This is a genomic window from Pseudovibrio axinellae, from assembly GCF_900110875.1.
Classification (GTDB): domain Bacteria; phylum Pseudomonadota; class Alphaproteobacteria; order Rhizobiales; family Stappiaceae; genus Pseudovibrio; species Pseudovibrio axinellae.
Map to the genome: position 1 here is coordinate 519045 of NZ_FOFM01000001.1, position 230686 is coordinate 749730.

Here is a 230686-nt window from a genome sequence, read left to right on the forward strand (position 1 = left end):
TTGCGTTGTCAAAGCCACGGGTCTTTGCCTCACGCGACGCACGTGCACTGTTTGGATACAAGCACCCTGCTTTTGCGTTCACAGGCATTGTTTCCAATGTTGGACGGCGGAATGGAGACAATGTCAGGCTGTTTGATGCATCTTTTGGCGGCATCGCTGCTTCAAACAGGCACAAACAGAAGCGGGTTGATTCAGGGTCCCCATCGATAATGCCTGGCCCGTCATTTTCTGACCAATACATAGGGCGGATGTAAACAGCTTCGTCAGCTTCAAACTTCTTCATACCCTCAACAGCCAACTCAACCATTTCTTCAAAACGCATAGTCGGCTTCATGCCAAGGTTGATAGCGGATCTGTTCAATCGCGCGCAGTGCAAATCAATATCAGGCATCACGCCTTCAAATCCACGGGCGCCGTCAAATACGTTTGAACCCAACCAAAATGAATGTGTACGAGGACCGATCAGTGGCGGATTCCCCTCATACCATTTGCCTTCAACCCAAGTACGAGTCTTCGACATTTCGGCCATAATCATTCTCTCCTTAAAACGCGGAGTGCAAACCAAACAGGCACAACCCCAATATCTTTTTTTAGTCGACCTGAGAATTCCAATGGGGTCAACAGTGCTCACGAAAAAGAAGGCAATGCATCAAGGCGCCACCCGCATGTCCAAGACGGAGATGTTTGCACTTATATCCTACAGGAAAATAAGGAGTAATACGCAACTAAATGTCGCAGCAGACACATGTGAGATGAGATAACGCAATTACATTGCGCTTCACGACTTCCTTAAAATAGCGACCTTGATGCCTCTTCATTATTCTTTTGCACAGTTTTAATGCAAAATCGCTTCGATGACTTTTGAGATTGCCGCAATCTTCCAGCAAACAAACTAAAGAAACTGACGCAGTTTCATGTGTATGCATCCAAAACTGATGCGAATTATTGATTTCTGGGAGTATTTGTTAATTTTCTGCGTCCAAAAGGAGGAAAACACGTATTTCCCATACCTTGACGAATACCTATCGCAACGTTTTCTTAGGGCATTGGAATTTGCCAATCTTGATGCTAGGTGCGCAGCCGGAGAGTAGAGATGAGCCACTCACTTTATGTTTTTGATGCCTATGGGACCCTGTTTGACGTGCATGCTGCCGCCAGAAAACACATGGGTGCAGTTGGCCCTGAAGGTAAAAAGCTGTCAAAGATCTGGCGTGAAAAACAGCTTGAGTACTCTTGGGTCCGCGCGCTGATGGGGCAATACGTCGATTTTTGGGAACTTACCATACAAGCGCTAGATACAGCTTTTGCGCTGGTACCCGAAGCCAACCGGGATGCACGTGATGAGCTGCTGGCCACTTACTGGGAGCTGGATTGCTATCCCGAAGTTCCACAACTCTTGAAAGCGTTGCGAGAGCGCGGGTCAAAGCTCGCAATTCTATCCAATGCTCCATTAAAGATGATGGAGGGTGCTCTCAAGAATGCTGGCATTACAGAGTGTTTTGACGAGGTCTTCTCAGTTGATCCAGTCAAAAATTACAAGCCGCATCCAGAGGTTTATGACTTGGTGACGACCCATTTTCGCCTGTACCCTAAAGCTGTGTCTTTTCAATCCAGTAACCGCTGGGACATCGCAGGAGCGACGAAGTTCGGCATGCGGACGGTCTGGATCAACAGAACGCAAATGCCGGATGAGTACGCAGACCTTTCGCCCTCCGCAGTCTTAAAGGATTTGAGCGGCCTGCCAGCATTGGGATAACGTTTCCGCTCAATCTGCTGAATGCTATGTACGTAATTGTCATAGTTGGTGTTTTCTGTGACCATGTGAGCACAAACTCAAAAAACTTGCCGATTGAACTCGCTGTTGCAATTCTTAGGTTTCAAATTCAGGTATATTACATACCAGAAATCGTTTTTAACACAGAAGCAATCGGCATTTATTGAGTTTATGTATCAAGGTTTTATGAGTGGGAGCTCCAGCAAAAGGGCAGTCAGCTTAGCAGCCCTAGGTTTAGGCGCTGCGTGCTTTGGTAGCATCCCCTTGTTTGCCAAGCTCGGCTTTGCATCAGGTATTTCTCCTGGTGCAGCCGTTATTCTGCGTTATATTTTACCAGCGCTCTTGCTAGCGCCCTACCTGCCCCAAGCGCTTAGATCTGGCCCCAATAGCTGGCGATATATGTTGTTTGGCATGATTTTGGGCTTTGGTGCATGGAGTTATTTCTATGCGCTAAATGCGCTGCCAATCTATGTTGCAAGTAGTTTGTTTTTTTCCTATCCAGCGCTTCTTGTGCTCTTTAAAACACTGGCAGGAATAAAGTTATCTAGCCGAGACAAGTTGATACTTGTCTTAGTGGCGAGCGCTTTGGTGATGATCATCGCAACTACCCCACTGCCACAGCTTGATCTGACAGCAGTTTTCATCGGGCTGATTGGTCCGTTATGTTACGGTGGTTTGCAATTGGTTACGAGGAAAACCCCAAGTTACCTGCCTTCACTGGCTATCGCTGCCTGTATTTTCTCAGGTGCGATCATATCTGCACTCCCATTTGCACTGGCCGAATCGCAGTTTTGGCAGGGAGTGAACACTGCACCTATAGCACTTCCAGTTCTCGGCTTAGCCTTGCTTGCCGGACTACTGCCCCAACTGTTGCTTGCCTATGGCAGCTCGGACCAATCAGGCAGAAAGACAGCGTACACCACCGGATCCATCGAGTTTGGGCTTGCATTGTTTACCGGGTTCTGGGTTTTCTCAGAGCCTTTGGGGGTAGGTCAAGCAATTGGTTTTCTCAGCCTTTTAGCCGCTCTGTACTTGACGAATGAACCCTCACGTTTGCCCAGGTATTTGCAGGACTAGTTGCTTATGAACAAGCCCTGCTGACACTGCAGTTTTTAGGTTTCTGCGCGCGTAATCCATTTATGACCAATTGGAGCGCGATAGCTTTCAATCTGATCAAGAAGCAGCCCTGGATTGTCGTCAACCAAAAGCATATCGCGTAGTTCTTTCTTCATAAATTCTTCATCTACCACGAAGTCCAAAAACGCTAGCATTCGACCATAAAACCCATTTGCATTGTACAAGCCGCAAGGCTTATTGTGGTAGCCCAGCTGCCCCCAAGTCCACACTTCAAAGAGCTCTTCCAAAGTACCGATACCACCGGGTAACGCTACAAACGCGTCAGACAGATCCGCCATCATGGCTTTACGTTCATGCATGGAACCAACGATGTGAAGGTCTGTGAGTGACCTATGCGCTAACTCTTTGGCAGCAAGGGCCTCTGGAAGAACGCCAATGACCTCACCGCCTGCTTCTAGCGCAGCGTTGGCAACAACTCCCATCAAACCAACTTCAGCACCACCATACACGAGACGATTGCCACGCTTGGCAATCTCGGTGCCTAGCAGACGAGCCGCAACTTCATATTCCGGGCGCTTCCCGATAGATGATCCGCAAAATACGCAGATTGACGCCATTTAAACTCTCCAATTGGCTGGTCTCACATGGACTTGAATCAGATATCTATCACCCTAAATAATCTAAACCGAGAGTGATTAGGGTGATAGATATTTTTGGCTTAGCGTGGTTGTTCTACTAAAGCGTGCACCCAGAAACAACTTTGGTCGGTACAGGAGTCTTTGGAAATCTGCCTCTGACATATATGCAGAACCGATCGTCGCCAGCTCGAACCTAGTCAAGGCACTTACCCATTTTCCATTCATGACATAAGTTGAATTTCTTAATGCCGCATCCTGTTGAAATACAGCCTCAGGTTTAGCATCTTTAAGATCGTTTAGAATGCTAAGTACTGCGTATATATGATCTCAATGGATCATTAGCACTTAAGTCTCCAAGTCAAAATCTTCGAATTCCTTTGCAAACACTTTTAATGTCGCATTACTGTTTTAATAGCCCAGTTAAACTCTTTTAAGGTAGGTACGCGATACTTTGGAAAGGGAAGATACGCAGGAGCCCGAGAGCACCGAGTTTTCTAGGAAACACAGGAGAATTTGCCTGCATATCCGAGTGCTGGCACTCCCAAGATACTTTAAGCGCTTTGTGTTGCCTCTAACAATTCGCCCGATGATGACTACATCAGATTTAGAGGGATTGGAGATTACGATGCACGTACTTATAGATCGCATTACAGAAAAAACTGGGCTGGATCCTACAAAAGTGGGGCCAGCTATTGGAATTATGCTCAACTTCATCGCCCAAAATAGTAGCAAGGAAGAGGTAGATGCTTTGCTCGTAGCGTTTCCTGCAGCAGAGGGTTTTCTTGCCATCGATGAAGCTCGTGAAAACACGGGACTATTCGGTGGCCTTGCCAATAAGATGAATGCCAGCGTTGGGGTACTCGCAGCATTGAATGAAATGACTAGTCTTGGACTTTCTGTCGAGGAGATCCAAGAGGTTGCAAAAGAGACTGTGCAATATACACGCGAAAAGGTTGGCCCAGAGATTACGAACGAGATCGTCTCCCGCGTGCCGGGACTTGCAGAAATCACTTAGATAAGAAGTCGACAACTGCGCTAACATAGGCTGATCGCTTTTTTTTAGCGGGTGTCATCACCTCGCCAAGCAGATCCTCTGGACTGTATCGCTCGCGATGCGAAAAACAGGCACATGCCACTGAGCCTGCTTTTCGATCAATGCAACGTCGTTTCCGGTTAGATCTTAATTTGTCCGTATCGCAGTGCCTCGACGACAGTGTGCGTTTTGTTCGACGCATTCAGCTTTGCACTCGCATTTTGAAGGTGCGCATGAACTGTCCTTTGGGAAATTTCCAGAAGCTCTGCAATCTCATGCGCTGTTTTCCCAAGAGCAGTCAACTCCAGAACACGCCGCTCACGTGCTGAAAGGTCACCTGGTCTTTGATCTGAAATCACGCCCAGCTCAAACAAACGCCTGAAGGCTGCTGAACATACGATTTCTAGGGATGCCATGTCATAGGCCTCAGCGGAGATCTGATGCCCTGCCCCAACCACCATTGCCTGGAATGGATGAAGAGCATCAACCGGGATCACCATAACCCTCGCGCCTTCGCCAATTGCAGCAAACAATTCGGAGTTTCCAGTGTCGGTTCCTGACACGGACCAGACGATCGGGCGGTTACCTGAAAGCCCTAGCATCAGAGCACTATCGCCTGCACTTAATGTCGTTCGTTCGACGCCGCCATTTCTCTCATCAGGCCAACGGAACCTATGGACCAGACTATCGATCGTCCTGTTTGGCATAGGAAGACCTGTGATCAAAATATGGGATGCTCCCAATCGTCTCAGATAGGATTCCACAATATCAAGAACGGGTTTAGCCGCCCGCGCTTCTGAAATCGCTTTGACCTTCGCTTCGATATCTGAAGTATCGTTCATTTGCCCTGCCTTCCCGTTTCTTTCCCCACAGCGCTCGCTCTTGCACCGCTGGATTGAAGACGCACTTGCCCACCTGACATGCCGAAACACGCCAACTAACTTTCGCAAATCCATGACTTGCGCAGGAAAATTAGAAAATCTCAGTCTCAGATGGCCCCTCAACGCAGGACAGCTAATTCGTAGAAAGTGGCTTTCGTTTTTCATGACTGGCGAAAGCTCATTCATACGCCTGTTAAACGCTATATAATGTAGTTAACTGGCAGTTCTTTGAGTTGCCTGCTTTGCTACACGAGGTATCCATCTCAGGTATTTTGCACCACTCGGAGAACAATCATTGTTATCGCTCACCTCACAACACCATCATTCTCATTTTCTGAGGTATATCAAATAACCTCTAAGTATTGAGAGTACCCGTAAATAATACTCTCATCGTTGACCCAAGATAACCACTATACCATCAGTTTCGACTAGGACACTTCCTGCAATACATCCTAATTTTCTATAGTAAGAGTGCGAAACTATTGAACAGCTCTCGGCAATACTAACAGCGTTACATGCCCTAGGGTCAATTGCGACAAGTTTAGGATAAATTAAACTAATGCGAAAACTATCTAGCCATTGTCACATTGGTAGTTTCGCAATCCTAGTCACGTTTGCTCCATTTATTTCCCAATCTCGTCCTAATGCATAGCTTGAAACCACAGAAGGTTCCTTCGTATAAAGTTACGAGAAGGACATGGATCGGACATGCACAACATTGATTTTCCTACTGATTTTCTAAAAGCAACTCAGAATGACTGGGAAGTATCTGCTTTACGTGCCCTAAAAGGTGCGGCTTTAGATGCCCTGAAGACACCGGTTTCTGATGGGCTTGAGATTAAGCCGTTGTATCAAGGTCATCCTGACAGCGCTCCATTGCAATTGAGGGAGCGATCTCGTCCTTGGAAGATCATTCAAAGATGCGATCATCCCGATATTTTCAAGGCGAATGCGCAGATGCTGGAGGATCTAGAGGGCGGGGCTGATGGCCTTGAGCTTGTTTTACCTGCATCACCTCGTGTTTTGGATGGTGGCCTGAACGTAAACCGGGTTGTCGATCTTCTTAAACTTCTTGAAGGCGTCAAGCCTGACCTTATCGATTTCCGCCTCGAGTGTGGTTACGAAGGCAGCGCCACCCTTGCACTGCTCGTGGAATCCTGCAACCGAATGGGCGTACGCCCAGATCAATTGACCGTGCATGGAGTGTCTGACCCGCTGAGTGTGCTTGTCAGTACTGGACGCGTACGCGATACATTTGAGCGGCTCCAGTTGCGCACGCAAGATCTTGTTGGCTATGTACGCAACAACGACATACGAGGCAGTTTGTTGCGCAGTGATGGTCGTTGCTATCATGAAGCAGGAGCGACCACCGCTCAAGAATTAGGCCTTACGCTTAGCAGCTTGCTGTTTTACATGCGCACCATTGAGAGCGGCGGGGTGCCTTCAGAAAATATTTCCAACTACGTTTCGGCTTGCCTGAGCGCGAGTGCTGATCAGTTTGATACGATCATCAAAGCTCGTGCGATGCGTCAACTCTGGTCGCGTCTACTGGATGCTGCACAGCTGCCAGCACAGCCGCTCTATCTACATATGGAAACAAGCTGGCGCATGATGACTAAGCGCGACCCTTGGGTGAATATGCTGCGTACAACCGTTGCTGCTTTTGCCGCCGGCGTAGGCGGGGCTGATAGCGTGACCGTGCTTCCGTTCACACTTCCGCTAGGTTTACCAAACGCTTTTGCACGCCGTATTGCGCGCAACACCCAGCTGATCCTTATAGAAGAAAGCAATCTGGCCCAGGTCAGTGATCCGGCAGCAGGAAGTGGGCTTGTTGAAGAGCGCACTGAGGAACTTGCAAATGCTGCCTGGTCCTATTTTCAGAAGGTTGAGAAAGAAGGCGGCCTCCCAAACGCACTTTTTTCCGGGCTCATTTCTTCCGATATTACAACCGCGAGAAAGGATGAAGAGCGCTTAGTTGCAACCGGGCGTCATCCGATGACAGGTACCAGCGCATTTCCGAACCTTGATGAGAAGGCCGTTGAAGTCTTGCAGGTCAACCCTAACGACATTGCAGAAATTGCAACACGTCTCGACCTTGCCGAACCAAGTATACAGGGTCATTTGATCGAGGCTGTGGCAAGCGCTTTAAGAGATGGAGCCGGTTTGGTAGATATTCAAGCCAGCCGTACTCCGCTGGGGAGTACGGAATGTGTTCCGTTAAAGTGCTCTCGGCTTTCAGCACCTTTTGAAAAGCTGCGGGACCAAGCCGATGCGTTTTCGCAATCCCAGGGCAAACCGCCAAAGGTGTTTTTGGCAACCTGCGGGCCCGTCGCGCATCATACAGCGCGTGCTGCGTTTGCGAGCAACTTTTATGCAGCAGGCGGGTTTATCAGTACAGGAGCGGTTCACTTTGAAAACCTTGAGGATCTGATTGCAAGCTTTCGCGTCAGTGAAGCGAAAGTCGCCTGTATTTGTTCTTCTGATACGATCTATGATGAGCAGGCCTTAGAGGTTCTGAAGGAGCTGAAAGATGCAGGCGCTGTGCGGGTTACTGTAGCAGGGCGTCCCAAAGATCTATTGAGGACGCTTAGTGAGAATGGTCTTGATGCTCCTATCTATCAGGGCTGCGATATGCTTGCAGAGCTAAAAAAATGTTTTGAAGTGGTTGGCGTTTCGCCAGCTGTTTAAGTGGAGGCAATTTGATGAGCTTGTTTCCTGACTACACTCAGGTTGACTACAAAAACTGCGCAACATCAGCTTCCACTGATACGCAGGCGACATGGCACACACCCGAGGGCATTTCGGTAAAGCCAGCCTATGGCCCTCAAGATATTGACGGACTGACGCACCTGAACACCTGGCCGGGGTTGCCGCCATATATGCGTGGTCCATACCCTACCATGTATGTACAGCAGCCGTGGACTGTGCGTCAGTATGCCGGCTTTTCAACGGCTGAAGATTCCAACGCTTTTTACCGGCGCAACCTGGCAGCGGGTCAAAAAGGCCTTTCCATTGCATTTGATTTGGCAACACACCGTGGCTACGACAGTGACCACCCCCGTGTTGCTGGCGATGTTGGTATGGCTGGTGTTGCGATCGATTCCATTTATGATATGCGTACACTCTTCTCAGGTATCCCGCTGGATAAGATGAGTGTTTCCATGACCATGAACGGCGCGGTGTTGCCTGTCATGGCGCTTTATATTGTTGCAGCTGAAGAACAAGGTGTCCCTTCCGAAAAGCTCTCCGGAACCATTCAAAATGATATTTTGAAAGAGTTCATGGTGCGCAACACCTATATCTATCCGCCTGCACCATCCATGCGGATTATCTCTGATATCTTCGACTACACGTCGACGCACATGCCGAAGTTCAATTCCATTTCTATTTCCGGCTATCACATGCAGGAAGCAGGAGCGACAGCAGATCTGGAGCTGGCCTTTACCATCGCCGATGGTATTGAGTATGCCCGTGCTGGTGTTGCAGCAGGGTTGGATATCGACGCATTTGCCCCTCGCCTTTCGTTCTTCTGGGCGATTGGGATGAACTTCTTTATGGAGGTTGCTAAACTGCGTGCGGCGCGTCTGATCTGGGCGAAACTGATGCAGGAGAACTTCCAGCCAAAGAACCCAAAGAGTCTGTCCTTGCGTACCCATTCGCAGACGTCTGGCTGGTCTTTGACCGCGCAGGATGTCTTCAACAATGTCATCCGAACAACTGTTGAAGCGATGGCTGCCACTCAAGGCCATACACAATCGCTGCATACCAACGCTCTTGATGAAGCTCTGGCTCTGCCAACTGACTTCTCTGCCCGAATTGCCCGGAATACCCAGCTGTTCTTGCAGCAGGAAAGTGGCACCACAAAAACCATCGACCCATGGGGTGGCTCTTACTACGTAGAGCGTTTGACTGCTGACCTTGCTCATAAAGCTCTTGAGCATATCAAGGAGATCGAGAGCCTTGGCGGTATGGCAAAGGCTATTGAAAAGGGTATTCCTAAACTGCGTATTGAAGAGGCTGCTGCAAAAACACAGGCTCGCATTGATAGTGGCCACCAAACGGTTGTTGGTGTGAACAAGTTCCGTCCGAACCGCGAAGATGAACTGGACGTGTTGAAGGTTGACAACGACGAGGTTCGCACGAAACAGGTTGAGAAGCTGAATCGTCTTCGGGAAGAGCGTAATGAAGATGAGACACAAGCTGCCCTGAAAGCGCTGGAAGATGCGGCTCGTTCCGGCGACGGTAATTTGCTGGACCTTTGTGTAAAAGCTGCACGTGTAAAGGCATCTGTTGGCGAAATGTCTCTGGCAATGGAGAATGCATTCGATCGCCATAAAGCTGAAATTAAATCCATTGCTGGCGTCTATAAACGCGAGGTTGGTGAAATGTCCGAAAGCATCGCCAAAATTGAACAGTTGGTTGACGCCTTTGAGGAAAATGAAGGCCGGCGCCCACGTATTCTGGTTGCCAAGATGGGACAGGATGGTCACGACCGCGGGCAGAAGGTGATTGCCTCTGCCTTTGCTGACCTTGGCTTTGACGTGGATATTGGACCACTGTTTGCCACACCTGAGGAAGCCGCCCGCCAAGCAGTTGAAAACGACGTGCATATTGTTGGCGTCTCCTCCCTCGCAGCAGGTCACCTCACACTAGTCCCTGCCTTGAAGAAAGCCCTTGCAGATGAAGGGCGTGAGGACATCATGATCGTTGTGGGCGGTGTTGTACCTCCGCAAGACTATGACGCGCTTTATGCCTCTGGTGCCTCTGCTATTTTCCCTCCAGGAACTGTGATTTCGGAGGCGGCAAAGGGATTGATTCATGAGCTCAACGAAAAGCTGGGGTACGAACCTTTAAAGGCTGCTGAGTAAAGCACACAAGCGTCTGCTCGTGTTTGCGAGCGAACAGCCAGCTGATGCAAATGACATCGCCCTTCCTTGTCCAGCAATTGGTGCCCAGTATCTGGACAAGGAGGCGCGACCTGACGCCTTTCCGACATCTATTGCCATGTTGCTGGGGAGTACAGCACCTAGACCTCTGGGATTGCTCATTTCAAACCTTTAACACAAAGGTACTTCATCAAATTTTGGGCGCTTACAATAATGAATGACGACACTTCCCAGGCGAACAATCACCTGTTTGACCTGTTCATTCTCGCTTTATCCGTTTACGTCATTGCCGCTCTTATTCTGCAGGAGAGTATGGTCTTAGATACAGAGACGATTATGCTCTTAATCTACGCCGATACCGCTGTATGTGGCGTATTTTTTATTGAATTTCTCATTCGGTTCATCAAAGCAGACAACAAACTTGCCTTCATCAAATGGGGGTGGATTGATCTCATCGCCAGCATTCCGATGGTTGATCCTTTGCGTTACGGTCGTATCATCCGTTTATTCAGAATAATAAGGGCCTTACGCGCCTCACATTCCATTATCAGATACATTTTTGACAGGAGGACAAATAGTGCTCTTACGCTGGTTTTTATCAGCTCTTTACTGATGATCATTCTGGCCGCTATCGCTGCTCTGCAAGTGGAGAAGAGTGCTGAGGGAGCTAATATCCTACACTTGAAAGATGCGATCTGGTGGGCCTTTGTAACGGTAACCACCGTCGGTTATGGGGACTTCTATCCTGTGACACTTGAAGGGCGTATCATTGCAGCCTTCTTGATGACTGTGGGTGTCGGCCTGTTTGCTTCCCTGACAGGAACGATTGTTGCGAACTTCTTCAGGCATTCAGAAAGCGAAAAAGACCAAGTTGAGCTACAAGCCTTGCTCTAAAGACTTGATCTGCTTCAACTGGAACTTCAGACCATGAGAGGTGAGTTAAATCAGCGAACAGACGTTGACGCCCAATAGAACGCTAAGAGTCGGACCGGTTTCATACCCCTGTAAATCTAAGTGCGGCTGCCTACATAAGGGGAGCGCCCATTCGTTTCATGGGCTCGGGCACATCGGGCAGGGTTGATTGCTTTAGTTCGGTAGTTTTTACACGCGTTATCTTGATATCCTGACGCAGATTTGAGGCTGATAAATGCTTACAACGACCACACACTCCATCGAGGGCAAAGAGAATTCCGATTACAAAGGTATTGTTCACGGGGAAGCAATCCTTGGGGCGAATGTCTTTAAAGACCTTTTCGCCGGTATTCGCGACATTGTTGGAGGTCGTTCTGGGGCATACGAAGATGAACTCAAGAAAGCTCGCCAGATCGCCCTTCACGAGATGACTGAAGAAGCGACCCGGTTTGGTGCAAATGCCGTGATTGGAATCGACATTGACTATGAGACAGTCGGCAGCAATGGTTCCATGTTGATGGTGACTGCAACTGGTACGGCTGTTAGTTACCGCTAAGTTCTTGCGGGGCAGCTTCTGCCCCACAACTTCTCCAAGTCGATGACTTGCAAAGGAACGCTATCTGTTCAAGGTTGGCTAATGAGATTCTTCTTAGTGGACTGACCTTGATGAGCGCACCCCTCGTTTCCCCCAGAGACAACATTGATGATATCGCCGAACGCCTGCTCAACGGGCAACGTGCTGCACTTGCGCGCGGGATCACGCTTGTTGAATCCAAAAAACCAGAGCACCGGGTCCTCGCAGAAGCGCTCCTGACCAAACTCATGGATGCAACTGGCAAGGCCTATCGAATTGGCATTACTGGCGTGCCGGGGGTTGGTAAGTCCACGACAATTGATACCTTCGGTTCTAATCTGACTGCCGCAGGGCACAAGGTCGCTGTTTTGGCCGTTGACCCCTCTTCCACGCGCACTGGTGGTTCCATCCTGGGTGATAAGACCCGAATGGCCCGATTGGCGGTTGATCAGAATGCATACATACGTCCCTCCCCCTCTGCTGGAACACTTGGCGGCGTTGCCGCAAAGACGCGTGAGAGCATGTTGCTGTGTGAGGCAGCCGGTTTTGATGTAATCCTAGTTGAGACTGTAGGCATTGGACAATCAGAGACAACTGTTGCGCAGATGGTTGATTTCTTCCTCGTTCTTATGTTGCCTGGGGCTGGCGATGAGCTGCAAGGTATTAAAAAAGGCGTCCTTGAAATCGCCGACCTTATTGCCGTCAATAAAGCTGAAGGCGATGGTTTAATCCGCGCGCGCTCTGCCGCGTCTGAATACCGGGCCGCCTTAAATATATTGGCACCGCGCTCGAAACACTGGTCGCCTCCTGTGGTCACAATATCTGGTCTGGCAAACGAGGGGCTTGATGATCTCTGGAGCCAACTCAACATTTTCAAGGAACGCATGCAGGCCAGCGAGGATTGGGAGAAGAAGAGATCCGAGCAGCAGCTTTCATGGATGTGGGGCTTATTGAACGAAAAAATGCAGACCGCTTTGCGCGCAAATCCTGAAATTAGGGCTGCACTCCCAGATGTAGAACGAGACGTACGATCTGGAAGTCTGCCTGCAACAGCAGCAGCGAGTATGCTGGCAAATCTATTCAAGATCTAAAACGCTGGGTTATGGCACGGGGGCGAGATGGCGGATAAACAAGAGACCCTTTCAAGACGCACCCTTCTTGGCGCTGGGATTGTTGCAAGCGCTGCTCCGCTCGTGTCAGCTCAGCAGGCTCAGGCTTTGCCTCGCGTTGGATCAGCTGTCCTAGAGATGCCTGCACCACCTTCTGCGCAGGATACTTCCCAAGCGTTGCAAGCGGCAATCAATGAAGCAGCGGTACAAGGGCGCATTTTGCAGCTGGGTGCCGGTATCTTTTCGTGTTCTGGACTTTCTCTTCCAAGCCGGCTGGTATTACGCGGCGTACCCGGCCACACACGGTTGCTCCTTAATGGCGATGGCCCGTTGGTTAAGAGTGCTGGTACACACCATATCCAGCTCACGGGACTGATCTTTGACGGAGCACACCTTCCGCTTTCAGATGATGTCTCTGCTCTCTTGGCGTTCTCCAGATGCGAGCACCTTACCGTCAACTCCTGTGAGATTAACCGGAGTGCGGCATCCGCTTTCTTATTGGAGCGTTGTTCCGGTTCTATCACGGGAAACAAAATACAAGACATCGAGAGGGTTGCAGTGCTGAGCTATAATGCTAACGCGCTCACCATTGAGGGGAACAACATTAGAGATTGCGGTGATGGCGGAATTTTAGTTCACCGGTGGTCACAGGGCTACGATGGCACACTCGTTTGCAACAACCGGATTTCGCAGGTCTCATCAAAAAATGGCGGTACTGGTCAGAATGGCAACGGTATCAATATATTTCGCGCAGATGGTGTAACTGTTTCAAACAATAAAATCAGCGATTGCACTTTTTCCGCTATCCGCTCCAATGCTTCCTCCAACATCCAAATTCTTGGAAACACCTGTCATCGCTCCGGCGAAGTGGCCTTGTTTGTTGAGTTTGGCTTCCAAGGTGCAATCGTCAGCAATAATCTGATTGAAAAGGCAGCAAACGGTATCTCGATCACGAACTTTCGTGAGGGTGGGCGCCTTGCCGTTTGCTCCAACAATATCCTGCGCGATATTACGGGCACCGGGCCTTATGCGCAGAACAATCCAGAGTTTGGCGTTGGTATTGCTGTCGAGGCCGATACAAATGTTATAGGCAATCTGGTTGAAGGAGCGCGTGTCACCGGCATTAGACTGGGTTGGGGGCCGTATATGCGCAACCTGATTGCCGCGCAAAATACAGTTAGATCAGCACCTATCGGAATATCTATCAGCTTTGCTGCGCAGAAGCAGAGTGCGCTTATTTCTCAGAATATCACGGCGAACTGTGCCGTGAATATCGCCGGGTTCGCATGGGATGAGCAGGTCAGTGGTGATATCGCACTTTCACCAGATGAGCTGCCCCTCATGGTTCGCGTGACGGATAATATTGCCAGCGCTCTTTAGGGGGACAAGGCAGGGGAAGTCCCCCTGCCGATACTTGCTTAAGCCTAGAGCGCTTTAAGGAGGCGCTTGATGTCTTCAACCGGGCGCACCTCACCAACCAGAATATCGCGGCGGTTCATCAACTGTTGATGTTCCCAGGCGTGCAACCCTTTTTCTTCATCCTCAGACAGCGGCAGAAGTGAGCGAATAACAGAGGCCATCATGACTTCTGCACCGCGCTCTGCGCCATCATCACACTTTAAGGTCACACCAAAGCCCAGCTCTGGCAGAGCAGCACAAAAGACACCTTCAGCGCCAACTTTCACAAAGACACGGCCTTTGAAGATATCCATGATCTCGGTACAGAAGCGATTTTTACCGGCGACCATGTAAGGTTCATTTACGCACGCCTCGTAAAGCACTTCGGTTGCATTTGCGCGCACAGGGTCGAGGCCAACACCAGTTGCAAAGCGGGCAAAAGCTAGAGCTGTTTTTTGCTGTTCCATAGCATAGGTTGGAATGGAGCATCCATCTGTGCCACAGGTATCGCGGCCCAAAATGCTGCCGCCCATTTGCTCCAGAACATTGCGTATTTCTGCTTGGACCGGGTGGTCATAGCCAATGTAGTTATCGGTTGAAACGCCGAGCGTTTTTGCCATCGCCAGAAAACCAGCATGCTTACCTGAACAGTTATTGTGCAACTGGCACGGGCTCTCATCGGTTTTGATGAGCTTGACGCAGTCATCCATATGCTTTGGCCATTGCGTGCCGCACATTAGGTCTTCTTCTGTCAAGCCTGCTTTAAACAGCATGATGCGCGCTGAGTTGGCGTGTGTTTCTTCGCCATTGTGGCTTGCACAGGCGAGCGCCAGTTCAGCGTCGTCGAATGCCAGCGCTTCTGCAGCGCCAGATTCCACCATCGGAATAGCCTGAAGGGCCTTGATCGCTGAGCGGGCGAAGATCCCCTGCTCCACATCACCTGCGCTGAATGCCAGCTTGCCATCCGCATCAACAATGGCAATTGAACCGCGGTGGCGGCTCTCGACAATATTGCCGCGTGTCACTTCGACGAGTACGGGATTATCCATCAATTCTCACATGCAATGTTTGGATCAAAGCAGCCCGTATGTGTCTGACACTATGCGCACTACTTGCATCTGTTATTCTTACTTCATCAACGGCCCTGGCCTACGCCATGCACTAGGCTAGTGTGCCCAGCCACTTTTGTAACCGTCCTAGAGCTTCTTCCAATACACTGTTCTTTTTGCAAAAACAAAAACGAACAAATGTTTTTGGCCCTTGTGTTCCATAAAATGCAGAGATTGGCACGGCGGCAACGCCTGCTTCCTCAACCATTTTCTGGCAGAACTCAACGTCATCGCCTGTAAAGCTGAGCGTCGAGAAGTCGCAGGTCACAAAATAGGTTCCTTCACATGGCAATACATTAAACCCCATTTCTTGCAAGGGTTTTGAGATCAAATCCCGCTTTGCTTTGAGCTCACCTTCGAAGTTTATGTAGTAGTCATCTGCTTTATTCAGCCCGCAAGCGACGGCTTTTTGCAGGTTTGGCGGCGTGGTGAAGGTGATGAACTGGTGTGCTTTTGCGATCGGTTCCAGCAAGTTTGGCGCTGCTGTGATGTAGCCAACCTTCCAACCCGTGAGGGAGAATGTTTTACCGGCAGAGCCGATGCGAATACAGCGCTCGCGCATGCCTTGGAACGTCATGAGGGGATGGTGTTTTTCGCCGTCAAACACAATGTGCTCATAGACTTCATCGCAAATGGCGTAACAGTCGTGTTCGATGCAAAGGTCCGCGATGAGCCGTAGCTCTTGAGTGGTGAACACCTTTGCGCTGGGGTTCATTGGGTTATTAAGCAGGATCGCTTTGGTTTTGCTGGAGAAGGCCTTGCGCAATTCTTCTTCGCGCAGCTCCCAATTTGGCGGGGTAACCTTTACAAAAACCGGAGTGGCGCCTGCCCTTTGCGCCAGAGAAAGGTAACAATCATAGAGCGGCTCAATGAGGATAATCTCATCGCCTGGCTCTACCAGTGCAAAGATGGTGTCTGCCAGTGCTTCAGTCGCACCTGAAGTGACCATAACCTCTGTTTGCCAATCGACATCGAGGTTGTAAAAGCGCTTATTGTTGTCCGCGACAGCTTGTCTGAGCTCCGGCACGCCAAGCATCGGTGGGTACTGGTTTGGCCCTTCCATCAATGTGTCGGCTGCTACTTGCCTCAGATCTTGTGGGCCGTCGACATCCGGGAAGCCCTGTCCCAGATTAATGGCCTGATGGGCTATTGCCAGACGAGACATGCGCTCAAATACCGTTGTTTCCAATCCGGTAAAGACAGAGTTTGTCGGCTTCATCTGGTTGCTCCTTGCCTTAAGATGCTTTTAGCAAGACGACAAGCTAACGACTTGCCTGTCTTCTGCAAAGTCCGCATAGGGAGCAAATACAGCGTGTTTCCACATAGGAATACACTTTGGGTAAGGTGAGGCTGTCTTTCTGACTTCTTTATCTCGTGAAAACACGAATGGAAGCCTGCCGGTGGTGTTGAAAGCATAAAAACCCGCGAAACGCGGTGTGGCAAGGAGAACAGGCGGCACCGATGCTATATATAGTTTAGTTTCTTCGGCAACGGCTGTTCACCTTACCTGGGCACTTTAGTGTGTAGAACTCGACGCATACTCAGCAAGGCGTGATGTTCAGTTGCATGAAATGACAGACACGCCTGCCTATCTCAGCTCTCTGCCTAAATCAGGTGTTCCCTATTTAGAATTGTCCCTGTCACCGCCAAGCAGATTGCCCCCTTGAGCCATGCGGTCTCACTCAAGGTTTGCGTCACCCCGGACCGCTGAAAAGATACGACACCTCGTAGCAGCAGCCCCACACAGCCACAACACATGACGGACGACAGGCCATGGCCTTTTTCGTGGGCACAGTACTAAGGATATCAGTTCGCCGTTTCTGGAATCCATCACTTCGATGAATCAAAGTCCAACCATGCACAAACATTTTACCTGGCTCATCAAATGGAGCTCTTCAAACTCGCAATTCGTTCTCTACCCAGTCACACGCCTGAGGTCAGGTCGGTTCCAAGTCGTCAGGACAAATATTAACGCTAGAAAAACAGAGGCGGCGGCGACAAAGAACGGCAATCGGACGTCGATTGTCATCAATCCACCACCAATGAGAGACATCACCCCAGCAGACAAGCATAGTATAGATGTGGTTATGCCCATAACCCAACCCTGATCTCCATCACTCACGCAGCGTGAGAAGAAGCCGAGGAAGGTTGGGTATGTGATCCCAAAACAGAAGAAATAGAGAAACACCGGTAACATACTGAGCAAGGCTGAAGGGATCAGTGCAAACGTGAATACGCTTATCGCCATGATGGGCAGCAGGGAGCAAACAAGACGCTTGCGGCCAATGAATCTTTGTGATGGGTTAACGAGGAGGCCGCTAGAGATCGCAAGCGCGACACCCACAACGAGCATGGCACCACTATCGCCAACAACACCATAGTCGAATGTACTTGTTAGGAAATTGACTACGAACACAAAAAAGGTTTGGTTCGCAATCATCAAGAGGATGAAAACGGGTAGCAGTTTCATGACCAGAGGGTGGGCTCTCACCCGCACCATACCGCTGTAAAGATCACTGACATGAAAGGAGAAGGGAACCCGCTCACGGCGGACATCATGATAAAAAACTGAGATCAATCCTATGGCAATACACACCAGAAGTGTGGCTGCATAAAATGGCAAGGTGAGGCTCGCATATGCACCAATAAACGCCTGCCCAGACAACACAGCGCCGATGATAGGACCACCTACAAGACCAAAACTGGCCCCCATGATAATGTAGCCTATGTTACGGTCTCGGTCGGCTTCATCTTTACTGACATCGACCATGGCCGCCTGCGCAATTGCCTGGTTCCCTGCTGAAAAACCTGTAATCATGCGGCCAATAACCAGTAGCCACAAACTGTTGATATACAACGAAAGAATCGTAAGGATATAACCGAACAAAGCGCCCACCAGACAAAGCTGAAGTGCCTTTTTGCGGCCAATACCATCTGAAACCTTCGAGAGATAAATAACTCCTACAAACCAAGCTAGAAAGAACAACCCAATCACAAGCCCATAATAGAAGTGTCGGAGAGCAACCGGTGTATCCACCGCTAGAAAATTTGTCGTGGGCTCCATAATCAAGACGTTGACAATCGGAAAAACCAATCCCTGACTGATCAGGTCAACAAAAACTATAAACAGCAGAGCAACCTTGGCCATAAAGGACATGCAATACTCCTTAAACCCCTGAAAGCGCCAAGAGACTGACCAAGCCGGCAAAAATCCCCAGATCGTAAAATATTTACCTGAGTGCGTCCTGCCTCATCAGCCTGCCTCAATTGCAGCTTCGTCAACAAGCGGCATAGCCCATCGGACTACCCCTGCAATCCAAAGGAAACCGATGATCCCACCCAGATAGACATTCATCGTTCCTCCTGGTGCGATAAAGCCAGTCGACCCAAACACTGTAACTGTTTCAACAGCCTGCTCTGCAAAGAAAACGATGCTCAACCACTTGAGCCAGTTCGGTATGATTGAAGACCTACCAAATCCGAGTGCAGCGATGGCCACAGCCATGGCAGTTGTCGAGCCGTTGACCAACGGCCCCCAGTAAGATGTAATGCTAAACAGCGCTCGCGCAGTCACCGGATCAAGCCCCTCTGGGTGATAGGCTAGCCCAGCCCAGAACCATGCCTGAACCTGTGCAGTCAGAGCAAAACCCAGTACACCAGCCAAGAAAATGAAACAATGAGGCTTGGGCAGAACTGCAGACACTTGACCAGCGAAAATCGAAAGGCCAAGCGAGAAAAACGCTGCCGTCCAAGCATATATCCTGGCGTTTGCACCATGCTTAGTAAACCATTGAACGACTTCATCCCCCCCAGAATCAATTGTCGGGAATCCATTTCCAAGGGCAACGAAGCTCGAGACGTAGAAACTAAACGTGACCAGAATGTTGATGAGCAGCACACGCGATGATCTCATTTTTTTATCCCCTTCATGCTGCATAAGCGCGAGAAAAACCAAAACTATTTGATTTTCCCCCAGCTACTCGGTGATGCTCAAGTGTCTGCTAGGTATTGCGCTCCAAGTTAACATCTGAGTAAATTTGAGGACCATATTTTCCTAAATGATCACATCGCAGATTTCACACCGCAATAAACAGCTGTAATGCAGCCTTGTCAGAATAAACTGGGCAAGGGCTTTGCATAAAACCCATGCAAACACACTTCCCAGGGTATGTCGAACCATGGAATTTAAACTCAATAAAGTCTTCAAAACAGTTTGCGATCAGAACCTCGATTTAATCGCTCAGTCCAACTATGGAATTGGCCTGTTCTCCTAAATTTATGCATCGCCTTGTGATAGCAGTCAGCTCATGTTCTTGGATCATCTAGACTTGTCATGGGGTTTGTCCTTTTAAGGGGAAACCAAAAGATACCAGGGTTTCAATGATTGTCTTGGTTGTTTCGCGTGCAGATATATGTTGGTCTTGCACAATCAATTGCACATCAGAGTTCAAAAGCTTCTCAGCACGATTAAGGAAAGTCCGTCGTAGATCGGGGTCTTCAATTGCTCCGCCGACACAGTCTTGATGTGAAAAACCACCAAGTGGCACAATCAGGGCACGAGGGCCAGTAGCAGTATTGAGGCTTTCGATCAGAGCTTCAGCAACAACTTCCATTTCCTCCGTCTCTAATTTTACATGGGTAAAGAAACCTGAGTGGGCATAGTGTGGTCGGCTAAGGTATTCTTTCGATAACGTTGAAAGCTTTCCAAGCCCAAGAAAGTTAATTGCTCCAGGTAAGACGATCCTGGGTTTCGCGTGACCAGCAGAAAATCGGTCTGGCATCGATGCGTGCACACCGGCCAGATGAAGCCGAGTTATTTCGTGGGGTGTCAGATCGATGATCGCACTGAATTCTCCCTCAAGAGCAAATCTTGAAAAAGCAGCGCCTCCATAGCCATTAGAGTGAAATACGGTCACTTTTTGACCCTGCATATCTAACGCAGACATAAGTCGTGAGGCTGCTGCTTCTGTCGCTCCAAGTGCTGTTAAGGCCACGGTTTTTACTGGATTACTGTCTATAGTCGAGCTGGTGAGCTTATAAAGACCGGCAGTTGCCGCTGCTGCATTTTTCAGCACTGCGCAAATAATTGGATTTAATCCGCAGACATCTGCAAGTGTCGGTATAACTATTATAGATGTATCAGCAATAATAGGTCGCGGATCAAAAGATAAGGTCGTCAAGAGAACCTTTGGAAGCATGGCAGGCATCTGTGTCATTACACGGAGTGAAATTTCGGCACCAGTTCCTCCACCAATTGCAATCATAACTTTCAATTGTTGGGGATCAAGCTTGCCAACGTAATCAAGCGCTCTTTGAGATGCTTTATCCATTGCCGCCAGTTTTTCCGGTCCAGAAAGGACTTGTCCATCGCTCCACAATGAAACATCCAGTATCTTTGCATTAACACCATATACAGCTAGTTGCTGCTTCAGAAAGTCTGCTTCGGCATCTTTAGTTTCCAGTGTTGCCAATAAAATTGCTTGTGCCTCAGTCATGATATCAGTCCTCCTGCAAGAATGCTGGATCCCTCGGGGATTTCAATATTCCGCAGAGTGCCTGTTTAACATAGTACTTGTAAGCCCACGTCTTTTAGAGTGGATTGATGCATCCAATTACCCGCGGTTAGTCTTTCATGTCGCCTGACTTTTTCAGAGTGGAGACATAGGCTTTTATCTATCAGTGTTCATGCCTAAGGCTATATGATTAGTTGCACCGCTAGGGGTATTATCAAAGCGGAACCGAAGCCCGAGTAATTCGTCGCAGGAACTTACTTTCCTTGTTCACCGCGTCAACTACAACCCAGAATAAGTATGCTCGATCCTAAACATTCCATGCTCGATTGAGCCGGTAGGACTACAAGCCATTTCAATTTCTACCTTCAGCGCGACCCACCTTGCACTTTTTAGTAACTTCCAGAAATTCGTTGGACCAGCTTTAATAAAGCCCTTGCGAGATACATTCCTGAGGATAGGCGAAGCTTTCCTTACCGCTGAAACCGGCTAGCACGATACAGATTTCATCTTGAGTGGAAATAGCTCGCGGTTCGTGCGGTCTGCCCCAACGTCTCACTCCTGTTGTCGTCATAGGCCAAAACATTGTTTTACCCAAATCAACCGGTCTGGCCCATAAGACATCGACGACCCAGAGGCTAAGGATACAGGCTATTACTTGCTATATGATCAGCAAGATGGTCGGATATACACGTTAGATCCTTTAGGAACGTGTCGGTCAAAAAAGCGGTAGAGTGTTAAAAAGTCTACTCCATTGCGATGTGGAGCAGACGCATTACATTTACGTGCCTACAAAGGTCGTAGTTTCGCAGAGTTGCTTAATTCCATTTCTGAGAGTGCTTTGTTCACCAGGATCGAAAGAGTTCATTCTTTACAAATAACACTCATGATAGTCTGAACGTTCACGATTAAGGTTTGTATTAGGGTTTTATCACCTAGGAGGCGAGATGCCGCGTATCCGGCTTGAAAACCTTGTGAAGAGATACGGTGACTTTGAAGTTCTGCACGGTATCAATCTGGAAATGGAGGAGAACGAATTTACGGTTTTTGTCGGACCATCCGGGTGCGGGAAAACTACCACATTGCGCATGATTGCCGGCCTGGAAACAGTCAGCGATGGTGAAATCTATATTGGCGACCGACCAGTCAGCCAACTGGAGCCGAAGGCCCGTGACCTCGCAATGGTATTCCAGGACTATGCGCTCTACCCGCATATGAATGTCGCAAAGAACATGTCCTTTGCCCTCCGGCTGCAGAGACGTCCACGCAAGGAAATCGACGAAAAGGTCGGGCTCGTCGCAGAGATGTTAGGCCTTACCAAGTTTCTTCATCGCAAACCCGGAGAATTGTCCGGAGGTCAGCGTCAGCGCGTTGCTATGGGGCGGGCCCTGGCACGGGATGCTGGAACCTTTCTTTTCGATGAACCGCTCTCGAATCTTGATGCCAAGCTACGCTGTCAGATGCGGGCGGAGCTGGCGATTATGCGCCAGAAGGTCCGCAAGAACATGATCTACGTTACCCACGACCAGATCGAAGCCATGACGCTCGGCGACCGGATCGTAGTCATGAATGGTGGTTACATACAACAACAGGGAACACCGGAAGAGCTATTCAAGCAGCCTGCTAACAAGTTTGTCGCTGGTTTTTTAGGCTCGCCACCCATGAACTTTCTCGGTGCGAAGATCCAAGACCTCGGCGGGCAGGTCTTTGTCAGTGGGGACGGATTCGAGGTCGCCTTGCCGGAGGAGAGAGCCTCGGTGGCGTTGGGCCATTCCGCAAGTTCCGTCATTTTGGGGATTCGCCCATCCGACCTACATTTCAGCCCTCACGCTCCTGACCACGAAGCGATTGACCTGAAAGTGATCGTCTCCGAATACATCGGAGCGCAGTCGGTTCTTCTGTGCAACTGCGGTGCTCAAAAAATCGAAGTCGAATTGAAATCGGAAACGCCCATCGCTCTGGGTGAGACGCTGAGATTTGCGGTCAACAGGGAGGCTATTCACTTATTCGACAGCGAAACAGAAGTTGCCATCGGGTGACCTGAACCTTGACAAAAGAGAGAAAAGAATGTCGAATTTTTGGAAGATGCCAGTCAGCGCCGTTGTCGCGGTCGCACTGAGCACCGCCGCGGCCCTAGCCAACCCGTATAAAGCATACGAAGGTGAGACACTGGTGGTGAATTTCCCGGCGCATCCGCATTTTGATGCCGTGAAGAAGGTCCTGCCGGAATTTACCAAAGAAACCGGCATTCAGGTCGAAGTCGACCAGCTCCAGTATTTAAAAATGCGTGAGCGCCAGACCCTAGAGCTGACCAAGAACAAGGGCGATTACGATCTGATCGCCTATGTGGTCTTTTCCAAGGCTGATTATGTCTATGCCGATCAGTTGGAAAATCTTGCGCGCTTCTTCATGAACCCTAAGCTGGCAGACCCGAATTATGACGCCGAAGATCTGATCGACGGGTACGTTGCCAACATTGGCATTGCTGGCGGAAAAAAGGGGTACCTGCCTGGTCCGACAGGCTCACTGTTCGGTCTGCCATTCGGCTCTGAAACGTCCATTCTCGGTTATCGCAAGGACATCTTCGACAAGCATGGACTGAAGGTTCCAGAAACCTATGACGAACTGCTGGAGTTGGCCTGTAAGATCCCGGAGCTGGAACCGGGAATGGGCGGTTTGGCGTCACGTGCGGCCTCCGGCCACCACGCCAGTCATGCGTTCCTCCTCCATCTTGCACCACTTGGAGGACGTATCTTTGATGATGATTGGAACCCCATCGTCAACAATGAAGCTGGCGTTAAGGCAGCAGAGGCGCTCAAAAAGATTGTCGACTGTGGTCCGGAAGGTGCCAAGACCTTCGGTTTCGCGGAAGCTGGTGCCTCGTTCCTTCAGGGCAATTCGGCTATGTTCCTAGATTCCACCGTTTTTGCGGGTCAGGTCAATAACCCTGAAAAATCAAAAGTGGTCGGTCTTGTTGAATGGGCGCCACATCCGGTCGGTGTCAGGGCAGGATCCCAGACTGGCGGGTTCGGCATCGGCATTCCAAGAAACGCGCAGAACAAAGACGCTGCCTTCCTGCTGATGCAGTGGCTGACCTCCAAGAAAGCCGACAAGCTGATTGCGCTGGCAGGTGGGAACCCCGTCCGTTACTCCACACATGCCGATCCAGACGTGAACGCGAAGTTCCCGTACATGGAAACATTTGGGGAAGCCTTGAAGAATGCCGACCCGGACTGGCGCCCTATCATCCCTGTCTGGGGCAAGATCAATGCAGATCTTGGAACTACACTCTCAAAGATCATTGTTGATGATGCCCCGATCCAGCAGTCGCTTGACGGTGTCGCGGAGCGCACCAGGGGTCTGATGGATGAAGCAGGGTACTATACCTGGTCCAAGTAATAACGGATCTTCCGAGCGGCTTCGCCGCTGGGCTTTCTAGAGAGTAACTGAAAGTGATCGGCAATGAGTCTTGCAATCAAGGCCAATCGGCTGACCCCATACATGTTTCTGTTACCGGCGGGGATCGTTATGATCCTCGCACTGCTTTACCCCATCGGGTACATGATCTACGCCAGCTTTCTGGACTGGAGCCCAAGCCAGCGCATCGGTCAAGCAGAGTTCATCGGCATTCGGAACTACATCAACCTTTTGGGCGATGCAGCTTTCCGGGAAAGTTTCTGGGTAACGATCCGCTTTGCCGCAATCGTTGTGACGCTGGAAATGATCGTGGGGGTTGGTTTAGCTATGCTGCTGGACCGAAACATTCGTGGGATGGTGCTACTGCGCACAGTTTTTATTCTGCCCATGATGATAGCGCCGATCGTTGTCGGTCTAATGTGGCGGTACATGTTTCATCCGACGGTTGGAATTTTTAACCGCATGCTCAAGAGCTTCGGGTTTGAAGGTATTCCCTGGCTGGCTGACAGCACTTGGGCCTTCATTGCAATTGTCATAGCTGACGTCTGGCAGTGGACACCCTTCATCTTCATCCTCGCACTTGCCGCCACACAGTCATTGCCGCGCTCGGCTCTGGAGGCTGCGGAAATCGACGGTGCAAATGAGTGGCAGAAGATCGTGATGATCAAGCTGCCGCTGATGATGCCAGTGCTCATCGTCACTTTGATGTTGCGTCTGATCGATGTGTTCAAGGTATTGGAAGTTATCCTCGTTCTGACCAATGGGGGGCCGGGTCTTTCCACCGAGATTCTTGCCTTGAGGATCTTCAGAACCGCTCAGGAGTTTCAGGAACTGGGCGAGGCCGCTGCGATGTCAAACATGCTCTTGATGATGCTGATGGTACTAACCATTGGAATGTTTGTATATAACCGGGTGAAGGAAGCCCATGTCGCACAGCGACGTGCAGTCATTGAAAAGGACAACGACTGATGGCAGTTAGAAAAGAAATCCAGAACCCAGCATTCTACGCCCTGATCGCCGCGTTGGTTGTAATGAGCGTTGGCCCGATTGCTCTGATGTTGGCGACATCCTTCAAGACCAATATAGATGTATATGACGCATCTGTTCCGGCCTTTTTCTTTTCGCCAACGATCAAGAATTACGAGACTGTTCTCTGCAATTTCCTCTGGTATGAACCAGCACATGTTGACTATTGCGATCCGACTTTCGGTCGGGCCCTGAACAACTCGCTGATTGTCGGGCTGCTCTCGACTGGGCTGACGCTGACGATCGGCTGCATGGCCGCCTACGCCTTGGTGCGGTTCCAGTTCATGGGACGCGGGACGGTGTCCATGGGCACTTTGCTGATGCGCATAGTGCCACCAGCTGTTCTGCTGGTACCGGTCTTTGGTATCTGGACTTTTCAGTATGGTCTCGACCAGACCTATGCCGGGATCATTCTTATCTATACGGCGATGAACCTACCTTTCGTGATCTGGATTCTGCAAAGCTTCATCGTCCAGGTACCGATTCAACTGGAAGAAGCCGCCCGAATGGACGGGGCAAATCCCTTCCAGGTGTTCTTCTTAGTCGTCTTGCCTATCATTCAGCCCGGGCTGGCTGCAGCTGCAATCTTCACTTTCCGAATTGCATGGAACGAGTTTTTGCTCGCCAATGCGCTGTCGGGCCGCTCGACACGCACGGCGCCGGTGACGATCGTCAATTCGATTACCGAATATGACATTGACTGGGGTGTTATCATGGCAACGGGCATGCTTTTGGCCATTCCACCGATCCTGTTCACCTTCGTTGCGTCGAAACAAATCATCACCGGCATGACCGCAGGAGCCGTCAAGGGATGATCTGAAACCGATCGTTGCGTATCGACCTTTGAAAAGCAGCAAATATCGCAAAGCGTCTTTTCTGATCTCAACATCTTCCTTTTTATGCCTTCAGCATCAAGTTGGATAAGACCGCCGTAAAGTTGAGGTTGAACTCGGATTGGGGTCTCCTCAGATCAATGCCAATGTGCGTAATGCCCTACTTGAAAAGCTCGAATCTTTGTTCAATAAATGCAGCTGGGATGTGTCGTTTTGCTAGTGTGAATTCAGAGGAACATGGACAGTTCAGTAGCCATCGCGTTTTGATAAGGCCCGCAGAGAATGATCTTATCCCTTGTTGGTATGAATGGCTTTGGTTTTTGTCAAATTGGGTCAGCCCTCGCAAAGTGCTACTGTGATGGGCCAGCATTTCTTGAGGCTTGTGGGGCGGCTATGGGTGTTTTCGCACGAGGTACTGGGCAAGCTTTGCGGCGAATGGGCCGATCAGCAAAACCATTAAGGGCACGAGTATGGCTGTTAAGAGAAGGGTTTGGACGGGCAAGGCAAGGTCTGCCTGCGCCCATTGAAAGCCCAGTAAAGCTGTTGTGACAGTGACGTAAACCACGACCCACGCGAAAAACACAGTGAGTGCCCGCATCATCGTTCGCCCTCCATAAACTCGGTGATGATTTTAAAGTAGTCCGGTAACATCGCTCGCAGCGCCGTTTTTCCTGCATCAGTCAGTGCCAGTTGGTGGGCCCGAGAATCTTCGTTGTCTTGTGTGCGAACAAGCAGCCCAGCGCTGAGCATGGACGACACCGTGCGGTGTAGGACCGGTTTAGATACATCGAGACGCTGGTTGATCTCACTTTGACGAAGGCTGTCCGTTTCTGGTTCACGATCGATCACGACGAGCACGAGGAATTTAAGCTGCGAAAGATTGTGGTTAGCAAAGTAGGCATCCAACAAACGGACCAACTGGCTTGCCGATCGCATCATCGACAGGGCTTGCTCCACCCCGTCTGTGCTGCCTGTGCCTGTCGCCTTAACGTAGCCCTCAATCATCATGCGCGTGGGAAGCTCTTTAAGGAAGAACATGGCTCTACGTCACGCTGTTCATGGGCAAGATACGAGGCGGTTTGGCCAACCATGTTTGGTAGGATTTGAAGACAGCTGCTGTGTAGGGTTGTGCGTGATGCTGGTCCAGAGCGTTCTGATCTGTCCATTTTTCGTAGAGATATAAAGTGTCTTGATCCGGTGACTGGAATAAATCAAAGACCAGACATCCTGCTTCAGCGCGTGTTCGTTCAAGAATGCCGATGATGGCTTGTTGCGCATCCTTGTAGTGCTCAGGTTTTGGCGTAATTTCTGCAAATATGAAAAGAGAGTTTAGCATAGTTAGTCCTTATTTGGTTATCATGGTAACTAAAGTCAATTCACCTTCCTGTCAAGGGGCCCATGTTTTGATCTATGCGGCGCGCAGTGAGGCAGCAGAGGCTCCCTCAATTCCGGCAGGTATGGCCAAATAGGAGTTCAACAAACGCCAATAGCGCCACATGACCTGCCATGCAGCGTTGAAGCGGTGATCCCCCAAGGTACGGGGTGGGCAAGGCGAGCAGGCAGTGCCTGCGCTACTTGTTAAATTAGTTTCTTCGGCATTGGCTGCTCGCCTCGCCCGGGCGTTTTTGTATGAAACAAGGTCTCCACCGAAAGGCATTGGGAGCAGGCACTTTCAACAACAAACCCACTTGCCAGAGGCAAATACGAGTGTCGGTGAAAGCTAAACGCCTGCCAGTGTAGACGCCCATCGGGTGACCAGCTTCCGCTTGGTCCCTGCACTAAAGACTTTCAAGGGGTGTTTCAACGGACCCGCCGGGGGATGCGTTATGTCTCCCGGTAGCCCCGCCCAGCCCACGCTGCACTGACGGTCGCTCCGCCAGCTGCCCGTGTCCGTGGACATGGGATTAGTATGGGGGGCGTGGGACAGGAGGGGGATAAGGTTTTTGAGACTGCGTGTGACCTAAGCCGGGGTGATATGGGCTCTTGAGAGGGGAGACATACACAGTATCTAATATCTTGTAGGACGTTGTTTGTGGTGAGCAGTTCATAGGTCCCGGTTCTTTGCTGCGCCTTGCCCGGCATGTCACCAAGGCAGGAGCAACACTCTCCCTGAAAGGATGCTTCAGCGTACTAACGAAAGATCATAGGATGCTCCTCCACCAAAAGGCGCGCGCCTTTCACTTTCTAAGCGCCGGTTTTCTTGGCATGAGAGACATGATAGAACCCCTCCCCGCTTGCATGGCTAATATGCGCTGGGGGGATGGTGTTTTTGACGATATTCCCTTATAAGCGCGTCAAAAGGGAGACAAAAGCCGTTCAATTTTTAGCGGTGTTCTGGCTTACGAGCTCTTGTCCTTGAGCTGAAAACCTCTTGGTTTCACACCGACTTCACAGTGCGTGCTTAGGATATGCCCAGTCTTCAAAAAAGTACTTGAACCCCCATTGGAGGTGCTCCTTGCATTCGTCCACGGAGGCGCTCGCGCCCAAAAAACCTGGCTTTTCAGCCAATACTATTAAAGTTGAACTGCTTTCTGGCCTGACCGTTGCGCTTGCTTTGGTGCCTGAAGCCGTCGCATTTGCATTCGTTGCCCAGGTAGAACCACTCGTTGGCTTGTATGCTGCGTTCATCGTGGGAATCATTACAGCCGTATTTGGTGGTCGTCCAGGCATGATCTCCGGTGCAACCGGCGCGCTGGCTGTTGTCATGGTATCCCTCGTGGTCACTCACGGTGTAGAATACCTGTTCGCTGCTGTTGTCCTGATGGGTATCCTCCAAGTGATCTTTGGTGTGATGCGCTGGGGTAAATTCATCCGCATGGTGCCACACCCAGTGATGCTCGGTTTCGTGAATGGCCTGGCCATCGTGATCTTCCTGGCGCAAATGGGTCAGTTCCAGAGCGTTGATGAAGTAACCGGGGTTGCAAGCTGGCTGGCTGGAATGGATATGGTGCTGATGCTCGGCCTTGTTGTGCTCACCATGGGCGTGATCTGGTTCCTGCCAAAGGTAACCAACGCAATCCCTGCTCCGTTGGCTGGTATTGTGGTTGTTTCTGTGATCGTGATTGGCCTTGGGCTGAATGTGCAAACTGTTGGTGATCTGGCCCCGATCTCCGGTGGCCTGCCAGAGTTTCATATCCCAATGGTTCCGCTGAACTTTGAGACGCTTCAGATCATTTTGCCATACTCCGTTATTTTGGCTGCAATCGGTCTTATTGAGAGCCTTTTGACGCTGAACCTTGTTTCTGAAATGACAGATACACGCGGCGGCGCATCCAAAGAGTGTCTTGCTCAGGGTGCTGCAAACGTTGTGACTGGCTTCTTTGGCGGCATGGGTGGCTGTGCAATGATTGGTCAGTCCATGATCAACGTGAAGTCCGGCGGGCGTACGCGCCTTGCAGGTATCGCTGCGGCTCTGTTCTTGCTCAGCTTCATTTTGTTTGCCTCTCCGCTGATTGAGCAGATCCCACTGGCAGCGCTGGTTGGCGTGATGTTTATGGTTGTTATTGGCACCTTTGCCTGGAACACCTTCAAGATCTTGCACAAAATCCCGCGTACCGATGCGATTGTTCTGGCACTTGTAACCGGTGTAACTGTGTACTCAGACCTTGCCGTTGCTGTTGTGGTCGGAGTGATTGTGTCTGCGCTTGCGTATGCATGGAATGCCTCCAAGCGTATTGATGCCCATACAACAACCAACTCAGAAGGCCAGAAGATCTATAAGCTGGAAGGCCCGCTGTTCTTCGGTTCTGCTGCTGGTTTTCAGGAAATCTTTGACCCGCAGTCTGACCCGAATGACGTGATTGTCGACTTCATCAATTCACGTGTGGTGGATCACTCCGGTCTGCAGGCGATTGATGCGCTGGCAACCCGCTATGAGCTGGTTGGCAAGACCTTGCACCTGCGTCATTTGTCTCCAGATTGTAAAGACCTGTTGCACAAAGCTGGCAGCATGGTTGAGGTCGCTGTTTTGGAAGATCCGCATTACGGTGTTGCAGTTGACTATGATGCTGAGATGCAAAAAGAAACGCAGCCGCATAGCGCTTAGTACAGTTTGATATGACAATATGAAAAGGCGGAGCTAATAAGCTCCGCCTTTTTTGTTGCTGGACTATCAGGTTCTGCGATTAACCGCGATCGCCCTGTCCGTCACGACTACCTTTGCCGTCCTTTGGACCTTTGTGCCAGCCTCTCTTCATTTTCTGAAAATCAGCTTTTGTGATCACACCATCTTTGTTGCGGTCCATACGCTTCATCATGTCTGCGGTTGGAGTAAAGAACTCTTCCTGTGTCACAGTCAGGTTGCCATCTGCATCAAGACGCTGGAATGATTTCACATAGAGAGGCTCTTTGAACTGAGCCGTGATCTTTTGGAAACCAGCCAGATCGACAGGACCGTTTGTAAAGATCTTGTCTGCAAGCGTGTTCAGTTCACCCTTGGAGACTTTGCCATCGCGATCAAGGTCAACCTGAGCCATCATTTGGCCCATCATGCCATGACCACGCGGACCACCGTCACGCATGCCATGATGGCCACCTTTGCCTTGTCTGCCTTCACGTCGGCCTTCATCCCAACCGCCTTTGCCAGGTTTTCCGTCTTTCATCTTTGCAGGGCGCTCACCTTTGCGCTCTTGCATGCGATCCATTCGGGCCGTCATGCGCTCTGCCTGATTCAAGAACTCGTCACGGGTCACCTGACCATCGCCATCAGTATCAAAGCGCTGGAAGATGCGGATTGAACGGTCCTGCCCACGGGAGTTAGATTTGTCAGCAGCAAAGACTTTCCATTCTTCCAATGTGATGGTGCCATCACCTGAAGAATCAGCTTTTGCGAACTCGCCATTGCGCTTTGTTTCAATTTCAGCCGCTGTCACAGCGCCGTCGCTGTCAGCGTCAAATGTGGAAAAGAACTGGCTGCCCATGTTACCTGCATTGCGTCCACGTTCACCAGGGGATGCCATTGCAGCTGGCGCAAGAGCGGTACCTGCAATCAAAACAGCCATTGAACCTGCGAAAATAGATTTCATATTAAGCATCTCTTATTCTCCGTATATTCAAAGCCCTAACCGGGGGAAGCATGTGTGAGTGAGCTTCGATAAGAAGAACTTAGGTGCAATTTGTCGCAAAACTACACCGGAAAACCCCCTGGTTTGTCGCAGAGTCTGGCAGACTTGGCAGCGGTGACAGTTTGATACATTTTCGCAGCCGCCTCCTCTTTTCCCATTTTGCAGAATACGGCATAAGATGATCATAGAATTACATGTCCGCTCCCCGTTTGGTGCGAGTGGTACAGTTAAAGCGAGGAGCTATGTCTCACAGTACCGCCCACATTCTTATTGTTGATGATCATCGTGATATTCGCGAGAGCCTCGCTCGCTACCTGACAAAAAACAATATGCGCACCACTGTTGCGGATAGTGCGGCGGCAGCGCGTAAGATATTAAAGAACTCTTCTATCGATCTTGTTGTTCTGGACATCATGATGCCGGGAGAGGATGGCTTGTCCCTTTGCAGGCATCTGGTAGAGACCAATCGCGCTCCTGTTATTCTTCTTACCGCTATGGCAGAGGATACAGACCGCGTCGTCGGGCTTGAGATGGGCGCTGATGATTACGTCACCAAACCGTTCAACCCGCGAGAGTTACTTGCACGTGTGCGAGCCGTCTTGCGCCGGTCCAGCAGTGTGCCGCGTGACCGGGACCCTATAAAATCTGAAAGACTGGCCTTTTGCGGATGGGTTCTTGATACCGCCCGCCGTGAACTGGTGGACCCTGATCAGGTGAGTGTGCCTTTGTCATCGGGTGAATTCCAACTGCTTTCCACGTTCTTAAAGCGACCACGCATGGTGCTTTCCCGCGAGCAGTTGCTTGACCTGACCTCTGGACGGTCACTGGGTGTTTTTGACCGTTCCATCGACAATCAAGTCTCACGCTTGCGCCGTAAAATCGAGGCTGACCCCAAGAACCCTGAGCTAATTAAGACTGTCTGGGGCGGCGGCTATACATTTACAGGGGACGTGACGGAACATACGCAATGAAAACCCTGGGTCGCTTCCTGCCGCGCCGATTAGCCCCGCAACTCATCTTGTTGTTGCTCGCTGCACTCATTCTTGCGCAAGCGTTGAGTTTTGTTCTTCTGGGCCGCGAGCGCCAGTATGCTCTTGCCAACCTGGCACGCGATAATGCCTTGTCGCGCACCGCCAATGTAGTGCGCTTGTTAGAGTCAACGCCTCCTGATTTGCACAGACAGGTATTGCGCACGGTTTCCAACTCACGCACGCGCTTTACAATTGGCGAGGCACCAACCGTTGCTAAAAGCGGTGGTGATGAGCACATGGAGGAACTCCTTGCCAATTACCTGACGCGTCGTCTGGACCATGAGAGACAAACGCGCGTCGCCGTTATCTACAGTGACGAAGCAAAGCAGGATGCAAGAAACAATTGGCGCGAAAGAACCCCACCTCCGCCGCCGCCTCAAGTTCATGATCGTCCCCGTCATGGTCAGAGCCAACCTCCACCTGACAGGCGCAGTGAGTTTTTTAAGAAATACCGCTGGTTTTCACTGGATGGCATGCAGCTTTTTGCCTCAATTGAACTGACGAACGGCGAATGGCTTAATATTGAGAGTAACTTCCGGCTGCCGAAGCGCTCTCTTGTGCCAAGTTTACTCCCCATTGCGATCATGGCCTCCCTGATGATCCTAATTGTCTGGGTCTCAGTTTACCGGCTAACAAAACCGTTACGGGTGCTGGAAACAGCTGCCCAGGATCTGGGCCGTGGGGCTCAAGTGAAACCCCTAGAAGAAGCAGGCCCGGCTGAAGTGCGCGCTGTGACGCGCTCCTTTAATCAGATGCAAGAACGCCTGACCCGCTTTATCTCCGACAGGACGCGGATGCTTGCTGCAATCAGCCATGATTTGCGTACGCCAATTACGTCCCTGCGTATTCGTGCTGAATTCGTTGATGATAAAGAAGACCGGGAGCGGATGATCGCTACCCTGGACGAAATGCAGGCTATGGTGGAGGAAACGCTCGCCTTTACACGTGAAGATTCAAAGCACGAAGAGCTGCGCCCGGTTGACCTTGGAAGCTTACTGGAAAGCATTGCGAATGATCAGGAGGATATGGGCAACCATGTGAGTGTTGAGGCTCACGACAGGATCGTATTGAAGTGCCGCCCGCTTGCACTCAAGCGCGCCTTCCAGAACCTTATTGGCAACGCAATCCGATATGGTGAGGAAGCCAGTGTTTCCTTTGAGGTCGACGAAGCTCATGCCGTGATTACCATCAGCGACAAAGGACCTGGTATTCCGGCCGACCGTCTGAATGACGTTTTTGAACCGTTTGTGCGGCTGGAGGAATCTAGAAATGAAAAAACTGGAGGCATTGGCTTGGGCCTTGCCATTACGCGCAGCATCATACATGCCCAAGGCGGCACTATCCGGCTTGAAAATAGCGCAGAAAATGGCCTCATGGCAATTGTGAGCCTGCCACTTTAACCCCCTACTTGAGTGAGAGAGATTAAGGCTTCTGTTACCCTGGCAGAAGGCCCTTTCTCACGTCGTGGTTCCCCGCTTCGTCACTGCTCTGCATAACAACAAGAAGCAGAGCAACAATGACAGATCAGAATGAAATCAAAACAGAACCGGCTGTGGATACGGCATCTTCTGTTGAGGCCCTTGCCAGCGCTATCGCCCGAAAAGGATACAAGGCCGTCGGGCGATATTATTCATTTTCCAACTGGAAGAAGCTTCAGCCAGTTGAAGCCCAACAACTGATTGCTGCTGGTCTGACACTCTTCACTGTTTATCAAGATGCCAACAACAAGCCGTCAACATTCACAAAGGCCGCGGGAACACAGCAGGCTGGAGAGGCTTTGCACCTTGCGCAAAATATCATCAGGCAACCCAAAGGTTCAGGTATCTATTTTGCCGTTGATTATGATGCTTCCTATTACGATTACGTGCACTACATCACACCGTATTTCGAAGCGATCAAGGCAAGTTTTAAAGAGGCTGGTTCACCCTACAAAATCGGTATTTATGGAAATGGACTGGTCTGTGAGAATGCGTTGAAGGATGGTTTGGTCGACTTCACCTGGCTAAGCCAATCCAAAGGCTTTCGTAACTACCAAGAGTTTAAAGATTCTCATAAATGGAACATTCTGCAAGGAGGTGACGTCAAAATCTCAGGCACGGATTTTGACAGTGACATCCTCAATATGTCTCTGGGTGACTATGGTGGCTTCACGCATCTGGAAACGAAAGATCAGACATCCTCATCGTGTGATGGCAAAGATTAAGGGGCGCCTGCGCAGGCACACATACCTGCGCAGGATTGTGCAGTTTAAGCCGAAGCGCCGACTCTGGCTTTGGCTTCCAAACGACGTTTGTGCAGCACAGGTTCAGTGTAACCGCTTGGCTGGATACGTCCTTCAAACACCAGATCGCAGGCCGCCTGGAAAGCGACTGAGTCGTCATAGTCTGGGGCCATATTGCGGTAGGCGGGATCGCCAGCATTTTGGGCATCAACCACAGCGGCCATGCGTTTCATGGTTTCCATCACTTGCTCTTTTGAACAAACATTGTGATGCAGCCAGTTGGCGATGTGCTGTGATGAGATACGGCAGGTTGCGCGATCTTCCATCAGTTCCACATTGTTAATGTCTGGAACTTTGGAACAACCGATGCCCTGCTCCACCCAGCGCACTACATAACCAAGGATGCCTTGCGCGTTGTTGTCGATTTCCGCCTGAACATCTTCCGGTGTCCAGTTTGGGTTGATCGCAACCGGGATGGACAGAATATCATCCAAGCTGGCAGGTGTGCGCGTTGAAAGCTCTTCCTGCACAGCTGGCACGCATACTTGATGGTAATGCAAGGCATGAAGGGTTGCAGCGGTTGGAGATGGAACCCAAGCCGTGTTTGCACCAGCTTTTGGATGTCCGATCTTCTGCTCAAGCATGGCGTGCATCAAGTCTGGCATCGCCCACATGCCTTTACCGATCTGCGCATGTTCACGCAGCCCGCACGCAAGACCAGTGTCTACGTTATGGTTCTCATAGGCGTTGATCCATGTGGACTGCTTCATGTCCGCTTTGCGGATCATAGGGCCTGCTTCCATGGAGGTGTGCATTTCATCTCCGGTTCTGTCCAAGAAACCAGTGTTGATGAAACAAACGCGGGACTTTGCAGCGCGGATACACTCTTTGAGGTTTACCGTGGTGCGGCGCTCCTCATCCATGATGCCCATCTTAAGGGTGTTTCGTGGAAGCTCCAGTACATCTTCAACACGCTCAAACAACGTATTTGCAAAGGCAACTTCTTCTGGACCATGCATCTTTGGCTTTACGATATAGACCGAGCCAGACACAGAGTTCATATTGCGAGCAGATGCCCCTTCACGGCTGCCAATATCGTGGATCGCACAAAGTGAGGTGACCATAGCATCCATGATGCCTTCAAACACTTCATTGCCGTCCGCATCCAAAATGGCCGGATTGGTCATCAGGTGACCTACGTTGCGCACCAGCATAAGGGAGCGGCCTTTTAGTGCCAGCTCATCACCTTGCGCGTCGGTGTACAGGCGATCTGCATTAAGCTCACGGGTAAAGGTAGTTCCGCCCTTACTTACTTGCTCTTTCAGCTCACCAGTCATCAAGCCCAACCAGTTGCGGTAGGCCAGTGCTTTGTCCTGACCATCCACGGCTGCAACTGAATCCTCGCAATCCATGATGGTGGAGATTGCAGATTCCAAATTGATATCGCTGATACCTGCCTTGTCAGTTGATCCAATTGGGCTGGAGCTGTCAAACAAGACATCAAAGTGCATGCCATTTTTTTGCATCAAAATGGACTTCGGCGCGTCTTTGCTGCCCGTGTAGCCAACAAATCCAAGCGGATCTTGCAGACCGGCCATGTCGCCATTTGCCAGTGTCAGAGCCAGAGAACCGCCAAGGATTGTAAACTCGGTGACGTCCACCCAGCTGCCTTCATCCAGAGGGAGCGCTTCGTTTAGCTTTTGGCGTGCGAACGCGATGACCTGTGCGCCGCGTTCTTCGTCGTAGCCACCGGCCTGCGGGGATGTTCCCATGGCATCAGTGCCGTACAATGCATCGTATAAAGAACCCCAACGTCCATTTGCAGCATTAAGCGCGTAACGGGCATTCATGACAGGAACAACGAGCTGCGGACCAGCGATCTCAGCTATTTCCGGGTCAACGTTGTCGGTTTCAACATCAAAGCTCTCGCCTTCCTGTTGCAGATATCCGGTTTCTTTCAAGAAGGTCTTGTAGGCTTCCAGATCTATGGCACCGGGGTTTGCTTTGTGCCACTCGTCAATCTGCCCTTGTAGCGTATCGCGGGTTGCCAAAAGCTCGCGGTTTTTGGGTGTCAGGTCCGCGATGATCTTAGAAAAGCCGTCCCAGAACTGCTCGGATTTCACACCTGTTCCAGGTAGAGCTTCCTTCTCAACGAATTCATAGATCTCCGGTGAAACCTGCAGCGATGAAACACTTACTCTTTGCGACATGGGTCCCCCTCGTTTGGTCTTTATCTGCAGGATATGCCGTCACTTCCTGCCACCATTTTTTTCCAGAGCAAACACTTGCAAATTCACTCATAAGTTTCAATGCATCAATTCGTTACCCGCCCTATCAAAACACAGTTCATTCACGACACACGTCAGCCTATTTCACCTAATACATTGAATTTGCATCGCCTTTTACGGTTTTTCAGAGGTATGTAGTTACGCGTGCGCATACTTGATGAAACCTCTACAGCCCTTGTGGAAATTCACCTTGCATTTATCTGGAGCAAGGTGAATGGTGCCCCCACCTTTTGTGCAGCACCTCCAGCTTGCCTATAGACGGACAATTTTATGCCTTTCCTCGGTTCATTTTACGGCAAACCCATGCTTTTGCTGGTGTTGACGACGCTTATGTGGAGCGGCAACGCGGTGGCAAGTCAGCTCGCCGTTGGGCATGTTTCTCCCATGGTCGTTGTTTTCTTGAGGTGGGCGATTGTGGCTGCTTTGATGAGCATGATTGCCTGGGGCGAGCTTGTTGCATCCTGGAAGGCGATCCGCCCTCACCTGCACAGCGTCTCTTTGATGGCTGCCTTCGGTTTTTCCGGGTTTAATGGGCTGTTTTATCTAGCTGCCCATAACACCACGGCATTGAACATGGGTATCTTGCAGGGGTCTATACCCATGATCGTGGTGCTGGGCGCTTACTTTTTATACGGTGCGCGGGTGACGCTGGTGCAGTTTATCGGCATTTTACTGACGCTGCTTGGCGTATTTGTTGTTGCCAGCCAGGGCAGCTTAGCGGTGTTGCTAAACTTGCACATCAACCCCGGTGACGCGCTGATGCTTATCGCAGCGGTGTTTTATGCAGGTTATACACTTGCCTTAAGAAACCGCCCCAAGGTGCCTGCACTCGCCTTTTTTGCGGTTATGGCCTATGTCGCAGCGCTGGTTTCGATTCCCATGCTGGCAATTGAGTATAGCCAGGAAACCCTCGTCTGGCCGTCTTTTCAAGGCTGGTTGGTCATTCTTTACATTGCCATCTGCCCATCCTTCCTCGCCCAGATTTTTTACATACGCGGGGTTGAGTTGATTGGACCAAACAGAGCCGGTGTCTTTGTCAATCTGGTGCCGGTTTTTGCCTCGGCCATGGCAATTATATTGTTGGGCGAAGTTTTTGCTTTCTACCACGGCCTTGCGCTTGCGCTGGTTCTTGGTGGCATCTGGATTGCAGAGAAATTTGCCTGGGAGAAACAGTTCAAAAAAGCCGGAGGCTGATGCATTTGCAAAATTCAACTGCAATACTCACAGGCCATAAACTCTAGCATTTCAGTAGACTTTATTTTTGTGCTAAGACACAGGCAAGTGTTGTTGTGACGTGTTCAGCCAGCCTCAGCCAGACATGCACGCCTCGTTACAAATAGTAATTGGCGTATTCAATTTTTGAACCGGTTTCCAGGTTTCAGGGAATACGCACTCCTACACTCAGAGGTTTTGCGTTGGCAGTATCGCCCGGTCTATCTCCAACAGATATTCCTGCCTCAGAAAACGCGGGCATTCCTGCGCGTTTTGCAATGCAGTTGAAGTCAGCTCACCCTGACGGCAGCAAGCAAGTGGCTGCGCGTGTCGTTGGGCACCCTGCGGCACATGTTGTTGCTGCGGAGCTGCGTGAATTTTCAGGTTTTGAAACGAACTTTGCTCTGGTTGCACAGCGTTTGATCACGTCCTTCGTGGAAGAGAAGGGTGCGCCGACCAAGAAGATTGCGGCCAGCCTTGCACTTAAATCAAGCTGTCAGGCAATTTTAAACAGAATTTCCGTTACCTATCTGCTCACAGGGCGGGCACCGCGCCTGGATGAATTGCGCTTTGTATTGCATGATACGGCGCCTTGGGTTGAGCTGTTTTATGACCCACGACTGACACTTGAAAACTTCGAGCTTAACCCAGATCAGGGGCCGGCGGAGTTGTTTGCCCTGTCTATATGCTTTGAAGAGGTTATTGCCGTTTTTCATCGCGAGCTGGGCCGACGAAAAGTGCCCCCTTCCGTCTTTTATTCCACTGTGGCGATTTCAATCATTTCACCGCTTTTGGTGTTGCGCCGTCATGGTGCCAAGCCAGCGGAAGTGGCCAGCTTGATGCGTGCCTATCTGGCAAGCCTTGGAAAGAAGATCAATGGCGGCATCATCTGGCGACAGCGACAACACGAGGGGCTGGTTGAATATGCCCCCAGACGCAAGGCCTGTTGCCTGAAATATGCCCTGCCTCACAAGCCACATCTGTGCTCCACCTGCTCGCGTAGCACTCAGACAACGTTTTTCGACGAGTTTCAGGGGCCTGTTGGCGGCCACATGTTAAAGGATGGCCGCTAGATCGACTTTACATGGTCGCCGTTTGTTTGCCGATATCTGGCAGGGTCACAATGCGGTTTCCGCGCAAATCACTTGCACAGATGATAAAGCCTTGCTCTTCCATATGTGTCAGGAGCCAGCGCGCGCGCCCGGGTGAACGTGTGCCGTAGGCTTTCGCGATATCCAGATCTGCAGGGCACGGTTCTCCCGCCATCGCTGCCTTGGCAAGCAGCAGATAAACACCGCGCATTTCTTCAGGCAGATGAGCTGCAATAACTTCTGCCTGTTGCCAATCGCCATCCTCTACTTCCTTCTTGTCGACACCTGCACGGGCGACAGAAAGGAGTTTACGGAACTTGGCGAGGTCCTGGGATTTGAGGCGTTCAATACGACACCTGACCTGGAAATCCTGATAGAGCTGGGAAACAGGAGCAAAGGCAGCTTCAGGATCCTCCAAAATTTTGGCAATGATCTCCTGATACTGCTGGTTCTTCTCTTCAAGGTTGAAAAGATCTTCCGGTTCAGCTTCCACCACTTCCTTGTGCTGCGCCTGCATGTTGCTGGCAGCCGTTTGCGATAGCTGCATCATCACATCTTTTGCAGACGGCGCAGCAACGCGGTTATGGTTCAAGACCGGATCATTTTCAGTCGCTGTGAAAATCAGTTCAGCGGCCTCTGCTGCTGGCTGGTTCGGCATCGGCAGCAGTTTGGGTGAGCCGCCACGACTACCAGTGACCACGTCACCAATCACCACCTTTTGCGGACGGCGTGTCATTGCTGGCCCGAGCGAAATGAACTGACCACGCTCAAGATTACGAAACTGCTCTGCCTGACGGCGATCCATACCCAGCAGGTCGGAGGCGCGGGCCATATCAATATCAAGGAACGTACGTCCCATGAGGAAGTTGGAGGCTTCCGCTGCCACGTTCTTTGCAAGCTTTGCAAGACGCTGCGTGGCAATAATGCCAGCCAGACCGCGCTTACGGCCACGACACATCAAGTTGGTCATCGCCATCAAGGAAAGGCGACGGGCTTCTTCACCAAAGTCGCCAGAAGCAGCAGGAGCAAACAGCTGGGCTTCATCCACCACCACCAAAACCGGGTACCAGTACTGACGATCGGAATCGAACATGCCGTTCATAAATGCAGCAGCTGCTTTCAGCTGCTTATCGGGCTCCAGATGTTCCAGATTCAAAACAACAGAAATGCGGTGCTGGCGCACACGTGCTGCAATCATGGTGAGTTCGCGATCATTCATGGTCGCCTCAATCACCACATGCCCGAACTCATCAGCCAGCGATACGAAGTCACCTTCCGGATCGATCACGACTTGCTGGACCCAAGGTGCACTTTGCTCCATCAGACGCCGCAACAAGTGCGATTTGCCCGACCCAGAGTTTCCCTGGACAAGCAGTCGCGTGGCAAGCAATTCTTCAAGATCGACAACAGAGGGAGTACCATGGGGGGCGACACCCATTTCGATGCTGACCGTCATTCAAAATCTCTTGTTGTGCCGTTTCAAGGCAGTTACTGACCGTGGTTCCGGCAAAATATCTGCTAGCTGGGAAGCCAACGTAATCTCTGTGATTCTTGCGGAAATAGCAAAGTTAGCCGCAGCGTTCTTTTGCTTTCCCACAAGCGTGCGGTGTGACATTCAAACCAGCACACTATTGGCCTTTGAAGCCATGAAATCCAATGCCACATCTGAGTTAAACTGGCAAATGGATATGCCCGATTTCCAAGGGGCAAGACCACATGCCGCGAGAATTGCGGACATATGCACCAATTTGCGCGGTGGTTTCAGTTGAGTTGAGATGCTATGGACGGCATTATATATAGAGTCGTTGCTGACAGCATAAGGGGGCAGTCTGGACATGAGAGTAGAAACCTACGCAGAAAAAGTAGCTGATGGCATAATCCATGTTTTGGGAATTGCCTTTGGGGCAGCTGCAACAACTGCATTTATTATGGTCTTATGGGCGGCAGATGATTACGCACGTCAAATCAGCATATATATTTATGTTGGCACACTCCTTGCCATGCTGATCTGCTCTGCGACCTATAATATCTTACAAAAAGACAACAAAATCGGTATCTTACGCCGACTTGATCACTCGGCAATCTATTTCCTGATAGCCGGCACCTACACCCCATTGTGCCTCATGGTCCTTGGTGGGTGGCTAGGTATTTTGATGCTTATAGGAATCTGGGTTTGCGCCATTTCGGGTGCAGCGATTAAGATCTTGCATATCACCAAGATGGATAGGCTGGCGGTGCCAATTTATCTTGCGATGGGCTGGGTGAGCTTTTTTGCAATTGTTCCTATCTACAATGAACTCTCCCTCGTAGGCTTTACGCTTCTGGCAACTGGGGGCGCTCTTTATACCACTGGAACCCTGTTTTATATCTGGAAGAACCTCCCATTTCAAAACGCGATCTGGCACGGATTTGTTCTTTCCGCAGCAGCCTGTCACTTTGCGATGATCATGGTCGATGTTGCCCTGCCCGGGCTAGCCTAAACCTTACAGCGAGCGAGCAAGAACAGCGGGCGCAGGCCCCTGACTTGCTCGCTCTTACTTAGTCAAACACTGCCTTCAGTCTCAACAACCAGCACACGTGCTTCTCCCTTAGGATGGGCGACGTGTTCTGTTCCAGCAGAAGCATAAAAGATGTCTCCGCTCCCGAGAACAACACAGTGCTCTGCACCTTCAAGGCGGTATTTCATTTCAACCAAACCGGCTAATACAACAAACACTTCCTCGCCTTCATTTGTGTGCCATTTGTAGGGCTGGTCTGTCCAATGCACACGCGTGGTAATACCATTCATGTTGGCAATCAGCTGTGAGCCCCACGCCTGTTTTGCAACGAACTCGCCGCCTTTGATCACACTTGCCATATAGTCCTCTCTTTCAAAAAACTCTGATTTCAAGTGATCCTATTGATTTTATGGGGCTAATAAATAAGAGTGTTGTTTCACACTCTGCCAATATGGCCTCGCTTCATGCCATCGGCACTGGGACCTGAACCTGATTGAGCAGATATCTCTCGCTTCCTGTTCACAGCTTCTCGTGCCTTCCACCTTTTCCGGAGTACTTTATGACAGACACTGCCCCACACTTAGTTCCAGTTTTCGACGGTCATAACGATACGTTGCTCTCGCTGGAGCGCCGGTCCAATACTCCGAAAGAGCGCAGTTTCTTTGAGGCTGCGAACTATGACCACATAGATCTGCCACGTGCCCGTCAAGGTGGTTTTGCAGGTGGCTTATTCGCCATGTTCACGCCTTCGCAGCTAAAGAAGCCGAAGGAAGGAGAAGAGCGTGATTTTAGTAGTCCAGAGAATTTCGTCTCCATCACGCAAAGCTCAGCTTTTGACTACACGATGAAACTGGCCGATATCGCATATGAGGTTGAGGCCACCTCTGATGGAGAGGTTAGGATCTGCCGCAGCACATCCGATATCAAGTCAGCGATGGCCGACGATAAGCTGGCGATGATGCTGCACGTAGAGGGCGCTGAGTGCATAGACAAAGACTTCGAGGCGCTTGAACTGCTTTACAATCGAGGTTTACGCTCCTTAGGCCCGGTCTGGAGTCGTGAAACAATTTTTGGGCATGGCGTGCCTATGCAATACGAGCAGACCCCTGACATTGGCCCTGGCCTTACAGACCTTGGTAAGGAGCTGGTGCGCCAATGCAACCAGCGCCGTATTCAACTGGATGTGTCTCATCTCAACGAAAAGGGTTTCTGGGATCTGGCAAGGATCACTGACAATCCAATCGTGGCCAGTCATTCCAATGTTTACAGTATTTGCCCAGTGTCGCGGAACCTGACAAACAAGCAACTGGATGCTATCGCAGAATCCAAGGGCCTTGTGGGCATAAACTTTGCTGTCTTTTTCCTGCGCCCAGACGGGCGGATGGACCCGGATATGCCGCTTGATGTGATCTTGAGGCATGCAGATCACCTGATCAACAAACTGGGCGAAGATGGCGTCGCGATTGGGTCTGATTATGACGGCTGTCTGGTCGCTAATGACATCAAAGATGTTACTGGCTTACCGAAGCTGATTGAAGCCTTCCGCAAAGCAGATTTTGGCGAAGAGCTTATTGCCAAGATCGCGCATAAGAACTGGATCAGCGTTTTGGAACGGGCTGGAATTTAGGCTGGTTTTTACACCTGAAACACGGATTAAGCGGTGAGTTTTGATGGATATATATTACTGGGTAATCTTTTTCGCAACAGTGCTTGGTGTCTCTCTCATACCGGGTCCAAGCACCTTGATCGCATTCACACACGGGGCAACCTATGGATGGAGCCGTTCTGCTTATACAGCGTTTGGAAACAGCACGGCATCAGTCCTGCAAGCGAGCGCTGCCTCCGCAGGTTTGGGGGTCATTATAACAAGCTCCGCACTTATGTTTGCGGCAATTAAATATGCAGGCGCTGCCTATCTTATTTATGTCGGCATTCAGATGTGGCACAGTGCTGCTCGGCCGGTTTCGCTTGCTTCTCAAGACCGTCATCACGGCAGACTATCTCGAAAACTGTTTTCTGGAGGCTTTACAGTTGCGATCAGCAACCCAAAGGCCATTGCGTTTTTTACTGCGCTCTTCCCGCAGTTCATGTCCGCCGACGGTAACAGTTGGGCGCAGTTGAGCATGATGATTGTGCTGGTTGGTTTGGGAGCATTTCTCGTTGCGATGATCTATGGATGCCTTGGTGCATGGGTACGCGGATTGGAGCTTTCCAAATCTCTCATGTCTCGTATTTACAAAACCACAGGCGGTTTATTTGTTGCCAGCGGGTTTGGTCTTGCTGCCTCTCGAAACGGTTAACACGGCCATCAAGTGAATGTCAGCATCACGCGTTGCTGTGTTCCAAATGCAAAAACCCCGGAGCAATGCCCCGGGGTTTTTATTATCACCACCAAGTGGATCTTAAGCAGGCTTCAAAGCAGCTGCTGCGATCAGTTCCTTGGTGTATTCTTCTTTAGGATTGGAGAAGATCTCTTCTGCCAAACCTTTTTCGACCACTTCACCTTTCTGCATCACCATCACGGTATCAGACATGGCGCGCACCACTGCCAGATCATGTGAGATGAACAGGTATGTCAGGCCGTGCTCTTTTTGCAGATTGCGCAGAAGCTCAACCACCTGTTTTTGCACCGTGCGGTCCAACGCAGAGGTTGGTTCGTCCAGCACAACAAGCTTAGGGTTAAGGATCATCGTGCGAGCAATCGCGATACGCTGACGCTGACCACCTGAGAACTCATGCGGGTAGCGGTTGCGCATAGCCGGGTCCATGGACACTTCTTCAAGCGCCTGAATAGCCCGCTGGTCTCGTTCTTTTGCAGAGAGCTGCGGTTCGTGAACCAACAGGCCTTCCGTGATGATCTGACCAACTGTCATACGTGGTGACAAAGACCCAAACGGATCCTGGAAGATAAGCTGCATCTCTTTGCGGAGTGGACGCATCTTCTTTTTGCTTGCACCTGTGATATCGTTGCCCTGATAGACAACGCGGCCACTTGCGTTTGGCAGAAGCTGCAGGACCGCACGGCCCAGAGTGGATTTACCAGAACCAGATTCACCCACGATGCCAAGTGTCTGGCCTTCGCGCACTTCCATAGAAATGTCGTTGACCGCACGCAGAACGTGGTTTGGTTTCAAAAAGCCTGTTTCAGTTTCAAACTCAACCCGAACCTTTTCTGCATCCAGAACGATTGGGTTGCTGTCTGGAACCATGCTTTTTAAGCCCGTTGGCTCAGCATCCAGAAGCATCTTGGTGTAGTCGTGTTTCGGCTGACCAAAAATTTCCTTGGTTGGGCCTTCTTCAACAACTTCACCAGACTTCATCACGTAGACACGGTCGGAAATGCGTTCAACGATCGCAAGGTCATGGGTGATAAACACCACAGCCATGCCCAGGCGCCTTTGAAGATCAGCCATCAGCTCAAGGATCTGTGCCTGTGTGGTCACATCCAATGCTGTGGTTGGCTCATCGGCAATCAGAACATCAGGATCGTTGGCAAGAGCCATCGCGATCATAACACGCTGACGCTGACCACCAGACATCTCGTAGGGATATGCCTTCACCTTGCGAGCTGGCTCAGGAATACCAACCAGCTCCAACAGCTCAACAGCACGCTTTTTCGCGCTGGCCCAAGTGTACTCACCGTGCTCAACCATTGGTTCACACAGCTGACGCTCAATGGTGTACAGCGGATCAAGCGAGGTCATTGGCTCCTGGAAGATCATGGTCACTTTAGCGCCACGGATCTTGTTGAGCTTGCGAATTGACGACCCAAGGATATTCTCGCCACGGTAACGCACTTCACCATGGGTGATGCCGTTACCTGCCAGAAGACCCATGGCTGCCATCATGGTCTGGGATTTACCAGAACCAGATTCACCCACAATCGCAACAGTTTCGCCAGAGTCCACGTGAATGTTCACGCCTTTAACGGCATGAACCATTCCAGTGTTGGTTTCGAAATCAACTTTTAGGTTGTCGATCTCAAGAACAGTGTTTTCGTTAATCTTGCTCATTCTGTCCTCTTATCGATCTTTAGGGTCAAGCGCATCGCGCAGACCATCGCCGATGAAGTTCAGCGCGAACAGCGTTGAGGTGAGGAAGATTGCCGGGAAGACCAGCATCCAAGCCGAACCTTGCAGGTTACGCGCACCTTCGGAGATCAACACACCCCAAGAGGTCATTGGTTCCTGAACACCAAGGCCCAGGAAGGAAAGGAAGCTTTCCAGCAGGATAACTTTTGGTACCAGCAGCGTCATGTAGATCACGACAGGGCCAAGAGTGTTTGGAATGATGTGGCGTCTCAAAATACCACCACCTTCAACACCCATAGCTTCTGCAGCCTGTACGTATTCCTGACGCTTGATGGACAGGGTCTGGCCACGAACGATACGTGCCATATCCAGCCACTCAACAGCGCCCACAGCAATAAACATCAGGACGAAGTTACGGCCGAAGAACACCACAAGCATGATCACGAAGAAGATGAAGGGCAGTGAATACAAAATATCCACGATGCGCATCATCATCAGATCAACCTTGCCACCGAAGTAGCCAGATGCCGCCCCGAAGAACACGCCAATGCTGATTGCAACAAATGTTGCCAGCAGGCCGATGGTTAGAGAGACGCGGCCAGCAATCAGTGTGCGGGTCAGCATGTCACGACCATTTGCATCTGTACCGAAGAAAAAGTGCATGTACTGCACGTCTGCGGTCACAGTCGCATTCTTCTTGTCTGCCGAAATGCCGCTGATGCTCGCATTTTCAAACAGGTCAGAGCGGTCGAAGTAACGTGCGTAACGCTCATCAACTTTACGGCTGGATGTGATGGTCGCAGTGACCTTATCGCCATCTAGCTGGTAGCTGTCCACTTTCATGCGCGCGCGCTTAGCGATCGCAGCAAAAGTTGGCTGGATCTCATCCTGTTTTGGATAAGCCTCCAGGCTAGCAGGCGCTTTGACGTAGTCGCGGTAGACCTGATCGTACGGGTGCGGGGTCAGCATTGGTCCAACAACGGACAGCAATGTGATAACAGCCAGCACGATCAGCGACGTCACAGCAGCTTTGTTTGCGAGAAGACGATCACGGGCGTCATCCCACAGCGAGCGGCCCATTTTTGGGGCTTCTTTCAGCTGGTCGGAGGTAACACTCATTAACTCGAGTCCTCAATCAAAACGCACACGAGGATCAAGCATTGCGTACAGCAGATCCACGATGAGGTTGAAAATAATAACAAAGCACGCAACCACAACGACAGTACCCATAACCAGGGTGTAGTCGCGGTTCAAAGCACCTTGGACGAAGTAGCGGCCAATGCCTGGAATACCGAAGATCGTTTCGATGACAACGGAACCCGTCAACAACGCTGCAGCCGCAGGGCCGAGATAGGAAACGACCGGCAAGATCGCGCCACGCAATGCATGAACGACAACGACGGTGTAACCTGACAGGCCATAGGCGCGTGCGGTGCGCACATGGTTGGAACGCAGAGCTTCAATCATTGAACCACGGGTCAAACGGGCAACAACAGCGATCTGAGGCAGAGCCAGCGTCACGACTGGAAGGACCATATTGACGAAAGCGCCACCATTCCAACCACCAACAGGTAGCCACCCGAAGTGAACCCCCATAATCAGGGTCAGAATTGGAGCCACCACAAAGTTAGGTATGGTCACACCAAGTGTCGCTGCTGCCATTACGGAGTAATCGACGCTTTTGTTCTGGCGCAGTGCTGCCACAACCCCCAAAAACCCACCAACAGCCAGGGCAAGAGCGAGAGCGGAAAGGCCAAGCTGCATGGAAATTGGAAGACTTTGGGCGAACAGTTCATTGATCGAGAAATCTCGGAAGAAGAAACTTGGGCCAAAATCACCGGACATTACGCTCTTCAAATAGATGAGGTACTGTTCCCAGAGGGATTTATCCAAATTGTATATCTTGTTCAGGTTCTCCATGACCTTTGCTTCCAACGGACGCTCCAAATCGAATGGACCACCCGGCGCTACGCGCATCAGGAAGAAGGAGATGGTAATAATCAAGAACAAGGTCGGTATCGCGCTGAGCAATCTGCTCAGGACATAGCGTAACATGGGCCTTGCTTCTCCAGTTGTTTTTCGTTTTTATTTGCCGAAAAGTTCACAAAAATGCCAGCCATGCCACAGTTTGCATGACTGGCATTTTCAGTAGGGTTAAAGATTATTTGGTAATCTTGACGAAACGGCTCGGATGTACATCCAGAAGGTTGGTTTCGAAGCCAGAAACCTTATCAGAAACAAGGTTCTTGGAACCGTAGTACATCAAAGGCAGGAACGGCAGATCGCGCATAAAGATCGCTTCAGCTTTCTTCAGGGTCTGCGCACGTTTATCCAGATCAACCGTTATTGCTGCTTCATCCATGAGCGCATCATACTCAGGGTTGTCGTAGCGAGCGTAGTTGAAGCCAACGTTGTCACTTTCTGTCATGAACAGGAAGTTCTGCGGATCAGAGTAGTCACCAATCCAGCCAGCACGCGCCACGTCGAAGTCACCACGGTCACGCAGGTGTGCGTAGTGAGTTTTGGTGTCGGTGTTCAGCATGGAGACTTCAACACCAAGAGGCTTCCACATGTCAGCAATCGCAACTGCTGTGTTCTTGTGGTTTTCAGAGGTGTTGTAGCGGATTTCCACTTTAAGCGGGTTGCTCGCGCTGTAGCCTTTGGATTCAAGAATTTTCTTGGCTACTTCTTCGCGATCCAACAGATCCATGTCTGCCCACTCGGCGTAAGCAGGTTCGCCGTAGTTTCCAATTCCAGGAGGAACCAAAGAGTAAGCAGCAACCATTGTGCCGCCCCAAATGTCTTCAGCCAAGAACTCACGATCGATTGCCATGGAAAGCGCCTGACGTACTTCAGGGTCTTTCATTGCTTCAGATTCGTGGTTCAAAGCGTAGTAGTAGTTACCCAGGTAAGGAGCAACTTTGAACTGGGAACCCATCTTTTCGCGAATAAACTCGATCTGCTCAAGTGGAGCATCGTTGTTTGTGTCAAGTTCGCCAGCCTGGAAGCGGCGAAGTGCTGCGCCACGGTCTTCAGTTGGGTAGTACTTAACTTTGTCGGGTCCAACGTTTGCCGCATCGTGGAAGAACGGGTTTTTCACTGCGGTTACAGCATCATTAGGAACGAAGCTGGAAAGCATGAATGCACCGTTGCTCACGAAGTTTTCTGGCTTGACGAAATCAGAGCCGAACTTCTCAACTGAAGCAGGGTGCACTGGCAAGGCTGACTGGTGCGCCAGCAACTGGATGAAGTAAGGCGTCGGCGCGTGCAATTTGATTTCAAGAGTGAGGTCGTCAAGCGCTTTAACAGCAAGCTTGTCGCCTTCCATCTCACCTTTATTGACGGCTTCGGAGTTGAGGATTGGGTAAAGAACGTTTGCGTACTTGCCACCAGTCATCGGGTTCATGATGCGGCGCATGGAGTAAACAAAGTCACCAGCAACAACTGGATCGCCATTTGACCACTTTGCGTTGTCACGCATTTTGAAGATGTATGTCAGGCCATCGTCAGAAACAGTCCAGCTTTCTGCCGCACCAGGGATAATTTCTCCCTTAGCGTTATAGGCAACAAGACCTTCGTAAAGGTCACGCAGGATGTGAGCTTCATAGGTTGTAGATGTTTTATGCTGGTCAAGAGTTTCCGGGTCAGCGGAGTTACCACGATTATAAACGGTTTCGGCCGTAGCAGATAGTGATGTCGCAGCTACAAGAGCAGCAGCTAACGCTGACATACGAATTGACTTGATCATACAGATCTCCCTCTCCTCAAATTACATTCCGCCAGTTTTGGAGACTGGCAGTTGGCAGCAACATTTCACTGTTGCGTAATTATAGCAAGTGTTGGCGAACCAAATTTTCCCATAATTAGCACACATTTTGATGTGATATTTGATTTGAAAACGTATTTCGTATTAATATTTCACTATTTACCTAAAATTCAAAATAATATTTCAAAATAAGTTGCTGAATCTTTTGCAATCGCGTCACAATGCCGCTCGGCGCTTGTGACACCCATTTTTTCACAGGTGTGGCAAAAAACTTTAACGCTTGCTCATTTGTGGTAGAGCACTACCAACAATTTCACTCCGAGCGTTGAAATGCGCTGTTTTGGGAATCTTGAAAGACAAGCTTAATGGCACCACCGCTTCTTCATGTGCGAGACATACACCTTAACTTTGGAACGACACCTCTTCTGACTGGCGCAGAGCTGCAAGTCGGGGAAGGCGAGCGGATCTGCTTAGTCGGTCGAAATGGATCGGGCAAGTCCACCCTGCTAAAAATAGCTGCTGGATTAGCAGAGCCGGATAAGGGCGATTATTTTCTACAACCAGGGCGTACAATTCGCTACCTGCCGCAGGAGCCTGACCTTTCTGGATATCCCACAGTGCTTGCCTATGCAGAAGGTGGACTAGCGCCGGGCGATGACCAATATCGGGCCAAATACCTATTGGAAATCTTAGGCTTAACTGGCGAGGAAGATCCAGAAACCTTGTCAGGTGGTGAAGCGAAGCGCGCCGCTATTGCCCGGGCGCTGGCGCCGGAGCCGGATATTCTCTTGCTGGACGAACCAACCAACCATTTGGACCTTCCGGTGATTGAGTGGCTTGAGTCTGAGCTGAAGCAGATGAAGTCTGCCATTGTTCTTATATCGCACGACAGACGCTTTTTGGAGAACCTATCTCGTGTAACCTACTGGATTGACAGAGGCATTTCGCGGCGGATGGGTCAAGGATTTGCGCAGTTTGAAGAGTGGCGCGATAAGATCTTTGAGGAAGAGGAAAAAGAGCAGTCTCGGTTGAACGAGAAGATCCGTCAGGAAGAGCATTGGATGGTTTATGGCGTGACTGCGCGTCGTAAGCGGAATATGCGCCGTGTGCGGGAATTAGCCGACTTGCGTCAGAAACGCCGCGAGCATAAAGGGCCGCAAGGCACCGTAAAGATGGCGGCAACTGAGGGGGATATCTCTGGAAAGCTCGTCTCTGAAGCCAAAAACATCGGCAAGACCTATGATAACCGCGTGATCGTCAAGGACTTTTCTACACGAATTCAGCGCGGCGACCGAATTGGCTTTGTGGGACCCAATGGGGCTGGCAAGACGACCCTGCTCAAAATGCTGACGGGCGAACTGGCACCAGATTCTGGCGCGGTACGCCTTGGTGCGAACATCCAGATGATCACACTGGACCAAAAGCGCGAGAAGCTGGACCCCAACGACACCCTCGTCAACGCCATGACGGGAGGCAGTGGGGACATGGTCATTTTGGGGGACACCTCCAAGCATGTGATGAGCTATCTCAAGGACTTCCTGTTTAAACCGGAGCAAGCGCGCACCCCTGTGCGTGTTCTTTCAGGCGGCGAACGGGGCCGGTTGCTGCTGGCCCGTGCCCTCGCTTCCCCTTCTAATCTGATGGTACTCGATGAACCGACCAATGACCTTGACCTTGAAACACTAGATCTTCTTCAGGAGTTGATCGCCGACTATCCCGGCACTGTTTTGCTGGTGAGCCATGACCGTGACTTCCTTGATCGGATCTGCACAAGCGTGATCACTATGGAAGATGACGCGGGCAAATGGGGCGAGTATGCCGGCGGCTATAGCGATATGGTGCGCCAGCGCGGGGAAGGTGTTCAGGCGCGTAAGTCTGCTAAGGCGAGTAAATCTTCTGAGCCTTCAAAGGGGGATAAACCTTCCAAGGCTGCGCCGAAGCAGGAAAATAAGAATTCTGGCTTGAACTTTACACAAGCCCATCGCTTGAAGAGCATTCCTGCTGAGATGGAGAAACTTGAAGCTAAAATCTCTAAATCTCAAAAGGAGTTAGAGGATCCAAAACTGTTTAGTGCCAACCCTGATAAGTTCAACAAGGTGACAAACGCGATTGGCAGCTATCAGGAGGAACTTTCTGCATTAGAGGAAGAATGGCTGGAACTGGAAATGCTGGCAGATGAGGGCTAACCTCTTCTAAATAAAACAAATTCGTTAAAGGCCCTCTTTCCATAAGGAGGGCCTTTTTTGCATCTACCTGTTTGCGTTGATATGTGCGCGGATTTGAAAGGAAGGCGAAATCCTTACGTTTTTTGGCGAATTCTGATTTAGGATTCTGCAAGGCTTGCGCCGCACTGCTTCTTGCCTATCCAAAACGGTTATGTTCAATTCGTGTGCTGCTGACTTAGGCCTGTAGCCTAGTCTTTTCCGTGCCGCTGTTTCAGCTGCAAAAACTTACCAACCACAATGGCAGTGAGCACAACCATGTAGAACTGTCCTGCCAGACCGACGATGATCGCCGCTTTACGTGCGATCGGTGTTATGGGGACAATGTCTCCGTACCCGATCGTCATCAGTGTAATGAAGGCAGCATACATGAGCGCTTCTTCTTGGGAGTGTGTCGCGACATTTTCAATGGGCAGGCCTCTGAACGATCCTGGCTGCGTGTGCTCTATAAGTATAAAGAGGAAAAAGCCGACCATTCCGATAGAAATGTAACCGCTGAGCACCCCCAGAACGATGCGATAGTTCTCAACCTTGGCCGCCAACATCTGCTCAATGAGAACAATGGCAACCACACTGTGGAATATAAAGTAGATTGTAAGCTGGGGCACCAGACGGTCCACATTGTGCAACACCGGGAAGTCCAGCATGAAAAGCACGAGCGAACACACCAGCAAAACAGCCACCACCCTGAAGTATGCTCTCTTCTTTAATGTGACGAGCATCCCGGTGGCGATGTTAAAACTATAAAACAAGCTGAAGATATGCGTTTCGAGCGTCTGACCGGGCAGGATCAACGAGCCAAACAGCAAAAGCAGCTGGCTGAAGAGAAACACTTCAACCCGGTAAGCGAAAAGATCTTCCAACGGCTTCGAATGCAAGGGGCTCTCCGGCTGTTCCTTTCCCACGGCTGTTTGAATATCGCAAAGGAAGGCTAAGGAATGGAAAATCCAGCAGAGACCGTCTCCATGAAATCTAAGAGGTTCATGAGGGATAAACCAGGATGAAACGCTCTGCTTAATGGGTGATACAGTCAGCTTGCCAAGTCGGTCAGATAGGGGAGCGCGTTTATCGTCCGACCTGAAATGCGTTTGCTTATAAAAGGAGGTCCTGTTTCAGGATCGAGGTCGCGGCGTCCCTAAGCCCTGCTCAAAATGTGTCAGGTTTTCAACGCAGGAGGCATAACCTTGACCCATAAAAGAGAGATTTTCATCGTCTGTTCTATCATCGTCGTTGCCATCGTCTTAATCAACAACATGAGCGAAAGCGCAGCCGAAACCCAGCGCCTTGACTCCAAGCACATCAAGAATATTTCGGTGGTCGGTGACAGTGTTGCGTTTGACGTGCGTACTGCAAAAAGACAGCGCGACAACGAAACGGTTGCACTAAAAACAAATGATAAGCGTGGCTGTGCGTTATCTGCCGATATTGAGCGTGACGGCGATACGGTGACAGTTACCTTCAAAAAGCACGATAAGCGCTTTTGGGGGGTATGGTGGGGGTGCACACCAACAGCAAGCCTGCAATTGCCCCCTGACTTAAGTCTCACAATTGAACTGTCAGATATGGCCGCAGATATTCGTGGCGCTTTTAAAGCTATTAGCGTTACTTCAGATCATGCCCTGCTCTCATTTACAGGCGAAACTGAGAAGTTCTATTTGTTTGGTGATGCGGCTCTCATCAATCTGCAGTTTCTTGCCCCCATCTTAAACAAGGATATCACTCTTAACGTCGACAAATTGGTATCCAGAATAAAATACGCACAATAGCGGGAGGGGTTAGGAGACTGCCCCTTTTTTCGCACGGGTTTGCTGGCGCCATGCACTGGGGCTCATCCCGGTAATACGCACGAACTCCCTGTTAAAGTTCGATTTTGTGGTAAAGCCCACATCAAACATAATTTGGGTGACTGGTTCAGACGTGCTGCTAAGGCGCTGACATGCTTCTTTGATACGGAAGCAGTTGACGTATTGTGGCACGTTCATAGCACGGGCGCTGTTAACTGCCTCTGATAACTGCCGAGCGGAAACACCAGTCCGCTTGGCCAGCAGCGCAACTGTCAGGTTTTCGTCACAATATGCAGCTTCGTCCTCCATCAAGTGATCAAGCGCGGTTACAATTGCCTCCATCTCCTTAGCTTCACGAGAAGGACGAGCGGGGCTTGCAGTGGCCACCACCACCTCTTTTTGAGGAAAGATGTTGCTATAAAAGATGTAGAGGGCAAGGACCGCAATGAGAAAACATAGGTTTGCGATACCAACAATTTGTCCAGCGTGCTGCCCGTTATAGTAGGCAAAGTCAACGGTCACCAGCAGATCAACCAGCCCAGAGACAACAAGGGCCGCACCAGCAATAAGATGCGCCTGCCGACATGGCACCACCCAGTGGAACGGTAGCGTTTGTGCCCATTGGAGCTTTGATGTGCGCGCCGTCACAATCAGCAGGGCTCCGAACCCGATATAAATTGCGATAGCGATGATATCGCCCCAAAAGAACAGGCGAAACAGCGTTATGACATAAAGACTGCTGAGCGCCGCCAGTATTGCCAGAAACGCCCCCCCCAGTAAGCGCGGGCTGAGTGTCGTGGTAAGTTGCTTTAAGGCAAGCCAAGTGAGCGGGGGAATGCAAATGGCGAGCATACCCAGGTTAACAACAGGCAGAGGAAAGCCGCCCCAGCGCAAGCCAAGCAGCACCGATTGAAGCGCATACAGGCCAAGAGTAAGACCGAGCAGCAAGGGGACCCTTGGACGCCGCCCAATGCATAAACGCAGCAAAACGATACTAAGCAAAATTGCTGTAAAAAATGGCAATGGAAGGTTTGGCAAGGCTTGCCCCTGAATCTGCACTTATCCAAACACCAACGCTAAGAACAGCAGCGCTCAAGGTCAACCTCAATGCAGGACAACTGCTCTTAACCACCTAGATAATATGTGATGAAACTTCTTTCAGCTCATTACAATGTGTGAGGCTGGTTTGTACGGGCTGGCTGCCGTCACGAAGTGCTGCGTTATATTCAGATTAAACTCGCGGTTTTAGCATTGGACCCTTGGCATTAAAACTGGAGCTTTCGCGGTTTTTCGCTCCCCAATGCCAATCGCGCTACGCCAGACGTTTGTTTAAGTCGTGCCTTATGCCACTGATCAGGTCCGTTCTCGGACATCACCTTAAGAGGAAACCCTATGATCTTCCGCTGGTTGTTCAGGCGGCTTTTCTTCTTTCGAATTCTCACATTTTTCGGGTTGTGGGGCGTGTACCTTGCTTTGATCCAATGGGCCCGCAAAGGCTTGTATTGCGGGCTTGGCGCTGGTCTGCTGATGAGCGGGCTCACGCTGGTGTATGGTTTAGCGATCTATTGGTCTGTTGCCTGGCTGCGCCTGCACACGGAGGGGTACGTCGTTGTGGAAGTCTTTTGTTGGGTGTTATGGGTGCCGATCCTATGGTTTGCAGCTGTTGATACAGAGCTGTATATCGTCTGCGCTCGCGCGCCCAACCAGCCTGTACTCGGCAACCTCCTCTCGACGCAGCGCTATGAAGAAAAGTTCAAAGAGCGCCTTGCGTGGATCAAGCGACAGATCAAATGAAGCAGTTTAATGCGGGGTTGTAAATAAGATTGCATTACCAGCAGCGCACCACCTATGATGGAATTTATTGTACTTCCATGATTTGAAAGATAGGCAGGACTGAGTTGAGTGAACCAGGACAGAGAACTAAAAAACGCCTATGGTGGGTGGCGTTGTTGCTACAGTTTTTTGGAGGTAGTGGATACCTTTATGTTGGACGCCCAAAGCGTTTTTTTGTGCAGCTTGGTGTCACTATACTTGGTCTCTCCGCGCTCAATATCTTGGTCGTACCCTCATACCTAGATGCTCGCATAACGCTACCTTTGCTGTTTGCAATATTTTTAATCGTGGCACTGTTTTTCATAGTGGATTGCATTCGGATTGCTGTCACTAGCTCTCCCTACACGCTTAGAGCGTACAACAGGTGGTGGGTTTACCTTATTGTCGCGATAGCCACTACGCTTGGATCTATCAGTTATGATGTTGTGTTGGGACCGAGTAAGAATGTTAGAAGCTTTTATGCCCCAAGCGGTAGCATGTCACCAAGCCTCATTTCAGGGGACTACTTTTTTGTAAATGCCTGCGGCTTTGATTGCATTGAGGCAAAGCGAGGCGATATCGCGGTGTTTAAGCTGCCTCGCAATGAAACTATCGATTACGTAAAGCGCATCATCGGGCTACCTGGAGATACTATTCAGATGAAGGACGGGGTTCTTTTCCTGAATGGCTCCGCCGTTAAAAGAACGAGATTGCCTGAGCCTTATATAAACAGCGGTAGCCGCGGGAACAAAAGCGCAATTGATCAATATGAAGAAAAGTTGCCAAATGGCCGCCGATATCTAACATTGGACCTAACATCTCGCAGCATTTTGGATAACACAAACGAATATAGGGTGCCTGAGGGGCATTACTTTGTCATGGGCGATAACCGGGACAATTCCCTAGACAGCCGTGTACTTGCAGAGATTGGCTATATTCCGGCAAAAAATATCTATGCTAAGCCGCTGTTCATTTTTTGGTCTGATGATCTGGAACGCATTGGCATGAAGCTGGATTAAACTCTTAGCGGTGTGCTTTTTGTACGTCGCCTGATCATTCTGGCGCTGAATGTGCGGGCTTGGATGTGTGCAGCTGCTTTGAAAGGGATTTGCGATGACACGTGACCATAACCTTCTGGATCGCCTTGGAATTCGCCTCCCAATCATTCAGGCACCCATGGCCGGGACTGCCACACCACAGCTGGCTGCGGCCGTTTCCAATGCTGGTGGGCTTGGGTCACTTGGGCTTGGCTCCTCCTCAGTTGAGGTTGCGCGCCAGATGATCTGCAAAACAAAAGAGCTTACACCACACTCATTTAACACCAATGTCTTTTGCCATCGGCCAGCTGTCGGTAACACGGAGAAAGAAAAGGCATGGGTTGATAGGCTCGCGCCGGAATTTAACCGATTTAACGCGCCTCCCCCGCAACAGATTCGTGAGATCTATACGTCCTTTCGTGCCAATGAAGAGATGTTTGAGATGCTTCTTGAGGAGGCTCCTCGCGTCATTAGCTTCCACTTTGGATTGCCAGAGCCGCATAAGATCAAGGCATTCAAGAACCTTGGCATCATTTTGATGGCCAGTGCAACGAACGTTGATGATGCCCGCCAGATTGAGGCCGCAGGCATTGATGTGGTGATCGCGCAGGGCTGGGAGGCCGGAGGGCACCGGGGCTGTTTTGATGAAAACGAGCCGGACACGTGCTGCGGCGTGTTTGCCTTAACCCGGCTTTTTGCGCAGACCCTGTCTTTGCCGGTGGTCGCAGCTGGCGGCATTATGGACGGTGCTGGCATACGCGCTGCGTTAGCGCTTGGGGCAAGTGCCGCGCAATTGGGCACGGCATTTGTTGGGTGTGATGAAAGCAATGCCAACCAAAATTACCGCGCATTTCTGGCACGCGCGGGTGAGAACAGCACTGTCATGACACGTGTTGTCTCTGGCCGTCCTGCCCGCTGTTTGACAAACAACATTACCCGCTGGGGCACAGACATTGCCGATGCTGATGTACCTGATTACCCCAAGCCTTATGACGCTGCCAAAGCACTTAATCTGGTGGCTGCCTCACAGGGCGAAGATGGGTTTGGGGCCTATTGGGCCGGACAAGGCGCCCCGCTTGCGCGTGCTATGCCTGCACAAAAATTGATGGAGACATTGGAACGCGAACTCGCAGCTGAATGAGAGCACTACCCAATTGCTTGCGCTTGCATGATGGATCACATTTGATAGGTTCATCTGATTGGTGATCCTTGTTTCGCCCGAAACCATTTTGCAGCAACCGGTGTTTTTCATGCCTTCTCTCAGTCAGCAGCAAAAAATCTATGTTCAGCGTATTAACCGCGCGATCGATTTTATTGAGCAGAACATTCAGCGTGATCTTTCGCTTGCACAGATTGCGGAGGCGGCGCGGTTCTCTGATTTTCACTTTCACCGCATTTTCAAAGCTATGACGGGAGAGACCGTCAACCAGTTCACCAACCGGATCAGGCTGGAAAAATCAGCACTCCGGTTGAGGCAAAATCCGGGCATCTCCATTACTGAAGTGGCACTGGACATGGGCTTTGCCTCCTCCTCCTCGTTTGCGCGGGCTTTTCACGCAAATTTTGGCAAGAGCGCCAGTGCGTGGCGTAAGGATGCGTTGCAAAATAGCAAGATCAGCCAAATACAAAGCAAGATCGGCAAAGCCGCAGCTGAGAGCGATCTTTACCTTGACCAACAGACACAAACGTTCGTTGAGGATAGAGGCCAAGCGATGGATAGCCTAGGAATAACCGTCAAAACTTTGGAACCAAGACGCGTTGCTTATGTGCGCGCCATGGGGGACTTTCAAAAGAACCCTGAAATCATCGCGGACACTTGGGGCAAGCTGATGAGCTGGGCCGGTCCGCGCGGGTTGATTGGTACGGCAGAAACGCTTTGCATGTTTCATGATGACCCAGAGGTGACAGACAGTGAGCTGATGCGCTTTAGCTCCTGCGTGACTTTGGAGCGTGATGTGGATGTTTCTGGAGAAGTGGGCAAGATGAGCGTTGCTGGCGGGGCTTATGCATGTGGGCACTTCAACATTTCCCATGAGCAATCCCAGGGTGCCTGGGAGGTCATGTTTGGTGAGTGGTTGCCGACCAGCGGCTATGAACCTGAGAACCGACCATGCTTCCAGATGTACCCTTCCATGTCTTCAGGCCCTGAGAAGCAAGATGTTTACATCTGCATTCCTGTTCGACCTTTGTGAGTTAACCTATGACATTGCGAGCTAAGAAAATGGCCTATTGGATTTTAGGCAGCGTCATGTTGTGCCTTGTTGCCGGTGGTGCAGCCTTTTGGTGGATGATGCAACAACCGCTTTATAAACACGGACAGGCAGCCAAACTGGCTGAGCAAGACCCTGTTAGCATGGACGGGGAACGCTTTTGGGTAGAGCCGAACATGTCCCTCACCTACTTTGCGCGGGGGGAAGGTAAGCCGATCCTTTATGTTCACGGCGGACCGGGCACTCCGCCAGATATCTCCGCTGCTGCGCTGGATGCCTTGGGGGAGAACTACAAGACCTATTACTATGACCAACGCGGCACAGGTGGCTCGACACGTCCGTTTGATCGTTTTAATGCCAAGGACGGGACGTGGGGTAACGTACAAAAGCTGGAGGGCACGCTTGGCCTTGCCCAGCAGCTGGCGGATATGGAACGCATTCGTAAATTGCTGGGTCAGGACCGCATCATCGTTGTGGGGCATTCCTTTGGCGCCTTCATGGCCGCGTTGTATGCTGCAGAATTTCCGCAAGGTGTCGACAAGCTGGTGCTGCTCAACCCTGCAGATTTACTGGAGTTTCCCAATAGTCGTGAGGGCTTGTATGGCGCCATAGAAAAGCGACTGCCTGCTGAGGATCAAGATGCCTTTAAAGCTTGGCTGGCGCAGTACATGGATTTTGGCAATGTGTTTTCAAAAAGCGAAGCTGAGCTGCAAGTGCTGGATGCCAGGTTCCTGCCGTTTTATGAAAAGGCAATTGGCAAGATCCCGCAGGGCGTGCCCAGCCCACCGTTGGATGCGACCGGGAACTGGCAGGTACGGGGCGTGTTCTTCAGCATGGGACGGCGGCATGACTGGCGCGGATTGATGGGCAAGATCACTGCCCCAACACTGGTGGTGCATGGGGGGCGTGACTTTCAGCCCAAAGAGATTGCCGAGGAGTATGTTGCCAATATCCCCGGTAGTACGCTCATTGAGATCAAGGATGCTGCTCATTTTCCGCAGTACACCCACCCTGAACAACTGGCTGCGCAGTTAGATCACTTTTTGAACGACAAGTAAATTAGGCGCTATCGCCAAAGATCCTATCAATATCGGCGGTACCCAGCAGCTTCCATTGGCCTTCCTCAACACCATCCAATGTGAGGCCGCCAAGCTGGGCGCGGTGGAGTTTGGTTACATGATTGCCGGTTGCTGCAAACATGCGCCGGACCTGATGATAACGGCCCTCATGCAGCGTGAGGCGGGCTGTGGTCTCAGACAAGACTTCCAATTCCGCCGGTTTAAGCGGGCTGGTATCGTTTTCCAGCATCATTTCACCGGAAGCGAACTGGTCGGCTTCCCCGCCTGTCATTGGGCGGTCGAGTTCGACCTCGTAGACTTTTGCCACATCTGCTTTGGGCGAGATGATCTGGTGCAGGAGCTTTCCATCATCGGTGAACAACAGCAAGCCGGTTGTGTCCTTGTCCAATCTGCCCACAAAGGAGAGTGCTGGCTTGCGGACGCGGTAGCGGGCTGGCAGTAAGTCAAAGACCAGCCGTCCCCGGTCCTTCATGGAGCACGTGTAGCCAAGAGGCTTGTTGAGCAGGATAACGGAGCCTTCTGGCGGGTCCAACGGCTCGTCATCGAACAGGATGTCTTCATGAGCCAGCTTGCTATCGGCTTTTATCGGGTTTCCGTCCTTGTCGGTGACCCAACCATTGCGGATGGCCGCCTGCATTTCCTTGCGGCTGCCGTATCCCAGATTTGCCAATAGTTTCACAAGTCTCATTATTCGAACCTTCGGTTCTGTTGCCGCGTACGCTTACCCGAAAACCGGTGCCCACTTTTCGGGCGTACGTGTTTGCCGCGTACGCTCATCCAAAAACCGGCACCCACTTTTTGGGCGTACGCGCGCTTTACTTACTTATTTGCTTTAATCGCGCGGATGACTTTGTAGCCGTTCTGGTCTGCCATGATCTCGTAGGAGGCGAACACCTTATCCAGCGTTGCTTCATATGGAAGATGACGGTTGGCGACCAACCACAGATGACCGGATGGACGCAAGCCACGGGCGGCGGACTTGATGAACTCTTGCCCGATATCTGCACGGTCCTGCTTGCCACCAGCGTGGAATGGCGGGTTGGTGAAGATGAAATCGTAGGTGCGTGCCAGCTTCTTGGTGGCATCCTGCCAGATGAAGTCCAGCGCGACCTCTCCGGTTTTGCCCTTCAGGTTCTGCTCAGCCAGATCCAGCGCGCGCTTTTCAGCCTCATAAAGATCAATGGCTTTGACCTTTTCGCGTTTGGCAACTTCACGGGTCAGGTAGCCAAAACCACAGCCCAGATCTGCACCACGTCCTGCCAGCTTTTCCGGCAGCGTGGCGACGAGCAGCTGTGAGGCTTTGTCCAGATGGTCCCATGCGAACACGCCCGGACGGCTGATAAACTCGCCCTCCATGATTTCGCGGGATTCGTCTAGTTTCAGCCACTCTTCCACCAACTCGTGGTTTACGGTTTCTGGTGTCACTTCGGCCCAAAACACACGGCATTTGTTTTTGGAAATTTTGCCTGTATTGCCTGCCAGCTTGGTCAGATCGCTCTCAGCTGTTTTTGCACCTTCTGTGTTAGAGGCACTTGCAACAACAAGACCGCCCTGCGCAGCAGACTTTACAGCTTTTGCCATAAGCGCACGGGCTTCATCGCGCTGGCGTGGTGGCAACAACAACACAACCGGGTACTGGCCATCAACCTGTGGTGATACGGTGAAACCAGCGCGTTCCAGATTGTCTTTGTCCGGTGCAAAGGTCTGTTGGCAGATCATGCGGTTCTTGGCGATGCCGTTCATGGCAAAGCCCATGCGTGCGCGCAGGAAGAGTGCCTTTTGATCAGCAGAGCCGTCTTTAAAGAAGTCTAGCAAACCATCTTCAAATGGCAGCAACAGCGTATCGAGAGCTGAATCTTTCATCTTATTCTTATCCTTGCTGCCTTAGGGCCTTGTCGCGGTTCATTAAAATCACGCGCCACACCCAAGGTTTTTGTTTTTAAGAGGTATGCACAATCTCGCGTGTTTCGCGGAATCCGATATCACTGTTCTTTTCGCCTACATAGGATACTTCCCAAGCATTCTTGAAGAGGTATACAGGCTTGTCGTCCCGGTCCAACGCCACATTTGCGCGGTTGGTTTCAAGGAACTTATCGAGCTTGAGCTTGTCTTCACACTCAATCCAGCGGGCTGTGTTGTACATGGCTGTTTCAAAGCCAATTTCTGTCTGGTATTCAGCCTTGAGACGATCCACCACAACATCGAGCTGAAGAACACCAACCACCCCAACAATCCAGTTGGTGCCGATGGCTGGTTTGAAGATTTGTACCAAGCCTTCTTCTGCCAGATCTTCCAGACCGCGGCGCATCTGTTTCACGCGCATGGTATCTGTAAGGCGCACACGGCGCAGAATTTCTGGCGCAAATGCTGGCAGGCCTGTTACGTGGATCTCTTCGCCTTCTGACAGGGTGTCCCCCACACGCAGCTGGCCATGGTTTGGCACACCGATCACATCGCCCGGGTAGGCTTTTTCCGCAATCTCACGCTCTTCTGCAAAAAAGAAGATTGGAGCGGACACTGTAATCGGCTTGCCTGCACGTACATGCTTTAGCTTCATACCGCGCTTAAACGTACCAGAACACAAACGCACAAATGCAATACGGTCACGGTGTTTGGGGTCCATGTTGGCCTGAACCTTGAACACAAAGCCCGTGACCTTCTTCTCATCTGGCGTGATGACACGGCCACCAGTTGCTGGCTGCGAATGGGGCGCTGGCGCATGTTCTGCAATAAAGTCCAAAAGCTGGTCAATACCGTAGTCGCGCAGCGCGGACCCGAAGAAAACCGGGGTCAAGTGACCTTCAAGGAAGCTCTCGCGGTCAAACTCTGGGTAGCCTGCACCGCCAAGTTCCACATTTTCTTCCAGCTCTTCGCGGATGTTGTCAAACAGCTCACCAACCAGTTCAGGGTCTTCCAGACCTTCAACTTTCTTGATGGTATCAAGCGCACCGCCACGGCCTTCGCTAGAGGTAAAGAAGCGGTTACCAATATGATCGAATACGCCGAAGAAGTCAGAGCCCATACCAACCGGCCAGCTCATTGGTGCCACATCAAGAGCCAATGCCTCTTGGATCTCATCAATGACTTCCATCGGGTGGCGACCTTCACGGTCGATCTTGTTGATGAAGGTGATGATTGGAATATCGCGCAGGCGGCAAACTTCGAAGAGTTTGCGGGTCTGGGTTTCGATACCCTTTGCAGCGTCAATCACCATGATCGCTGCATCAACAGCTGTCAGTGTACGGTATGTATCTTCAGAAAAGTCTTCGTGGCCCGGCGTATCAAGCAGGTTAAAGAGAATGCCATCGCGTTCAAACGTCATCACGGAGGAAGAAACAGAGATACCACGTTCCTGTTCAATCTTCATCCAATCAGAACGAGCACGGCGGCGTTCACCACGGGCGCGCACCTGCCCCGCAGCACGGATCGCACCACCGCCAAGCAGCAGCTTTTCTGTCAGCGTGGTTTTACCAGCATCCGGGTGTGAAATGATCGCAAACGTGCGGCGCGCCAAATATGGCTCTTTGCCTGCTCCGCTCATAGAGCCTCCTTTTGCAGGCAAATTCCTGCATCATCATTGAAAATGCAGAATTGAGGCCGATTACCCGGCGCGCATGTTTTAAAGCACGTTTCTGATAGTTGTAAGCTACTTTTCAGGAACACACTTCAGCGCACAAAACTGCTGAAACCTTTGTTGGAGTGGGTTTTATAGAATGTGATGCAGCAACACCAGCCCTCGCCTCAACTTTTCCGGCATGAAACGACCACCGCGTGTTGAAACCAATCATACCGAACGCTCTAGCTCGCACTCCCGCGTTGCAGCTGGGTCGGTTGCAAATTAAAGCTTAGTTCGATCGGGATCGAAACATCACGCTCAAAGCGTGTACTACTCATGTGCGCAGTTCACTTTATGACTGCGAGGAAGCCCCGATGTTACTTAACTACCTGTACTCCAACTTTTATGAGGAGCACACCTTCATTGATATGCTTGGCGTTTCTGCGCACGACTTGCAAAGTTTGCAAGTTCGCCGGCTTATGCCTGCGGCATCCTACCTTTTTACCAGTGCATCCTCCTGCACATCCTTCCCTGGAGACTATCAGGACCAAGAGCTTTATCGCTTTCATCAAAAAGGTCACCATTGCTGGTTTACAGATCTACAGCGCTATGGCCTCACCGACGAACAGGCTGCCAAAGCTTTCTTTCTTACCCGTTTTCGCAGTGCAAAGACTGCCTTTCAAAGCGGAGAACTGGGAGGCCAGTTACAGGCCGTTTACCCTGATGCATTTACAGCATTTGACAGTGACCTGGAGGACAGGACCTGGGATCACTTTTTAAATGGGACCTATGGGCTGTGTACTTTTGACGGACAGCCAGAAACCATCTTCTTAAAGCAGGCTGGTGTACGTTTTATCAAACAAATCATAATGGTAGAACCTGCGTATTTGCCAAAAGATCATCTGGAGGTTTTGCAGGCACTCGTCGACTTGCTCGATCGCGTTGAATCTAACTTTGCACCACATGAAGTCGCGGCATCCTCGAGACAAAGTTGTATCATTGATGTGCGCAAGAGGTATTTGGCTACCAAGGATTTTGCCTAAGCCTTTGTATAGCGTCTATGTGGGGTAGCGTCCTTGCGTACTGAGGCAAGAACAACGCAAAGACGTGCAGCCGTTTGCTCAAAGTGCCCCTTGTTGTTAATCTCCAAGGGGCAAAGTTTACGTTATGCAGCTTTTTCATCTGCCCGCGTTTGTGCCAGAACCGGAAGTTCCAGATTGCCATCCTGAAACTTGAAATTAAAGCGGATGCTGTTGAATTTCCATGTACCGCCCTCGTGTACCAAGGTCATGTGATAGGTGCCGTAAACCACCCAAATATCACCACCCTCTGCGCCATCTATATAATGAGTTGCTGTTGCGTGGAGTTTGACATCGGCCTTTTGCTCTTTTGATTCAATCAGAGCGTTCCCAATCTGGTGGTGGGTCTGATCAAAGCCGGGCAACAGCTCTTTCCATGCTGTCGTAATCTCTTCAGGAGACAGATAGACCGGCTCGCCTGCCCCAAAAGAGGAATAATCCAGATGGACGCGGCCAGTCATGGTGGCTTCCACGGCCTCCCAATTTCGGTCGTCGACATCAATGAAGAAACGACTTACACGATTTTGGATTGGCCCAATGGTGTCCATCTACATTCTCCCAGCTCAGTCAGAGCTTCGGAACATACTCTAACTATTTGATATTTTGTGTAGCACTCGCCAAAAGCTCTGGCGGCTTTGAGGAAAACCTAATTCCATATCCGATACGTGCCGCGCCGCAGATACACTAGCGTATTTAATCGCGCCAGATACCCCATGAATATAACGATTACGCAGGCAATAAGGACCCTGTTCCGGTACTATGGTTTGTATTGTGATAACAACATGACATATTTCTGCCGCAAATGGACCAGCCTCACTGGGAGTCTTTTCCCACAGCCTGACGGCACATCCCAACCGAGAGATTTCCTTTATCTTACTGGTTCAATCACAACCGTCCCTGCACCAAGAGCGACTGAACTGTCGCTCACAAAGCCACTGCTCCACAGGGCATACCGTCTTGGCCCTACATGAGCGGGCAGGCAGCGGGCGCGGTTAAACCTGTCCCTCACTGTGCAAGTTATACCGCTGAGCGTTCCTCTTTGCCTTGCTGGCAAAAACGCAAATCTCCGCCATTTCCAGAGCATTTTTCATGACGCCTGCAACTGAGGTGATGAGTGATGTTTGCAGAGATCAGCGCCGTTGCTTTTTCGGCTGCATCAAAGCGAACACAACTGGTTGAGATTTATTTTATAGTGATCACTATTTTAAATATTGACATACCCCCTCACTTGTCGCTTTATATAGCTATCACTACATAAATAGAGCAAAACAATGATTTCTGAACAACTGACTTCAAAAACCCACCGCCAAGCTCATATGAATGAAGGCACATTCAGCCTTGCACAGGCTGCCCCATCAGCCCTGGGAGCACATGAGGTTCGCCTGCACATGGCTGCAGCTAGCGTCAATTCGCGCGATTTGATGATCGCCAAGGGTGCTTATGGCGAGATGCCAGCAGATTTGGTGCCGCTCTCAGATGGAGCAGGCACAATCGTGGAGGTTGGCAGCAATGTTTCTAACTGGAAGGTCGGGGACAAGGTTATGCCGTCCTTCTTTCAAGACTGGCATGAGGGGCGCTTTGAGCCCGGGTTTATGGCCTCAGCGTTAAGCTCTGCAGAGCGACCCGGCGTCCTGCGGGATTTTGCGGTCTTTCATGAGGATACGCTTGTGCGTGTGCCAGACCATTTGACACTGGAAGAAGCTGCTACCCTGCCCTGCGCAGCGGTTACAGCCTGGCACGCCTTGTTTGAAACTCACAGGACGTTTTCCAGTGAAGATACGGTATTGATCCAAGGCACGGGCGGCGTCGCCATTTTTGCCCTGCAGTTTGCAAAGACGGCGGGAGCAAAGGTGATCTTGTTGTCGTCAAGTGATGAGAAGCTGGAACGGGCACGGCAGATGGGAGCTGATACCACCATCAACTACAAAAAGGTTCCCCTGTGGGATCAGGAGGTTTTGAAGAGCACCAACGGCAAAGGGGCAGATATTGTGCTTGATCTGGGCGGCAAGGATACTCTTGAAAAATCAATCAATGCTGTTGCGGCTCATGGCATCATCGCACAAGTGGGCGTGTTAACGGGATGGGCGGCTGCACCGCAGAACATCAGCCATCTGATCTTTAACAACTCAAGTATCTCCGGGGTTCTGGTAGGTTCAAGAACCTATCTAGAACGCGTCTCTGATTTCATGTCACAGCACACCATTAAGCCAGTTATTCATCAGCGCTTTCAATTTGAAGGCGTACAACAGGCCTATGCCTGCATGAAAGCGGCGGGCCATTTTGGAAAGATCACTGTGACCATCAACGAGTGAACCCACCCGACAACCTGAGGCACCACGCCTATGTCTGGATCCGGCTTTGCAATTAGAAAGCCGGATCCTATCATTTTGGGCAAACCCAGACCTTGCACTTGTAAACAAGCTCATCTCATCACTGATAGGGCATTAGCTAATACAGGTTTCATGCCTGAACTGAGAGAGTGAGAGGACGCATAAGTCTGCCAGTTTCCTCAGCTCGTCCTCGCTTGTCCCATCCTTAGCTTGAATGGACATTCCCTGTATTGTTGCACCAACGAAAGCTGCAAGAGATTGCAGGTCTGTACTCTCCAAAAATTGAGAGCGGCAACTCACCAGCTTGTTGTAAATAGCTGCAATTGTAAGGGAACGGCGGCCTTCCAAATTATCGGAGAGTGCTTTTTCGCTTTCCGCGCGCTCCACCAGTCCGGTGGAAATCATGCAGCCAAGCGGGTGACTGGATGCTGTAAACACTTTTGCGCAGCTGTATAACACTGCTTTTATTGCCTTCACGGCATCATCGTGAGCGCCGAGCCCCTCAAGCATCTGCGTGCCATAGACATCAGCGTAGCGATCTAAAACCAGCAGGTAGAGGTTTTCCTTGGACTTAAACGCAGCATAAAGACTCGGAGGCGTTACGCCCATTGCGCCAACCAAATCACTGATTGACGTGCCCTCATATCCCTGCTTCCAAAACAATTCGCTAGCTTTTTGCAGCATCTCATCCTTGTCAAAACGACGAGGTCTGCCCCGCACTGCCTTTTTCTTTTCCATAGCGATCACTATAAATATAAACACCCATCACGCAAGCCCTTTCCCTAACAAAGCTCTGGCGTATGTCAGGCAGCGCCTGCGTTTCTACAGGACGGTTCTTGCTCTATTTCCTGTTCGATAAAACCCGCATTTCACGCTCACGAGAGCGGGCGATGGGATCCGGCGTCTCAGGCTGCGTATGTGGAGCCCCAGGATGACACATGCAAACGCTGTCTTGCGAGGCAGTTTTTTGCCAGACTTGCAATAAATTGGCAAAATCGCTTTCTAATGAGAAATCGTAAATCCCTGCAAATTCCTGATTATATCGAATGCCATAGCGTTGAGCTTGCCGCTTAAACGCCCAACTTAGGTAATTCAGAAACAGAGACTTAATGCGGTACGGGCGCTTCAAAACACCTTTGAGCGGCCCTCCACACTGGCGAACCCAACCTTGAAAGCCGACCGCGTGCAGCGCTCTTATGCAAGCGTTGCGGATTTGGGGAAACAAATGCACATGTTCATGACCGTCAACAAAATCTGGCAGTCTTCCAAAGTCACGCTGGAATATCGCGATCTGAGAGGCAATCTCAGCTTCAATCTGCCGTGTATCCAACAGATGTAGGTGTGACTTAAGTAAAAGCTGCTGCATTGTCGGAAGCACAGCCCAGCCCAAAGCGGTTGAAGAAGGTTTAAGCCAGTCGCCTGTGAGCGTGATGTGCAGCCCAATCTGGATATCGGGTCTTTTCTCGCTTAAATCCTTCAAGGCTTGTCGGTCAGTGGGCCAAGCCTGCGTGATAACCATACAGGACGTCCCGTGGATCTTGTTATTTTCAAGCAGCCACAAGATACTTTTGCTAATGCCCGACGTATAGGCATAGTCATCAGCGACCAGACGCATCGGCAACCTCTGGAGTTTTCGCCTGCAGGCTATGTTCTTCCGCGACAATGTAGATCGGGCGTTGCTTAATCTCCCGAAGCATGTGCCCCACATACTCACCAACGACCCCAAGAAGAATTAGTTGTAAGCCGCCCAAAAAGACTGTTGCGGTGAACAAAGATGAGTACCCAGGAACGTCGTTCCCCATCAAGAGCGCTGAAAGTACGATCCAAAACCCATAGACAGAGGCAGGAATTGCAATAGCAACACCCAAAAACATAGTGGCCCGAAGCGGTACCGTAGAAAAGGAAATCACACCTTCTGATGAGAGACTCAAAAGCTTGAGGAAATTCCATTTCGTCGTACCGGAAATGCGCTCCTTTGGCTCATATTCAATCGCACTTTGCTTGAAGCCGATCCAGGTGGAGAGTCCCTTGAAAAAGCGTATGCGTTCTTTACACGCCTTCATTGCTTCCAAGGCACGTGGTGAAAGTAACTTATAATCAGCTGCATTTGCAGGAATCTCAAATCTGCTACCTGAATTAATGAGCCGATAAAACACACCTACCATTTTCTGCTTGATTGGATGGTCCTGACGTTTGTTGTGAACGGCATACACAACATCATTGCCTTCAACTTTCCAGCGACGAACAAATTCTGGAAGCATTTCAGGTGGGTGTTGACCGTCACTATCAAGGAAAACGATCGCCCCTTTTTTGCAATGCTCTGTCGCAGCAACCAGTGCTGCTTCCTTACCAAAGTTGCGACTAAAGCAAACTGTTTTGACGCTGAAGGCCCCACTTGGCAGGCGGTTCATAAGTTCAACGCTACCGTCAGAGCTTCCATCATCGACATAGAGAATTTCAACATTTAGTGCGAACTGCGCCACCAACTGCTCGGCAACTTCACCAAGTTTTTGATGAAAAATCTCTAGAGATTCAACCTCGTTAAATACCGGCACTGCGATCGTGAGTGTGTTGTTGTGCATTTTTAATTCCCCACGCACGTTACAGCATCTAAGCCCGTTGCTGGCTTCAGCGTTGCAACCCAGACTTCAGGATGTTTTTTATAAATCTTGCCCCCTGCGGCAGGCCAGAGCATTTTTTGCAGGTCCGTCGCGCACATTCCAGCGACCATCGCCCTAGGCTTTTTGTAGTCAACATAAAGCGCCCCTTTTTGATGAAGGTCGCTCATATCTACCCAGGGAGCGTATTTAAGGCTCGCTTTTTCAAAAAGCGATGGCCGAACAGAACTATACCAAGCGACAGTTCCACCAGGCCAACGACTTCCCACTACATATTCAAAGGGTGCTGTTTCATGGCTGTACCAGTAGCTCTCCACGAGGCGCGCTAATTCTGGTCCATCATGTAGCATTCGGGCCGGCTTATTTTTTGCCAGCGGTGAGGCAACGAAGATAGCGATATAGACAAGCACTAAGGTGCCATACAGTGCAGCCCATGAAACCATAAAACGGTTTTTAAAGTCGCCCGATCCAGTCTCCAAGGCAGCAGCAGATATCCCAATCAGGCCGGCGAAAACAACACCAAGCGGAATCGACCACGCTGTTTTGATATCTGCACCAAGCACCATCGAAATGACGGTAATTACAAGAACTGGGCCAAGCGCTGCAAACATGAACGGGTCAGCCCAAACACGGTTCACGCCGGCCTTGATACGGGTAAGCGAAATTGTACTGATCCGCCTCCAGCCAGCAGCAATCGCTAATGCAAGCAACATTGGTGCAACAGAGTAAATGAACTCCACCACATAAATCAGCGGCATCAATATATGATCGAACCAGGACTTGTCGTCACTTCCCGATCGTCCCATGGCGTATTCAATGGGAAGAAAGTTGGAGTGCACTAACCATATAAGATGGGGTGTAAGCGCAATTAGGAATAGAAAGGCCGCCAAGTATGGACCTGGACGTTTCAGCAGGTCTCTACGTTTAAGAAAAACCCAAAGTGTCACAGTGATCAGAAAAACTCCGGCAATGTACTTCCCATACATACCACCGGCGCTTAGAATGCCGAAAAGGGCCCACCATCCCAGCTTATCTTTTTCTTCGGCTTTCAAAAACGTAAATACCATCCAGCCCCAGAATGGCAAAAAGCCCATATTTACGTTGTATTCAACAGCAGATATCGTCGTAAAATGGGTTAGGAACGCAGCAAGAGCTGTATACCCACCCGCTTTTGCACCAAACCGTTCTCGAACGATCAAAATTACCGGCAATATAGCCATCACCACACAAATCTGAGCGCTTGCAAAGATGAGCCAGTCGGCGCGCCCAAAGAGCTGGACAACAATGTCGATCATCCAAGCGGACATTGGTGGATGCTTAAAATAGCCCAGTTGCCATTCCTTGCCCCAATAGAGCGACTCCACGGCATCTAATGGCAAATTATGGGCGAATATCGACGATATCACCGTAAAGACAAATACATGCAAAACAAGAATTGATAAAATAAACCAAGATGAGCCGATATTCACCTTGCTGAGAGCACCTTTCTGAAAAGAATGACCTCGCCTCTCAATATTTACGTCCATAACACCAAAATAAATCCAATAGATCCCAAAGCAAAAGGGATAAAATTACACTGAATCAACAACCATGTTTTCAGGGGGAGCAAATATCATGAGCAGCGCACAATCTCCACTTTGTTTTAAATAGTTTTGCCACCCATTTTGAAAGATGGACAACAAAGTTGTATTTTCGCCACCCAAGAGCAATGGGCTGCTCGGGAACGCGCCGTTTGTGACAGAACCTATCAATTGAGAGCGCAGTTCGCTTCAGCTTAAAGCTATAAGGAAACTTTGGGTGCATTTCATCGCAGCGACCGAGCTTAGCGCTGACGGTCTTTGAAAAAGCGGAGGTGTCGAGCAGTTTGGAACGCTCGAAATCACAAGCATATAGCGATAGGGCTCGCCTACGCGAATATTGTTGAAGATTGCACCAAGGGGAAAAGTGGTGCCCGAAGGCGGATTCGAACCACCGACACGCGGATTTTCAATCCGCTGCTCTACCAACTGAGCTATTCGGGCACTTTCTGCTGGTCCGGTGTGTTTTCCGTCCCGCGAATGTGAGCGTGTTATAGGGTGGGAAATTTCTCCTGTCCAGCGCCCTTGAAGAGTTTTCCCAAAGCCTTTTAGCGGCTTAGCAAATTTTATTTACTGAGCAGAAAAAGCAGATGCACGAAACCACGCGCATCCGCAACAATCGCAGCATCAGGCCGTTTGTAGTGCTGGGGCTACATCAACCCAGGCTGCTTGATCATGAGAAAGAGCCATCGCGTGTACGAGCCCCTCGATTGAAATACCTTTTTCAAAGTCGATCAAATGGCTCTTATGACCTTGCAAGCTCATAAGGATTTCATTGACCTCTATAATCTTTAGATCGTTGAAGCCCAGTCCATGACCTGGTGCTGGAATAAAGCGGTCGTAGGGCGGGTGTGCTGGGGCTGCCAGTATAGTGGTGTACCCCTGCTCTGCCGTATTGCCTTGCGCTTTATAGACCTTCAATTCGTTCATGCGCTCCTGATCATAGACAATGGAACCTTTGGAGCCAAAGATCTGAATTGCAATGCGGCCCTTTCGGCCCCATGCAGAACGATTGAGCTGGAGCGTGCCATTGCCGCCGTTTGACAGCTCAAACATCACCGTGGCTGCGTCATAGGTTTCAACGCTCTTCTGGTTGCCAGCACAATCCTTTCGGCTCGCATAGGGCTTGGTCATGTGGCACATGACTTTTTCGATGTGCAAATCCAGCGCGACCAGCAAAGATATGGTGTGAACGCCAAAGTCATCCAAAGCGCCATAGCCCGATGCAGCGCCACTTTTAATGCTCCATATGTCGTCGGGGTTCGCCATAAAGTCTTCGTCCATCTCCAGACGGACCTGAAGCACATCGCCAATCTCGCCCGCACTTAACATATCGCGGATACGGCGCATCAAAGGGTTTTGGATGTAGTTGTAGCCAAGGAATGTTTTCTTGCCGGACTTGCGAGCTGCCTCCAACATCTTTTGGGCATCTGTAAATGATGGTGCCATGGGCTTTTCGCAGTAAACGTGTTTACCTGCCTCTAACGCCTCAATAGCCATTTGCGGATGAAATTGATTTGGCGTTGTGATCGAAATGATCTGGATATCGGGGTCAGACAACATATCACGCCAATCGCCCGTTGACCTGGCAAAGCCAAAGTCTTGTGCGCGCGCCGCTGCCAGCTCCTCATTCACTTCAGCCAGAGTGACCAATTCAGGCTTTAGCTCACCGCCAAACACGCCAGATACCGCATTCCATGCCAGAGCATGGCATTTGCCCATGTACCCGGTGCCAATCAGACCTACGCCGATTTTACCCATCTCAATTTTCCTGAAAGCGCCCGTGGAAACGGGACTTGCTAAAACAAAGGAGCGGTACACTTATGCGCACCGCTCCTGAGGTAGGCTCATTAGACTGTGCCGCCCAACGAAGCCTCCAGGCTGGCAAGTTCTTGCCCACCAGCCATTAGATCTTGCAGTTCCTCGGCGGTGATCTCACCCTTTTTGGCGGTGCCAAGGGTTTTGCCCCGGTTCAGAACCGTGAAGCGGTCCCCGACTGCCATGGCGTGGCGCACGTTGTGAGAGATAAACACAACACCCACGCCTTTTTTGCGGACCTTATCCATGGTTGCCAACACGTTTGACGTCTGGCGCACACCAAGAGCAGAGGTCGGCTCATCCAAAATGAGGACCTTAGCACCGAAGTAAACCGCACGGGCGATCGCCACCGTCTGGCGTTCACCACCGGACAGCGTCCCTACGGCCTGATCTGGCTCACGCAGGCGAATTCCCATCTTTGCCATTTCTTCCATAGTAACTGCGTTGGCTTTCTTCAGGTCATAGTACTTGAGCGGGCCGAAGTTTTTGGTCGGCTCATGTCCCAGCCAGAAGTTGCGCGTTATCGACATCAGCGGGATCATAGCAAGGTCTTGGTGCACAGTGGCAATGCCTGCATTCATAGCATCGCGCGGGCTATCAAAGGCCTGCTTCTTTCCGTCCACGAATATCTCGCCCGTGCTTGGCTTGTGAACGCCAGACATGGTTTTGATGAATGTGGATTTGCCTGCGCCGTTATCCCCCAGCAAACAGTGAACTTCGCCTGGCATCACAGAGAAGGAAACACCTGCCAGAGCAATGACTGACCCGAAGTGTTTTTCAATGTTCTTCATCTCAACAATGGGTGTCGACATGTTTAGCGCTCCCCTGTTACGCGCTTGCGGATCATGTTGTTAAACAACACCGCGAGCAGCAGCATGGATCCAAGGAAGACCAGATACCAATCCTGATCAATATTGGTGTAGCTGAGGCCGATCAGCACCATACCAAAGATAATGGAGCCGAAGAACGCGCCGATTGCAGAGCCGTAACCACCGGTGAGCAAAGAGCCGCCAATAACTGCTGCGATGATCGCCTCAAATTCCTTTTGGAACCCACGACGTGCATCTGTAGAGCCTGCATCCATGACAGTGAGGATCGCAACAAGTGCTGCACAACATGCTGTGAACATGAACAGGTACATTTTAACCCTGCGCACGGGCACACCGGAGTTGCTGGCTGCACTGCTGTCGCCGCCGGAGGCGAAAATCCAGCTGCCAAAGCGGGAACGCAGCAAAATCCAGGTTGCAACACCTGCAAGAAGTGTGAACCAGATAATCTCGACTGGAATGCCATCCACTTTCGGCTTGCCTGACTTGAACGTGTCAACCAGACCATTTTCGGCCAGCCAGTAGAACAGTGGAGTGAAGGCTTCGCCGCTAAAGAAATCAGCAATCCAGCTGCCTTCAACCTTCTCACGAACGCCGCGCAGCTGTGTTGAGCCGCCTGTTGCTGCCTTAAGACCAACAAGGGAAAGGCCGCGTAAAATAAACAAGAATGCCAGTGTCACAATAAAGGATGGCAAGCCTGTGCGAATAACGATTTGCCCGTTCACAGCCCCCATGGCTGCAGCAACCATAAAGGTGACTATGATTGCAGCATAAAGAGGCAGCTCAAATGTCACCATCGCCGCGCCAAAGATAAGGCCTGTAAATGCCACCATGGACCCAACGGACAGGTCAAACTCTCCGCCTATCATGAGCAAAGCGGCGCCAATTGCCAAAATGCCCAGCTGGGAAGCTGGTGTCATAAAGTTCAAGAACCCCGCAAGAGAGAACATTTTGGGGTCTGCAGTGAAAGCGAAAAAGATAGTTACGAGAGCAAGACCAGCAAGAGCACCAAGTTCCGGGCGTTTCATAAGCCGGGAGATGAGTGAGACGTTTTTTACTCTTTCGTCCGTGCTCTCAACAGCAAGGTCGGACATATTTATTACCTCAGTTTGCACGAATGAGAGGGATAGGTTGTATCCCTCTCAAAGCAAAGCTCCTTAACGGATGCCTTTTGCGGACAATTCAACAACCTGGCTTGCTTTTTCAGCAGTGATAAGGTTTGGACCAGATGGGACATTACCACCTGGAATGAGGCCGTATTCTGCATTCAAAGCAAGGAAGATGACTGGCAGATAACCCTGAAGGAACTGCTGCTGATCGACCGCAAACGCTGCTTTACCTTCGGAAACAGCCTTCAGGAAGCCTGGAGACAAGTCAAAAGTAGCAATATTTACAGAACCAGACAGGCCAACGGCTTCAACAGCTGCAACAGCTGGCTCGCCTACAAGCGACGCACCAAGCGCCATGATGGTGTCGATGTCTTCGTTGGATTCCAGGGCAGCTTTGATCTTCGCTTCAACTTCAGCTGGATCATTGCCGGTTGGAACAACAGTGACGTTACCACCAAAACCTGCTGCAAAACCTTCACAACGCTGATCAAGAGCAACGTTGCCAACTTCGTGGTTTACACAGATACCGGTGTCTCCCCCCATCTTCGCCAGTTTTGCACCAGCAGCCTTGCCAGCATCAAACTCGCCTTGTCCCACATGCAAAAGAGCACCAAGTTTGGCTGCAACATTACTACCGGAGTTCATGGAGATCACCGGAATACCGGCTTCAACAGCCTTAGTGATTGACGGCCCGAGCGCATCACCATCAGGAATAGAAACAACGATCCCATCTGGCTCCTGCACGATGGCAGCATCAATCAGCTGGCTCATGGCCACCATGTCGAACGTTTCCGGAGCGCGGTAGGAAACATTTACGCCGCTGTCTTTTGCTGCTTTGTCTACACCGTTCTTAACAACTGACCAAAATGGGTCGTTTGCCTGCCCGTGGCTGACGACAATAATGTCGGTGGCCATTACAGCAGGTGCAACCAAAATCGCTGCTGCAGCTACGCATGCACGTAAAGTCTTTTTCATATAACCTCCCAAGATTGGCCTATGCCAATTTTAAAGTGGGGTTTCCCCCAATTTGAAATCCAGCGATCATCTCGTCCACGATCATCAGAATTTCGAACGCGTAAGCGTCTCTATTGTAGTGCCGAGCTGTCCCACCAGCGCATGCCCCCCTCTTCATCATTATAAAAGCGCAAGCCTGTTTGCGCCAAACCCCCAACCGGGAAAGCAAATAACAATGTCAAAGGACAGAGCACGAATATTAGGCCTTACAATCGCAGAATTTATCTAAATTTCGCAAATTCAGAAAATTCGTTCCATATTTATAGAACGTACATTGCGATCTTTCAAGTTTTGGAATAGATTTTTTTCATGACACAGAATTTAGACGCAATTAAGCCCGACGCTCCCTCAGATTATGAGAGCCTCAAGACTCGAATAAGTACTCTTTCGGACAGCATGCCCAAGCGCCTTATGCAGTGTGCAAGATACGCTTTGGCCAACCCCGACAGAATCGCGCTCGGCACCACAGCTGAAATTGCCAGCGCTGCAGGTGTGCAGCCTTCAACTCTTGTGCGCTTTGCACAGACGCTCGGCTTCGACGGCTTTTCTCAGATGCAACAGATCTTCCAGGGGCAACTGGTCGGCCGCAATAATGAATATACAGAGCGCCTGACGAAGATCCGCGAAAGCGGCACCAACACTCCCGGAGGCATCCTTGGCAACTTCGTAGAACGCTCCAAACAATCTCTCGACGATCTGGTTCGGCAGGTAGACACGGCAGCACTTGAAAGAACGATCGAGGCGCTCTCTAGTGCAGAAAACATACATTTATTGGGATTAAGGCGTGCCTACCCGGTTGTCAGCTACCTGCATTACACACTGGGAAAGATGGGTGTGAGAACGAACCTTTTGGAATACACGGGCGGCATCTTGGAGGAGCGCGTTCAGTTCATCAACGAAGGTGACGCTCTGTTTGTTGCGACCTTCAGTCCCTACTCTCCAGAGGTGGTCGAGTTTGCAAGCAAGGCCTTTGGACGCGGCGTCGCGGTGGTCTCTTTGACAGACAGTGTCCTGTCTCCGATTGCCCGTGTGTCGTCGACAGTTTTGGAAGTTAACGAAGCTGAACACGGTGCGTTTCGATCACTCTCCACAACCATGTGCCTGGCCACTTCCATCGCCGTTGCAGTGGGCGACGCACGTAAGTGGACCTCTCTGTCCTAGAGTATCTTTATGGAATCAACACGGAGCGCAGAACTAGCGAAAATTGGAATTGAACCTCATTGGACTTTAGAATGAGGCTCATTCTATTTTGAATAAATATTCTACTTGTGATTATTTTTAGAATATGTAATCTTTCAGAAAATGCTAGTATCTGATTGGGAGAATACGTTGAAACCACTAGATGTCATCACAATCGGCCGGTCATCGGTTGACCTGTATGGGACACAGGTCGGCAGCCGACTTGAAGACATGGCTTCGTTCAATAAGTATGTCGGCGGCTCACCAACCAATATGTCAGTGGGAACAGCTCGTCTGGGCCTGAAGTCTGCGCTTATTTCCCGCGTTGGGGACGAGCATATGGGCCGTTTCATTCGCGAACAGCTTGTTAAAGAAGGCGTCTGTGTTGATGGGCTTGTTACCGACAAGGACCGACTGACCGCACTTGTTCTTCTTGGCATTCGCGATAAAGAACAGTTTCCCTTGATTTTCTACCGCGAAAACTGTGCTGACATGGCGCTGTGCGAAGATGACATTGATCCAGACTTCATTGCACAAGCTGGCTGTATCACTGTCACTGGTACGCACCTTTCTCACCCAAAGACTGAAGCAGCTGTTTTGAAAGCGCTTCGTCTTGCAAAAGAGAATGGCGCTCGCACTGCGCTGGACATTGATTACCGTCCGAACCTTTGGGGTCTTGCTGGTCACGGCGATGGTGAAGAACGCTTCATCGCATCTGCTGAAGTGACTGCAAAACTTCAGGGGCATTTGCACCTGTTCGACCTGATCGTAGGAACAGAAGAAGAGTTCCACATCGCTGGCGGCTCTACCGATACGCTTGAAGCACTCAATACGGTGCGCAACGTTAGTAAGGCAGCACTGGTATGCAAGCGCGGCCCAATGGGCGCGGTGGTGTTTGAAGACGCGATTGCACAAAGCCTTGATGCAGGTAAGTCCGGTCCGGGCTTCCCGATTGAGGTGTTCAACGTTTTGGGCGCAGGTGATGGCTTTATGTCTGGCTTGCTGCGCGGCTGGCTGAAGGACGAGAGCTGGGAGACCACCCTCACCTACGCGAATGCTTGTGGTGCGTTTGCCGTGTCACGCCATGGCTGTGCACCTGCTTACCCAAGCTGGGAAGAGTTGCAGTGGTTCCTGGATAACGGCTCCAGCGAACATGCGTTGCGCAAGGACAAGAAGCTTGAGCAGATCCATTGGTCCACGAACCGCAAGGGCCGTTGGTCCAATATGAAGGTGTTTGCCTTCGATCACCGCTTACAGATTGAAGACATAGCTGCCAAAGTTGGCGCTCCTGCCCACAAGATCCCTGAGTTTAAGGAGCTTTGCCTTAAAGCTGCTCAACAGGTGCGCGCTGGCGGTGATGATTACGGTATTTTGTGCGATGGCCGCCTGGGGCAGGAAGCCCTCTTTAAAGCCACGGGTTCCGGTCTTTGGATTGGCCGTCCGGTGGAGCTGCCAGGCTCTCGTCCGCTAGAGTTGGAAATTGGCCCTGACTTTGGCACCCAGCTTTCTGAATGGCCACGAGAGCACGTGGTCAAGGTGCTTTGCTTCTACCATCCTGACGACAGTGCAGAGATGAAAGCCAACCACGAAGCGACAATTTTGCGTCTGGCCCATGCCTGCCGTGAAAATGGCCTTGAGTTCTTGCTGGAGGTCATTCCATCCAAAGTCGGTCCAGTCAATGATGACACGACAGCCGATATCATCCAGCGCTTCTATGATTTGGGCGTTTATCCAGATTGGTGGAAGCTGGAGCCGTTGAAGAGCGATACTGGCTGGGAAAAAGCTTGTGCTGCTGTAAAGAGAAATGACCCTTGGTGCCGCGGCATCGTTGTTCTTGGTCTTGATGCACCTGCTAAAGAGCTGGCTGCAAGCTTTAACGTTGCCGCTCGTCATGACCTTGTAAAAGGCTTTGCTGTTGGGCGCACCATTTTTGCGCAGGCTGCAGAGGAGTGGCTTGGCGGTCAAATTACTGACGCGCAAGCCATTGCAAACATGGCTGCTAAGTTTGAAGGCCTTGGGAATGTCTGGGAGCAGGCCCGAGCGGATAAGAAAGAAGTTGCATGAGCACGATCAGACTAACAGCCGCACAGGCTCTGGTTCGCTATCTAGCAGCCCAAAAAACGCCTGATGGAGACAGCTTTATTGCTGGTGTCTGGGCGATTTTTGGTCACGGGAACGTGGCTGGTCTTGGGGAAGCACTTTACCACGCACAAGATGAGCTGAAGACCTATCGCGGGCACAATGAGCAAGGTATGGCACATGCTGCCATCGCTTATGCAAAGGCCTCCAATCGCCGCCGTGCGATGGCCGTGACCACATCCATTGGACCGGGAGCCGCCAATTTGGTGACGGCAGCTGCTCTTGCACACGTAAACCGTCTTCCGGTTTTGTTGTTGCCGGGGGATGTGTTTGCAAACCGCGCTCCTGACCCTGTTCTACAGCAGCTTGAAGATTTTCAGGATGGCACAGTCAGCGTGAACGATTGTTTCCGCCCTGTGAGCCGCTACTACGACCGAATTCAGCGCCCTGAGCAGTTGTTAACGGCACTGCCACGCGCCATGGCTGTTTTGACTGATCCTGTTGAGTGTGGACCGGTTACGCTGGCCATGTGTCAGGACGTGCAGGCTGAAGCTTATGACTGGCCGCTCAGCTTCTTTGAAGAGCGCACTTTGTCCTTCCGTCGCCCTGCCCCTGATACAGACGAGCTGGAGCGGGCGAGCGCTGCTATTCGTGCTGCGAAAAACCCGATGATCATTGCTGGCGGCGGCGTGCACTACTCTTTGGCAACAGATGAGCTGAAGAACTTTGCTGAAGCACACAATGTTCCGGTTGCTGAAACTCAAGCAGGTAAATCTGCCCTGCCGTGGGATCATGCCCTGAACCTTGGCAGTATTGGTGTAACAGGCTCGTCTGCGGCTAACGCTGTGGCAGAAGAAGCAGACCTCATCATTGCTGTTGGCACACGATTGCAGGACTTCACCACCGGCTCCTGGGCTTTGTTCAAGAACCCTGATCGCCGCATCCTGCAGCTGAATGTCGCGTCATACGACACCGGCAAGCACAATGCTCTTGCGCTTGTGTGTGATACCCGTGTTGGTCTGGGTTTGTTGAGTGAGCAGCTGGACGGCTGGAAAGCAACGGCGCAGAGCGAGGCACATTTGGCCAAGTGGATGTCGATTGTTGAGGCAGCCACGGCAGCTCCCATTGGCAATGATTTGCCAACGGATGCGCAGGTGATCGGCGTTGTACAGCGTACAACCAACGAGAACACCACTGTTGTGTGTGCTGCTGGTGGTTTACCCGGCGAGCTGCATAAGCTTTGGAAGACAGCCAAGCCAGGTGGCTACCACATGGAATATGGCTTCTCTTGCATGGGTTATGAAATTGCCGGTGGTCTTGGCGTTAAGATGGCAAAGCCAGATGACGAAGTTATCGTGATGGTTGGCGATGGCAGCTACATGATGATGAACTCTGAGCTGGCGACCTCTGTCATGTTAGGTCACAAGATCATTGTGGTTCTGCTGGACAACCGTGGTTATGGTTGTATCAACCGTTTGCAAATGGCGACCGGCGGCGAGAACTTCAACAATTTGCTCGACGATTCCTATCATGTTGAGCCGTCCAACATCGACTTTGCAGCACATGCCGGTTCCATGGGAGCAATCTCGGAGCATGTTGCAAACATTGATGAGCTGGCGGACGCGATGGAACGCGCCAAAGCAAGCACCAAGTCCTACTGCATCGTCATTGACACTGACCCGCTTCCAACCACACAAGGTGGTGGCCACTGGTGGGATGTGGCTGTGCCGGAAGTGTCTGTACGCAAAGAAGTCAATGAAGCCCGTAAGGGTTACGAAGTTGCGCTGGGTGATCAGCGTTTGGGAGACTAAAGCCAATGATCCGTTATGGAACCAACCCCATTGCATGGAGCAACGATGATGATCTTAATCTCGGTGCCCACATTTCGCTAGAACAGTGCCTGCGCGAGACTGGCGAGATTGGCTTTGACGGCATTGAAAAGGGGCACAAAATGCCACCCGAGCCTGCGGCCCTCAAAGCTGCGCTTGATCCGCATGGTCTGGCTTTTGTGTCTGGTTGGCACTCTTTGAACCTGCTGGCGCATAGCGTTGAAGACGAGAAGAAGGCAATCCAGCCTCACCTTGACCTGTTGAAGGCGATGGGTTGTCAGGTTTGCATCACCTGTGAAACCTCCAATGCGATCCATAGCGCTGATGATACTGCGCTTAATGACAAGCCTGTGCTTGCAGATGATCAGTGGGAGAAATTTGGCGCTGATGTAGAAGCAATCGCAACCTACTGTGAACAGCAGGGTATTGCGCTCGTCTACCACCACCACATGGGCACAATTGTGCAAACCGGCGAAGAGATCGACCGGTTCATGGACGTCACTGGCCCGAACACCTACCTGTTGCTGGACACCGGCCATGTCTGGTTTGGCGGAGCTGATCCGGTAGAGGTTGCCAAAAAGCACATGGCGCGTGTGCGTCACCTGCATGCAAAGAACGTGCGCCCGACCATTCGTGAGCAAGTTGAAGGCGAAGGCCTGAGCTTCCTTGAAGGTGTACGCCGCGGCGTCTTTACCGTTCCTGGCGACAAAGAGGGCGGTGTTGATTTTGAACCTGTCCTTAAAATTGCAGCAGAACATGGCTATGAAGGCTGGTTGGTGATTGAAGCGGAACAGGACCCTGATCAGCGCAACCCGTTTACCTACCAGAGCATGGGCCTTAAGGCACTTCGCCAAATGGCTGTGAGCGCTGGTCTTGATCAAGGGGTATCAGCATGAGCAAGCTTCTCGTAAAACCATCTGGCACTGGCGACAAGGTGCATGACATCACGCCAGAAACTGCCAATTGGGGTTACGTTGGCTTTGGTCTTTATCATCTTGAAGCTGGCGAAGACGCTAGCGAACTGATGGTTGGCAAGGAAGCAATCCTTGTGATTGTAGAGGGCAAAGCCAGCATCACATCCGACGGGCAGGACTTTGGCACTCTTGGCGAGCGCATGAACGTGTTTGAACGTGTGAAGCCATGGTGTGTTTATGTTCCTGCCGGTGCACGGTGGAGCGCAACAGCCAAGACCAAACTGACACTTGCTGTTTGCAGCGCCCCTGCCAAGGATGGCAGCTACCCTGCCCGCGTGATCGGCCCTGATGACGTACCAAGCGTGGAACGCGGTGTTGGTTCCAACACCCGTTACATTCACCCAATTGCGATGGAAGATCAGGACTTTGCTGAAAGCCTGCTGGTGACTGAGGTTTATACCCCTCAGGGCAACTGGTCCTCCTATCCTCCGCATCGCCATGATGAAGATAACTTCCCGAATATGACTTATCTGGAAGAGACGTATTACCACCGTCTGAACCCAGATCAGGGGTTCGGATTCCAGCGTGTCTTTACTGAAGATGGTGAGCTTGACGAAACCATGGCGGTGTCCAGCGGGGACGTCGTTCTTGTACCAAAAGGCCATCACCCCTGTGGTTCGCCTTACGGCTATGAGATGTACTACTTGAACGTAATGGCTGGTCCGATGCGCAAGTGGCGCTTCCAGAACCACCCTGACCATGACTGGATTGCACAACGCGACGCAAAACCTGTCGACGCATAATATTGCTCTATTGAAAGATACAACATGACTGTTTCAATTGGCCTGTTGGGAGCTGGCCGTATTGGCAAGACCCACGCAAAAGCAATCAACCAGCTGGATAATGCCAAGCTTGTAGCTGTTTATGACCCGTTTGAAGCTGCTGCAAAAGACATTGCAGCGCAAACCGGTGCTCGTCTGGACAGCCTGGATGCCATCATGAATGATCCGGCAATTGATGCCATCATCATCGCAACTCCGGCAGACCTGCATTCAGATCAGATCGAGCAGGCAGCGCGCGCTGGCAAAGCGATCTTCTGTGAAAAGCCGATCGATCAGCACAGCGATCGCATTCGTGCATGTCTTAAGGTCGTTGAAGAGACCGGTGCAAAGCTGATGGTTGGGTTCAACCGCCGCTTTGATCCAAACTTTGCCGAAGTGAAGCGTCAGGTAAAAGCCGGTGTTGTTGGTGATGTAGAGCTGGTACAGATCACATCGCGTGACCCTTCCCCGCCACCGGCCGACTGTGCTGCACATTCCCCTGGGCTGTTTAAAGACATGATGATCCATGACTTTGATATGGCACGCTTCCTCCTGGGCGAAGAAGTGAGTGAAATGTCCGCCATGGGCAGTGCTTTGTTTGATACCGCAATTGGCGAGTCTGGCGATGTGGACACTGCCTCTGTGATGCTGAAAACTGCAAGTGGCAAGATCTGCACCATTACCAACTCGCGCCGCGCAACTTACGGCTACGACCAGCGCATTGAAGTGCATGGGTCCAAGGGAATGATAAGCGCTGAGAACATGCGCAACACAACTGTAACCGTTGCAAATGGTGATGGTTACACTGTGGAGCCACTCATGGACTTCTTCATGGAGCGCTATGAGGCTGCTTATCGCATCGAACTGACTTCATTTGTTAATGCGCTCAACGACGGGACTGCAATGTCCCCAAACGGTTTTGACGGCCTGAAAGCCCTCGAACTAGCAGAGACAGCAGCCGCAGACGTTGCAAAAGCCCGCGAACTGGCAAACTCCTAAGTTCGGTTTGTAGCAGGATACGAGAAAGGGCCGGTTCAAGGATGAACCGGCCCTTTTTGTTTGCGTGATGTAAACTGCCTCAAAAAAAGAAACCTACCTAGACTACAAACCAAATGAAACAAAACCCAATCAATTAGAATAGCGCAGGTCAACCTTTCACTAAGAACTTGTTTACCGCAATCCTGTAAGAATTCTCTGATAAGTTATGGATTTTGCAGATGACCTTTTCCCTTCCTTCAGCTGCTATTTTTGTCAACCGCAGACTAAAGAGCTCCGAGTCTTGGCGGTTTGCAGTATTTAGCATCATTACACCAAGCTTCGTATATATACTTTCAAGTATTTACTATGCACCGATGCGCGTATCAAACATACTTGCTCTAGGTTTGGTCTTATTTCTCGGAATCTTTGTTCACAGGTTCCTTTTCCTCCTTCTGCTTGCATTCACGATGATCGTTGACGGCGTATTGTTTTCTGCCAATTACTTTCAGATGTCACCAATGATGATTGTTGATTCAGTCCATTACCTGAACAAGCTCGATTTATTTGCGTCAATTACTTATTGCGCCGTATTTTTCTTCTTCCTAGTGAGCTTGATCTTTACTTACAGGGTCACGCAGCGCGCCAAGCAAAACCGGAAACAGTTGAGTCTTTATCCGCTCTTCATGGTCTTGTTTACATATGCAGGGGTTGATTGGACCCTAAATGCCCCTTCTCATTGGGAGCTACGAACTGAGAGTTTCTTATCAAATCCTTTTGATCCAGTTGAAGATGCAGCAACAATTCGTGCCAACTTAAAGCAGCAAATAACCTCTACGACACAACCTGATGTTCTGATCGTGATAGTTGAAGGACTAGGGACCTTCAAAGAGGGCAGAAAGCAAGAGCAAATCTGGGGACCGCTCCTCGATACTGATTTGAAAGAAACCTATTCAGTACAGTCGGGTAGTACAGAATATATTGGTTCCACCTCCTCTGCAGAAGCGCGTGAGCTTTGTAATCGTTTAGCTGATTACCGAGATTTCCGTGATCGTGGAACGGTTGCATGCTTGCCACGCATAGCCCTTGCTTCAGGGTATAAAACAGCTGCCTTCCATGGTTTTTCAGGAGCGTTCTTTGAACGATTTGATTGGTACCCAAAAGTTGGTTTTCAGGAGTTAAATTTTCTGGAAAACTATAGCGGCCTAAAGCACGCCAATGAACTCCCTAAGTGTGGTATCACATTTGAAGGATTATGCGATGCAGACGTCGCCCGAGCAGTCAATAACTTCCTTCATCAGGAAGATTCAGCACCTAAATTTGCATATTGGCTCACGTTAAATTCGCATAAGCCAGTTGGTTCTGGTGAAGTCCCGGAACGTTTAGGGTGCAAAAATGGTGGCGTTTTCAAAGATCAGGAACTCTGCCGTATGGCAGAGCAATGGCTAAATATCTCTCATCTTGTCAAAGGAATTGCGCTTGATCCACGCCTCCGTTCTACAGAAGTCCTTTTGGTCGGTGACCATCACCCACCATTATTTACACGTCATGGACGAAATCAGTTCGAAGCAGGTAAAGTAGCTTGGTTACATCTGAAGCCCATTAACGACAACAAACGGCAGATTCCAGCTACAAGCCCTGACCGGTTGTCTATGTAGAAAGTGAGTTTTCTTTACGCTTCATCAGGCGAGGAGCAAAAGGAGGCACTTTGATCCTTCTACTCCTCTAGTCTGATATTACCCTACTGCTGCCTGTCGGCGGACGGTGGCGATGCGGAAGCGGTTGGCGACGTAGGCTCCGTCTGTGAGGCTGGCATTGCCTGCCGGATTGGCACCGGTGACGTGGAAGTCTGAGTAGGCTGCTGACTGGTTCACGTAGATATTGCCTGTAAGATTGACGGAGAGCGGTGCGCCTGCCCATGCATAGGCATCAACCGCCTTGTCGATCACATCTTCACTGGTGGAATACAGAGCTGCAGTGATTGCGCCGTGGCTCTTGGCTGAACCTGCTGCACGAGCGATTGCATCATCAATGTCATCACACGCGATGATGAAGGAGATCGGCCCAAAACGCTCTTGCATGTATGCTTCTTCGTTTTTGGAATCGACTGCAACCACGGTTGGTGTTGCAGAACGAGCGCCATTCATGCCTTCCACAGGCTCAGAAGAACGGATCAGCTTGCCCAGCTTTCCTGCTGCAAAAATGCGATCTAGCGTCGTTGGGTTCTGGACGGCACCTAGAATTGCAGCCGCACGAGCGGGGTCTCCCAGAAGCTTATCAAGAGAGACCTTGATCGCCTCAGCCACTTCCTCAAAGCTCTTCTTACCGTCATTGGTTTCTATACCATCGCGCGGAACGAAAATGTTTTGCGGAGTGGTGCACATCTGGCCTGAATAGAGCGACAAGGAGAACGCAATATTGCTCGCCATGCCGCGCAGGTTATCCGTTGAGTGAATGGTAATCGCGTTTACACCTGCTTCCTCGGTGTAAACTTGCGCATTGCCTGCATTGTCTCGCACCCACTGACCAAAGGTGTTGGAGCCGGTAAAGTCGATGATGTTGACCTCTTCGGAACTGACGAACCCTTTGGTTTTTGGGTTGTCCGCGGTGTCAGCGGCCAGCATCAGAACATTTGGATCAAAGCCCGCTTCTTTCAGGACCTCTCGGCCAATCTGGATTGTAATCGCCATTGGCAGGATTGCCATCGGGTGTGGTTTGATGATGACAGAATTGCCAGTCACCATGCTTGCGAACATGCCCGGATAGGTGTTCCAGGTTGGGAAGGTTGCACAACCGATAACCAATGCAACACCGCGTGGCACAACGCGAAACTTCTTGTCCAGCACGATCGGATCATGTTTGCCCTGCGGCTTTGTCCAAGTCACCTCTTTTGGTGTCTGGGTCATTGCGTCATAGGCATAGGCAACTGCTTCCAGGCCCCTGTCCTGGGCGTGTGGGCCACCTGCCTGAAACGCCATCATGAAGGCCTGACCAGATGTATGCATGACAGCATTGGCGATGAGGAAGGACTTTTTGTTGACGCGATTGAGCATTTCCAGCGCTACGCCAACACGGTCTTCGACAGATGCGCTCGCCCAGCTTTTTCCAGCAGCTTTTGAGGCAGCAATGACATCTTCTACCGAGGCATCCTCATAGGTAACACCCAAGGCTTTACCGTAGGGCGATGTTTCTGCACCAACCCAGTTGCCGTTTGTAGGCTGGCCCAGCGCAAACGGTTTGTCCATAAGCGCTTCAAACTCAGCAGCCTGATCATCCTTAGCGGTCTCGCCATAGATCTTACCCGAAGCGATCTCAGGGTAAGCGGACCAGTAGTCGCGAGCTTTACTTGTCTTTACTGCCTGGAAAAGAGTGTCTTTGTGCGCTTCAAAAAATTGAACCATGGTTCCTCCTCGAATGACCTGCGGGTGCCGCTGGGTCTCTTCGACCAATGTGTGAGCTGAATTGCGATTGACAGCGATTTCACTTAGAGTCAATAATTAACCGACCGGTCAGTCATTTCAAGCAAAAATTGCTAGAACCATCGACCAGCCTACGAAATGTTTAGGTATCAAAGCTGCTCTCCGCCTGAATTTGGGAGTTCATTGGGAGCATTTTGGTGGTTCACTGAAGCTTGTCGACTGACTTAACTGGAGGGAGAGACAATGAGCGATACGAGCGTCATTTCCGAGCAGAGCATTTTGGTGGATGTAAAAGACACCTACCACGTGATTACACTAAACCGCCCTGACAAGCTGAACTCGTTTAACGATGAAATGCACCGCGCACTTTACGCTGCGTTGGAGGCAGCAGATGCTGATGAAAGCTGCCGTGCAATCTTATTGACAGCCAACGGCAAGGGCTTTTGTGCAGGGCAGGATTTGGGTGACCGCGTAAAACCCAGTGCCGATGCTCCGCCGCCTGATCTCACCCAAACCATCGGGGCCTACTATAATCCCCTTATTCGCAAGCTGTCATCACTCACCATTCCAGTGGTTTGTGCTGTGAATGGTGTCGCTGCCGGGGCTGGGGCAAATATTGCGATGGCGTGTGACATTGTTGTCGCTTCTGAAAAAGCCAAATTTATTCAGGCCTTTGCCAAGATCGGACTGGTACCGGATTCAGGTGGGACCTACTTTCTGCCGCGCCTTGTGGGTTCTGCTCGCGCCCGTGGCCTCGCGCTGCTGGGAACCCCGATAAGTGCTGCGCAGGCCCAAAAGTGGGGCATGATCTGGAAAACTGCCAGTGCAGAAACCTTTCTTGAAGAAGCAACGACGATGACGCAAGAGCTTTCCGTTGGCCCAACAGTTGGTCTGGGCCTTATCAAGCAAGCGCTCATTGCCTCTGAAGACAACAGCCTAGATGAACAGCTTGATCTGGAATGCGATTATCAGGGTCAGGCGGGACGGACACCTGACTATCTTGAGGGCGTCACTGCCTTCATGGAGAAACGTGCTCCAAAATATTCAGGTAAGGCTTGATGAACAAACAGGAATTGGCGGAGGCCGTTGCGGCCTCCATGTGGGCAGAAGATGAAGCAACCCGTGCCTTGGGCATGGAGCTGGAGAAGATTGCACCCGGTCAGGCAACGATTTCCATGCGGGTCGTGCCCAGCATGACCAATGGCCATAAAACGTGTCACGGCGGATACATCTTCACCCTTGCAGACAGCGCATTTGCATTTGCCTGCAACAGCCACAACCAGCGAGTTGTCGCGTTTCAATGCTCCATAACATACCTGGCGCCTGCTCATGAAGATGATGTTTTAACGGCGACGGCAGAGGAAATTACCGTGCTTGGTCGTTCCGGCATCTACGACATTCATGTGAGCAATCAGGACGGCGACCGTATTGCAGAATTCCGCGGAAACTCGCGCACCGTCAAGGGTGTTCATATCGAGTTACCGCATTGATTTATTGATAGTTACCAGCATTTGAGGAGGAGAAAATGTTGGATATTGCTGAGCGCGGGGCTAGTTTAGACCCTATTGAAACGGCCAGTCAGAGCGACCTTGCTGCACTGCAGTTGGAGCGCATGCGATGGTCGCTTACACACGCATATGAGAACGTAAAGTTCTATAAAGACAGTTTTGATGAAGCTGGCGTGCATCCTGATGACCTGCAGGATCTGTCTGATCTTGCCAAGTTTCCGTTTACGACCAAGCAGGATCTGCGCGATCATTATCCATTTGGGATGTTTGCTGTTCCGCGTGAGGAGATTTGCCGTATTCACGCCTCTTCCGGGACGACGGGTAAGCCCACAGTGGTTGGCTATACCAAGAAAGACATTGAGACGTGGGCCAGTGTGGTTGCGCGCTCCATTCGTGCAGCTGGCGGCAAAGCAGGCGATAAAGTTCATATCGCTTATGGCTATGGTTTGTTTACTGGCGGTCTTGGCGCCCATTACGGTGCAGAGGCAGCGGGTTGCACAGTCATTCCAATGTCCGGTGGCATGACAGAGCGTCAGGTGCGGTTGATTGAGGACTTTAAGCCTGAAATCATCATGGTAACGCCCTCCTACATGCTTTCCATTTTGGATGAGTATCGTAAGGAGGGTCTTGACCCGCGCAAGAGCTCTATCAAGATCGGCATTTTTGGTGCTGAACCATGGACCAACTCCATGCGCGAAGAAATCGAGCAAGCGTTTGATATGCACGCGGTGGACATTTACGGCCTTTCTGAAGTGATGGGACCAGGTGTGGCGCAGGAGTGTGTGGAGACCAAGGATGGGCTGCATATCTGGGAGGACCATTTTTACCCCGAGATTATCGACCCGGTGACGGGCGATGTTCTTCCCGATGGCTCTGAGGGTGAGTTGGTTTTCACCACGCTGACCAAGGAAGGCCTGCCGATCATCCGCTACCGCACACGCGATCTGACGCGCTTGCTGCCGGGAACCGCCCGCAAGATGCGACGTATGGAGAAAATCACCGGCCGGTCAGACGACATGATGATCGTGCGCGGTGTGAATGTCTTCCCGACGCAAATCGAAGAGCAAATGTTGCGCTGTGAAGGCCTGTCGCCCCATTACCAGATTGAACTGCGCCGTGAAGGACGCATGGACAAGCTTATGGTCAATGTGGAAGCGACAGAGGCTGCGCAGAACGAAGCTGAGCGCAAGGCAAGCGCGAAAGAGCTGGCGGTTCATGTGAAAAACAACATTGGCATCTCGGTTGGGGTAGACGTGGGCCTACCCAATTCCATAGAACGAAGCCAAGGCAAGGCTAAGCGGGTTGTAGACCTGCGGCCCAAGGAAGAATAACGGACTATAGCATGGCGCGCACCAGAGCAGCGGATTATGACGACAAACGCAAATCCATATTGAGGCTATCGGCGCGCGCTTTTGCGCAGCATGGCTACGACAAAACATCCATGGCGCAGATTGCGAAGATCTGCGGTTTTTCCAAAGCGCTTCTTTACCACTACTACGAGAACAAGGAGGCGCTGCTGGTGGATATCATCGGCACTCATCTTGAAGAGCTAGTGGAGGCGGTTGAAGGGGCTATCACTCAAGAGCAGTCGCCATTGGATCGCCTTAGGTCCCTCGCCCGCACGCTTTTGGTGGCTTATGAGGATGCTGACAGCGAACACAAATTACAGATCAACGAACTCTCGTTTCTACCCATTGAAAAGAAACAGCGGATCATTGAACTGGAGCGCAAGCTGGTTGCCATTTTTGCCAAGGCCGTATGCGAGGCCAACCCGCAGCTCAGCGAGGGGGATGTTTTGGTGAAGCCGGTGACCATGAGCCTGTTTGGCATGCTCAACTGGTCTTACCTGTGGTTCAAACCTAATGGCGATCTCAGCCGTGAGGGCTATGCGGATCTGGTGGTGAACATCCTTCTCAGCGGGTCCCAGTCTATTCCCGGCACACACTCGTGATTGCAGCATTGCTTGCATAGCTCAGGCGGCTTCAGGTGTGCTCTCAACCTCAGCGATCTGCTCACTTGCAATGAGGGCATAAACAAAGAACCCAACGGGCCCCAGACAGGCCACCGCAAATACAAAGTAATAGTAATTGGCATCAGGCGCATAGACAATTAGCAGCGACAACAGCAAACTAAATACAGTTCTTTGCACGTAAGTCAGGGAGTGAATTATGGAGAGGTAGCTCCCCATAATATGTGGACTCACCTTCTTCATGGCGTAGGTCATAAACGTGACACGTGTAAGGGCATTGGTGCTGCCCAGAACCACGGCCACGGCAACAATCATTGAAAAAACAGGCATCAGGCTTACGCCCAGCAGAGCGCACGAAAACAGAAACAACGTGGTCGCAATCACCGTCAGCTCACCAAACCATCGAATGATATGTGCCGCTGCATAGCCGAAAACGGCTGCGCCAATTGCATAGGACAACGAAGCGGTTGCCAACGCGGCCACATCCATTTGCAGCACCTTACTGATGTAAACTGGGTGCACCACATTGAGCAACATCACAGCCACATAAGGCAGGTTTGCGCACACCCCTAACAGCAAGAGATCTTTGCGTCTTAAAAGGCTTTTTAACACGGTGCGCAAGAGCGTTGCCTGCTTGGGCCGTGGCTGTTTGTTGTAAGGAATGAAAAGGATCAAAAGGCCAGCTGTGATCAGCATCGCCGCCGTCAGAAAAAGGACGACTGCGAAATAGGCATCCTGCAATGCAAATATGGCAATCACGCCAGCCAAAAAGGTGGAGGACTGCATTTCCACTTCCATCCAGCTATTTACGCGGGCACGTTCCTGTTCTGCAAAGACCTCCTGAATAAATGCTGTTCTTGCCTGATACAAAAACAAAAAGAACACCTGGGAGGCGAAGAAAAACGCCGCCAAACCCCACAGCCTGAAGTCCGGCTGCTGGTAACCAAGCGTTGCGAGCAGCAGCACGGCTCCCATAAGAACAAAACTCAAGACCATCAGTTTTCGGCGAGAAAACCGGTCAACGAGGCGGCCCGAGACGGGGGAGAGGAAAATCAGAAGGCCACTGGCGTAGGTCGCGGTCAGCGCTAATACCTGTTCACCGCCAGCAGACTTTGCCAACTGCCACGGTACAATAGTGAGAGCAACACCCATCGCCAGCGACGCCACAAAATTTGCGATTACTAATATTGCCAGCTTCACCTGCACTTCTCCCCATCAAGTTGCCTGATGCTTTTAAAAGCAAGGCATTTGGAGAGAATATCAGGAGTTGAGACCTATCAAAAATGAAAGCTTTTCTGCAATTGCCTGCCTTTCAACCTCCTACATGGCTGCTTCAAATTGCAGCTTGCACCTGCCTTTAATTTTCCGCAGAGTTGAGACCAGAATCAAGGAATAGACCCATCATGATGAGTGAACGAGAAAAAATGGCGGCTGGCGAATGGTATACATGCGTTGACCAGGAGCTGGAGGAACTCAGACAAGCTGCCTATCACGCTGTGCATGAACATCGCACATTACACCCTTCGGAACGGGGCAAGATCAGCCCTTCCCTGCGTCAGCTGCTTGGAATCTGCACTGAAAGCACAATCATCGAAACGCCATTCCACTGCACCTACGGCATTAATATCCATTTGGGCGAGGATGTATTTTTAAACGCCGGCTGCACAATCTTAGACAGCGCTCCCGTGCGTATCGGTGCACAAACCATGCTGGGCCCCAATGTGCAAATTTACTGCGCGCAACACCACAAGGACCCCGAAAAACGCGTTGCAGGTTTGGAGGTTGCAAAACCTGTGAGCATTGGCAAACGGGTTTGGATTGGCGGCGCTGCGGTCATCATGCCGGGTGTGACCATTGGTGATGAGGCGATTGTAGGGGCTGGCAGTGTGGTGACAAAAGATGTGCCTGCGGGTGCAACCGTGGTCGGCAACCCTGCACGAGCACGTGGGTAAAAAACACTCTTGGGTCAGCATTGTTCTGCTGCCCCAAGTAGAGGGCGGCAAACAATGGGCGCGCTTAAAGAGTTGGGGCTACAGTTTTTTAAGAGACTGTTTTACGGGTCTTTTTTCTGCAAATTTTCCGCTTGTAACGCGTTAAGTTTGTCCTCGTAGTCGTGATAGTGAAGGTACTGGTAGAGTTCTTCGCGGCTTTGCATCTTCTCCAGCAGGCTTTTCTGGGTTCCTTGTTCGCGCAGTTGCTGGAAAACTTCCAGCGCTGCCTGATTCATCGCTCTAAAGGCGGAAAGTGGGTAAAGGACAAGGCTGATACCTGCCTGCGCCAATTCTGTGGTGGTGAAAAGTGGTGTCACCCCAAACTCGGTAATATTGGCAAGAACGGGAACCGGGGTGGTGCTTGTAAACTGCCTGTACTGGGCAAGTGTGTTCACCGCTTCTGGAAAAATCATATCAGCACCAGCATTTACGTATGCAGCGACCCGCTCCAGAGCCTTCCCCATGCCTTCAACTGCCAGAGCATCAGTACGGGCCATTATGACAAAGTCCTTGCTCTGTCTGGCTTGTGTTGCAGCCTTTATCCGCCCGACCATTTCATTAATTGGAACAAGCTGCTTATGGGGCCTGTGACCACACCGCTTTGCGATGACCTGATCTTCTATGTGGACACCGGCAGCACCGGCCTGCTCTAAAGAGCGGATAGCTCTGGCGATATTAAAGGGGCCGCCCCAACCGCTATCTATATCGACCAGCAAGGGTGTGTTGCAGGCAGCGGTGATGCGGCGCACATCTACAAGAACATCCTCCAAAGTGGTAATGCCAAGGTCAGGCAGGCCACAAGAGGCTGCTGCCACGCCGCCACCGGAAAGGTATATTGCACGGTACCCGCTGGCCGTTGCCAGCAGCGCGTGATAGGCATTGATTGTTCCCACCACCTGCAACGGGACTTCTTTTTCAAGAGCCTGACGAAACCGAGCACCTGCACTCATTGGTCCGGCCTTTCTTTGATCGTATCTGCGCAATTATGAGGCTGTTTGCACTGTGCTGCAACGTTGCCTCTGTTTGGTGGTAAACCGCTTGGTAGCGCTTTCTAGAAATCTGCGAGCATTATTCAAGGGACAAACACGAGCACCTGAGTTGCGGGTCTTTAGGGCTAAGGATAACCTAGTCGTTGTTTACCCATTACCTCCAACCAGTATGTGATCAATGCAACTATATTATGCTCCAAACACCATTTCCATTGCTGTCGCCATCGCACTGGAAGAAGCACAGCTTTCCTACACCACACATAAGGTTGATTTTAAGAACCCTGAGGTAGGCCGCCCCGAACTGCTTAAGGTAAACCCCAAGGGCAGAGTGCCTGTGCTGGTTACTGAAAAAGGGATTTTGACCGAAGTTGGTGCACTGCTGGATTACATCGCGGCTATGGCCCCGCACGCAAAGCTGCTGCCTTCTGATCCCTTTAAAGCGGCAAAAGTGCGTGAGGTCATGTACTACCTCGCCTCTACCATGCATGTGAACCACGCGCATAAACTCAAAGGAGCGCGTTGGGCAGACAAGCAGGAAAGCTTTGAGGATATGCGCGCCAAGGTGCCGGAAACCATGACAGCGAGCTGTACCTATGTGGAGGAGAACCTGATTGCTGGCCCTTTTGTATTGGGAGAGGCTATCAGCATCGCTGATGCTTATCTTTACATGATCAGCACATGGCTAATGGGCGACGGTGTTGATATTACCCCCTTCCCTAAATTTCACGCCTTCCAAAAGTTGATGGAACAGCGAGACAGTGTGAAGGCAGTAAGAGCTGCTGGCATGTTGTAGGCACCACCAGTTTATACCTTCCTTTCGCGATTGCCAGCCAAGTGCACACGTGCAGTCTGAACCACTGAACGTCCAAGTAAAGCACAGTGCAAAAGGCTGGCATCTAACTTGCATGCTGAGCCAGTCCCCCCAAAAGGAAGGCGCTTTGATAAAGCCTTTGCGCGCTTAGACAGGAGATCGGTATTGATAGATAACTTGCTGCTCGCCAAAACGTTTTAACTGGTCCACCTGTTGCAGTCCGATCTTATCAAGGAGGCGTTTTGAGCGGGTGTTGCGGTGCTGGGTCTCAGCCAAAATCACGGGGAGCTTAAGCGCTTGGCAACTAAAGGGCAGGAAAGCTTGGAGGGCTTCATAGGCATAGCCCTTTCCCCAATATTCAGGCAGGAACTCATAGGAGACTTCGTAGGATAAAGTGTCGTGATATGGCCCCACACTTAGAAGGCCAACAGCACGATCTCCTTCTTGCAAGCGCACGATACCGTGGTCGCACTGGCTTTGCGAAATTACCTTGGAACAACGGCGCTCGATTGCGTTTTGGCTCTGCCTGCCACCCAAAAAAGCACGCGTCTTTTCATTACAAAACAGCTGATTGAGAAACGGCCTGTCACGTAACTGGGGCCGGGTGATGAGGCAGCGCTTTGTCGTTAAATACAAATCCACGCTCCTCCCCTGCGTTCATCTCTATGCACCAGTGTTTTCCCATTCGGCTTTGCCGCACCTTACACATACCCAATATGCAAGACTTGACCAAAAGCATGGGGTCAGCAGTGCGCAGGCCAGACATGTGGCAGAGTATTTTACAGCTAAACACCCAATTTATTGACCACGTTTAAAAGCATATCGCGCAAAGACTGTGTCTCGTCCTTGGACAGGTTTTGATAGAGCAGACGACGATCACCAGCCATTACGCTTTGCATGGCTTGCTCTGCCACATCTTTTCCCTTTTGTGTCAGGCGAACCATTTTGCTGCGTTTATCAGTCTCATGGTCGATGCGTACAATAAGGTTATCCTCCTCAAGCTGCTTGAGGATCTTAGTCATACCACCTGATGTTTTGAGCAAAGAGCGGTAGAGGTCACTGGGCGACATTTCCTTGGGGTCTGAACGCCCGCGTAAGGCTACCAGAACCTCAAAAGCCCCATTGGTCAACCCATATGCTTCCAGCTCATTGGCACTGTTTTGGTCTATGACCTCACTGAGCCGGCTCATACTGAGATATAGCTCGGTTTCGAGCGAAACAGCCTCTGGCCAGTGTACCCGCATCATTTCAAGGGCTTTATTCAGCTGATAGGCTTTCGACATCAGGCTCCACAACTCTTGTTTTTAACGATTGAAAAATAAACCTTGCCAGAAAGGTAGTTTATATATATCTATCTGGCAAGCTATTTAGAAAGATAGGTGTGAAAATGAGAACATTCTGGGATAGGCTTCGGCATACAGTGCTGTTCGAGCTGGTCGCACTTTCGATTATTGCCGTGTTCGGAAGCTGGGTGACTGGTCATTCCATGCAGGAGATCGGTTTACTCGGACTGGGCATGTCTCTGCTCGCAATGGGCTGGAACTTTGTTTACAACTGGCTCTTTGACAAGTGGTATGTTGCCAACCGTGGTACCAAGCCAAGAACCGTCGCTATGCGTGTTGCGCACGCCCTTCTGTTTGAGGGTGGACTGCTTGGGTTTGGTATCGTCGCAATCATGTGGTGGTTGCAGATGAATTTTGTTCAGGCATTGCTGCTTGATATTGGCTTTGCCGTTTTCTTCCTGATTTACGCCTTCGTGTACAACTGGGTTTATGATCTGGTCTTTCCAGTGCCTGCACCACAAGCAGCCTGACAACAAGTACTCAACATAAGAACGCAGGAAAAGCCGGAACAACGCATGTTCCGGCTTTTCCTTTCAAACCAACGCAAACTGGTCGCTGACAGATTAGATATCGTCGTAATCGACTGTTACATCATCCGTTTTTGGTCTGGACTGGCAAGTAAGCACGTAGCCGGCCTCAATCTCCCACGGTTCCAGCGAGTAGTTGACGGCCATGTCGACTTTACCGGAGACCACCTTGGCACGGCACGTACAGCACATGCCACCTTTACAGGAGAACGGTGCTTCAATGCCCATCCGCAGGGCCCCATCAATAATGGTCTCACCCGGCTTCAACGCCACCTCATGGCGGGCACCATCTACGATCATGGAGACCTTGGCAATGTGGTCTACAGCGCTGGAATCCTTGGCTTTATGAGCTGCGTGCGGATCACTGCCATCTGCTGGCACAAACAGTTCGTTATGGATGTGCTCCAAAGGAATACCATGGCTTTGGCAGACTTTTTTGGCGGCCTCGATCATGTCGCCCGGACCACAGAGGAAGACGTGGTCGATGCTGTTCTCACCAACGGTCTTTGTGATGAATTCCTCAATTTTTTCAGAGGTTAAGCGACCATTGAAGAGGCTGAGCTCCTGCGCTTCACGAGACAGAACATGGTAGACACTCAAGCGATCGAGGAAGCGATCCTTCAGGTCATCCAGCTGATCCTTGAAGATCACACTCTGGGAATTCTTGTTGCCGTAGAACAGGAAGAAATGGCTGTTCGGCTCATCTTCCAACACAGCTTGCACCATGGACATGATCGGCGTGATGCCGGACCCAGCAGCAAAAGCGGCATAAACCCTTGCTTCTTCAGTGGTTCCTCTTGGCAGATTGAAGCGGCCCATCGGGGTCATCACATCAATCTCGTTGCCAACAGAGACATGATCCAGAGCAAAGCTAGAGAAGCGGCCACCCTCCACTTTCTTGATCGCAACGCGGATGTCATCATCCTTGGGAGACGAGCAAATGGAGTAGGACCGGCGGGTGTCTTCGCCATTAATAAATTCGCGCAGGGTGAGATACTGTCCTGGAATAAAAGAATAATCTGACTTTAGGTCCGCAGGAATTTCAAAGGCGATAGAGACAGCTTCCTCTGTTTCCTGATGGACTGACTTGATCTTCAATCTATGAAACCGTGGTGACATGGCTTCCTCCCTTACATCTGCCGTTGCCTTCCAGGCGAACGGGTCAGATGCACTTGAAATAATCAAAAGGCTCGGAACAATCGTTGCAGCGGTAAAGCGCTTTACAAGCGGTCGAACCAAACTCGGAAATACGGCTGGTGTTGGCAGAGTTACACTTGGGGCAACGGACTTGTTCCTCACCAAACAAGGCCCGGCGCGAGGCCTTGCCGTTTGGAGGTGCAATGCCGTAAACCCTTAGCTTTTCACGCGCTTTTTCTGTGAGCCAATCCGTGGTCCAGGCTGGAGTGAGGACGGTTTTGACATCCACTCTCTCAAAACCTGCGGAGAGCAAAGCCGCTTCAATATCGAAAGCGAACATGCTCATGGCCGGGCAACCGGTGTAGGTTGGTGTGATGGTCACCTCTACAGAGCCATCTGCCCGCACGTGCACATCGCGCAAGACACCAAGGTCCTCAATGGTGAGCACCGGCACCTCAGGATCGGGTACATCGCACACCGCATCCCAGGCCTTTTGATCCAACTCAGATCTCAGAATTTTCGCTGCAACTGCCATGGGTTAGCTCCCGATCACCACTGGGCTTGCGGGAACGAGCGCTGCAGATACTGCATTGGCGACAGAATGTGTCCCAGATGCTCGCTGTGCTCGCCTTTACGGCCACCTGTCTGCATCCAGCTTTCTGTTGGGCGCTCCAGATTGGCCCGGACCAGAACCGTGTTCACCGTCTCGTCCCATAAGTGCTTGATAGACATAGGGTCTATGGCAACTTCTTTGGCAACCAACGATGATACAACCTCGTCACACTCAAACATCTCGCCGGTGTACATCCAGAGGAACTCCAGCGCGTTATTGATGCGGTTGTGGCTTTCCTCGGTGCCGTCTCCCAGACGGATCACCCACTCAGCAGAATGGCGCAGATGGTAGGTCGCTTCCTTTTCCGCCTTTGCAGCCAGACCTGCCAGTTGTTCGTCTTTCGAGTTCATCATTGCTTCCCAGAACGGGTGCATAAACGCGGAAAAGAGGAACTGGCGCATGATGGCATATGCGAAGTCATCATTGGGCTGTTCGACAAGCAGAAGATTATTGAACTCCCGCTCAACCCTATGGAAACACAGGGCATCTTCGTCGCGGCCTTTGCCTTCGATTTGCCCTGCATAGGTGTAGAGCTCACGGGCATGACCGATGAGATCAAGCGCGATATTGGTGAGTGCGATGTCTTCTTCCAAGTGAGAAGCGTGACCACACCATTCGCCCAGTCGCTGGCTCAGAATTGCGGAATCGTCAGCCAGCCGCATGCAATATGTAAATAGTGCCGTATCTGTCATCATGGCCTCCTTACATATTCGCGACTTCGTCAGGCAACTCATAGAATGTGGGATGGCGATAGATCTTTGAAGCTGTTGGCTCAAACATCTCTCCCTTTTCATCCGGATCATTCGCTATGATAGCTGCTGATGGGACAACCCAGATAGACAGCCCTTCTCCGCGGCGTGTGTAGACATCTCGTGCTGCCTGCAGAGCCATCTCTGCGTCAGCTGCATGGACAGAACCGGCATGTCTATGGGACATGCCATTGCGTGCTCTGATAAAAACTTCCCAAAGTGGTGTTGCTTGTTCGCTCATCTGATCCCTCCCTTAAGCAGCTGATTTCTTTGCGGCTTGCTTTGCAGCGTACGCCTGCGCAGCCTCACGCACCCAGGCACCGTCCTCATGCGCCTTGATGCGGTCTTTCATCCGCTGCTTGTTGCAGATGCCATTGCCTTTAATGGTGTTGTAAAACTCGTCCCAGTCCGGTTCACCATGCTCCCAGTGCCCAGTTTCCTCATTCAGCTTGAGATCAGGATCCGGCAAAGAAATGCCAAGCACCTTTGCCTGAGGCACAGTGGCATCGACGAACTTTTGACGAAGTTCATCGTTGGTGAAGCGCTTGATCTTCCACTTCATGCTATCGGCTGAGTGTTTGCTGTCCTTGTCGGAGGGGCCAAACATCATCAGCGCCGGCCACCAGAGGCGATTGACGGCGTCCTGAACCATCTCCTGCTGCTCCGCTGTGCCTTTCATCATGGCAACGAGAAGATCGTAACCCTGACGCTGATGGAAGCTCTCTTCCTTACAGATGCGGATCATCGCGCGGGAATAAGGTCCGAAGGAACAGCGACATAGCGGGATCTGGTTCATGATCGCAGCACCATCAACCAGCCAGCCAACAGCTCCAACATCCGCCCAGTTGAGGGTTGGGTAGTTGAAGATGGAGGAGTATTTGGCTTTTCCGGTCAACAACTGATCGACCAGTTCTTCGCGGGAAACTCCGAGGGTTTCTGCGGCTGAATAGAGGTAAAGGCCGTGTCCACCCTCGTCCTGAATCTTAGCAAGCAAGATGGCTTTGCGCTTCAAGGACGGAGCACGCGTCACCCAGTTGCCTTCTGGCAGCATACCAACCACTTCGGAGTGCGCATGCTGCGAGATCTGCCGAACCAACGTCTTGCGATAGGCAGCTGGCATCCAGTCGTTGGGCTCAATCTTCTCTTCACGATCAATACGAGCTTGAAAAGCAGCAAGCTTTTCTTCGTCCTCAACACCAGCTTCAACAGCCGGGTTGTTCAATGCTTGCGTGTACATAGGTAAGGTCCCTCCCAAGAGCACACCAATGTTCGTTTCCGCTTCAATATGTCACAGAATATCATTCTAACAAGTATTTTCTGTAACATTAAAGTGTGCATTTTAGGACAATTCTAAATTCACCAATGATTACAAAGGTTGGAACCGTTCAAAAAACGCTGGTGCGAGAGGCGGCAGATTGCCTTCTACGTTTCTAGCATTAGAATCAAGCCAGATCTCACCGCGATCTTTGAGTTTGCTGTAGATGTTTGCTGCAAGTTCACGGGCAACGCTGCCTGCCCAGTTATCTGGCAAGGCTTGCTGTGGCAACTCAGGGTCCCTCAGAACCAACCGCCTCAGATCATGTATGAGCATGATACGAACAACCAGTGCAACTTCGGTGGGTATTGCGCTGTAGTTGCCATCCATTTCTGACAGGAGCTCTCCAAGCCCGCGATAATTCTCAATGAACTCAACGTAGCCTTGCTGGAGGCTTGTAAGGTTCCAGGCCTGTTTGGCCAGTCGTGCGGCCTTATCATCAGGTGCACTGGAGCACATATAGATAATCTGCTCTGAGGATTTGGGAAGGGCCTGCCCATTATCAGGTTTGATCAACACATTCGGCGCAATAGCACCAAAGCCTTGGTCCATCAGGCGTTCCCGGCGTTCTGCGCGGCCAGCTCCATCACTTAGGATGGCGGTGATCCAACTACCATTGCCCTTTGTGAGGCCTCGGGCGTAAATGCGAGGGGTCGCCTGATCAAATGCCTCCCGCCCCATATTAGTCAGCCTATAGAACGAGTTTCGCCCAATGCGGGTTCGTTCCAGCCAACCATCTGAAGCCAAGCGCGACATAGCGGTACGCACTACGCCAGAACTCACTCCAATCATCTGCATGATCTCAGTGATGTTGCCCATCCACAGTTCACCACCCCTTGGTGCAACGCAATCACCAAAGATGGAAATGATCATGGACCAGGAACGAATGGGTTTTTGCGCATGAAACCGGTCGATGAGCTTTTTAGTTTCGATTTCAAGAGTGCTCACGTCCATCCGCCCTTTGAGATTTAGTCCCCTGAAGTTGTAAGGGGTCAGTGCCGCAATAGGCAAGCACCTGTTTGGAAGCCATTTTGATAAGCCATCGTATTTTGCTAGTAGCTATCTAATAGCGACGCGCAAAAAAAGCCGGAGGCGATTGCCTCCGGCTTAAACTCGTCAGCTAAGCAAAAGCTGCTTATTTTGCTGTTGCATCAGTGATGCGGCCAGCAAGCATAGGCTGGTACGCACCGTCATGTGCTTTGAGGTAGTTTGCAAGTACGAACTCAAGGCCTGGGCCAAAGTCGTATGCGTTTTTACCTTCAGTCGCGAAGACTTTGTAGCCATCACCACCATTACGAACGTAGTTGTTGGTTGCAAGCTTGTAGACTTTGTCTGCATCAATTGCAGAGCCGTCAGCAAGTGTTACTTCAACGATACGTTCGCCAGCAGGTTTGGAAGCGTCAAAGGCGAACTTCAAGCCAGCTACCTGTGGGAAGCGACCGCCACCTTCTTCAATCTTAGACAGACCGTTTTCCAGAGCGTCCTTGATGAACTTACCCTGAAGTTCGAAAGTCGCCAGAGTGTTCTGGAATGGAAGTACTGCCAGAGCTTCGCCCATGGTTACTTCGCCAGCATCGATGGACGCACGCAAACCACCACCGTTGGTGATCACGATTTCTACGCCGTGTTCTTTGCCTGCTGCCAACATTGCATCAGCAACAAGAACACCCATCTCGCACTCACGAGCGCGGCAGGATTTGCGGTCACCATCAACAGCTGCTGTCGTCGCGCCAACGATTTCGGTACGGATTTCGTCAAGTGGGCCAGCCAGCTCAGCGATACGTGCTTTGATCTGCTCGTTCTCAGCGATCTTGGCATCCATGATGATTGGCTCACCAGTTGCTTCAATCACGTCACCGTTGTCGTCAAACTTTACGTTCAGCTCTCCCAGGAACTTACCGTAGGCGTAGGCAGACACGATTGCAGTTTTCTTACCGTTTGGAGATGTTACCCATGTTGGGTAAGGACCTTCAGCGCGGTCAGAAGTGTTGGACAGGTAGGTGTTGGTGTGACCGCCAACAATGACGTCGATGCCATCAACAGCTGCTGCAACTTCCTGGTCTACATTGTAACCGGAGTGAGAAAGGACAACGATCTTGTTCACGCCTTCGGCCTGCAGTTTTGCAACTTGTGTTGTCGCAGCTTTTACAGGATCAAAGAAATGTACGTGCTTGCCTGGGCTTGCCAGCTCTGCAGTGTCATCTGGTGTCAGGCCGATCAAGCCGATCTTCTCGCCGCCACGCTCTACGATTGTGGTTGGCATAAGAACGTCTACAAGCTTTGCTTCTTTGGAAACGTCAGCATTTGCCAAAAGCACTGGGAACTCAACAGCGTCCATGAAGCCACGAAGAACTTCTGGGCCATCGTCAAATTCGTGATTGCCAACTGTCATTGCATCGTAACGCAGAGCGTTCATGAACTCAGCAGCTGCTTTACCCTTGTAGTAAGTGTAAAACAAAGAACCTTGGAACTGATCACCACCATCTACGAGGATGGAGTTTTCCGCTGCAGCGCGGCGTTCTTGAACAGCTGTTTCCAAGCGAGCAGTGCCACCCAAACACTTGCCAGCAGCATCATCCTTTGCAGAACAATTTGAATCATACTTGTTGATTGGCTCGATGCGAGAATGGAAATCATTCGTATGCAAAATGGTCAGATCGAAGTCTGCCATTGCTGGCGCAGATACGCCCAAGGTCACAAAGAGCGCTGTTGCGCCTAAGAGATGCTTTTTCATAGGTCTTGCCTTTTTTCAATTGCCCCAAGCAATTTAACAGGACGGCTACGCGAGAATCTCAATATCTGCGCAAACCTCCCAAGATCACGCCCGGTACAATTGCCCATAACGGTGACAGGCACAAGACTAAAGTGGATATAATTCGCTACCTAATTGAAAATAATTTCAGGGCCCGACTATATAATCGCTCCCCTATTTCACTCCCTTGTACACGTTCGGCATTGTTGAGATTTCTTTTAATATATCAAATTGTTGGCTCAATTATCACGACCAAATTTCATAATAAAACAGCGCAAATTAATCGAAAATTCTTCAGATTCTAGAAATATTTATCCCCAATTTCTCAATTCAAAATACGTGAATTTTCTAAGTCAGAAATATCATTTTCAGATAGCTCTTCCTCAACAGCGGGCACTGAATAATTGCCACTCAACCAGTTGTTGAGATCGACCTGCCTACACCTTTCAGAGCAAAATGGCTGAGAGGCCTGTTGCGTTGGTTTATCGCAGATTGGGCACGCGCCCTGCTTGGTTGTTGGCTTTTTCATAGCGTCTCTCAACTCTTTGCATTTCCAGTGCGGACGTTAAGTGTGCACCTATCTGTCTCAAGGTGCCTTCCTGTAGTGGCTCTATCCAGAAACCTGCAGGACATCAAGAGATAAAGTATGGCCATTTCGCTGGACTTTATCGGCATTGAAGTAAAATATACTGATGTCGTCTTCACAGCGAGATATTGTAACCTAATTCTAAGATGTTGGTCAGGCTAGGTGCAAACAACTTTTCAGCAGTTTAAGTTCGGACTAAGATTACTTTCAGGCAGACACTTCAATATCGCTAGGGAACCAGCAGTTTCTGCGATAACCGGGAAAGCGTACAATGAACGATGAAGTCTCTTGGATCCTCACAGCGCGTCTGGCGACTGCACAACCTAAGGTTTTTGAAGGCCTTATGGTTGAGATGGTTAAAGCGGCTCAAGCAATGCAGACCGATACCACTGCCTATGTCTGGTATTTGTATGAGGATGGGCAATCCTGCGAAATCTTCACAAACTTTCGCGATAGTAACGCTGCTATGTTACATCTCACCTGGTTTTCAAACACGTATGCACAGCAATTCATGGACACGCTTCAGCCCACATCCATGACGGTTTATGGCAAGCCTAGCCAAGAACTGCGAAACGCCCTTGCAAGTTTCTCGCCGCGATATGTTAAAACGGTAGGAGGCTTTGCACGTTAAGGCCGTTTACGCTTAGCGTGCACGATCAAGCGGCCTTAGATCTTCGTACTTGCAGCAAGACCCCATCGAGAACTCTGGGGCCTCTTGTAGAAAAACGCTTTAACGCATTATGCTCACGCAGCTGGCACTGCGTCTTCATCCCAAGCTTTCTGCGTTGGGTAGCCAGCGGACTGCAAAAGGCTTGCGGTCTCCAGCAGCGGCAGGCCGACCACACTTGGGTAAGAACCTATCACACGTGCTATAAACGCCCCAGCAAGGCCCTGAATGGCGTATCCGCCTGCCTTGCCGCGCCATTCGCCTGAGGCGAGATACTTTTCGGTGTCCTGCGAGGACAACCGACGGAAGCGTACACGCGTTTCCACCAGTTTTGTGCGCACTACACCATCAGGCATATTCACACAAACCCCAGTGTAAACCCTATGCATACGCCCGGAGAGCAATTGCAGACAAACATTTGCCTGCTCCTTGCTCTCAGCTTTAGGGAGAATGCGACGCCCGACAGCAACAACTGTGTCGGATCCCAGAATAATGGAATGCGCTTTTTCTTCATCGCGATCGATCAGAACGCGCGCCACTGCGGCTTTCCCACGAGCAAGTCTTTGCGCCAGTGCACGCGGGCTTTCCCCACGCACAGGCGTCTCATCAATGTCTGCAGGCAGGAGGAAATCCGGTTCAATACCAATCTGCTGAAGTAACGCCAGACGACGCGGAGACCCTGAGGCCAGTACCAACGGCAGTTCTTTGGTCATTTGTTCCAGTTCCCCGATAGATCTACAAACCAAGACTTAACCAAGGCAGGTTCATTAAGGCGAACCCACGCTCAGCAGTTCGTTTACTTGTAGCGATATGTGATACGGCCCTTGGTCAGGTCGTATGGTGTCATTTCCACGAGCACCTTATCGCCAGCCAAAACACGAATACGGTTCTTACGCATACGACCAGCTGTGTGTGCGATGATTTCGTGATCATTTTCCAGTTTCACACGAAAAGTCGCATTTGGAAGGAGTTCGACGACGACGCCTGGAAACTCCAGCATTTCTTCTTTAGCCATTAGGATTCCTGATTTGTTAAATGGAATTTTCGCGGAACCTACCGGATAACTCGCCAAAAGTGAACAGGCTACCACCATTTCTTGGAGGGCAGTTTCACGAGTTTTACCGGATATTCCTTGTTTTGGGTGGAAAACACATGCAGAGCCACGCTGAGAGCTCTTTCAGTACCTTAGTCCATGCGCTGTTCAATCTTTCGCTTGAGGGTATCACGAACAGCTCTGTAGGCGTCCATTATCTGCGAACGACTGCCAGTTGCAACTGTTGGATCAATCGTCGGCCAGTACTCAACATCAACCGATTGCGTGCGGGTCAACTCCAATGCCATGTGGTGCGCTTCCGGCGCAAGTGTTACCATAAGGTCGAAGCCATCCTCAGCCAAATCCTCAAATGTTTTTGGTTGGTGATCGGTTATATCCATACCAACTTCGTCCATCACAGAGTCAACGAATGGATCTCTTTCACCAGCAAACACGCCACAGGAGCGCGTATACACCTGCTTTGGGTACAGAAGGTTGATTAATCCTTCTGCCATTGGAGAGCGTACGGCGTTCATTCTACAAATAAACAGGATTGAACTGGGCCGTGACTTCAACTCGGCCATGCTTAACCCCGATGCTGCAAAGCGCAAATAAGCGTAAACAGACGACGGGCGGTTTGATGGTCGATTGTGATTTTTCCTTTCAGGCGGTCCTCTAATATAGAGGCGCCATCGTCGTGCAAACCACGCCGCCCCATATCGATAGCCTCTATCTGCTTAGGAGAGGCGCTTCGAATGGCATCATAGTAGCTCTCACAAATAATGAAGTAATCTTTGATGATTTTTCGAAAAGGCGTGAGAGAGAGAATATGGGTCGCAATTTCACTCCCCATCTCATCTCGAATACCTAACACGAGTTTTCGTCTGATCATCGCCAGATCAAGTCGATACGGTCCCAAATCGGGTCCATCAGGGGAGAACCGATTGTCCTCTACCAAATCAAAGATCGCAATTTTACGTTCCCGTTCAACGTCTTTATCAGCGCGAACGATGGAATCGGAATCAAGGACTACTTCAAAGAGGCGTTCACCTCCTTGTTGTCTCTGTTCTTCGTTTACAGGGACTTCCTTGTTCATCAAGCGATCTTTTCCGTATTGATCAAGCGACTAGTGATTTAAACGAATAGACACCGAGCGTCCATGCGCCTGCAGGCCTTCCACCTCTGCCAATGTGACCGCTGCCGGGCCAATTTGTGCCAGGTTTTCAGGGTTACACCGCAAAAGTGAGGTTCTCTTTACAAATTCCAGCACTGACAGTCCTGAAGAAAAGCGAGCAGAGCGCGCTGTTGGCAAAACGTGATTGGAACCACCGACATAGTCACCAATAGCTTCTGGAGTATAGCGACCCACGAAAACAGCGCCTGCATTTCTCATCTTTGGTAAAAGCGCATCAGGGTCGTCAACACACAGCTCAAGGTGCTCTGGAGCAAAGCGGTTGGACAATACCATCGCATCGTCCAGATTATCGACAGTAATAATGGCTCCAAAGTCATTCCAGCTCTGTCGCGCAACCTCTGCGCGCGGGAGTGTAGAAAGCTGCCGCTCAACAGCCTTCGCAACATCGTGAGCAAGCTCGGTGCTGTCCGTTATCAAAATGGCTTGCGCAACAGGGTCATGCTCGGCTTGCGACAGAAGGTCTACCGCAACCCAGTCAGGGTTATTGTTCTTGTCAGCAACAACAAGAATCTCGGAGGGGCCGGCAATCATATCGATACCAACAGTTCCAAACACTCGTCGCTTTGCAGCCGAGACATAGGCATTGCCAGGACCGACGATCTTTGAAACTGGATCAACCGTCTGCGTCCCATACGCCAATGCGCCAATGGCCTGAGCTCCGCCAATCCGGTAGATTTCAGAGACGCCCGCCATTTTTGCAGCTGCAAGAACAAGCGGGTTGAGCACGTTGTCCGGACTTGGAACAACCATCACAATCCGCTCCACACCTGCAACCTTTGCTGGCACCACATTCATCAAAACTGAGGATGGATAACTTGCCAGACCACCGGGTACATAAACACCTACCGCCTCAACGGCAGTCCATATTCCGCCCAGTTCAACACCAATCGCATCCTTATAGGTGTAGCTTTCTGGCAACTGCTTTTGATGGTGGGAACGAATACGATCATGAGCAAGCTGTAAAGCTTCTAGTGTTTGCGCAGGAATTTGAGCAACAGCGGCCTCGATTTCTGCTTCAGTTACTTGTAGCTCACCCATCAACGTGGCCGCCATGCGGTCAAATTTATTGGTATATTCGAGCACAGCTGCATCGCCGCGTGTTTCAACATCTTTCAGAATGTCACGTACGATATGATCCACATCCTCTGAAGTTTCCCGCTTGCTTCCAAGCAGGGTACGAATTTCATCTTCGAAACCTTCAGACTTTGAGGAGAGCTTTATAGCCACTTGATCGTTCCCAATTTACGTTAGTACCCGGGCTTATTTTCCCGAAAAGTTGTTTTGTATCTTCAATATGCTGTCTAAACTAAAAGGTTGCAGAGGGATTTTACGAAACTATCCCGAGCTTTCCAATTAGCCTTCCAGGTTATGTTCAGGTTTGCTTTCGGCTTCCCAAACAGCACCCAAGTCTGCCAGCTGCGCTTCAATACATTCGATATTCGCTGCAATAGCAGCCCCACCGGAAAACTCAAGCTTCAACTGACCAGCAGGAGCATTTGTTTCCTCAAACAGCACACAAAGCAGAGATAAGACCATATCATCGTTTGCCTGATTGATATTTTGGGCTTTGACGGCATCTACACGAGATATTGAAAGGACTGAACGCGCCCGCATTCTTTTCTTCTGGTTGCTGGCGTTGGTTTCCCAGAGGTATCGGTTCATTGTAAGAACCAAACGACGCTCAGCAGGTAAGTACTTGATATCCGCCAGCTTTAGAACACTATCCTGCACCAAGGAAGAGATGATCTGCAAATCCTCCTGATCCAGTGCCATCAACTTCATCGGTTTGACCTGTTCCATATTGGTTCCTTGAAAAATTACTGAGCCCACGCACCAATTACATGGGCGAGGCTTCCTTATTATTACGACAATTTACAGCAAAACATCTATGAGTGAAGAAGTCGGATTTCAAGCATTGCAATACGTTTCATGTTCTTTGAGATTTTCTCCATGAAAAAACCCGGACTGAAAACAGACCGGGTTTAAAATCTCAAGTTGAAGATTAGTTAAGCCGATATACGCTCAATCACCGCACCACAACGGGAGAGTTTATCTTCCAAACGTTCAAAGCCACGATCCAGGTGATAAACGCGGCTAACTGTGGTTTCCCCTTCGGCAGCAAGGCCTGCAATGACCAGAGAAACTGAGGCGCGCAAATCGGTTGCCATAACCTGCGCTCCGCGAAGTGTTTCAACACCTTCAATGGACGCAACCTGCCCGTCCATAGTGATCTTAGCGCCTAGGCGCGCAAGTTCCTGAACGTGCATAAAGCGGTTTTCAAAGATGTTTTCTGTGATCTTACTCACACCCTTAGAGCGGGTCATAAGCGCCATAAACTGCGCCTGCAGATCCGTCGGGAAACCCGGGAATGGTTCTGTCGAGATATCAACCGGGTTGATGCCCGCTCCGTTACGGCGGATCTTCAAGCCCATGTTGGTTTCGGTAATTTCCGTACCAGTCTGGCGCAGGATATCCAAAGCGCTTTCCAGCAGATCGCCGCGCGCGCCTTCCAACGTGACTTCGCCACCCGTCATAGCAACTGCCATTGCATAGGTGCCGGTTTCAATACGGTCAGGAATAACTGGGTGACGGTGTGCACCCAAACGGTCTACGCCCTGAATATGGATGGTATCAGTTCCTGCGCCTTCAATTTTAGCGCCCATACCAATCAAACAGTTTGCCAAGTCGGTTACTTCAGGCTCACGTGCAGCATTTTCGATGACACTCTCACCTTTTGCCAAGGTTGCTGCCATCATAACTGTGTGAGTTGCGCCTACAGAGACTTTCGGGAAGACAACACGTCCGCCTTTCAGCCCACCTTTTGCTTCAGCTTTTACATAGCCGCGATCCATATCAATCTCAGCGCCGAGCGCTTTCAGACCATCAATGAAGAAATCAACAGGACGGGTGCCGATGGCGCAGCCACCTGGTAGTGATACCCGAGCATTATGCATGCGCGCCAACAACGGACCAATCACCCAGAAGCTCGCGCGCATTTTGGATACCAGCTCATAAGGAGCTGTTGTATCAACAATGTTGCTTGCATTCAGATGGATGGTTTGCCCAGTCATCGTATCTTGACCAGCGCGCTTTCCGTCCACTGAGTAATCTAAGCCATGATTGGAAAGAATCTGGGTAAGAAGTGCAACATCACGTAAGCGGGGCACATTCTCCAGTGTCAGCGTATCATCGCAAAGCAGCGATGAGATCATCAAAGGCAGCGCTGCGTTCTTCGCGCCTGAGATCGGAATAACACCATTTAGCGGATTGCCACCAACAATACGAATTTTGTCCATACTTCTACTACCCCAATAAAAACCCGCAGGTATTAGCCCGAGAAGACCTGTTGACTGAAACACAATTTTCGAAAGGAATTGATTGTGCCAACTAACATTAGGGTTATGGCATAAGCAAGGCGGCTTTCCCGCGTTGTTTCATCGCCCCCGGTTTTCCCCAGTAGATCCTGCTGATATTTCGCTTTCAACAGGTGCTACAAGGTTCACCACGCAGCAACATACCCAACCCATTCAGTTTACGCCATGATTTCAGGCTCTCTCAAGTTTAATGAAAAATGCTAGATTTTTACTTAACGCCATTATCTTGAAGATGGTGCGGTGTTGACGCACCCTACTTTTCGTCTGCACTTCGCTTCGCAGCTTGTTTCCTGCGACGCAGATTTGCGCGCAATGCTTCAGCTAACCGCTCAGCTTTAGGATCACCTTTAGGCTTCGCGGTGGACTTTGAAGTCGTATCCGAACTTTCGGTTTTCTTTGAATCTGTCATACCTAACTGGTACACGAGGAGCGGAATGAAGCCAAGTGTCTTCACATAGGGCAAGTACATGGCAATACTCTCATTTCACTATGGCAATCAGTTTCCACAGAACTGCCAACAAAAGCCCTTGCAGGTTTAAAAAGGTTATGACATAAGCCTCCTCGTTCTGAGGGCAGCGCCCACAGGACGTTTACCTCGTTGCAATGAACGCGGTTTTAGAAGAAAGTTGAAGCTCTTGAATGCTTCACGTTATACGATGCTGCCGTAGCTCAGGGGTAGAGCACTCCCTTGGTAAGGGAGAGGTCGAGAGTTCAAATCTCTCCGGCAGCACCATTTTCCTTCTAACGCGTTGGCAAATTTTCGGTATGCTGCCGTAGCTCAGGGGTAGAGCACTCCCTTGGTAAGGGAGAGGTCGAGAGTTCAAATCTCTCCGGCAGCACCAGTCCTTCTCAAATCTATTTGCTCCAGAGGCTTCTAGCCTTCGTTTTTGCTGGTCGCATGTGTTGATGAGCTTTCTATAGAGCTTCGCCGCCCAAATTAATTACAACTCTGCGGTGAATACATTCCCAGCCAAGGCTGCTGTGGTGATCTTGCCTCGCCAGCTGATTGCGCTATTTTATCGATCATTTTACATTGATGTAGAACAAAAATTCAATAAACCGCATATAGATGCAGAATATTGAAATAAAATTCTACTATTCTTTGTTCATTTTTAACCTGACCCTGCGTCAATGCTACCTCGAAACAGTGGAACACATTTCAACCACATTTCATCTTTGGGTTGGTTTACTTATGTGGGATCTCCTGCGACCTTACTGAGGTCTTTGGGGGCATATTGGGGTAGTTTTCCACGTAACCGTTTCTGACGGAACAGGGAAAGAGGGTATGCCCTCCGAGCGCATCTGTGTGCAAGACCACGCAGAGGTCCAAATATTTTCATTTTAGTGGAGGCTCAGGAGATGAAAATGGAACAGGCAGTCATCGAAACGGATATTCCATCAACCGCAACAGGACGGTTTTCGGCAGCAGAATTGCAAATGCTCCGCTACCAACTTGAAGAGATGGAGTTTGCCAAGCTTATACGGCTGGTTTCCAGCCTTCCCTCAGAAAAGTGGGAAAGCGCAGCTGAGGCACTTTACGAACTCTAAGTGCATTTACCACCATTATTAGCGGCGGTGCTGGCTTTCATCATTAGACATTGTGCAGCTTAAAGCGAGACACCAAAGCAACCTTAAATCATTGTGGCTACATTGGTTTCTGACAAAAGCCTATTTCCGTCCCAATTCTTTTTGTGACCGCGCACTTCGCGCGGCGCTGGCCCAAAGTAGCCCGCAGATTTCACAAAATCTCTTGGTTGCAGGATAATTGATGCGATGCGTTGGTACAGCGATTTGGCCGAAATAGGCTTGCACAACAACTCATGGATGCCAAGTTTTCTTGCCTCAATGATACGGCTACGTTCTGTATGCGCTGTGACCATGATGATGGGGATGTATGCATAAGGGTTGTTCGGAGTGCGGATCATACGCACCATCTCAGCGCCGTCGAGAATTGGCATAACCCAATCCAGAATCAAAATATCTGGATTGGCCCGATCCATGGCTTCAAGACCTGAAGCTCCATCCTCAGCTTCAATTATCTTTCTAACCCCAAAACTTTGGAGCATAGTGCGTAGAATAGTGCGCATATAGGCGCTATCTTCTACCACCAAAAACGATAGGGATGACAGGTCAATACTCACGCAATTAAGCCCCGGTCACTTGGTGCAACCCAATTAATTAGAACAGAAATTCAGTTAATAGTTACAAGGTGTGGCAGAGAACATAACAAATTGCAAGACTGGCCGATTATAGATCTATGTCAAAGACCATCTCTACGTTATATAGGCTGATAGGCGTTAACTGAAAATATCCTTTGATAAATCCGCTAAATTAAGGACCGCGTCAATGTGTCCTGCGACAGCACTAAGGTTTATCGCTAAGTTTAGGCTAACTCTAAAATATCGCCATACAATACCGCCGCAATAGTAAGGGGCAAAAAATGGACTACCAAAATATCTTCGATGAAGCGATTGCTTCTTTGAAGGGTGAGAAGCGGTACCGAGTATTTGCTAATCTGGAACGCATTGCAGGGCGCCACCCACACGCTCTGTGGCGTAAAGAAAATCAAAACCTTCGTGAAATCGTCATTTGGTGTTCCAACGACTACCTTGGGATGGGGCAGCACCCTAAAGTTATCGACGCGATGACAGAGACTGTTCAGCGCATGGGCGCTGGCGCTGGCGGCACCCGGAACATTTCTGGCACGAACTATCCCCTGGTCATGCTTGAGGAAGAACTCGCAGACCTGCACGGGAAAGAAAGTGCTCTGGTGTTCTCCAGCGGTTTTGTTTCTAATGAGGCGTCCATTTCAACCATCGCAAAGTTGCTCCCAGATTGTCTTATTCTTTCTGACCAGCTGAACCACGCTTCCATGATTGCGGGCGTTCGCGGGGCAGGCACTTCAAAACAAGTCTGGCGCCACAACGATCTAGAGCACCTTGAAGACTTGCTCAAAGCGGCTGGTAATGATCGCGCAAAACTAATTGTGTTTGAATCTGTCTATTCAATGGACGGCGACGTTGCTCCAATTGAGCGTATTGCTGACCTTGCTGACAAATACAACGCCATGACCTACATTGATGAAGTGCATGCAGTAGGTATGTACGGCTCACGCGGCGCGGGCATTTGTGAACGCGACGACGTCATGGATCGTATTGACATTATTGAAGGCACGCTTGCCAAAGCCTTCGGTGTTATGGGTGGTTATATCACCGCCTCGCAGACCATCATTGATGCCGTTCGCTCCTACGCTCCTGGCTTCATCTTCACCACTGCAATTCCTCCTGGGCTCGCAGCTGCTGCAACGGCATCCATCAGACACCTGAAAGAATCCGGTGCTGAGCGTGATGGTCAGCAGCGTCAGGCGCAGCGTACTAAGGACGTTCTGAGCGCAGCAGGCCTGCCTGTCATGCCTTCTGAGACACACATCATCCCAGTACTGGTTGCTGACCCTGATCTGTGTAAACAGGCTACAGATCTCTTGCTTGATAAGCATGGCATCTACATCCAGCCGATCAACTACCCGACCGTACCACGCGGCACCGAACGTCTGCGTATTACACCAGGTCCGGTACACAATGATGCATTGATTGATCATCTGCGAGACGCGCTGGTCGATGTTTGGCAGACATTGGGCCTACCATTTACTGACGCTCCGGCCGAGGACGAAGTGGATGGCGCAAAAGGACAAGCGGTTTATCAGTTCGCTGGCGGTTAAGTGCTGACACATATAATGCAAAAAGGCCGGCAGATTTGCCGGCCTTTTTGTATGGTAAGCTGAAATAGAAACGCAGCCCTCGCGTAACGAGCTTCATGCTATCGCTTTACGTGATAGCCTCGTTCAGGAAACCTTGCGCTTTGCAGCTTCAACAGGTGCGCTGTTTTCTTGCAGGTCACCATCATCGAGAATACGCCACTTCGGCCCTTCCATATCATCATATTGTCCCGAACGAAGGGACCATAAGAATGCAACCAGACCGGCACCACCGAGAACCAGTGCAATAGGAATTAGGTAGATCAAGACTTCCATAGTTCTGCTCAGGCCTTTTCATTGGGCTGCGTTGAGGCACCTGCAATCATGCGCAGGCGTACTGCATTTAAAGTAACGATAATAGAAGAACCCGACATAGCCAAGGCCGCAACAAGGGGTGTGACAAAACCAAGCACCGCGAAAGGCACCGCCAACAAATTATAGATCACGGAAATGATCAGGTTTTGGTTCATGACCCAGCGCGCTTTGCGTGAAATGTTGAGAGCGCTCATAACTGGGGTGAGACTATCCCCCATGAAGATGGCATCAGCTGCGGCCTGACTGACGTGCACAGCCGAAACCGGTGACATAGACACATTTGCTGCCGCAAGCGAAGGTGCATCATTGAGCCCATCGCCTACCATCAGAACTTTACGTCCCTGCGCCTTGAGCGCTTCAATACGGTCGATTTTATCCTGCGGTTTAAGGTTGGCTTTCCAATCCGCTACCTGCAACATATCTGCTGCATACTTCACCGCGCCAGTATGATCACCGCTCAGGATCTCCAGATTATAACCAGCATCTCTTAATTGCTGGATCGTCTCCGTTGCCTTTTCGCGCATAAACTGGCCAACAGGAAGCAGCGTTGCTGGTTCACTACCCTCTTGGAAAGCAACGAATGAGGCATCTGGCCTTTGTGTTCTCATCTCGTTCAACTGTACATCCGAGACGCCACAGAACGCTGGAGACCCCAGCTTTACGGCGCGCCCATCTACCACAGCCTCAACACCCCTGCCCGCAATTTCTTTTACATCTGACAGGATGTGCTGAGCACCCGTCGCTCTTGCAATCGCCTGGGACAATGGATGCGAGGATGAAAGCGCTAATCGCCCAGCCAGCTCAAGCTGGTCTGCGGACAGTCCATGTTTTTTTGAAAGCGTCGCATCGGGGAGTGTGAGCGTCCCGGTTTTATCAAATACGATAGTATCTACACTCGCCAATCGCTCAATAGCGTCGCCTGCATTCAAGAGAACTCGTTCTTTAAAGAACAGGCCGCTTGCTACAACTTGTACAGCCGGAATTGCAAGGCCGAGAGCGCAGGGACAAGTTATGATGAGTACAGAGATCGAGATGACCATGGCTGTTTGCCAGTCCATACCCATCACGACCCAGCCAATGAAAGTCAGAAGAGCAGCTGCGTGAACGACAGGGGCATACAATTGTGAAGCACGGTCAGCTACCTGAACATATTTGGAACGACCTTCCATCGCCGTTTCAAGCAGACTATTAACTTCGTCAAGCAACGTCCCCTTCACCGCTGCAGTGACTTCGATCTCCAACACACCATGGGTGTTCATGGTCCCGGCATAGACCAGGTCGCCTTGCTGGACTGACTGCAACAGCGTTTCACCAGTCACAAGGCTTTGATCTACTTCGGATGTCCCTGTGGAGATTCTGCCATCAACGGAAATACGTTCGCCAGCTCTGACCAGAACCCGGTCTCCAGCAGTCAGTTTCGACAGAGGCACGTTCTGCGTACTTCCATCCTCCAGGATTTTTGCAGCACTTTCAGCCTTGAGCGTTGCCAGGTTTTCTGCAAAAGAACGTGTCTTGCGCCGCATTAGATGGTCGCAATAGCGACCAACAAGTAAGAAAAACAGCAGCATAACGGCGCTATCAAAATACGCGTGCTCTGCTTCCTGAATTGTTTGCCAGATCGATAGTCCCGTTGCCAGTAACACGCCGATCGTAATCGGGACGTCCATGTTCAGGCGCCCGGTCTTGACGGCCATATATGCGCTGCGAAAGAAGATACGCCCAGAATACACGACTGTTGGCAGAGCAATCAGCGCTGAAATCCAGTGAAAGAAGGAACGTGTTTCAGGGTCAATGTCCGTCGTGTTGCCTGACCAGATAGAAATGGATAGCAACATAATGTTCATTGCGGCAAATCCCGAAACAGCCAGTGCTCTCAGTATTTCTTTGCCAACAGCATCGCCACGCGACTTTACCTGTGCAGGGTCAAATGGATAAGCTTTATACCCCAGATGTTGCAGTAGTTCGACAATCGGAGCCGGGCTTGTCGTTTGCTCATCCCAGTCGACTGCTAGTCTGTGAGAGGATAAGTTTACGCGCGCGTTTTCAACGCCATCCAGCTTTCGAAGGCCACGCTCGATCTCATACATACATGCAGCACACGTAATACCATCAACCGCAAGGTCCATATGAGCCTTGCCATTGCCGGTATCTGTTACGAATGCAGCCCAATCGCTTTCAGGCGCAGACATATCAATACCGCCTTATTCAGCGAAGAAAATCTTATTTTTGGAACGGAAGATGGGAAATGACTTATCGCTTGGGTCAGCAATCTCAACCACCACATTCCAATGTCCAGCTCCAAGATTGGATAGGTTAGCCACATACTCACCGGCCGAACGCTCTGATAAGATGAGGTCTTGATCGGCTGCTGTTATAGCTGGACGGTGCAGTTTGACGGTGACACTCTCACCGGTGATAACAGCGCCAGTTTTGTCTTCTGCAAGTACGCGGATATGTGCGGAGCCATCACCATTGCGCTCGATAGCTGCATCGACATTCCAATTCAGCGCCGCCTGCGCTTTTGCATTGGCGATTTCTTTGTTGTAACGCTGGCTAACCTTATATGAGCTGTCCACTTCCAAGCCTGGGAAGGTGTCGAGCGCAATATAGATCATAACTGCGTTCATAGCAGCGATAACACCAAAGAATGCAATAAGGCGATACAGAACCATACGGCCTGTGAGTTGCCGAGGTTTGCGCGATGACTTTTGATCGATGGCCATAGTCATATCCTGCTCCTTTTTGGCGGCTCAACGGATGGGGGTGAGCTTCGCTTTTATGGTGTTCCAGTGATAAGGGGCGTACCCCTTATCACGCAAGTTGAATTAGGTAATTCTACAACTTGTATCTCTTATTCTCCCGGCGCCCGGAAGAAATCATGAATTACCGTTGTTTCACCGGTTTCGGTATCAACCAACTTAAAGCTCATTGCTCTTGAGTTTGGCAGATCAACACCGGTTGGTGAGAATACAAGCGCGCGCACTGAGCGAGTGGTATCAGCATCAACAGACAAACTAAGTTGTGTTTTGTTTGTAATAGCTTCATCATTCCGATGAATGCCGACGACCTCAAAAGTCGTACCCGCTGGCATGCCTTCAACGCTTAAGGTGAAGGACTGTTCATTGTTGTGCTTGTTCAAGAGACGGAGTGAATAGCCGTTTCGGAATGAACCATCACTTTGCTGAACGTATAGTGGGTTACGGTCATGCACGACAGACAGCCCTGTCATGGAGCGGTTAAGCTGCATGTACAGCATCACACCTGCAATCATGGCAATGATCAACGTGTATAAAACAGTACGCGGACGGATCAGGCGGTAAACTGGTGTTTCCCCCTTTTCACGGCGCTCAATGTTGAGGTCCGTGTCGTACGCGATCAATCCAGTTGGTTTACCAACCTTATCCATGATTGAATCACATGCGTCGATGCACAGACCGCACTGAATACAATCGAGCTGAGCACCTTTGCGGATGTCAACGCCGGTCGGACATGCGTAAAGACATTGGTTACAGTCGATACAATCACCAGCAGGCAGGCCCTCCTCCTCGCGTTTCAGGCTCTCTTTGAGGTGGCCACGTGGCTCACCGCGATCGTAACGGTAGGTTACGTTGAGTGCATGCTCATCTGTGAGAGCTGCCTGAATTCTTGGCCATGGGCACATATACACACAGATCTGCTCGCGCATGTGACCTGCAAGTGAGTATGTGGTGAAAGTAAGGATGCCGATCCAAACGTAAGCCGACAGAGCTGCCTGACCTGTTGCAAGGTCATGAACAAGCGTTGGAGCATCTGCAAAATACAGAACCCAAGCACCGCCCGTCCACCAGGCTATCATCAGCCAAAGGAAGTGTTTCGTTCCTTTTTTGAGGATTTTTTCGGCTGACCAGGGCTGTTTATCCAGCGCGATCCGCTTGCGGCGGTCACCCTCAATCAAGCTCTCAACACGAAGGAACAGGTCTGTCCAAACGGTCTGCGGACAAAGGTATCCGCACCACAGGCGGCCTGCAATTGCATTCATCAAAAACAAGGCAACAGATGCAATGATGAGCAAACCAGTGAGATAATACACTTCCTGGGGCCAGATCTCGAGAAAGAAGAAATAACCTCTTTTTCTCTCAAAATCGATCAGAACGGCCTGATCGGGGAGCAAGGGCCCTCTGTCCCAACGAAGGAACGGGGTAAAATAATAGATTCCAAGGGTAACAAAAAGGATTGCCCATTTGATTTTGCGGAACCGGCCTTTTACCTCCATAGGGTAAATTTTTGCCGCTGACGCAAACCAGGCATCATCTTCTTCTTTATCGATGGGTTCAACTTGGCTAGACATAATGTCTTCCTCAGTTGGCGATGTGCTTTTTGCAGATTAAGCGAGGACACTTGCGCGTCCTCGCTTGTTCGTCATCTTAAAGAATTAAGAGATCTTACTGACCACCACCGAGAGAGTGAACGTACACAGCCAGTGATTTAACTGTTGTTTCACCCAGACGGTCAATCCATGCAGGCATAACACCGTGACGTGGTGCATCTACCTGAGCAATGATATCTTCGACAGATTTTCCATAAAGGTAGGTTGGTGCAGTCAGGTTTGGAGAACCTGTTTCAGTGCTACCCTTTGCATCTTCCATATGACAGGCAGCACAGTTTTCTTCGTAAACCACTTTACCTGCTTCAAGGTCAACACCTTGTCGCGTTGGAAGACCAGCTACTGAACCAACATAGTTAGCAACTTGGATGATCTCGTCTTTTTCAAGCATCTCATCCCGGCCAAATGCAGGCATTTCTGCATAACGCGTGTCATCGTGTTCTGCACGAACACCGTAAGAGATGGTTGTCGCAAGCGTGTCGAGATCGCCGCCCCAGATCCAGCTGTCATCTTGAAGATTTGGATAACCTTCAAAACCAGTTGCACCTGCGCCGTGACAAGGCGCGCAGTTGTCACCAAATGCGACCTTACCCTGAGCCATAGCAAACTCAAGCAATTCCGGCGTGTCACGAATTTCTTCCAAAGATGCTTCCAGAAGCATCTTACCGGTTTCAGCACGCTCAGCTTCAGCAGCATTGAACTCTGCTGTAACAACAGCGCGCTGACTGTAATCCAAAAGGCCCTTTGTGTAGCCATTGACCAATGGCCAGCTTGGCATCAGCACCCAGTAGATCACGGACCACACTATGGAAGCGTAGAACATGTAGAGCCACCACTTAGGGAGCGGGTGGTTGAGTTCCTTCAGGCCGTCCCATTCGTGACCTGTGGTTTCGACACCCGTTACCTGGTCGATTTCCTTTTTGTACTCAGCCATTAATCATCCTCCCTAAGCGGGACCTGTGAAGCATCGTCAAAGCGCTTACTATTGCTTGGCCAGCAGGCGTAGATAACTACACCTGCAAAGATCGCCATGAAGTAGAGCAAACCGCCGGTTTGCGCGAAGTGTGCAAGAGATGTGTAAGTTGCGTCCATCATCCGCTCCTTAGCGCAGGTTTGCTTTTTCGTCGTAGAGGCTAAAGTCTACGAGCGTGCCAAGCATCTGTAGGTAAGCTACAAGTGCATCCATCTCAGTCACTTCTTTGGCGTTGCCGTCAAAGTCGCGGATGAGAACACCAGGGTAGCGCTCTTCGAACGCTTCTGCTGCATCGCTGTCAGGCTCTGCCTGCGCGAGAAGATCCACCTTTGCGCTTGCAATTTGTTCCTCAGAATAAGGAACACCGTACATTGCGTTCACTTTCAGATGGTTTTCGATCTCAATTGTGGAGAGCTTGGCGTCCATCAGGAATGGGTAGCCAGGCATCACAGAGGTCGGAGACACTGAACGCGGGTTGATCAAGTGATCACGCTGCCACTCATCAGAGTACTTACCGCCCACACGAGCGAGATCAGGACCAGTACGTTTGGAACCCCATTGGAATGGGCGATCGTACATGGATTCGGCAGCCAGTGAGTAGTTGCCGTAGCGCTCCAACTCGTCGCGCATCGGACGGATCTGTTGTGAGTGACAGGCATAACAGCCTTCGCGCACATAGATGTTACGTCCTACAAGCTCAAGCGGAGTATAAGGGCGCATACCCTCTGTTTTTTCAATCGTGCTCTTGAGGTAGTAAAGAGGTACGATTTCAACGAGACCGCCGATTGAGATCATGATGACGATGCCAACAATCAGGATCAGCGAGTTTTTCTCGAAGATTTGGTGTTTTTTCCAAGCAGACATTCGTGATCTCCCGATTATTCCGCTGGCGCCAGTGCAGGCTGACCTGCAGCGTCACTTTCGAGTTCTTCACCTACGCGCACTGTCATCACAAGGTTGTAAACCATGATGAGAGCACCTGCGAGGAAGAGAAGACCACCAAACGCGCGCATGACGTAGAACGGATACATCGCATCTACTGTGTCGATGAATGAGTACTCAAGGAAGCCGAGGCTGTCATAAGCACGCCACATCAGGCCTTGCATGATGCCAGATACCCACATGGAGCAGATGTAGAACACAATGCCCATAGTAGAGACCCAGAAGTGCCAGTTAACGAGGCGAAGTGAGTACAGAGACTTCTTATTGTAGAGCCAAGGAACAAGGCAGTACAAAGCACCAAAGGAGATGTAACCAACCCAACCAAGAGCACCTGCGTGTACATGGCCAATTGTCCAGTCAGTGTAGTGAGACAAACCGTTCACTGCACGAATAGACATCAATGGCCCTTCGAAGGTTGCCATGCCGTAGAAGGCTACGGAAACCACCATCATACGCAGAACAGGGTCAGTACGAAGCTTGTCCCAAGCACCGGACAAGGTCATCAGACCATTGATCATACCACCCCAGGACGGCATCCAAAGGATAATAGAGAAGGTCATACCAAGCGTAGACGCCCACTGTGGCAGTGAGGTGTAATGCAAGTGGTGAGGACCAGCCCAGATGTATAGGAAGATCAGCGCCCAAAAGTGTACAATTGACAGGCGGTAAGAATAAACCGGACGCTCAGCACGCTTCGGAATGAAGTAGTACATGATTGCCAGGAAGCCAGCTGTCAGGAAGAAGCCCACTGCGTTATGGCCATACCACCACTGCACCATCGCATCCTGCACACCAGACCAAACGATGTAGGACTTGGTGGAGTAGATGCTTACTGGGAGCGAGGCGTTGTTGAACAAGTGCAGAACAGCAATTGTTACGATGAACGCAAGGTAGAACCAGTTTGCCACATAAATGTGAGATTCCTTACGCCGCCAAATGACGCCGAGGAATGTCAGCAGGTATCCGACCCATACAACGGTCAGCAGCCAATCAGCATACCATTCTGGTTCAGCGTACTCTTTACCCTGTGTAACACCGAGGAGGTAACCGGTACCTGCCACAACGATGAAAAGGTTGTAACCGAGAACGACAAACCATGGGGCAATTGCGCCTGGCAAACGTGCCTGACAGGTGCGTTGCACAACGTAGAATGAAGTCGCGATAAGCACGTTACCGCCGAACGCAAAAATAACAGCAGAAGTATGCAGTGGACGAAGCCGTCCAAAATTGATCCATGGCAGGTCAAAGTTCAGAGCTGGGAAAGCCAGCTGAGATGCGATGATCACTCCTACCAAGAAGCCCGCGATACCCCAGAAAACAGATGCCCACGTCGTGAATTTAACAGGGCCCATGTTGTAGTTAGGCTTACCGTTAATTTCCAGCGGTGCGGGAGTATTGTTTCCGTCGAAGTATCGGCGAAAAATGTAAAAAATACCTGCTAATGATGCAAGTGCAATCAATGCGGTATGAAATGCTAAGACCTGATCCCAGGTTTTCCCTGCGATGACCAGACAGAAAATCGCTATCGCGAGAAGAAGGAGGGAAAATCCGCCTTCTTCGAGCGACAGATATCTGACTTTCCGCTCACCCATGATGTTCGCCCCATATAAAGTAAACAAGCTCATCCGGATAGGAGAACCTGAGGGTAGTTCTATGGGTGGCAAAATGCCCCGCCCTTGATACATGTCAAAAAAAACTCGAACAAAAAAAATAAAATTACTCTAATTCGCAACTAGACCCCATATTTTCGCATTTTACTCATATATTACATAAGTTTAAGGTCAGATGCGTTGTTTTGGCGCAGTTTGGAGCACCTTTCAGTGCTCTCTCAAAATCTCGCGTATTTTGATAGGTAAATCAGCACGAACCCGCATACATAGAATCATAATCTGCCGGATTACGGGCGAACATTATACCGCAGCGCACAATTGCTTTTGGTTCAGCCTTATTTACCCGCGATGGAACACCGCCTACTCGCTGGCAGCTTGTTGGAGAGGAACCGGGCCCAGAACATATCGCGTCACGAGTGGCATTAGCGCCAGGAGGCCGATAAAACGGGCCAGTTGATGTGTTGCTACGAAGACCGGATCGATATCAAGAAGGATTGAAATCAGCAGCATTGCCTCCATTCCCCCTGGGGCAAATGCAAGAAAAACCTTATCAAACGAGATCGACAGCGCCCAAGACGTTATCAGAGCGCCTGTTAAGGCAACGGACAAACTAATCGCAAAAACCACAAGCGATGTTCCAAGCATAGGCCGTAGTGCTTTTGCATCCATCTTGCTTATATATAAACCGACTGTGGTGCCCATGATGGTGTAACAAGGCATTATAAGCCAGACAGGCAATGCAAACTCCATGAACCCAGTTGAATTAAGGAGTACACTTACGAAGAAAGCCCCGGTTAGAAAGCCTGATGGCATTCGTAGTTTTTGGGCGCCAAACCCTGCTGCAGCACATATTCCAAGAGCAGCGAAAAGCTCAGTGACAGTCGTTGCAGTAACAACGACAGCAGCTGCGCCATCTTTGATGCCATGAACGCCTCCATCGACGATATTTGAAATGATAAATGGCAGGACTGCGATCAAGAGAAAGAGGCGTACAAGTTGGACGACCATAATCCGGTCCATGGGTGCCCCCCTCTCCTGTGCAAGTGCCGCCGTCATCCCCAACGCGCCTGGCAGTCCGGCAAAAAACGCCTCATCACGCGCCCATCCGCACTTTTTATAGGCATACAGATAAACAACAGATGTAATGCAACTCACAACCATAACCAGCGCCAGTATCGAAAATGGCCACACTGCAGCGCCTGCCCAAAAGCCAGGAGAAACTGCGGATCCCATAGCTGCACCTATAAAAATATAATTGGCCGAGACCATCGACTTGGGAAGCTCCAGCTGTGCATTTGAGAACAAAGGCAGCGATAGTGACTTTGCCAAAACAACAGCAACCATAGGACCTGCGAGATAACTTGCTGGTAGAGACAGCGTCTCAAACGCGAGAGCACCAGCACCCCCAAGCGCCAGAACTCCAAGCAAATTCAGTTTGTCTTTTCCAGTCATGGCCTTACCTCTCACCATCTAATAGGACAACAGAGATACAAACAGCAATTCATATGATCAATCTTGATTCAATCAATCAATGTATCCTTTCAACCTGGAGCTATGGACACGCGCACAAACACGTCGAATTAATTGATCGCACTTGAGTTTTTTAAAAACTCCGTGATGTTGACAGGGATCAAAGTCGAATTAGTCCATTTGCGTATGGTAGCGTTATGACCGATCTAGAGCAAAAATATGCGTCGCTGAACGTACCTCGTTATACCTCTTACCCAACTGCACCTCATTTCAGTGAAGCAGTAGGGCCTGCGATCTATGGTGACTGGCTGGAGAGTATTCCTCGTGACACCCCGTTGTCGCTCTATCTGCACGTGCCGTTTTGTCAGGAAATGTGCCACTACTGCGGTTGCAATACCAAAGCGACTAAGAAGATCCAGCCCGTGCTGGCTTATGTCGAATTGATGCTCAAAGAGATTGACCTTGTGCTTGCACGACTTGGAACAGGTCGCGCTGTTCATCATATTCATTGGGGTGGTGGGACGCCGAGTCTGGTTCCTCGGGAAGCTTTTCTAAAAATTGTCGAAAAGCTTAAGGCCAACTTCGTGTTCACTGATGATATTGAACATGCAATTGAACTTGACCCAAGGACAGTGGGAGATTATCTCGCCGAAACACTCAAGATGGCGGGTATCACACGCACCAGTCTTGGTGTGCAGGACTTTGATGAAGATGTTCAAAAACAGATTGGTCGAATTCAGCCTCTCAAAACAGTCGAGAAAGCAGTTGCTGCGCTCCGCAATGTTGGACTGAATGATATCAATTTTGACTTGATGTACGGCTTGCCAGGCCAGTCCGAAAAAACAATCCGCGAAACTGTCGAGTATACAAAAGCCTTGGCACCAGGCCGCGTCGCACTCTTTGGATATGCGCACGTTCCTTGGTTCAAGAAACACCAGCAGCTGATTAAAGAAGAAAACCTTCCTGGCACCAACGAACGGATCATGCTTTCTGACGTGTCACGCGATGCGCTCGTTGAAGCAGGCTACGACGTTATTGGTCTTGACCACTTTGCCCTGCCAACCGACGAGATGGCGATTGCACTCAAAGAGGGTCGCTTACGCCGGAACTTCCAAGGCTATACCACAGACAATGCGGACTGCCTGATCGGTTTTGGCTGTAGCTCTATCGGCTTCCTACCACAGGGGTATGTGCAAACAACACCTTCTGCGCGTGAATGGGAGCGTATGCTGGCTGATGAAACCCTACCAATTAAGAAGGGTATTGCTGTTGACCAGATCGATCTCTGTCGTGCAGAGATCATCATGCAACTGATGACCTACTATCAGGTCGACTATGCAGCAAAAGCTCAAAAATACGGTCTGCCTGCAGGTGAATTCGATAAGATTCCCGAAGCGCTGCAAGACATGGTGAACGATGCCGTTGTTGAGCAAAACGGAACGACTGTGACAGTTACCAATGCTGGGCGTCGGTATGTTCGTGTGGTGGCTGCTGCTTTTGATAGTTACCTTGCAACACAGCAAGCGCGTCACTCTGTAGCGGTATAAGTTCTTTTCCACTAAAGAAAACATAAAGCGGCTTTTGAGGCCGCTTTTATTTTGCATATCTAAAGTAAAAAAGGCGCTGAGAACTCAGCGCCTACCTCGACTTCACATCAAGCAATTTTGTAAGTGTCTTCTGGCGGGCGCATGTATATGGCCCGTGCTTCTTGATACAAGCCTAGTGCATACCAGTCAGCTGGCAGATACCGCAGATATTGGTGATGTGGATGCTGTCTTGCTTTTCAACCTTGATCAGACCGCGGCGCTTGAGCTGGGAAATCACGCGGCTTACGGTTTCAATCGTGAGCCCGAGATAGTCCGCAATTTCCTGGCGGGTCATCGAGAGTGCAACCGTCTTGGTATCAGGTTTACCTTCTTCAATAGGCCCACTACAGCCGTGTCCACCGCGATTAGGTACAAGGCTCATCAAGAACGTGGAAACTCGTTCAAGAGCAGATTTACGACCCAAAAGGACCGTATGCTCATGCAAGGTCTCCATCTGAGACAGTAGGCAACGATTTACATAATGCTGCATCATTGGCGAGGTGGAAATCTCACGGCTCTCGAAAACCTGAAGCTCTACTTCTGTTAGCGCTTCGGCAGTGCAATCGAAGAATTCACGGTTTGAGAAGCCGAGCATATCGCCTTCACGCAGAATATAAACGACCTGACGACGACCATCCGGAAGAAGCTTGTAGAGCATCATAACTCCACGCAGAACCTCGTAGAGACGCTCAGCCTTATCGCCTTCGTAGAAAAGTACGTCATGGGCAGACAACCGCTGCTTCCGGCCGGTATTCTTTCCAATACCGTCTGGCTGCTTGAAATTTTCCTGACAACCGTTGAATGGTGCCTGGCCATCAAGGTCGCTAAACTTTGTCAATGTGGCCGATACCATAGTCCCTCCTCGCGGATACCTCCGCAAACATCGTGCCTAAGCAAGTAGCGAAAACTATTCGTGTATTCTCTAAATGCCTCTGGGCTCTGACAAGCATCCGTCACTGCTTGCCTGAACCGTTGATGCAGATTTAATGATAAGAATGCAACGCCAAAATACGCATTAAAACCTAGGAGCCAGAATCCCAAAAAAGTAATTTGATCTGGAACAAACGTTTTTTTGCGCTAAATCAACTTTACACGTACGTCAATAAATCTTGTTCTTTCAGTGGCTTACGTACAATAGGCGTGGCGTTCATTTTTGGCAGTTCTCGTGTAATCTTCCAGAGTGGCTGACCACTGATTGCGACAATTTGTGGCGCTTCATCCAAAGCCGCGACCTTCTCAATCAAGTCAGAACCAGCTAGCCCAGGAAGGTGGAGGTCGACAAAAACAGTGTCTTCTAAACGCGGTGACGCATCTGCAAGAAACGATTCTCCGTCTGCGAACGCCGCGCAAGAGAGATCCAGGCTCTCAAACATCCTGGCAATCGCATCGCGCACAGAAACATCATCTTCAACGATATAGATCACAACAAACCCCAGCGTTGTTCTCGTAGCTAGTGAGGTGAAGCACAAAGGTGCAGCACTTTGCCTCACCAGTTACTTTAAACAAGCACTGGGGTCTTGTAATGCGTAGTAACACTCGGCGGAGCTAAGTTTGGCCGAAAGTATATATCGCCTTGATTAGCCCAAATTTAGGCGCGCTCAAGCAGCAGGTGGTTCACCTGTCAAAACAATGCGCACCAAGTCAGCAGCATTGCGGGCACCAAGCTTTTCCATGATACGCGCACGATGAACCTCAACAGTACGCGGGGAAATCTTGAGATTTCGACCTGCTTCTTTGTTCGAAGAACCAGCGGTGATTTCGATCAGAACTTGACGTTCGCGTGGTGTCAGTGTCTCTGCGCCAGCAAAATTCATGGTGCTGGAACCAGCCGCTTGTGCATTTCTGGAAACCGCTTCACGAACACGTGATATGATGGACTCTACATCAAACGGCTTTTCAACAAAGTCGTAGGCGCCAAATTTGATCGCCTCAACAGCCATCGGAATATCGCCCTGGCCAGAGATGATGAAGATTGGTGCAGAGAACTTTTCACCGTTCAGGCTTTTGAGAATATCAATACCTGACCGGCCTGGCATATGAACGTCAAGCAGCACACAACTTGGTGTCTCTTCTTCTACGCCACTAAGAAACTCTTCAGCGTTCGCAAAGGATTTTACGCGAAATCCTTCTGTCTCAAACAGTAGCGAGAGTGCGTCGCGAACCGCAGGATCATCGTCAACAATATGGATCACAGACGGCATTGTCATGATTGCTCAGGTCCTTATTCTTTTTGTTCTAAACAACAGCTTCAGCTTTGCTTGTTGCCTTTGAGTTTACCGGGAGCCGCAAAGTGAAGGTTGCACCTTTACCTTCCTCGTATGGTTCCACAGTCAAGTCTCCACCATGATTTTGGGCTATGCTTCGGGAAATCGCAAGTCCAATACCCAGACCGCGCCGCTTTGTCCCAGTAAAGGCCTTAAAAAGGTGCGACACTACATCCTCATCCAACCCTGCTCCGGTATCCGTAACCTTAACAAAAACGTTCTCTTCGTCTCGTTCTACAGATACGACTACTTTCTTAACAGGTCGATCCTTTACAGCCTCTCCGGCATTTCGGATCAAATTAACGAGAATCTGTTGTATTTGTACGGAATCCAACTCCAGATGGTAGTTGTAGTCGACGAAAGAAGAAACAAACTCCACATCGTCAGTTTCCTGACCGACACGAACCAGCTCAAGACAGTCATCAATCAGCGTCGCTAAGCCTGTGCCGATACATTGCGGTGCCTGTCGTTCGACAAAGTTACGCATTCGCTGGATGATCTGCCCTGCCCGAGCTGCTTCCGTCACAGCCTTGTCCATCAGAGTGATCATAGCCTCATCTGGCTGCTCTGTCGCCCTTGCACGGCGAGCACCTGTTTGCAGGTATAGCATCAACGCCGTGAGGGGTTGGTTTACTTCGTGTGCAATCGCAGCGCCCATTTCATCAAGCGCATTTACTCGTGTCATGGTCACCAAATTGGACTGAAGGACGCGCAGGCGCTCTTCATATTCTTTTGTCGCGCGCAAATCCTTGAGCACACCAATAAACTGATGACCGCTCTCGGTTTGTGCCTCCCCGACGGAAAGTTCAACCGGGATCTGTGTTCCGTCCTTATGACGCGCAACGACCTCGCGCCCGATGCCAACAACTCTTGCATCACCAGACTTGAGGTACTTTTGGATATAGCCGTCATGCTGTGCAGCAACAGCGTCCGGCATCAATAAATTTACGTTCTGCCCGACGGCTTCTTCGCTTGTGTAGCCAAAGAGGTTCTCGCAAGCACGGTTATAGACCTGGATCGTTGCGTTATCATCGATGATGATGATGCCATTTACGGCAGTGTCCAGCACACTGTGCAAGCATGAAGAGGAGACCATAGCAGTTTCCTAGTTGTTGTAGGCGTACCCGTCCGCTTATGTTCACGGGTATATAGATGGGTATTTTGACTAACCTGCTACCCCAAGCCTCTAGCTAGGTCAATCACCTAGCCTGCGACGGATTTAACCTCCAATTTTCTTAAATTTGCTGATATTTCTCCAGACTGAAGAACACTCACTAAACCTATAGGTGAATTTTTGCGATAAAAGCTCTGAGAGAGCAGAGATAGAGGCCTCACTCCAAAGTAAGCTACTGCTTCAAACCCCAAAGAACCCTTAGGTTTATTAAAAAATATGGCTATTCTATCTCCTTTAGAGATGGCACCTTAATTCCTGCTTAAATTGGAATAAGACCAAACTGCACCAACTAAAAGTAGAAGAGGCGAACACTCGTATGGCGCGTATATGTCGCAGGTCAAATTGATTTCAAACGCCATTTTTTCCACTGCAACACCCCCAGTCTCAGCCCTTATCGCACCTAGGAAAAGTACTTTAATGAGTCGAGGCTACAGATCTACAGGCAGTTGTCACAGATCAGGGTCAGGTGAGCGAACCTGATATGTTCGCGCCAGTTCTGAAAGAACCTTATGATTTGCACGGATAGAAAACTCATGCTGGAGCTGAAGCAGGTTTAACCTAAGCCCATTTAGGAGCAATAGTTCGTCATGGCTGCGTAGACGTTTGTGTACCGGCAGCATCGCGAATATCTTGGAGACATGGGGTGCAGCAATATCAGCCACTTTCTTTGATGGACCTAACGCTTCTGTCCGCATCTTTGTTGGTAGCTTTTGAACCGCCTCACCCCAACGAGGTTTGCCGGACTGCGCTACAATCTGGTGCTCAAGCACTATTTCCTTGAGAAGTTGCCCGATCATACCTGCGATATCTTGCGCGTCAGCCCATGTTTTTTTTCGCAGCACGTTCAGCACCATCTCACCAACAAGTTCATTGGTGATTAGAAAGGCATTCCAGCGAGCGACCTCCAAAGCGGGCAGGAAATTCTCATCTTCTTGAAGTGCCGTCCAGTGAATACCGGCTCTTGAACGGGAGTATTCGAATACATTTTGATGCGCAAGAAACGCGGAACTGCGTGCCAGATACCCCTTTAAGGCGTCAAGGGTATCCAGATCTGGTCTATAGAAGAAGAAGGCATAGAAGCGCTTGATCAAACTTGGGTTATCGAGTGATACCTTCTCAATATTTGTAAAAGCGCCTTGCTGGTTCTCTTTAGTAGAATTGCGTTGCTGTCCCAACTCATAGCCTTTCGTCGTGGTCAGAAAAATCTACCGTTACAAAGACGCAATAACTCGTATTGAACTCTTGCCTTTCACAAAAGATCGGTCAACTGTGCAATCTTGAGAGACAAAAAACACTTATTGGAAGTTACGGGCTTACAAGTCCGACGGGGGAAGCATGCTTCAAGGTTGGATCGTAGTCCTTGTCGCTTTGGCATACATACTGCTGTTGTTTGTTATTGCAAGCTACGGAGATAAGGTTGCAAAAACCCGTATAAAAAAGACCAGGGGGCGCCCTCTTATATATGCGCTATCCCTGTCGGTGTACTGCACATCCTGGACATTTTTTGGATCAGTAGGATCAGCCTCGCGAGATGGCTTCGAATTTATCGCCATTTACCTAGGTCCAATTTTGATGTTTGCCTTCGGGTATCCGGCAATCCTGCGGGTGATCCAATTGGCGAAGGCGGAGAAAATCACGTCGATTGCAGACTTTATCGCCGCACGTTACGGAAAAAACCCTCTGGTCGGTGCCATTGTCACGCTTATCGCTTTCATCGGCATGATACCCTACATTGCGCTTCAACTGAAAGCGCTAGACCTTTCAGTCGGGACAATTGTTCTGCATCCGCTGTTGTCTTTAGATGACGCTGAAGTTTCCATTTTTGGCGATGAAACCTTGTTGATCGCTATCTTTATGGCCGTCTTTACCTGGCTGTTCGGTACAAGGCATATTGATGCAACAGAGCATCAGGAAGGCTTGATGCTGTCCATCGCGACCGAGGCCGTTGTGAAGCTGGTCGCGTTTCTGGCAATCGGCGTTTGGGTTACCTTTATTCTTTTCGACGGCCCCTGGGACCTGCTTCACGCTTCATTTGCAAATACAAACAGCTCACAGGACCTTTTCACAAACATTAATGTAAGCAAATGGGCCGTTATCACGCTGCTTTCATTATTCGCTATCGTTTTGCTTCCTCGTCAGTTCCATGTGACAGTGACTGAGTACAACAGCGAAGCTGAGCTGAAACGCGCCACCTGGCTCTTTCCAAGTTACCTTATCGCCATCAACCTTTTCGTTGTGCCCATTGCGCTTGCCGGTCTCACCATTTTAGGTGGTACGGTCGACCCGGATATGTTCGTCCTGGCGTTGCCACGTGCATATGATGCTGACTGGCTCACATTGCTGGTTTTCATCGGTGGGTTATCTGCCGCTACAGCGATGGTGATTGTAACAACTGTCGCACTGTCAATCATGGTTTCGAATGATCTGGTGATGCCAATCATTTTGCGCCACCGCAGCGAAGATGAGATCATCTCCACCTCCGGCGAAGATATGAGCCAATTGGTGCTCGGTATTCGGCGCATGTCGATCTTCCTCGTCATTTTGGGCAGTTATGTTTACTACCGGGTTGCAGGCGATAGTGCAGCGTTGTCCAGTATTGGCCTCTTGTCCTTTGCTGCAATTGCGCAGTTTGCACCAGCATTTTTGGGCGGTTTGATCTGGAGGAGAGCAACTGCGCGGGGCGCGATTGCAAGCATGACCGCCGGTTTTGCGGTCTGGTTCTACACTTTGCTTTTGCCTGTCTTTGCCCGCGAAGATATCTTTGGGGACAGCATTTTGACCCACGGCCTCTTTGGTATTGAGGCACTTAAACCAGAAGCGTTGTTTTATCTGGAAATGGACCCGTTCGTGCATGGCGTCCTCTTGAGCCTACTTTCTGGCACTCTATTTTTTGTTATATTCTCACTTTCACGCCAGCCATCAGCAATTGAACGCATTCAGGCCAACACGTTTGTTCCAACGGGCAGCACGCCAGTCCCGACCCTGCGAAACCTTCGTACGGCTGTTACAATTGGTGACCTGCAGGCAACAATATCTCGATATGTGGGCGAAGAACGCACACAGCGCTCTTTTGATACCTACGCAGCAGAACATCGTATTACGATTGATAGCAGCGAAGAAGCAGATGTCGTTATTTTAAGGTTTTGCGAACAACTGCTTGCCAGTGCAATCGGGTCAGCGTCAGCGCGACTGGTGCTCTCACTTTTGCTTAAGCGCCGCGATCCAGGCACTCAAGAGGCGATCAAGCTCCTCGACGATGCAACCGAAGCAATACAATATAATCGCGACTTACTTCAGATCGCGCTCGATCAAGTGCGACAGGGCATTTGTGTTTATGATAAGGACCTGCGCCTGATCTGCTGGAATCGGCAATACCGCGAAATGCTTATGCTACCAGCAAAATTTGGGCAAGTTGGAACTTCGCTTGAGGAGATGATCCGCTTCATCGCAGAAGCAGGCGAGTTCGGCGAAGGTGATATCGATGAGATTGTCGGCCTACGGATGCATAACTTCCTTCATCGACAAGAGACCTATCAGGAACATCTTGTCAGCTCAGGAACAGTGCTGGAAGTGCGAACAAGCCCAATGCCGTATGGGGGGCTTGTGACCAGTTATACTGATATTACTGAACGCGTTCTTGCAGAGGCGGCTTTGGCAAGGGCCAATGAAAACCTGGAGCAGCGCGTTCGTGATCGCACGGAAGAACTGACCAAGGTGAATGAGCAGCTCGAAACCGCGAAGAAAACTGCTGAACTGGCCTACCAGGATAAGACGAGATTTCTTGCTTCTGCGAGCCATGATATCTTGCAGCCCCTAAATGCGGCACGTCTTTATTCCTCAACATTGACCGACCGGTTCACTGATGGCGATCCCGAAGATCGCAAATTGGTAAGCAATATCGAAGCATCTTTGGAATCCGTTGAGGAGATCATCGGTGCGGTTCTCGATATTTCCCGCCTCGATACACGGGCATTTAAGCCAGAGATTTCTGCATTCCGCCTTGACGACATTCTCAACCCTTTGCGAGTGGAGTTTGCACCGATCGCCAAGGAGAAAGGCCTCAAGCTTAAGATTTTGAGCACTGATGTTTGCGTGCGTTCTGATCGACGCCTCTTGCGCCGCCTACTGCAAAACCTGATTTCCAATGGCCTAAAGTATACCAAAAAAGGTGGCGTGGTTGTTGGCATACGCAGGACCAAGAACAACATGGCGAGTATCGAAGTTTACGACAGCGGCATTGGTATTCCAGAACGCCAACAGGAACTGATCTTCAAGGAGTTCAGGCGCCTTGATGACGGTGCACGCATTGCTGCTGGACTTGGCCTGGGCTTGTCCATCGTTGAACGTATCAGTACCGTTCTCAATCTCAAGGTATCGCTGAAATCGCAGGATGGACGAGGCTCGCGCTTTTCGGTCGCCATTAAAGAAGCAATGAGTGTTCCCGTTGCAGAAAAGCAAGAACAACCTCGGGCTGTCGTCAGTCAGATGGCTGGTCTAAATATTCTTGTCATCGACAACGAGCTTCAGATTCTGGAAGGCATGGAGGCATTGCTGCGCACATGGAAGTGCAATGTGGTTACCGCTTCCAACGCTCAAGAGGCAGCTAAGGCCGTTTATAGCAACAAAACACTGCCGGATATCATTTTGGCGGATTATCATCTGGATCAGGGTACTGGCATTGAAGCTGTTGTGCATTTGCGCTGGAAATTTGGTGTCCACTTCCCTGCGATGCTCATAACGGCAGACCGAACTGCTGAGGTCCGGGCAGAAGCTACTAACAAGGATATGGAAATGATCCATAAACCACTCAAACCGGCGGTTCTCAGAGCCCACCTGATGCGCTGTAAAGCCTCTCTTGGAGACAACTAGTCCTCACAGCGGCACAGCCCGTCGATGACCCACAAAAAAGGCGCTCTTGGGAGCGCCTTTTTTCGTAGATATCTGCCAAGAGCGATTAGCCAGCTATACTTTGCCACTGACCAGCTTCGATCTTAGCTGCTGCGATGACTGCCTGTGTTCGGCTTTCGACACCAAGCTTTTGCAAGATTGCAGAAACGTGTGCCTTAACCGTCGCTTCGGAAACAGACAGCTCGTAAGCAATCTGTTTATTCAACAGACCTTGCGACAACATCATCAGCACACGCACCTGTTGCGGTGTCAAAGACGCAAGTCGTTGAGCCATCTTGGTTGCTTCATCAACACTGTTTAAGTCGATGTCTGGCGGGATCCATACTCCACCCTCCAAAACAACAGAAACTCCATCTTGAATGACGTCAATCCCAAGTGACTTTGGAATATATCCTGATGCACCAAACTCAATAGCACTTCGAATTGTGGTCGGATCTTCAGTTCCAGAAACGACAACAATTGGCACACCCACATACTGAGCACGCAAGTACATTAGACCTGAGAACCCTCGCATGCCCGGCATGGACAGATCCAAGAGGATCAAGTCAACGTCTTCTTCTTGATCGAGTGCAGCGGTGACTTCATCAAGGCTCCCAGCCTCGATAATCTTTACCGATGCAAACTGTTTCTCGATTGTTTGACGCATGGCACCACGGAACAGTGGGTGGTCATCAGCGATAATAAAGCGGTGGACCGCGTTTTGCACGCTGTGCTCCTCCATTTCTTGTCGTAGACTGCTTCCAATGGCTTTCGATCCGTCTCATCGAAATGTGATCATCAGAAATACAGTTTTCAGCGCATCAGGAGCATGTGCGAAAATTTTGCAGCTCTCCCAAAACGCCACGATAAATTTCTTGCTACCTTCAAGCCCTAAAAGCCTGTGTCGGTCGCAACCCCCTATGAAAGAGCATTATGCGAAACAAGGAGGTGCTGGCAAGCATGAAGTTGATTGTTTTCACCTATCTCATGCGCTTTTCTCTCAAAACAGGCAGTAATCATTAAGAAATTGCAAGAAGGCGTGCGCAGAACTCAAGAGTTGCGCCCAAAGTATGGTCCGCAATAATCCTGTATTTTTTCAATTCAGGATTGGATGATTGGGGATTAGTATTAGGTAGTAGAATTTTAGTCTAGCAGTTCGCTTCCGCAAATGTAGAGTATGTATACACTGAGTATTCATTACTGGAGGTGGGAGTGCGTACACCAAATAAAGTCGCCTATCGGACCAAGGCCTGTGCACTCATGGCGGCAACTCTCACCCTCTGGCTGATTGTTTTTGCCTTAGCAGTCTACTATGGCGCGCCCACTACAGCAGGGAGCGAAGTACCGGAAGGCTTAAGCGGGCTTTTTCGCTCTATCCCAGGTGGATATGCATGGGGGTGTATCGTTTTGTTTGCGGCCAGCATCTTAGCATCGTGGTTCTGCGGCGCTCAAGACCGCCTTGAGGAAAGCAGCACGCGTTCCAATCAACGACGGGCGAGCAAATTATGACGGTTTCCAGCCTTGATCCTCATCCATCGCAATACAAAAGCGTAATACTGGCTCTTCCTTTGTTTGCCCTGGCGCTATTTTTGCTGACCGGCTTGCTGGCTGTGATGGAGAAAGCTGGCGTTGTCTCCGTGTTGATTGAGGCATTGATGACCCTGTCGCCTCTACTGGTATTTGCAATAACCGGTATTCTTGCTAGGACCATGAAGCTCCCCCTGTTTCATTCGGGTGGTAAAGACGTGCCAGCGGTCTTAGCCGGACTTACCCTCGCTGCTTGTTTTGTTGGTGGCAGCTTCTTCCCACTCATTCTTTCACTACCCTATCAGGCTGATTATATAAGTTTCCCGGTGATCCTTGGGTGGGGAAGCAGCCTTGTCTTGAGCACTGTTTTATTCGCATCTTCAATTAGGAGGTTTGGCTCAGCAACCATTCCAGAGTTTCTGGGCGTGCGTTTGCAGAGTAATTTTGTGAAAATAATAGCGAGTGGACTGCTTCTGCTTGCGGCACTTCCATTGCTTGCCACTGAAATACTCGTTGGTGGACAAGTTTTAGCGAGTTCGCTGAGTGCCTCTCCAACCACTGGCATTATGCTCTTTTGCCTAACGCTATTGGCTACAGTTATTCTCGGTGGTGTAAGCGGTGCTGTATGGACGCAAGCTCTGCAAGGAGTGCTTATGGTATTTGCGTGCCTGGCTCCTGTGATCTTCCTTGGGCTAGACCAGGCCACTTCACCTCTCGTTGCAGAGAGTGCAGGTTTTGTAAGGGCCGTCGACACTTCTCTTGCTGAACAGCTCAAAGCCATCGTTGATATAGAGAACACAAGTATCGGGTGGTTCTTGACGGCAAGCCCTTATGCTGGCGGTCTCTGGCCGCTGGTTGGCACTGCACTATTTTTCGCGGTTGGAATGGCCAGCATGCCACATCTACTTGGCAAGCTTCAAACCACCAGAAGCTCTTCAGATTCCCGGCGAGCAACGGGATATTCTCTTTCATTCCTTTTACTCCTTATCGTCGCTGGATCGGCCTACTTCCTGTTACTTAAGGATGAGAGGTTGCAAAGTCTACTTGGACCGAATGCACTTGGACAGGGCAGTCAGGACGGCCTCATCGGAGCACTCCTTCGATCAGGGATTATTGCTGCTGCACTTGCTGCCAGCTCCGCTCTATTGATGGCTATCTCAACAAGTATATCGCGCGATATAATAGAGACATTCGCGTTGCCTCGCGCCTCCCTAAACCAGAAATTGATTTTGGCTCGGGTTGTGGTTCTAGCGGTGTGCGGACTTGTGACTTACCTTGCCTTCTACGGAAACCTGCATTTCCTAGACCTGTTGGTTCTGTCCATTTCAATTGCTGCATCCGCATTCTTTCCTGTACTTTTATTATCATGCTGGTGGCGCAGATTTCAGGTGACAGCTGCCTGCGGTGCGATGTTGAGCGGTAGTCTGGCAGCAATCATCTATGCGGCCGCGGTCATGAGTGGTGCAACCGGTTTCTGGTTCGGTTTGCCTGCCGAAATGGGCGGTTTACTTGGTGTTTTCCTGGCTTTTGTAGTTGCAGTTCCACTGTCCTACATCAAACTTTTTGAAGATGACGGATCAGTGGCCATGGCAAATCTTCTTGAGCGCCCCGTTGACCGAGAGCTTACGATAGACACCCCCGACGGCTCTAGGAGCGGTGACAGCGAAGAAGCTGAGGAACTCATCGAGGTTAGAACATAAATTTCAGGGTATTGTAATCAAATCGTTACAGTCACAGCAATCCGTTTGCAGTCCGTTTACGCCAATTCAAATTTTCGGTTTACGATAAATCGAATTCAATAGAGCTGCGTTTATACTTGCTTTCCATTAAGAGCCTAGGAGAGCCCGATGGACGCTTTACAACGCGCTGCGCGCGCCAGTGTTGCCCGCATATGCGGCTATTATTGTATTGCAGTGCTTTTGATCATGGCTGCTTTGAGCTTTGATCCAACAAGCTCATTTCGAGTTGGTGCTATGCTAGCAATAACTCTTAGCGCTGCTCTCATTTACAAAGCCTGGAACATGCCTGGCGGCAAAAGCAATGGTGACGAAGCATGGGCTCTCATCAAGAGGCAGGATAGTAGCGGAACTCAAGATCCAAACAGGCTGCAAACTGAAGCGTTGCGCGCCGCCTATCATGAGTACTCAAAGAAAGCGATGGCCATAGCGCTTGGTATTTGGCTGGTGAGCGTGATCGCTGCTGCTGTTGATTGAAGCTTTGGGCTTCACGTTCCAAGATAATGCAGTGTCATCGAACGCCGGTGAGGCGCTCTTCTGTGCTCAATCAAATACACTCCTTGCCACGTACCAAGGTCAATCTCGCCATCCACCACGGGTATTTGAAGGGAAACCCCTGTGAGCATTGTTTTGATGTGAGCAGGCATATCGTCCGGCCCCTCATGAGCATGCAGCCAACCGCCGTTTTCAGGGGCCAAGCTTGAAAGCGCTTTCTTCAGATCCTGGAGCACGGTTGGGTCTGCGTTTTCCTGAATCGTAATGGATGCGGAGGTATGGCGCACAAATAGAGTAAGCAAGCCATCTTTCAAACTTAGTGTCTTTGCCCACGCCCGGATTTCATCAGTAACCGCATAAAAACCCAAGCCATCGGTCATGAGAACCAGTCGGCCCATCGACTGAGAGAGCTGCGTAGGCCCACTTTCGATGGTCCACACCTCGCAACTGTTCTTCATTTTTGACCAACCCGACATCTCGTTCCCTGCCCCTTATTATTCGTTAATTAAGATCGTTGCGTTGTCTTTGACGTAAGATTGCGCGACAACTTCTATAATAAAATGTATTGGTGACACTTTATTCTCGCATCTGGAGAAACTACATGGATGAGAATTTCGCTCCTGTGTCAATAAGTCAAGAGGTGGCTACAGAAGCAAAAGCGTTTAATATTGAAATGACTGAACAGCTTAGAGCTCTTCCTGATCCGTGGAGTTTCCCTCCTGCAGTAACGAGAGAACGCAGACTTCAAGGAATGGGCGCTTTTCCTCTTCCAACTTATTCGCAAAATGCTCAGGATTTACAAATCGAAGGACCTCACGGTTCAATTCAGCTACGGTATTTTCAAGCTGATGAAAACTCATCAAAGGGTGTGATTGCGCATTTTCACGGAGGTGGCTTTGTTTTTGGCTCAGCTTCCTTTCAGGACCCTTACTTAGAGGCTATGTCAAAAAACACTGGTCTGGATGTCATATCAGTCGACTATCGGCTTGCGCCCGAGCACCCGTTTCCTCAAGGGCCTGATGATTGTGAAGCTGCTTGTCGCTGGCTTTTAAATGAAGGTGCCAACACTTATGGTTGGAACAATTTTGCACTTGCAGGTGAAAGTGCGGGGGCTACTCTAGCGCTGGGTACTGCGCTGCGCCTGCGCGATAAGCATGGGCTTACGCCCTTTAAAGCAATGGCACTCACAGCAGGTTGGTACGATATTGGGCTGACACCTTCTGCCCGATTATGGGGTGAAGCGCTTCTGTTTCCGACGACACGCGATTTGAAAATATACGCTCGGCACTTCTTGCTTGGAGAAGAAAGTACTTACGATCCAAACGTATCGCCGATCTATGCACGACTTGATGGCATGCCAGCGACATTCTTAAGTGTTGGCACAGAAGATCCCTTACTTGACGACACATGTTTTATCGCGTCTAGGTTGAAAAATGTGGGTGTTGAGACATCACTTGAGGTTTATCCCCATGGATGTCATATGTTTCAAAGTTTTGATCTTGCTCTTGCCAAGCTGAACACCCAAAGGATAGATAACTTTTTTAGGACGAAATTCGGTTCCACCTGAGCTAATTGTTAACATTTGCTGGGGTATCGCAGTAGCGCTTATGAACCGAGGCTGCACAAAGGGTTGGATATGGCAAGCTTAGAAACACTTCTCTCGTTTGTGAATACATGGGAATGCGACGAGAATGACCATTTGAACGTGCAGTTTTACTTCTCTAAGTTTGAAGAAGCTGACCGTCAATTTAGAATGATGACCGGGTTTAGCGAAGCCTTGGTTGGTGCGCGTCGCGTGCGGCATGTACGCTATCATGCAGAGTTGGTTGCAGCATCGCTGATTACCGTGAAGTCTTATGTGGCTTTCGATGGGCCTCACATGCTCTCTGTTGTGCATGAAATGATTGAGGGTTCCACCGGGGAAGTCTGCGCAACCGCGATTGATGGGTATACGCCAAACCCTTCCTCCGCAAAGCAATTGCGCACTCGCTTCAAGGATGTTGAAGAGAACATCTCAAAGAACGCAATTCCGCGTGGCGTTTCTGCAAGCCCGTTCTCAGGTAAGCCAACAGCTGAAGACCTGATCAAGAACGGTGCAATGGTTACGGGTCGGGCAACTGTTCTGCCCCGTCACTTGAATGCAGAGCAAAAGGCAGAAGACACATTTGCTCTTTCATGCTTTTCCGATGCGGCAGCGCATATTTGGGAACGCACGCCAATGAACACTGCGTGGCTTGATGAGAATGAGTATGGCCGTGTTGCACTGGAGCAGAAGCTCTCTTGGATCAGCCCGCTGAAGCACGGCGACATGATTCAGGTGGTTTCAACGCTTACCAGCGTCCAGGATAACACCTTTACAATTCGCCATCATTTGTTTGAGTCTCGTACCAAGCGTCTTGCAGCAGTTTGTGATCAGGTATCCCTGAGCATGGATCTGAACAGCCGTAAAGCTGTGCCTATGGCAGAAGATGTTCGCTCCGCGCTTGTGGCGCTGCAAAGCTAATAAAGCGAACAATCAATAGTTTAAGAACCGCCTTCTCGTGAAGGCGGTTTTTTTATGCCCTGTGACGGGGTGTTATTCAGCATTGTCTTTCTGGAAATCGTCTTTCATTTCCTCTACGACGGAAAAGAAGCGGCGCATGGCGTTTTCTGTGAAATCGAGCGCATCGCTCAGTTTCTTCTCTTCCTCTTTGCCAAACCAGCCTTCTTCTTGCGGTGCGGTGCTTGAAAGATCTAGAGCGGTTTCGGATTTGATTGCAGCTATACTGGCTTTTTCAGTTAAGGTGGCCAACGCCTCAGAAATTTGCCTAAGCTCTTGACGCATCTTTGTATTTTCAAGTTCCAAACGAGTAATTTCGTCCTCGTAAACTTTGATGCCGTCAATGGATGGTTGGCAAACGAGCTGTTGTAATCTGTTGGTGCAAAGGGAAACTATCCCCGTTCTGGTGTCCAGCCGCACCAACCCATTATCTGTTTCGCGCATTTCAAAGCGAACGGGGATCTCCGATTCGCTTTGAGCAAACGCGCTCTGCCCACCCAGGGCCAAAACGATCAAAAGGATTCCACGCGTGCAATACGACAGTTTCATGGGGTTCCCATCTCCGTTTTATATCAATGAGTTAAACCAGCCTGCCGCCGTCAAAGTGCATTCCTGCGGCAGGTGGAAGCCAGTTTAACAGCACTTTGCCCTGGTTGACCATTGCATCAAACATGGCAGTAAACTTGGTATTACTAGAGGCTATTGTAAGCAGGGCGGCCTGATTTGAGCGCGTCTTCCAACAGGCTCAGGCGATCTTGCCCCCAAAATGGCTCAGAGTTTAACAGATAAGTTGGAGAGCCAACTGCATTCGCCTCTTCCGCCATGCGCGAGTTCAGTGTGTAAGCCTCTGATGCTTCTTCTGTTTTTGCTGCTGCAATCAATTCATCTGCCGAAAGACCCAAGCTGTTCAAGATAGATGCAATCACATTTTCATCTGCCGCATTCAGGTCATTTTGCCAGACCGCCTCAAACACCTTTTGGGAATAAGTGGCGACCGGTCCGCCCTGTTTTTGGCATAAGATAGCGACGGTATCAGCCAGGGCAATATCCGTTGGGAAGTGCGCAGGTTTGTAAGTCATTGGAACCTTGCGCTTTTCTGACCACCGTTGCAGCTCAATGAAGCGGTACTTCTGGCGCGCAGGATGGCGTTTGCCCAGTGGCAGGCCACCTGTTAACGGGAATAGGATACCCAAGTTAACGGGGCGAAAGTTCACTTCAACGTCGTATTTACCTGCGATGCGCAGAAATTCCTGGTGTCCTAGAAACGCCCACGGCGAAAGGTGCGTGTAAAAATAATCAATCTGCGCGGCCATACTTGCCTCCCCGGTATGCAACTCCCCTATCCTCGGGCAAAAAGGACGAGATTTCAACGGGTAAGCTCTGCAATTCAGTTCGCAAAAACACGCTTTGCGTATGAGTTGGATAAGTATTGAATGGGCTTAACGCTGATATGTGCGTTGGTTTGCGCGGAAGGCGTTATTTTTGAGCGGAATGTAAAATGGAGGACAAAAGCAGTTTGCCCCAAATTGGGTCTTACAAACTGCTTTTGGTTTTGTCTGCTTTTCGTATTCCCTGCAGGACGGCGTGCGCTTTACAAGGCTACGTTTTGTAGCTTGGAGCCGAGGTTCGGTTCTTCCAACTGGCTACTTTCCAAGATTAGGCAGGTTCATTCACAATGCTGGCGATTTTCCAGGCACCTTCGATGTTGATCAGCAGATAGTGGCAGGTAAAGTCGAAGACCACTTCTCCTTCATCATCTTCCTGCTGCCAATCGAGGCTGACGCTGGCTGTTGAACCAGAGATGTGAGAGGACACGACTTCATAGATTGAAGAGGTGACGTAATGCTCACGGTGGACTTCCAGCAGTGCGTCAATGTTTTCGCACAGCTCTGCCTTGTCCTTAAAGACATGGCCTTCTTCCAGCTGCCAGACAACACACGGAAATGCAAAGCAGTCTGCAATCAGTGCTGAGTCATATTCTTCATAGGCATCTGCATAGCTATCAAACAACTCGGAGAGCATTAGTTCTGTTTCGTCCTGAACACTCATGTAGACCGCCCCTTTTCCCAGCTTATTGATGTGCCAGCATTTTTCATGAAGGTAAGGCAATAAAGCCCGTTTTCACTTATATGCCGTGGAAAGGCGTCAGTTTGCCAGTCCTTTTTTTAGAAGGAAACAGATTTCATGGGTATTCTGCGCATTCCGTCCCACTTTCCCACGGCCTCCCCTTGAGAAATCTCGCAGTTTGACACCTGAAAGTTGAGCAAACCAACTTATTCCCCTATGCGGTGCGAGCGTTAAAATGTTCTTGGTTTGCCCCATTTTTAATTGGCACGTGTGCTCATTGGTGGCAAAGTGCAGCCACCTGTTTATTTGGATCGGATACTTCCTCGTTTATGGCAGATACCTCTCATCTTCCCGCCGCCTTCAATAGCTGGTTTGAAAGCCGCGGATGGGCGCCACGTACGCATCAGATGGAGTTATTTGCAAAAGTAAGTGCTGGCAATTCCGCGCTCTTGATTGCACCAACTGGTGGCGGCAAAACGCTTGCTGGCTTTTTACCCTCCCTTGTCGACTTATCTCTGCGAAATGTTGGGGACACATCAAAGTCAAACAAGCAGGCAACGTCCGGTTCTGGTCGTCTTCATACGCTTTACATGTCTCCGCTAAAAGCACTGGCGAGCGATATTCATCGCAACCTTGAAGTTCCCATCGAAGAAATGGGGCTTTCCATCAAGCTTGAAACACGCTCTGGTGATACGCCAAGTCATAAAAAACAACGACAAAAGCGCATTCCGCCGGACATTTTGCTGACCACACCAGAACAAATTTCTCTGCTCTTGTCTGACGCAAACTGCGAGCGTTTGTTTGCGGACCTACAGTTTGTCATTTTGGATGAGCTCCATGAACTGGTCACTTCCAAACGAGGCGATTTGCTCGCATTGGCTTTGACGCGGCTGCGAAAACTTGCACCGAATTTACGTTGTATCGGACTTTCAGCAACCATTGCGCACCCTGATGATTTGCGCGCCTATCTGGTGGCGCAGCCGCTTTCCCAAAAGGTGGAGCTCGCGGCGCTGGTGCAGGCGAAGGGCGGGGCCAAACCGCATATCACAATTTTGGAGACACAAGAGCGCCTGCCATGGTCAGGCCACTCCTGTATATATGCGCTGCCTGAGATTTATGAGGAAATCAAAGCCCACCAGACCACGCTGGTATTTGTAAATACCCGCTCGCAAGCCGAGCGATTGTTTCAAGAACTGTGGCGCATCAACGATGAAACACTCCCGATAGCAATTCACCATGGCTCGCTGGATGTGAGCCAACGGCGGAAAGTTGAGGCGCACATGGCTGCAGGCAAGCTGAAGGCAGTGGTGTGCACCTCCTCTCTCGATCTGGGTATCGACTGGGGTGACATTGATCTTGTGATCAACGTGGGAGCCCCTAAGGGGGCCAGCCGGTTGGCACAGCGTATAGGGCGTGCAAACCACCGTATGAACGAAGCCTCCAAAGCTATTCTGGTTCCTTCCAATAGATTTGAGGTGCTAGAATGTCAGGTGGCACTTGAGGCATCTGAAGCAGGACAGCAAGACACTCCTCCGCTGCGAGATGGGGGGCTGGACGTTCTTGCCCAGCACATCATGTGTGTTGCCTGCGCTGCGCCGTTTGCGCCTGACCAGCTCTATGAAGAAGTGATCAGCAGTCAAACCTATCGATATCTGGAATATGAGCTGTTCTTGAAAACTGTCGAGTTTGTTGCGACAGGCGGCTATACGCTTAAAACCTATGAGAAGTACGCGAAGCTACGGCCAACAAAGGATGGACGGCTTCGCCTCTCTCACCCTCAGTTTGCACAGCAATATCGCCTCAACTCCGGCACCATTTTGGATGCTGCCACGCTAAAAGTGCGCCAAGTTAAGCCACGTGGAGCGAACTCCAGACGGCCACTCGGATTTGGCGGAAAGATGCTGGGAGAGATTGAAGAGTGGTTCATCGAACAACTCGTTGTGGGCGATACCTTTATTTTTGCGGGACAAACCCTGAGGTTTGAAGGACTTAAAGAAAGCGAGGCTTATGTGTCGCGAAGCTCCTCCTCGGACCCCAAGATCCCAACCTACCAAGGCGGCAAGTTTCCATTAAGCACTTATCTGGCAGACGGCGTGCGTTCTCTCATCTCTGATCCCCATACATGGTCGGATTTACCCGGTCAGGTTCACGAATGGTTAACCATGCAAAGAAATAAGTCACAATTACCAGAGTATGATCGTCTCTTAGTGGAGACCTTCCCGCGCAACGAAAAACACTACCTCGTGTGTTACCCGTTTGAAGGCAGGTTGGTTCACCAGACGCTTGGGATGCTGTTGACGCGCAGGTTGGAGCGGGCCGGATTACACCCACTCGGATTTGTCGCCACAGAATACTCTCTCGCCCTTTGGGGGCTACGGGATATGGGGCTAGCCATTCAGAGGGGTACTCTTCGTCTGGATGAGTTGTTTGAAGAAGATATGCTGGGTGATGACCTTGAAGCATGGCTTGCGGAAAGTAGTTTGATGAAACGCACCTTTAGAAATTGTGCGATGATCTCTGGACTGGTGGAAAGACGCCACCCAGGTAAAGAGAAAACAGGTCGGCAGATAACAATAAATACGGACCTTATCTATAACGTACTGCACGAACACGAGCCCGACCACCTGCTTTTACAAGCAACATGGACCGATGCAGCTACAGGACTTCTGGATATCTCTCGGTTAGGTCACTTTCTTACTCGTATAGACAAAAGAATCACGCATAGTGCTTTGAGCCAAGTCTCACCTCTGTCTGTTCCGGTGCTTCTGGAAATTGGAAAAGAGCCTATATTTGGTAGTGCGAGCGATGCCCTATTGGCAGATGCAGCGGATGATTTGATTTTGGAGGCCCAACTGTGAAACCCAACAGTTCGTTGCATCACAAGGTAGAACCGCGTTATCGTCAACCTATTCCTGTATGCCACGACTTGTCTCTTGCAAGAGAGCTTGTTGGTTTGCATGACAGTGGCGCCTTGTGGTGGCCAGACGAAAAGACACTGGTGGTGTCCGATCTTCATCTGGAAAAAGCGGCCAGCATCGCCAAGCGGAAGGGGCTTATGCTTCCGCCTTATGATTCAGCTGTTACCCTGGAAAAACTCGCCTCTTTGATTGATTCGTTTAATCCACGCCGCGTCATTTGCCTGGGAGACAGCTTTCACGACATTGAAAGCTCACGGAACATGCCAGCAGCATATCTTGCGATGCTAACAACCATGCAGCTTGGGCGCGAATGGATTTGGATTACTGGTAACCACGACCCCGAGATTGCTGAGCATGTCTGGGGTGAGCGTTACGACGAGCTCTCCATAAACTCACTCAGTTTCCGCCATGAACCAAAAGAGGGTGCTGAACGCGGTGAAATTTGCGGCCACTTGCATCCAGCAGCTAAGGTGCGCCGCATTGGTCGCACTATTCGCAGAGCGTGCTTTGCTACTGATGGCAAACGGCTTGTTTTGCCAGCATTTGGTGCGCTCACGGGCGGCTTAAATGTGATGGACAAAGCCTTTTCTGAGGTTTTTGATGCCCGGCGGTTCTCTGTCTATATGCTGGGAAATGGGCGGTTATTCCCGTTTACTGCAGCAAAGCTTTTGAACGAGTAGTGAACGGCCCTGATGCAGGGCCTTATCGGGCCGTTGCGCGCGGCAGGCTTGTTTCTCCACATAGAGGCGATCCGTGCTTACTTGCCTATCAGGACTACAGGCGCTTCAGTTGCTAGTCTTTCTTGAAGATAACACCAGCGAGCCAACCGGTCAGCAGCGCAAGCAGGATGGCCATGGCGCCATATACGGCTGGGTATTGGCGTGACAGGGTGAAGGTGACCTGCTCGAAGCCAGTTTTGGCAACTGTCAGCGCCTGCTCTTGTTTATCCAGTAAAACGCCCCCATTGAAAAGGAAGGTCGTCACTTTGTAGTCCCCTGTCGGGATGATCGCGGGCAAGTCGACTGTTGTTGAGAACAGGGTTGAACTCAGGAAGTTGATGGACTTGGAGTTTTGTGTGTACAGCCCCTGATGCACGCGCGAGCGCAGAAAAGCTTCTTTGAAGGCTGCGCGTTCATGTGCCGGCGCACGCGTGCCAAGCGCTGCCAGCGGCAGATGCTCCAGCCCTATGCGATACTGTTTGAGCCAATCATCGGATGCAATGTTTCGCAGGTCATCGGTTGCGTGGACTGCATAAAAACTTGGGACTGCTATGTATGTTTGAGAAGTGGCATTAATCCAGAGGCCAAAGATATGATCTTTGCGCCACGTGACCACGCGCTCCAAAGGCCCTTCCACCACAACCACAACGTCCTGCTTGTCGCTTCTGGCTACTGTCCCTGCGTCTCTTGCGATTTCACCGTAGACCAGGATCTGGGTGCCGGTGAAATTAGAGGTGATCGCTACTTGGGACGAAGAAACTGCAGAGACCAGAGTTTCTGCCAATGCAGAGGAAATTGAGGCCAGAGCAAGCAGCGCAACGGTCAGCACGGCATTTAAGGTGTGTAGAGGATGCCTCATTTGACGGGCTCCTCAATCACACTGACTGAATAAAGATCGGATGGCTCAACGATGAGATTGTATGCAAAGCGCAGGCCAACCAGAAGCACCAGCAGCCCTAATCCGAGGCGCAGATGTTCGCCGCGCATGCCCTGCCCCATTTGTGCACCAAACTGGGCCCCTATTACTCCGCCAACCATCAGCGTTAGTGCCAGAACAATATCGACAGACTGGGTATTTATGGCATGCAGGAATGTGGCCACGGCCATGGTGCCAAGGATTTGAAGCAGAGACGTGCCGATAACGACATGCGCTGGTACACGAAGCAGGTAGATGAGCGCTGGTACCATCATAAAGCCGCCGCCGATACCAAGCACAGATCCCAGAAAACCAATGGAACTGCCTATGCCGAAAATCGGGATAACGCTCACGTACAGTCTGGAACGGCGGAAACGCACCTTGAATGGCAGACCGTGTACCCAGTTATGCTGGCCAGGTCTGCGGCCCATTGGTTCCTCACCGCTCTTACGGCGCATGATAGCTTTGACAGATTCTGCCAGCATCAACACGCCGATGGTGCCTAGGAAGGTGACGTAGGCAAGCGAGATCACCAAATCCAACTGCCCCAGACTTTGCAAAATACCAAAGAGCCAGACACCGATTGCAGACCCAACGATACCAGAGCAAAGCAGCACGGAGGCCAGTTTGAAATCAATACCGGCCTTGCGCCAGTAAGACAGAACGCCGGATGCAGAGGAGGCAACGATTTGTGTTGTGACTGTTGCAACAGAAACTGCCGGCGGAATGCCGGAGAAGATCAGCAGCGGTGTGAGAAGGAAGCCCCCTCCAATGCCAAAAAGCCCTGAGAGGAACCCGACGGTCCCGCCCATGGCGAAGATCATGAAGACATTGATTGGCAGTTCTGCGATGGGTAAATAGATTTGCAAGATGGCACCGCGGGTAACACAGGTGACCAGGCCTTGCGCGCCAGGCTTCACCTTTTGTCCAACATTATTGTAGAGTGTTAAGCGTCAATTCAGACGCCCTGTCAATCTACCTGCAGCAGCAAGTGCAAATCTAACCAGAAATCCCCTAGTAACGTTGCATTATATAGCCCGAGTGGCCAGAGCAGTTATCAGCCGTTGGTCAGGCTCGCCCGTTGTTTCCATTCCCAGTCGCGCCTGTAAGCTTTTGATTGCGCGACGTGTATTGGGTCCCAGCACGCCGTCAGGTGCGCCCGGATCAAAACCAAGGTTCAACAATGCTTGTTGGATTTTCTTCACAGTCTGCGAGCCGTCCTGTGAAAAAGTGGTTTTGGGTTTCCCAGACCACTTGGTATCAATCTCAACTTTGTTGGCCGCTGGGTCCACCGGTTTGATCTGGAAGAGTGCCACGGCCTCCAATGCACGTACATGCTGGCTCTTGGTCAGTTTAGCGGCAACCTCGTCGCGTTTGCTGGCTGAATCCTCGTCTCCTCGCAAGGCAGCGAGTGCAAACCACTTATAACTTTCGACCAGATCCTGCTCCATACCAAGCCCACGCGCTGCCAGAATCGCAAGGTTGAACTTGCTGTCGGCCACGCCGTAATCAGCAGCTATGCGAAACCATTTGACCGCAGCCTCATAATCTGGCGAACCATCAATGCCCTCTACATGGAGAACCGCCAGATTGTGCATTGCTTTAATGTTGCCTTGCGCAGCGGCAAGTGTGTACCAGTCGCGCGCCTGAGCAAGGTCCTTTTCAACTCCGCGGCCTTTTTCATAAAAGCTGCCGATACGATATTGTGCTGGAGCCAGACCTTGTGCAGCCGCTTTGCGATACCAATTCGCAGCTGCTGCCAGGTCAGCAGGTACGAGATTGCCGACCGTATAACGGCGAGCTACCTCAAACTGGGCGGCAGCCACGCCTGAGACCGCGGCAGAACGCAGGCTGACCGGGCCAATTGCATAAGGCAGGTCATAAGCTGATGGCTGTGGGGTGACTTGTTCAACAGGCCGTGAAGGGGCAACAGAGCCGGTGTGCCCACCATAACTGGCGGAATTAACCTGAGGGGCCGAAGCGATCGCTGTTGTGATCGGGTCAACAAATGGAGAAGCACCCATATCTGGTGCGCTCTTTTGCGTCCGCGCATACAAGCCTATGGGTGTTGCCTGACCAAAGACCAGCTCTCTTGTAGGTTCAGAGGGCGCTGTGGCGGCACCTGACTGCCAGAAGCTCGTTGCACTGACTGGAGACGGCAGTTCTGTATCCTGCGACATGGTAGAGGCACTGCTGATGATATCTGCCGCGCTCATTGCGTCCAGATCAGCGCCGAGCAGCGATGTGCCCTCATTGCCTGGCATTTGAGCGTCTTGTGCCATGATGCTTGGAAGCGCAGTGGTGCCAGCTGTGTCGGCATTCTCAGTGCCGGAGAACAGCCCTGAATTGAACACCTGTAAGGTCCCGATGGTCAAAAGGAGAGCTGCCGCGGCGAGCATGATTGCGCGGCGCCGACTGGACTTGCTTTCTTTCGTTTTGCCATTACCTGTCTTCTCGGGTTGGTCGACCTCAACAGGAGCTGCAGACAGGTTGATCGGTTCTTTGCGGCCTGTGGCTGTGTCGGTAACTATATCCTCTGGGCTTAAGGAAATTGGCTCTTCTTCCACCTGCAACTGGCTGAGAACCTGCGCTGTTGCAGCGGCCTTTTTGGCCCTCATGTTCTCAGGAACTTCTACAGTTGCAGTGCGATTGGGACTGATATAGTCGCGCAGACGGCGCGCGCGTTCAGGCGCCTTACTCTTGCTGGATGAAGGTGTTTCTTCATCCTTTTTCGCTTTTTTAGCTTCCTTCGCAGCTGCCTTAGCGGCACGGCGGGCTGCTGCGATAAAATCTGCTTTGCGGTTGCGCGGACCTTCTTGGACCTTGGTGTTGGCATCGTGTGTTGATGCATCTGACTTATAGCCTTTGGTGAAGGCACCCAGAATTGAACTGATCTGCTTATCACCCACCAGCTTTTGGTGTTCCTTGGAAATATCTGTATTTCCGATTGCGTTACGGATGCTTTCCAGATTTTCCAAACGGTTGGAGATTGTGCCGAGCACATCACGCACACCTTGGAGCGCGTCCTGATCAACCTTTCCCTTATGAGCAGATGCTTCGAGCAGGTTTTGCAGGTCAAGACGTAGCGCAGAGATCGCTGCTTCAACAGCTTCCCCTTGCTCAGCCCCTTCGCCCAGAGCGAGTTTCGTCGTTGCAGCTTTCACCGCATCCTGAGCGATTTGCTGGGCCTTATCGACCATATCGGTATGCAGGCCTTTCAGCTCTACCTCAATGGAACCAAAGCTGTTTTCCAGATTCCCCAGTGATCCGAAGTGGCTCTGAGACATATCCAGCTTCTGAGAGAGATCTGCGATCTGCGTTTCCAGACGATCAATCTCCATGTCAGATGACACGCTCGACGGGCTGGAGATGGTCGCTGCAAGTTCTTGCAACTGGGTTTCGATGTCATTTGACGTTGCCAATGCACCGATATGCCCACGCAGCTCTGAGATTTCTGCGCGAATTTTGGACAGGCCTTTATCAGAGGATGCGCCGTGTGCGCTGTCCTCAACCACCTGTGTCAGTGTCATCACGCGCTGCTCGAGGCGTGCAAGCGCGGCGCTTTCATTCTCGCTCAATGCAACTTCGAATGAAGTATCTGTCAGGCGTTCGCCGATATTATCGAGCTTCGTGTTCAGGTGATCGAGGCGACTTTCGATGGACGAAAAGGCCTGATCAATTTCGCTCGTGGTCTCCGGGCTGCGCTCCATACGCTTAAGCTGGTCGCCAATGTCGGAGAGGCGCTCTTCCAAACGGCTCAGCTGCTGAGTGTTGCCGCCGTGCTCGGGGCCTTCTGCCAGAATATTGGATATGGAATCCAAACGACCATGCAGGCGGTCAATAACATCGCCGTCTGGTAAACGTGTTTCGACGCTGCTTAAACGGGACTGGATATCGAGCTGAATTGAAGAGAAGTGATCCAGCTCATCCATACGTGCGGTTAAGAAACGGATGCGCTGATCCACATCATGGATCATACGACCAGAATCGAGACGATCAATCACAGTTCTGAGCTGCGTAATATCTTCGCGCACCACTTCCAGGCCAGTTGTGCCAGAGCGGTGCAGGACATCTTCAAGGCGCTCTCCCATGGAGGACAGCCGGTTTTCCAAAGACGTTAACTGATCGACACGTGGTAACTGACGGATTTGCGCTTCCACATCAGTCATGCGCTGTGTCAGGCTTTCAAAAATACCCGGATCAAGGTTCTTATCAGCAAGTTCTTGCAGACGTGACTGGATTGAGGCATGGGCCATGCCCAATGCGTTGAGGCTGTCTTCAATGTCAGAGCGCGACAACGCAGCCTTCATCTGCTCCAGCTCGTAACGCAACTCCTTCAACAACAGCCCATTGCCCTCATCATCCCGCAGACGATCAATAATTTCTGAGAGCTGGGCGCGGTTGTCAGAGGTGCGTTCCATCATGTCGCCGCGAAGACTGTTCAGCTGGGTTTGCATGCCGTCTTGCAGCTCTGCAATTTGATGTTCAGCAGGTGCGCGCAATGTATCGAGCTGTTCGGCCAACTGTCGAAAGTGGCCGTCAATCATTGTATTTAGTTCGCTGTAGCCAGCAGAACCACCCGCATCTGCACTCGTGTTTTCTTGAGTGTCTACCCCGTGAGGGGCACCTGCTGTGTTGAAGCGCGGCTCCATCTGGGCAACCGGCGGGTAGGCATAGGGTGAAGCGGTTTCGGCGGCTGGCGCGGTGTTTGCGCGCGTATGCTCAGCTGCGATAGCTTCACCTTGCAGTGCAGCTTTATGCGGGGCTGTTTGCTCTGGAATACCCTTACCCTTCTCATTTTCGTTATGAGCAAGGGAATTCAAGCGTTCGTCCAACGCGTTTAATGCATCCAGAACAGAGCTGATGCGTTTTACCTTAGAATTGTCGGCGGGATACTGCTTTTCCTGCCGCACTGCCGGCCCATGTGAGTGCGCATCCGGCTGCGCCGCAACAGGCGCATAAGGAGATGCTGGATAGGCTCCCATGCCCGTTGAAGCGGGATTAGTATGTGTTTGAGCATGCCGTTGTGACGCCTGCTCGGCACCAAAGTGTGCTGAGTGGCGCGCAGGAGCAGGTTCATGTCCGCGCATCAATGGTGGTCGTGGGTGCATTAATGGATCACGGGACACACCAGCTCGCGCATGTACTTTAGGGTCTAAAGCCGGGTCATACTGATCTTCATAGGCGTATGGGCTTGTCGTTTGGTCCAGCCCTGTTCGCAGGTCAGAGCGGCGCCAAGGATCGCGTCCTTGCGGTTTTTCTGGAGCAACGCTTGGGCGTGAGCGTGTTTGATCTGCATGCATCAAACGGTTGAGAGCCTGTGCAACCTCATTCATTGCCTCTTCCTGAGACCTTGCACGCGCGTTTTCATAGGGCTGAGGGGCGTCACTCTCAAACTCGTTGTAATAGGGAGAATGGGCGGTATGCCTTGCCGCTGCAGGATTATGTCGCGCCATTCCACTTTCCTCCAACCACTTAGCGTGGTCTGCCTCCAGCCCTTCACCATAGGACGTGCCTGAAGTGGACTTTCCAAATTCTGGTTTTTTCCAAGACATGCCTGCAGGGCCCCATAACACTTGTCCGGCGCGCGCGGTGTTTCAGCCTCTTCCCCAAAAAAGTTTATCCAATTAACGTCAACTGCTTTGCACAGTTCTGGAATAGGTCAAGAAACGAATCACTTTGCGGTTTTGAACCGGTCTTAAAACTCGTAGCCCTATTTTTTTACTCGTTAGGGTAAATAGTGGGTTAATAGCTCGAATTCTGTTTGAGCGGCCCTTAAGGAATGTGGATTCCGGCTCTATTCCAACAAATCCCCCGCATTTTTTAGTATTTCAGAAGAAACTCATGAAAATTATTCGTGTTCTGAATTGTTCGAATTGCAAGTTATCTTGCCGCTTTTGCTAGACCTAAAGGGCGTTGCCGCTGTATAAACTTGACAGAAATTACACAGTGCAGCATTGGGCATGCACTTGTGTAAACACGTCACGCAGTCAAGGCAGTGCCGCGTAAGGAAAAAAGAACAGGTCAAGCAGATGAGCGAAGCCCTACATATCAATGAGATGATTGTTGATGTTGTTGCCAAAGAGCTGGGTAAGGGAAAAAAAACACAGTTTACCATTGGCGACCTGGCAAAAGAATTTGATGTCACACTCCGTACTCTGCGGTTTTATGAGGATAAAGGCCTCCTGAATCCTAAGCGCGATGGACTTAACCGTATCTACAATCGTCGCGACCGCGCGCGTTTGAAGCTGGTTTTGATGGGAAAGCGCGTTGGATTTTCGCTCTCCGAAATTCGCGACATGCTGGATCTTTATGACCTGCGCGATGGACAGGTCACTCAGCTGGAAGTGGCGTTGCAGCGGTTTCAGGAGCAGATCCGGGTGCTGGAAGGCCAGCGCGGAAATATCGATGAAGCTATCGATGATTTGCAGCGGACCGTAGACATTGTCGAAGGCATGCTTCAAGAGAAAAAAGCTTAACTTCTCTCTGCTTTCAGGTGGGGGCAATCCCCCACCTTTTTCTCAGGTTCTCTGGCTCGCATCAAAAAGATGGTGGCCGGGGAATACATTTATTTTTTTCATCTAAAATTTTAATTGTTTTCCCGAGCATTCTTAATCTAGCTGTTATCCAGTCCATAATCACGTAGGACACTGGCAACGCGGATACGGTACTTTTGGAAATATTCGTTACGACCCAGTTGTTGGGCAGCTTGATGCTTTTCCTGAGTGCGCCAGCGCTTCACTGCTTCTTCATCCTCAAAAAAAGACAATGATAAAATCTTCTCAGGGTTGGTCAGGCTCTGAAAGCGTTCCACAGAGATAAACCCCTGTATTTTTTCAAGCTCTGGCTTAATTGATGCGGCCACGTCCAGGTAACTGGCTTTATGATCTGCGTATGGCTCAACTTCAAATATAACAGCTATCATGCTGGAAACTCACTTGTACTGGCGTAATGATCAGGGTTTTGCATGTGGGTGGGAGGCAAGGGTCAGGAACGTCCTGTCTTCCTTTAACAGGAACTTCTCACGCATGGCGAATTCGTAGTTTTCTTGCCCTAACGGGTCTTGCGCAAGTCTTGCCCGGTACTCTTCGTAGTGTGCCAAACTTTGCACGTTATAGATGCCGTAGGCCAGCGTTGTTGAGCCCTCATGAGGGGCATAGTACCCGATCAGATCTGCACCACAGCGTGGAATTGCTTGCCCCCAGTTACGCGCATATTGGGAAAATTCCGCTTTTTTGGTTGGGTCAATCTGATAGCGGATGATACATGTCAGCATCACAGTTCTCCAGTTAAATTAAGCAATGCAGGCGGTATAGCAATCTACCCATTCGTTTTGTTTCGATCGTGATCGAATTATTGGCGCACTTAATATGCTGCGTTGAGCGCGCCCAAATGCCCCATGAAGAGCAGAATATCCCAGTTGCCCTATAAATCCTCAGTGCTGCAATAACCTGCCAATGAGTTAAGTTGGCAAATAGGCACAGGAATGCTTAAATGTCGGATACTGCGCAGTTTCTGGCGGTTTTTTGCCAGAGGAGTAGGGGCTGGTGTATTGCGAATTTTAAAAAGCCCTATCTGGGCTCTTGATGCCTTGATGGGGCAAAAGTCATTTAAGAAGAATCCGATTATTGGAAGTCGCTGGTTAAATGAGCGCGGGTTCTACCTAAAACGCGTGGCGTGGGCCGCAAGAATGGCTGCTCTGCGTCGACGCCAAATGGTTCACTTTCTGCCAGATGACGATAAAGCGTTCTTTCATCGCAATGGATACATCGTGAAAGAGAATTTTCTTTCCAAAGATGTTCTTGCACAATTACAGGATGAGATCGCAACGAGAGAGTTTGCTGCAAGCGAAATGCGGCAAGGGAAAACGGTAACACGTTTCATCGGCTTGCCGCCTTCGCTGCTGAAAGACTTGCCCGGCCTAAGCAGGGCGGTGCATGATCCGTTCTTACAAAATGCCATGCGCTATGTGGGGTCATACAACGCGGATCCCATTATATATTTGCATGCTGTTTTATGGGACTTGGAAAAGAAGAAAAAAGACCCTCAGACTGACTTTCACATGGATACGTTTCACTCGACATCTAAATCCTGGCTATTTTTGCGCGATGTGGATGTTGCCGATGGGCCCTTTCATTACGTGCCGGGGTCGCATCGGTATACACCTGAACGCAGTGCCTGGGAGTTTGAGCAAAGCTTGAATGCGGTGCAGCATCCAAATGGGATGCATGCTGCGGGTTCATTCCGTGCGAGTGAGGACGATATCTTAAAGATGGGCTATGGTGAGCCTGTGAGTTTTGATGTTCCGGCAAATTCTCTGGTGATTGCAGATACGCACGGATTCCACCGGCGAGGGATTGCTACGCGTCCAGGCGTCCGTGTTGGTTTGTTCGCAGATTTGCGCCGCTCACCTTACTTTCCGTGGTCTGGACTGGATCTGCGCTCCTTGCCGGGAATAAAGGGACGGCAATCGGAAATCTATACTGCTTATCTGAACTTCAGGAGCAAACTGAGCGGCAAGCCTAGCCATCACAGAGAAGTCGGCCACGTTAAAATAGATGCACCTCCGGTGCTGTAAAGCGCGCCAAGCTCTTCAGCGCATGCGAAACAGAGAAATGTCCCGTAATGCGTCATGATTAAGGTTTTGCGTGCGTGTTGGGAAAATTCATCCTTTTTTGGTTGGGTCAATCTGATCGCGAATGATACATGCCAGCATCACAGTCCTCCAGTTTGATGAAGCAATGCAGGTTGTATAGCAATCTACCTATTCAGTTTGCTTCGATGGTGATCGAATTATTTGCGCACTTAATGTGTTATGATATGCGTGAACACAATCAGCATGGAGAGCAACATGAAAGAGGGACCGAACATTGCAGCGGTGGCAGCTCTGATTGGAGATCCTGCACGTGCAAATATGCTTCAAGCCCTGATGAACGGGGTTGCGTTAACCGCGAGCGAGCTGGCTCAAGAGGCTGGGGTCACTCCACAAACCTCCAGTTTTCATCTGGGTAAACTGTCGGAGGCAGGCTTGGTGTGCCTGCGCAAACAAGGACGCCATAAATACTATAGCCTTACAGGCAGTGATGTGGCCTCCCTGCTGGAAGCTTTGAGCGGTATTGCGATGCGTACCGGCATGACGCGTGTGCGCACAGGCCCCAAAGAACCAGCTCTTCGTAAAGCTCGTGTTTGCTATAACCATCTGGCAGGAGACTATGGTGTTCAAGCCTACGACAGTCTGCTTGCACGGGAGTTTCTGCTCGAAGAAGACGAGCAGCTTCATCTGACATTAGCTGGCAGAAGCTTTTTCAATGATCTCGGGTTGGTGCTACCAGAGAAAGAAACTAAGCGGCGACCTTTGTGCAAATCCTGTCTGGATTGGAGTGTACGAAGGTCCCACCTTGCTGGACTTGCTGGAACTGCCCTCCTCACCTATTTTTTGGAGGAAGGTTGGGCCAGACGCATTGAAGGCAGCCGCGTCATTGAGTTTTCCAAGACTGGCGATTCTCGCTTCCGCAGCCTCTTTTCCCTTGAGATTTAGGGGGCAGACAACGCATATCCATCACTTTCATAGTGTCAGATGCAGGAGATTCTGAAATTTCACAGGGAAGTTATTATCCAGAAACTCCCAGGATTCTGTAATTTCGTAGAGAACCGTACGAAATTACACTTGGGTATAACTTGCTGTAGGCGCGCAGTGGTCCTATATTCCGTCACAGGTTTACGTTTACGCAAACGTTAAAGACATGCCTCTAGGGTTGGTCGGAAGGAAATATTGCTATGCCAAGTTATAGTGCACCCGTTGAAGACACTCTCTTTTTGCTCAAAGATGTTTTGGGTTATGAGAAACATTCCAACTTGCCTGGGTTCTCCGAGGCAACACCAGATCTGGTTGAAGCCATCTTAAAAGAAGGCGCAAAGTTCTCTGAGGAGATCGTGCAGCCTCTGAACCAGGTTGGCGATAAAGTCGGCTGTATTCGTAATGACGATGGCACTGTGACCACACCTCCTGGCTTTAAAGAAGCCTATAAGTCCTATTCTGCGGGTGGCTGGGGTGGTCTTTCCATTCCTGAGCAGTATGGCGGCCAAGGCTTGCCTGCTACATTCTCTGTGATTATGGCTGAATACATGTGCTCGGCCAACCAGGCATTTGCGATGTATCCCGGCCTGACAGCTGGCGCGATGGCAGCACTCCTTGTTCATGCGAACGATGAGATCAAGAATACCTACCTGCCAAAAATGGCGAGCGGTGAGTGGACAGGTACGATGAACCTGACCGAACCTCATTGTGGCACAGACCTTGGCATGTTGCGCACAAAAGCGGTTCCGCAGGCCGATGGCAGCTATAAAATTTCCGGCACCAAGATCTTCATCTCTGCTGGCGATCACGACATGTCAGAGAACGTTGTTCACCTTGTGCTTGCCCGCATTGAAGGGGCTCCTGAAGGCACAAAGGGAATTTCTCTCTTCGTGGTGCCTAAGAAGCAGCTGGATGCAGACGGCAACCCAGGTGAGATGAACGGTGTTTCTGTCGGCTCTATCGAAGAAAAGATGGGCATCCACGGCAACTCAACATGTGTCATGAACTACGATGATTCTGTTGGTTACCTGGTTGGCGATGCGAACAAAGGCCTGCGCGCCATGTTCGTTATGATGAACGAAGCACGTTTGGGCGTTGGTATTCAGGGTCTTGGTTTGTCTGAGGTTGCCTACCAGAATGCAGTCGTCTACGCGAAGGATCGTATTCAAGGCCGCTCTTTGACAGGACCTAAGAACCCGGAAAAGCAAGCTGACCCAATCATTGTACATCCTGATGTGCGCCGCGTGCTGATGACGATCCGCAGCTTCAACGAAGCTGCACGTGCTCTTTACATGTGGACCTCTTTGCATGGCGATGTATCCCATCTGTCTCAAGATGAAGCTGAAAAGCAGGCATCTGACGATATCATGGGCTTGTTGACCCCTATTGTTAAAGGCGTTCTGACTGATAAGGGCTTTGACAATACGGTCATGGCGCAGCAGTTGTTCGGTGGTCACGGCTACATTCAGGAATGGGGCATGGAGCAGTTCGTTCGTGATGCTCGTATTGCCATGATCTATGAGGGTGCAAACGGCATCCAGGCGCTTGACCTTGTTGGTCGTAAGTTGCCTGCAAATGGTGGCCGTGCTGTTCAGGCCTGGTTTAAGGAAGTTGGCGCATTCATTAAAGAAAATGAAGGTGACGAGGCCCTTAGCACTTATATGAAGAGCCTCAAACAATCCTTGAAGGATCTGCAGGCCGCAACCATGTGGTTTATGCAAAATGGAATGAAGAACCCAGACAACGCAGGCGCTGGTTCTACGGACTACATGCACCTGTTTGGATTGGTTGCTCTTGGTTACATGTGGTCCAAGATTGCTATTGCGGCAAATCGGAAGATCAAAGAGGGTGCAAATGGTCAAGAAGATTGGCTTCAGACCAAATTGACCCTTGGCACGTTCTTCATGGAGCGTATCATGCCTGAATCCTCAGCTCACCTGGCACGCATTTCCACTGGTGCAGACACCATGATGAGCCTGGACGCGGAAGCATTCTAATCCAGATACCAGAACTCAAGAGCGCAAATTCTTTGTTTGGGCTCTTGTCCTGACCTATGCTCGTTCTGATATTCAAATGTACAGACTGTGGAGTGTAAAATGGCGGAATATGAACTTCAGTGTTTTGCGCAAAGTGGCAATGCCTACAAGGTTGCGCTCATGCTGGAGTTGTCGCAGGCCTCATGGTCCCCTAAATGGGTTGACTTTTTTAATGGTGCCACACGCGATCCAGAGTTTCGCAATGAACAGAACGAGATGGGAGAAATTCCTGTACTAACTCACGGGAAGATACGGCTGACCCAGTCTGCCGTAATACTGGAATACCTTTCCCAGCACCTTGGGAGATTCGGCTGGGAGAACGAGGAAGAACGCCGGGAAATCATGCGCTGGCTGTTTTGGGACAACCACAAACTGACTGGCTATGTGGCAACCTTGAGATACATGCGCGCGATCGCCAAGGTCGGAGAAAATGATGTGACCGGCTTTTTTGAAGGCCGGGCAATCTCAGCATTGAAGGTGTTGGATAAACGCCTTGCTGAACAAAGCTTCCTTGTTGGAAATCGTCCAACAATCGCAGACCTTTCGGTGTGCGGATATTTGTTTTGGCCAGAAGAGATTGGTGTGAGCTTCGGCCCTTTTTCTAACGTTAATGCATGGCTTGAGCGAATTAAGGACCTGCCCCACTGGGTAGCCCCTTATGACCTGATGCCCGGCCACCCTTTGACCACACCTGCCTGACCAAAAATTTTTTGCGGAGGACCATATGACAGACGCCCTTATTTTCGATCACGTTCGCACCCCACGCGGGCGCGGCAAGAAGGACGGTTCCCTACACGAAGTTTCAACTGCACGCCTTGCGGCAAACGCTCTTGAAGCTATCCGGGACCGTAATGAGCTGGATACTAAGCTTGTAGACGATGTTGTGCTTGGCTGTGTTGATCCTGTTGGTGATGCAGGCTCTGACATTGCACGTGCTGCTGTTTTTGCAGCAGACTACGACCGTTCTGTTCCAGGTATGCAGATCAACCGTTTCTGTGCCTCTGGTCTTGACGCGGTGAACATGGGTGCAGCGCAGATCATGTCCGGCCAGAACAAGCTGGTTATCTCTGGCGGCGTTGAAGCTATGAGCCGTGTGGGTCTTGGCGCTTCAGGTGGTCCTTGGCCTTCTGACCCGCAGATCGCGATCCCTGCCTACTTCATGCCTCAGGGCGTATCAGCTGACCTTATCTCCACAAAATACGGTTTCTCCCGTGATGATGTGGATGCATATTCAGTTGAGAGCCAAAAGCGCGCTCAAAAAGCATGGGATGAAGGCCGCTTCAAGAACTCTGTTGTGCCTGTAAAAGACATCAACGGACTGACCATTTTGGACCGTGATGAACACATGCGTCCTCAGACAGACATGCAGTCTCTTGCAGGTCTGAACCCATCCTTTGAAATGATGGGCAACATGGGCGGCTTTAACGCTGTTGGTATTCAGGCGCATCCTGAAGTAGAAAAAATCAACCACATGCACCATGCAGGTAACTCCTCAGGTATTGTGGACGGTGCTTCTGCTGTATTGATGGGCAACAAGGAAATTGGTGAAGCACTCGGCCTTAAGGCACGTGCACGCATTAAAGCCTTCGCCAATATCGGTAGTGACCCTGCCCTTATGCTGACCGGTCCTGTTGATGTGACCAAGAAGCTTTTGAAAAATACCGGCATGGAAATCAGCGATATCGACCTGTTCGAGCTCAATGAAGCATTTGCTTCTGTTGTTCTTCGCCACATGCAGGCATTTGAGATCGACCATTCCATTATGAACGTAAATGGCGGTGCAATTGCTATGGGTCACCCACTGGGCGCAACTGGCGCAATGATCCTTGGTACAGTTCTCGATGAACTGGAGCGTCAAGACAAGAATACTGCGCTTGTAACTCTTTGTATTGGTGCAGGCATGGGTACTGCCACCATCATCGAGCGCGTTTAAGGGGAGAGACCAACATGACTTACACACACTTTACCCTTGCAACTGATGCTAATGGCTTTGCTGTTCTGAGCTGGGATTCACCAGAAAAGCCAATGAACGTGTTTGACGAATCCGTCATTCTTGAGCTGGACAAAGTCATTGATGACATTTCAGCGGATGATGCGATCAAAGGCGTCGTTGTTGCTTCTGGCAAGAAAGCCTTTTCTGCCGGTGCAGATTTGAGCATGATTGGCTCTTTGCTGGACGAGTTCAAAAAACGTCAGGGTGTTGATGCTGAAGGGGCAGCCAAAGAGCTGTTTGAAGGCTCCCGCAAACTGTCACAAGTATTCCGTAAGCTGGAAACATCCGGCAAACCATATGTCGCTGCTATCAATGGCGTTTGTATGGGCGGTGGTACTGAGCTGGCTTTGGCGTGTCACAAGCGTATTGGCTCTGAAGGCACTTTGAAAATGGCTCTGCCAGAAGTAAAGGTTGGCCTGTTCCCAGGTGCTGGTGGTACGCAGCGTGTCATGCGCTTGGCTGGTGACCTGCAAGCTGGATTGCAGTTCCTGCTGACTGGACAAAACCTTGATGCAAAGAAGGCATCTCGCCTTAAGCTGATTGATGCAGTTGCCCCTGAAGGTGAGCTGATTGATGCAGCTAAAGCGATGCTTGCTGATGGTGTTGATGCTGCTCAGGCATGGGACAAGAAGGGCTTCAAAATCCCAACTGGACAGGTTTACTCTGCTTCAGGCGCTCAGTTCTGGCCTGCTGCAAGTGCGATCTACCGCCAGAACACCTACGACAACTACCCGGGTGCGCGCTACATGCTGCACTCCATTGTTGAAGGCCTGATGGTTCCAATCGATGCTGGTCTGACTATTGAGAGCCGTTACTTTGCGCATGTTCTGCAAAGCAAAGAAGCTGCTGCAATGGTTCGCTCCCTGTTTGTTTCCATGCAGGAACTGAACAAAGGTGCGCGTCGTCCTGCTGGTGTTGCTAAGACATCCTTGAAAAAGGTTGGCGTACTTGGCGCTGGCATGATGGGTGCGGGCATTGCCTACGTGACTGCCAAAGCTGGCCTGGAAGTGGTGCTGATTGATCAGGCTCAGGAAGCTGCCGATAAAGGTAAAGCTTACTCTGAAGGCCTGATGGACAAAGCCATCAAGCGCGGCAAGTCTACAGCAGAGAAGAAAGAAAAACTTCTCGGCCTTATCACCGCAACAACAGATTACAGCGCTCTGAGCGATGTCGATCTTGTGATTGAGGCTGTGTTTGAAGACCGCGAAGTGAAACGCGTTGTGACCGAGAAAGCAGAAGCAGCAATGCCTGCAACTGCGGTATATGCGTCCAACACCTCTACTCTTCCAATCACGTCTCTGGCAGAAGCTTCTTCCCGTCCGGCTGACTTCATCGGCATTCACTTCTTCTCCCCAGTGGACAAGATGATGCTGGTTGAGATCATTCTTGGTGCGAAGACTGAAGACAAAGCCACTGCTGTTGCTCTGGACTACGTGAAGGCCATCAAGAAGACTCCGATTGTTGTGAATGACAGCCGTGGCTTCTACACATCCCGTGTTGTTGGCACTTACGTCCGCGAAGGCATCATGATGCTTGCTGACGGTGTTCCAGCTCCAATGATCGAAAATGCCGGTAAAATGGCAGGCATGCCTGTTGGTCCGCTTTCACTGGGTGATGAAGTTGCTTTGGACCTGGCCTGGAAGATCAAGGAAGCTACCAAGAAAGACCTTGGCGATGCTTACCCAGCTGACGGCTTTGATCACATCCTCGACTCCATGGTTGTTGAGCATGAGCGTCATGGTCGTAAAAACTCCAAGGGCTTTTACGACTACAAAGGCAAAGACAAAGCTCTGTGGCCTGGTATTACCGAAATCACCGGTCCATCCAAGTCTGCTGATGAGTTCGATGTTGAGGAACTGAAGAACCGTCTGCTTGGTATTCAGGCTCTTGAAACCGCACGCGTGTTTGAAGAGAACTGCCTGACAGATGTTCGTGAAGCGGACGTTGGCTCAATTCTTGGCTTCGGCTTTGCACCGTTCTCCGGTGGTACGCTGTCTTACATCGATGGCATTGGCACCAAAGAGTTTGTAGAGCGCTGTGACAAGCTCGCTGCAAAATGGGGCGACCGCTTCCAGCCAAACGCTCAATTGCGCGCAATGGCTGAAAAAGGCGAAACTTACTACGGTAAATTTGCCCCTGTTGAAGCTGTGGCAGAAGCTGCTGAGTAATAAAGGTCTGGCTGGGCTCTTGGGCTCAGCTGCCTGATCAAAAATAAAAGCGCTGGTGGGATTAGCCTCACCGGCGCTTTTTGTTTAGGCGGGTGCTCTTAGCTCTTCTGGGAGAAACTCGTAGTTCTTCTCATCTTGGCTGGCGGACGTCAGCTTAAATCCATTTCGAAGGTAAAAGGCATTAACCCGGCTGCGGGGGAAGGTTTCAAGTTTGATTGGTTTACCCTGCTCTCTAGCCTGCTGCTTCAGACTTCCAAGAACGTCTCCACCAATTCCTCGATTTTGCATTTTGGGATGAATATAGAAGCGCTCTAGGTAGAGGTAACTTTCTCGCACCCACATAACGTAGAAGCCGACAGTCTCGCCTCCCCAAACGATCCTTTGCGTGAAAGCAGGATCAAAGGTGCTCTCGAATTTCCTACGATATACGGCATGATCAAACATACCATTCGCCGCCCATTCAGCCTTCATAGCTTCAAAGCGAATATCCGCCAGCATGTTGAAGTCAGCCTTGTTAACTGGCTCTACTCGAAAACTGCTGATCACATATGAGCAGTCTTGAGGCGTCCATTCATAGAGATACTCTTCCTCGCGCTTCTCAATCAACCCAAACCCATTGCGGAGGTAGAAGGCGTTGGCACGGCTTTTGGGGAGGACCTCAAGGCGGATGGGTTTGTTTTGCTCCGATGCCTGTTGCTTTATGAGGTCCAGCACACCTTTACCGATACCTCGACCTTGGGCATTTGGTAGGAAATAAATCCGCTCCAAATCAAGGTGGTCTTGCTTATTCCACAGGACGTAGAAGCCAAGCATCTCTGCGTTGACCATGACTTTATGTGTACAGGCGGGATCAAAGCTTTGCTTGAAATAACTTGTATAGAGCGCATGGTCAAAGAGGCCATTTGCTTCCAAGTTCTCTTGCATCGCTTGCTGCCGTATCTCCGCCAGCAGGTTGAAGTCTTCTATGGTTGAAGCTTCCACGCGGAAAGTCTCGGGTTTCTGCAAGCAAAGGTTTGGTCTGTACTCATAATAGTTAGTGAGATCCACATAATGCGTCAGGTTGAAGCCATGTGCGCGATAGAAATCATTTGAGCGGCTAATGCGCAAAGCGCCGAGGCGGATTGGTTTGCGCGCTTGTGTTGCCGTGGCCTTGAGGTGAGCTAAGACCTTGGAGCCGATCCCCCGCCCCTGAGCTTTGGGGTGTAGGAACAGCATATCGATGTGAAAATACTCAGCGTACTCGTGGAAAGCGTAGAAGCCGAGAAGTTCTCCTTCTGACATGATCTTCAAAGTGACTTCGGGTTTAAAGTCCTCAAAAAAGTGGCTTCGGGCAAGCGGGTAGTTTGTCAGGCCGTTTGCGGCCCACTCGTCTTTCATGGCTTCATGGCGCAGATCAGCCAGTCGCTCTGCATTTCCCGTCTCTGCCTGCATCAGCAAGAATTCAGCAGGACCAGCCTCGATATTTGTGAGCGGCAGCTCATAATAGATATCGAACTCGTCTTCATGCGCTTTCAAAAAGCCATGCCCCTGATAAAATGCATTGGCCTTGCTGCGCTTTAATGCACCCAGTCGTACTGGCTTTGACTTTTTTTTGGCGACTGCTTTGACTTGTTCAAGCACCTTCGCGCCAATTCCAGCTCCTTGAAAAGATGGGTGGATGTAAAGGTGATTGAGCCATAAATGATCTGGCATATTTTGCAGGACGAAGAAGCCAAGTGTTTGACTGCCGTGCACGAGTTTGGCCGTTTCTGCAGGGACGAAGCCATCCAAGAAGCGCTCTCTGGCGCGCTTGAGATCGTACCTTCCCAACGCCTCAAGACTTTCCCGCATTGCAGTAGCACGCAGGTCCGCAAGACTTTCAGCGTCACCTTGCTGGGCCAGACAAAATACAAACTCACTCATGACTACGCCCTGCTACCCATTGGAGGTTCGTCAATACCAACCTCAATCTGATTCCAAAGGACAGGTTAAGGCGAGGCCAACAGGAAGGCAATTTCATCACCCAGAAAGCTCTTAGATTCACGGCGAAGATCCATGTGAGTATGGCGTATTTTATCTTAAGGCATCAGGATTCAATTTACAGATCATGCAAACCAGCGGGAACCTTGCGCATGTTATACTCGTTCAAAGGCCAAAAAATGCCGCCTGCTATATGATTTTATTCTAAGCCTCCCTATATATGGGAGAGTTTTGGTAGCGGAGAATTTAATGTCTAACGACAACACTAATAAATTTTTGGGTGACAGCCCCGGACGCGTTCTCGTGCGTCTGATTTTTCTTTCCCTCATCGTCGGCATTATCTTGGCGGCACTGGATTTTTCACCACTGACGCTCATCTATTCAGTTCAAGAATTCTTTGTCAGGGTCTGGAATATGGGCTTTTCAGCGATTGAACGCTTCGGCTCCTACTTCTTCCTCGGCGCTATGGTGGTGGTGCCACTTTGGTTTATCTCACGCCTCTTAAACTGGCGCGGACGATAAGAGCACCGACCGTCACCGGCACCTTCAGATCATTGCATGCAAATGTTATGGATATTGTCGGAAAGGTCCTCGAAGATTTCAGGGTCCTGGCTGGTGTTTCCAACCAGGACAGCAACCTCCAGAGCCGCCAGAACGAAGTCTGACTTAACCAACGCTTCTTCAACGGACCAGTCGCCACTCAATTCGAGAAGGTCTGCCAGCCATACACGGTTGCGAGATGCAAAGGTTGCGGCAAGTTGCTTGAGGTCTTCAGGCAACTCGTCATCCTTATCCCCCAGCACCGCTGTCAGAAACAACTCGCCACCTTCATCCATCCCCGCCTGAAACGCGGCAATGTAAGTATCAAGGGCACGGCGAAAATAAAATCTCTGCTTTGCTGGGTCGCCAAGGATCTGCACAAAACGATCAATATAGCGTTGCAGCACGGCCTGTTGGAGCCCATTTTCCGCAGGAAACATCTTAGAGATGTTCTGTCTGTCTGTTCCTGTGTGACTTGCAAGCTGAGTGAGATCCAACCCCAACAGCCCGTCCTTGCGTATCATGCAGTCAGCAATATCCAAGACAACGTTTCTATCGGTGACTAAAACACTCATGCGAGGCTCCTAGTATTCGTATGCATTATATTTGCACATCATGAATAGGATACTGAGCATTTTTTCTAAAATGACAAGTTCAGATTACCGAATAAGTAACTAAACTAAGCAATTCAACGTTTAGTTAAATTTTTTACATAAAAACTTGTTGTTTATTTATAGGTAGTTCGCTGCGACCTGGAAGAGCAGAGCGTGCCGATTAACCAATTGCCCAATATTGTGCGAATAGCCACCTCCCAATACACTTGCAAGTGGAAGCCCTTCATTTCGAACCAACCTAAAGACAAGGTCCTCTCGTTTTCGCAAACCTTCATCTGAAAGAGCAAGGCGTCCTAAACGATCATCCCGGTGTGGATCTACACCTGCATTGAAGAAGACGAGATCGGCTTTAAAGCTCATGAGAACGCGCTTGAGCATGGTTTCAAGGATCGCAAGATATTCCTCGTCTTCCATTCCATCTGTGAGCGGTACATCCAGCGTTGAAGGCTTTTTTCTAACCGGATAGTTTTTCTCGCTATGCAGTGAGAAGGTGAACACGCTCTCATCGTGGGCAAAGATATCCGCTGTGCCATCTCCCTGGTGAACGTCCAGATCAATTATGAGCACACGGCGTGCCATGCGTTGTGCCTGCACAGCACGCACTGCGACAGCAACATCATTAAAAACGCAAAAGCCAGCTCCTTGTGTGGTTCGGGCATGGTGAGAACCCCCTGCTGTGTTGCAAGCCACACCATATTCCAAGGCCAACATAGCAGTCAGGAGCGAGCCTCCAGTTGCGCATTGGGCACGGTAGGCAACACTTTCGGTCATGGGGAAACCAATCTCCCGCTCCACAGCATCGGGCACAGAGCAGCTCAGGACCTGCTGGGTATAATCGCGCGAGTGCACGCGCAGTAATGCTTGTTGGGAGACAGCTTCTGGCTCGTGAAAATTATAAGTCCCTCCAGAAGAATCGTTTTGTTTCAACCACCTGGCAATCCCCGCATATTTCATCATCGGGAAGCGATGGTGCTTGGGAATCTCCGCAGTATAGGCGGGGTGATGCACAATTTGCAGTTTCACAGGGCTTACACCTTCTCTCTACCAACCTAAACTAATGTATCTCATCTCATTATAAATATGGACAAAAACAGAACAAACAAATATGAGCAGAGCTTATTTGGTTTTGCAATCCAGTTTCGGGTGCTTGTCTGCCTTTCACTCCTGCGTTTGAAGGTTTCCTGCGTGTCTACAAGTTTTAAAGTGACGAACCGCTCCTTTCTGGCGCTCGCCGTCCCCATGACATTGGCTTATATCTCCACCCCGCTGCTGGGGCTGGTTGATACAGCGGTGATTGGGCAGCTCCATGATGCGGCTCTGCTGGGCGGGCTTGCAGTTGGTGCTATCCTCTTTGATGTAATCGGGGCTTTCTTCTATTTTCTACGTGCCGGAACAACCGGACTTGCAGCACAAGCCCTTGGCTCTAACAATGAAACCGAGCTCAGAGCTGTTTTGGCACGCGCGCTCTTGCTAGGAGTTATTGGCGGAATCATCGTGATCTTTGTGCAATGGCCCATACTGGTGATCGGTTTGCCGATTATTGGCGGGACCGAAGCCGTTCAGGATGCTGCATCTACTTATTTCACCATAAGAGCTTTTTCAGCCCCCTTTGTCCTTGCCAACTATTCCATTCTTGGCTGGTATCTGGGCCTTGGTAAAGCGGGCATTGGCTTGTTGATCCAAACGTTCCTCAACCTAACCAACATGGTGCTTTCAGTTGTCTTCGTATTGGGTTTCAACTGGGGAGTTCCAGGAGTTGCGATTGCGACCTTTGTTGCCGAGGCGGCAACCCTTTGTCTGGGTATTTATCTCATCAAGCGCCAATTGAAAGGCGCTCCACTGCCAACTTTTTCTCAAATCATCATCTGGGAAAAGCTCAAGCCTATGCTCGCTTTGAACAGAGACATCATGATCCGGTCTCTATTCATGCTGCTTGCCTTTGGCTTTTTCACATCACGAAGCGCAGCGCAGGGTGAAGTCGTGCTTGCCGCAAACGCTGTCCTTGAAAAGTTCATACTGGTTGCCGCCTTTTTTCTGGACGGCACTGCATCTGCTGCCGAACAGGTGGTGGGACAGGCGATTGGAGCTAAGCAACGCACCGCATTTCGCAAAGCCTTACGGCTTTCAATCAGCTGGGGGTTTGGGCTTTCGTTTGCAGCTGCAATCATTTTGTGGCTTGCAGGGGGGGCGGTCATTGACCTTCTCACCACCCACACTGAGGTCCGTGAAACCGCACGTGCATTTATGTTCTGGGCGGTCTTAACGCCCATTATCGGCACACTCGCCTTTCAGATGGATGGGGTGTTTGTGGGGGCGACATGGTCGGCAGACATGCGAAATTCTGTGGTGTTTTCTTCGCTCTTGTTCCTTGCCAGCTACTACCTGCTTTTCCCGATCTACGGAAACCACGGACTATGGGTTGCCCTTCTGGTTTTCTTTGGTGTCCGTGGGATTACTCTTAGCTATCTTTGCGTGATACGCGAACGGCAGCACTTTGGCACGCTTAACGCTGCAACCTATTCCGTGAGTTAATGCTTGCAAACCAGGGCGATGCCTCGCAGAATCGTGCCTCGCCCTAAAGCAGTTCACATTTCAGTTGAAACATATGAACTGCTTTAGCCTTGGTTTTTGCATAGCTGGTTAATCTAACGGTTTTTCAGCCCATTGCGCATTGTCGATTCCAACTAGCTCTTGCAGGTTTGAGACGCCACGCGTCGCAACCAGACGGGACAGATGCTGGTTGATCTTGCTCACCAGTGTCTGCCCCTCATAGACCATGCCAGAATAAAGCTGAATCTGGTTTGCACCTGCAAAGATCTTCGCAGCAGCCTTTTCCGGCGTATCGACCCCACCAACACCGAAGAGCGGCAAGTCCGGGCCAACGGCTCTTCTGGCCTTTGCCAGTGTAACTGTTGCTCGCTCAAACAAAGGAGCGCCTGAAAGACCACCAGCCTCTTTGGCTTGCTTTTGATCTTTAAGGGTCGGAGGGCGCGTAATGGTGGTATTGGAGATAATCATACCATCCACATTGTTGGTCATGACTTCTTCGGCGATCTCCTTCAAAGCCGTTTCAGTCACATCTGGGGCGATCTTTAACAAAACTGGCACTTTACGACCCAGACGGTCCTCTTGCTCGCGGCGCGCATCAATGATGGCTGCGAGGAGGTTAGCAAGTGCACCCCTTTCCTGAAGGTCTCTCAAGCCCGGAGTATTGGGAGATGAGATGTTGGCTGTCAGGTAACCGGCAAGTTCGGCAAAACGCTTGACCCCCAACACGTAATCGGCAACGCGATCATCAGAGAGTTTGTTCGCACCGACGTTGATGCCCAAAACACCAGGGGTGCGACCGGTTTTGCGGATGCGTTCGTAAACCACATCATGGCCGTCATTGTTGAAGCCGTATCGGTTGATCACCGCTCTGTCTGCACTGAGACGAAAGTTCCGAGGCTTGGGGTTACCTTCCTGCGGCAGCGGTGTCACAGTTCCCACTTCCACATGACCAAAACCAAGTTTCATAAGCGGTTTTATAGCCTGTGCATTCTTGTCAAAGCCTGCGGCCATTCCCACCGGGTTTTTGAAAGTCAGGTCACCCCACTTGTACTCAAGGGCCGGGTCCTCGACCTGAGCAAACGTAGGAGCTAAGCCGGATGACAGCATCTTTATGGTGGCATTGTGTGACGTCTCAGGGTCCAGACAATGCAGCGCGCGGATACCGATCTTGTTGATCATTTCTTCAATAGACATCTATAGCTCCGGAAACATATGGTTGCCATCAGCATTCAGCGGCAAAGGTTTCACCCACCTTGCCTTTGAGATCGCGAATTTTCCATAAAGATGCGGGAAGAGTGTTCCCCCTCGCGAGGCCTCCCATTTCATCTCATCCTGCGGAAAGTCTTCGCTTTCAACGGCAATCAGCAATAGGTCAGTTTGTCCTGCAAAGTACAGCGCTGCGGTTTCTTTAACGGTCTGAGCACTGGAAAAATGGATGTAGCCATCGGCCAAATCGATCGGGGCACCTGTAAAGATACCAGCGGCTTCAGCTTGCTGCCAAAGCGCTTGCGGCGCGATCTTGTAAATGAGGGACATGAGATTTGCCTTTCAGGAGAGATGTCTACTCAACTGAAGCCATGCTCATACATCCACAAATCAGTGACTGGCAACCCCTCTCTTTAGGATAGTGCTTGCAATGGGAATTTATTCACCACATACACGAACTAACTAAAGCCCTCTGATCAGGCTGTTTTCCAGCAAGATCGCACGCCACAAGGGACATGGCTGCCCCAACCCGGGAGATGTAATGTTGGATCACGCAACCCTTTGGGCCACGCTTGATAAACTGGCAGACAAACACCAGCTGACACCTTCAGGTCTGGCCCGCCGAGCTGGTCTTGACCCAACCTCCTTCAATGTCTCCAAACGTTTTGCGGCCGACGGACGTCCTCGTTGGCCGTCTACCGAGTCTTTGTCTAAGGTGTTGGACGTTACCCAAATGTCCTTCGTGGATTTCGCTTTGTTGCTACAAGGTGAAAATGAAACCTCGAGTATACATTTTAGATCTTTCCCAGCTTACCTGTGCACCTCGGACGAGTTGAAAGAGGTTAATCTCGAGAATATCTCTGATTTAAAGCTAGATAATTTCTGCGATAGCTTCATTTTTCCAAGTCCACAGAGCGATAAATTCTTCGCAGTAGAGGTTTCGAGTAATAGTTTTGAGCCATACTACAGCGAAGGACAAATTCTCATCGTCTCTCCCGAGAGTTCTTTGCGGCGAAATGATCACGTTTTGATCCTGACCAAATCTGGCGAATTACATTGCGGTCCATTGCAGAGGCAAACCAATGAGCGCATTGAATTTCGGCGGCACATACCTGACGAAACACCAAGGGTTGTTGCTGTTGCGGATATGGTTTGGAGCGCAAGAATTTCCTGGGTGAGCCAATAAGTAAACAGGGCGTCTATGCGGATTACCAAGACAACGAGTATTCTTTTGGGGGCAGTACTTCTTGCCACCGGTTTATATGCGCTTCTTGAGCATAACTCGGATACCGCCCTACGCGGAAATGCCCGCACTCTTTACCGTCCCTCATCCTTTCCCATAAAGCACAAGAAGTCTGAACAGCAAAAACAGCTCGAGCTTGCTGCGCTGGAAGCTGCGCGCATTGCAGCAGAAGCAAAAATTCCGAAAACACCTGCAAAGCACCCTGATGCAGTGCGCAATGTAGGGGGGCAACGCACACCTCCCCCGGCTGTGAGCGGTCCGTTGCAGCGGGTCGCGCATATCAAGGCGGCACATAAGCCTGATCAAGCTACAACGAAGGAAATGGTACTACATCGCCCTGTGGCACTTGATGGCGCTACGCTCAGCAACAAAAAAATGAAGATATCCCTGCATCACGTTCAGGCGATTGAGTTGAGTGAAACATGCCCCAGCGAAGATGGCCAAACGTGGCCTTGCGGTATCAGAGCACGCACTGCGCTGCGTGCGTTCATCGGGCAAAAGCGGGTCACGTGTTTTAATATGGAAACGGTGAAGGTTGATGAGTTTATTGCAACTTGTAGCGTAGGAAAACATGATCTTGCCACTTGGCTGGTGAAGAATGGCTGGGCGAAAATCGGGCACAGTGCTCCTGATGCATTGAAGAGGATCGCTGAACGCGCGCACCAATCTGAACGAGGTATCTGGCGGTCAAAACTGGTTCATCTGAAAAAGGACGAAACGATAACGCTTGTCGATTCCTGGCAGGAGCTGGAAGAGAGCAGCACGTCTAACGTACCGTTGGTGATGGAGGGCGAGCCAAATATTATCTGGCGGCCCCGCGATGAAACAGCACCGGATGTCTCGATAACGGATTAAGTCATTTTTTACTGAGTCTTGGAGAATAAAAAGAATAATGTCGGGGTTTTCGAAAACACTTAAGCGAGAAGCCAGCTTTCTGGCGGGTGCCGTAACGACAGCCTTTTTCTATTTGGCTGGGCATATCCTGTTGCAACCTTCTGCTGGCTTGCTGGCTCAAATATTCAGCTTTGTCTGGATCTTCAGCGTTATGTTGTGGTGTGCCTTTGGCGTGGTGCGCCATGCAGACTGTCTGGCTGTCAAACTGGGCGAGCCTTATGGCACGCTGATCCTTACCCTGTCTGTGATTGGCATCGAAGTGTCGCTGATCATTTCCATTATGCTAACCGGTGGGTCCAACGAACCGCTGGCACGCGATACAATGTTGGCAGTGCTCAACATTGTCCTTAATGGCATGGTTGGGATAAGCTTGCTCTTGGGCGGCCTAAAATATGGAGAACAGCCGTTTAACACGCAAGGTGCCCGCTCTTTCCTGTCGGTCCTTATCCCGCTTGCAACATTTTCTTTGATCTTGCCCCGATATACAACGTCTACTGCCGATCCGTCCCTGTCCACCGGACAACAGATCTCTTTTGCTCTCATGATCAGCGCACTTTATGGGGTGTTCTTAGCAACGCAAAGTGTGCGGCATAAATCATTTTTCCTTCAGCCTAAACCCCACTCCGGGGTCGCACTTTCCTTTTTGATGGCAAAAGATGAGCTGGAGGATGAAAAGCACGCCCCGCATGAGGACGATCACGATCATGACCATGATCTTGAGATCTTCTCTACAAGCTACCACGCGGTCTTTTTGATCCTGACGATGTTGCCGATCGTGCTTCTTTCCAAGAAATTCGCTGTGCTTGTGGATTTTGGGATTGCCAGCTTTGGTATGCCAGCCGCATTTAGCGGCGTTCTGGTTGCCTTGCTCGTTTTGACACCTGAAGGGCTGGGAAGCTTCCGCGCGGCGCTGTCAAACCGGTTACAGCGCTCTGTAAATATCTGTCTGGGGTCAGCCCTGGCGACGATTGGTTTGACTGTGCCAGCGGTTCTGATCGCCGCCGGTATTTTTGATATTCACATCGTATTGGGCGTGAAGGATACGGATATGATCCTCCTCCTTCTTACGCTGATTTTGAGTATCATCACCTTTACCGGGTCACGAACCAACGCCCTACAGGGCGCGGTCCATCTGGTGCTGTTCATCTTCTACTTCATTTTGATCTTCCAGCCTTAGAAGGTCACGCTTCACCAGCTCCCCAACCACATGATCCACCCAGTGCTGATTGCCAATCGGCGCTGCGTGGATCCCATCCTCACAAAAGCCTTCGGCCGTAATCCCGGGGGTAACCGAGATCGCAGTGGCCCCTCGCTCCTCGCAGAGCTGGGTTGCCACCCGGTTGATCATCTGCCGCCTTGGCTCTAATACAGCGCCCAGCGCCCACGAAAGCGCAGGCACGTTCATTGGTGACATGAGTTTGGACCAGTACAGCCGTGCATGAGGGTATTTGGTGCGCAGAGCATAAATCAGCTCGCCAAACCCTTTCTTCCACGCTTTGCCAGAGCGGAAGTTCTTAAGATCATTAAAACCGATACTGATGTAAATGTGCGTGTAATCGGCGCGCGGCAGATTGGGTACAACCACATCGCAGATCTGGCTGGAGGTTGCTGAGTTATTGCCCGCCGCCCGCCATTTGACCGGCTGCCCAGTCGCTTCAGCGATTTTCTTGGCCATCTTATAAGTCAGGCCATGGGATGTGTGCTCCAACCCCACTCCGGCAACAGAGGAATCTCCGACAACAAGTAGACTGATTTGTTGGCCTTGTCCCGCAACCTTGCCAAATTGCGGGCCCGGTGCTGGTGATAGCCGTAGCGAATTTGCTCGAGCGCGTAACCCTTCGACGATATAAACCGGAAGAAGCGCCCAAGTGAGCCAGCTAGGAATAAACATAAAAAAGCCCCCTCTGTTGAGGGGGCTAATTCATCACGCTGCAAGCTCTCCTGCAAGTGCTTTTGCAATCAAGCTACGAGTTTCCGGAATACCGTAAAGGGCAATGAAGGACCCAAAGCGTGGTCCCTTCTCCTGTCCCAGAAGTACCTGATAAATTGCAGAAAAGAAGGTCTGCGCAACACCAGGGCGTCCATCTGGACCGGGCTTTGCGGTGTTCTGATAACGTTCAATATTGCGACCAATGTCGTAAATTGCGTTTTGGATATCGCCGCCGTCGGTATCTGCCGGCAGGCCAGCAAGCACTTCATCCAGCTTGGTGAGCATATCCGTCTCAACTTCATCTGCTGCTTTGAACTTCTTCGTTGGTTTCACGAAGTCATCGTAGTAGCGGATTGCGTAGCCGACCAATTCGTCCAGCATCTTATGCGTTTGAGCAGAAGAGCCTGGAGCGTAGCGGGAGATAAACGCCCACAACACATCCTTATTTTCTGCATTGGATGCAGAAACAAGGTTGAGCAACATCGCGAAGGAGATTGGCATTTCTTCCTTCGGAGGCGTGCCATAGTGGATGTGCCACGCAGGATTCATCAGCTTTTGGGCTGCATCCATGTTGTCGAACTTTGACAAGAAGGTGCAGTACTCATCAACCGCTTTTGGAATAACGTCGAAGTAGAGTTTCTTCGCAGTTTTCGGCTTTTGGAAGTTGAACAGCGACAGGCTTTCCTGATTTGCATATTGCAGCCATTCTTCCATAGTCAGGCCGTTGCCTTTAGACTTGGAGATCTTCTGGCCCTTGTCATCCAGGAAGAGCTCATAGTTGAAGCCTTCCGGAGCAGGACCGCCCAGAGCCTTACAAATCTTGCCGGACAGGTTCACACTGTCGATGAGATCTTTCCCAGCCATCTCATAGTCAACGCCAAGAGCGTACCAGCGCAGAGCCCAATCGGCTTTCCACTGACATTTGACACGGCCACCAGTTACAGGCGTTTCAACGTGGTCGCCCGTTTCTGGATCAACGTAGGTCACAGTGCCCTTTTCGACATTGCGCTCAATCATTGGCACTTGGAGCACCACACCCGTACGCGGACACACTGGCAGGAACGGAGAATAAGTTGCCTGACGTTCTTCGCCCAGTGTTGGAAGGATGATCGCCATGATCTTGTCGTAGACTTCCAACATGCGCAGGAGTGCAGCGTCAAAGCGGCCACTCTCGTAATATTCAGTTGAAGATGCGAATTCGTATTCAAAACCGAACTTATCGAGAAACGCCATCAACTTTGCATTGTTTGCCGCAGCAAAGCTCGTGTACTCGTTTGAGAATGGGTCTGGCACTTTGGTCAGTGGCTTGCCCAGAAAAGCAGCCAGCATTTCCTGATTAGGAACGTTGGTTGGAACCTTACGGAATCCATCCATATCATCAGAAAAGCACAGCAGTTTTGTTGGGATCTTGTCTTCAGTCAGAAGGCGGAAGGCGGTGCGCACCATTGTTGTGCGCGCAACTTCGCCGAAAGTTCCCATATGTGGCAAACCAGAAGGGCCATAGCCGGTCTCGAACAAGACCGGCCCATCCTTGGGTTTCTTCTCCAACCGTTTCACCAGTTTGCGTGCTTCTTCAAACGGCCAGGCTTTAGAGACCTGGGCCGCCTCGATAAGTTCAGGGCTGAGATCGAGTTGAGGCAAACTGTTTGTAGACATGGATTTTGAGATCCGTTTTTGGAGATTAGATTGTGATTGATTATATCTTTCCGCAGAGATTTTTCTGCTCGGAAAGCTGCGTGAACTTATGTAAAACTGAAGCCCGCGTCAATGACAGTTCTTGCTAATTCGGCTGTAACCTCTTGTATGAGTGGCAATCTTATCCTACCTCTGCAATCATTGAGCGTTACTTAGAGAATTGGCACGACGAAAACACAACAAACGAGCGCGCGTTGCTGCTCGTTTAGGGAGGTGTGGGGACAATGGATAGATTACTGAGCGTTGAAGAAGCCCTTATTCATGTGATGGTTATGGTTTCGGCCGCCGATAGCGCTATGAGCGACGCTGAACTGCGCCAGCTTGGTGACATTGTCGGCATTCTTCCTGTTTTCAAAGACTTTGATGACGATAAACTGGTGAGCATTACGACACAGTGCGCTGAACGCCTTTCTGGCGAAAACGGCATGAAGGACACTTTGGCCCTTATTGCTGGCTCCCTGCCAACAAAGCTGCACGACACTGCCTATGCACTTGGCGTTGAAATTGCGGCGGCTGATCTGCGGGTAAGCCCAGAAGAAGTGCGCATGCTGCAACTGCTTCGCGACCACCTGAAGGTGGATAAGCTGACGATTGCTGCTATTGAACGTGGGGCACAGGCGCGTTTTCGCACTCAATAACACATGTAAACACTGCGGGTGGCTCCGCTGCCCGCAGTGCTGGACGCAATCGCCCTTTAGAGCATTTAGCGCCTTTGTTCGCACTCATCCACTTTGAGTGCATTTTTGCGTCTTCTTGGCCGCAAAACGATGTCCAGCTATCACAAAGCCAAGTAGCCCTCCCCGTCTCTCCCTAATGTACGGTCTTGACCATGTCTGGTAGGTCGAGCGAAAACGCAGGTATCTTCACTGCAAATGTCTCACCACTCAGTGTTTGCATACGATAGTTGCCTGTCATGATGCCCGAGGTGGTATTGAGCGGGCAGCCTGATGTATATTGGAAGGAGTCACCGGGTTCTATGACCGGCTCCTCGCCAACAACGCCTGATCCGTCCATTTGCTGGGAGTTTCCGTTTGCATCAATGATATGCCAATGGCGCGACATCAACTGAACGGTTTCCCTACCCAGGTTTTCTATTGATACTGTATAGGCCCAGAAAAATTGATCATCTTCTGGGGTGGATTCTTCAGCAAGGTAATACGGTTCAACAGTGATCTGTATATTTCGGGTAACGGCACGATACATAGCACAACCCATTTTCTAAGGAAAATTCCACTGCAAATACAACAGCAGTACGCATCCTATTCTTTAGAAGTCTAGCCTTTTCACCCCAATCTTCGCAAGAGTAAGGATCTTAGGAGGGTGGATTGGAATCGTTCCAAACCATTTCTCGTACCATGAAAACGCGAGAAATTGCCGAAAGTGTGCATATCGCAGCAAAAGTCCACGCAACCCATGAAAAATAAGAGGGAAATAGGCAAAAAATGATAAAAACCCCGATGGTCTCAGCACCCTCAGCAAGCCCTCCCAGATAATAGAAGGACTTCTTTCCGCGCATAGATGTCCTTAGCCCAATCTTTTGAGCCAGAGTTGAAAATGCAAGGAACACGGATCCATTAATATAGAAGCTAAAGAGTAAGGCTGCCCCGGCAAGAGCATTTTGCTGCGGAACAACGAGAGCGAAAGCCAGCGGAATTGCTCCGTAAAAGATGAAATCGAATGTGATATCGTAAAACCCGCCCAGACTTGTTGGTCCGGCAGCTCTGGCGATGGCGCCATCCAGACCATCGGCAAACCTGTTCAACAAGATAAACAGTAATGCTATATAGAACTGCCCCATTACGATGGCAGCTGCGGCCACAAGCCCGAAACCGAGCCCTACCACTGTCACAGCATTGGCTGAAATACCCTGGTCTGCAAACACAGTTCCCATCCTATTAAGGGGGGGATCTATATAGCCGCGGAGTTTTGCATCAAACATATCGTATCCTATCAGATATGCTTTTCCTCTTAGGGCTTTTTTTAGCAGGTGCCTATAAGGGCAGCGACGCAATCCACACGCGCCTGATCAACAATACTTCATCAAAACTTGACCGCGATGATCGGCAGGTTGTTTATGGAGCAGCGAAAGCTGGCTTTGCGGCACCATTAGTTTTCTCAGCTATGTTGTGCGCACCTAACGGTCCTTCCGCTGCCGGGTGAGCTCTGCGTTCAACGTTTGTTTAAGCTCCTGCAATTCACTAAGAACACGCCGTGTTTCTTCATGCACGTTGTTGCGATCTTCTGCCATATCCCTTTCATGCTCTTGTTGCATGGCAGAAACGATGATGCCGATAAACAAGTTTAGAACGGTAAAGGCGGTGCACAAAATGAAGGGAATGAAGAACAGCCAGGCGTTAGGAAAGACTTCCATAACCGGACGGACGATGCCCATACTCCAACTTTCCAGTGTCATAATCTGGAACAAAGAGTAGGCAGAAGCGCCAATGCTCCCAAACCATTCGGGAAACGCAACACTATAAAGTCGTGTCGCCATTACTGAAAACACATAGAATACGAGAGCCATCAACAATACGATTGATCCCATGCCCGGTAGAGCACGGATCAAGCCGCCAATAACACTGCGCAGTGAGGGAACTACCGAAATCAACCGCAAGATTCGCAATATTCTGAGCGACCGTAGGATTGTGGCCGGGCCGGCTGCAGGTACGAGAGCGATGCTGATGATAAAGAAATCAAAGAGGTTCCATGGGCCTTTGAAGAAGCGAGGTCCATAGGCAACGATGCGCAATGTCAGCTCAATAACGTAGATGACGAGTATCGCTTCATCAAGAAAGTGCAGAAACCACCCATAATGGGCCGCCAGCATCCGACTGGTATCCAGCCCAAGCACAATCGCGTTTAAAACGATAATTGATACTATTGTGTATTCCCACTCGCGACTTTCAATAAGAGATCGTAACTTCGCCCGCATTTCTATGCTTGACCTTCCATTACGTAGCTGGGCCACCCTAACCGGTTATCCTTTGACTTTTCAAAATGGTCCCAAACGAGAATGGGATGTAGAAATGAAGAAATTACCCTGCACTGGCAGCAGCATCACAAACACATCGCACCCAAGTTTAACTTTTAGTTTCCATCGGTTTGACTGCTATGCGAAAGCCTATAATAAAATTAAATGAGATCTGAGCCAAGCAATTGTCTGCCCAAGGAAGAGCTCGTACGTCATAAGGGAACGCGCTGAATTCAGTGGGTCATGCCCCTTTACTTCGTTCACTGTCTATTTTGAGTTTCCCTTGCATATTGGCGATGCCAACGTGTCTGCCTGTTTGTGCGCGTGGGCCATGAACTTGGGTGCCAGCTTCTAGGCAGATCTGATATGTAAAAAAGATAGGGTGCGTCTGGATGGTGCGGACAACTAAAGAGGACATCACGCGCTTCGTTATTGCACAGGACCCCGTTTACCTGGAGGTCGTTCAGGAGTTAATGAGCGGGCGAAAGGCCTCCCACTGGATCTGGTTCATTTTCCCTCAGCTTCGCCAGCTTGGTCGTTCATCAACTGCGCACTTCTTTGGCATTGAAGATCTGGAAGAAGCGAAACGCTACCTTTCCTATCCGCTACTCGCCTCTCGTTTGCGTGGATGTTGCAAACTCCTACTTAAACATACGGACCTCTCCGCATTGCAGATCCTGGGAGAGGTTGACAGTATTAAGGTGCGTAGCAGTGCGACCCTCTTTGGTAACGCCGGTGATGATCCAGAAGTGTTTCATCAAGTACTCGATCAGTTTTACGAGGGGCGCCCGTGCAAGCTGACGATTGAAGCGCTTAAAAGGCACAGCACAGGATAGATCCCTCCTGATGTTAGGCTTCGCTTTGCGCGGTAACTTTTGCACGGTGACGAACAATTCCATGCTCGGTTTTGCGCCAATGGTGGGGTTTGATAAAGAATTCAATGAGCGCTTGATAGGAGGCAATGCAGCCGAGCACCCAGTAAACTGGGATGCTTGCAATCTCCCATATGCGCGGACGGAACCCTCTTTTGGCACTGCCCTGCAAGACAGTAACAACCGTGCCGCCAAGGCCAAAGAGAAAACAAAAACCTGCGTATATGCTGAAAGCATCAAGCGTCTGTCCTCCCGTGAGGTAGAGATCTAACAGCACATTTCCAAGCATCACAACTGTCAGTGGCGCTGCCCATAAGCACAACATGCCTCCCAGGAATGTCAGCAATAAAAATGAAAAGTTCTTTAATCCCAATTGTTTATATGTCGTGGCGGGGCTGCGCAAATGAACGGCCAGAGTTTGTATCCACCCTTTATGCCAGCGAGTACGCTGGTGTAACCATGCTTTGAGCGTTAAAGGCGCTTCTTCGTAGGTTGAGCTGTTCAGGGTACGGGTCTTAAAGCCTTGGCGGGCAAAGCGGACTGCCAAGTCAGCATCTTCGGTCACGTTGAAGGGGTCCCAACCTCCCACTTTTCTAAGAGCGCTCACGCGGAAGTGGTTCGACGTGCCTCCAAGAGGTAGCAACAGGTTCTTTCGAGATAGAAACGGTAAAAATACGTCAAAAAGTGCTGCATATTCGAACGCAAACTGACGAACGAGCCAGCCTTGGCTTGCATGATCTATAGACAACGATGCCTGCAAGCAGGCCACTTCATGGCCTTCAAACGCAAATTGGCAAATTGCCTTCTTGAGTTGTTGAGGTTCAGGGCGATCCTCAGCATCAAATACAGTTAGGAACTCACCTCGTGTCACGGCTAAACCAGCTGATAGCGCACGCGGCTTGGTCTGTGGCTTACCAGGTGGGAGGATCATGATCTGCATAGATTTTTTGAGGAGCTTGCGAAGACTTTTCTGGGTCACCGTATCATCCTGTTCAACCAGGAAGATAATCGTGAGGGCTTCTTTGGGGTAATCCAAGGCGTCCAGTGCCTCGACCAATTGGCTGCAGACAGCCGACTCTTTGTAGAGCGGGACAAGAACCGTGTAGTGAGGCCAGGTTTCCAGTTTCGGGATCGCGAGCTTCTCGCGGTCTGAATAAGTAAAGAAAGAGGCTAGCCGAAGCAGTCCAATTGCTCCGAGAGACAACGTGAGCAAAGCAATCAACGCCCAAAAGAAGATATCAAACGCAAAACCAGCAGCCCCCAGCAAAACCAGAGGGGAGACCGTCAGGAGTTTTCGCTGCGAAGGGACAAAACGATGGACTGCCGACATGGAGACGTTATCTTGAACCAATGCATTTGCACTTGCGGTTGTGACAGCAAGAGCCTTTTGGTAGTGCGGTGTCACCACTACAATCTTAGCCGTCGCCTCATCAACATAATCAAGAACTCTCTCAAAAGCTTCCAACTGATGGCCAAGGGGAGCTGCAGCAAAAACGACTTTTTGATTAAGGTCTAAGGCTGGAACAAATACAATTCCTTCAGTCTCAAAGGGCTTTAGTTTGTCTGCAATGGGAGCAATAGCGGACAAGCTGCCATCTGGCGCATAACGCACGTTCATTCTGCCAGAAATGCCCCAATAAAATATTGCAGCATCCAAGAAACCACTCTTGATTAGGTAGTTACTCAGGCATTTATCAGCAGCTGAACTTCTGGTTCTGGCAAACTCAATCAGTGCGTCAGAACAGTTACATTGCTGCAGGACCTCACGCTCCAATCTATGTCGTTGGCGGATAAACTCAGGGAGTGCCTTGTCATCTCCTTTGGAATTGAGTGGGCGTACGACATCTGGCTTACTTGCAGACGTGCTACGCGGGGAAGCTAACTGTTCATGAGTAGGCTGCTCAAGGGGGGTAATTGCAGTCATTCGGCTACGGAGCGCTTGACCAGCCTCAACAGAACGCAAATTTTCCACGCACCCAATCGACAAAGCCAGCGAGCGCAACGTATTTGCTTGCCGGATTGAGAACGGCAGTTCGTTGCTCACCGCTCCGTCGGCCCTGCCTTCACCTTCCCCGGTTAATCTGGGAGGTGTGTTTCCAGTTACAGGTCTTTCACTCTCGCAGACATTCACTTAGTATCTCCTTGAGATTTTTTCGCTAGGCTGATGCTCTGTTGCAAACTGGATTGGATAGCATTTGCGGTTCCCTGTATTCTTCATATTGCTGTTTTTAATTAGTGCCCAGCCGGGGATTATCGCGGCTTCAAATGCCATGGCCCAAGATCGCTCTGGTTCAGATAAATGGGTTATTTCCCAGAGCTCTCCTTTGCCGGGAACTGGGAAAGTTGGGGCAGAAAATGGGGCGAGTGAGGGCACTGCACGCTCAAATGTCTCCATTCCAATGTTTTCTGGAGGGCAGTCAGGCCTTGCGACAACTGGCAAGGCGCCGGAACGGATCCGGTTCGTTGCTGCTGACGATTTTCCTCCCTTCATTTTTCGCGATAGCGAGGAACGACTAATGGGGTACAACGTGGATCTGGCTAGAGAAATCTGCGAGAGCCTTAAAGCGGCCTGTAGCCTCAAGATACTCCCTTTTGGTCATTTAACGAACGCCGTCATCAACGGCGAAGCGGATGCAGCCATCGCTGGCCTGAGTATGACGCCTGACAGTCTGCAAAAGCTGTCTTTCTCACAGATCTATATGCGGTTCCCGGGCCGTTTCGTTGTAAAAAAGGAAAGCACACTAGAGCCCTTGCCGGAGAACCTTGGCGCAAAGCGTATTGCAGTTGTGAAAGGTTCCCGCCATGAAGCGTTTTTGGAGCGCTTTTTCTCCGAGGCAATCCCAGTGCCGTTTGAAAATGAAGCACTTATGCGCAACGCTCTTATGGAATCGCAGGTGGATGCGCTCTTCAGTGATGGCATGAAACTGTCGTTCTGGCTTGATACACGCGCCGCCGACCAATGTTGTAAGTTTGCCGGAGGCCCGTGGCTCGATCCAAATTACTTTAGCGGTGGCCTGACGATTGCAGCTAAGGCAGGCAACGCCAAGGTTCTAAACGCAATCAATCTTGGTCTGTCTCGCCTTCAATCCAATGGGCGTCTTGGAGAGCTGTACCTTAGATATTTCCCGCGTGGCTTCTTCTAAAGTGCTCTTTGGGTATGTGTAACCATCTGAACCACTTAAAGAGTTCACTAGGCTCTGCTTTCATGGAGATCACAGCACCGTCTTTATTTGAGGTGAGACTTATGAGTCGTCTGTTTTGGGCGTCCCATCCTTGTTCACCCGGCTGGACACCCAGCCCTGCAGGTGGGCGAGTGCTTTGAATGGCAACAGCAACGACCAGCCCAGTTGACGCGGTTCTTTACCTTGAAACTCATGTAGCCCAAAAGTGATCTTCTCTTGTCCACCTTTAGGGTCCTGCACGTAAGTGGCGAACATTCTATCCCACCATGGGAAGTTGAAGCCGTAATTGCTATCTGTCTCAGATGGACGGGTAGAATGGTGAATCCGGTGCATATCTGGTGTCACAATCATCCATCTGAGAAAACGATCGGCTTTCTCGGGAAGTTTGATATTTGCGTGATTAAACATCGCCGCAGCATTCAGAACCACCTCAAAAATCACCACGGATAAAACAGGTGCGCCTAAAAAGGCTACAACACCAACCTTCCATAACATTGACAGGGCAATTTCCATCGGATGGAAGCGCAGTGCTGTGGTCACATCAAATCTTGGATCTGTGTGGTGAACTTTGTGCATATGCCAAAGAAAGGGAATTTTATGGCTGGCAACATGCATCGCCCAGACTGCTAAGTCTAAGATAAAGAACGAAAATACCCCCGCAATAACTGTATTGATGCCAAGCCAGTAGCTCAGGCCAAAGCCTTCCGTTTGCGCCCAATAGGCCGTAGAGACTGCTGCAAACGGCAATGCGAACCGAAGCATCAATGTGTTGAGCGCTGATAAGATCAGATTTGTTGACCACCGCTGAGTTCGCTCCTGACTTTCAGAACGGCGGGGTATGAAAATCTCCAGCAGTGCAAACACTAGGAACGCGCCCGCAAATATTCCAAGGCGAATTGCGCCGTCTTCCATGATTTGTTCCAATTCCAGTCCGTACCACTTCGTCCGCTATATTAGCTAATGTTAATATGGTAGATATCGAAGGCGGGGACAAGTAAATTTCCTGTCACTTTTCTTGTAAAAGAGGCGTTAAAATGCCTGCATGACAGAGATTTTATGGAACCGCCCTGAGGGGGACTGTGTAGGAACCCTTGTTTTGGCCCATGGTGCTGGTGCGCCGATGGATGCCAATTTCATGAACCGATTTGCTGAAGCTGCTGTGCAAAACGGCGTTGCTGTGGCTCGTTTTGAATTCGGATATATGGCCAAACGCCGGGAGACCGGTAAGAAAGCTCCTCCCCCGCGTGCGGACAAGCTCATTGGTGAGTTTCAAAGCGTGGTTCAGGATATTCTTGAGCAGACGCAAGGGCCTGTGCTGATTGGTGGCAAGTCGATGGGCGGACGTGTAGCCGCTATGCTTTCAGGCTCTGAGAGTTTGCCTGCACGGGTTGCTGGCGTTGTTTGCCTTGGTTACCCGTTTCACACATCTGCCAAGAAAGAGCTTGCAGATTGGCGCTTAGAGCCGCTGCAGAACTCAAAACGTCCGATCCTTATCACTCAAGGAGATCGCGATCAGATGGGCAACCAGGCGGAGGTGGAAACAGTCGAACTGCCTGAGTATGTTCGCCTTTACTGGCTTGAAGATGGCAATCACGACCTGGCGCCGCGAGGTGCTTCGCCTGCCACTTGGAAGGGCAACATCGAGCACTCAGCAAAAGAAACAGCTGAGTTCTTTAAGAGTTTGGCGAGCTAAGTCTTTCAATGCCCTGCACTTTTGTGTGGGGCATTTTCTTATACCCGATACGAGTTTGAGGAATTTGTAGTGTCTATAGACTGGAATGAACGACAAGAGCCGTCCAGCGCTTCAACGGGAGATCCGCGTAGCACTGCGGAAGTTGATTTTAGTCGTATTGTTCATTCTCATGCGTTCAGACGTTTGCAGGGAAAAACACAAATCCTCAATCTGGGGGACAGTGACTTTTACCGAACCCGATTGACGCATACTTTGGAAGTAGCTCAAATTGCGTCCGGCCTTGTCCTCAGCTTACGGCACAACCATGCAAATCACATAGCAAACAAGTACTTACCTTGCCAAACACAGGTTCAGACAATTTCGTATTGTCATGATTTAGGACATCCGCCTTTTGGGCATGGTGGAGAGGTGGCGTTGAACTACTGCATGAGAAATCATGGTGGTTTTGAGGGCAATGGACAGACCCTACGGCTGATCTCTAGATTAGAGAAAATGTCTAAAAATCATGGGCTTAACTTCACACGACGGACCCTGCTCGGCACCTTGAAGTATCCTGCACCGTTTTCCAAAACAAACAATGGAAACCAACCGGTTTTGAACGCGGTACCAACGGCGTTGCAGCTGATTGACCGTGAGAGCGCGAAGCCGCCCAAGTGTTATCTGGATAGCGAGAGTGACATTGTTGAATGGGTTCTTTCTCCGTTAAGTGCCTCTGATCGCAATGAGTTTACCCGTGTTACTGCCAAGGAAGGGAAATCAGGGAAGACCTCTTACAAGTCATTTGATTGCTCCATTATGGATTTAGCGGATGATATTGCGTATGGGGTTCATGATTTTGAAGATGCTATCGCATTGAATATGGTGAATGAACAGCAGTTCCGTGCTTTTGTAAAACCGGAACAATTTCAATCGTTTATCGACAGCTTAAACCAACAGCATCCGGGTAAGCAGAACTCAAATGGGTTTGACGGGATTGTTGAGCACCTTTTCACTGGTGAGGCGAACATGCGTAAGATGCGTATCAGCCAGTTGGTTCATCACTTCATCTCCAGCGTTTATATTGCTGAGAATGGAGGGTTAAGTGAACCGCAGCTACGGTATAAAGCCGCCTTGCCTTCACATGTCATGCCCTTATTGAATTGCTTGAAAAGCTTTGTTTTTGAACGTGTTATCAAATCACCGGGCGTTCAGCAGCTTGAGTTTAAAGGACAAAAGATGGTGGTGAGTGTCTTTGAAGTACTGCAAAGCGAACCGCAGAGTTTCCTGCCTGAAGCAACCTATAAAACTTACATGGATGCTGGCGAAGACATGCGGGTGATCTGTGATCATATTGCAGGAATGACCGATAATTACCTGATGAAAACCTACGATAGGCTCTTTAGCCCACGTATGGGGTCTATCTTTGATCGTATCTAAACTGAATTTCTTTTGTTTGAGAGAGACTTAACAAAAAACGCTACCGGAGTTGAGGCCGGCAGCGTTTTTTTGTGCGTTCTTTTGAAAGGAATGCGGTTTTCTTGCGTGTTTCTGCGCGGATCAGTCCTTGAACACTTCGTTGGCGTTCAGCTCGTAATCTTTGGAGCAGAAGTCGCACTTGATGTGGACCAGACCTTCCGCTTTCATCTCTGTTTTGTCCGCTTCAGAGAAGTTCTGCATCATGGTGGAGATCTTCTCTTGGGAGCAGCTACACTTGTCTGCCATTGGCTGTGCTGTGTATACGGACGCGCCACGTTCGTGGAACAAACGATAAAGCAAGCCTTCAACGCTCAAGTTCGGGTCGATGAGCTCATCGTCCTTGACGGTCTCAACAAGAGAACGCGCTTCCACCCAAGCATCATCTTCGCTCAGCGGATGAGCTTCATGGCCTTCTGGCGCATCACCTGGGTGAATATCAGCCTGCTTGATGCGATCTTCAGATTGCGGCAGGAACTGCACCATGATGCCACCAGCAAGCCATGAGTGATCCGCTCCACCCTCGTCTGCTTTGGTCAGCATTTCTGCAACGCCCAAACGAACGAGTGTTGGGATCTGCTCGGACTTTTGGAAGTACTCGTGCGCAGCTTCTTCAAGGGTTGTTCCATCCAGAACAACAATGCCCTGATAGCGGCTGGTATGAACACCTTGATCGATGGTGAAAGCAAGGTGGCCTTTACCAAGCAGGTCATCTGGCTTGAAGCCTTCTTTTGCGGAGACTTCAGCAACTTTTTCTGTGTTGAACTGCGCCATAGCGCGCAGGCCGTCTGGTGCGTTGAAATCAACAACCAGCATGGAGACGGCACCATCAGACTGAGCCTGAAGGGTTAAACGCCCTTCAAACTTCAGAGTGCTGCCAAGCATTGCTGTCAGGACAATTGCCTCTGACAGCAGCTTGTTGACAGGCGCAGGGTACTGATGACGCGCCAGCATACTGTTCAGAACCGGTCCCATGTTGATGACACGGCCGCGTACGTCCAAAGCTTCAACAGCAAAAGGAACAACAGCGTCCACGCCAGCAGAGACCGGCTGAGCAGGTGTATTTGTCATTTTATTTTTTATCCTTCAGGCAAAGCACCCATGCACCACGCCATAATGCCTTTTTGGGCGTGGAGCCGGTTTTCTGCCTCGTCGAATACCACAGAATGTGGGCCGTCGATCACCTCATTTGTCACTTCTTCCCCACGATGTGCAGGCAGGCAGTGCATAAACAAAGATGAATCGTTGGCTTCACTCATCAGGCGCTCATTGACCTGATAAGGGGCCAACAGGTTATGACGAGTTTGCGCTTCATCATCTCCCATGGACACCCAGCAATCGGTGATAACACAATCACTGTTTTTAACAGCAGCAAACGGGTCGTCTGTTACTGAAAGTTCAGCACCGGATGTATAGGCCTTTTCGATCCAATCAAGGGGTACTGTCAGTTCATTTGGTGCGGCGACGTTAATTTTAAAGTCAAATTTTGCTGCCGCTTCGATCCAAGAATAAAGAACGTTGTTGCTATCGCCCACCCAGGAAACGGTTTTACCCTTAATGCTTCCGCGGTGTTCTTCGAATGTCAAAATGTCAGCCATGATCTGACAGGGATGCGAGACCTTAGTTAAGCCATTGATAACCGGGACACTTGCGTATTCGGCCAGCTCGTTGACTGCATCATGGTCAAGCATACGGATCATGATCATATCAACAAAACGCGACAACACCCGAGCGGTATCAGGAATAGACTCTCCGCGTCCCAGCTGCATCTCCGCGCCGGTCAACATCAAGGTTTCCCCGCCAAGCTCACGCATACCAACATCAAAAGAAATGCGAGTTCTAGTGGACGGTTGTTCAAAGACCATCGCAAGGACTTTGCCTGCCAGAGGTCCTTGTCCGCGATGCACGCCGTTTCTAGTTGCCTTAATCTGCTTTGACGCCTCCATGATTTTGCGGAGGTCCTCAGTGGAATATTTGCTGATATCGAGAAAATGCTGTGGTTTTGTCATTGTGGTCATTTTGCAGTCTCTACATTTTTCAGCTCGTTTTCCATATCCGCAGCAGCGGCTTCAATTTTTTCTACGAGCACATCAATTTCTTCAGCAGTAATGGTCATTGGCGGCATAATACGCAGTATGTTGTCGCCTGCGCCGACTGGCAGCAGGCCGTTGTTGCGCATATGAACCAGAACCTGCGTGTTTGGCACTTTACATTTTAGCCCGAGTAGCAATCCTTCACCGCGGACCAGCTCAAACACGTCGCTGTGCTGATCAACAGCGCAGGCCAGCTTCTGCTTCAGTTGCAAGCCTTTTTTCTGAACTGCTTCCAAAAAGCCTGGCTCTAAAACAGTTTCCAGAACTGCATTACCAACTGCCATCGCCAGTGGGTTGCCACCGAAAGTGGTGCCGTGAACGCCCGGAACCATGCCGCTTGCCGCTTCATTGGTTGCCAGGAATGCACCCATTGGGAAACCGCCGCCGATGCCCTTGGCAATAGCCATGAGGTCCGGCGTTACACCTGGCCATTCATGCGCAAAGAGCTTGCCGGTTCTGCCAACACCTGTCTGGATCTCGTCATAGATCAGCAACAGACCATTTTCATCACAAACGTCACGCAGGCCTTTCAAGAAGGCAGGGTCCATGCTGCGGATACCACCTTCGCCCTGAATTGGCTCCAGCATGATGGCTGCAGTTTCAGGTCCAACAATCTTTTTGACGGCATCCAGATCACCAGCCGGCACCTGATCGAAACCTTCTGGCGCAGGACCAAAGCCTTCAAGGTACTTTTGCTGACCACCAGCGGCCAGTGCTGCCATGGTTCTGCCGTGGAACGCATTTTCAAAGGTGATGATGCGGTTCTTTTCCGGGTTGCCCTTGGCAAAGTGGTAGCGCCGTGCTGCCTTCATGGCCCCTTCAGTTGCTTCTGTACCGGAGTTGGTAAAGAACACAACATCAGCAAAGGTGTTGTCGGTCAGTAACTTTGCGAGCTTCTCGCCCTCCGGGATCGTATAAAGGTTCGTGACGTGCCACAGTTTTTCCGCTTGTGATTTAAGTGCCTCAACAAGCTTTGGGTGGGCATGTCCCAGACCGGAAACCGCAATACCGGAAGCACAATCCATATATCGTCGACCATCAGCCGCAATAAGCCAGACACCTTCCCCACGCTCGAACGCAAGTTCCGAACGTGCATAAGTCTGCATTAGCGACGAAGTCGTCATTTTATACTCCTCATGGATTGAGCTTTCAGATGCTCAAAAATTTCCAGTTAGTTGGTCAAAAAACAAAAAAACGCCATATGGCGTTTAGGTTGTGAACGAAGCGACATATAAACCGCGTTCCGCGCGGCCTGTCAATAACACCTATTGAACAGCAATGGCTTATAGCTGTTAAGGAAATTGCGGTTAGCGGTCAGCTTACCTTGCTGGTGCCACGCATAAAGCCAGGACCACAAGACAGTTGTATTGTGGCATCTTTATTTGTTGGAGTGGAGGACTAATGCGATTTTCTTTGTCCTGTTTTTTTCGCAGGTCTCTTAAGGTTTCTTCAATACAGCTATAACGTGTATGCATTGCGCATTAAATCTGGAGCCAACAGTTTTGGCGCTCGGCAATTTGCAGTTCACTAATGTCTTTTACTAGTTGTTTTTCGGTGGTAAATATATGTATTAAATATCAATGGGCTAACGCTATCAGTTCTTACTTTGTGTTGGAAAGAATGCCTTGGAACTTGGTTGAACAAACAGCTCCTATTCTTTAGGTTGATAATCTTCTCCCACCACAAGAAGGCTGTTATAGGTAAGTAGTAGCACGGCAATTCTGGGGAAAACAAGAGTATTCCCCACCTCAATTCTTTGAGGTTATTGCTCGCCTTAGCGCCCATATAGTACTGTGCGATGAGAGTTATACACTATCTCGTAGTTACTGAACGCTGCAAGCACACAAGCTCAGGTTAGCGGCATACTCGGATCCGTCCGAGCTGAGCGACTGCTGTTTTGCGCGCTACTGAAGGAAGACGGGGGGCCTTTAATGAGCTGGACAGCAGAACGTGTAGAGTTACTAACCAAGCTTTGGGCAGATGGGTTGAGCGCAAGCCAAATAGCGGGAGAGCTTGGCAATGTGACCCGAAATGCCGTGATTGGTAAGGTCCATCGCCTCGGACTTTCAGGGCGTGCGAAGTCGGGAGGCAGCGCAACCAAAACGAGAAAGGCAGCGACCCCTGCGGCAAGGCCGGTAGCTCCAAGCAAACCTACAGTGACCGAAGCGGTCGCAGCGACAACTCCCTCCCCTACCCCTCGACATATTCAGCCAACCGTAGCAGGCGCAACCGCTCTTAAAGTTGAACCGATTGAAGCGATTGAGACCGAAATTGCTCCTGTACCGGTCGCGGATATTTTCATCCCACTTAACGAGCGCGCTTCTATTTTGACTTTGAATGAACGCACCTGTAAGTGGCCTATTGGGGATCCGGGCGCTGAAAACTTCTACTTCTGTGGTCGTCAGTCAGATGGTGGTACACCTTACTGCGCTCATCACCGCAGCATTGCCTATCAACCAGTCAGCGACCGTCGAAGCCGACGGGCCAGTTAAACTGGATGGCAGATAAGATTGAGAGGCCGGGTCATTTACCCGGCTTTTTTGTTGGTTCCCCGCCCTTATTCATCCAGACCCGAAAACTGTGTGTGAGTAATAATCACCACGTAGCTGCGGGACAAACAGTTAGCCAATAGCAAACTGGTCATTGAACGCATAACCTGCCCCGCGCACAGTGCGGATCGGGTCTTTCATACGGCCTTTGTTGATGGCTTTGCGCAAACGGCCCACATGCACATCAACCGTGCGCTCATCCACGTACACATCATGTCCCCAAACTCTATCCAGCAACTGTTCGCGGGAATACACACGGCCCGGTGCGCTCATGAGGAACTCCAGCAAGCGAAACTCTGTCGGGCCAAGGTGGATCTCCCGACCTGTTCTGTGGACCCGGTGGGTTTCTCTGTCGAGCTCGATGTCTCCTGATTTTAAAAGTGTGGAGATCACCTCTGGTTTCGCACGGCGTAAAATGGCACGCACACGGGCCATAAGCTCAGGAATGGAGAAGGGCTTGACCACATAGTCATCAGCACCTGTGGCAAGACCTCTGATGCGCTCAGACTCTTCACCGCGTGCGGTCAGCATGATGATGGGCATACGTTCGGTTTCAGTGCGCGCCCGCAAACGGCGACACAGCTCAATGCCGGAAAGGCCCGGAAGCATCCAGTCCAGCAACAAAAGGTCTGGCTGACTTTCCTGAAGGCGTATCTCAGCCTCATCGCCTCTTGCACACACCTCAACGCTGTAGCCTTCTGCTTCAAGGTTGTATCTCAGCAACAGGCTTAAGGGCTCTTCGTCTTCTACAATCAGTATTTCAGGCATACCCAAGGGCTCTCTTTGGACCTTTGTTCGTCAAGCAGTTTACCGTCACCATTGTGCATGTAAACCACTTTAACCTTTTGTAGTTACGCGTCATCTCACCTGAGAGGCGGTCTCACAGGACGATCCTACGCTCTATACACTCGTGCTGTCTGCCAGTTCATCGGTCTTGGGACGCTCTGCTGGCAGCTGGTTTCCAGAAAACATGTAGTAGATGTTTTCTGCAATGTTGGTTGCATGGTCTCCGATGCGTTCAATGTTCTTTGCACAAAAGAGTAAATGCGCGCACATGGTGATCGAGCGTGGATCTTCCATCATGTATGTCAGCAGTTGGCGGAACAAAGAGGTGTAAAGCGCATCAACTTCGTCATCGCGCATGTGCACGCGCCGGACAACCTCCAGATCACCGGTGGTGTAACTGTCCAGAACCGCCTTGAGTTGCTCAAGTGCTAGGTCGGACATATGCTCCACACCAACAGCCAGTTGTTTGTTGGAAAAGTCGGTCTCGATCGCAAGGGTCCGCTTGCCAATATTCTTTGCCATATCTCCAACACGTTCAAGGTCATTAGAGATGCGCATGGCAGCGATGATGTCGCGCAGGTCGCTCGCCATGGGCTGGCGACGTGCAATCACGGAAATGCAAAGCTCCTCCAGCTCGGCCTGCATGGTGTCCAGGCGCTGATCGGCAGCAATGGTGCGGGCAGCCAGCTCCCGGTCTTGCCGCAGCAAGGCGCTGACAGCATCATGGACAAGCGTTTCTGCAAGACCGCCCATTTCGACGACACGTCCGGCCAGTTCTTTCAGCTCTTCATTAAAGGAAGAGACAATATGATCTTTCATCGGATGGGCTCCCTAGACACCATATTTTTCTCGTTTTAGCCGAAACGGCCAGTGATGTAGTCTTGCGTACGCTGGTCTTTCGGGTTCGTGAAGATATCGTTGGTCAACCCCTCCTCCACCAGTTTGCCAAGGTGGAAGAACGCGGTGCGTTGCGACACACGGGCTGCCTGCTGCATGGAGTGTGTTACGATTACGATTGTATAGTTTTGGCGCAGTTCATCGATCAACTCCTCCACTTTTGCCGTCGCGATCGGGTCCAGTGCAGAACATGGCTCATCCATGAGGATCACTTCTGGAGAGACCGCAATGGCACGGGCGATACACAAACGTTGCTGCTGCCCCCCCGAAAGGCCGGTTCCCGGCTCGTCCAGGCGGTCTTTGACCTCCTCAAACAAACCAGCGCGCTGAAGGGCGCGGGCAACGATTTCTTCCAGCTCTGCCTTGTTTTGTGCAAGGCCGTGGATGCGGGCGCCATAGGCCACGTTTTCAAAGATCGACTTGGGAAACGGGTTTGGTTTCTGGAACACCATGCCAACACGTGCACGTAGCTCCACCACATCGATGCGCGGGTCGTAAATATCATCGTTGTCGAGCAGGATATCCCCCTCAACGCGGCAGATATCAATGGTATCGTTCATACGGTTCAAGCAGCGCAGAAAGGTGGACTTACCGCAACCGGAGGGGCCAATCAAAGCTGTGACCTGGTTTTTGCGGATGTCCAGATCCACACCGTGCAAGGCCTGTTTGTCAGCGTAAAACACTTTCACGTCACGGCCACGCATTTTAAGCGTTTCACCTTCTGCTGAGACAGCTGCTGGGGGGCGCAGGCTTACATTCATTTCACGATCGGTGTCTGTGGTCATTTCTAATGCCATCATTTTTCCTTTCAAATCACCAGCGGCGCTCAAAGCGTTTACGCAGAACAAGGGCGATTGCATTCATAGAGATCAGAAAGCCAAGCAGAACCATGATGGCAGCTGACGTTTTTTGCTGGAATGCTGGCTCTGGGAAATCAGCCCACATGAAGATCTGCACGGGCAACACCGTTGACGGATCAACAGGGCTTGCCGGAATGTCCACGATGAACGCCACCATACCAATCATGAGAAGCGGTGCGGTTTCACCAAGTGCTTGTGCCATGCCGATGATCGTGCCCGTCAAAATGCCCGGCATTGCCAGTGGCAGCACGTGATGGAACACGGCCTGCAAACGCGAGGCTCCCACTCCAAGTGCGGCCTCACGAATAGATGGCGGGACCGCCTGAAGCGCGGCGCGAGAGGCGATGATGATGGTTGGCAAGGTCATAAGCGCCAGTACCATTCCGCCCACAACCGGGGCAGACCTTGGCAAGCCAAAAACGTTGAGGAACACAGCTAGACCAAGCAGACCGAACACAATGGACGGGACCGCTGCAAGGTTATTGATGTTCACCTCAATCAGCTGCGTCCAGCGGTTCTTGGGTGCGAACTCTTCCAGATAAATTGCAGCAGAGACGCCGATTGGAAATGACAGGGACAATGTTACCAGCATGGTCCAGAAGGAGCCGACTGCGGCGCCCCAAATTCCTGCCATCTCTGGTTCACGGCTTGCACCAGCGTTGAAAAAGATCGAGTTCCACTCATTTTCTACCGCTCCCTTGGAGATAAGGTAGTCGGTGTATGCGATCTCTTTGTCTGAGAACTTGCGGAAAGATTGCGGTGTTTCGAGCTCTTCAATATGCCATTTGCCAGCTGGAATGGCCGTTTGTGAGGACAACGGGATAAAAGGCGTCCCGGTTACGCTCGTGGGCGTCACCTTTTCAACTTTAACTGTGCCGCCATTTGCCTGCACGAAGAAGCTCGGCATCTTATCATTGAGCGTTCCGCCCTTGCCGATGTTGCTCAGGTGGTCTTCCAATGTCTTTAGCTGAGTTTTTTGAGCTTCAAGTACACTGATAATTTTTGCCAGAGCCGCTTTATTGCCTTCAATTTCCGCAGTCAGGCGCTGTGCAACAAGTGGGTCTTTTTCACTTTCCAACCGATCAGCCAGGCTGTCATTTTTTGCATTAACGCTTACCTGTGACCGTCCGCGGGCTTCAATCTTGCCCGCAAGTAACTCTATCTCGCGCTCATAATAGACTTTGAGAGATGCCAGAATCTCCTTAAACTCGGGCTTTCCTGAGGTGATCGTTACCAGCCCGTTTGTTTGTGAAAATGTTGCTGCACCTGATGTTGGGATTCTGGTCTTATCCGTGATCAGGCCTTTGACATAAAGATCAGCAAAGTCGGAGAGCGGGATGGCGACAGGTTTGGTTGCTCCTAAGATAGACGGGTCAGCAACCACCTGTTTTTGAAGCAGGATATTAGCGCCTGATGACACAAGACCGTACAGCACACGGCGATTTTTGCGGTCAGAAGCGAACGGAAGTTCGGACTTCAAACCGTCGCGGATGATCTTGTTATAGCTTGCACCTGCCGGATTGGCTGGGTCAACAGACTGAGCTCCAAGATTGAGCGGTACACTTACATAGTTATAGGTGAACGCAGGAAGGCCCGAACCTACGACTGTGATAAGGAGCAGCACCAGAAAGCTGATCGCCATTGCAATTGCGCCAATGCCATAGGCTTTGAAACGACGCTCTGTACTGTAGCGTTTTTTCAAGCGCTTGCGGGCTTCGTCTGTCGTATGGACGCCAGACGGTACGCCCTTGACACTTCCACCTACAGTAAGACCGGAGGTGGACTGAGCGATATCAGTCATACTGTTCCCTATATTTCTTCACAACGCGTAGAGCGAAGATGTTCAGAGCAAGTGTGATGCAGAAAAGGAGAAGGCCAAGAGCGAACGCAGCAAGTGTTTTTGCGCTGTCAAATTCTTGGTCACCAACAAGCAGCGTTACGATCTGCACTGTTACGGTTGTGACAGCTTCCAGCGGGTTCACTGTCATTTTGGCTGCAAGGCCAGCTGCCATCACCACGATCATCGTCTCACCAATGGCGCGGGAGATGGCGAGGATCAAAGCTGAGACAATGCCCGGCAGAGCTGCTGGCAAGACAACATGGCGGATTGTTTCCGACTTGGTTGCGCCCAGACCGGCCGACCCATCTCGCAGTGATTGTGGCACTGCATTGATTACGTCATCGGACAAGGAGGACACGAACGGGATAATCATGATGCCCATCACCAAGCCAGCTGCCAATGCAGATTCTGAGCTGACTGAAAGACCGATGCTTTCGCCCCATCCACGAATGAACGGTGCAACTGTAAGGGCGGCGAAGAACCCGTAGACCACGGTTGGGATGCCAGCGAGAATTTCAAGAACGGGCTTTACAATCGCTCTCACCGGTCCGCTTGCATAATCTGAAAGGTAGATTGCCGAAAGCAGACCGATTGGGGCTGCAACGATAATTGCGATTGTGGTGATCAACATGGTGCCAACCAGAAGCGGAATAGCGCCAAAAATCTTGGTATTGGTTTCACCCAGCTCAGCGCCAGCACCTTCAAAGGCGCTCTGCGGGCTCCAGTGCAGACCGAACACAAAATCCAATACAGGAATTTTGCGGAAGAACATAAGGCTCTCAAAGAGCAACGACAAAACGATGCCGATTGTGGTGAAGATCGCAACAGCGGAACATAGGATCAGCAATCCCATGACGGTGCGTTCAACAAAGTGGCGGGCGCGCATTGTTGGGCGAATAGAGCGGTATCCGTAGCGCAAACCACCTGCAACAAGCATAACGATCAGTGCCGTTTTAAGGTAAAGTGAGGTCGCCGCGAGCGAACTGAAAAGCACTGCTGCCTGCTCTTTACCTGCATCTGCAAAGGCGACAATGCCACCAAATGCGATTGCCCTGGCGTCGCGCAGGAATGCCTGAAGCTCTGGTTTTGATAGGCCTTCGACAACCTCGGCATTGGCTGAGATCACCATTGTATCTAGCAGACGAGGCTCAACGATTGCCCACGCAACCAAGAGCACAAATGCCGGAAGTGTTGCCAAAATAGCCAGATACCCACCGTGATAACCGGGGCGGGAGTGAAGGGCTACAAGCTCTTTTACAGCCACCTGCTGAGCGCGATGGCGGCCATAGAAGCTGGCAGCAACAAACACCAAAAGAAGAAGGGCAGCGTAAGTCCAAAACATTTGTTTGTTTCGCCTTATTGGGCGTTAGCCGTGTGAGAGTTTCGTATCTTTTGATTGAAGCCAATCAAACATCGCACCCACGAGAACTTTTAGGAGGTTCAAAAACGGTCAGCCTGGCAGCTGACCGTCTTCGTGTTTTTTGTGCTTAGAATACAAGCGGGGTCAGAGCAGATGCAGATTTTGCGATTGAATCGCGATCTGCGACTGGCAGCGGGATGAGCCCTTTGTCAGCCAGGTAACCTTCATCACCCCAAGTGTCTTCATTGGTGAATTCAGCGAGGTATTCTGCGATGCCCGGGATCACGCCAACGTGCTCTTTCTTGATGTAGAAATACAGGCTGCGTGACACAGGGTAGTCACCGGTTGAGATTGCTTCAAACGTTGGAGCAACACCAGCGATGTGTGTTCCCTGGATCTTGTCTGCATTTTGGTCAAGGAATGAGAACCCGAAGATGCCCAGTGCATTTGGGTTGGCATCCAGCTTCTGCACGATCAGGTTATCGTTTTCACCTGCTTCAATGTAGGCACCGTCCTCACGGATTTCGTGACATGCCTTTTTCTGCAGGTTCAACTCGGCTGCGCCAGGTAGTTTTTTACAACCACCTTCCATTGCCAGCTCAGCGAACGCATCACGTGTACCAGAAGTTGGCGGAGGTCCAAGAACCTCAATCTTTGAATCAGGCAAGGAAGGGTCGATGTCAGACCATTTCTGATATGGGTTTGCAACGAGCTTGCCGTCTACCGGTACATCCTTAGCCAGAGCCAGGAAGATTTGCGGCAGTGTTAGGTCCAGCTGAGATCCAGCTTTCGAGTTTGCAAGTACGATACCATCGAACCCTACAGTCACTTCAACTGGTGTAACACCAGCTTCACCGCACTTGACCAGCTCTTTGGCCTTCATACGGCGAGACGCATTGGTGATGTCAGGCGTATTTTCGCCAACACCATCGCAGAAAAGCTTGATGCCACCGCCTGAGCCTGTGGACTCAACAACTGGTGTTCTGAAATCTGTTTTCTGACCAAACTGCTCGGCAACAGCTGTCGCAAATGGAAATACGGTTGAAGAACCAACGATCTGGATCTGGTCACGAGCCTGAGCAGAACCAGCAGCAATGGTTCCTGCTAGAGCGAGCGCTGCAACGCCTGAAAATACCTTGATTTTCACCTGAAGTCTCCTTGGGAGTTCTGGTTTAGAAACTGTTAAACTACGTTCACCCCACAGCACCCTTGCTGTGAGCTGGCTGTAACCTATCGCTGTGCTGTGATGGTTATATGAACGTTGCGTATCAGTTTTATGACACTTCAAGCATTTGAATTTATTATGTTATTTTAATCGGAGTCGTTTTCGTCATAAACTACCGCACCTGGAATGAAGACTCTGAAACACGCGCCTTCTTCCGGTTTACTCTCAATTTCGAGTCTGGCTCTATGGCGAGTCAAAATATGTTTTACAATCGCCAAACCCAGACCTGTTCCCTTCATCTGACGGCTCGTGACAACGTCAACGCGATAAAAACGCTCCGTCAGTCTTGGCAGGTGCTCCGGGTCAATGCCAGGACCATAATCGCGCACTTCTGCAATCCATTGCGGTGTTTCTGTAGAATCAGGGTCCAAACGGCATGTCACATCAACACGGCCTCCGCTTGAACCGTATTTCAGTGCGTTTTCGACCAGATTGTTAAAAACCTGCACCAGTTCATCGTTTTCACCGCGAATCTCTACTGGCTCATCGGGGATTGAAACATTTAGCTTCACACCGGTGTCTTTGGCGACCGGCAGCAAGGATTCCACGCAGTGGCGCATGATGAGACCGAGGTCCACAAGCGTTTCTGGCTGCACGTGCACTTTCATTTCGATGCGCGACAGAGACAACAGGTCATCAATCAGGCGCCGCATACGCTCCGCCTGATCCAGCATGATATCGAGAAACTGCTCCTGTGCCTTTGGGTCCCCTTTTGCCGGGCCTTGCAAGGTTTCAATAAATCCAGTCAATGAGGCAAGCGGTGTGCGTAATTCATGGGAGGCGTTGGCAACAAAATCGGCGCGCATGCGTTCCAAACGGCGTGCTTCTGTCAAATCTCGGATCACCACGAGGATAAGACCGGGGCGACCACGCGGGACGGCAAGACTTCCACTGGAGATAGACCATAGCGGCGCAATGTGCGCTTCGAGCCACAGCTCCATGGGGACTTTCTCGCTCCAGTCAATCACTTCTGTCGGACCACCATTTGAGACGCGGTCCAAAGCTTCTAATAGGGACGGTGCGCGAATACGAAAAGACAGCGGGTCACCAACTGCAATGGTGCCGAAGCGGCGCTGAGCTACACTGTTCACATATTGGGTGGTTCCGCGATAATCGACAACGAAACACGGGTCTGGCAGCGCATTGACGGCAGATTTCATGCCGCGATCAACAATCTCGCTGGCTTCTTTGCGGCTCACACCACTTGGTGCCTTCACTTTGGTCCGGCTTTTCATACCGCCGCCAATCACAAGCACAAAGATGAGGGCAAACGCAAAGAAGGACGCCCACAGCGGGACATGAAAGACAAAGGAGAACATAGCAAAGATGCCCGCAGCTGCCAGAAGGACCCAGCGAACATCAACGGGTTTGCGATAAACCGTTTGCCTGTTGAGACCCAGTCTCAACGGCTCCTGATTTACCTGCTTGTCTTCCTTATCAGTATCCAGGGACATACGTGCCACTCTCTAAACACCTGCGTGCGTTCAAGCTGTTTTCCTTCAAGTTGACCCAGAATTTAGCAGGGCCAGCATGACAATCTCGCGACGGCGACCACTCATTTCTTCAGTTTTCCCAAAAGGAGAGCATTCTTGGACGCTGCGAAACCAAGGACAATGGCCACTCACCACCCTTTGGTAAGCCGAGTTAATCCTCCCCGAAATCTCCGAGGGGTGACTGGGTTATATATTTAGCAGGTTCAACAAATCAAGCAGAAGACAAGCTGAAGAATAATAATTAATCAGCGAACCTTGTTCTGTGAGTGTTTCATCCTGGTTGAACTATCGTCTTAGACACTAATTTCTGACTTGAACGACCCCTCTTCTCACTCTTACCTTTGGTAATTGCACGTAAACGAAATACGCCTTTAAATGGCAGTGCCGCTGAGACTTGGAATTCTTGCAGGTGTTCAGCCCAGGATTGATGACTTGAAGGTTATTCTTGTGCACCTGCCCCAAAACCGGGCTTCACCTGTTGAAACATGCGATGAGGACGGAACATGGAAGAGATTGTGAAGAAGCTGGAAGCCGCGATCTCTGACGAAAACTGGGCAGAGGCGGAAACATGCATTCTTGCTTTGCTGAAAACTGACGAGAACAATTCAAGCCTTTGGTACAATCTGGGCCTTGTACGTCGGCGAGCAGGCAACAACGCGGCAGCTATTGAAAACTTCACGAGGGCACTAGAGGACGCTCCAAAACACAAGGGTGCACTGTTTGAGCGTGCAGCGGCCTATCTGGATCTTGAGGACTTCCACGCCGCCCTCAATGACTTTTCCGAGTTTACGGTTGCTTACCCTGATGACAGTGACGGACTGCTGAATTTGGCGCGTATTGCCCTTCACATGGAGGTGCCCGACCTTGCGCTGCAAGCATTCCAGAAGCGTTCAGAAATTGAGAACGACGCTGAGAACATCCTCGGGGCGGCTGAAGCGATGCAGATGCGCGGCGATGAAGAGGGTATCAGCCTGCTCCGGCGTCTTTTCGCAAACAATCCCTCTGTGAGACCTGAGCTGCTAAAAATTATGAGCCAGGGCTCCTATGGGCGCGTGCCACTCAACTCGAACGCTTTTCTCGGCTAACTCTCTACTGTGCGTTTGGCACGTACAGACTTTCTGTAATGACCCGGCTCGGCTTGGAGCTTGCTTTGCATCTCAAGATGAACTGCGAGCTCATCCTCGTCCATTGGGCCACATTCGAGTGCAAGAGTTTCGCGCTGAAAGGGAAAAGCCTGCGCAATGGGTGTTCCCGCCTTCAACGTTCCTTCAAATGCTTCGTCTTTCCAAAGGGCCGGAAAGTGCACAAAGCCACCTTTGAACCGGTCACAGTCGACCACACCGGAGAGCGTGCGAAAGGGAAGTTCCTCTCTGTTCAGGGGATGAGTGAACAGCAACGAGACGCCCTGCTCGGCCTCAATACTCCAAAAATTATTGAGCTTGATAATGAAATCACTGGGCCGCGAGGTCAAAGGTGCCCCTGTTGCCTGCTCTGGCACATGCAGTCCAATGGGGGATCTGGTTTGCTGTGCCTTTGGAGACACGGGCTTGGGCCAGTGCCAGGAAAACTCTCCCTGCTTGAGCGTCACGTCACACGGCAACTTAAAGATGATGCCTGTCGAGAAACCATCAATGATTGGCGGACAATGCTTTAACGTACGCACAAGCTCATTGCCCAGCAGTTCGCTCTGCGCTGTTGAAGGGATATCTTTCAACCAGTCAGGTCGTGTTGCTTGGGCCTGAACCGGTTCAGGAATATGGCCGTGCAATTCCGGCAGGCAACGAAACTTCAGTTTCATAAGCTTTCCTAATATCTCGTAATGTAAACTTTCAACTTACTTAAACAGTATGGCCATCCCGCGCTTGAGTTCATGGCGCGCAGGTACTCTCGCCAGCCATCGCCATAGCGTTCAAAGTGACTATGCACCAAGTTAACTTGCGCGCCGTCCTCAACATCTATGAAATCGATCGTCACGATGCCGGACTGCTGCGGGGTCTCAATCAGTAATCGTTTAGGAGAAACTTGCCAGGACAGGACGATTTTTCGGCCCTCCTCCAGCTTTTGAATGGTGCCCCATTGTAAGCGCCTGCCATCCTCGACATCCTCATAGCATGAGCCACCCGTTAGCGGCTCTAAGCCCAGGACGCCTTCCGGCGAAAACCGGTATTCAGGGGGCCACCACGCATCAAGCTTCTCCAAAAAACAGGAGTAGGCGGTTTGGGCATTGGTAGGCAGTCGTATGTCTGCCTTACACAATGAAAATTGCTCCAGAACGCCTGTTTCGCCTGATGTCATTGCTGCCCCCCAAACCAATGCGATTTACCATGAAAGCCTCATGGTAAATCGCTATCATGTGTTAGGCACGTTCTTTCGCACGGCCTGCGATTACGTAGACTGTAGCAGCAAAGATGGTAATTGCTACAAAGAGAACACCGATGACATTGATGACAGGGGAGATGCCAAAGCGCATACGTGCACCGATTTCTGTCACAAGGGTCCAGCTAGGGCCAATCGCGAAGAAAGTGGTGTTGTAGTTCTCAATGGATTGCAGAAGAGCAATTGCTGCTGCTGTCATGATCGTTGGCATCAAAAACGGCAGTGTAACCCTTCTGAACACGAAGAATGAGGAGGCGCCCAGATCCAGAGCGGCTTCTTCCAATACCAGATCCTGACGCTGCAAACGGGCCATAAACATCAGCATGCAGTAGGAGGCGATGAAGCTGGACTGCGCTATTGTTGCGGTGAGGAGCCCGGCTTGCACACCCAGTGCATCACGCCAGAAGATCATCGTGGTTGCACCCAGCACGATCCCCGGTGTGAGGATTGGAGATACCAGCACGGTATAAAGCAGCGTTGTTCCTTTGGACTGCAGACGTGTAAGCAACAACGCCCCAGCAAGGCCCAACGGGATCGATGTCACAATCACGCCACCTGCAATCAGCAGGGAATGCCCAAGCCCACTGATCAAGCGCTCTTCATGGAGCAGTTGCTCAAACCATTTGAACGTAAAGCCTTGCCAATCTGTCACTGACGGTGTTGGCGAGGCGTTGAACGCGGCAACCACCATGAAGATCATTGGTAGGAACATGTAGGCAAAGAAAAGTAGCAGATAGCCGTTCAGGACTGCACCTGACCAATCTATCGGGTTTCTTTTCGGGCTCGCAACAGCTCCGTTTTGTCTATCAAGAGTTGTTGTGGTCATTTTGCAATGTCCCGAATTCCAACGCGGAAAACCGCCATATTAAAGAGAATGAAGACAACACAAGCGAGCAACAATGTGAGCGAGTAAGCTGCCCCCTGGTTCCAGCTGTCTGCCTCAAAGAAGCGGCGGTAGATGACCTGACTGAACCAGTCTGGATGCAGGCCGCGGCCCACAATTTCCGGCACTGCAATCGAACCAGCGGAGAGCATGAAGGTCATGATCGCGCCGACGGCGATGCCCGGTTTGGCATGAGGGAGTACAACTCTCCAATGAATACGGAAGGTTGAGGCTCCCAAATCTTTTGCCGCTTCAATCTGGTTTTTGTCCAGCGTATCAATCGTGTTGTAAATCGGGAAAACCATAAACAACACGTAGGCGTAAACCATCACGGTAAACACTGCACCATTGGAGGCGACAAAGCGGAAGCCTTCGCCCACCTGCAAATCAATGATGCCGAACATATCCAAAACAGCGTTAAGGACGCCATTTTTTTCCAAGATCATTACCCAGGCAAAAATGCGCAGCAGCTCGTTAATTGCATAAGGGATCAGCAGGCCCAGCATCAAGATCGCGATCTTGTTCTTGCTGGTTGCCGTGGCAACCGCGTAGGCCACCGGATAGCATAGCGCAAACGCCATGACCGTCACACACAGTGCATAGATCATGGTTGAGAGGAAGACCTGGAGATGCACAGAACTCATTTCTGTGAAATTCTTCAAGGAGTACGATGTATCCAGACCGACGGTATCGGTGGAGGCCTTCTCCTTGGCTTCCAGCGTCACAATTTTTGCTTCCAGCTCACTCTTTTTTGCAATCAGAGGAGCTTCATCTGCTTCAATCTGCGCAGCGGTTCGGTTGGAGCTGCCAGAAGCAGAAGGTGCCGCGAATGGATCGAGCATATTTACGCCTTGCGAAGGCGTTGGAGCTGGTGTCGCGAATGGATCGAGCGCAGAAACACTTTCCTGCTGGCTCGCAGCCGAACCACCAGAGCTGAGCGCTTCTTTTTCTGCCCTTAGATCGTCCAGACTGGTGCTGATCTGGAAGACCTCTTGGTAGGCGCGGTCAATTTCCAATGACAATGTTGCAGCTGCGCCGCCTCTGTCTTCGTAGGTAAACGCACGGTCCACCATCGAAATTTGTGGCAACACAATCAAAGCAGCGATCCACACCACTGTGAGGCCAACAAACAGCGCTGTTAGCCCTTTGCCGTAGCTTTTGATCAGACTATTCACTTGCCAGCTCTCCCGGACGCATCACAACAGCGTCCTGCGCAGCAAACCATAGCTTTTGCTCTGTACCCAAAGACTGATGGGTCTGATCAACATTGGTGATATGAATTGCAATCGGATGTTCACCTGCACGCATATGCAAGTTCACAAACGGACCTTCCAGATCACGGCGCTCAAGTGTTGCAGACAAGCTGTTTTGCTGACCTGGTTTTTCCTGAAGGGAAAGACGCTCAGGGCGTACAAAGAGAATAGCATCATCTCCCTGGTTCAAGCCCTGGGTATTTTGGCCAAGCATTTTGCCGAGCGGTGTTTCAAGGATCGCATAGCCGTTTTCTTTCGCAACGACCTTGCCCTTGAAGACGTTTTGCTCGCCAACAAAGCTGGCAACGAACGGAGTCGCCGGATTTGCATAAATTTCGTCGGAGTTGGCGACCTGCTCAACCACACCCTTATTCATGACCGCAACACGGTCGGACATGGTCAATGCTTCGCCCTGATCGTGGGTGATGTAGATGAAGGTAACACCAGTTTTGCGCTGCAGTTCTTTAAGTTCTGCGCGCATGTGCTGACGTAGTTTCAGATCGAGTGCGGACAAAGGTTCATCCAGCAAAAGAACGGAAGGTTCCACTGCCAAAGCACGCGCAATCGCGACACGCTGGCGCTGACCACCAGACAAGGCTGTTGGCAGTTTGTCACCATGACCGTCCAGTGCCACCAAAGACAACAGCTCCTGCGCTTTGTCTTGGCGTGCTTTTTTGCCAATACCACGTGCTTCCAGACCGAATGCGATGTTATCGCGAACGCTCATGAGCGGGAACAATGCAAGATTTTGGAAAATCAACGCAGTTGGTCTGGCGTTTGCACGAATACCAGACATGTCTTTATCGCCAATAATCACCCGGCCTTGCGAGGGGGACAAAAAGCCTGAGATCATGCGTAGGATGGTCGTTTTCCCGCAGCCTGAAGGGCCGAGGATAGAGAAAAACTCACCGGCATTGATTTTCAGATCAGTCGGCTGAACGGCCACAAAATCGCCAAATCTCATGGAGAGGTTTTCGAGAATTACATCGTTACCACGCATGTTGTCCCTTTTTTTTAAACACTGTTTTACGGGGGTGGAAACCATCTGTTTCCGAAGCGCCTGCCACTAGAGCATAAACGCTGTCCTCAATTCACAAAAAAGGCGGCTGTTCTATCGCCGCTTGGATTTCGTGAGTTAATGTGCGAAGCGCGGCACAAGCCGCGCTTTACTGTCAACGCCTTTATGCGTTGGTGATACGATCCACGTATTCCTGACGCACTGTTGCAAACCAAGGCGTTTCAGACTGCCACCACCAAAGGTTGGCCAGATTGTCAGAGTTATAAACTTCCATAAACTGCTTTTTGTAGGTTTCACCTGCATGGTTTGCAGCGCCTACAACGGCTGAGTTATAGCCGGTGTTTGCAGCGAACATGCCTGCCATCTCAGGGTCAAGCATTGCATTGATCAAAGCATAGCCTTGCTCAGTATTTTCTGCACCGCTTGGCATACCCATGGAATCCATCCAGGTCATGCCGCCTTCTTTTGGCATGCGGTACTTCCACTTTTCATCTTCACGGTTGAAGAGAAGACCTGTTGTATCCCATGTCTGACCAATGGAAGCGCCTGCCTGTTTGAAGGCATTTGTTGCTTCTGTCGCATTGTTCCAGAACGCAGCAATGTTTGATTTCTGCTCAATGATGAACTTTGCGACTTCATCCCAAACGCGTCGTGCGTCATCTTCAGTCTTGTAAACATCCAGCATGCGATCAGACTTGAGCTTGCCGATGGAGTCCAGGTACAGGCCTGTGCCCATAATTGCAGACTTCTGGCGGAACGCTGCCTTGCCTTTGGCTTCTGGTGTCCACAAGGAACCGAAAGAGACTTCGTCATCGGAAAGTGCGAAAACTGTGCTGTCAAAGGTGATCGCTTCTGTGCCCCAATCGAATGGAAGCAGCATGCGCTTACCGCGGTAAGTTCCGCCGAGTTTAACACTGTCGCGCATCATGGACGGCACGATGGCATCAACCTTAAGCTTATTCTCGTCCAGTGGAGCCAGCAGGCCATCTGGGTAGTAGTTTGCACCATTGGTAATCGACGGGAAGATCACGTCAAAACCTTTGCCGCCAGCAGCCTTCAACTTCTGCTCAGCTTCATCATTTGAGCCAAAGGTCGACAGGTTGATCTTAATACCTGTATCGCCTTCGAACTTTTTGATCATGTTATCTTTAATGTAGTCGCCCCATGCGAAAACATTAACCTGACCAGAAGATGCCAGCGCATCAGAGGCCTTCAAAATTGCAGGAGCAGCAACAGCAGCTGATGCAGCAGCGGTGCCTTTCAGTACTGAACGACGAGAAATAGCCATTAATTAAGCCCTCAAGAGACAAAGAATTATCACCAGTAACCACGGCACAGAATAACGATCGGCGCCCATAGTTCCATCTAGCAGGCAGCTAACTGCAACCTATGACAGACCCATGACAGTTTACGCAAATAAACTAGATCAAATTAGCCTATTATTAGAGAGCTACGCAATATTACATTAGTAAAACTACTAGTTAAATTACAAAATACATATATTTCAATAACTTAAACCTACATTAAAATAAAAAAGAGTGCCAGCTACGGGCACTCTCTTCATTTCTTGCTCTTTTCATTCGTTAGATATTGGCATGCACTTTCTGTCGGCGACGCCTCATAACAACACCATACTGCGGTGCAAAGAGCATGGCCAGAACTTGCTGTAAGCCAGCGACCACTGCAATCATACCAGCTGCTGACACCGAGATTTCGTAGCCAAGAAGGCCTGGACCGAAGGCCGCCAGAAGATAACCAAAGAGCCCTGCCGACAAAGATGCTATTCCTGAAATGAAAAGCTGGACTTTGAGATTATCCGTCAGCAAACGAGCCGTTGCAGCGGGGCAGATGAACATGGCAATCACCAGGATTGAGCCAACGGCACTAAATGCAGCGACGGCCGCAATCGCCACCATAACAATCAACGAGAGGCCGAGCCATTTTGGCGAGAAACCCAGGCTTGCTGAGAGCAACGGATCAAAACTGGAGATTTTCAGCTCTTTAAAGAACAGCATAATGAACGCGATAACCAGCAGGTTGACTACAAACAACTGCTTGATGCTTTCTGGCAGGGTTGCAAGAACTTCTAGGTTCCAAAGATCTGAAAGCGTATAAGCATCAAGCCAGATCGCGCTTTCCAGATTACCGTAAAGTGCGTGCTCTACATCCAGATGCACACCTGCTGTGCCGCTTTGCTCAAGAACAACAACGCCAGCTGCAAACATGGTTGTAAAGACAACACCCATGGCCGCACCGGGCTCTACATTGCCAACACGACGGATCAACTCAATCAGCAGCACTGCAAAGATAGCGGCAGCCCCTGCCCCGATCATCATAGGCCAGGAGCCTGTCTCATGGGAAAATAGGAACCCCAGGACGATCCCAGGCAGAACAACGTGAGAGATCGCATCTCCCATGAGGGCCTGTTTTCGCAAAACAAGGAAGTTGCCAAGCAGGCCACATGCGAGTGCGGCGAGAGAGCCAAGCAGGATACTTGGAAGGTCAAACTGAAGGAAAATGTCCATTAGATCGCTCCTCCCTTCGGTGTTTCAGTTGAAACTACTAGATGAGGGCACAATTCATCCTCAAGGACTTTAACTGTGTCAGCGGGCAGCACCTGCCCAATCGGCTTTAACGACCAATCTGCCAATGCGTGCGATTCTTCAGGATATATTTCGCGGTAGAGATTCCAGAGCTTCTGGTCCCGTTCGATCAAGCGGGCCTCAGACTGACCTTTGAAAGTTGGCTGTCCGTCACCGCTCATGAACCCACCTTTGCGCAGGATTGAACGTGTCAGTGGCTCCAGAACCGGCTCATTGTGAGCAATGGCAAGCAGGCCCTGACGCAAATGTACTATGCGTTGGAAGCGGTAATGTTTAAGAGCAGCTGCCAGTATTCCCCTGACAGGTGAGATCAACAGCGAGACCACGAAGAAGCTGAAGAGCACCAGAACAATCAAGCCACCCGTTGGCATGTTGGGCGCACTTGCAGAAATAGCGGCGCCGATAAAGCTGCCGGAAGCACCAATACCTGCCGCAATAGCCACCAGAACCGGCACACGATCTGTCCAGAAGCGTGCAGCAACAGGCGGGATGATTGCAAGGGCGATGATGAGCACAAGTCCCACAGTCTTCAAGCCGATCACCACAACGCCCAGCAAAAGGAGCAGGAGCGTGCGATCCAGCCAGCGCACGTTGTACCCACTAGCAGCGGCAAAATCCTCATCAAAGCAGAGCAATGAGAATTCTTTCATGCGTAAGACAACAGCCAGACCGACAAGCCCAGCGGCAAGCGCGATGGTCATTGCTTCAGACTTCAACATGCCTGAAGTTGCCCCCAGCAGGAAGCCTTCCAGACCGGCCTGCCCTGCAATCGACATGGACTGGATGACTGTTAGGAGAACCATGCCCACCGCAAAGAACGTAGAGAGCACGGTACCGATGGCGGCATCTTCTGTCAGGCGGGTGTGGGTTTTGATCCAGTCAACAGCCAGTACACCAATGCCAGCTGACAGAGCTGCGCCAAAGAGCAACACTGGCAAAGAGCGCCCACTGTCGAAGTATGTTTGCGCTATGATAAACGCCAGCGCAACGCCTGGAAGCGTTGCGTGACTGATCGCATCAGAGACCAATGTCCGCTTTCTGAGAAGCACAAACACGCCGATTGCACCGCTAGCAGCACCAAGAAGGGCTGCACCAACGCAAACAAGGGCCGTATTGTAGCCTGCAGACATAGTAAGAGCGGCAAAGAACTGTTCCATGACTTTGCCTTACGCGCCTGAAGCTTGCGATAAGCCGTCGAGCTGGGTGCTTGCCAAGCGTCCACCATAGGCCTTTTGCAGGTTTTCTGAGGTGAACGTGGTTTCAACCGGCCCATCTGCGATGTGCTGCCCGTTGAGCAGCAAAATGTGGGAGTAGTAATCGCGCACAGTTTCCAGATCGTGGTGCACGACAAGCACGGTCTTGCCATCAGCGACAAGCTTGCGCAGCACCATCACGATGGCCTTTTCAGTTGCTGCATCAACGCCAGCAAAGGGCTCATCCATCAGGTACATTTCAGCATCCTGTGCCAATGCGCGAGCCAGGAAAACACGCTGCTGCTGACCACCAGACAGCTGACCAATTTGACGGTTGGCAAAGTCCTGCATACCAACAGACTTTAAACAATTCAGCGCTGTTTCGCGGTGTTTGCGTGATGGCCAGCGAAACCAGCCGATTTGGCCGTAAAGGCCCATCAGGACAACATCAATCGCGGTTGCCGGAAAGTCCCAGTCTACGGCGGAGCGCTGTGGGACATACGCAATGTTCTTTAGTGCTTTCTTGATTGGCGCGCCAAATACTTTGGTTTCGCCAGAAAGTTTGGGGATCAAGCCCAACGCGGCTTTGAGGAAGGTGGACTTGCCAGCTCCGTTTGGACCGATAATTGCTGTTAGGCACCCCTTGGGTGCGCTATAGGATACGCCCCAAAGAACCGGTTTATGGTGGTAGGCCACTGTGAGGCCCTGAACGGCGAAGGGGTGGTCTTGTGCATTGATGCTTTCCGGCGCGTTTGTATCATGCAGCAATTGCAGGTCCGGGGTCTTTAGCTTTTGCATTTTAGTGTCCTGCTCCCAGTTTACCTTGCATGCCCCGAAGAGGAGCTTCGCCGCCAAGTGCACGGGCGATTGATGTCATGTTGTGATCAATCATGCCTATATACGTGCCTTCGTATGTATTGGACTGCCCCATTGCATCTGAGAACAGCTCTGCGCCAACGTCAACCGCGTGACCTTTGGCTGCTGCGCCTTCTACCAGCGCACGCACATTGCGCTCAGATACTGAAGACTCGACAAACACTGCTGTTACTTTCCGGTCAACAAGAAGGTCAACGAGCATTTCAATTCTCTGCAGGCCAGCCTCAGAGTTGGTCGAAATGCCCTGAATACCAACTACGTCCAGGTCAAAATCACGTCCGAGATACGTAAATGCATCATGGGCCGTTACCAAAACCCTACGATCTTTGGGCACAGTTTTAAGGATCTTTGCACCGTAGTCGGCCAGTTCTTGAATTTCGGCGAGGTAAGCTTTGGCGTTATCGCGATAGTCCTGCTCATTTTCAGGGTCCATAGAGATGAATGCGTCAGTGACAGAAGCAACCGCCCCCTGCCAGAGACTTGGACTCATCCAGACATGAGGGTCATAACGCCCGGTGTAGGCGGTAGAGCCTTCTAGCTTTTCGCTCTCAATTGTCTCACCAATAAAGAAAACGGGCTTGCGCTTTTGTAACTTCAGCAGCAGGTCTTCCATCTGCGCTTCCAGAAACAACCCATTCGCAAAAATTGCATCCGCACGCCCCATTTTCACAACATCGGAGCGTGTCTGGCGATAGGAGTGTGGATCAATGCCGGTTCCCATCAGGGCTTCAACCTTTACATGATCTCCCCCAATTGCACTTGCTGCATCGGCAACCATACCAACTGTTGCGACTGCATTAATTGGAGCTTTCGCCTGAGCTGCTGACAGGCTCGACAAGCCTGCCAAAGTCATAACTGTTACTGCAAATATCAGGGCTTTAACAAAACGCATTACATCCAACTTTCTAACGGCACTTGAAAGGCCCTTCAGACTCACCCTCTTCGCAACTCCCTACCTGGAACCGCGTCCGGTTTTGCCCCTCTATCTTCGCCTTTTAGCAGTTTAAATAAAGATACCATCTGGTAGTTTGTTCGCATCCTAATTCCTTAATCATTATATTTGCAACTCATTCTTAGTTGCATTCAAACTCAACTCTTTGAAAATCGCTAGGCTCATCCATCTCAGCTCCGAGCTTCCAAGTGAACAGAAAGTTGACTATAAATCGGGGTTTGTTGCCATTGCCTCTTATTTGCCAAAGGCTTATTTATAGTGCAACGGGAGGGATCCAAGATGAGTAATATGGACTTTAATCGTAGCTTTGATGCACGCCATGGTGAGCTTGTTTCAATCACTGATGCGCTTGCTCGGGTTACCTGCAATAACCCTGGTGCCCTAACGTTTGCAGGCACTAACACATTTATTGTGGGCCGAAACGAATTGGTTATCATTGATCCGGGCCCGATGGACATGGCGCATCTGGATGCTCTCATGACAGCGATTGATGAGCGGCCAGTGAAAGCCATTCTTGTGAGCCATACCCATGTGGACCACTCCCCATTGGCGGGGCCGTTGCGGGAGAAAACGGGCGCTCCGGTGATGGGCTGCGGCCCGCACAGGCGTGCTACTTCCTTTGCTGATATGGCTGAAACGCCGATGGATGCCAGCTCTCAGAAGGATTTTGAACCCGATACAGTGCTGGAAGATGGTGCAAAAATCTCTGTTGATGGAGTGATCATTGAGGTGGTCGCGACCCCTGGGCACACAGAGAATCACCTGTCCTTCGCCCTGCCCGAACACGGTGTGATGCTGCCAGGAGACCATGTTATGGCATGGTCTACCACCATTGTTGCGCCACCTGATGGCTCTATGAATGCCTATATGACTTCGCTGGATAAACTCATCGAGCGCGCGGAGACGCGCTACTTCCCCTCTCATGGCGGGGAGGTAAAAAACCCCAAGCTCTTTCTTACGCAGCTGAAGCAGCATCGCCAAATGCGGTCTGACGCTATTGTTGCGCGTTTGCGCGCGGGAGACCAAGACGTCATGACAATGGTGAAGGCTATTTATACGGATGTCGATCCAAAGCTACACGGCGCCGCGGCACTCAATGTTTTGGCTCAACTTGATGATCTGATCGCGCAAAAGATTGTCCTATGCGATGGCGAGGTCACCCTTACCGCAAAATTCACCCTACATGAGTTGACGTAAGCAAGCTTGCTCCGTCCCAAACCACTCTCCCAACACATCGAGATGCAATGACTAGTATGTTTGACCAAAAGATTGATCGCAGAAACACTCATTCTATGAAGTGGGATGAGATGGAAAGCCGCTACGGCATCAGCAGCGATGACGGTTTGCCAATGTGGGTGGCAGATATGGACTTTCGCCCACCACAAGCCGTAAATGACATGCTTGCACGTGCAGCAGAGCATGGCATTAATGGCTATTACGGAAACGACGCTCCTTTTAAGGATGCGGTCATATCCTGGATGAAACGCCACCATCAGTTTGAAGTGAAGCCTGATTGGATCTCAACCGTACCAGGTGTCGTTGCAGGGTATTCCATGGCTATTCAGGCTTTTTCACAGGAAGGCGATGGCGTCCTTGTGTTCTCTCCCGTTTATCACGCGTTCGGTCGTGCTATACGCGACAACAAGCGCCGCCTTGTTGAAAGCCAGCTGGTTGAGCGCGACGGCGCTTATTATATGGACTTTGACAATCTTGCTAAGCAGGTTGATGAGCGCACGAAGATCCTTTTATTGTGCAGCCCTCATAATCCGGGTGGTCGTGTCTGGACGACTGATGAACTCACGCAAATTTGCGAATTCTGTCTGGAGCGTGACATCCTGATCATCTCAGACGAGATTCACCACGACCTTATTCTGGATGGCTCCAAGCATGTGGTGACTGCGACATTGTCTGAGGCAATTGCTGAGCGCACTGTCACCTTCACCTCTGCTTCAAAAACCTTCAATCTGGCCGGCTTTGCGACAGCTGCTTGCATTATCAGCAACACAGAGCTGCGTCGCCAATATGGTGCAGTGACCGCAGCCAATGGCGTGCATTCAACCCCCCTCGGCTCAAACTCTACCACCGAGGCCTACAACCATGGCGATGCATGGCTAGAAGAGGTTTGTAGCTACATAGCTGCAAACCAGGAACTGCTGATCGAAGGCTTGGAGGCTGCTATTCCTGGAGCCAAGGTCATGCGCATGGCGAGCACCTACCTGCAATGGGTAGACTTTAAGAATGTTGACCTGCCATTTGACGAGATTGTTTCGCGAATCCAAAAACAGGCTAAAATCGCGGTCAATGTGGGAAGCACCTTCGGAAAAGGGGGGGAAACGTTCTTGCGGTTCAATCTTGCTTGCCCGAAATCAACCGTGGAGGAAGCAATCAAGCGCCTCGAAAGCGTGTTTGCTGACCTAAGGGTTCAATCAACCGTTTGATTTGAAATGCATAATTGAACCTATCCAAAATACGCCCGTTCACGGGCGTATTTTTTTAATGACACGTGACAATTATCACACATATATGCTAATAGATAAGCCATAGTAGATTTACGGAATTCGAAAGCTTCCCCGGCTTCAAGGATTCTCAGAGTTTCGCAATAGCCTTGAAGCGGTACTCGAAGTTTACGCAAGCTTTCATAACCAGTGCCTCCCCGGCGCTGGTTATGTTGTTTTAAGGGCTATTTACAAGCCTTCACCTACCCCAAATGCGCTTTCCCAGATACAGTGCGACACGCTCATTTATTCAGCTGGCTTTTGGGAAGGAACCGGAGCGGATCCACGCTCTCGTAAAACAGATGCAATCGATGGTGGCAGTTCCAACGGCGCTTCGAGCAAGGGCACATTGTTAACGGTGCGTGGTGGCCGGGGCGTGCCCGTTTCCTGCACAACGAGTTCTGGCTCCTCTACGCGTGCGGTCGTGCCATAGTTTTGCAGCAGGACCAGATCCAGGCTTGCCAAAAAACCACGGATACGACGGGCGTTGGTGCCAAAGTCGTGGCTCCCGAAACGGGAGGCGGAGCGAATATCTAACAGCGTGCCGACCCGGTCGGGCTGAATGCGAATGGCAACGTCATCTTTCAACGAAAAATATGGCATGCGTGCTTCCATGAGCAGATAGGTGGGCTCATCAGGAAAGCCAGCAGACACTTCAGAAAGAACTTTCCAGCCCATGTTTGCGGCCACACTTGATACTGCGTTGTGAAGCTCAGGTGGAGGCAGTCGGAAGCGGCGCGGGACGATGTCGGGATAGCTGGCCTTTTGCATGAGCTTCTTGTCTTGAGCAACCTCATCGCCGATACGGTCACTTGCGATAAGCGAAGGCGGCTCATTCATGTCGGTCGAGATATCATTGAGCGGGGGAAACATATAGAGTCCAACCGTTGCCATAAAGAGTGGCAACAGAACAATGATCCCGTAGAACGTGCCTAAGAAGGTGTTTGTGAAACCCGTCCCGCCATCCTTCCACAGGTCAACCACTGCGATGAGCGCAAGGACAATCGCTGTTGCGCCCATAAAGAAGCCAAGCACAAACAAAACAAGCAAAGCTTCGGTATCGTACAGCTCAAAATAATGGCCTACCACAGACAAAACAAGAAACGGAATCGCAATTGCGCCGACCCGGCGGCCACGCATTGCTGTGCGAGAATGTCTCAATGGCAGTTGCAGCGTCATTCTACCCCACTCTTTCCAGTCCACAGTTAGCCTAAACCTTCCAAGAGAAGGTTACAGCTCTTTACTTTACGATACCAGAATATAGCAGTTCAGAATTACTGAGGGTTGAACGCTTGATCTAATTTCACGCAGTTTCCCATAGGAAGGGAAACTGCGTTCAAACACCCCTCGCCCGCTTAAGAGAGCGCGCTCTTGCCTGCCGAGCTGAGGCCGACGAGGTTTACCAGCTCTGTGAGGCTACCTAGAAGGTGATCGCAGTGACCATTCAGCTCTTCTGCGGTCAAAGCACCAGTGGTCACGCCAACACGCAACATCCCCGCATTTTGAGCCGCGTGCATATCATGAAGGCTGTCACCGACCATCGCAATGTATTGAGGTTCAATATTTGTATGCTCTGCAAATCCGAAAAGCTGACCTGGTTCTGGTTTTTCACCGTGCCCGCTGTCATAACCCACAACAAACGTAAAGTAGTCCAGAATTCCAAGCTTCTTTAGCTGCGCAAACGCACTTGCCTCTGTTCCGTTTGTCGCCAGCCCAATTGGTAAGCCAGCCTCAGAGAGAGCTTTGATTGAGGATGCAGTATCCTCAAAAGGGGCAACGCATTCGGCAGCGTGCTCAAGAAGAAGGGCTTCAATTCGATCAATGAACACCCGGTCAAAACGCACACCAAGATGGAGTGCCCAAGGTTCGCTGTAGCCACTCGGTGGGTTCGTTAAAATAGGACTTCCTGACTCACATGCGCTCTTGTCATAATCAAACTTGACAAGACGCCCAAGTTCCTTGGCCAGCGACACGTCTCCATCAGCCAAATCCATCAGCACGTGCTGCAGCACAGTACCCCAGGTTTTGTTGAAGTCGATCAGAGTTCCATCACGATCAAACAATATGGCACGCACATTCATTTTCATTATCCTTAAGCGCATTTGACGGTTTTATGGGAGACCGTCCAAAGGCCATCGCCCGAACATAAGAGGTATTTTGCAAGCAGCACACCGAACACTCCAAAGCAAGTGTCACAAGCACCGATCACTATGATCAGCCACCATCAATGGGCTACGAGCTTTAGAACACATTAAATACACAGGTTTTTGTCATTTTTATATTTGTGTATATTGCGGCCAAACGTCACTCAAACTGACCAGATAGATTAACTGTTTAACTACCGTAAAAATGACAAGGTCGCCACCAAGATCTTTATCCTTCTGCGAAATCTAGGAAATTTCCGATTTGTAGCCGTTCAAAATAGTTAACGTTCTGTGTGTTGCATTCAAGTTATCGCGCTCATCCGCAAAGCCTCCCGCTGAATTTAGATTGGCTTTTTTAATTTTTTTAGCGCTAACATATTGATGCCCGATTTGAGTATCACTCCTGCATAACAGGAAGATACTTGCTATCTGGCTATCCGGGGCCTCATTCCGGATATGCCTCACAATATTTGCAACACAACTTGTCCCAAGGGGACGGACTAAAATGACCTTCGGAACGACTGAACAACAAAAGAAAAACGAGAAACCTGATCTGGACAAGCTTTACCGTCCAGTGGGCATTCAGGCTGTCAATGCTGCAAACTGTTATTGTGGCAAACAGAAAGAGGCTTATCAGCCAAAAGTTCAGGAAGACTATCCCCTTCCAACGGACTGAGGCGTTGAGGTTTGCTGTAGCGTGATTATGGTTCTGCTTGATTGAACCAGCTAAAATAGCACCAATCACACCAGTTACAGCCGCATCGCATGTCTACCTCTTATCGGCAGCTTCTTAAAGCGCGTTCATTCGCGGAGCGAGCATTAAGTTCCTCTTATGAGAAAAGGCGACCCGCAGGACTGCGAGCCGCCTTGATCTTTGCGCGCCTTCACGGGCCAAACGATCGTCAACATTTTGCCAGAACGGTGAAACGCCCCAATCGGGTTGTCGCGTTCCACCCTCCCTAATTCATTTTACGGGTAAAGGCGCACTTTATCCCAGTCGTCTTGTGCAGTTTCTCTCTTAAAGACAAACCTGTCGTGCAGACGGAACGCACGATCATGCCAAAATTCAATTTCCAGCGGCTGCAAGGTACATCCACTCCAGTATTCTGGACGCGGAATATCCCCTACAGCGTATTTAGCAGCATATTTGGCAACTTCTTTTTCCAGCGCGAAACGACTTTCCAGCGGGCGGGATTGCTTGGACGCCCAAGCGCCAATGCGACTTTTGCGAGGTCTTGAGCTGTAGTATTCATCAGCCTGATCTTCTGTCACGCGCACAACATTCCCGCGAACCCGAACCTGCCTGCGCAAGCTTTTCCAGTGAAAGCACAAGGCAACCTTAGGTTGTTTACTGATTTCAATCCCTTTTGTACTTTCGAAGTTGGTATAGAAAACAAAACCCTGTGGACTGTAACCTTTAAGTAGTAACATCCGTACATTAGGCATGCCATTCTCGTCTACAGTCGCGACAGACATGGCATTGGGATCATTGGGCTCGCTTTTTTCTGCAAGCGCTAACCATTCGCCAAACAGTTGAAAAGGCACCTCAGCGCTTTCAGAGTAACTATTTGTAAACTTTTCTTCCAGATTTTGGATGTCACCATTCATGGTTAATTGTCCTTTAGGATCCTCAGACTTTGGATGGCCCAGAATTCGTTGGAATAACGGATTCAACCTGAGGTTCTAGTGGTAATATGGCAGTTTTGTATAGCAAGTTAACCCTTTTGCGCCAGTCGTGTTTTCTCTCGACCGCATTCTTGCTGACGCTTCCTGCCTGCACACAAATGTCCATATCCGTGAATAACAGTGACTATCAAGAACCTCTCAACCTGACCGAGACAGTTGATACCAAGCAAAAAGTCGCGGACAGCGAAATTCATCGAACTGATCGTACCGTTATTACGCAAACTATCGAAGAAGCCCTTAATGTGGGAGATCAGCATCGCTTCGCGCCGATGGCCTGGACCAACCCTGTGAGCGGCAACAGCGGAACGATTACCTCTTTGATGTCCGTAGACAAAACTGGCAGCATTCCAGGGTGTACTGATTTTGTTACCAGTGCAAATACCATTGGCGGCGTGAGAGCTTACCATGGTCGCAGCTGTCCGGATATCAATCAGAAAATGACAATTGTCCAGCTTGCACCGTTCCAAGATGATACAACAACGGTTGAATAACTCCCCAAACGTTTAAGTTCTACAAAACATGATATTACCCAGCACATTAAAAGTGCTGAAATACTCACCTTAGATTAGCTAAGTTCGATTACGGCTGCTTGCGCCCGATCAATTGCCCCGTTATGTAAAGGGGAGTTGTAACCTGCCCTAATTTCTATTTGATGGATGACAATGAGAGACCCATATTCTGTTCTTGGTGTTAGCAAAAATGCCAGCGAGGCCGAGATCAAGAAAGCGTTCCGCAAACTGGCGAAGAAGTTTCATCCAGACCAGAATGCAGATGATCCGAAGGCCAAGGAGCGCTTTTCCGAAGCGAACCAAGCCTATGAGATTTTGGGCGATTCCGACAAGCGCGCGCAATTTGATCGCGGCGAGATAGACGCAGAAGGTAAACCCAAGTTTTATGGCGCCCCAGGCGGAGAGGGTTTCTCAGGCTTTCGTAACTCTGGTCGACGTGGCGGTTTTGGCTTTGAACAGGGCTTCGGTGGCGGTCAAGGCGGCGGGCCTCAGGATGCTGGTGGCTTTGACGACATTTTAAATGATATTCTTGGCGGCTTCGGCGGCGGCAAACGCCGCAGTGCTGGTGGTGAGTCTCAGTTCCACGCTGGTCCCAATAAGGGCGCAGACGCCAATCTTATTGCCCGCGTAACACTTGAGGACCTGACCAACCTTGGCAAGGTTCAGGTTAAACTGCCAAGTGGTAAGACCGTAAACGTCAAAATTCCGGCTGGCACTCAGAGCGGAGACAAGATTCGCTTGAAGGGGCAAGGGTTTGCTGCTGCAAGGAGTGGACAGGCTGGAGATGCACTGGTTGAGGTTCGTATCTCAACCCATAAGCTGTTTAAGGTCGATGGTGCTGATGTGCGGGTGGATGTTCCGCTCTCCCTTTATGAAGCTGTGCTTGGTGGAAAAGTTCGCATTCCTACCCTAAGCGGTGCGGTAAACCTGACAATTCCTGCCAACACCAGCAGTGGGAAAACCATGCGTCTTAAAGGCAAGGGCCTGCCGAAGAAAGAAGGAGGGCATGGCGACTTACTTGTCGGTCTTGAGATTGCACTGCCTGAGCAACCCGATGAAGAGCTGGAAAACCTGATGAGAGCCTGGAAAGAGGTCAAGCCATATACGGCTAGAGGCCCAGAGTTCGGTTAATCAACAACACATAGTAAAGGCGGGTTTCCCCGCCTTTTTCTTTGCCCCGTTTAAAGCGGGCATAATGTCTTCACGACAAAGCTTTACGCTTCGATTGCTTCCAGGCTGGCTGGCGCAACGCTGTCATCTGGAACGAAGAAATCCTCTTGCAGATTGCTCTTCGGATTCACACGGTATTTGTCAAAATCGTTCATACCGTTTTCAGAAAGCAGCGTATCATCAATGAAGAAGTTGCCTGTGGTTTCTGCTGCTGGCTTTGAGAAAATCAGGTGAGCGGCATCTGCCAAAATGTCTGGTGTACGGCTTGCCTGTACCATTGTATCGCCGCCAAGCAGGTTCTGAACGGCAGCAGTTGCAATTGTCGTACGCGGCCAAAGCGCATTAACGCCAATCTTCTTCGGACGAAGCTCTCCAGCCAGCCCCAACACAACAAGGCTCATACCGTATTTGGCAATTGAATACGGTGTATGGTTTTTGAACCACTTTTCCTGCATATCCAATGGCGGGGACAGCATCAGAATATGTGGGTTCTCAGATTGTCGCAGATAAGGAATTGCCAGCTTTGAACAAAGCAATGTGCCGCGTGTATTAATCTGGTGCATCAGATCAAACCGCTTCATTTCAGTCTGTTGAACTGATGTCAGGTTGATTGCACTTGCATTATTGACGAGAGTATCAATTCCGCCGAATTTTTCTGCGGCGGCCTTCATGGCATTGCTCACGCTCTCTTCATCGCGGACATCCACAACGAGCGGCAATGCTTGACCACCAGCTTCCTCAATTTCCTTGGCAGCTGTGTAGATCGTGCCTTCCAGCCTCGGATGCGGCTCTGCTGTTTTTGCAGCAATAACAATGTTTGCTCCATCCTTCGCTGCTCGTTTGCCGATCGCAAGACCAATTCCACGAGATGCGCCTGTGATGAAAAGCGTTTTACCCTTAAGACTACTCATATTCCCCCCACTTTGTGTGGATGCTGTGCGGAGCGTTACTCCGCACTGGACCAATTAAGCTTTGCTCATAAACTTCGTGAAGGCTTCGCGCGCTTCATCAGACTTAAGCAGTTCCCCGAAATAACCCATTTCTTCGAATATACGCTTTTCGATCACTTCGCGCTTTCCACGCATCAGTTCTCTGGAAATACGCAGAGCATTTTGTGGCTTTGCGGCAACTTTTTGCGCCATCGCAATCACCCGCTCTTCGAGCTCTGCTGGTGCTACGATGTGGTTTACAAAGCCTGCTTCCTTTGCCATTTCAGCAGTGAAGCTTTCGCCCAGCGCAAACAGTTCAAATGCCTTGTGGTACCCCATAATTTCAGGCCCGAGGAGTGTGGAACCAGCTTCTGGGATGATACCAAGGTCGGTGAAAGGCGTCTTGAAGAGCGCATTTTCTGTTGCAAAAACCATTTCAAAGTGAAGCAACATTGTTGTACCGACACCAACAGCTGGGCCATCTACACCAGCAATCACTGGTTTGGACGGTTGGTGAAGGGCACCAAGGAACTTGCCAACACCGCCAGCTTCGAGGCCATCACCTGACATCGCCGCCTTGAGGAAGTCTGCAATATCGTTACCTGCGGTGAAAGCGCCTGGGCGCCCCAGCATGACATGACAGCGAATGCTTTCGTCTTCGCTTTTCAATGCTTCCGCCATATCCATGTACATGGCTTGTGTCAGTGCATTTTTCTTTTCAATGCGATCCATGCGAATGATCTGGACTGCACCGTCCCGTTCAATACTGATCATATGTCCCTCCCAAGGTGATCGAGCGAGGCATAATTGCCCCTGTTTTCAATAAATTCATCTAACTCTCACATGAGCTGATCTGCCGACCTGTGGCTTAGGCAAGCTCAGCTGCATCAAATGCAAGAATTGCTTCTGACGCACGGGTCACGTCATCCTTCAAAGGAGCACTTTCGCCCAGAACCGTTTCTGCAAAGCTGCGTACCATCAGATAACGTGGCTTCTTGTGTGCTTCTGGCGCGTTCTTAGAGGCCAGAGCGCCCTTTGCCAGCAAGCCGGCACCCAAAGTAATCCCTGCCAAGCGAAGGTACGGCGTGGCTCCTGCAAGGACGTCTGCGATCTTTCCGTCGGCCTGGGCTGCCAAAACCCATTCTGTTGCAGTCTCCAGGTCTGCCACTGCTGCATCCAGCTTAATGCCAAGATCACCTAGTTCGCCCACATTGTCAGCGTTCACGCTTGCTGCAATCTGTTTGATTTCGCTGATCAAGCTGCGAATCTGGTCACCGCCGGACATCGGAAGCTTACGCATCACCAGATCGATCGACTGAACACCATTGGTTCCTTCATAAATTGGAGCAATACGTGCATCACGAAGGTGCTGAGCTGCACCTGTCTCTTCAATGAAGCCCATGCCCCCGTGCACCTGAATGCCAAGGGAGGCAACATCCACGCCAATATCAGTGGAGAGTGCTTTTGCAATTGGTGTCAGCAAGCCTGCACGCTCTGCCCAGAACTTCTTCTGCTCAGCATCTGGTACTGCTTTGGCCATATCCAATGCATGAGCACAGGCATAACAGATAGCACGTGCAACCTGTGTCTGAGACTTCATGGAAAGCAGGGTACGCTTGATATCAGGGTGAACCGCAATTGGATCCATTCCGTCAGTCTTGGACCCGATACCCCGGCCTTGTTTGCGGTCTAAAGAATAAGCCAGCGCTTGCTGGAAGGCTCGCTCAGCAACACCCAGTCCTTGAACACCAACAGCAAGGCGAGCATTGTTCATCATCGTGAACATGCACGCGAGGCCTTTGTTTTCTTCTCCAATGAGCCAGCCAATCGCGCCGCCATTGTCACCAAAGGACATCGTACAAGTTGGAGAGCCGTGGATACCAAGCTTATGTTCGACACCTGCAACGGTGACGTCATTCTTCTCACCAAGGCTGCCATCGTCATTTACAAAGTATTTTGGCACGGCGAACAGTGAAATCCCGCGTGTTCCAGCAGGTGCATCTGGCAAGCGTGCCAGCACCAGATGAACCAGGTTCTCTGTCATATCGTGATCACCATAGGTGATGAAGATTTTTTGCCCAGAGATTTTGTAGGAGCCATCCCCCACAGGCACAGCTTTTGCGCGCAGGGCATTAAGGTCAGAACCGGCCTGCGGCTCTGTCAGGTTCATTGTACCTGTCCACTCGCCGCTGGTGAGCTTTTCAAGGTACTTGGCTTTGAGTTCTGGCGAACCGTGTTTTTCAATGGCTTCGACAGCGCCTGTGGTCAATGTCGGGCATAGCGTAAACGCCATGTTCCCTGCGTTCCACATTTCAAAAACAGCGACGTGCAACATGTTCGGCAGGCCCTGCCCACCATATTCGGGATCACCTGTCAGTGCATTCCAACCGCCTTCGCGCCAACGCGTGTATGTCTCTTTCCAGCCAGGTGACGTTTTAACGCTTCCATCGATCAATTGCGCTGGATTTTCATCTCCAACCTTATTGAGAGGCGCGATCTCTTCTTCAGCGAACTTGGCCGCTTCATTCAAAATGGCTTCGATCAGATCCTCAGAAAGCTCTTCCTGTCCAGGCTGTGCCTGTAGCTGTCCCAGACCTGCCACTTCTTTTAGTGTGAAGGTGATTTCACTTATTGGTGCGCGATACATTTTGTCTTCCTCCTCTCTAGCGACTTGACGAATTGGCATTTGCCCATCAAAACGCCGCTACAGAAATTTTCCTGTTTGGGACAGTAGTGCGATTAACCTATACGTCAAGCATCCCTTAAAGGCAGGTAACCCCCTACATTCGTCTTAGTAAGAAAGAAAAGGCATGAAACTCTGGCGCTTGAGCCCCTCTGATCCACAGCTGGAAGAGATGCAAATTTTCCAAGATATTTGCGATGCGCTGAGCGATGGGAAACTCGTGGCCATACCTACCGAAACGGTATATGGGCTTGCTGCTGATGCCACGAACGGGAAAGCCTGCGCTGGTATTTATGAGGCCAAGGGGCGACCGAGTTTCAATCCGTTGATTTCGCATATAGACAGCCTGGAAGCTGCACAAACACACGCTTTTTTTGATGATCGCGCGCTTAAACTTGCCACAGAATTCTGGCCCGGACCGCTGACGCTTGTATTGCCGAAACTGCCGACAAGTCCAGTCTCAGACCTGGCGGTCGCCGGCCTGGAAACAATTGCCTTACGGGTTCCACGCTCTGCTGTCATGCGTGCCTTGTGCAAGCGCACCGGACTGCCTCTTGCCGCACCCTCAGCCAACTTGTCGGGCCGGATCAGCGGTACGACCGCGACTGATGTTATCAACGATCTTAAAGATCACTTGTCTTACGTCATCGATTCCGGAGCGACGCCTGTTGGCGTTGAATCAACCATTGTATCGCTTGTGAGTGAACGACCAACGCTGCTTCGACCAGGCGGACTTGCACGTGAGGACATTGAAGCGGTTCTGGGTGAGCCACTCGCACGTGCAGGAACCGATGACAGCGCACCGATGGCGCCGGGAATGCTGACTTCCCATTACGCACCGAACTCGCATATCCGCCTCAACGCAGACTATGTGACCGAATCTGAAGCACTGATCACGTTTGGCACTGACCTGCCAAAAGGCGCAGATAAAGCAGCTAGGCTGGTGTCTCTTAGCGACTCAATGGACCTTACCGAAGCAGCCGCCCGCTTGTTTACGGCCCTGCGGTTGGCAGACCTTGGGAGAAATAGAAAAATCGCAGTCATGCCGATCCCTCATCATGGATTAGGGGAAGCAATCAATGACCGGCTGGCCCGTGCAGCAGCCCCGCGCGAATAGGGGAAGGAAGCGCATTGCAATAAGGTACCGCTTTGCGCAATTCTTCGTTTTTCTTTGAATACGACTCCCTACAAACCGTTGAAGTCACAGGATAACTCCCCCTGAATACTTTGGGTTTATTGTGGTGATTCTTGCATTTATGCAACACATCAAGAATAGGTATAAAATATCTCCTATTCTCGCCAGTATAAATTGAAGGTATTGGCGCATAAGTGACGTGCAATTTTCAAGAATTCATCCAATATTACATTCATGAACTTCTTCGAGATGTAGCGGACCTCCCCCACGAGCAACATAGTTTGCTCGCACCTTTATCCGGGGCTGCGTGTTATGCACGCACTCCGGATTTTTCTTGCGCGTTTCCCTACAACAAGGAGTTATTCCGTTAAGGCATAAACTCCTCAGATCTCCTCCACCTCATCCCAATTGCCAAGTTAAACTCGTCGGCTATACAATTGACAGAACACCCAGCATTGTGGAGTGGTATACCTAATGGGACCCGTTTCTCGCCAGAGCGGGTTCAGGCACCTTCGCAATTCGTGTTGGTTGTCGATTATAAACCTGATTTCATTTTATACGGGTTCAATATCTTGAGTACATTGCTGCTGCACCATCAGGCTTTTTTAAATCACCTTACACCGCTCGGTCACCCTGAACGGCCAGATCGTTTGCGTGCGATTGACCGCATGCTTGAGAACGAGCGTTTCTTCATGTTGGATCGGGATATTGCACCATTTGGAACCTTTCAGGATATCGCCAGGGTCCACAGCTCCGATTACATCAACTCCATACACAACATGAACCCTGAGGAAGGGGTGATTGATTTTGCCCCAGATACAAACTTGTCTCCTGGCAGCTGGGAAGCGGCCATGCGGGCAGTTGGCGGCTCTACGCGCTGTGTCGACGAAGTGATGAGCAAACGTGTTTCCAATGCCTTTGCAGCGTGCAGGCCTCCTGGGCACCATGCAGAAACGTCTGTCACATCTGGATTCTGCTTGTTTAACAACGCCGCTATTGCAGCCCGCTACGCTCAAGATGTTTATGGAATGGAGCGCGTGGCAATTATGGATTTTGACGTTCACCACGGTAACGGAACCCAGGAAATTTTCTGGAACGACCCAACGGTGATGTATACGTCGACCCACCAGATGCCGCTGTTTCCTGGCACTGGTGCCATGAATGAAACAGGTGAGCACAACAACATTGTAAATGCTCCTCTGACAGCTGGTGATGATGGAACCCAGTTCCGTGAAGCAATGGAATACGCGATTTTGCCACGTATCCGCGACTTCTCCCCTGATCTTATCATCATCTCTGCTGGGTTTGATGCGCATGAGCGTGACCCTATTGGCGGTTTGCGCCTGACCGAGATGGATTTTGCATGGGCGACCCGCAAGCTCATCGAAATTGCCGACGAGCGCTGTGAAGGCCGGGTCGTTTCCCTATTAGAAGGTGGGTATGATCTGGAAGGCCTTGCGCGATCGGCTGCAGCTCATGTAATGACATTAATGGATTACTAAATCGAAGTGCTCCCACTTCCATCTGAACAGAGGACATATTGGTGACAGAAGAAGCAGCTGGTTCCATTGAAAACCTATCCTTTGAGCAAGCATTGGCTGAGCTGGAAACCATTGTACGCAACCTGGAGCAGGGAAATGTTCCGCTTGAGAAGAGCATCGAACTTTATGCACGCGGAGAAGCATTGCGCGAAAAGTGCGATAAGCTGCTTAAAGCTGCAGAAGAGAAAGTGGAAAAAATCCAGATGAATTCTGCTGGCCGTGCTGTTGCGACCGAAGCGCTGGACGAATAGACAGCAACGCTTTCTGGAACTTTGACCCTGTCTTTGCAAAGACACCGGGAAATTTCCATTGAACCTGTATGATCTTTTTTTCAACAGACCCCACTTTGAGTGGGGTTTTTGTTTATTTTGAAACCACAGAAGTATCTGCGCGTGTTGAAAGGTACAATTTAAATTACTCTCTATTATTTACCCAGCTAAATAAGATCACTGGTAAATAATGGTGCGCAACATGCCTCCTCTTTTGAAAATAGCTTCAAGCTTTAGGCACACAGCAGTTCTATCTGAGATATTTCACGTAATATAACTAGGTATAAAGCATAGAAAATATCGCATAATCGATATTGTATTCTAGTTATTCGAGATAAATATTGACAATTTTCTCAAGAATATTATGCCGACAAAAAAAGGGGGCCGCGAAAACCGCAGCCCCAAGTCGATCACTGTGCACGTGGCCCCATCGACCACCCACATGACATAGGACGTTTCGTCGCAGATTGCATCACCCCATGGGGTGAAAAGACTGCACTTTATACTAGCAAATGAAAATAATTCGCACACACTTGCACTTTATATTGGGATTTTGTGGTGGTTCCTACAAAAGGACCCAGCATAAACGATCAATATTTGACGACAAGCAATTGCACAGAGAGCGGCCTTGCTATAATCGTGTTCAATTACGGTAGACTGTAGTGGAGGCCTTTTTAGTGCTGAGTGCGATGGTCGGATCAATCCGTATTGAGCTATCAAATAGTCATAAGACCCAAGAAAACCCAAATGTCCCTGCTAGATCAAATTCATAACCCATCTGATCTCAAAAAGGTCCCCGAAGACCGCCTTCGACAAGTCGCCGAAGAATTGCGAGAGGAGATGGTTGATGCTGTTTCTGTCACCGGGGGGCACTTAGGGGCCGGTCTGGGTGTCGTTGAGCTCACCGTTGCGCTTCACCATGTCTTTGACACTCCCAAAGACCGCCTGATCTGGGATGTGGGGCACCAGTGCTATCCACATAAAATCCTGACAGAGCGTAAAGATCGCATTCGCACCTTGCGTCAGGGTGATGGCCTGAGTGGCTTCACCAAACGCACTGAAAGTGAATATGACCCATTTGGTGCAGGACACTCCTCCACCTCTATTTCCGCTGGCCTTGGCATGGCAGTTGCGCGTGACCTTGCTGGCGGCGACAACAATGTGATTGCTGTTATCGGCGATGGCGCAATGTCTGCAGGCATGGCTTACGAGGCCATGAATAATGCAGGTGCATTGAACTCACGCTTGATCGTTATTCTTAACGACAATGACATGTCGATCGCACCACCCGTTGGCGCCCTATCAGCGAGCCTTGCACGTCTTGTTTCCGGCAAAACCTATAAGGGTTTACGCGAAGCAGCCAAACAAGTTGCAAGTGCACTACCAAAGCCATTGCAGGAGAAAGCAGCGCAAGCTGAGGAGTTTGCTCGCAGCTTCTTTACCGGTGGAACCTTGTTTGAAGAGCTCGGCTTTTATTATGTGGGGCCAGTTGACGGTCATAACCTTGACCATCTGCTACCTGTGTTAAAAAACGTGCGCGATGCAAAGGAAGGCCCAATCCTTGTTCATGTGGTAACACAAAAGGGTAAGGGGTATTTGCCTGCTGAAAACGCAAGCAACAAGTATCACGCTGTTGCCAAGTTTGATGTTGTTACCGGCAAGCAGTCCAAACCAAAACCAAACGCTCCGGCCTATACGCGCGTGTTTGCCAATGCCTTGATTGCAGAAGCAAACAAGGACAAAAAAATCGTCGGGATTACCGCTGCGATGCCAGATGGTACCGGGCTTGATGTGTTTGAAAAGGTGCACCCGACCCGCATGTTTGACGTGGGTATTGCAGAACAACATGCTGTAACTTTTGCAGCTGGCTTAGCCTCTGAAGGTTTCAAGCCGTTTTGTGCGATTTACTCCACGTTTCTTCAGCGCGGATATGATCAGGTCGTGCATGATGTTGCGATCCAGAAGCTGCCTGTGCGCTTTCCAATTGATCGCGCTGGCTTGGTTGGTGCTGATGGCGCAACCCACGCAGGCGCCTTCGACACAGCGTTCCTATCTTGTCTGCCTGGCATGGTCGTTATGTCTCCGGGCGATGAAGCTGAACTCGTTCATATGGTTTCAACTGCCGCAGCTTATGACGAAGGTCCAATTGCCTTCCGTTACCCACGCGGTGAGGGAATTGGCATTGACCTTCCTGAGCAAGGTGTTCCGCTGGAAATCGGCAAGGGACGTATTGTTAAAGAAGGTACCAAAGTTGCCCTGCTCTCTTTTGGCGGGCGTTTGAGCGAAGCTTTGCGTGCAGCTGACACGCTTGATGCTGCTGGTCTTTCAACCACCGTTGCTGATGCACGTTTTGCAAAGCCTTTGGATACGGACATGATTGGCCGTCTGGCAAAAGAGCACGACGTCCTCATTACAATTGAAGAGGGTTCCATAGGCGGCTTTGGAAGCCAGGTCCTCCAGTTCCTTTCAGACAATGGATTGCTAGACGGCTCGCTTAAGATCCGCAGCATGATCTTGCCGGACGTTTTTCAGGATCATTCCAAGCCAGAGCTTATGTACAAAGATGCAAAACTGGATGCTGATGGAATTGTCCTTCGTGTCTTCGAAGCCATTGGCAAAGCAAAGGATTTGCCGTTAAGGCTTGTTTAGAGCGTTGCATTTGTGTTCATAACTCAGCAAATGATTAAGTGAGGGGCAGCTTTTGCTGCTTCTCTAGTTTTATTTTTGAATATGACATGTAGTGTAAAGCCAGTTTTATAGTGTTGGCTGGTACGCTCATGATCCTGCTGTTTGCAACTTTTGCGTCCTTAATGCTGTCTACAGTCCTGATTCTTGCAGGACACGGCCTTTCTTCGACGCTCATACCACTCAGAGCAGACCTAGCTGGTTTCGGCAATCTCCAGATCGGCCTTATCTCCTCCAGCTTTTACATTGGCTTTGTGTTTGGTTGCCTATTTGGCCCTTATCTGATTTTGCGCGCTGGCCATATTCGTGCGTTTGCGGCACTGGTATCGCTGATGTCAGCTGCAGCGCTGCTCCACCCCATCATGATCGATCCAATTGCCTGGGCGCTATTCAGGGCGATTACCGGACTTTGCTTTGCGGGCATTAATCTGACCGTTGAGAGCTGGCTGAACGACCGTGCGACCAATGATAATCGCGGCACCGTCATGTCGCTCTATATCATCTGCTATCTGGCTGCGACGATGAGCGGGCAGCTGATGGTGACCGGTTTTGAAATTACAACATTCGTCCCCTTCGCTATCGCTTCTATTTTTGTCAGCGTAGCAGTTGTTCCAGTTGTTCTGACCCACGCTGCACAGCCTGCTCCCATTACGCTTGTTCGGTTCAGGCCGGTCAGACTTTATCAAACTTCGGCTGTCGCTCTGATCGGCTGTTTGCTGATTGGTTTAGCAAACAGTTCCATGTGGGCATTGGCCCCACTTTACGCCGCTCAGGTCGGTTTCAGCATCAACGAAGCTGCCTATTTTGCAGCGGCGATCGTTTTGGGCGGTGCGGTTACACAATGGCCGGTCGGACGCTTATCTGACCGGGTGGATCGCCGCTTCATTATTCTCCTGCTTGGTCTTTGCGCTGCGATTGCTGCCATGCTGCTATTCTCGCTTGAAGGCAGTAGTTTCTGGACCACGTTCTGCGTCTTCATTGTGCTTGGAATGGCCAGTCAGCCAACCTATGCAATTGTGGCTGCACACGCCTTCGACTATGTGGAGCCTGAAGATTATGTTGAAACCTCTTCTGGTGTTTTGATGTCGAACGGCATCGGCTCGATGATCGGGCCGACCATTGCCGCTGGCCTCATGTTCATCATTGGACCAAATGGCCTCTTTGTCTGGGTTGCCCTCGTGGAGGTTGCACTAACCCTCTTTGTGATAAGCCGCCTGTTCATCAGTCCAGCTGATGAGGATCTGGAAAAGACCGACTTCGAATACGGCGCAACTTCAAACATGGGTGCCGTCCTAACCCCGGATCCACTCGATATTGAGCATCCCTACGTTATTCCGCCCGAGGAATTTCCTGCCTATGAGCCAGTTGAAGGGATGGCGTCAGAAGAAGTTGGTGATTTGCCAAATCGCAATGATGACGACGATGACCAGTCTATAGTCGATGAGACTCAGGATAATTCCAGATCTCAATCGGACTGAGTGTAGACACAGTCATAGGAAGCTACTAAGAAAAACGGATGGTCAAGCCGAGTAACACATTACAAGTACTCAGAAGCGAGCGGCATCCGCTTGTTTTGCTTGCCAGCATTGCGATGCTGGCGCGAGTACTGTTGCTTGCCTTGAGCCTTTCCGGTGCAGCTGTAGACCCAGCTGTTGCAAGCCTTGGCGAATTATGTACTCCCTCAGGAAGTTCACATATTGCGAAGGTTGAAGGTTCGACTCACTCCGAAAATCCGCTCGGTGTGGGATGTGATTGCTCATTCATGTGCCCGCACACATCCAAACAGGCGAGCTACTTTTCGTTCGAACCTGAGACTTGGAAGAGCCCTTCCCTTGTCGTTGCAGGCTCTCTTTCCCTTGATATTACTCTTGGAAACGCAAGAAACCTTCGGGGTCATAATTTCCACATCCGTGCTCCCCCTGTCTCCTAGGTTCTCAACAACACCGACTTAACCTAGTTCGACAGTACTCCCCTGCGCACTTTTGCAGGTTGGAGCAATTATTTGGATGTTAATTATGAAAACACGTGCTCTTCTTGTTGCAGCAGCTCTCGTTGCCTTCGCTGGTTCCTCCGCTTTTGCAGACAGCGTTGAACATGGCAACCTGACCATCAAAGACAGCTGGACCCGGGCAACCCCACCCAATGCTAAAAGTGGTGGCGCTTTCGTTTCCATCACCAACAATGGCAATGAAGATGCGCATCTTGTTGCTGCAATTTCTGACCATGCAAAGCGCACAGAAATTCACGAAATGAGCGTAAATGACGGCGTCATGAAAATGCGTAAGCTGGATGATGGTGTTGTTATTCCAGCAGGCGAAACTCTTGAGCTGAAACCGGGCAGCTATCACGTGATGTTTATGGGGATCAACCAACCCTTCAAAATGGGTGAGGAACTCAAGGTCACACTTCAGTTCGAGAAAGCAGGCCCGGTTGAAGTGACTTTCCCTATCATGAAGATCGGTGCAAAATCTGGCAAGATGCACCACTAACCAATTGTAGTGTGTACGGGTAGAATAAGATGAACGTTGCGAAAACAATTCGATATGGAGCGTGGGCAGCTGTAGCACTGCTTGTTGCTGCAGTATCAGCTGCCACAGTGATGAAGCTGACTGGCGATGATATCCCACAGGCGGCTACTGTACAGATCGGTGGCCCTTTTGAACTCGTGGATGGCAAGGGGCAAGTCTTTACCGACAAGAACCTAAATGGCAAACCAACCTTGATGTTCTTTGGCTTCACGTACTGTCCTGATGTGTGCCCAACAACGCTGTCAGACATGCAGGGTTGGATTGAAAACCTGGGCCCACAAGCCGATGATCTGAATTTCGTCTTCGTCAGCGTTGATCCTGAGCGCGACACACCAGATACCATTGCAGATTATGTGGCTGCTTTTGATAGCCGTGTCGTTCCGCTGACCGGCTCTGTCGACCAGGTCAAGAAGGTCGTCAAAGACTATCGCGTTTATGCAAGAAAAGTACCTTTGGACGATGGTGACTACACCATGGATCACACCGCAGCAGTTTACATGCTCAACGGTGATCTAAATTTTGTGGGCACCATCGGCTATCAAGAGCCTGAGGATACAGCCATGCCTAAGATCAAAAAGTTGCTTGGTAGCTAAGTTAAGTTTAGGGTGTCTGAAAATTCAGGCACCCTTTTTTGGATAGACATATGAAAGATCACGCAGTTTTATATGCTGGTACAGCTGTTCTGCTTACACTGCTGATCGCTGCCTGTACTGCCCTTTGGATACGCTATGGCAATTTGCTTTTCTCTGACAAGCTGTTAAACGCACTGGCTGGTTGTTTCGGGCTCTAAGCCCCCTCAACTTGACTAAACATCCCTAGGCTCAGGTGATCTATGCGGCTTGATCAGTTCCTCGTTGAACATGGCTATTTTGAAACGCGCGCCCGTGCGCGTGATGCAGTTCTGCGCAATACAGTTTTCATTGATAACGCTCCAGCAAAAAAGCCTTCGCAGAAGGTTTTAGAGGGGCACTGCGTCACTATCAACGACCCTGCTGCACAGTACGTTTCAAGGGCTGCTCTTAAACTTCTCAAGGCTTTGGAGGAGTTCAAGCTCTCTCCAGCTGATAAAGTCTGTTTGGATATTGGCGCGTCGACCGGGGGGTTCACCCAGGTTTTGCTGGAGCATCATGCAAAGGTTGTTCATGCAATTGATGTTGGGCATGACCAGCTTGCGGAGCGGATTTCTGAGGATCCGCGCGTTATCCGCAAGGATGGCTTAAACGCACGAGCGCTCACGCTTGACCACCTGGAAGGTCAAGCACCACAATTTCTTGTGTCTGATGTGAGTTTCATTTCCCTCAAACTGGCCCTTCCCCCAGCTCTGGACCTTGCAGAAGACGGTGCACTGGGTGTCTTTTTGGTGAAGCCACAGTTTGAAGCGGGCCGTGATCGTATCGGCAGAGGCGGGCTTGTTGCTCCTGAAGTTGCAGAATATATCGCGCAGGACCTTCAGGATTGGATGAACGAGCAACCGCACTGGTCTGTTGTTGGCTTTACATCTTCGCCGATCAAAGGCGGAGACGGCAATGCGGAATATCTCATGGTTTGCCAAAAGCACAGGTGCTAAAACACAGGCAATTCCACGGATGTCTTCAGTCTAACTGATAAACGGATTGCATGTCTTGGCGGGGGGCTGTAAACGCAGTGCCATGTCTAAGAAGCCTGAAGCCACTATAGAAACTCTCCGCATTTCCCGCCTTGCCCACAAAGGCGATGGCGTTGCTGAAACCGAAACCGGTCAGATCTTTGTTCCCTTTACACTTGAGGGCGAACTCGTTAGCGCCAAAGTGCAAGGTCAACGAGCAGAGCTGAAAGAAGTCATTGAGCCAAGCGAACAGCGTATTGCCCCTGTTTGCAAGCACTATGGCGCTTGCGGTGGATGCTCTTTGCAACATATGGGCGAGGCTTCTTACAAGGAATTCAAACGTCAGCACGTCATTGATGCGCTTGCTGCACGTGCCCTCGACGTTCCGGTTGATGATGTTGTGCTGTGCGATAAGGGGAGCCGTCGCCGGGCTGTATTTGCAGCTGTAAAAGCAGGCCACAAGGTTCTGTTCGGCTACCATACCGCCAAATCCAACATGCTTGTCGACATTGAAGAATGTCCTGTAATTGCACCTGAGATTCTGAAAGCCGTTCCCGGACTTCGTAAGCTGGCCGGTGAAATTCTGTCCCACAAAGGTGAATTGAAGTTCACAGTGACGACCACGCAGAGCGGGTTAGATGTGGCGATCACCGGAATGGGCAAGAACAAAGAAAAACGTTATTTCGATTTGTCTCAAGCTGCGGTCGCCAATAATCTGGCACGCCTGACTGTTGATGGTGAGACTATTATCGAGATCCGCGCTCCCTTACTGGTTATGAGCGGCGTTTCTATCCCTATTCCGGCCGGTGGCTTCATTCAGGCAGCACTGAGCGCTGAACAGGCCATGGGGAAGTTACTTGAAGAAGGGCTTTCTGGGTGTAAACGCGTTGCGGATTTGTTCAGCGGTGCAGGAACACTGAGTTTCAAAATTGCGCAGAAATCAAATGTGCATGCAGTTGAAAGCGAAGCTTCTTCCTTGAAGTCGCTTATGCAAGGCCTTCGACAGGCTCAGGGG

Annotated in this window: 210 protein-coding genes and 3 tRNA genes (2 of these 213 only partly in view); 95 read left to right on the plus strand and 118 right to left on the minus strand. The window is 50.5% G+C overall.

Annotated elements, in window-relative coordinates; genetic code table 11:
* Positions 1-529: the 5' portion of a branched-chain amino acid aminotransferase gene (locus BMZ51_RS02330; RefSeq protein ID WP_068002992.1), read on the minus strand. The gene continues 341 nt to the left of window position 1, outside the view; only the first 529 of its 870 coding nucleotides appear in the window; its start codon is at positions 527-529; its stop codon lies off the left edge, out of view.
* Positions 530-1093: 564 nt separating this feature from the next.
* On the opposite strand from BMZ51_RS02330, the gene BMZ51_RS02335 reads away from it, so the two are divergent.
* Both BMZ51_RS02335 and BMZ51_RS02340 read left to right on the plus strand, forming a co-directional pair.
* A complete protein-coding gene (locus tag BMZ51_RS02335; RefSeq protein ID WP_068002989.1) occupies positions 1094-1756 on the plus strand; it encodes a haloacid dehalogenase type II in 663 nt (220 codons plus the stop codon).
* Between the two features lie 204 nt (positions 1757-1960).
* Complete coding sequence (locus BMZ51_RS02340) at positions 1961-2851, plus strand: EamA family transporter (RefSeq protein ID WP_342029895.1); 891 nt, start codon at positions 1961-1963, stop codon at positions 2849-2851.
* 35 nt (positions 2852-2886) lie between these two features.
* On the opposite strand, the gene BMZ51_RS02345 is transcribed toward BMZ51_RS02340, so the two are convergent.
* Positions 2887-3468, minus strand: a complete 582-nt coding sequence (locus tag BMZ51_RS02345) for an LOG family protein (protein ID WP_068002984.1) — start codon at positions 3466-3468, stop codon at positions 2887-2889.
* A 646-nt stretch (positions 3469-4114) separates the two neighbouring features.
* Here BMZ51_RS02345 and BMZ51_RS02350 point away from each other — a divergent pair.
* Entirely contained in the window at positions 4115-4504 is a 390-nt protein-coding gene (locus tag BMZ51_RS02350) for a hypothetical protein (RefSeq protein WP_074881721.1), read from the plus strand.
* Between the two features lie 158 nt (positions 4505-4662).
* Here BMZ51_RS02350 and BMZ51_RS24460 read toward each other — a convergent pair whose 3' ends face one another.
* On the minus strand, positions 4663-5364 hold the full coding sequence (locus tag BMZ51_RS24460; RefSeq protein WP_068002980.1) for a LuxR C-terminal-related transcriptional regulator: 702 nt from the start codon (positions 5362-5364) through the stop codon (positions 4663-4665).
* 747 nt (positions 5365-6111) lie between these two features.
* Here BMZ51_RS24460 and BMZ51_RS02360 point away from each other — a divergent pair.
* The 6 genes from BMZ51_RS02360 to BMZ51_RS02385 all read left to right on the plus strand — a co-directional run bounded on the left by BMZ51_RS02360 (position 6112) and on the right by BMZ51_RS02385 (position 14264).
* Complete coding sequence (locus tag BMZ51_RS02360; RefSeq protein ID WP_068002977.1) at positions 6112-8091, plus strand: methylmalonyl-CoA mutase family protein; 1980 nt, start codon at positions 6112-6114, stop codon at positions 8089-8091.
* A gap of 14 nt (positions 8092-8105) precedes the next feature.
* Entirely contained in the window at positions 8106-10271 is a 2166-nt protein-coding gene (scpA, locus tag BMZ51_RS02365) for a methylmalonyl-CoA mutase (protein ID WP_068002975.1), read from the plus strand.
* A 231-nt stretch (positions 10272-10502) separates the two neighbouring features.
* Positions 10503-11183, plus strand: a complete 681-nt coding sequence (locus BMZ51_RS02370; protein WP_068002970.1) for an ion transporter — start codon at positions 10503-10505, stop codon at positions 11181-11183.
* Positions 11184-11436: 253 nt separating this feature from the next.
* Positions 11437-11757: a heavy metal-binding domain-containing protein gene (locus BMZ51_RS02375; RefSeq protein ID WP_068002967.1), complete on the plus strand. Its 321-nt coding sequence runs from the start codon at positions 11437-11439 to the stop codon at positions 11755-11757.
* A gap of 110 nt (positions 11758-11867) precedes the next feature.
* Complete coding sequence (gene meaB / locus BMZ51_RS02380) at positions 11868-12866, plus strand: methylmalonyl Co-A mutase-associated GTPase MeaB (RefSeq protein WP_068002964.1); 999 nt, start codon at positions 11868-11870, stop codon at positions 12864-12866.
* Between the two features lie 27 nt (positions 12867-12893).
* The gene (locus BMZ51_RS02385; protein ID WP_068002962.1) at positions 12894-14264 is read left to right on the plus strand and encodes a TIGR03808 family TAT-translocated repetitive protein; all 1371 of its coding nucleotides are present in this window, start codon (positions 12894-12896) and stop codon (positions 14262-14264) included.
* A gap of 44 nt (positions 14265-14308) precedes the next feature.
* Here the strand turns inward: BMZ51_RS02385 and BMZ51_RS02390 are convergent, their stop codons facing one another.
* From BMZ51_RS02390 to BMZ51_RS02410, 5 genes are all read right to left on the minus strand, one after another.
* Complete coding sequence (locus BMZ51_RS02390) at positions 14309-15331, minus strand: asparaginase (RefSeq protein WP_068002959.1); 1023 nt, start codon at positions 15329-15331, stop codon at positions 14309-14311.
* A gap of 112 nt (positions 15332-15443) precedes the next feature.
* On the minus strand, positions 15444-16610 hold the full coding sequence (locus BMZ51_RS02395; RefSeq protein WP_068002956.1) for an aminotransferase: 1167 nt from the start codon (positions 16608-16610) through the stop codon (positions 15444-15446).
* Between the two features lie 696 nt (positions 16611-17306).
* Positions 17307-18548: an MFS transporter gene (locus tag BMZ51_RS02400; protein ID WP_068002952.1), complete on the minus strand. Its 1242-nt coding sequence runs from the start codon at positions 18546-18548 to the stop codon at positions 17307-17309.
* Between the two features lie 96 nt (positions 18549-18644).
* Positions 18645-19304 carry a hypothetical protein gene (locus BMZ51_RS02405; RefSeq protein WP_139201327.1) on the minus strand — a complete coding sequence of 220 codons (660 nt, stop codon included), beginning with the start codon at positions 19302-19304 and terminating at the stop codon, positions 18645-18647.
* A 418-nt stretch (positions 19305-19722) separates the two neighbouring features.
* Positions 19723-20886, minus strand: a complete 1164-nt coding sequence (locus tag BMZ51_RS02410) for a Tm-1-like ATP-binding domain-containing protein (protein ID WP_068002946.1) — start codon at positions 20884-20886, stop codon at positions 19723-19725.
* Positions 20887-21848: 962 nt separating this feature from the next.
* On the opposite strand from BMZ51_RS02410, the gene BMZ51_RS02415 reads away from it, so the two are divergent.
* From BMZ51_RS02415 to BMZ51_RS02430, 4 genes are all read left to right on the plus strand, one after another.
* The gene (locus BMZ51_RS02415; protein ID WP_068002943.1) at positions 21849-22940 is read left to right on the plus strand and encodes an ABC transporter ATP-binding protein; all 1092 of its coding nucleotides are present in this window, start codon (positions 21849-21851) and stop codon (positions 22938-22940) included.
* Between the two features lie 28 nt (positions 22941-22968).
* The gene (locus BMZ51_RS02420) at positions 22969-24300 is read left to right on the plus strand and encodes an extracellular solute-binding protein (RefSeq protein WP_068002940.1); all 1332 of its coding nucleotides are present in this window, start codon (positions 22969-22971) and stop codon (positions 24298-24300) included.
* Positions 24301-24363: 63 nt separating this feature from the next.
* On the plus strand, positions 24364-25287 hold the full coding sequence (locus tag BMZ51_RS02425) for a carbohydrate ABC transporter permease (protein ID WP_068002937.1): 924 nt from the start codon (positions 24364-24366) through the stop codon (positions 25285-25287).
* A complete protein-coding gene (locus BMZ51_RS02430) occupies positions 25287-26159 on the plus strand; it encodes a carbohydrate ABC transporter permease (protein ID WP_068002934.1) in 873 nt (290 codons plus the stop codon). Before BMZ51_RS02425 ends, BMZ51_RS02430 begins: the two co-directional genes overlap by 1 nt.
* 409 nt (positions 26160-26568) lie before the next feature.
* On the opposite strand, the gene BMZ51_RS02435 is transcribed toward BMZ51_RS02430, so the two are convergent.
* The 3 genes from BMZ51_RS02435 to BMZ51_RS02445 are packed head-to-tail and all read right to left on the minus strand — an operon-like array spanning position 26569 to position 27513.
* Positions 26569-26778 carry a hypothetical protein gene (locus tag BMZ51_RS02435; RefSeq protein ID WP_068002931.1) on the minus strand — a complete coding sequence of 70 codons (210 nt, stop codon included), beginning with the start codon at positions 26776-26778 and terminating at the stop codon, positions 26569-26571.
* Positions 26775-27215: a MarR family winged helix-turn-helix transcriptional regulator gene (locus tag BMZ51_RS02440; RefSeq protein WP_068002929.1), complete on the minus strand. Its 441-nt coding sequence runs from the start codon at positions 27213-27215 to the stop codon at positions 26775-26777. Before BMZ51_RS02440 ends, BMZ51_RS02435 begins: the two co-directional genes overlap by 4 nt.
* 4 nt (positions 27216-27219) lie before the next feature.
* Positions 27220-27513 carry a putative quinol monooxygenase gene (locus tag BMZ51_RS02445; RefSeq protein WP_068002925.1) on the minus strand — a complete coding sequence of 98 codons (294 nt, stop codon included), beginning with the start codon at positions 27511-27513 and terminating at the stop codon, positions 27220-27222.
* A 1119-nt stretch (positions 27514-28632) separates the two neighbouring features.
* Here BMZ51_RS02445 and BMZ51_RS02455 point away from each other — a divergent pair.
* Complete coding sequence (locus BMZ51_RS02455; protein ID WP_068006326.1) at positions 28633-30222, plus strand: SulP family inorganic anion transporter; 1590 nt, start codon at positions 28633-28635, stop codon at positions 30220-30222.
* Between the two features lie 79 nt (positions 30223-30301).
* Here BMZ51_RS02455 and BMZ51_RS02460 read toward each other — a convergent pair whose 3' ends face one another.
* Complete coding sequence (locus tag BMZ51_RS02460; RefSeq protein ID WP_208979224.1) at positions 30302-31201, minus strand: EF-hand domain-containing protein; 900 nt, start codon at positions 31199-31201, stop codon at positions 30302-30304.
* 281 nt (positions 31202-31482) lie between these two features.
* Between BMZ51_RS02460 and BMZ51_RS02465 the strand changes: the two genes are divergently transcribed.
* From BMZ51_RS02465 to BMZ51_RS02475, 3 genes are all read left to right on the plus strand, one after another.
* On the plus strand, positions 31483-32211 hold the full coding sequence (locus tag BMZ51_RS02465) for a response regulator (protein WP_068006322.1): 729 nt from the start codon (positions 31483-31485) through the stop codon (positions 32209-32211).
* Positions 32208-33671, plus strand: coding sequence for an ATP-binding protein (locus BMZ51_RS02470; RefSeq protein ID WP_068006320.1), 1464 nt, complete (start codon positions 32208-32210; stop codon positions 33669-33671). Before BMZ51_RS02465 ends, BMZ51_RS02470 begins: the two co-directional genes overlap by 4 nt.
* 116 nt (positions 33672-33787) lie before the next feature.
* Positions 33788-34474 carry a DUF1906 domain-containing protein gene (locus BMZ51_RS02475; protein WP_068006319.1) on the plus strand — a complete coding sequence of 229 codons (687 nt, stop codon included), beginning with the start codon at positions 33788-33790 and terminating at the stop codon, positions 34472-34474.
* 44 nt (positions 34475-34518) lie between these two features.
* On the opposite strand, the gene BMZ51_RS02480 is transcribed toward BMZ51_RS02475, so the two are convergent.
* Positions 34519-36702 (minus strand): malate synthase G, encoded by a 2184-nt coding sequence (locus BMZ51_RS02480; protein ID WP_068006318.1) that lies wholly within the window; start codon positions 36700-36702, stop codon positions 34519-34521.
* Positions 36703-37083: 381 nt separating this feature from the next.
* Here BMZ51_RS02480 and BMZ51_RS02485 point away from each other — a divergent pair, with 381 nt between their 5' ends.
* A complete protein-coding gene (locus tag BMZ51_RS02485; protein ID WP_068006408.1) occupies positions 37084-37974 on the plus strand; it encodes a DMT family transporter in 891 nt (296 codons plus the stop codon).
* 221 nt (positions 37975-38195) lie between these two features.
* Entirely contained in the window at positions 38196-39065 is an 870-nt protein-coding gene (locus tag BMZ51_RS02490; RefSeq protein WP_068006316.1) for a hypothetical protein, read from the plus strand.
* A gap of 7 nt (positions 39066-39072) precedes the next feature.
* Here BMZ51_RS02490 and BMZ51_RS02495 read toward each other — a convergent pair whose 3' ends face one another.
* Positions 39073-40539 (minus strand): helicase HerA domain-containing protein, encoded by a 1467-nt coding sequence (locus BMZ51_RS02495; RefSeq protein WP_068006314.1) that lies wholly within the window; start codon positions 40537-40539, stop codon positions 39073-39075.
* On the opposite strand from BMZ51_RS02495, the gene BMZ51_RS02500 reads away from it, so the two are divergent.
* Both BMZ51_RS02500 and trhA read left to right on the plus strand, forming a co-directional pair.
* The gene (locus BMZ51_RS02500; protein ID WP_068006312.1) at positions 40526-40852 is read left to right on the plus strand and encodes a hypothetical protein; all 327 of its coding nucleotides are present in this window, start codon (positions 40526-40528) and stop codon (positions 40850-40852) included. The genes BMZ51_RS02495 and BMZ51_RS02500 overlap by 14 nt on opposite strands.
* A 66-nt stretch (positions 40853-40918) precedes the next feature.
* Positions 40919-41563: a PAQR family membrane homeostasis protein TrhA gene (gene trhA, locus BMZ51_RS02505; protein ID WP_068006310.1), complete on the plus strand. Its 645-nt coding sequence runs from the start codon at positions 40919-40921 to the stop codon at positions 41561-41563.
* A gap of 62 nt (positions 41564-41625) precedes the next feature.
* Here trhA and BMZ51_RS02510 read toward each other — a convergent pair whose 3' ends face one another.
* A complete protein-coding gene (locus tag BMZ51_RS02510; protein ID WP_068006308.1) occupies positions 41626-41940 on the minus strand; it encodes a cupin domain-containing protein in 315 nt (104 codons plus the stop codon).
* 200 nt (positions 41941-42140) lie between these two features.
* On the opposite strand from BMZ51_RS02510, the gene BMZ51_RS02515 reads away from it, so the two are divergent.
* Both BMZ51_RS02515 and BMZ51_RS02520 read left to right on the plus strand, forming a co-directional pair.
* A complete protein-coding gene (locus BMZ51_RS02515; protein ID WP_068006307.1) occupies positions 42141-43208 on the plus strand; it encodes a dipeptidase in 1068 nt (355 codons plus the stop codon).
* A 43-nt stretch (positions 43209-43251) separates the two neighbouring features.
* The gene (locus BMZ51_RS02520) at positions 43252-43881 is read left to right on the plus strand and encodes a LysE family translocator (RefSeq protein ID WP_068006305.1); all 630 of its coding nucleotides are present in this window, start codon (positions 43252-43254) and stop codon (positions 43879-43881) included.
* Positions 43882-43983: 102 nt separating this feature from the next.
* Here BMZ51_RS02520 and BMZ51_RS02525 read toward each other — a convergent pair whose 3' ends face one another.
* The 4 genes from BMZ51_RS02525 to BMZ51_RS02540 all read right to left on the minus strand — a co-directional run bounded on the left by BMZ51_RS02525 (position 43984) and on the right by BMZ51_RS02540 (position 49360).
* Positions 43984-45594, minus strand: coding sequence for an ABC transporter ATP-binding protein (locus BMZ51_RS02525; RefSeq protein WP_068006303.1), 1611 nt, complete (start codon positions 45592-45594; stop codon positions 43984-43986).
* A 9-nt stretch (positions 45595-45603) separates the two neighbouring features.
* Positions 45604-46731: an ABC transporter permease subunit gene (locus tag BMZ51_RS02530; RefSeq protein ID WP_068006302.1), complete on the minus strand. Its 1128-nt coding sequence runs from the start codon at positions 46729-46731 to the stop codon at positions 45604-45606.
* Between the two features lie 12 nt (positions 46732-46743).
* A complete protein-coding gene (oppB, locus tag BMZ51_RS02535; protein WP_068006300.1) occupies positions 46744-47667 on the minus strand; it encodes an oligopeptide ABC transporter permease OppB in 924 nt (307 codons plus the stop codon).
* Between the two features lie 106 nt (positions 47668-47773).
* Positions 47774-49360, minus strand: coding sequence for a peptide ABC transporter substrate-binding protein (locus BMZ51_RS02540; protein WP_068006298.1), 1587 nt, complete (start codon positions 49358-49360; stop codon positions 47774-47776).
* Between the two features lie 383 nt (positions 49361-49743).
* Here BMZ51_RS02540 and BMZ51_RS02545 point away from each other — a divergent pair, with 383 nt between their 5' ends.
* Positions 49744-51564 carry an ABC-F family ATP-binding cassette domain-containing protein gene (locus tag BMZ51_RS02545; protein ID WP_074881727.1) on the plus strand — a complete coding sequence of 607 codons (1821 nt, stop codon included), beginning with the start codon at positions 49744-49746 and terminating at the stop codon, positions 51562-51564.
* A gap of 227 nt (positions 51565-51791) precedes the next feature.
* Here the strand turns inward: BMZ51_RS02545 and BMZ51_RS02550 are convergent, their stop codons facing one another.
* Complete coding sequence (locus BMZ51_RS02550) at positions 51792-52478, minus strand: potassium channel family protein (RefSeq protein WP_208979226.1); 687 nt, start codon at positions 52476-52478, stop codon at positions 51792-51794.
* Positions 52479-52784: 306 nt separating this feature from the next.
* On the opposite strand from BMZ51_RS02550, the gene BMZ51_RS02555 reads away from it, so the two are divergent.
* The gene (locus BMZ51_RS02555) at positions 52785-53366 is read left to right on the plus strand and encodes a hypothetical protein (protein WP_139201328.1); all 582 of its coding nucleotides are present in this window, start codon (positions 52785-52787) and stop codon (positions 53364-53366) included.
* A gap of 9 nt (positions 53367-53375) precedes the next feature.
* Here the strand turns inward: BMZ51_RS02555 and BMZ51_RS02560 are convergent, their stop codons facing one another.
* Positions 53376-54422, minus strand: a complete 1047-nt coding sequence (locus BMZ51_RS02560; RefSeq protein ID WP_074881805.1) for a helix-turn-helix domain-containing protein — start codon at positions 54420-54422, stop codon at positions 53376-53378.
* A 354-nt stretch (positions 54423-54776) separates the two neighbouring features.
* Between BMZ51_RS02560 and BMZ51_RS02565 the strand changes: the two genes are divergently transcribed.
* From BMZ51_RS02565 to BMZ51_RS02585, 5 genes are all read left to right on the plus strand, one after another.
* Positions 54777-55178: a hypothetical protein gene (locus BMZ51_RS02565; RefSeq protein ID WP_068006292.1), complete on the plus strand. Its 402-nt coding sequence runs from the start codon at positions 54777-54779 to the stop codon at positions 55176-55178.
* Between the two features lie 464 nt (positions 55179-55642).
* On the plus strand, positions 55643-56215 hold the full coding sequence (lepB, locus tag BMZ51_RS02570; protein ID WP_275078209.1) for a signal peptidase I: 573 nt from the start codon (positions 55643-55645) through the stop codon (positions 56213-56215).
* 94 nt (positions 56216-56309) lie between these two features.
* Positions 56310-57374, plus strand: coding sequence for an NAD(P)H-dependent flavin oxidoreductase (locus tag BMZ51_RS02575; RefSeq protein WP_068006289.1), 1065 nt, complete (start codon positions 56310-56312; stop codon positions 57372-57374).
* A gap of 109 nt (positions 57375-57483) precedes the next feature.
* Entirely contained in the window at positions 57484-58425 is a 942-nt protein-coding gene (locus BMZ51_RS02580) for an AraC family transcriptional regulator (protein WP_068006287.1), read from the plus strand.
* 8 nt (positions 58426-58433) lie between these two features.
* A complete protein-coding gene (locus BMZ51_RS02585) occupies positions 58434-59501 on the plus strand; it encodes an alpha/beta fold hydrolase (RefSeq protein ID WP_068006286.1) in 1068 nt (355 codons plus the stop codon).
* A 1-nt stretch (position 59502) separates the two neighbouring features.
* Here the strand turns inward: BMZ51_RS02585 and BMZ51_RS02590 are convergent, their stop codons facing one another.
* From BMZ51_RS02590 to BMZ51_RS02600, 3 genes are all read right to left on the minus strand, one after another.
* Positions 59503-60210: a pseudouridine synthase gene (locus tag BMZ51_RS02590; RefSeq protein WP_068006284.1), complete on the minus strand. Its 708-nt coding sequence runs from the start codon at positions 60208-60210 to the stop codon at positions 59503-59505.
* 131 nt (positions 60211-60341) lie between these two features.
* Positions 60342-61385, minus strand: coding sequence for a class I SAM-dependent methyltransferase (locus BMZ51_RS02595; RefSeq protein WP_068006283.1), 1044 nt, complete (start codon positions 61383-61385; stop codon positions 60342-60344).
* 76 nt (positions 61386-61461) lie between these two features.
* Positions 61462-63063: a peptide chain release factor 3 gene (locus BMZ51_RS02600; protein ID WP_068006281.1), complete on the minus strand. Its 1602-nt coding sequence runs from the start codon at positions 63061-63063 to the stop codon at positions 61462-61464.
* A gap of 389 nt (positions 63064-63452) precedes the next feature.
* Here BMZ51_RS02600 and BMZ51_RS02605 point away from each other — a divergent pair, with 389 nt between their 5' ends.
* Positions 63453-64121, plus strand: a complete 669-nt coding sequence (locus BMZ51_RS02605) for a DUF6058 family natural product biosynthesis protein (protein WP_068006279.1) — start codon at positions 63453-63455, stop codon at positions 64119-64121.
* A 122-nt stretch (positions 64122-64243) separates the two neighbouring features.
* On the opposite strand, the gene BMZ51_RS02610 is transcribed toward BMZ51_RS02605, so the two are convergent.
* The gene (locus BMZ51_RS02610) at positions 64244-64705 is read right to left on the minus strand and encodes a nuclear transport factor 2 family protein (RefSeq protein WP_074881732.1); all 462 of its coding nucleotides are present in this window, start codon (positions 64703-64705) and stop codon (positions 64244-64246) included.
* A gap of 723 nt (positions 64706-65428) precedes the next feature.
* Here BMZ51_RS02610 and BMZ51_RS02615 point away from each other — a divergent pair.
* On the plus strand, positions 65429-66469 hold the full coding sequence (locus tag BMZ51_RS02615) for a zinc-dependent alcohol dehydrogenase family protein (RefSeq protein ID WP_068006277.1): 1041 nt from the start codon (positions 65429-65431) through the stop codon (positions 66467-66469).
* A 132-nt stretch (positions 66470-66601) separates the two neighbouring features.
* On the opposite strand, the gene BMZ51_RS02620 is transcribed toward BMZ51_RS02615, so the two are convergent.
* From BMZ51_RS02620 to BMZ51_RS02660, 9 genes are all read right to left on the minus strand, one after another.
* The gene (locus BMZ51_RS02620; protein ID WP_074881808.1) at positions 66602-67225 is read right to left on the minus strand and encodes a TetR/AcrR family transcriptional regulator; all 624 of its coding nucleotides are present in this window, start codon (positions 67223-67225) and stop codon (positions 66602-66604) included.
* Positions 67226-67328: 103 nt separating this feature from the next.
* Positions 67329-68102, minus strand: coding sequence for a ChbG/HpnK family deacetylase (locus tag BMZ51_RS02625; protein ID WP_068006274.1), 774 nt, complete (start codon positions 68100-68102; stop codon positions 67329-67331).
* Positions 68086-69069 carry a glycosyltransferase family 2 protein gene (locus tag BMZ51_RS02630; protein ID WP_068006272.1) on the minus strand — a complete coding sequence of 328 codons (984 nt, stop codon included), beginning with the start codon at positions 69067-69069 and terminating at the stop codon, positions 68086-68088. Before BMZ51_RS02630 ends, BMZ51_RS02625 begins: the two co-directional genes overlap by 17 nt.
* A gap of 2 nt (positions 69070-69071) precedes the next feature.
* Positions 69072-70412, minus strand: a complete 1341-nt coding sequence (locus tag BMZ51_RS02635; RefSeq protein WP_068006271.1) for a glycosyltransferase family 39 protein — start codon at positions 70410-70412, stop codon at positions 69072-69074.
* Between the two features lie 638 nt (positions 70413-71050).
* A tRNA-Phe gene (locus BMZ51_RS02640) sits at positions 71051-71126 on the minus strand.
* Positions 71127-71309: 183 nt separating this feature from the next.
* The gene (locus BMZ51_RS02645) at positions 71310-72443 is read right to left on the minus strand and encodes a Gfo/Idh/MocA family protein (protein ID WP_068006269.1); all 1134 of its coding nucleotides are present in this window, start codon (positions 72441-72443) and stop codon (positions 71310-71312) included.
* 89 nt (positions 72444-72532) lie between these two features.
* A complete protein-coding gene (locus BMZ51_RS02650) occupies positions 72533-73312 on the minus strand; it encodes an ATP-binding cassette domain-containing protein (protein ID WP_068006267.1) in 780 nt (259 codons plus the stop codon).
* A 2-nt stretch (positions 73313-73314) separates the two neighbouring features.
* Complete coding sequence (locus BMZ51_RS02655; RefSeq protein WP_068006265.1) at positions 73315-74421, minus strand: ABC transporter permease; 1107 nt, start codon at positions 74419-74421, stop codon at positions 73315-73317.
* 63 nt (positions 74422-74484) lie between these two features.
* Positions 74485-75411, minus strand: a complete 927-nt coding sequence (locus BMZ51_RS02660; RefSeq protein ID WP_068006264.1) for a sugar ABC transporter substrate-binding protein — start codon at positions 75409-75411, stop codon at positions 74485-74487.
* A gap of 348 nt (positions 75412-75759) precedes the next feature.
* On the opposite strand from BMZ51_RS02660, the gene BMZ51_RS02665 reads away from it, so the two are divergent.
* The 7 genes from BMZ51_RS02665 (at position 75760) to BMZ51_RS02695 (ending at position 84905) form a co-directional block, all read left to right on the plus strand.
* Positions 75760-76611, plus strand: coding sequence for a MurR/RpiR family transcriptional regulator (locus tag BMZ51_RS02665; RefSeq protein WP_068006262.1), 852 nt, complete (start codon positions 75760-75762; stop codon positions 76609-76611).
* A gap of 141 nt (positions 76612-76752) precedes the next feature.
* A complete protein-coding gene (locus BMZ51_RS02670; protein WP_082825625.1) occupies positions 76753-78693 on the plus strand; it encodes a bifunctional 5-dehydro-2-deoxygluconokinase/5-dehydro-2-deoxyphosphogluconate aldolase in 1941 nt (646 codons plus the stop codon).
* Positions 78690-80519 (plus strand): 3D-(3,5/4)-trihydroxycyclohexane-1,2-dione acylhydrolase (decyclizing), encoded by a 1830-nt coding sequence (gene iolD / locus BMZ51_RS02675; RefSeq protein ID WP_068006261.1) that lies wholly within the window; start codon positions 78690-78692, stop codon positions 80517-80519. The genes BMZ51_RS02670 and iolD overlap by 4 nt, the downstream gene beginning before the upstream one ends.
* Before the next feature lie 5 nt (positions 80520-80524).
* Positions 80525-81433, plus strand: a complete 909-nt coding sequence (gene iolE / locus BMZ51_RS02680; RefSeq protein WP_068006259.1) for a myo-inosose-2 dehydratase — start codon at positions 80525-80527, stop codon at positions 81431-81433.
* Entirely contained in the window at positions 81430-82254 is an 825-nt protein-coding gene (gene iolB, locus BMZ51_RS02685) for a 5-deoxy-glucuronate isomerase (RefSeq protein ID WP_068006258.1), read from the plus strand. The genes iolE and iolB overlap by 4 nt, the downstream gene beginning before the upstream one ends.
* 24 nt (positions 82255-82278) lie before the next feature.
* Positions 82279-83271, plus strand: coding sequence for an inositol 2-dehydrogenase (iolG, locus tag BMZ51_RS02690; protein WP_068006256.1), 993 nt, complete (start codon positions 82279-82281; stop codon positions 83269-83271).
* A 218-nt stretch (positions 83272-83489) separates the two neighbouring features.
* Positions 83490-84905, plus strand: a complete 1416-nt coding sequence (locus BMZ51_RS02695; RefSeq protein ID WP_068006254.1) for a sulfatase-like hydrolase/transferase — start codon at positions 83490-83492, stop codon at positions 84903-84905.
* Positions 84906-84983: 78 nt separating this feature from the next.
* Here the strand turns inward: BMZ51_RS02695 and paaN are convergent, their stop codons facing one another.
* Positions 84984-86648, minus strand: coding sequence for a phenylacetic acid degradation protein PaaN (gene paaN, locus BMZ51_RS02700; protein ID WP_068006252.1), 1665 nt, complete (start codon positions 86646-86648; stop codon positions 84984-84986).
* A 261-nt stretch (positions 86649-86909) separates the two neighbouring features.
* Between paaN and paaG the strand changes: the two genes are divergently transcribed.
* From paaG to BMZ51_RS02720, 4 genes are read left to right on the plus strand one after another with little or no spacing between them, the layout of a single operon-like run.
* Positions 86910-87725: a 2-(1,2-epoxy-1,2-dihydrophenyl)acetyl-CoA isomerase PaaG gene (gene paaG / locus BMZ51_RS02705; protein WP_203416159.1), complete on the plus strand. Its 816-nt coding sequence runs from the start codon at positions 86910-86912 to the stop codon at positions 87723-87725.
* Positions 87725-88156, plus strand: a complete 432-nt coding sequence (gene paaI / locus BMZ51_RS02710; protein WP_068006248.1) for a hydroxyphenylacetyl-CoA thioesterase PaaI — start codon at positions 87725-87727, stop codon at positions 88154-88156. Before paaG ends, paaI begins: the two co-directional genes overlap by 1 nt.
* A 35-nt stretch (positions 88157-88191) precedes the next feature.
* Positions 88192-89505: a phenylacetate--CoA ligase PaaK gene (paaK, locus tag BMZ51_RS02715; protein ID WP_068006246.1), complete on the plus strand. Its 1314-nt coding sequence runs from the start codon at positions 88192-88194 to the stop codon at positions 89503-89505.
* A gap of 11 nt (positions 89506-89516) precedes the next feature.
* The gene (locus tag BMZ51_RS02720; RefSeq protein ID WP_068006245.1) at positions 89517-90125 is read left to right on the plus strand and encodes a TetR/AcrR family transcriptional regulator; all 609 of its coding nucleotides are present in this window, start codon (positions 89517-89519) and stop codon (positions 90123-90125) included.
* A gap of 21 nt (positions 90126-90146) precedes the next feature.
* Here BMZ51_RS02720 and BMZ51_RS02725 read toward each other — a convergent pair whose 3' ends face one another.
* Positions 90147-91343 carry an MFS transporter gene (locus tag BMZ51_RS02725; protein ID WP_068006243.1) on the minus strand — a complete coding sequence of 399 codons (1197 nt, stop codon included), beginning with the start codon at positions 91341-91343 and terminating at the stop codon, positions 90147-90149.
* Between the two features lie 200 nt (positions 91344-91543).
* Between BMZ51_RS02725 and BMZ51_RS02730 the strand changes: the two genes are divergently transcribed.
* Complete coding sequence (locus BMZ51_RS02730) at positions 91544-92095, plus strand: sugar O-acetyltransferase (protein ID WP_139201341.1); 552 nt, start codon at positions 91544-91546, stop codon at positions 92093-92095.
* Positions 92096-92196: 101 nt separating this feature from the next.
* On the opposite strand, the gene prpB is transcribed toward BMZ51_RS02730, so the two are convergent.
* Positions 92197-93084, minus strand: coding sequence for a methylisocitrate lyase (gene prpB, locus BMZ51_RS02735; protein ID WP_068006240.1), 888 nt, complete (start codon positions 93082-93084; stop codon positions 92197-92199).
* 217 nt (positions 93085-93301) lie between these two features.
* On the opposite strand from prpB, the gene BMZ51_RS02740 reads away from it, so the two are divergent.
* The gene (locus BMZ51_RS02740) at positions 93302-93916 is read left to right on the plus strand and encodes a glutathione S-transferase family protein (RefSeq protein ID WP_068006239.1); all 615 of its coding nucleotides are present in this window, start codon (positions 93302-93304) and stop codon (positions 93914-93916) included.
* 165 nt (positions 93917-94081) lie between these two features.
* Here BMZ51_RS02740 and BMZ51_RS02745 read toward each other — a convergent pair whose 3' ends face one another.
* Positions 94082-94576 carry a GNAT family N-acetyltransferase gene (locus BMZ51_RS02745; protein WP_068006237.1) on the minus strand — a complete coding sequence of 165 codons (495 nt, stop codon included), beginning with the start codon at positions 94574-94576 and terminating at the stop codon, positions 94082-94084.
* A 143-nt stretch (positions 94577-94719) separates the two neighbouring features.
* Positions 94720-95217: a MarR family winged helix-turn-helix transcriptional regulator gene (locus BMZ51_RS02750; protein ID WP_068006236.1), complete on the minus strand. Its 498-nt coding sequence runs from the start codon at positions 95215-95217 to the stop codon at positions 94720-94722.
* Between the two features lie 104 nt (positions 95218-95321).
* Between BMZ51_RS02750 and BMZ51_RS02755 the strand changes: the two genes are divergently transcribed.
* Positions 95322-95747: a PACE efflux transporter gene (locus BMZ51_RS02755; protein ID WP_074881741.1), complete on the plus strand. Its 426-nt coding sequence runs from the start codon at positions 95322-95324 to the stop codon at positions 95745-95747.
* A 93-nt stretch (positions 95748-95840) separates the two neighbouring features.
* Here the strand turns inward: BMZ51_RS02755 and paaE are convergent, their stop codons facing one another.
* From paaE to yacG, 8 genes are all read right to left on the minus strand, one after another.
* Positions 95841-96923, minus strand: coding sequence for a 1,2-phenylacetyl-CoA epoxidase subunit PaaE (gene paaE, locus BMZ51_RS02760; RefSeq protein WP_068006232.1), 1083 nt, complete (start codon positions 96921-96923; stop codon positions 95841-95843).
* Between the two features lie 43 nt (positions 96924-96966).
* Positions 96967-97476 (minus strand): 1,2-phenylacetyl-CoA epoxidase subunit PaaD, encoded by a 510-nt coding sequence (paaD, locus tag BMZ51_RS02765; protein WP_068006231.1) that lies wholly within the window; start codon positions 97474-97476, stop codon positions 96967-96969.
* 14 nt (positions 97477-97490) lie between these two features.
* Positions 97491-98249, minus strand: coding sequence for a 1,2-phenylacetyl-CoA epoxidase subunit PaaC (paaC, locus tag BMZ51_RS02770; protein WP_139201330.1), 759 nt, complete (start codon positions 98247-98249; stop codon positions 97491-97493).
* Between the two features lie 7 nt (positions 98250-98256).
* Positions 98257-98544, minus strand: coding sequence for a 1,2-phenylacetyl-CoA epoxidase subunit PaaB (gene paaB / locus BMZ51_RS02775; protein WP_054664467.1), 288 nt, complete (start codon positions 98542-98544; stop codon positions 98257-98259).
* Between the two features lie 12 nt (positions 98545-98556).
* A complete protein-coding gene (gene paaA, locus BMZ51_RS02780) occupies positions 98557-99540 on the minus strand; it encodes a 1,2-phenylacetyl-CoA epoxidase subunit PaaA (protein WP_063310027.1) in 984 nt (327 codons plus the stop codon).
* A gap of 129 nt (positions 99541-99669) precedes the next feature.
* A complete protein-coding gene (locus BMZ51_RS02785; protein WP_139201331.1) occupies positions 99670-100566 on the minus strand; it encodes a PaaX family transcriptional regulator C-terminal domain-containing protein in 897 nt (298 codons plus the stop codon).
* 187 nt (positions 100567-100753) lie between these two features.
* Positions 100754-102352, minus strand: a complete 1599-nt coding sequence (locus tag BMZ51_RS02790; RefSeq protein ID WP_068006226.1) for a bifunctional metallophosphatase/5'-nucleotidase — start codon at positions 102350-102352, stop codon at positions 100754-100756.
* Positions 102353-102695: 343 nt separating this feature from the next.
* Complete coding sequence (gene yacG / locus BMZ51_RS02795) at positions 102696-102899, minus strand: DNA gyrase inhibitor YacG (protein WP_082825624.1); 204 nt, start codon at positions 102897-102899, stop codon at positions 102696-102698.
* A 328-nt stretch (positions 102900-103227) separates the two neighbouring features.
* Here yacG and BMZ51_RS02800 point away from each other — a divergent pair, with 328 nt between their 5' ends.
* Positions 103228-103587 (plus strand): hypothetical protein, encoded by a 360-nt coding sequence (locus BMZ51_RS02800; protein ID WP_068006222.1) that lies wholly within the window; start codon positions 103228-103230, stop codon positions 103585-103587.
* Between the two features lie 113 nt (positions 103588-103700).
* Here the strand turns inward: BMZ51_RS02800 and BMZ51_RS02805 are convergent, their stop codons facing one another.
* The 8 genes from BMZ51_RS02805 to BMZ51_RS02840 all read right to left on the minus strand — a co-directional run bounded on the left by BMZ51_RS02805 (position 103701) and on the right by BMZ51_RS02840 (position 109694).
* Positions 103701-104336 (minus strand): Maf family nucleotide pyrophosphatase, encoded by a 636-nt coding sequence (locus BMZ51_RS02805; protein ID WP_068006220.1) that lies wholly within the window; start codon positions 104334-104336, stop codon positions 103701-103703.
* Between the two features lie 83 nt (positions 104337-104419).
* On the minus strand, positions 104420-104638 hold the full coding sequence (gene infA, locus BMZ51_RS02810; protein ID WP_008549604.1) for a translation initiation factor IF-1: 219 nt from the start codon (positions 104636-104638) through the stop codon (positions 104420-104422).
* Positions 104639-104808: 170 nt separating this feature from the next.
* Entirely contained in the window at positions 104809-105240 is a 432-nt protein-coding gene (locus tag BMZ51_RS02815; RefSeq protein ID WP_068006214.1) for an arsenate-mycothiol transferase ArsC, read from the minus strand.
* 2 nt (positions 105241-105242) lie between these two features.
* Positions 105243-105752: a UPF0262 family protein gene (locus BMZ51_RS02820; protein WP_068006212.1), complete on the minus strand. Its 510-nt coding sequence runs from the start codon at positions 105750-105752 to the stop codon at positions 105243-105245.
* 30 nt (positions 105753-105782) lie between these two features.
* Entirely contained in the window at positions 105783-107078 is a 1296-nt protein-coding gene (gene hisD, locus BMZ51_RS02825; protein WP_068006210.1) for a histidinol dehydrogenase, read from the minus strand.
* Positions 107079-107204: 126 nt separating this feature from the next.
* Entirely contained in the window at positions 107205-107651 is a 447-nt protein-coding gene (locus BMZ51_RS02830; RefSeq protein WP_068006208.1) for a DUF2948 family protein, read from the minus strand.
* 206 nt (positions 107652-107857) lie between these two features.
* Entirely contained in the window at positions 107858-109147 is a 1290-nt protein-coding gene (gene murA / locus BMZ51_RS02835) for a UDP-N-acetylglucosamine 1-carboxyvinyltransferase (RefSeq protein WP_068006206.1), read from the minus strand.
* Positions 109148-109478: 331 nt separating this feature from the next.
* A complete protein-coding gene (locus tag BMZ51_RS02840; RefSeq protein ID WP_068006204.1) occupies positions 109479-109694 on the minus strand; it encodes a hypothetical protein in 216 nt (71 codons plus the stop codon).
* A gap of 189 nt (positions 109695-109883) precedes the next feature.
* Between BMZ51_RS02840 and BMZ51_RS02845 the strand changes: the two genes are divergently transcribed.
* From BMZ51_RS02845 to BMZ51_RS02855, 3 genes are all read left to right on the plus strand, one after another.
* Positions 109884-109958, plus strand: a tRNA-Thr gene (locus BMZ51_RS02845).
* A gap of 34 nt (positions 109959-109992) precedes the next feature.
* Positions 109993-110067 (plus strand) — tRNA-Thr (locus BMZ51_RS02850).
* Between the two features lie 523 nt (positions 110068-110590).
* Entirely contained in the window at positions 110591-110773 is a 183-nt protein-coding gene (locus BMZ51_RS02855) for a hypothetical protein (protein WP_068006202.1), read from the plus strand.
* An 83-nt stretch (positions 110774-110856) separates the two neighbouring features.
* Here BMZ51_RS02855 and BMZ51_RS02860 read toward each other — a convergent pair whose 3' ends face one another.
* Positions 110857-111366 (minus strand): response regulator, encoded by a 510-nt coding sequence (locus BMZ51_RS02860; RefSeq protein ID WP_074881744.1) that lies wholly within the window; start codon positions 111364-111366, stop codon positions 110857-110859.
* Positions 111367-111665: 299 nt separating this feature from the next.
* Between BMZ51_RS02860 and hemA the strand changes: the two genes are divergently transcribed.
* Positions 111666-112943, plus strand: coding sequence for a 5-aminolevulinate synthase (gene hemA, locus BMZ51_RS02865; protein WP_068006199.1), 1278 nt, complete (start codon positions 111666-111668; stop codon positions 112941-112943).
* Positions 112944-113066: 123 nt separating this feature from the next.
* On the opposite strand, the gene ccoS is transcribed toward hemA, so the two are convergent.
* The 9 genes from ccoS to BMZ51_RS02910 form a co-directional block, all read right to left on the minus strand.
* Positions 113067-113255, minus strand: a complete 189-nt coding sequence (ccoS, locus tag BMZ51_RS02870) for a cbb3-type cytochrome oxidase assembly protein CcoS (protein WP_068006198.1) — start codon at positions 113253-113255, stop codon at positions 113067-113069.
* Between the two features lie 8 nt (positions 113256-113263).
* Positions 113264-115483 carry a cation-translocating P-type ATPase gene (locus BMZ51_RS02875; protein ID WP_068006196.1) on the minus strand — a complete coding sequence of 740 codons (2220 nt, stop codon included), beginning with the start codon at positions 115481-115483 and terminating at the stop codon, positions 113264-113266.
* 12 nt (positions 115484-115495) lie between these two features.
* Complete coding sequence (locus tag BMZ51_RS02880; RefSeq protein ID WP_068006195.1) at positions 115496-116023, minus strand: FixH family protein; 528 nt, start codon at positions 116021-116023, stop codon at positions 115496-115498.
* A gap of 122 nt (positions 116024-116145) precedes the next feature.
* Complete coding sequence (ccoG, locus tag BMZ51_RS02885; RefSeq protein ID WP_068006399.1) at positions 116146-117546, minus strand: cytochrome c oxidase accessory protein CcoG; 1401 nt, start codon at positions 117544-117546, stop codon at positions 116146-116148.
* A gap of 169 nt (positions 117547-117715) precedes the next feature.
* Entirely contained in the window at positions 117716-118591 is an 876-nt protein-coding gene (gene ccoP, locus BMZ51_RS02890; protein ID WP_068006193.1) for a cytochrome-c oxidase, cbb3-type subunit III, read from the minus strand.
* Positions 118591-118749, minus strand: coding sequence for a cbb3-type cytochrome c oxidase subunit 3 (locus tag BMZ51_RS02895; protein ID WP_068006192.1), 159 nt, complete (start codon positions 118747-118749; stop codon positions 118591-118593). The genes ccoP and BMZ51_RS02895 overlap by 1 nt, the downstream gene beginning before the upstream one ends.
* 10 nt (positions 118750-118759) lie before the next feature.
* A complete protein-coding gene (ccoO, locus tag BMZ51_RS02900; protein WP_068006190.1) occupies positions 118760-119494 on the minus strand; it encodes a cytochrome-c oxidase, cbb3-type subunit II in 735 nt (244 codons plus the stop codon).
* 14 nt (positions 119495-119508) lie between these two features.
* Entirely contained in the window at positions 119509-121164 is a 1656-nt protein-coding gene (gene ccoN / locus BMZ51_RS02905; RefSeq protein ID WP_068006188.1) for a cytochrome-c oxidase, cbb3-type subunit I, read from the minus strand.
* A 378-nt stretch (positions 121165-121542) separates the two neighbouring features.
* Positions 121543-122634 (minus strand): AbrB family transcriptional regulator, encoded by a 1092-nt coding sequence (locus tag BMZ51_RS02910; RefSeq protein WP_068006186.1) that lies wholly within the window; start codon positions 122632-122634, stop codon positions 121543-121545.
* 215 nt (positions 122635-122849) lie between these two features.
* Here BMZ51_RS02910 and hemN point away from each other — a divergent pair, with 215 nt between their 5' ends.
* Entirely contained in the window at positions 122850-124199 is a 1350-nt protein-coding gene (hemN, locus tag BMZ51_RS02915) for an oxygen-independent coproporphyrinogen III oxidase (protein ID WP_068006185.1), read from the plus strand.
* Between the two features lie 172 nt (positions 124200-124371).
* Here hemN and BMZ51_RS02920 read toward each other — a convergent pair whose 3' ends face one another.
* The 5 genes from BMZ51_RS02920 to BMZ51_RS02940 all read right to left on the minus strand — a co-directional run bounded on the left by BMZ51_RS02920 (position 124372) and on the right by BMZ51_RS02940 (position 128851).
* A complete protein-coding gene (locus BMZ51_RS02920; RefSeq protein ID WP_068006183.1) occupies positions 124372-125091 on the minus strand; it encodes a Crp/Fnr family transcriptional regulator in 720 nt (239 codons plus the stop codon).
* A gap of 235 nt (positions 125092-125326) precedes the next feature.
* A complete protein-coding gene (locus BMZ51_RS02925; RefSeq protein ID WP_068006181.1) occupies positions 125327-125662 on the minus strand; it encodes a response regulator in 336 nt (111 codons plus the stop codon).
* Positions 125663-125836: 174 nt separating this feature from the next.
* Positions 125837-126445, minus strand: coding sequence for a response regulator transcription factor (locus BMZ51_RS02930; RefSeq protein ID WP_068006180.1), 609 nt, complete (start codon positions 126443-126445; stop codon positions 125837-125839).
* Positions 126446-126473: 28 nt separating this feature from the next.
* Positions 126474-127598, minus strand: a complete 1125-nt coding sequence (locus BMZ51_RS02935; protein ID WP_068006175.1) for a PAS domain-containing sensor histidine kinase — start codon at positions 127596-127598, stop codon at positions 126474-126476.
* A gap of 527 nt (positions 127599-128125) precedes the next feature.
* Positions 128126-128851 (minus strand): hypothetical protein, encoded by a 726-nt coding sequence (locus BMZ51_RS02940; RefSeq protein WP_068006171.1) that lies wholly within the window; start codon positions 128849-128851, stop codon positions 128126-128128.
* Positions 128852-129011: 160 nt separating this feature from the next.
* Here BMZ51_RS02940 and BMZ51_RS02945 point away from each other — a divergent pair, with 160 nt between their 5' ends.
* A complete protein-coding gene (locus BMZ51_RS02945) occupies positions 129012-132545 on the plus strand; it encodes a PAS domain-containing hybrid sensor histidine kinase/response regulator (protein WP_068006169.1) in 3534 nt (1177 codons plus the stop codon).
* Positions 132546-132630: 85 nt separating this feature from the next.
* On the opposite strand, the gene BMZ51_RS02950 is transcribed toward BMZ51_RS02945, so the two are convergent.
* Entirely contained in the window at positions 132631-133305 is a 675-nt protein-coding gene (locus tag BMZ51_RS02950; RefSeq protein WP_068006167.1) for a response regulator, read from the minus strand.
* A gap of 470 nt (positions 133306-133775) precedes the next feature.
* Here BMZ51_RS02950 and BMZ51_RS02955 point away from each other — a divergent pair, with 470 nt between their 5' ends.
* From BMZ51_RS02955 to BMZ51_RS02965, 3 genes are all read left to right on the plus strand, one after another.
* Positions 133776-134072 (plus strand): hypothetical protein, encoded by a 297-nt coding sequence (locus tag BMZ51_RS02955; RefSeq protein ID WP_208979228.1) that lies wholly within the window; start codon positions 133776-133778, stop codon positions 134070-134072.
* Complete coding sequence (locus BMZ51_RS02960; RefSeq protein ID WP_068006165.1) at positions 134069-135790, plus strand: sodium:solute symporter family transporter; 1722 nt, start codon at positions 134069-134071, stop codon at positions 135788-135790. Before BMZ51_RS02955 ends, BMZ51_RS02960 begins: the two co-directional genes overlap by 4 nt.
* A 147-nt stretch (positions 135791-135937) precedes the next feature.
* The gene (locus BMZ51_RS02965) at positions 135938-136303 is read left to right on the plus strand and encodes a hypothetical protein (RefSeq protein WP_068006163.1); all 366 of its coding nucleotides are present in this window, start codon (positions 135938-135940) and stop codon (positions 136301-136303) included.
* 11 nt (positions 136304-136314) lie between these two features.
* Here the strand turns inward: BMZ51_RS02965 and BMZ51_RS02970 are convergent, their stop codons facing one another.
* Positions 136315-136719 carry a secondary thiamine-phosphate synthase enzyme YjbQ gene (locus BMZ51_RS02970; protein ID WP_244271385.1) on the minus strand — a complete coding sequence of 135 codons (405 nt, stop codon included), beginning with the start codon at positions 136717-136719 and terminating at the stop codon, positions 136315-136317.
* Positions 136720-136922: 203 nt separating this feature from the next.
* Here BMZ51_RS02970 and BMZ51_RS02975 point away from each other — a divergent pair, with 203 nt between their 5' ends.
* Complete coding sequence (locus tag BMZ51_RS02975; RefSeq protein WP_068006159.1) at positions 136923-137888, plus strand: alpha/beta hydrolase; 966 nt, start codon at positions 136923-136925, stop codon at positions 137886-137888.
* A 69-nt stretch (positions 137889-137957) separates the two neighbouring features.
* Positions 137958-138824 carry an acyl-CoA thioesterase gene (locus tag BMZ51_RS02980; RefSeq protein ID WP_068006158.1) on the plus strand — a complete coding sequence of 289 codons (867 nt, stop codon included), beginning with the start codon at positions 137958-137960 and terminating at the stop codon, positions 138822-138824.
* 72 nt (positions 138825-138896) lie between these two features.
* Here BMZ51_RS02980 and BMZ51_RS02985 read toward each other — a convergent pair whose 3' ends face one another.
* From BMZ51_RS02985 to BMZ51_RS02995, 3 genes are all read right to left on the minus strand, one after another.
* Complete coding sequence (locus BMZ51_RS02985; protein ID WP_068006156.1) at positions 138897-139409, minus strand: hypothetical protein; 513 nt, start codon at positions 139407-139409, stop codon at positions 138897-138899.
* A gap of 143 nt (positions 139410-139552) precedes the next feature.
* The gene (locus BMZ51_RS02990; RefSeq protein WP_068006151.1) at positions 139553-140173 is read right to left on the minus strand and encodes a 2-hydroxychromene-2-carboxylate isomerase; all 621 of its coding nucleotides are present in this window, start codon (positions 140171-140173) and stop codon (positions 139553-139555) included.
* Positions 140174-140516: 343 nt separating this feature from the next.
* Positions 140517-140909, minus strand: coding sequence for a DUF4440 domain-containing protein (locus BMZ51_RS02995; RefSeq protein ID WP_068006396.1), 393 nt, complete (start codon positions 140907-140909; stop codon positions 140517-140519).
* A 347-nt stretch (positions 140910-141256) separates the two neighbouring features.
* Here BMZ51_RS02995 and BMZ51_RS03000 point away from each other — a divergent pair, with 347 nt between their 5' ends.
* Positions 141257-143785 carry a ligase-associated DNA damage response DEXH box helicase gene (locus tag BMZ51_RS03000; protein ID WP_068006148.1) on the plus strand — a complete coding sequence of 843 codons (2529 nt, stop codon included), beginning with the start codon at positions 141257-141259 and terminating at the stop codon, positions 143783-143785.
* Between the two features lie 68 nt (positions 143786-143853).
* Positions 143854-144525, plus strand: coding sequence for a ligase-associated DNA damage response endonuclease PdeM (gene pdeM / locus BMZ51_RS03005; RefSeq protein ID WP_175484994.1), 672 nt, complete (start codon positions 143854-143856; stop codon positions 144523-144525).
* Positions 144526-144637: 112 nt separating this feature from the next.
* Here the strand turns inward: pdeM and BMZ51_RS03010 are convergent, their stop codons facing one another.
* The 3 genes from BMZ51_RS03010 to BMZ51_RS03020 all read right to left on the minus strand — a co-directional run bounded on the left by BMZ51_RS03010 (position 144638) and on the right by BMZ51_RS03020 (position 151035).
* Positions 144638-145423, minus strand: a complete 786-nt coding sequence (locus BMZ51_RS03010; protein WP_068006147.1) for a TIGR02186 family protein — start codon at positions 145421-145423, stop codon at positions 144638-144640.
* Positions 145420-146349, minus strand: coding sequence for a sulfite exporter TauE/SafE family protein (locus BMZ51_RS03015; protein WP_068006392.1), 930 nt, complete (start codon positions 146347-146349; stop codon positions 145420-145422). The genes BMZ51_RS03010 and BMZ51_RS03015 overlap by 4 nt, the downstream gene beginning before the upstream one ends.
* 159 nt (positions 146350-146508) lie before the next feature.
* The gene (locus BMZ51_RS03020) at positions 146509-151035 is read right to left on the minus strand and encodes a peptidoglycan-binding protein (RefSeq protein ID WP_068006145.1); all 4527 of its coding nucleotides are present in this window, start codon (positions 151033-151035) and stop codon (positions 146509-146511) included.
* 477 nt (positions 151036-151512) lie between these two features.
* Here BMZ51_RS03020 and BMZ51_RS03025 point away from each other — a divergent pair, with 477 nt between their 5' ends.
* Positions 151513-151959: a MerR family transcriptional regulator gene (locus BMZ51_RS03025; protein WP_068006143.1), complete on the plus strand. Its 447-nt coding sequence runs from the start codon at positions 151513-151515 to the stop codon at positions 151957-151959.
* Between the two features lie 137 nt (positions 151960-152096).
* Here the strand turns inward: BMZ51_RS03025 and BMZ51_RS03030 are convergent, their stop codons facing one another.
* Positions 152097-152405 (minus strand): antibiotic biosynthesis monooxygenase family protein, encoded by a 309-nt coding sequence (locus BMZ51_RS03030; RefSeq protein WP_068006140.1) that lies wholly within the window; start codon positions 152403-152405, stop codon positions 152097-152099.
* 30 nt (positions 152406-152435) lie between these two features.
* Entirely contained in the window at positions 152436-152756 is a 321-nt protein-coding gene (locus BMZ51_RS03035) for an NIPSNAP family protein (protein ID WP_068006138.1), read from the minus strand.
* A 276-nt stretch (positions 152757-153032) separates the two neighbouring features.
* Here BMZ51_RS03035 and BMZ51_RS03040 point away from each other — a divergent pair, with 276 nt between their 5' ends.
* The 6 genes from BMZ51_RS03040 to BMZ51_RS03065 all read left to right on the plus strand — a co-directional run bounded on the left by BMZ51_RS03040 (position 153033) and on the right by BMZ51_RS03065 (position 161254).
* Positions 153033-154058: a phytanoyl-CoA dioxygenase family protein gene (locus BMZ51_RS03040; RefSeq protein WP_208979230.1), complete on the plus strand. Its 1026-nt coding sequence runs from the start codon at positions 153033-153035 to the stop codon at positions 154056-154058.
* A gap of 273 nt (positions 154059-154331) precedes the next feature.
* Positions 154332-155018 (plus strand): ArsR/SmtB family transcription factor, encoded by a 687-nt coding sequence (locus BMZ51_RS03045; protein WP_068006388.1) that lies wholly within the window; start codon positions 154332-154334, stop codon positions 155016-155018.
* A gap of 239 nt (positions 155019-155257) precedes the next feature.
* Positions 155258-157054: an acyl-CoA dehydrogenase C-terminal domain-containing protein gene (locus tag BMZ51_RS03050; RefSeq protein ID WP_068006137.1), complete on the plus strand. Its 1797-nt coding sequence runs from the start codon at positions 155258-155260 to the stop codon at positions 157052-157054.
* A 99-nt stretch (positions 157055-157153) separates the two neighbouring features.
* Positions 157154-157792: a glutathione S-transferase family protein gene (locus tag BMZ51_RS03055; protein WP_068006136.1), complete on the plus strand. Its 639-nt coding sequence runs from the start codon at positions 157154-157156 to the stop codon at positions 157790-157792.
* Between the two features lie 25 nt (positions 157793-157817).
* Entirely contained in the window at positions 157818-159026 is a 1209-nt protein-coding gene (locus BMZ51_RS03060) for an acetyl-CoA C-acetyltransferase (protein WP_068006134.1), read from the plus strand.
* Positions 159027-159040: 14 nt separating this feature from the next.
* Positions 159041-161254, plus strand: a complete 2214-nt coding sequence (locus BMZ51_RS03065; protein WP_068006132.1) for a 3-hydroxyacyl-CoA dehydrogenase NAD-binding domain-containing protein — start codon at positions 159041-159043, stop codon at positions 161252-161254.
* 84 nt (positions 161255-161338) lie between these two features.
* On the opposite strand, the gene BMZ51_RS03070 is transcribed toward BMZ51_RS03065, so the two are convergent.
* A complete protein-coding gene (locus BMZ51_RS03070; RefSeq protein WP_074881750.1) occupies positions 161339-163156 on the minus strand; it encodes a GNAT family N-acetyltransferase in 1818 nt (605 codons plus the stop codon).
* 306 nt (positions 163157-163462) lie between these two features.
* Between BMZ51_RS03070 and BMZ51_RS03075 the strand changes: the two genes are divergently transcribed.
* Entirely contained in the window at positions 163463-163735 is a 273-nt protein-coding gene (locus BMZ51_RS03075; protein ID WP_068006130.1) for a DUF6460 domain-containing protein, read from the plus strand.
* A gap of 29 nt (positions 163736-163764) precedes the next feature.
* Here BMZ51_RS03075 and BMZ51_RS03080 read toward each other — a convergent pair whose 3' ends face one another.
* Entirely contained in the window at positions 163765-164328 is a 564-nt protein-coding gene (locus BMZ51_RS03080) for a transcriptional regulator (protein WP_068006129.1), read from the minus strand.
* A 156-nt stretch (positions 164329-164484) separates the two neighbouring features.
* Positions 164485-165324: a histone deacetylase family protein gene (locus BMZ51_RS03085; protein ID WP_068006386.1), complete on the minus strand. Its 840-nt coding sequence runs from the start codon at positions 165322-165324 to the stop codon at positions 164485-164487.
* Between the two features lie 228 nt (positions 165325-165552).
* Here BMZ51_RS03085 and BMZ51_RS03090 point away from each other — a divergent pair, with 228 nt between their 5' ends.
* Positions 165553-166899, plus strand: coding sequence for an MATE family efflux transporter (locus tag BMZ51_RS03090; protein ID WP_068006384.1), 1347 nt, complete (start codon positions 165553-165555; stop codon positions 166897-166899).
* A 108-nt stretch (positions 166900-167007) separates the two neighbouring features.
* Here the strand turns inward: BMZ51_RS03090 and BMZ51_RS03095 are convergent, their stop codons facing one another.
* Both BMZ51_RS03095 and BMZ51_RS03100 read right to left on the minus strand, forming a co-directional pair.
* Positions 167008-168111: a quinone-dependent dihydroorotate dehydrogenase gene (locus tag BMZ51_RS03095; RefSeq protein ID WP_068006127.1), complete on the minus strand. Its 1104-nt coding sequence runs from the start codon at positions 168109-168111 to the stop codon at positions 167008-167010.
* Positions 168112-168453 (minus strand): DUF952 domain-containing protein, encoded by a 342-nt coding sequence (locus BMZ51_RS03100; protein WP_068006125.1) that lies wholly within the window; start codon positions 168451-168453, stop codon positions 168112-168114.
* Positions 168454-168664: 211 nt separating this feature from the next.
* Between BMZ51_RS03100 and BMZ51_RS03105 the strand changes: the two genes are divergently transcribed.
* From BMZ51_RS03105 to BMZ51_RS03115, 3 genes are read left to right on the plus strand one after another with little or no spacing between them, the layout of a single operon-like run.
* Positions 168665-169309, plus strand: coding sequence for a S24 family peptidase (locus BMZ51_RS03105; protein ID WP_068006124.1), 645 nt, complete (start codon positions 168665-168667; stop codon positions 169307-169309).
* Between the two features lie 15 nt (positions 169310-169324).
* Positions 169325-170221 carry a thermonuclease family protein gene (locus BMZ51_RS03110; protein ID WP_068006122.1) on the plus strand — a complete coding sequence of 299 codons (897 nt, stop codon included), beginning with the start codon at positions 169325-169327 and terminating at the stop codon, positions 170219-170221.
* A gap of 37 nt (positions 170222-170258) precedes the next feature.
* Positions 170259-171437 (plus strand): calcium:cation antiporter, encoded by a 1179-nt coding sequence (locus BMZ51_RS03115; RefSeq protein ID WP_068006120.1) that lies wholly within the window; start codon positions 170259-170261, stop codon positions 171435-171437.
* Here BMZ51_RS03115 and BMZ51_RS03120 read toward each other — a convergent pair.
* Entirely contained in the window at positions 171375-172151 is a 777-nt protein-coding gene (locus tag BMZ51_RS03120; RefSeq protein ID WP_068006118.1) for an SGNH/GDSL hydrolase family protein, read from the minus strand. The two genes, BMZ51_RS03115 and BMZ51_RS03120, sit on opposite strands and share 63 nt — an antisense overlap.
* A gap of 33 nt (positions 172152-172184) precedes the next feature.
* Positions 172185-173846 (minus strand): lysine--tRNA ligase, encoded by a 1662-nt coding sequence (locus BMZ51_RS03125; protein WP_068006116.1) that lies wholly within the window; start codon positions 173844-173846, stop codon positions 172185-172187.
* A 263-nt stretch (positions 173847-174109) separates the two neighbouring features.
* On the opposite strand from BMZ51_RS03125, the gene BMZ51_RS03130 reads away from it, so the two are divergent.
* Complete coding sequence (locus BMZ51_RS03130; protein ID WP_068006114.1) at positions 174110-174523, plus strand: tellurite resistance TerB family protein; 414 nt, start codon at positions 174110-174112, stop codon at positions 174521-174523.
* Positions 174524-174695: 172 nt separating this feature from the next.
* Here the strand turns inward: BMZ51_RS03130 and apaG are convergent, their stop codons facing one another.
* The 3 genes from apaG to BMZ51_RS03150 all read right to left on the minus strand — a co-directional run bounded on the left by apaG (position 174696) and on the right by BMZ51_RS03150 (position 176817).
* The gene (apaG, locus tag BMZ51_RS03135) at positions 174696-175088 is read right to left on the minus strand and encodes a Co2+/Mg2+ efflux protein ApaG (protein WP_068006112.1); all 393 of its coding nucleotides are present in this window, start codon (positions 175086-175088) and stop codon (positions 174696-174698) included.
* Between the two features lie 109 nt (positions 175089-175197).
* On the minus strand, positions 175198-175824 hold the full coding sequence (locus tag BMZ51_RS03140; protein WP_068006110.1) for a CDP-alcohol phosphatidyltransferase family protein: 627 nt from the start codon (positions 175822-175824) through the stop codon (positions 175198-175200).
* A gap of 195 nt (positions 175825-176019) precedes the next feature.
* Positions 176020-176817: an ion transporter gene (locus BMZ51_RS03150; protein WP_068006107.1), complete on the minus strand. Its 798-nt coding sequence runs from the start codon at positions 176815-176817 to the stop codon at positions 176020-176022.
* A gap of 431 nt (positions 176818-177248) precedes the next feature.
* Between BMZ51_RS03150 and BMZ51_RS03155 the strand changes: the two genes are divergently transcribed.
* Positions 177249-177692, plus strand: coding sequence for a DUF1810 domain-containing protein (locus BMZ51_RS03155; protein WP_068006102.1), 444 nt, complete (start codon positions 177249-177251; stop codon positions 177690-177692).
* A gap of 13 nt (positions 177693-177705) precedes the next feature.
* On the opposite strand, the gene BMZ51_RS03160 is transcribed toward BMZ51_RS03155, so the two are convergent.
* A complete protein-coding gene (locus BMZ51_RS03160) occupies positions 177706-179859 on the minus strand; it encodes a glycosyltransferase family 2 protein (protein WP_208979232.1) in 2154 nt (717 codons plus the stop codon).
* Positions 179860-179998: 139 nt separating this feature from the next.
* Between BMZ51_RS03160 and BMZ51_RS03165 the strand changes: the two genes are divergently transcribed.
* Positions 179999-180871, plus strand: coding sequence for a transporter substrate-binding domain-containing protein (locus BMZ51_RS03165; RefSeq protein WP_068006096.1), 873 nt, complete (start codon positions 179999-180001; stop codon positions 180869-180871).
* A gap of 99 nt (positions 180872-180970) precedes the next feature.
* Here BMZ51_RS03165 and BMZ51_RS03170 read toward each other — a convergent pair whose 3' ends face one another.
* A complete protein-coding gene (locus BMZ51_RS03170) occupies positions 180971-181822 on the minus strand; it encodes a sterol desaturase family protein (protein WP_068006094.1) in 852 nt (283 codons plus the stop codon).
* Between the two features lie 130 nt (positions 181823-181952).
* On the opposite strand from BMZ51_RS03170, the gene BMZ51_RS03175 reads away from it, so the two are divergent.
* Entirely contained in the window at positions 181953-182603 is a 651-nt protein-coding gene (locus tag BMZ51_RS03175; RefSeq protein WP_068006093.1) for an alpha/beta family hydrolase, read from the plus strand.
* Positions 182604-182672: 69 nt separating this feature from the next.
* Positions 182673-184019, plus strand: a complete 1347-nt coding sequence (locus tag BMZ51_RS03180; RefSeq protein ID WP_244271379.1) for an anti-phage deoxyguanosine triphosphatase — start codon at positions 182673-182675, stop codon at positions 184017-184019.
* A gap of 120 nt (positions 184020-184139) precedes the next feature.
* Here the strand turns inward: BMZ51_RS03180 and BMZ51_RS03185 are convergent, their stop codons facing one another.
* From BMZ51_RS03185 to BMZ51_RS03195, 3 genes are read right to left on the minus strand one after another with little or no spacing between them, the layout of a single operon-like run.
* Positions 184140-185126 (minus strand): Hsp33 family molecular chaperone, encoded by a 987-nt coding sequence (locus BMZ51_RS03185; protein WP_068006091.1) that lies wholly within the window; start codon positions 185124-185126, stop codon positions 184140-184142.
* An 8-nt stretch (positions 185127-185134) separates the two neighbouring features.
* Positions 185135-186073 carry an ornithine carbamoyltransferase gene (gene argF, locus BMZ51_RS03190; protein ID WP_068006090.1) on the minus strand — a complete coding sequence of 313 codons (939 nt, stop codon included), beginning with the start codon at positions 186071-186073 and terminating at the stop codon, positions 185135-185137.
* Positions 186070-187272 (minus strand): aspartate aminotransferase family protein, encoded by a 1203-nt coding sequence (locus tag BMZ51_RS03195; protein WP_074881754.1) that lies wholly within the window; start codon positions 187270-187272, stop codon positions 186070-186072. Before BMZ51_RS03195 ends, argF begins: the two co-directional genes overlap by 4 nt.
* A gap of 807 nt (positions 187273-188079) precedes the next feature.
* On the opposite strand from BMZ51_RS03195, the gene BMZ51_RS03200 reads away from it, so the two are divergent.
* Positions 188080-188640 carry a GcrA family cell cycle regulator gene (locus BMZ51_RS03200; RefSeq protein WP_068006088.1) on the plus strand — a complete coding sequence of 187 codons (561 nt, stop codon included), beginning with the start codon at positions 188080-188082 and terminating at the stop codon, positions 188638-188640.
* A gap of 129 nt (positions 188641-188769) precedes the next feature.
* On the opposite strand, the gene phoB is transcribed toward BMZ51_RS03200, so the two are convergent.
* The 7 genes from phoB to BMZ51_RS03235 all read right to left on the minus strand — a co-directional run bounded on the left by phoB (position 188770) and on the right by BMZ51_RS03235 (position 197119).
* Positions 188770-189465, minus strand: a complete 696-nt coding sequence (gene phoB / locus BMZ51_RS03205; protein WP_068006087.1) for a phosphate regulon transcriptional regulator PhoB — start codon at positions 189463-189465, stop codon at positions 188770-188772.
* Between the two features lie 132 nt (positions 189466-189597).
* On the minus strand, positions 189598-190302 hold the full coding sequence (gene phoU / locus BMZ51_RS03210; RefSeq protein WP_068006085.1) for a phosphate signaling complex protein PhoU: 705 nt from the start codon (positions 190300-190302) through the stop codon (positions 189598-189600).
* Positions 190303-190337: 35 nt separating this feature from the next.
* Positions 190338-191141, minus strand: coding sequence for a phosphate ABC transporter ATP-binding protein PstB (gene pstB / locus BMZ51_RS03215; protein ID WP_068006381.1), 804 nt, complete (start codon positions 191139-191141; stop codon positions 190338-190340).
* Positions 191142-191193: 52 nt separating this feature from the next.
* Positions 191194-193041, minus strand: a complete 1848-nt coding sequence (pstA, locus tag BMZ51_RS24715) for a phosphate ABC transporter permease PstA (RefSeq protein WP_068006081.1) — start codon at positions 193039-193041, stop codon at positions 191194-191196.
* Positions 193034-194422, minus strand: a complete 1389-nt coding sequence (pstC, locus tag BMZ51_RS03225; protein ID WP_068006080.1) for a phosphate ABC transporter permease subunit PstC — start codon at positions 194420-194422, stop codon at positions 193034-193036. The genes pstA and pstC overlap by 8 nt, the downstream gene beginning before the upstream one ends.
* A gap of 145 nt (positions 194423-194567) precedes the next feature.
* A complete protein-coding gene (locus tag BMZ51_RS03230; RefSeq protein WP_068006079.1) occupies positions 194568-195587 on the minus strand; it encodes a PstS family phosphate ABC transporter substrate-binding protein in 1020 nt (339 codons plus the stop codon).
* Between the two features lie 164 nt (positions 195588-195751).
* On the minus strand, positions 195752-197119 hold the full coding sequence (locus BMZ51_RS03235; RefSeq protein ID WP_068006077.1) for an ATP-binding protein: 1368 nt from the start codon (positions 197117-197119) through the stop codon (positions 195752-195754).
* A gap of 542 nt (positions 197120-197661) precedes the next feature.
* On the opposite strand from BMZ51_RS03235, the gene BMZ51_RS03240 reads away from it, so the two are divergent.
* Positions 197662-198243: a tetratricopeptide repeat protein gene (locus BMZ51_RS03240; protein WP_068006075.1), complete on the plus strand. Its 582-nt coding sequence runs from the start codon at positions 197662-197664 to the stop codon at positions 198241-198243.
* Here the strand turns inward: BMZ51_RS03240 and BMZ51_RS03245 are convergent.
* From BMZ51_RS03245 to BMZ51_RS03290, 10 genes are all read right to left on the minus strand, one after another.
* Positions 198240-198956 (minus strand): hypothetical protein, encoded by a 717-nt coding sequence (locus BMZ51_RS03245; protein ID WP_068006073.1) that lies wholly within the window; start codon positions 198954-198956, stop codon positions 198240-198242. The two genes, BMZ51_RS03240 and BMZ51_RS03245, sit on opposite strands and share 4 nt — an antisense overlap.
* Positions 198957-198964: 8 nt before the next feature.
* Positions 198965-199453 (minus strand): SRPBCC family protein, encoded by a 489-nt coding sequence (locus BMZ51_RS03250; protein WP_068006072.1) that lies wholly within the window; start codon positions 199451-199453, stop codon positions 198965-198967.
* 61 nt (positions 199454-199514) lie between these two features.
* Positions 199515-200360 (minus strand): ABC transporter permease, encoded by an 846-nt coding sequence (locus tag BMZ51_RS03255; RefSeq protein WP_068006070.1) that lies wholly within the window; start codon positions 200358-200360, stop codon positions 199515-199517.
* Complete coding sequence (locus BMZ51_RS03260; RefSeq protein WP_068006068.1) at positions 200357-201592, minus strand: ABC transporter permease; 1236 nt, start codon at positions 201590-201592, stop codon at positions 200357-200359. Before BMZ51_RS03260 ends, BMZ51_RS03255 begins: the two co-directional genes overlap by 4 nt.
* Positions 201585-202670, minus strand: a complete 1086-nt coding sequence (locus tag BMZ51_RS03265; protein WP_068006067.1) for an ABC transporter ATP-binding protein — start codon at positions 202668-202670, stop codon at positions 201585-201587. The genes BMZ51_RS03260 and BMZ51_RS03265 overlap by 8 nt, the downstream gene beginning before the upstream one ends.
* Before the next feature lie 181 nt (positions 202671-202851).
* Positions 202852-203976, minus strand: coding sequence for an extracellular solute-binding protein (locus BMZ51_RS03270; RefSeq protein WP_068006065.1), 1125 nt, complete (start codon positions 203974-203976; stop codon positions 202852-202854).
* A 295-nt stretch (positions 203977-204271) separates the two neighbouring features.
* A complete protein-coding gene (locus BMZ51_RS03275; RefSeq protein ID WP_068006064.1) occupies positions 204272-205213 on the minus strand; it encodes a metal ABC transporter permease in 942 nt (313 codons plus the stop codon).
* Complete coding sequence (locus BMZ51_RS03280; RefSeq protein WP_068006062.1) at positions 205213-206448, minus strand: metal ABC transporter permease; 1236 nt, start codon at positions 206446-206448, stop codon at positions 205213-205215. Before BMZ51_RS03280 ends, BMZ51_RS03275 begins: the two co-directional genes overlap by 1 nt.
* A 9-nt stretch (positions 206449-206457) precedes the next feature.
* On the minus strand, positions 206458-207282 hold the full coding sequence (locus BMZ51_RS03285; RefSeq protein ID WP_068006061.1) for a metal ABC transporter ATP-binding protein: 825 nt from the start codon (positions 207280-207282) through the stop codon (positions 206458-206460).
* A 1-nt stretch (position 207283) separates the two neighbouring features.
* On the minus strand, positions 207284-208252 hold the full coding sequence (locus tag BMZ51_RS03290; protein WP_068006060.1) for a metal ABC transporter solute-binding protein, Zn/Mn family: 969 nt from the start codon (positions 208250-208252) through the stop codon (positions 207284-207286).
* A 339-nt stretch (positions 208253-208591) separates the two neighbouring features.
* Here BMZ51_RS03290 and BMZ51_RS03295 point away from each other — a divergent pair, with 339 nt between their 5' ends.
* On the plus strand, positions 208592-209509 hold the full coding sequence (locus tag BMZ51_RS03295; RefSeq protein WP_068006058.1) for an MBL fold metallo-hydrolase: 918 nt from the start codon (positions 208592-208594) through the stop codon (positions 209507-209509).
* 47 nt (positions 209510-209556) lie between these two features.
* Complete coding sequence (locus tag BMZ51_RS03300) at positions 209557-210750, plus strand: MalY/PatB family protein (protein ID WP_068006057.1); 1194 nt, start codon at positions 209557-209559, stop codon at positions 210748-210750.
* Positions 210751-211053: 303 nt separating this feature from the next.
* Here the strand turns inward: BMZ51_RS03300 and BMZ51_RS03305 are convergent, their stop codons facing one another.
* Positions 211054-211986 carry a DUF1499 domain-containing protein gene (locus BMZ51_RS03305; RefSeq protein WP_068006056.1) on the minus strand — a complete coding sequence of 311 codons (933 nt, stop codon included), beginning with the start codon at positions 211984-211986 and terminating at the stop codon, positions 211054-211056.
* 176 nt (positions 211987-212162) lie between these two features.
* Positions 212163-212888 (minus strand): HAD family hydrolase, encoded by a 726-nt coding sequence (locus tag BMZ51_RS03310; protein ID WP_208979233.1) that lies wholly within the window; start codon positions 212886-212888, stop codon positions 212163-212165.
* A 568-nt stretch (positions 212889-213456) separates the two neighbouring features.
* Here BMZ51_RS03310 and BMZ51_RS24020 point away from each other — a divergent pair.
* Positions 213457-213627, plus strand: a complete 171-nt coding sequence (locus tag BMZ51_RS24020) for a hypothetical protein (RefSeq protein WP_175484983.1) — start codon at positions 213457-213459, stop codon at positions 213625-213627.
* A gap of 293 nt (positions 213628-213920) precedes the next feature.
* On the opposite strand, the gene pdxH is transcribed toward BMZ51_RS24020, so the two are convergent.
* Positions 213921-214559: a pyridoxamine 5'-phosphate oxidase gene (gene pdxH / locus BMZ51_RS03315; RefSeq protein ID WP_068006054.1), complete on the minus strand. Its 639-nt coding sequence runs from the start codon at positions 214557-214559 to the stop codon at positions 213921-213923.
* An 86-nt stretch (positions 214560-214645) separates the two neighbouring features.
* Here pdxH and BMZ51_RS03320 point away from each other — a divergent pair, with 86 nt between their 5' ends.
* Positions 214646-215128 (plus strand): RT0821/Lpp0805 family surface protein, encoded by a 483-nt coding sequence (locus BMZ51_RS03320; protein WP_074881756.1) that lies wholly within the window; start codon positions 214646-214648, stop codon positions 215126-215128.
* A gap of 171 nt (positions 215129-215299) precedes the next feature.
* The gene (locus BMZ51_RS03325; RefSeq protein ID WP_068006378.1) at positions 215300-216277 is read left to right on the plus strand and encodes a DnaJ C-terminal domain-containing protein; all 978 of its coding nucleotides are present in this window, start codon (positions 215300-215302) and stop codon (positions 216275-216277) included.
* 83 nt (positions 216278-216360) lie between these two features.
* Here the strand turns inward: BMZ51_RS03325 and BMZ51_RS03330 are convergent, their stop codons facing one another.
* From BMZ51_RS03330 to BMZ51_RS03340, 3 genes are all read right to left on the minus strand, one after another.
* Positions 216361-217227: an SDR family oxidoreductase gene (locus tag BMZ51_RS03330; protein WP_068006053.1), complete on the minus strand. Its 867-nt coding sequence runs from the start codon at positions 217225-217227 to the stop codon at positions 216361-216363.
* A 54-nt stretch (positions 217228-217281) separates the two neighbouring features.
* The gene (locus BMZ51_RS03335) at positions 217282-218019 is read right to left on the minus strand and encodes a crotonase/enoyl-CoA hydratase family protein (RefSeq protein ID WP_068006052.1); all 738 of its coding nucleotides are present in this window, start codon (positions 218017-218019) and stop codon (positions 217282-217284) included.
* A 94-nt stretch (positions 218020-218113) separates the two neighbouring features.
* The gene (locus BMZ51_RS03340; protein ID WP_068006051.1) at positions 218114-219892 is read right to left on the minus strand and encodes an acyl-CoA dehydrogenase; all 1779 of its coding nucleotides are present in this window, start codon (positions 219890-219892) and stop codon (positions 218114-218116) included.
* A 163-nt stretch (positions 219893-220055) separates the two neighbouring features.
* On the opposite strand from BMZ51_RS03340, the gene BMZ51_RS03345 reads away from it, so the two are divergent.
* The 11 genes from BMZ51_RS03345 to BMZ51_RS03390 all read left to right on the plus strand — a co-directional run.
* A complete protein-coding gene (locus tag BMZ51_RS03345; protein WP_068006050.1) occupies positions 220056-221045 on the plus strand; it encodes an L-threonylcarbamoyladenylate synthase in 990 nt (329 codons plus the stop codon).
* Positions 221046-221644: 599 nt separating this feature from the next.
* Positions 221645-222565 carry a histone deacetylase family protein gene (locus BMZ51_RS03350; protein WP_068006376.1) on the plus strand — a complete coding sequence of 307 codons (921 nt, stop codon included), beginning with the start codon at positions 221645-221647 and terminating at the stop codon, positions 222563-222565.
* Between the two features lie 38 nt (positions 222566-222603).
* Positions 222604-222855 (plus strand): exodeoxyribonuclease VII small subunit, encoded by a 252-nt coding sequence (locus tag BMZ51_RS03355; RefSeq protein WP_208979234.1) that lies wholly within the window; start codon positions 222604-222606, stop codon positions 222853-222855.
* 765 nt (positions 222856-223620) lie between these two features.
* Positions 223621-225522, plus strand: coding sequence for a 1-deoxy-D-xylulose-5-phosphate synthase (gene dxs / locus BMZ51_RS03360; RefSeq protein WP_068006048.1), 1902 nt, complete (start codon positions 223621-223623; stop codon positions 225520-225522).
* 128 nt (positions 225523-225650) lie between these two features.
* Positions 225651-227036, plus strand: a complete 1386-nt coding sequence (locus tag BMZ51_RS03365; RefSeq protein ID WP_068006371.1) for an MFS transporter — start codon at positions 225651-225653, stop codon at positions 227034-227036.
* Positions 227037-227074: 38 nt separating this feature from the next.
* Positions 227075-227488: a hypothetical protein gene (locus BMZ51_RS03370; RefSeq protein WP_068006047.1), complete on the plus strand. Its 414-nt coding sequence runs from the start codon at positions 227075-227077 to the stop codon at positions 227486-227488.
* Between the two features lie 85 nt (positions 227489-227573).
* Positions 227574-228047, plus strand: a complete 474-nt coding sequence (locus tag BMZ51_RS03375; protein ID WP_208979235.1) for a copper chaperone PCu(A)C — start codon at positions 227574-227576, stop codon at positions 228045-228047.
* A gap of 29 nt (positions 228048-228076) precedes the next feature.
* A complete protein-coding gene (locus tag BMZ51_RS03380) occupies positions 228077-228679 on the plus strand; it encodes an SCO family protein (RefSeq protein ID WP_068006043.1) in 603 nt (200 codons plus the stop codon).
* Positions 228680-228729: 50 nt separating this feature from the next.
* A complete protein-coding gene (locus tag BMZ51_RS24025) occupies positions 228730-228876 on the plus strand; it encodes a hypothetical protein (RefSeq protein ID WP_162551813.1) in 147 nt (48 codons plus the stop codon).
* A gap of 42 nt (positions 228877-228918) precedes the next feature.
* Positions 228919-229653, plus strand: coding sequence for a TlyA family RNA methyltransferase (locus BMZ51_RS03385; protein WP_068006042.1), 735 nt, complete (start codon positions 228919-228921; stop codon positions 229651-229653).
* 82 nt (positions 229654-229735) lie between these two features.
* Positions 229736-230686, plus strand: the 5' portion of a protein-coding gene (locus BMZ51_RS03390) for a class I SAM-dependent RNA methyltransferase (protein WP_068006040.1). The gene runs 315 nt beyond the window's last position; the window shows 951 of its 1266 coding nt (coding positions 1-951); its start codon is at positions 229736-229738; its stop codon lies beyond the right edge, outside the window.

Coding starts and splice junctions, on each gene's coding strand:
- BMZ51_RS03155 (WP_068006102.1), top strand. CDS start 177,249: ATGGTGCGGACAACTAAAGAGGACATCACGCGCTTCGTTATTGCACAG.
- paaE (WP_068006232.1), bottom strand. CDS start 96,923: ATGTCACCACGGTTTCATAGATTGAAGATCAAGTCAGTCCATCAGGAA.
- BMZ51_RS02395 (WP_068002956.1), bottom strand. CDS start 16,610: ATGAAGCCGACAAACTCTGTCTTTACCGGATTGGAAACAACGGTATTT.
- BMZ51_RS03115 (WP_068006120.1), top strand. CDS start 170,259: ATGTCGGGGTTTTCGAAAACACTTAAGCGAGAAGCCAGCTTTCTGGCG.
- BMZ51_RS03365 (WP_068006371.1), top strand. CDS start 225,651: ATGATCCTGCTGTTTGCAACTTTTGCGTCCTTAATGCTGTCTACAGTC.
- iolD (WP_068006261.1), top strand. CDS start 78,690: ATGAGCACGATCAGACTAACAGCCGCACAGGCTCTGGTTCGCTATCTA.
- BMZ51_RS03095 (WP_068006127.1), bottom strand. CDS start 168,111: ATGTCTATTGAAGAAATGATCAACAAGATCGGTATCCGCGCGCTGCAT.
- BMZ51_RS02460 (WP_208979224.1), bottom strand. CDS start 31,201: ATGAAATCTATTTTCGCAGGTTCAATGGCTGTTTTGATTGCAGGTACC.
- BMZ51_RS03290 (WP_068006060.1), bottom strand. CDS start 208,252: ATGCGTTTTGTTAAAGCCCTGATATTTGCAGTAACAGTTATGACTTTG.
- BMZ51_RS02620 (WP_074881808.1), bottom strand. CDS start 67,225: ATGGAAAAGAAAAAGGCAGTGCGGGGCAGACCTCGTCGTTTTGACAAG.
- BMZ51_RS02600 (WP_068006281.1), bottom strand. CDS start 63,063: ATGAGCGGAGCAGGCAAAGAGCCATATTTGGCGCGCCGCACGTTTGCG.
- paaA (WP_063310027.1), bottom strand. CDS start 99,540: ATGTACACGCAAGCATTGAACAACCCGGCTGTTGAAGCTGGTGTTGAG.
- BMZ51_RS03010 (WP_068006147.1), bottom strand. CDS start 145,423: ATGAGGCATCCTCTACACACCTTAAATGCCGTGCTGACCGTTGCGCTG.
- BMZ51_RS02565 (WP_068006292.1), top strand. CDS start 54,777: ATGATCTTCCGCTGGTTGTTCAGGCGGCTTTTCTTCTTTCGAATTCTC.
- dxs (WP_068006048.1), top strand. CDS start 223,621: ATGTCCCTGCTAGATCAAATTCATAACCCATCTGATCTCAAAAAGGTC.
- BMZ51_RS02575 (WP_068006289.1), top strand. CDS start 56,310: ATGACACGTGACCATAACCTTCTGGATCGCCTTGGAATTCGCCTCCCA.
- BMZ51_RS02830 (WP_068006208.1), bottom strand. CDS start 107,651: ATGGAACAGGTCAAACCGATGAAGTTGATGGCACTGGATCAGGAGGAT.
- BMZ51_RS03085 (WP_068006386.1), bottom strand. CDS start 165,324: ATGATGAAATATGCGGGGATTGCCAGGTGGTTGAAACAAAACGATTCT.
- BMZ51_RS02545 (WP_074881727.1), top strand. CDS start 49,744: ATGGCACCACCGCTTCTTCATGTGCGAGACATACACCTTAACTTTGGA.
- BMZ51_RS03120 (WP_068006118.1), bottom strand. CDS start 172,151: ATGTTTATTCCTAGCTGGCTCACTTGGGCGCTTCTTCCGGTTTATATC.
- BMZ51_RS02585 (WP_068006286.1), top strand. CDS start 58,434: ATGACATTGCGAGCTAAGAAAATGGCCTATTGGATTTTAGGCAGCGTC.
- BMZ51_RS03030 (WP_068006140.1), bottom strand. CDS start 152,405: ATGATAGCTGTTATATTTGAAGTTGAGCCATACGCAGATCATAAAGCC.
- BMZ51_RS02755 (WP_074881741.1), top strand. CDS start 95,322: ATGAGAACATTCTGGGATAGGCTTCGGCATACAGTGCTGTTCGAGCTG.
- BMZ51_RS02340 (WP_342029895.1), top strand. CDS start 1,961: ATGAGTGGGAGCTCCAGCAAAAGGGCAGTCAGCTTAGCAGCCCTAGGT.
- BMZ51_RS03075 (WP_068006130.1), top strand. CDS start 163,463: ATGTCTAACGACAACACTAATAAATTTTTGGGTGACAGCCCCGGACGC.
- BMZ51_RS02665 (WP_068006262.1), top strand. CDS start 75,760: ATGACACAGAATTTAGACGCAATTAAGCCCGACGCTCCCTCAGATTAT.
- BMZ51_RS02970 (WP_244271385.1), bottom strand. CDS start 136,719: ATGGGCCGACTGGTTCTCATGACCGATGGCTTGGGTTTTTATGCGGTT.
- BMZ51_RS03080 (WP_068006129.1), bottom strand. CDS start 164,328: ATGAGTGTTTTAGTCACCGATAGAAACGTTGTCTTGGATATTGCTGAC.
- BMZ51_RS03330 (WP_068006053.1), bottom strand. CDS start 217,227: ATGAGTAGTCTTAAGGGTAAAACGCTTTTCATCACAGGCGCATCTCGT.
- BMZ51_RS03345 (WP_068006050.1), top strand. CDS start 220,056: ATGAAACTCTGGCGCTTGAGCCCCTCTGATCCACAGCTGGAAGAGATG.
- paaC (WP_139201330.1), bottom strand. CDS start 98,249: ATGATGACAGATACGGCACTATTTACATATTGCATGCGGCTGGCTGAC.
- BMZ51_RS02805 (WP_068006220.1), bottom strand. CDS start 104,336: ATGACCAAAGAACTGCCGTTGGTACTGGCCTCAGGGTCTCCGCGTCGT.
- BMZ51_RS02520 (WP_068006305.1), top strand. CDS start 43,252: ATGGATATATATTACTGGGTAATCTTTTTCGCAACAGTGCTTGGTGTC.
- paaG (WP_203416159.1), top strand. CDS start 86,910: ATGAGCGATACGAGCGTCATTTCCGAGCAGAGCATTTTGGTGGATGTA.
- ccoN (WP_068006188.1), bottom strand. CDS start 121,164: ATGGGTGAGCGGAAAGTCAGATATCTGTCGCTCGAAGAAGGCGGATTT.
- BMZ51_RS03300 (WP_068006057.1), top strand. CDS start 209,557: ATGACTAGTATGTTTGACCAAAAGATTGATCGCAGAAACACTCATTCT.
- BMZ51_RS03150 (WP_068006107.1), bottom strand. CDS start 176,817: ATGCGGGCGAAGTTACGATCTCTTATTGAAAGTCGCGAGTGGGAATAC.
- BMZ51_RS02740 (WP_068006239.1), top strand. CDS start 93,302: ATGCAACTATATTATGCTCCAAACACCATTTCCATTGCTGTCGCCATC.
- BMZ51_RS03185 (WP_068006091.1), bottom strand. CDS start 185,126: ATGACAAATACACCTGCTCAGCCGGTCTCTGCTGGCGTGGACGCTGTT.
- BMZ51_RS02800 (WP_068006222.1), top strand. CDS start 103,228: ATGAACGATGAAGTCTCTTGGATCCTCACAGCGCGTCTGGCGACTGCA.
- paaN (WP_068006252.1), bottom strand. CDS start 86,648: ATGGTTCAATTTTTTGAAGCGCACAAAGACACTCTTTTCCAGGCAGTA.
- BMZ51_RS03370 (WP_068006047.1), top strand. CDS start 227,075: ATGGTCAAGCCGAGTAACACATTACAAGTACTCAGAAGCGAGCGGCAT.
- BMZ51_RS03020 (WP_068006145.1), bottom strand. CDS start 151,035: ATGTCTTGGAAAAAACCAGAATTTGGAAAGTCCACTTCAGGCACGTCC.
- BMZ51_RS02820 (WP_068006212.1), bottom strand. CDS start 105,752: ATGAACAAGGAAGTCCCTGTAAACGAAGAACAGAGACAACAAGGAGGT.
- BMZ51_RS03325 (WP_068006378.1), top strand. CDS start 215,300: ATGAGAGACCCATATTCTGTTCTTGGTGTTAGCAAAAATGCCAGCGAG.
- BMZ51_RS03055 (WP_068006136.1), top strand. CDS start 157,154: ATGGCGGAATATGAACTTCAGTGTTTTGCGCAAAGTGGCAATGCCTAC.
- BMZ51_RS03045 (WP_068006388.1), top strand. CDS start 154,332: ATGAAAGAGGGACCGAACATTGCAGCGGTGGCAGCTCTGATTGGAGAT.
- BMZ51_RS02930 (WP_068006180.1), bottom strand. CDS start 126,445: ATGACAATGCCGTCTGTGATCCATATTGTTGACGATGATCCTGCGGTT.
- BMZ51_RS03275 (WP_068006064.1), bottom strand. CDS start 205,213: ATGGACATTTTCCTTCAGTTTGACCTTCCAAGTATCCTGCTTGGCTCT.
- BMZ51_RS03245 (WP_068006073.1), bottom strand. CDS start 198,956: ATGAAACTGAAGTTTCGTTGCCTGCCGGAATTGCACGGCCATATTCCT.
- BMZ51_RS02470 (WP_068006320.1), top strand. CDS start 32,208: ATGAAAACCCTGGGTCGCTTCCTGCCGCGCCGATTAGCCCCGCAACTC.
- scpA (WP_068002975.1), top strand. CDS start 8,106: ATGAGCTTGTTTCCTGACTACACTCAGGTTGACTACAAAAACTGCGCA.
- BMZ51_RS03140 (WP_068006110.1), bottom strand. CDS start 175,824: ATGTTTGATGCAAAACTCCGCGGCTATATAGATCCCCCCCTTAATAGG.
- BMZ51_RS02750 (WP_068006236.1), bottom strand. CDS start 95,217: ATGTCGAAAGCCTATCAGCTGAATAAAGCCCTTGAAATGATGCGGGTA.
- BMZ51_RS03060 (WP_068006134.1), top strand. CDS start 157,818: ATGACAGACGCCCTTATTTTCGATCACGTTCGCACCCCACGCGGGCGC.
- paaI (WP_068006248.1), top strand. CDS start 87,725: ATGAACAAACAGGAATTGGCGGAGGCCGTTGCGGCCTCCATGTGGGCA.
- BMZ51_RS02920 (WP_068006183.1), bottom strand. CDS start 125,091: ATGGTATCGGCCACATTGACAAAGTTTAGCGACCTTGATGGCCAGGCA.
- yacG (WP_082825624.1), bottom strand. CDS start 102,899: ATGAAAAAGCCAACAACCAAGCAGGGCGCGTGCCCAATCTGCGATAAA.
- BMZ51_RS02960 (WP_068006165.1), top strand. CDS start 134,069: ATGACGGTTTCCAGCCTTGATCCTCATCCATCGCAATACAAAAGCGTA.
- BMZ51_RS02695 (WP_068006254.1), top strand. CDS start 83,490: ATGACCTTTTCCCTTCCTTCAGCTGCTATTTTTGTCAACCGCAGACTA.
- BMZ51_RS02515 (WP_068006307.1), top strand. CDS start 42,141: ATGACAGACACTGCCCCACACTTAGTTCCAGTTTTCGACGGTCATAAC.
- BMZ51_RS02580 (WP_068006287.1), top strand. CDS start 57,484: ATGCCTTCTCTCAGTCAGCAGCAAAAAATCTATGTTCAGCGTATTAAC.
- BMZ51_RS03320 (WP_074881756.1), top strand. CDS start 214,646: ATGGCAGTTTTGTATAGCAAGTTAACCCTTTTGCGCCAGTCGTGTTTT.
- BMZ51_RS02995 (WP_068006396.1), bottom strand. CDS start 140,909: ATGAGTGTTCAGGACGAAACAGAACTAATGCTCTCCGAGTTGTTTGAT.
- BMZ51_RS02895 (WP_068006192.1), bottom strand. CDS start 118,749: ATGGACGCAACTTACACATCTCTTGCACACTTCGCGCAAACCGGCGGT.
- BMZ51_RS03375 (WP_208979235.1), top strand. CDS start 227,574: ATGAAAACACGTGCTCTTCTTGTTGCAGCAGCTCTCGTTGCCTTCGCT.
- BMZ51_RS03265 (WP_068006067.1), bottom strand. CDS start 202,670: ATGCGTGGTAACGATGTAATTCTCGAAAACCTCTCCATGAGATTTGGC.
- BMZ51_RS02855 (WP_068006202.1), top strand. CDS start 110,591: ATGGAACAGGCAGTCATCGAAACGGATATTCCATCAACCGCAACAGGA.
- BMZ51_RS02840 (WP_068006204.1), bottom strand. CDS start 109,694: ATGTACTTGCCCTATGTGAAGACACTTGGCTTCATTCCGCTCCTCGTG.
- BMZ51_RS03250 (WP_068006072.1), bottom strand. CDS start 199,453: ATGACATCAGGCGAAACAGGCGTTCTGGAGCAATTTTCATTGTGTAAG.
- iolE (WP_068006259.1), top strand. CDS start 80,525: ATGATCCGTTATGGAACCAACCCCATTGCATGGAGCAACGATGATGAT.
- BMZ51_RS03175 (WP_068006093.1), top strand. CDS start 181,953: ATGACAGAGATTTTATGGAACCGCCCTGAGGGGGACTGTGTAGGAACC.
- paaK (WP_068006246.1), top strand. CDS start 88,192: ATGTTGGATATTGCTGAGCGCGGGGCTAGTTTAGACCCTATTGAAACG.
- BMZ51_RS02415 (WP_068002943.1), top strand. CDS start 21,849: ATGCCGCGTATCCGGCTTGAAAACCTTGTGAAGAGATACGGTGACTTT.
- BMZ51_RS02615 (WP_068006277.1), top strand. CDS start 65,429: ATGATTTCTGAACAACTGACTTCAAAAACCCACCGCCAAGCTCATATG.
- BMZ51_RS02335 (WP_068002989.1), top strand. CDS start 1,094: ATGAGCCACTCACTTTATGTTTTTGATGCCTATGGGACCCTGTTTGAC.
- paaB (WP_054664467.1), bottom strand. CDS start 98,544: ATGAGCGAACAAGCAACACCACTTTGGGAAGTTTTTATCAGAGCACGC.
- BMZ51_RS03195 (WP_074881754.1), bottom strand. CDS start 187,272: ATGACGACTTCGTCGCTAATGCAGACTTATGCACGTTCGGAACTTGCG.
- BMZ51_RS03165 (WP_068006096.1), top strand. CDS start 179,999: ATGGCCCAAGATCGCTCTGGTTCAGATAAATGGGTTATTTCCCAGAGC.
- BMZ51_RS02370 (WP_068002970.1), top strand. CDS start 10,503: ATGAATGACGACACTTCCCAGGCGAACAATCACCTGTTTGACCTGTTC.
- BMZ51_RS02385 (WP_068002962.1), top strand. CDS start 12,894: ATGGCGGATAAACAAGAGACCCTTTCAAGACGCACCCTTCTTGGCGCT.
- BMZ51_RS02525 (WP_068006303.1), bottom strand. CDS start 45,594: ATGAGCAAGATTAACGAAAACACTGTTCTTGAGATCGACAACCTAAAA.
- oppB (WP_068006300.1), bottom strand. CDS start 47,667: ATGTTACGCTATGTCCTGAGCAGATTGCTCAGCGCGATACCGACCTTG.
- BMZ51_RS02625 (WP_068006274.1), bottom strand. CDS start 68,102: ATGCGTCTGGTCGCTGATGACTATGCCTATACGTCGGGCATTAGCAAA.
- BMZ51_RS02910 (WP_068006186.1), bottom strand. CDS start 122,634: ATGACTGGAAAAGACAAACTGAATTTGCTTGGAGTTCTGGCGCTTGGG.
- BMZ51_RS02610 (WP_074881732.1), bottom strand. CDS start 64,705: ATGGACACCATTGGGCCAATCCAAAATCGTGTAAGTCGTTTCTTCATT.
- BMZ51_RS02465 (WP_068006322.1), top strand. CDS start 31,483: ATGTCTCACAGTACCGCCCACATTCTTATTGTTGATGATCATCGTGAT.
- BMZ51_RS02410 (WP_068002946.1), bottom strand. CDS start 20,886: ATGACTGAGGCACAAGCAATTTTATTGGCAACACTGGAAACTAAAGAT.
- hemN (WP_068006185.1), top strand. CDS start 122,850: ATGACCGATCTAGAGCAAAAATATGCGTCGCTGAACGTACCTCGTTAT.
- apaG (WP_068006112.1), bottom strand. CDS start 175,088: ATGTATCGTGCCGTTACCCGAAATATACAGATCACTGTTGAACCGTAT.
- BMZ51_RS02655 (WP_068006265.1), bottom strand. CDS start 74,421: ATGTCCGACCTTGCTGTTGAGAGCACGGACGAAAGAGTAAAAAACGTC.
- BMZ51_RS02965 (WP_068006163.1), top strand. CDS start 135,938: ATGGACGCTTTACAACGCGCTGCGCGCGCCAGTGTTGCCCGCATATGC.
- BMZ51_RS02495 (WP_068006314.1), bottom strand. CDS start 40,539: ATGACGGTCAGCATCGAAATGGGTGTCGCCCCCCATGGTACTCCCTCT.
- BMZ51_RS02605 (WP_068006279.1), top strand. CDS start 63,453: ATGTTACTTAACTACCTGTACTCCAACTTTTATGAGGAGCACACCTTC.
- BMZ51_RS03070 (WP_074881750.1), bottom strand. CDS start 163,156: ATGAGTGAGTTTGTATTTTGTCTGGCCCAGCAAGGTGACGCTGAAAGT.
- BMZ51_RS03270 (WP_068006065.1), bottom strand. CDS start 203,976: ATGGCTATTTCTCGTCGTTCAGTACTGAAAGGCACCGCTGCTGCATCA.
- BMZ51_RS03305 (WP_068006056.1), bottom strand. CDS start 211,986: ATGACGCTGCAACTGCCATTGAGACATTCTCGCACAGCAATGCGTGGC.
- BMZ51_RS02630 (WP_068006272.1), bottom strand. CDS start 69,069: ATGCACAACAACACACTCACGATCGCAGTGCCGGTATTTAACGAGGTT.
- hemA (WP_068006199.1), top strand. CDS start 111,666: ATGGACTACCAAAATATCTTCGATGAAGCGATTGCTTCTTTGAAGGGT.
- BMZ51_RS02405 (WP_139201327.1), bottom strand. CDS start 19,304: ATGAGATCATCGCGTGTGCTGCTCATCAACATTCTGGTCACGTTTAGT.
- BMZ51_RS02480 (WP_068006318.1), bottom strand. CDS start 36,702: ATGTCGCAAAGAGTAAGTGTTTCATCGCTGCAGGTTTCACCGGAGATC.
- BMZ51_RS02815 (WP_068006214.1), bottom strand. CDS start 105,240: ATGGCCGAGTTGAAGTCACGGCCCAGTTCAATCCTGTTTATTTGTAGA.
- BMZ51_RS03100 (WP_068006125.1), bottom strand. CDS start 168,453: ATGTCCCTCATTTACAAGATCGCGCCGCAAGCGCTTTGGCAGCAAGCT.
- ccoS (WP_068006198.1), bottom strand. CDS start 113,255: ATGGAAGTCTTGATCTACCTAATTCCTATTGCACTGGTTCTCGGTGGT.
- infA (WP_008549604.1), bottom strand. CDS start 104,638: ATGGCTAAAGAAGAAATGCTGGAGTTTCCAGGCGTCGTCGTCGAACTC.
- BMZ51_RS03170 (WP_068006094.1), bottom strand. CDS start 181,822: ATGGAAGACGGCGCAATTCGCCTTGGAATATTTGCGGGCGCGTTCCTA.
- BMZ51_RS02345 (WP_068002984.1), bottom strand. CDS start 3,468: ATGGCGTCAATCTGCGTATTTTGCGGATCATCTATCGGGAAGCGCCCG.
- BMZ51_RS03285 (WP_068006061.1), bottom strand. CDS start 207,282: ATGCAAAAGCTAAAGACCCCGGACCTGCAATTGCTGCATGATACAAAC.
- trhA (WP_068006310.1), top strand. CDS start 40,919: ATGAGAGTAGAAACCTACGCAGAAAAAGTAGCTGATGGCATAATCCAT.
- BMZ51_RS03035 (WP_068006138.1), bottom strand. CDS start 152,756: ATGCTGACATGTATCATCCGCTATCAGATTGACCCAACCAAAAAAGCG.
- pdxH (WP_068006054.1), bottom strand. CDS start 214,559: ATGAATGGTGACATCCAAAATCTGGAAGAAAAGTTTACAAATAGTTAC.
- BMZ51_RS03385 (WP_068006042.1), top strand. CDS start 228,919: ATGCGGCTTGATCAGTTCCTCGTTGAACATGGCTATTTTGAAACGCGC.
- BMZ51_RS03105 (WP_068006124.1), top strand. CDS start 168,665: ATGTTGGATCACGCAACCCTTTGGGCCACGCTTGATAAACTGGCAGAC.
- iolB (WP_068006258.1), top strand. CDS start 81,430: ATGAGCAAGCTTCTCGTAAAACCATCTGGCACTGGCGACAAGGTGCAT.
- BMZ51_RS03200 (WP_068006088.1), top strand. CDS start 188,080: ATGAGCTGGACAGCAGAACGTGTAGAGTTACTAACCAAGCTTTGGGCA.
- BMZ51_RS03065 (WP_068006132.1), top strand. CDS start 159,041: ATGACTTACACACACTTTACCCTTGCAACTGATGCTAATGGCTTTGCT.
- BMZ51_RS02500 (WP_068006312.1), top strand. CDS start 40,526: ATGCTGACCGTCATTCAAAATCTCTTGTTGTGCCGTTTCAAGGCAGTT.
- phoB (WP_068006087.1), bottom strand. CDS start 189,465: ATGCCTGAAATACTGATTGTAGAAGACGAAGAGCCCTTAAGCCTGTTG.
- BMZ51_RS03310 (WP_208979233.1), bottom strand. CDS start 212,888: ATGAATGTGCGTGCCATATTGTTTGATCGTGATGGAACTCTGATCGAC.
- BMZ51_RS02440 (WP_068002929.1), bottom strand. CDS start 27,215: ATGTTCTTCCTTAAAGAGCTTCCCACGCGCATGATGATTGAGGGCTAC.
- BMZ51_RS02720 (WP_068006245.1), top strand. CDS start 89,517: ATGGCGCGCACCAGAGCAGCGGATTATGACGACAAACGCAAATCCATA.
- pstC (WP_068006080.1), bottom strand. CDS start 194,422: ATGTTTTGGACTTACGCTGCCCTTCTTCTTTTGGTGTTTGTTGCTGCC.
- BMZ51_RS02430 (WP_068002934.1), top strand. CDS start 25,287: ATGGCAGTTAGAAAAGAAATCCAGAACCCAGCATTCTACGCCCTGATC.
- meaB (WP_068002964.1), top strand. CDS start 11,868: ATGAGCGCACCCCTCGTTTCCCCCAGAGACAACATTGATGATATCGCC.
- pstB (WP_068006381.1), bottom strand. CDS start 191,141: ATGAATGTAAGCCTGCGCCCCCCAGCAGCTGTCTCAGCAGAAGGTGAA.
- BMZ51_RS02790 (WP_068006226.1), bottom strand. CDS start 102,352: ATGAAAAAGCATCTCTTAGGCGCAACAGCGCTCTTTGTGACCTTGGGC.
- BMZ51_RS03000 (WP_068006148.1), top strand. CDS start 141,257: ATGGCAGATACCTCTCATCTTCCCGCCGCCTTCAATAGCTGGTTTGAA.
- BMZ51_RS02650 (WP_068006267.1), bottom strand. CDS start 73,312: ATGTCGACACCCATTGTTGAGATGAAGAACATTGAAAAACACTTCGGG.
- BMZ51_RS02475 (WP_068006319.1), top strand. CDS start 33,788: ATGACAGATCAGAATGAAATCAAAACAGAACCGGCTGTGGATACGGCA.
- BMZ51_RS02980 (WP_068006158.1), top strand. CDS start 137,958: ATGGCAAGCTTAGAAACACTTCTCTCGTTTGTGAATACATGGGAATGC.
- BMZ51_RS02360 (WP_068002977.1), top strand. CDS start 6,112: ATGCACAACATTGATTTTCCTACTGATTTTCTAAAAGCAACTCAGAAT.
- BMZ51_RS03130 (WP_068006114.1), top strand. CDS start 174,110: ATGGATAGATTACTGAGCGTTGAAGAAGCCCTTATTCATGTGATGGTT.
- BMZ51_RS02540 (WP_068006298.1), bottom strand. CDS start 49,360: ATGATCAAGTCAATTCGTATGTCAGCGTTAGCTGCTGCTCTTGTAGCT.
- BMZ51_RS02425 (WP_068002937.1), top strand. CDS start 24,364: ATGAGTCTTGCAATCAAGGCCAATCGGCTGACCCCATACATGTTTCTG.
- BMZ51_RS03240 (WP_068006075.1), top strand. CDS start 197,662: ATGGAAGAGATTGTGAAGAAGCTGGAAGCCGCGATCTCTGACGAAAAC.
- BMZ51_RS02945 (WP_068006169.1), top strand. CDS start 129,012: ATGCTTCAAGGTTGGATCGTAGTCCTTGTCGCTTTGGCATACATACTG.
- pstA (WP_068006081.1), bottom strand. CDS start 193,041: ATGACTGATATCGCTCAGTCCACCTCCGGTCTTACTGTAGGTGGAAGT.
- BMZ51_RS02660 (WP_068006264.1), bottom strand. CDS start 75,411: ATGAAAAAGACTTTACGTGCATGCGTAGCTGCAGCAGCGATTTTGGTT.
- BMZ51_RS02985 (WP_068006156.1), bottom strand. CDS start 139,409: ATGAAACTGTCGTATTGCACGCGTGGAATCCTTTTGATCGTTTTGGCC.
- phoU (WP_068006085.1), bottom strand. CDS start 190,302: ATGAAAGATCATATTGTCTCTTCCTTTAATGAAGAGCTGAAAGAACTG.
- BMZ51_RS24020 (WP_175484983.1), top strand. CDS start 213,457: ATGACCTTCGGAACGACTGAACAACAAAAGAAAAACGAGAAACCTGAT.
- BMZ51_RS02975 (WP_068006159.1), top strand. CDS start 136,923: ATGGATGAGAATTTCGCTCCTGTGTCAATAAGTCAAGAGGTGGCTACA.
- BMZ51_RS03110 (WP_068006122.1), top strand. CDS start 169,325: ATGCGGATTACCAAGACAACGAGTATTCTTTTGGGGGCAGTACTTCTT.
- iolG (WP_068006256.1), top strand. CDS start 82,279: ATGACTGTTTCAATTGGCCTGTTGGGAGCTGGCCGTATTGGCAAGACC.
- BMZ51_RS02595 (WP_068006283.1), bottom strand. CDS start 61,385: ATGAAAGATTCAGCTCTCGATACGCTGTTGCTGCCATTTGAAGATGGT.
- BMZ51_RS03280 (WP_068006062.1), bottom strand. CDS start 206,448: ATGGAACAGTTCTTTGCCGCTCTTACTATGTCTGCAGGCTACAATACG.
- BMZ51_RS03235 (WP_068006077.1), bottom strand. CDS start 197,119: ATGTCCCTGGATACTGATAAGGAAGACAAGCAGGTAAATCAGGAGCCG.
- BMZ51_RS02375 (WP_068002967.1), top strand. CDS start 11,437: ATGCTTACAACGACCACACACTCCATCGAGGGCAAAGAGAATTCCGAT.
- ccoP (WP_068006193.1), bottom strand. CDS start 118,591: ATGGCTGAGTACAAAAAGGAAATCGACCAGGTAACGGGTGTCGAAACC.
- BMZ51_RS03255 (WP_068006070.1), bottom strand. CDS start 200,360: ATGACCACAACAACTCTTGATAGACAAAACGGAGCTGTTGCGAGCCCG.
- BMZ51_RS02510 (WP_068006308.1), bottom strand. CDS start 41,940: ATGGCAAGTGTGATCAAAGGCGGCGAGTTCGTTGCAAAACAGGCGTGG.
- BMZ51_RS03025 (WP_068006143.1), top strand. CDS start 151,513: ATGAGCGAAGCCCTACATATCAATGAGATGATTGTTGATGTTGTTGCC.
- BMZ51_RS02350 (WP_074881721.1), top strand. CDS start 4,115: ATGCACGTACTTATAGATCGCATTACAGAAAAAACTGGGCTGGATCCT.
- BMZ51_RS02420 (WP_068002940.1), top strand. CDS start 22,969: ATGTCGAATTTTTGGAAGATGCCAGTCAGCGCCGTTGTCGCGGTCGCA.
- paaD (WP_068006231.1), bottom strand. CDS start 97,476: ATGGCAGTTGCAGCGAAAATTCTGAGATCTGAGTTGGATCAAAAGGCC.
- BMZ51_RS02400 (WP_068002952.1), bottom strand. CDS start 18,548: ATGTCCTTTATGGCCAAGGTTGCTCTGCTGTTTATAGTTTTTGTTGAC.
- BMZ51_RS03335 (WP_068006052.1), bottom strand. CDS start 218,019: ATGATCAGTATTGAACGGGACGGTGCAGTCCAGATCATTCGCATGGAT.
- BMZ51_RS03340 (WP_068006051.1), bottom strand. CDS start 219,892: ATGTATCGCGCACCAATAAGTGAAATCACCTTCACACTAAAAGAAGTG.
- BMZ51_RS02990 (WP_068006151.1), bottom strand. CDS start 140,173: ATGGCCGCGCAGATTGATTATTTTTACACGCACCTTTCGCCGTGGGCG.
- BMZ51_RS03380 (WP_068006043.1), top strand. CDS start 228,077: ATGAACGTTGCGAAAACAATTCGATATGGAGCGTGGGCAGCTGTAGCA.
- BMZ51_RS02880 (WP_068006195.1), bottom strand. CDS start 116,023: ATGACTATGGCCATCGATCAAAAGTCATCGCGCAAACCTCGGCAACTC.
- BMZ51_RS02485 (WP_068006408.1), top strand. CDS start 37,084: ATGCTTTTGCTGGTGTTGACGACGCTTATGTGGAGCGGCAACGCGGTG.
- BMZ51_RS03125 (WP_068006116.1), bottom strand. CDS start 173,846: ATGTCTACAAACAGTTTGCCTCAACTCGATCTCAGCCCTGAACTTATC.
- BMZ51_RS02590 (WP_068006284.1), bottom strand. CDS start 60,210: ATGAGACTTGTGAAACTATTGGCAAATCTGGGATACGGCAGCCGCAAG.
- BMZ51_RS02935 (WP_068006175.1), bottom strand. CDS start 127,598: ATGGTCTCCTCTTCATGCTTGCACAGTGTGCTGGACACTGCCGTAAAT.
- BMZ51_RS24025 (WP_162551813.1), top strand. CDS start 228,730: ATGAAAGATCACGCAGTTTTATATGCTGGTACAGCTGTTCTGCTTACA.
- BMZ51_RS02530 (WP_068006302.1), bottom strand. CDS start 46,731: ATGAGTGTTACCTCCGACCAGCTGAAAGAAGCCCCAAAAATGGGCCGC.
- BMZ51_RS02645 (WP_068006269.1), bottom strand. CDS start 72,443: ATGGGTAAAATCGGCGTAGGTCTGATTGGCACCGGGTACATGGGCAAA.
- BMZ51_RS02445 (WP_068002925.1), bottom strand. CDS start 27,513: ATGCTAAACTCTCTTTTCATATTTGCAGAAATTACGCCAAAACCTGAG.
- ccoG (WP_068006399.1), bottom strand. CDS start 117,546: ATGGAGGTAAAAGGCCGGTTCCGCAAAATCAAATGGGCAATCCTTTTT.
- BMZ51_RS02670 (WP_082825625.1), top strand. CDS start 76,753: ATGCTAGTATCTGATTGGGAGAATACGTTGAAACCACTAGATGTCATC.
- BMZ51_RS02635 (WP_068006271.1), bottom strand. CDS start 70,412: ATGTCCGCTTGGATGATCGACATTGTTGTCCAGCTCTTTGGGCGCGCC.
- BMZ51_RS24460 (WP_068002980.1), bottom strand. CDS start 5,364: ATGAACGATACTTCAGATATCGAAGCGAAGGTCAAAGCGATTTCAGAA.
- BMZ51_RS02390 (WP_068002959.1), bottom strand. CDS start 15,331: ATGGATAATCCCGTACTCGTCGAAGTGACACGCGGCAATATTGTCGAG.
- BMZ51_RS03050 (WP_068006137.1), top strand. CDS start 155,258: ATGCCAAGTTATAGTGCACCCGTTGAAGACACTCTCTTTTTGCTCAAA.
- BMZ51_RS02435 (WP_068002931.1), bottom strand. CDS start 26,778: ATGATGCGGGCACTCACTGTGTTTTTCGCGTGGGTCGTGGTTTACGTC.
- BMZ51_RS02950 (WP_068006167.1), bottom strand. CDS start 133,305: ATGGAGGAGCACAGCGTGCAAAACGCGGTCCACCGCTTTATTATCGCT.
- ccoO (WP_068006190.1), bottom strand. CDS start 119,494: ATGTCTGCTTGGAAAAAACACCAAATCTTCGAGAAAAACTCGCTGATC.
- argF (WP_068006090.1), bottom strand. CDS start 186,073: ATGACCACAATGACAAAACCACAGCATTTTCTCGATATCAGCAAATAT.
- BMZ51_RS02875 (WP_068006196.1), bottom strand. CDS start 115,483: ATGTCTGCGCCTGAAAGCGATTGGGCTGCATTCGTAACAGATACCGGC.
- murA (WP_068006206.1), bottom strand. CDS start 109,147: ATGGACAAAATTCGTATTGTTGGTGGCAATCCGCTAAATGGTGTTATT.
- prpB (WP_068006240.1), bottom strand. CDS start 93,084: ATGAGTGCAGGTGCTCGGTTTCGTCAGGCTCTTGAAAAAGAAGTCCCG.
- BMZ51_RS03295 (WP_068006058.1), top strand. CDS start 208,592: ATGAGTAATATGGACTTTAATCGTAGCTTTGATGCACGCCATGGTGAG.